Genomic DNA, 230,686 nt, shown 5'->3' with positions numbered 1-230,686 from the left:
TTTTGGTTGATAAAATCCTAATTTATTCCAACTTTTAAATTGATTTCCTTCTATTTCGCTATTATATGATGGGATAACTTTCCCCTCTGCAAAAGCATAAGCTTTAGAAAAATGTCCTATTTCATCAGGAGCAGTCATAGGTGGAAAGATAAATAGAAATAAGATACCAAATATTATCGCTAAGCTGATAAAAACACTAGCTGGATTCAAATAATTGCTTAACTTATCTATTCTTTTCATAGTACTCATACACTTTCAATTCATAATGCATGCGATTTTGACGAACAACGGTATCTAAAATAACTCCTGAAATAAAGAAGAGTCCTGCAAAAATCATCAAACCAGTTGCTAAAATGGCTGATGGGAATTTAGCAATCAAGCCTGTCCGAGTAAATTCGCTAATGACAGGCAGACCTACCAATAAGCCCAAAATGACAAAGATAAGAGATAAAAGACTAAAGAAAAGTAAAGGCTTGTAATCTTTGAACAGGTTAAAGATAGTGCGTAATACCTTAAAACCATCGGAAAACGTGCTTAACTTGGATTCACTTCCTTCTGGACGGTCTTGATAGGTGATTGGCACTTCAACCAACTTAAAGCGTTTATCCAAGGCATGAATTGACAATTCTGTTTCAATTTCAAAGCCTGGCGACAAGACTGGAAAGGTTTTGACAAACAAACGATTAAAGCCACGATAGCCAGTCATAATATCTTCGTAATTTCCTTGATAAAGTCGGTTAATCAACCCCTTAACCAAATTATTGCCAAAATCATGGAAGCCACGTTTGTTTTCCTTGGCATAGCTCCCATTGGATAAGCGATCACCAATGGTCATATCAGCTTGCCCTTGTCGCAAAGGATCTAACAACTTGTTGACCTCATCTGCTGGATAAGTGTCATCCGCATCAACCATGATGTAGTAATCCGCGTCAATTTCACGAAACATCGAACGCACCACATTTCCCTTACCTTGACGAGGTTCAAAACGAACCACTGCTCCGGACGCTTTAGCTAATTGGTTGGTCTTGTCCTTAGAGTTATTGTCATAAACATAAATGGTCGCTTGCGGCAATACCTTTTGGAAATCAGAAATAACCTTTTGAATGGTTACTTCTTCATTATAGGCTGGCAACAAAACAGCAATTTTTTCTTGCATTTTCTCTCCTTATTTAATTTCAAAAAAACTTGGTCTTGCTTTAATATAAGCCTTACCTATAGTCATATCATACTGCAATAGTTTCAGGTCAGCTTCCACTTCTTCTAATTCTTTTTCACTCAACTCCTCACGGTTAAGCAATTGGGTCAATAAAGCATAATAAGGGGAAACCTTGGCATTAGTATGAGCTAACAAGGCTGCTGGAAAATCATTCGAGCGAATAAGTGGGTACTCTAATTGTTGATTTTCTTGGTTGTTCCAAATAAAATAATCGGTTTGATACTTGCTATCTGCTTGCTCACTAAACACTTGTTCTGGATATAAACTTGGCAAATGGTCCCCATAAAAAACAACGGTTATCGGCTTGTCAATTTCTTGAAGGGCTTCTAAAAAAGCAATGGTGGCTTCATCTGTCTGTGCTAATAAACGAGCATAACTGGTTAGATTAGCATTTTCTTTTGCAGAAAAATTTTGTCCTGTCGCCATGACTTCTTCTGGTGTGCTAGCTGACCAAGGGACATGATTTTGCATGGTAATGACAGAGAAAAATTGACTGGTTTTTGTATCCAAACGTGCCAAAATATTATCATAAACCGTTTGATCACTGATATTGACACCCGCACGATTAACATCAAGCAACTTGTCCTTCGTGCTATTAGTAAAGACTTGTTTGCCAAAGCCTAACTGCTGATAGATAAGATGACGACTATAATTAAGCCTATTTTCTGGATGAATCACCACTTTATTTTGTTTTTGATAAAGATCGCTAATCGAAGGAAATACCTTCATTTTAGGCACAACTTCAGTATAAAGGACGGAAACTGATGACGAAAAATTGGGTAAAGGAAGACCTGTCAAAGACTGAAACTCCATATTTGCAGTGCCACCACCATAACCATCTGATGACATCAAGCCAGATGTTGTTTCTTCTTTAATGGCATCAATATTAGGCAATACACTAGCTGATAAATCAATGCCATCTAAACGTTCCGGATTGGCTAAACTCTCACTCAATAGATAGATAACAGTTTGTTGGTCAATTTTTTCTGTTCTTTCTCGATTGATATCTTTGGCTAGTTGACTATATTTTTTTACTAATTCTTCTATTTTAGCCTGATTATATTGACTTGGTTTTTCCATAATCGGTGTCGTCAACTGTTTAGTCCATACATAAGCCAGTGATTTATAGCGAGCATTACTTGAAAATCCTAACCAGTTAATATTTAAAACCTTATCTAATTTAGCCAAACTAGGTAATGGGTTAAGGTAACTAGCATTGCCATAAACCACAGCTACAAGACTAACTAAAACGAAGAGACTCCCAAAAAATCGTTGTAACCAAGAAAAAATTGGAGGGGAAACCAGACGCCTTCTAACATAAGAATAAATAAAACCAAGACCAATAAGAAAGAATAGACTCAACCAAATTACGCTTGGACTAACAAAACCAATCAGTAATCCTAATTGACGTAACCAAACAAAGTCAATTAACAAGAGTGGTTCACTACGCATGAATTCTTTTAGGTAATTGACTAACGATAGACTGCTACCCAAGCCAAAAATCAGAAGACTTCCTATCAAGTAGCGATTGGTCATAAAATAAACCAGTAAAGCTAAAGCAAAAAGTATAAGTAATTGAAAACTGATCGCTCCAGGCAAAACATAATAATTAGCAATACTCTCTGATTTTTTGACACCAAGCTGAAAGGTATAATTAAAGAATAAGGCAAAAAAAGCACTAGAAACTACAGCTAGATAAGGGGTTGCCAAAGCCATGCGTAATCCCTGCCAAGCTTTAGAAAAGATGAAAATCAAGGCAGCAAAACATAATAAAGAACTGGTAACTTGTACTAATAAGCCTAAATGATAACTAGCTAATTCATCTGAAGCAAACAATGGGCGCAAAGGCAACAAAAGACTAGCACGATATTGACTATCTTGTAACAAGAAGGAAGCGCTCAAAAGATAGAAAAGAAGTTCCTCATGACCAGTATAATCTGGCAACCATTCCTGTTTATCATAGGCAACAAGTAAGCGATGAAGAAAAAAGGCCAATAGAATCATAAAAAACAGTGGTAGGAGAAAATTCCCTTGCCAAAATTGATTTTTTTGAAACGCTCCAACAATAAAGTCCTTGTTATTGAGTTGGCGAGTCAACCTCAAAAAATAGGACAAGAAGAGATAGATCAAATAAACCGTGCTTAATCTTTTAAAAAATGACCACGTCAACAGTTTGGGTAAATAAAGTACCAAACCTAGACCTGAAATATAGAACAAGAGGTAACTAAAATTTTTAATCCCAACAAGGTCTGAGGCCGTATTGTTGGCTAAGATTGACAGATTGATTAGTTGAAGATTGAAATAAATACTCAATAATAAAATAATCAATCCATGTAAAGCAAATAGCCAATCTATAGATTTTAAGCCCTGTTTCATAATGACCACTTTCCCATTAGTCGCTTGATAATATACTTAATAGCGCGTGCAGGCCCAATCACAATATATTTTAAAGCACCTTTTATCCCACCCATATAGGTAAAATCAACATAAGTACTTGGAGCACTCCCTTGACGTTCATTAAGTAATTTATTATCAATAAAAGGACTCAGACGGATTGGGTTGGCTGCAATTCTGAAATCATAATGTTGATTCCAAGCAATATAGACTAGCAATCGCTCAATCGCATGGAGAATAGAATTTTGTGGTAGGGGTTCAGCTGGCACATCTGCATCCGTCAAATCCAAATCAAACAGTGGCTTCAAAGCGTCATACTTGAACCACACAAACGTCCCATAACTCATCACAAAGGTCTGCATGGCTTGAAAATCAATAGTCTTTTTCATCCCCATTTTTTGCCATAGGTCGTTCATTTCAGGAGCAATTAAGTGCTCATTCCAAGCATCCACAATCTTATTATAACGGAAAAAACTAGGAATATCGGCAATCACCAAACCGATATTTTCCTTGCTTAGTTGAGCTAATATTTGATTGGCTGGTTTGATGAGCATCTCAATCAATTCCTGACGCCAAGATTGTCCTGCCCAAAAATCAGCTTCTTTTGATTTTTTAGTATGAAAATGTCCAACATAATCATAAGCAGATAGTTGCTCTTTTAATTTTAACATCGGCAACACATCACGGCCAATATTACCAGTCACTATAATCTCAGCTTTTTGATTAAATGCCGCTAACACTTGTTTTATGTCTTCTTGTTTTTCTACCTGGTCTGTCGTGATAAACAAATCATAAGAAAAGCTAAATTGCTTAAAGGCTTCTAAAAATTCAGCCAATAAATCAACATAAAAGACATGAAGGTGAACTGCTACTTTTTGATGTTCAGGAATAGGTTCTTGTACATCTGTTAGCTCAAGATATTTACGACCCAACAAATAGCTACTGTCTGGTAAACCAACATCAGACATGTGTGTCACAATTAGTTCAACAGGATAGCTTGTTGTTCGCTCAATTTCTTCTAGCAAATAGGGACTGATATGCTGATTGGCATCAATGGCTTTAACCTTAATAAAGGGCACACGATTGTTCAAAATAGCTGTCGGATGATAGTATGAAAAATCAGGGTGCAACATACCAGTCGTATCTTCTTCCACCGTATCAAAAACGGTCTGATAATTGAAGCCAGCCTTTAATAAGGTCGTGGTTACTTGTGTTTCATAATGACTGATAACATCTGCAACATCTGTAAAATCCTTAATAGAAGACCAAAAATTACGAAATACTGACGATTCAACGACGGTTTGCTTAAAACTGATAAAATAACTTTGAATATGTTCTGCAAAATCCTTGGTCTTACGATTGTTAGTCATGCCCCAAAAATCAATTTCAGAAACTGCTTCATATTTAAGATAATAATCTTTCAAATCCCATAAAGGACCAAAACAAGTATCGTTCATAATGGTCACATTATCATACATCGTCAGATGATCAAACCCTAGTTTCAGCATACCATCACGCCAAGCCGCAAAATCAAACCCTTGATTTTCTCGCTGAATAAACTCATCCATCAATCTTTGATTCACTAACTGTTGATAATCCATTTCTTGAATTTGACTATTAGAAATGAATAGAATCTTAGAAAACAACGGACGAAGCTGATTTAATTGATAGTAAACATGTGGGCTAACACGATTGTATTTATTAAAATGCACATATAAAAGCAAACGCTTCATTATTTTCTCCTAAAAAAGTTAATCAGCTTGGTTGGAATACGCCAACGACGAGAATGAACGACAGAATTATAACGAACAACCATTTGCTCCAACTCTTTTTTATAATACTGTTTTTCTGATTCCAACATAAGTAGCTGACGTTGACTGTTATCTAAATTTTGTTTAAGCTCTTGATAAGTCAACAAGTCTGAACTAAGTAATTTGACAATGTAGTCATCTTCAGCCACATCATCGACATTATACATCTGATAAGATAGGCTGAACTGCTTTTGTGGTAAATGACCTACATCATAATAAAGATAGGCATCCCCCTGATTGAAAAAATAAGTTTCTTGAAATCTAACACCATTTGTAAAATTAGGTAGTAGTTCTGTTTGATAGCTATCATCAATAACACGAATATAACGATAAAAACTAGGTAGTTTAGATAAATCGATTCGTAAAGTGATAGCATCATCTGGCAAGGTAAAGGTCAAGGTATCCTGATAGGACATCGTGGCGGACAAAATCTGATTAGCATCAGATGCTTCCTTTTTTATATAACTAATGCTGATTTCTTGAGTACTTAGATGAGACACTGGATAGTCTTTTTGAGCCAAGGCCAAACTGAACTCATTATGCCTGTCTAGCAGTAATTTCAACATAGCCACCGTATCTCGCTTAGGGTACTTATCTAAATAATAGTATTGTGTTTGTAATAGGCGATCAAAACGTTGATTTAATGACTTGAAAGATTGGGGTCGTGATTCTGAGCCTTGATTGACACGATAAGCCACGGTCACTTCTGGCAAAAAGATAAACTCAGTCAGATTGAACAAATCTAGTTGTAGATTAAAGGTATCATCTGCTGTGTCTTTGTCCTCTAGTAACATTTGATTAGCTTGTTGCATAACTTGGGTTTCGACCAACCAACTAGACGGCGCTGTAAAACCACGGGTGACCAGCATTTTTTCATAAGTGTCTGCCAAATCGACCACTCCTTGTTCAAAAACACTTTGAGCTAAGATACGACCATTCTCATCAATGTAGTTAATATCCGTTCCACACCACTTAGCTGCTTGATGTTCAAGTAATTGAACTTGTTTGGCCAATTTTAAGTCATCAATCCAATAATCATCTCCATCACAACGAGCAATGTAATCCCCCTTAGCTTCTTGACAAATCGAAATCCAAGTTTGGTTAATCCCTTGATTCTCTTCATGATAAAAGGCACGAATCAGCTCAGGGTATTTTTTCGCATAGGACTCAATAATCACTCTTGACCCATCAGTTGAACAATCATCAACCAGAAGAATTTCATAATCAACTTCTTTTTGACCTAAAAAACTATCAATGGTCTGTTCTAACCACTGGGCTTTATTGTAAACGGTACAAATAATCGAAACTAGGGTAGGTGATGTTTTCATAACTTTCCTCAACTATTCTGACAAGATTTCCCACGAACCGTTGCGTTGAATAATACCAGAAGCAGAATCCAAAGCAGATAAATCATCTAGGGCAATATCATCACGATTAATCATAATAATCGGTGCATTACTAGCATTAGCAAATGCCAACATTTCCTTAGACGGACCAAGTATGGTAACCTGTAATTTCAACTTAATATCGTTAATATTGGGAATGTCACAAGTATAACGATAAGACTTATGCCCCGTTCCCTTGGTCGGTATATCCCAAGCATTGTCATTATAAATCCAAATCTGACGATCAATATCGGTTAGGGAAAAAACAATGTGGGTATCAATATCGGTCAGTACATCATAGGAAATTTCAAAGATAATCTTATCTTTTGGTGTCATTTGAGCTTGGGACAACAGTTTAACCTTGAGATTATCGACTTGTAAAATCTCTTCTATTGATTCCGTTTCTTCTTCACTGGTTTCCACCACTTCAGTTTGTACAGCATTGTCAAAACTATATTGGTTGGCTACATCATCTGGTTCTCCATTAACCTTGATCAAACCATCTTCAATCAAAATAGCCTTATTACAGTATTTTTTTACTGCTCCCATGTCATGGGTCACTAAAATGGTTGTCTTGCCACTTGCTTTTCGTTCCAAGAAATAATCATTACATTTACGCTGAAAGGCCTCGTCACCTACGGCTAAAACTTCATCTAGAATGAGAATGTCACCTTGGGCCTTGATGGCTACTGAAAATGCCAGACGAACCTGCATACCACTTGAATAGTTTTTCAGCTTTTGATTCATAAATTCTCGCAACTCAGCAAAATCAACAATGTCATCATACATGGCATCGACTTCTTCTGTGGTAAAACCTAACATGGCACCATTCATATAAACATTTTCGCGCCCAGTCAATTCAGGATTAAACCCAACCCCCAACTCGATAAAGGACACCAATTTCCCATCAATCGTTACTTGTCCCTTTTCTGGTGTGTAAATCTGTGAAATGATTTTGAGTAGGGTTGATTTTCCTGATCCATTGCGTCCAACAATTCCAAAAAAATCACCCTTTTCTACCTCAAAGCTAATGTCTTTAAGAACATGGTATTCCTTGTAGCCCTTAATCCCCTTGAAACGATTAACCAGACTGGTTCGCAAACTATGGGTACTTTCTGTTGGAAGTTTGAAAAACTTACTAACCTGCTCTACTTTTACTGCAATTTGCTTAGCTGTCATTAAAGAATCTCCGCGAATGTTTTAGCATGTTTATTAAAATACCAAAAACCAAAAGCAAAAATAGCCACTGGTAAAAGGTAAGGAATTAAAGAATAAGGAAGTCTGACAATCTGCCAAACGGTTGTATTGGCTGGATTGATTAGTAGATAGCGTAAATCTTGGATAATTTGAGCCATGGGATTGAGCATGACAATCTTGGCTGCCAGCATACTGGTATTTGAAATTTGACTAAGCGGGTAAATAATTGGTGTCGCATACATACCTGCTTGCATCAAGACTTCCCATACTGGACCAATGTCACGAAATTTAACGAAAAGAGCTGATAAAAAGAGAGCAATTCCCATAGCCAAGAGCGCCACTTCAACCACTAAAAAAATAGATAACATGGCAGGCCATGTGAACTCAACACCGTTAATTAAGGCAAAAAGCATGACAACTAAAAGGTTAATACCGTAGTTAATCAAGGCTCCTACAACTGAGGATAAGACAATGATACTTTTTGAAAAATTTAACTTTCTCAACAAATCACCACGACTAACAATAGACATCATCCCCATGTTCGTTGCTTCAGAAAAGAAAGACCAAGTCACCATACCTAGAAGAAGCGCTACGGCAAAATGTGGCACATCTTGACCAAATCTCAAAAAATGAATAAAAACCACATACATAATAGCGAAAAGCATGACTGGTTTTAGAATTGACCAAAGGTAGCCAATCACGCTCCCTTGATAACGTAGCTTAAAATCAGTTTTGACCAATTCTTTTAATAAAATTCGATTTTCTTTTTTAAAGAAATCCATTATTTTCTCCTGTAAGCAAATTTTGTAACGATTAACATCCTAAAAATAAAGGTATGAAACCACCTGTTCTTAGCAAATTGATATTTTTTCAACAAACCAATGCGTTCTACCAACGGTTTGTCTAGCAACCCAACATACGTTTCAATTAAGTCACGATTGGGTTGAGATAAGTCTTTATCCAAAAGCAGAGCAGCTTGTTTTTGACTAGCTGTAATTAACCACCAATATTTAGTAACCAACTTATGAGGTTGTAACCAATTTCTCATCCGCTTAGACCAAGTTCTAGCTCCTAAAACATTATCACTATGCTGACGATACAGTTCAGTCGGCGTATCTAGATAGACTAACTGTCCTAAAGCAGCAGCTAGCAGAGCCAAATACCAATCATGCATGAGCAAATTTTCTGTTTCCGTCCAATTCTGAGCCAAGGCATGATTGATCATTATGGTGCCACCTGTGACCGTATTTTCAGTCAGTTCTTGTCGCAAACTGGTGTTGGCATGATGAGATTGTGTCTTTATCATGCTAGGATATAAGACATTTAACTGTTCATCTACCACAGACAAGTCTGTATAAATAAGTAAAGGACACTCCTTGGCAAATTCTTGTGCTTTTTCTAGACAAAGTGATAATTTTTCTGGCAACCAGACATCATCTTGGTCACTAAAAAAATAATAATCCGCCTGTTCCTGTTTTAGCAACCGATGAAAACTCTTAATAACACCTAGATTTTTTTGATTAGGGTTTGGCAACAGACGAATACGTTCATCTTCTGCCATATAAGATTTGACAACATCAAGGGTTTTATCCGTTGAACCATCATCGCGAATCCATAACGTCCAATCGGTAAAGGACTGTTGTTGAATACTCTCAATCTGTTGACCAATGAAAGATTGACCATTATAGCTGGCAAGAAGAATATTAACCTTCATCTAAAAACAACTCCTCATACTGTTCAACAATCCTTTCCCAAGTGTAAGATTCCCTCATCAACCGCTTAGCTTTTTGCCCTAATTCAGAAAAGTCAAACCCTTTATCGTAAACCTCAACTAAGTCTGTCAAGCTATCATCATCTTTTTTCCAATACAAAACCGTATCTTGAGCCACTTGGCGATTAAAATCCACATCTAAAACCAGGTTGCGATTGGTGTGGGCGAGAGCCTCTAACAAACCTGGATTGGTCCCACCCACTTCATGCCCATGTAAATAGGCAAAGGCTTCTTGACGAAGATAAGTCAACAATTCTCGGTCATAAACTGTACCGACAAACTTAATTCTTCTATCCTTATCAAAGCCTGTTTCTTGTCGCAAACCCTCAAAATAAGGATTTTCTTCATGATTGCAAACAATCAAGAGATCACGCTGACTCTTGCTCTTCATAAAAGCCTTTATCATGTGGGCATAGTTATTTTCTGGCACAAAGCGCCCCACAATCAGATAATACGCCTTCTCCTGACAAGACCAGTTGTCAAAAAAATCTCTAACTACTTGACTGTCCTGCCTTAAAGAACTTGCTGACAAATCTGTTCCATAAGCAATAAATGTCGTTTTAGCCCAAGGATATGCTTGCTTGATATAACTTTCAATTCCCTTATTGTCACAAATGACCAAATCTGCCGCCTGGGTCATCTTTTTTTCAGCATGCTTTAAATAGGCTTGAATAGGCTTAGACCATTTGGAACGTTTCCACTCCAAGCCATCTGGATTAACATAGAGCTGACCACCTACTTTTTTTATCTGGTGTGCAACAGGGCCTATCATTCCTCCTATGGTATTTCCCAATATATAAAAAATAGGATTTTTGATTGCTTGTTCTTTAATCATATCCAGGGCATAGGCAATCGCTTTAAGGTCATAGGCAATCACTCGAGCTGGCCCTAAAAACTTGGGAATCTTGATGGTGAAACAGTCTGCTCCTTCGTACATAAAATGATGCCCTGTTTTATCATCTGTTAGACAAGCCACATGGTAACGAATCATCGAAGTTTGTTGATGTTTGACTAATTCTTCCACAAAAGTTTCAAAGCCACCATACTGGGCTGGCAAACCCCGACTTCCAATCACAAAAACATCTTGCATGGCTCACCTCTTTTTCATTACAATCATAGTCTATTATATCATATTTTATCTTGATTCAAACCTAAAAAGCTAGAGCCTAAGCCCTAGCTAACATCACTAATTATTTAAGCTCTTGACGATAAAACTCCTTGAGTGCATCTTGCCAACTTGGAATCACAAATCCTGTCGCCTTAGCTTTATCAAGATTAAGCGTCGAATTAAACGGTCGCTTAGCCTTAGCTGGAAATTGACTAGAATCGACAGGGGATACCTTGACATCATGATCTTTTAGAATCTCACAAGCAAAATCATACCAAGTCGTGTCTTCCTTAGCATCATTTGACAAATGATAATATCCATAAGCCTTGCGATTTTCTGCTAAATATGTCATAAATTCCGCCAGAGTACGTGTCCATGTTGGACGTCCATGTTGGTCATTGACCACTGTTAATTCCGGATGTTTGTCTGCCAAAGACTGCATGGTAAAGACAAAGTTTTTACCATACTGACCAAATACCCAAGCCGTACGGATAATGTAGTAATCAGCCAAATACTTTTCAACAAGCTCTTCACCCAAACGCTTGGTACGACCGTACTCCGTTTGAGGATTTGGTTGATCTGTTTCCAACCATTCTTGACCAACTGGCTTTTCTCCATCAAACACATAATCCGTAGAAATATAAACTAGCGTTGCCTTAAATTTGGCACAAGCCTTAGCCACATTTTCAGTACCCGTCACGTTAATGGCATAATTAAGTTCTTTTCCTTCATCTTCTGCTGCATCAACTGCCGTGTAAGCTGCACAATGATAGACCAACGTTGGTTTGACTTGGGCAAATACTGCTTCGACTTTTTCTGCGTCAAGAATATCCATTTCAGCCACATCAACCGCTACATACTCTTCTTGACGTTCGTCCAAAAGATGACAAAGCTCTGTCCCTAATTGCCCCTTACTACCTGTTACTAAAATCATGATGTTCTCCTTTAGCTCTTTTTTTCTATTCTACACTAAAAAAAGGATATTTTCATCCTTTTTCTTTAATAATATAGACAGGTCGTTTTTTAGTTTCAAGGAAAATCTTGGCAATATACTTACCAATAATCCCTAGACTAAGTAACTGTAAACCACCAATAAATAAAATAATGGAAACCAAACTAGCCCAGCCAGTCACACTACCACCAATGGTTAGCTTGCGAATCACTACAAATAAAATCCCTAAAATCGAGGTCAAGAAAAATAAGGTTCCTGTCCACATTGAGAAATTAAGTGGGGCTTCTGAAAAGTTGATAAAACCATCCAAGGAATATTTGAAAAGACTCCAAAAATTCCAAGAGGTTTCACCCGCTACACGTTCCCTATTTTCATAACTGACATAGGTTACCTTAAAACCGACCCAAGAAAATAGCCCCTTAGAAAAACGATTGACCTCACTCAAAGAAAGGATACTATCGACGACTTGTCTTGTCATCAGACGAAAATCACGAGCCCCATCTACCATTTCAGTATCTGAAATTTTATTGATTAAAAAGTAGAAAGAACGTGCAAAGAAAGAGCGAATAGGTGGTTCACCCTTTCTATCTGCCCGTCTAGTACCAACCACATCATAACCTTCTTGGATTTTTTGATACATCTCTACCAATAGTTCAGGCGGATCTTGTAAATCCACATCCATGACCGTAATTAAATCACCAGTTGCTGCTTCAAGACCTGCCAAGAGAGCTGCTTCTTTGCCGAAATTTCGTGAAAAAGATAGATAATGAACATTGTCAAATTGACTAGACACATCACGCAGAACATCTAAAGTCTGATCTTTTGAGCCATCGTTGATGAAAATATAATCAAAAGCCAATTCTTTTTCCATTTTTTTCTCAACCAATTGAGTGGCTGAGAGAAATGTTCTAATCGTTGCCTCTTCATTATAACAAGGCACCACTAATGATAAACGTTTCATCTCATCCTACCTTATTCCTAACGCAATGCGAGCATAGCGACTCAATTTTTCAGTTGACCAAGCTGGTGTCCAGACTAATTTTACCTCTGTCTTTGTGACTTCTGGAATTTCCTTCATCACATCATAAATCTGGTCAGTAATCAAATCAGCCAAGGGACATCCCATGGTCGTCAGGGTCATGTCAATTTCTGTTTCACCATTTTGTTCAAAACGAATATCATAAATTAAACCTAGATTAACAATATCAATTCCTAATTCTGGATCTAAGACCAATTCTAATTGCTCTAAAATTCGATCTTTGATGTGAAGAATTTCTTCTTCCGTATATCTTGCTGACATTTTTCTCCCTTAATTTATTGATGATAGCACTAATTAACTGATTAGTCTTCCATAAAATCGCGTAATTGCTTGCTACGACTTGGATGGCGTAATTTACGTAAGGCCTTGGCTTCAATTTGACGAATACGTTCACGCGTGACATTAAAGACCTTGCCGACATCTTCAAGAGTACGCATTTTCCCATCATCAAGCCCGAAACGCAAACGCAAGACATTTTCTTCACGATCAGTTAGGGTATCTAAAATTTCATCTAGTTGTTCACGCAAGACAACTCGTGTTGTGTAATCTTCAGGATTTTCAATCACTTCATCTTCAATGAAATCACCCAAATGACTATCGTCTTCTTCACCAATTGGGGTTTCAAGAGATACAGGTTCTTGAGCAATTTTTAAAATCTCACGAACCTTATCTGGTGCCATATCCATACGTTCTGCAATCTGCTCCGGCGTTGGATCTTGCCCCAATTCCTGTAGAAGATTACGTTGTTCACGAACCAACTTATTGATGGTTTCAACCATATGAACAGGAATCCGAATGGTACGAGCTTGATCGGCAATGGCACGCGTAATGGCTTGACGAATCCACCAAGTCGCATAGGTTGAAAACTTAAAGCCTTTTTCATAATCAAATTTATCCACAGCTTTCATTAAGCCCATGTTACCTTCTTGGATTAAATCCAAAAACTGCATGCCACGACCAACATAGCGTTTGGCAATTGAAACAACCAAGCGTAGATTGGCCTCGGCTAGACGTTGTTTGGCATACAAATCACCTGCAGCAACTGCCACAGCCAATTCTTTTTCCTCTTCATTCGTCAAAAGAGGCACAACCCCGATTTCCTTCAAATACATTCTAACAGGATCATTAACCTTAGCGGAATTACTCCCCAAAAGCTCTTCGTCTGTTAATTCTTCTGGTTCAACTTCTTCTATGACGTACTTAGTCGAAGGGTTACCTTGCTTATCTGTAATCGCAATACCGCCATCTGTCAAACGCTCTAACAAGTCATCAATTTGATCCGCATTTAAAGCAAAAGGAATGACCAATTTATCCGTAATCTCATCATCAACAGCCATACCAGCTTTTTTATGATGACGAATAAACTCTGCCACCTGCACATTAAAAGTTGTGATTTCTTTTGTTTCTGTCATAAGTCCTCTTTTTCCATTTGTCGTCGTTGGGCAATCATGGCTTCTAAATCCAAAATTGCCTGTTCTTGATTACCATAACGATTAGCCTGACGAATCCGTTCTTCCTGCTTTTTCACCTCTTTTTGTTGACGGTAATAATGCAAACGTTTTTCCAACTGGCTTAATTCTTCCTCACTAGGAGCTACTGGCAACTCTTGCTCTAAAATATAATAATACATGTCTTGTTCTGCTTGCCCTAATTGTTCTAAACGCAAACGATCCAATTCACCCTCAGCCAAGAGAATATCATACAAGTGTTGAATTTCTTTAGTTTGAAATAAGTATCCCTCATGATAACGAAAATCTTGTAATAGATAATCATGATGCAATAAGCGATGAAATAATTGCATTTCTGCTCGAATTAAGGGAGATAGTTGTCGGCTCTTAGGCAGTTCAACAAAGGTAGCTATGTCATTGCTAGTCGATTTACCTTGAGATTTTCGATAGCGCCACCGCTCTTGATTGACTGCCTGTTCTACCTGTTCATAATTAAAATCCGGTAGAAGCTCCACCATTTTGTGAATATAGGTTGTTTGTGCTGTAATGGACTGCTCTTTAGCCAAAAGCCTAGCTAAACGCTCAACATAGGTAATTTGAGCTTGTAAATTATCAATATTGTCAGGTAAGTAATGATGAATTAAAAACTCCATCTGACTAATTCGATTCTGCGTTAACAATTTAGCTAAATCTTCAGGTGAATTTTTTTGAACAAACTCATCTGGATCCATCTGCTCAGGTAAATGAACAATTTCTACCTTAAAACCTTCTAAGATTGGTAGGGCCTTAGCCACTGCTTCTTGACCTGCCTGATCACCATCATAGGTCAAAATAATCTTTTTTGCATAAGATTTTAGATGTTTAGCATGCTCTGCTGTCAAAGCTGTTCCCATAGACGCCACACTATTCACCAAACCCGCACGATAAGCTGCAATGACATCCATAAACCCTTCCATGACATAGATTTCATCTTGCTTTTTAGCCACCGCCTTAGCTCGATCAAGATGATAAAGTTCGTAGGATTTATTGAAAATAGCTGTCGCTCGAGTGTTTTTATACTTGGCTTCTCCTGCCTGTTCTGCTTGCCAAATCCGACCAGAAAAACCAATCGTCTGTCCCTTATCATTGGTTAAAGGAAACATAATCCGATTTCTAAAGCTATCAAAAACCCGATTTCGCTCTGTTAACTGAAACAAACCTGATTGAAAAATTATCTTTTCTTCATACTTCTCAGCAACCGTTTGATAAAGATAATCACTCGCTTCAGGAGACAAGCCAATCTTAAAGTAAGTCAACAACTCATCAGTCAAACCACGTTGATAAAGGTATTGTTTGGCTGCCTGTCCTTCTTTGGTTGTCATTAAAATCGCATGATAAAAATTAACCGCTTCTTCATGAAGGTCATAAAATTTTTGCTGGGGGTTAGCTCGAAGTTTGGGTGTTTGTGCTGTAACAGTTGTCGTGATACCAACACGTTCTGCTAAAACTTGAACACTTTCCATAAAAGTAATTTGACGATAGTCTTCTAAAAAACGAAAAACGTCACCAGATTTTCCACAACCAAAACAGTGGTAAAATTGTCGGTCTTCCAAAACACTAAAGGACGGTGTTTTTTCTTTATGAAATGGACAATTTCCCAAATAATGACGACCAGAACGAGAAAGATTAACCACTTCGCCAATAACTTCTACAATATTGACTCGACTTTTAACCTCTTCAATCATCGCCTTATTCATTAAAAACACCTCCCCCACCCTAGCTTATTTTCATTTTACTTCTCATTATAGCATAGAGCAAAAAACTTGTAAAATAAAACAAACATAGGGCTTGCACACTCTACCAATTTCTTGTATAATAAATAAGAATGTTAAAAGAAAGGAGATTTGCAATCAGTATGTTAAAAGAACTTAAAGATTTTTTGTTCAAAGGAAATATTGTTGATTTGGCTGTCGCTGTGATTATCGGTGCTGCATTTAGCGCTATTGTGACATCTTTGGTAGCTGACATCATCACACCAATCATTGGTATGATTATTGGTCAACCAGATTTCTCAGGAATCATGCTTGGCTCTATCGCAATCGGTAAATTCATCAATGCAGTGGTTAACTTCCTTATTGTTGGTACAGTCATGTTCTTCATCGTTAAGGCTGCTAACAAAGCCATGAAAGCTCCTGCAGAAGAAGCGCCAGCTGGTCCAAGTCAAGAAGAACTTCTTGCTGAAATCCGTGACTTGCTTGCTAAAAAATAATCAAGTTTAACTGATTCAAAACTCCCAGTTTTTCTGGGTTTTTTCTTTTACCAGTATATAAAACAAAAAGACAGGAATCCCCTGTCTTTTAGCTAATCTCAATTAGAATTTTTTACGTTTACGAGCCGCTTCTGATTTACGTTTACGTTTTACAGAAGGTTTTTCGTAGAATTCACGCTTACGTGATTCTTGAAGTGTACCAGCTTTAGTAACAGAACGTTTGAAACGACGAAGAGCATCGTCAAGCGATTCATTCTTGCGTACAACTGTTTTTGACATGTGTTTCACTCCCCTCAATTTCAATGTAACATTTTCACGTTCCTTAATAGGATAGCTAATTTTTCATCTTTTGTCAACCATTTTCTATCTAATTTCTTATATTTCTCTCACTGTTAAGCAAAAAGAGCTAATCAAAATTAGCTCTTTTAACAAATTATGATTTTAAGCCTTAGCTGCTTCGTAGAGTTCATTAACCTTTGTCCAATTGATTATATCAAAGAAGGCTTTAATATAGTTTGGACGAACATTACGGTAGCTAAGGTAGTAAGCATGCTCCCAAACATCCAAACCAAGAATAGCTTGTTTGCCTTCCATAACTGGATTATCCTGATTACCTGTTGACATGATTTCCAATTTGCCTTCAGCATTAACTACAAGCCATGCCCAACCCGAACCAAAACGAGTTGTTGCCGCTGTTGTGAAAGCTTCTTTAAAGGCGTCAAACGAGCCAAATGTCGCTTCAATATCTGCTTGTAACTCAGCTGACGGACTTGTTTTCTCTAAAGTTAACAAGTCCCAAAACAAAGCATGATTCAAATGACCACCACCATTGTTGATGACTGCTTGACGAATATCAGCCGGAATACTCTTAACGTCTGCTAGTAAAGTTTCTAGGTCTTCACCAATTTCCGGGTATTTTTCAAGTGCTGCATTAACATTGGCTACATAAGTCGCATGATGCTTGTCATGGTGTAAGGTCATTGTTTCTGCATCAATATAAGGCTCCAAAGCATCGTAAGCATAAGGAAGATCTGGTAAAATAATCGCCATGTATTAGTCCTCTTTTCTTTTCTGATTTACTCTTTCATACTACCGAAAATTTTCCCATCTGACAAGTATTTTAACTTACTTGAGTTGACTGATCTTCAAAAGGGCCAAATCAAACAAATAATCTTTTTCATAGCGTCCTTGCTTAATCTGATAATCCGTTTCAATCAAAATTTTCATGCTTTCTTGTAAAAAGTCTAACGAATAGTGCCTCATATCGCGCAAAGCAAATTTGATTTGATAAGGATTGACCTTTCGCCCCAAATAATCTGACAAGTCTGAAATCAACTGATTTTCTGCTTTCCCCATCGATTGTAACGTTTTAAGTTGAGCAAAAAAACGAATTTGCCCTAACATAACTGCAATCAACTTAATCACATCTTCACCTTGCAAGGTTAAATCATGAGCTAATTCACGCGCTGACAATAATTTGGCCTGTAAGACAAACTGGGTTAAATCAAAAATATTATCTTGTAAACTCTTTGGTAATAAGTCATTGACATCCGTTGAGGTAATCTTTTCCTTCCCCTTATATGTTTTTAGAAAAAGTAGATTTTTCAGACTCGTACTAAAATCAAAATTCGATTTTAATAGTAACTGTTCTAATGCTCCTGAAGTAAAAGTTAAACCTAAAGCTTGAGCTTCTCTATCGATATAGGCTCTTAATTCAGGCTCTTTTAGACTTTCTGCTTCAAATACCAAACCGTCACGTTTAAGTAATTTGACCAAGCGACGTTTACCATCCAACTTTCCTACACAGCAAATAATCAAACGTGTGCTTACAACTGGATTAGCCAAATACGACTCAAACTGTTTCATTTCCATATCTGTCAAAATATTTTTCTTATTGGTCGTCATGTCAAAAAAATTGTCAAAAATAACAATTTTCTCATCAGCAAAAAAGGGAAGGCTTTCCAAATCTAAGGCTGCTTGCTCAAAACTTGTTTCCTCCAAATCAAAATAAGAATAGGTCAAATCACTCGCCTCAAAGCCAATACTGGCAAGTAAGGCTGCCTTGCACTCTTGGTATTGTCCCAAATCATCACCAGCTAAAACTAAAATGGGTGGCAACTGACTTGCTTTGAGTTTTTTTATCTTGTCCAATATTATCATAGGGTTCATTATAACAAAAATCAAAACAATTTTCTTCACTAAACCAACAAATTTTATGCAATAAAAATTCCCTCCAATGATAGAGGGAAGGGCTTTATTTATCTGCGTAGTATTCTTGACCGAAATTCGCAACTTCTGCGTTAATCTGCCAAGTGATACCAAACTGATCTGTCAAGTTTGCATAAGCCGGTGACCAAGGTGTTGCTTGTAATTCCAAATTAATAGCTTTAGCGTTAACCGATAACTTGCAATAAAGTTCTTCTGCTGTCTGAGCATCATCCGTTACTAGCGCCACCGAAATATTATCTCCCATGGTATAAGGCAGTTTAGGATCATTATCTGATAGCATAAAACGTTGGCCGTTTAGACGGAATTGAGCGTTCATAACCAAATGTTCCATCTCAACTGGGCAATCTGGTAAAAAATCTTTGAACAGATTAACTTGTTCAACCGTTGCTCCCAAAGCTTCTTTATAAAACTCAATCGCCTTCAAGCCATCACCATTTGTTACTAAATAAACTTCCATTGCTTTTAACATCGTTAATTTCCTTATCTAAATCACTAATTTTTGTTTCATTTTAACATAATTACAACTCTCGACACAAGTAAAAACACCAACTAATAATCCGTACCTTCTGCAGCATCCCAGACATAACCATCTACAATAGCAGCTCTTTCTGTCATATAAACATAGTCATCAATATCTGTACCGCTTTTGACCTCGTAATAGTAATAATAGCCTGTTTCTGTATCCACATAAACATCATCATCATAAAAATATTCATAACCCTTGTCAATTGCTTCTGGTTCTGGCATGGCAAGGTACTTATTGCCGTTCTCTTCAAATTCCTTATTGTCATCAAAATAATAATGGCTAGACTTATCATCAACATAAACGATTTCAACATCATCTTCTGTTTCTGTGTTGACCGAAACAAAGACCTCTCCTGCTGTGACCTCACCAGTTAGGTAATCAATGGTTACATGTGGTGCGATATTATCAAGTGTGACTGTTGCAATGCCATTGGCGTCAAAGTCTTCTTTACCTTCAAGGTCTATTTTTTCAAGCTCACCTTTTGGCGTCAAACCAACATAACGAAGCTTCACTTGACGTGGAACAAGCTCTTCCCCTTGATAAATCAACTCTATCTTGTAATCCACCATATAGGATTTGTTTTTAGAGAATTTCTTATCTGAATTCTTTTGCTTCATCCACTCAACAAGAGCTTTTTCATATTGGCTAATACTAAACAAACCTGTTCGCTTATCAAGAGGAAAACCGTTATCTGTATAATTTGTAATTAGAGCATGATTTCTTATAAAATTCATTACATCTCTAAATTTAAAATCTCCATGTTGCAATAAGTATCTCTGAGACCAAACCCTTTGTATGTAACCTTGGTCTAATTCGGTAGGGATTAAGTAACGATCATTATTGACTTGATATCCTGGCAAATCACAATCTTGCAAGGAAGATTCAGCTGGATAAGTTTCAGCAGCCTTGGCCTCAGTATAAATACTTAATTGACCCTGTCCCCAAGTAGGACGACCGAGTTTGTCTAACTCTCCCAACTTAAAATAAGGCTTTGCTTTATAGGGTAACAGCCCCATATTTTCATAATCTTGTGCTGTTAAGGCTGTAACCTTGGTCGATAAGAGCATACAAGCTATAAAAATCATGAATATCACTGGCTTAATGCTCCGCTTCATCAACATTCTCCTTTATTGTATCTAGTTATAGCTTTATTTTAACATATTTTCAGTGAGCAATTAGCAAAAAATTAACGAACGGTGTCAAGTTGCCAGTTGTTTTTTCCAGAAAATCGAATGGCTCCTTGTTGGTCAGTGCGATAAATTTTTATAGCTCGTTCATTAAGACGGTCTAGAGTTTCTTGATGAGGGTGCTGATACCGATTATTTGGACCAGCTGAAATCAAAGCAATTTTTGGCATCACCTTATCTAAAAAATTCGACGACGATGAACCACGACTGCCATGATGACCAACTTTCAAAACATCCACCTGTAAATTAGGATAGGTCGCCAGTAGCTCTTGCTCCCCTGTTTCTTCTAAATCACCTGTAAACAGAAAAGTCAACCCCAACAAGCGACCATATAAAACCACTGAGTCATCATTGCCGCCATCACCTTGTTTCAATGGAGCAAGAACTTGTAAGGTAGAGTTCATAATTGGTAATTTATCTCCAACACTTACTGTTTTTATCTTACTATTCAAGCGACCTAAACGATTACGAAAACTTGTTTTGGTTAAACTTCCTTGACTGACCAAGAGTTGATCGACTTTAAGCTCTTTCGTTAACATTTCCAAATCCCCCATGTGATCCTCGTGGGTATGGGTAACGATTAACTGATTGATTCGTCCAATTCCTCGACTTTTAAGATAGGGAATCAAGCTAGTTTGTGCATCAGCAGGTTTTGTTCCCTGTTTCCATTCTTCTTTTTGAGTCATTGTCAAATAACCACCAGTATCAATCAAAATGGTCTTACCTGACATATCTCTGATTAAAATACTATCACCTTGTCCAACATTAACCATAGTAACTTCATTTTCCAAAGGATTTTTAACTAAGAAAAATAGCAGAGCTAATATGATACTAAAACCAATGACAAATTGTTTGTTTCGATAATAATCATAAAGAAAAGCTAAAATCAATAACACAACAAATAATAACCAAGCACTTGGACTTCCTAAAATCAATGGTTTTGTCAACCAAGAACCAAACCCTTTCAATAGATTTTCCAAGATGACAAATAATGGATTTAGCCAAGTTAACTTATAAATGGGAGAGATGATAAATGCTAGCGATAGCAGGGGCAAAATAACTTGGTCAAACACAAAGGATAAGAGAGCCGTTAATACAATCGACCAGGGTTGAAAAACGGAAAAATAAGTCAATAAAATAGGGACACTACCTAGACTAATGGTTAGCACTTCTGCTAATTTTTTTCTCATTTGATTTAATTGACTAAAATCCATCATACTGATGATAAACGCATAGGTAAAACTTAAAACACCTGCTGTCGTTAGTAAAACATTGGGCATAGCTAGTAAACAAATCAGTAAAGTCAAAGCAAAATTGTCTAGTTTTTTAAGACCCAAACGTCCTAGAAAAGCCTGTATCAGACTCCGAATAACTGAAATTGAAAAACCAGTTAATCCAGCATAAAAAAAAGAAAATAGTAATTGCAACCCATCAACCCAGTCTTGCCTTAACCCTAAACGCAAGCAGATTTTACGAAAATAATGGATAAAAAAGCCCACTTGCATACCAGAAAGTGCAAAAAGATGAATAATACCAAGCTCTTGATAAAGATCGCTCATCTCTGAAAAATCCTTATCTAAATAGCCAAATAGCAATCCTGTCATGTAATGACTCATAGGAGCTGGAAAACCTTGCTTAATGCTCACGATAGCCTGTCGTCGCCATTGATGCAGGTAATCAAGTAGAGATAGCTTTTGTGTAATCGTCATTTTTTTAATAGACTGGATACTTAAAATTCGATAAATGCCTTGATTTTTAAGATAGGCACGATAATCAAAACCAGAGAAATTTCTTTTTTCACTAGCTTGGCTCAATTCCCCTTCAACTTCTAGGGTCACTGTTTGGCTCAAACGGCTAAAATATTCTTTTTCTTCAACTGATTTTAAAGTATAAAAGGCTTGATAACGCCAGCCATCTGCTGTGGCTTGAAACGTCAGCCGATCACCATTGATACTCATGGTATCTGGAATCACTTGTACTTGGTTGACTTGAATAGGGGCTTGCTCATCATTTAGTTCCATCTGCTGAAAATGATAAACAAAATAAAGTAAAAATCCTACTAAAAGAATTAAATTAGATACAAAAACTTTTAACGGATAAAAATACCATAAACCAATTAGGGCAATAGATAATAGAATGCCTAAACCCAAAAAATGATAGGCTAAAATAAGGTAACTTAAACACACCAAAAAAGTCAAATAAATCATAGGTAGTCCCAAAGATTTAATCAACGCTAATCAACTCCCTTAATTTTTCAAACGTTTTCTCTCCAATACCTGATACTTTTTTCAAATCATCCACAGTCTGAAAAGAGCCGTTACTCTCACGATAGTCAATAATATCCTGAGCTCGCTTAGCTCCGATTCCTGAAATGGTCTGCAAGTCACTAAGGCTAGCTTGATTGATATTGACCTTAGATGAAGCTAACTGGCTTTCCTCATCAGTCTTTGTTTGAGGTGTAACAACACTGATATTTTCTCCTTGACTTGCCACATAAATAACACTAGCATCGGTCAACTTTTGAGCTAAATTGATGGATTTTTTATCAGCTAATTCAGTCAAACCACCTGCTGCCTTAATGGCATCATTTACTCGGCTACCTGCGGGTAGTTGATAAACACCTTCTTTTTTAACTGCTCCCTTGATGTCAACCACTAAAACATCTTGCTCACTTTCAGAACTAAGACCGCGGTCACTAGTTAATACTTCCGTTTGTTCAACCACTTGATTACTCGAACTGGTCAACAATAGATCATCTTGTTCTTTTGTAGGTTGAAAAAAGCTAAAATAAGCTAAGAATAAAAAGATGACACCACCTAAGCCTACTAGTAAAAATTTTTTATTTTTGATTTCGGTTAATATGTGATCCATAAGTCCCCTCCTTATCCTTTTATTCGTAATCAAACATACAAAAAAGAACACCTGACATCAGGTGTTCAACAAGGATTTAGTTACGATGCTTATCAGGATTCCAAACAAAGCTAGCTAACCAGCTAAAAACAAGTGTCAAGAAGACTAAAATGATTGCGACAAGAGCAGCTGGAATCCGAATCAGATACCATAAAACAGATGGTTTTTTAGGATTATGATAATTTTGATTTTCTTGATCTAATTGATCAAAAGCCGTTTGAATTCGACTAGCCACTTCTTCAACACCTACATTATCCATACGTTTAATGTCAGAAATGTCAATCGGTTCTCCAAAATTCATATCCACTCGCTCACGAGAAAGCAATCCCTTTAAGGTCATTGGTCCAAGATAGGCTGATGGTACAATGCGAACCTTTGCCATCTTAGCAATTAAGGCAACACCACCTTTAACATCACTAGAATGTCTGCTACCACTTGGAAACATAATCAAAGAGCGTGAACTTTTTTTCAGCATATTGATAGGATAACGAATGGCTTCTTGACCTGGATTTTCACGATCAATAGGAAAGGCACCACACATACGAATCCACCAACCAAAAATCCGATTGGTAAATAATTCCTTTTTAGCCATAAAGATAAATTGTTTGGGACGAGCAGCAAAGGCCATAAAAACAGGATCCCACCAAGTGCGATGAGGAGCTACTAGGATATAATTTTCCTCGGCATCAGGAATCTTATCTTGATTATGATAGTGGACATTGCCATTGATAATCCAAAGTAAAAAGACCACTAAACCACGAAGATAGGTATAAAACATAGGTTTTCCTTACTTTCTTACTGAAATAACTTATTCTTTTATTGTACCATATTTGAAATGAAACAACAATCAAGTAAATATGATATAATAAAGTCATGGAAAATCCGCATTTACTAGAAAATGAACGAATCGATCAACTCTTTTCAACTGATGTGAAAATTATTCAAAATCGTGACGTTTTTAGTTACTCTGTTGACTCTGTCTTACTCTCTCGCTTTCCCAAATACCCACAAAAAAACGGTTTAATCGTCGATCTTTGTAGTGGTAATGGTGCAGTTGCCCTTTTTGCCAGCAGTCAGACTAAAAGTTCCATTCTGGCAATTGAATTACAGGAACGCTTGGCAGACATGGCAAAGCGCTCTGTTCAACTCAATCAGTTAGACCAACAAGTGACCGTTGTTCAAGACGATTTGAAAAATCTACTTCAACACGTCCCACGTTCGCAGGTTGATTTAATCGTGTGTAATCCACCTTACTTTAAGGCTAGTGACACATCGAAAAAAAATCTATCTGAACACTATCTTTTAGCCCGACACGAAATCACAACCAACTTAGATGAAATTTGTCAAGTGAGTCAACAAGCGCTAAAATCCAATGGTCGTTTAGCCCTTGTTCATCGTCCTGACCGTTTTTTAGAAATTATTGACACCTTAAAAACATACAAACTAGCCCCTAAACGCGTTCAATTTGTCTATCCCAAAAATAATAAAGAGGCTAACATGCTCTTGATTGAAGCCATTAAAGATGGCTCAATGGATGGCTTTAAGATTTTACCACCCCTGATTATCCACAAGGATAATGGCGACTACACAGATGAGATTTTTGAGATTTATTATGGTAAAAGAAACTAAAGCTTATCTTTATGTGCTACGTTGCCGAGATAATTCGCTTTATACAGGCTATACCACTGATATAGACAGACGACTGAAGACCCACCAAACAGGAAAAGGAGCCAAATACACCAAAAGTAGATTACCAGTGGAATTGATTTATTGGGAAAGTTTTGACAGCAAATCTCAAGCTATGTCAGCAGAAAGCCTGTTTAAACAAAAAACAAGGCGACAAAAGTTAGATTATATTGCTAGTAAAACTGCTTCGTTTAAAGATTAAATAAAAAGACAAGGCCTATTAGACCTTGTTTTTTTATTTATCGCCTTTGTTACGAATAACAAAGCCATTTTTCTTTTCACTAGAAGTACGATGAGGACGCTTATTGCCTTTATTTTCAAAATCACGACTATTTTTATTAGAACGACGTTTGAAATCACGACGACCACCGTCACGTTGATCTGATTTGCGACCAGAACGTTGTTGATTTCTACCACCTTTATGACCAAAGCCATTACCTGATGGCTTAAATGGCAATGGTTTTTCACGAGCAATCTCAATCTCTGGCATCGTATCTGGGTCTTGAACCGTCAAACTCAAGATGTATAATGCCAACTCTTCTGGCGTAAATTGACCAGCTAATTTAATGGCATCACTCTTGAATTTATCAAATCCAGCAGTAATTTTTTCATCTGCCAAATCACGAGCAATTTTTTTCAAAGCGACTTTCTTTTTAGCTTGGAAAGCTTCTTGAGCTGTTGCTGGTTTAAGACCTTTCATGCGTTTCTTGGTTAAGTTCTCAATGATAGAGAGGTAACCCATTTCATTTGGCGACACAAAAGTAATAGACTGACCATGCTTACCTGCTCGACCTGTACGACCGATACGGTGAACATAGCTTTCTGGGTCTTGTGGAATATCATAGTTGTAAACGTGGGTCACTCCTGAAATATCCAAACCACGAGCTGCCACATCTGTTGCCACCAAAATATCTAACTCATCGTTTTTAAAATCACGAAGAACACGAAGGCGTTTACCTTGATCAAGATCACCATGGATACCTTCCGCACGGAAACCACGTAATTTCAAGCCACGAGTCAACTCATCCACACGGCGTTTGGTACGACCAAATACAATGGCTAATTCTGGCTGATCAACGTCCATCAAACGAGTCATGGTGTCAAATTTTTCTTGCTCACGCACACGAATATAGTATTGGTCAACCAATTCAGTTGTCAATTCCTTAGCAGCGATTTTAACATGCTCAGGCTCTTTCATAAAGGTCACACCGATTCGCTTAATCGCTTCTGGCATAGTCGCTGAAAAGAGCAAAGTCTGACGACTATCTGGCACACGGCTGATGATCGCTTCAATATCTTCCAAGAAGCCCATGTTGAGCATTTCATCTGCTTCATCCAAAATCAAGGTTTCAATATCAGAGAGTTTCAAGGCCTTGCGTTTAATCAAATCCAAAAGACGACCTGGTGTTCCAACAACGATATGAGCTCCTGAACGAAGAGCCTTGATTTGTTTTTCAATACTAGAACCACCATAAACTGAACGAACCTTAACACCTTTATCACGACCAAAACGGAATAGTTCTTCTTGACATTGTACTGCCAATTCACGAGTTGGAGCAATAATCAAGGCTTGAATCGTATTATCTTCTGTATGAATCTTATTTAAGGTTGGCAAACCAAAGGCTGCCGTTTTACCAGTCCCTGTTTGAGCCTGACCAATGACATCCTTATTAGCAAGTGCAAGAGGGATGGTCATTTCTTGAATTGGTGATGGCTCAACAAAGCCAGCTTTTTCCACAGCAGATAAAATGTCTGCTGATAGGTCTAAATCTGTAAATTTCATAATTTCCTTTTCTAATAAAAGGCAGTGCGAAGCTGCCTTATGACGCTTAATTTTATAACATTCCCTGTCGGCAAAAGAGCTAAACACTCAATCACTAACTAAGTAACCTATCTAGTATAACACAAAGTCAACTAATATGATAGAAAGAAAGTGAGAAAAAATCAATAAAGCGTTGTCAAAGAAAAAAGCACCACTAGGGTGCTTGATAACTTATTTGAAAACAAAATCCAGTTCAATACCTGGGTTGATCGATTTGAAAAGGGTTCGATAGTAGTCCTTGGCAGCGATTTGCAACTGTTCTTGGTATTTCTCTAAATACTCTTTTTGCTCCTTATTACTCAGTGCTTTTGTTGCCAACTCACCTGTATCAACATTTTGGGTAAAAACGCTAAGCAACTCTCCACTCGAATCATAGAGTTTATAAGGATCAACCTTGGCTTGTTCCACACCAATCACTTCAAACTTAGGTACCGTAATCTGATAACGATTATCACTAGTTTGACGAATTGATACAGATTTTTTAATACCCAACTTAGCCTGATAATTTAAGATAATAATTGTTTTTTTCTCTGTCAATGGCAGATTAAACTTAGAAAAAAGTTTGACATTATTTTTTTGGGTTTCAATACGCTGAACACCCACATTAAGAAAGACGGTCTCCTTGACTTTTTCAATATACTGCACCACACTAGACGAGCTATTATTCGAAGTAGTCCCAATGACACCGGTATAATTGAGAGTAAAAAATCCCCCGATCAATAAAGCAACTAAAATAAATAAACAAACCATGGCTTTGCGTAACATTTTTTTCTCCCTGTGTCTTTTCTTTCATTATATCACCTTGTTCACGAAAAGTGATTTTTCAACTACAAGCTATTCTTAAAAACCTCAGTCGTATCACTGAGGTTTCTAAATATTATTTCAACACCGCTTCAGCTAAAGCCTGTTGAATTTGAATGACGTTTTTATCACGTTTGAATTGGAGTGTCTCAGCCGGTTCAACCCCTGATGAAATCCAAATTTTTAATTCGGCATCAAGATCAAAATGCCCTGAGGTTTCTACAGTAAAACGAGAAATTGAACGATAAGGTAATGACTTGTACGATGTTTTCTTGCCTGTCATACCCTGTTTATCTACTAAGATTAAACGACGCTCAGTAAAGACAATCAAGTCACGCACCAAACTAAAGGCTAATTCAACTTGCTCACCAGCCACTAAAATATCAGCCAGTTCTCTTTCTACTCGATCATTATCTTTTTGTGAGGCATTGCCTAACAATCCTGAAAATAGTCCCATTTTATTCTCCTTACATTTTTTCTTCTAATTGCACATCTGGATATTTATCGGCAAACCAACGCAGAGCAAAATCATTCTCAAAAAGAAAAACTGGTTGGTCAAAACGATCACGTGCCAAGATATTACGGCTCGAACTCATGCGTTCATCTAAATCCTCTTCACTAATCCAACGCACAGTCTTTTTCCCCATCGGTGTCATGACCACTTCAGCATTGTACTCCCCCTCCATACGATGCTTAAACACTTCAAATTGAAGTTGCCCAACTGCTCCCAGCATATACTCACCTGTTTGGTAGTTTTTATAGAGCTGAATAGCTCCTTCTTGCACCAGTTGTTCAATTCCTTTATGGAATGATTTTTGTTTCATGACATTTTTTGCAGCAACTTTCATGAAAATCTCTGGGGTAAAGGTTGGCAGAGGTTCAAACTCAAATTTGTTCTTGCCGACTGTCAAAGTATCGCCCACCTGATAAGTACCTGTATCATAAACACCGATAATATCACCAGCCACGGCATTCTCTACATTTTCACGACTTTCCGCCATAAATTGAGTAACATTAGACAACTTAGCAGATTTACCGGTACGAGAGAGATTGACGGCCATGCCTTTTTCAAACTGACCTGATACAATACGCACAAAAGCAATACGGTCACGGTGACGGGGATCCATATTGGCTTGAATTTTGAAAACAAAACCAGAAAAATCTTGATTGAGCGGATCAATGACTTCTTCATCCTTTGTTCGATGACCGTGTGGTTCTGGTGCAAATTCCAAGAAAGAATCAAGGAAGGTCTGCACACCAAAATTCGTCAAGGCTGAACCAAAAAAGACAGGGATCAACTCACCACTTAAAATCGCCTCACGAGAAAAATCATTTCCAGCTTCTTCCAATAATTCCACGTCTTCTAAGACTTGTTCGTAGAAGGGGTTGTTGGCAAACAGACTAGCCCCTTGGTCAAAAGAGGCAAAGCGTTCATCGCCTTTATATAACTCTAAACGTTTGTTATACAAATCATACAAGCCTTCAAAGCTCTTACCCATGCCAATCGGCCAATTCATCGGATAATTAGCAATGCCCAAGACTTCTTCTAATTCTTCCAACAAATCAAGCGGTTCACGCCCATCACGGTCTAATTTATTGATAAAGGTAAAGACTGGAATGTTACGATGCTTAACGACTTCAAATAATTTCTTGGTCTGTGCCTCGATACCCTTAGCTGAATCCACTACCATAACCGCAGCATCTACTGCCATCAAGGTACGATAGGTATCCTCAGAAAAATCCTCATGCCCTGGGGTATCAAGAATATTCACTCGCTTACCAGCATAGTCAAACTGCATGACAGAAGATGTGACTGAAATCCCTCTTTGTTTTTCAATATCCATCCAATCTGATTTAGCAAAGTTACCAGTCTTTTTTCCCTTGACTGTCCCTGCCTCACGAATTTCACCACCAAAATAAAGCAACTGCTCTGTAATCGTCGTTTTACCAGCATCCGGGTGACTGATAATGGCAAAGGTTCGACGTTTTTTAATCTCATCTTGTAAAGACATCTTTTCTCCCTATTTTACAAATCATTAAATGATGTGTTCTGTATTGTCATTATACCCCAACTCTTAGCTTTTCGCAATAAAATAAAAGTCTTATTGTTGTCACTAACTAACTAACTATAAGATAATGCACTTGATTAAATAGACAAAGAAAATAACACAATGACCTTAACCAAAAAAATGGCTCGTTTTAGTCATTTTACTAGTCGTCACTAGCTATGATATCGATACGAAAATTGCTATCTTAGCAAGTTACAATGACTCGTTAGATGGTTATTCTCATTTTCTCTTGGTTTATAATTTAATTGGTCTTTATTTTATCCCATTTGTTTATAATCTCAAACCTGAGTTAGCATGAGTTTTATACTGCCATACTAATTGTTTGGTTGGTTAATCTGAAACAATCTCTTGAAAACGACAACTGCTACCATTCATGGCCTTGATTTAATCCTTTATCTTCTTTTAGTTGCCAAAAATAAGAGCTAGTTTAATCTAGCTCTTATTTTCTAATACGTCTACAATTTTTGCCAAATTCATCGAGTTACTTCCTTTTAACAGAAGTTGATCCTTCTTGTCCAGTTCAGCCATAATAGCTGTAAGTAACTGTTCAAAATCATCTTGCTGGTCATTTTTAACAAAGTAATGAACAGTCCCTTGGGGAAACTTAGCAGCCGCCAAGTCAAATAGACCCTTAATATCTTGACCATAAAGATAAATCTGATCAAAATCATCAGGAGATAAACTATCAATCATGCTCTCATGGAGGACTTGTGATGTTGGCCCAAGCTCTTTCATATCTGCTAAGACAACCAACTTGCGGCCAGCTTCATTTTTAGGAATATTAGCAAAGGTTTCAAGAATCAATCGCATGGCAGTCGGATTGGCATTATAGACATCGCTGAGAATATCTGCACCATTACTAGCCTTTTTCCACTCTGTTCGGTTCTTGGTTAAGTTAAGGTGAGACAAGGCTGAGATAATATTGTCTTGGCTAACCCCTTCTTCTAGAGCAATATAGGCTGCGATCATGGCATTCGTTGCGTTATACTTACCCGTCACAGGAATAGTTAATTCTTCCTCCAAAAAATTCACCTTAAATCTCAAGGACTCTTTTTCTTCAACCAAGTTTGTCAGATAAAGCTCTCCTCCTTGACCAAAACGTTTAACCGTCTGACCTTGAGGGATAAACTCATCCACAATCGTATCATTAGGGATTAACAACAAGCTATCCAATGCCATGCCTTTTGTCAACTGCATCTTACCTTGAGCAATTTTTTGACGTGTGCCAAAAAACTCCAAATGCGCTTCACCAATCAAGGTAATAGCTGCCAATTTTGGTCGAGCAATCTCTGACAACAGCGCAATATCACCTAAGTGGTCTTGCCCCATTTCTAAAACTAGCTTTTGAGTATCTTCTGGCATAGAAAGAATGGTATAAGGTAGTCCTATTTCATTATTGTAGTTCCCTTGCGTTTTATAGGTGGAATAAGTCGTTGCCAAAAGGTCAAAAATCATATCCTTGGTCGTGGTCTTACCATTAGAACCTGTCACGGCAATGACATCAACTCCTGTCTTATCAATATAGTAACTTGCCAACGTTTGTAGAGTCACCAAACAATCATCAACCAAAAGATAAGGAACATCAACCAAGTCTTTCTCAGATAGGGTTACAACTGCCCCTTTTTCAATAGCTAAGTCAATAAAATCATGACCATCACGCAAGCCTTTTAAGGGAACAAATAAATCCCCCTCTTCAATCAAACGACTATCAAACTCAATTTTATTGATTGGTAAGTCTGATAGTAGGCTGGTATCATTTTTAGCTCCAATAACACGGGCAATTTCTTGTAAGGTTAAATTCATCTCAATCATTCTTTCTTTTTCTTTCTCTTTATTATATCATAAACTAGACTTGTCATTGGGCAAATATCTGCTATAATATTAGACGGTAGCCAAAGGCTATCTTACAGAGTAGATGATTCGCGTTAAGTGTGTGTGAATGGGATGTTGTCACACAACGAAACCTATTGGTGCGGTGAATCATTGCATCCGCTGTTATTTCCATAACAGCTCCACTTGTGAAAGGAGCACAAATGAACACTTTATTTTCTAGACCAAAAATGACTAGTCAACGTTTGGTAACCTTAGCCATGTTGGCTGCCCTTGCCATTGTCATTAGTAAATTTTCCATTACCGTCATCCCCAACCAACTGGTTGTCGGTTTTACCTTTATCGTTAATACCATTATCGGTATGGTGGCAGGACCTATTTGGAGCTTTATCACACTCGCCTTGATTGATGTTGTTGATAACCTTAGTAGTGGACAAGGTAATTTTATTATTTGGTGGACGCTCATGGAAGCCATTGAAGGCTTACTTTATGGACTCTTCTTCCACGGTCATTTGCTATCAAAAACTAAAAAACAAGACTGGTTCAGAGTAACCTTGGCCGTTTTGGTCATCATGCTTTTTAGTACCTTCTTGATGACGCCATTTTTGATTCAGACCTACTTTGGTACCCCTATTATCGCCCAGTATTTAGCTGGTCGGTGGTTGAAAATCTTTGAAATCCCTGTGCGTATTATAGCCATCATGCTACTTATCCCACAGTTACAAAAAATTCCTGAATTAAGAAAACTTGTTAAATAAAAAACTCAGCGTATCATCCCTACGCTGAGTTTTATTATATTAAAGTAAATGACTTTCTCGCTTATCAAACATTTCTTGAGCCAGTTGAACCAAGCGTTCAATCAAATCGCTATAAGCCAAGCCCATATTCTCCCAGAGGAGTGGATACATTGACCACTGCGTAAAACCTGGCATGGTGTTTAGTTCGTTAAGGTAAATCTTACCATCTGCCGTCAAAAAGAAATCACATCGAGACAAACCGCAGCCACCAATCGCACGAAAGGCCTGTGCTGCATAAGCTCGCATCTGTTCCATAACTTGAGCATCAATCTTGGCTGGGATTTCCATGGTAATCTTATTATCAATATATTTGGCTTGATAATCGTAAAAGGCAACATCTTTAACCACTTCACCTGCTTCTGTAGTCTTCACATCGCTATTACCCAAAAGACCAACTTCGATTTCACGCGCATCAACCCCTTGCTCAATCAAGATACGGTTGTCATATTTAAGGGCGAGTGTAATGGCCGCACGTAAGTCAGCTTGATTGTCTGCCTTTGAAATACCAACACTTGATCCCATATTAGCAGGCTTGACAAAAACAGGATAAGTCAAGTTAGCTTCTACCTCAGCCACTTTTGCCTCTATCTCATCTCCTTCAAGAAAGACCACATAGGCCACTTGAGGAATCCCCACTGTAGCTAGAACTTGTTTGGTCACAATCTTATCCATGGCTACTGATGAACTAAGGACATTGGTGCCGACATAAGCCATGCCAAGCACTTCTAGAAAACCTTGGACTGAGCCATCTTCACCCATAGGTCCGTGAAGAACAGGGAAAACAACCGCTCCTTCTTCATAAATGTCACTTGGCTTCACTTGTTGGCTTAAATTAACCGTATCATTGGTCATCAATTTTTCGTCTTGACCTGGCTGACTGGTAAATTCTTGCGTTTTGATAAATTGACCACTTTTGGTAATAAAATAAGTTTTTACAGAAAACTTATCATAATTGACTGCTCGCATCACACTTTCTGCTGATAAAACTGAAACGTCACGCTCTGCTGAACGACCACCGTATAATAAAATTAAGCTTTGTTTTGTCATCTTTATCTCACTTTCTTTTTTGATTCGACTACCTTTATCATACCATAAAAAAAAAGGATTTTCAAAAAGGACTTTTTAAAGCCCTTTCATACTAAATCAAAAAGACTAGGATAACCTAGTCTTACAACTGTGTCCGATTTTCAATAGCTCGAAGAAGCGTTAATTCATCAGCGTATTCAATGTCACTGCCGACTGCAAGCCCACGTGCTAGACGTGTTACCTTGATACCTGCTGGTTTTAATAATCGGGAAAGGTACATGGCTGTTGCTTCACCATCTGCTGTGGCATTGGTGGCGATAATTACTTCTTCCACTTGCTCGTCCATTAAGCGATTGATTAAACTTTTCAAGTTAATATCATCGGGACTGATTCCATTCATTGGTGAAATCAAACCATGCAGCACATGATAACGTCCCTTATACTCTTGAATTTTTTCCATGGCGGACACATCTTTACTTTCTTCAACCACTAAAATCAAACTGGCATCTCGATTGTGATCTTGGCAAATATTGCAGGGATTTTCATCTGTTAAATTGCCACAAATCTGACAATATGTTAGTTCACGCTTAGCTGATAACAGATTTTTAGCAAATTCATTGACCTCTTCATCACTCATGTTCAAAGTATAAAAAGCCAGTCTTGTTGCTGTTTTAATTCCGATACCAGGTAATTTTGCAAATGAATCAATCAACTTGGCAACTGGTGTTGGATAAAGCATCTTTTTCTCCTTTCTTAGTCAATCCCATAAGTATTAACATAAAGATTGATGATGTCACGAGTAATCTGATGACTGGTTTTTCCTACTAGATCATTACTGTGCGGTAACACAACGGCAACAGCAATTTGAGGATTTTGACTTGGAGCATAAGCGACCACATTTAGATTGCTGGTCATCACTGACTTACCAGAAGCATCAGTGACAAAAGCCTCAGCAGTTCCAGTTTTAGCTGAAATGCTAACATTAGCTCCATAACCAATTTCATTTCCAGTTGTAAAGCCATTGCCACCATAAACCACATTATAGAATCCTTCTTGGATCAGGGCCATTTCTTGAGCTGAAATAGCAACGGTATTAAGATTCTTGACTTCAGTAGCCTGCACTAACTGCCCCAAACCACCATCGTCTGTATTGTCATAAATTCCTTCGACCAAATAAGTCGCCAAGCGATTACCACCATTGGCTACAGTTGCTGCATATTGAGCCAGTTGCATGGTAGTATAATTGTCAAACTGCCCAAAAGACTCGGTCATCATGTTAGCTAAGCTATAATCTTGTGGAATAAAACCTGCCGACTCACCTGGCAAGTCAAGCCCTGTTTTGACACCAAGTCCATACTGAGCATAGGTCGCTCGTAACTTTTCCATAGCCGTTTGATAAACCGAAGCTTTCAATAAATCGCTAGTCATACCATCTTGCCCTGCCAGCTTTAGAGCAACCTGAACCATATAGGTATTAGACGAATACTCTAAAGCCTGAACTGCTGTGATTGGCAAGCTACCACCTGCCAAATCGGTAAACCAAGACTTAATGGTATCGATTTGTTGATCATAAAGGGTTTGATTCTCTGAAATCACCCCATTTTCCCAACCAGCTGATAGGGTAGCCCCTTTCACGACTGATCCTGGTGTGAAAACCTTAGTAATGGTTCCCAAAGCGTCCCTTGTCAATTCTCCTGTTTGAATATTATGTTCTAGACCTGCCATCGCTAAAACTGCACCAGTATTGGGATTTAGAGCAACAGCATATATCCCTTCAGAATTAGTGACATTACCTGCAGCCAACTCCTCTTCATAATAAGTTTTGAGAATCTTTTCAACACCCTCTTGGAAAGACAGGTCAATAGTTAATTTAATATTTTGTCCCTTTTGACCTTGACTCGTTTGCTGATCTGAAACAATTTGACCTGACTTATCTACTGTCACCTGACGAGTTTGACGTTGTCCTTGTAGCACCTCTTCATATTGCTTTTCTAAATAACTTGTTCCGACCCGATCATTGAGTGCATAGCCTTTTTTAAGGTAAGTTTCAGCTTCTTCTTGAGGTAAACCTGCTTGTTCTGTTGACACACGACCAATGATAGAAGACAAGGAGGTTTCAATAGACTGTCTTTGCCAATTGGTCTGAACTGAAATTCCTGGTAATTTAGCCTTATTGGCCGTCACATAGGCAATTTGTTCGGACGATAGATCACCTGTTGTCAAAAAGACGGTATCAAAAATACCTGCTCCGTTCAGCTGATTAAAGATGTAAATAATTTTCAATTCTTCATCACTATAAACTAAGGCTGACTCTGGCACTGCTGCCAAGACATTTTCATAAATGGTGGATTGGGTCAAATAATTCCCTAATTGATCAAATTTTTTATCGTTAGGGAGTTGCTCAACCAATTCTTGAAAACGGTCTTGGTCCACTAAATAATAATCTTTTTTAGCCCGGTCTGATACCTGTGTTTCTGTCAAATCAACATAGCTTGACAAGTCCTGAGCCAATTTTTTCATGTCTTGTGCAGTCATGACATTATTCCGAGTAAAGGCTAGTTGCTGCTTGAGCTGATTATTAACCAAGGCAGTTCCCTTAGCATCATAAATCTGTCCCCTAGGACTAGAGGTAGTGACGGTATAGGTGGTTGAAGCCACTAATTTTTTTTGATAAAAAGCCTTGTTCAATAACTGCATATCTGCTAAGCGTAAGACCAGTATTGAAAATAAAAAAACAATAACAAAAAAAAGAAGATAAATACGTTGTAGTAGAGTGTTAGTTACTTTTGAATGTTTGCTAGCCATATCCTTACTTTCTAGAATTATCGTATGACTATTTTATCATAATTATCACAAAAAAACTTGTCAGTCAGACAAGTTTTTTAAGAATTAGCCAGATAGTTTTCGATAGCTGAAACATCTACTTTTTCGATATTTTCTAAACGTGATTCCTGCTTTTTATTGGCAAAATAGCCCAAATAAACTGGGGCTTTAATCTGATATTTTTTTGAAAAAGCCTTGTACTGTTTACTATCGATACCAACCGTTTCAAGATAGTAAATTGGCAATTCTTTAGTATCCGTAACTTGTTTTAACTTAGGAACAAACTTTAAGGCTGCATCACTATCTGGACGGCCGATTAAAAGATAAAAGGACTCTTTTTGTCGGATTTTGGTTTTTACTTCTCCAAGCTCTATCTTGGGGTAAGCCTGAATCATCTCTTGATAATTTTGATAAAGAGAATCTGCAAACACTTTTTGTGAAAAGATAAGGGTTAAACACGACAACAATAAGAATAAATATTTTTTCATTATTCTACCTCCTATCTTTTTATTCGCAGAAAAATAAAAGAACCTAAGTAGTAACTTAGATTCCTTTATTTTTTAATTATTTACCAAGGTAATACTCAGCTGTTACGTTCAATTTGTCGTCAAATTCAAATACAAGTGGTGGGAAGTTTGGAATTTCCACATCCATGATTTCATCATCTGACAACCCTTTGATGTGTTTAACAAGGGCACGGATTGAGTTACCGTGAGCACCAACAAAGACATTTTGACCTGATTTAAGGGCTGGTGCAATCTTGTCTTCCCAGAATGGAAGTGCACGCTCAAGCGTTACTTTCAAGTTTTCAGCGTCTGGCACAACTGAATCATCAAGAAGAGCATAGCGACGGTCTGCATGTGCTGAATGCTCATCATCTTTAGCCATTTCAGGTGGCAAAGTATCGTATGAACGACGCCAAATATGAACTTGCTCATCACCAAATTCTGCGGCTGCTTCTGCCTTGTTTTTACCAGTCAAACCACCATAGTGACGCTCATTCAAACGCCAAGATTTCTCAACTGGTACCCAAAGTTGATCAGCATACTCAAGTGCCAAGTTTGTTGTTTTAATCGCACGTTTCAGTACAGATGTGAAAGCTACATCAAATTCGATACCAGCTTCTTTGATCAATTTACCAGCATCAATTGCTTGTTGTGTTCCTTTTTCTGAAAGGTCAACATCTGCCCAACCTGTGAAAAGGTTAGCTTTATTCCATTCTGATTCACCGTGACGGGCAAATACTAATTTCACCATGTTATTTCTCCTTTATTTTTGGATAATCCAAAGTAATACCCTTTTATTATATAAAAAAATTGTGAAAAAATCTACTAAAAATATTAGAATTTCTTGCCTTCAAAATGAGTCAAGGCAAACTCAATCATCAAATGACCAATCTTATCCTTTTTCTCCAAATCATCATGGTTAGACAAGGTTCTAGGATCCCAACTTTCATTGGCTAAACTATCAGCCGAATAAAAACAATGCACATGTTGAATTTGGCGAAAAGCTGCTAAGGCTGCTACAGCTGAACACTCCATATCCACACAAATAGCACCTTCTTGCCGACGCTTGGTGATTTTATTTGCTGTTTCTCGATAAATCCCGTCCGTTGTCCAAGCCTTACCCAGCGTATAGCTAATCTGACCTTTGTCTAAAAAGCTTTCTAGGGCAGATAGATGATCTTGATTGACTGGAATTTCACGACTAGCTGGTTGATAATGGTAGCTTGTTCCTTCATCACGAAGGGCGGCTGTCGGAATGATGAGACTGGTTTCTTCAATCTCTTCCAAAACACCACAAGTCCCAAATAGAACAAGGTTTTCCATACCCATATAAATCAAATCTTCTAGCACTGCCACACAACCTGCCGCTCCCACAAAAGCATTGAAAAAGCCAATTTAAACACCTTGGATGTCCAATTCATAAATAGGGATTTCAATACAGGCTAGTGACAAGCTAAACAATTCACGATGTGGATAGGAATTGAGCAAGCGTGAAAAAGTTTCACGAGCAAAGCAAGACACAAAGGTCTTTGGAAAATCTGGCATTCTCTCCCCCATACTATCAGAAGGATTAAGTACTGCCTGTTGATTCGCGTCAAATTCTTCTAAAATCATCACTGTTTTTCTTTCTTATTTTTCCTTATCATCACACTCTTGAGATTTATCGGTCAACATGTCCTTGGGTTTGATAAGATAGCTAGTAATTCCAACGATAATCATACGAAAGATGAATAAAAAGAGAATAATTGCAATAATCAGTTGTTCTGTGGTCATAATAGAGATAAACCTTTCAGATAGACAAAACAAGCCTAAGCAACGTTAGACTTGTTTTTGAGTTAATCATTATTTAACTGCATCTTTTAGAGCTTTACCAGCTTTGAAAGCAGGAACTTTAGAAGCTGCAATTGTGATTTCTTTACCGGTTTGTGGGTTACGACCTTTACGAGCTGCACGTTCACGTACTTCAAAGTTACCAAAACCAATCAATTGCACTTTTTCACCAGCCGCAAGGAATTCTTCGATTGCTGCAAAAACTGCATCAACTGCTACTGCTGAATCTTTTTTTGTCAATTCTGTTGCTTCTGCAACTTTTGCGACTAAATCTTGTTTGTTTGCCATTAAACAAATCCTCCATAAATGTAATACATGCTATATCATACATTAAAAAGACTATCGGGTCAAGTATTTAATGCTATTGATTTAACAATATTATCAGCCAAGGTAACTAAGGCTTAGGCATAATGAATCATGACAGCAAAGGCTCCTTCACCAGTATGCGTTTGAATAATAGATCCAGTTTCTAAAACAGAAATCTCTTGAGCTACGAATGGTTGTAGTTCTGCCTTTAATTGTTGAGCGAAATCCATATCACCTGCGTAAGAAATGGCAATTTCTTTAATCTCTTTCTCAGCTAGATTTTCCTTCAATTGACTGAGCCATTTTGTAAAAGTTTTTTGACCTCTACCTTTCACCAAAGTGTTCAATTGATGGTCTTTTAATTCCATGACAACCTTGATATTGAGTAGAGAACTAAGTAAACCTGTGACACGACCGATACGACCACCTTTGACGAGATTTTCCAAGGTCGATACCCCAATAAACAACTCTGTTTTATCTTGAATGGCCTTGACTTTTTCTAAAATCTCTTCTCTACTAACTCCTTCTTGTGCTAAACGTGCGGCTTCAATCACTTGAAAGGCCATGGCTTGATCAGTAAACATGGAATCAAGCACGGTCACATCTGCTCCAGCAAGAGCAGCCCCTTGACGTGAAGCCTCACTTGTTCCTGACAAGGTATGGGTTAAATGAATGGCAAGAATATGTTCACTTCCTTTTTCTTTTAGTTCTTCATACACTTGAGCAAATAAGCCTACTGGTGGCTGACTGGTTTTCGGGAGTTCACGTGATGACCGCATTAAAGATAGAAATTTCCCAGTTTCTTTCAAGTCATTATCGGAATAAACCGTATGACCAATAGTAACAGATAAAGGAACCACAATAATTCCTAATTGCTCAATTACTTCGGGAGCAATTGTTATAGAAGAATCTGTTACAATCTTGACATTACTCATCTTATCACTCACTTTTCTTTTATTTTGTTACTCTGTTCATTATATCAAATCTTTTGCCAAACGACTATTATCATATCAGTCTAAAAAGCATTGATTTTAATTTACGAATAATTTCTCTTCAAGAATTTAATTATCAAGTCAAATAGTTCTAAAACTGTTGCAAGCAATGGCCTTGATTCAAAAATAAAAGTTAGAGAAAAATTCTCTAACTTTTATTTTTTTAATAATTCTCTAGCTTGAATCCTAGCAGCGTCTGTAACATCTTGCCCTGCCAACATCTTGGCAATTTCTTCGACACGTTCTTCTGTTTCTAAAAGACGAACCACTGAAACAGTTGAGGCCTCGCTACTTCTTTTTTCAATAAAGAATTGATAATCCGCAATAGCAATCACTTGTGGCAGATGAGAAATCGCTAGCACCTGCCCATGTTGACCAATTTTATAAATCTTTTGAGCGATAGCTTGGGCAACTCGTCCTGATACACCAGTGTCAACTTCGTCAAAGACAATACTGGTCTTATCTTCCTTACGAGAAAATGCTGATTTTAAAGCCAACATCAAGCGAGATAACTCTCCTCCAGAAGCTACCTTAACCAAGGGTTTAAAACCTTCTCCAGGATTAGTTGAAATGTAAAACTCCACTTGTTCATGACCGTCACGATTGAATTTACCTTTGCTAAAATTAACCTTGAACTCGGCCTTTTCCATGTACAAATCTGCCAGTTCTTGCTTAATGTCAAGAGCTAGAGCTTCAGCTATCTTGTGGCGTTCTTGGCTTAGCTGACTAGCCGCTGCGACTAATTCTTTCTCAAGACCTTTCAACTGACCTTCCAAGTCATCCGTTCCTAAATCATTACCTGTCAGATGATTATATTCCTTAGAGATACTGCTAAAATAAGTCAAAACATCGTCAACACTCCCACCATATTTACGAGTAATGCTGTTAATGACGTCAAGTCTAGTTTCAATGGTCATCAATCTTTCAGCATCAAATTCTAAATGATCTAGTGTATCTGACAAACGTTTACTGACATCTTCCAAAACATAATAGGCTTCACTCAAATGGCTAGACATGTCTTTATAAGCCGTATCATAATCTTCCAAACTCATCAAATCATTCATAGCGGAACGGATATTAGCTAGGCTAGAAAACTCTTCATCATCTAAGAGTTGATAAGCACTAGTTAAAGTGTCTGCAATTTGTTTATGATTTAATAATTTTTCACGTTCTTGCTCTAATTTATCGTCTTCACCAGTTTGTAAATCTGCCGTTTCAATCTCAGCCAACTGAAATTCCAACATTTCAATTCTAGCCTTATGCTCTGCTTCATTTTTTTGCTTATCTAAGACACGTTTACGCAAACGACGATACCGATCAAACAGTTCTTGGTAATGTTTCTTGGTCTCAACAAACTCTTGATTGCCAAAACTATCTAGGAGAGCAATGTGCAATTGTGGCTTCATCAACTCTTCTTGGTCATGTTGACCATGAATATCTACTAAAAACTGACCAATAGCTTTTAATGTCGTCAAATTAACCATTTGCCCATTAACACGACTAACACTGCGACCATTGGCAAAAATCTCTCGACGAATAATCAATTCATCACTCAACTCAATTCCATTATCAGCTAAGAGTTGGCTTAGGGAAGGATTTTTATCCAAAGAGAAAAATCCCTGAATTTCCGCCTTAGTCGCCCCATTACGAATGACTTCTGTGCTGGCCCTTGCTCCTAGCATCATATTCATGGCATCAATGATGATTGATTTGCCAGCACCAGTTTCCCCTGTCAGTACCGTCATGCCATTATCAAAGTTTAGGGAAATTTCTTCGATAATCGCAAAATTTTTAATCGAAATGCTTAATAACATCTACTTATCCTCTTCGGCTTGCTTAAATTGGGCATGAGCTGTTGCAACCACATCCTCTATTTGACTAGCTACTTGATTTGTTGGCAAATCTGACTTTTCTAAATGTAGAAGAAACTCAATATTACCATGCCCACCTTGAATAGGAGAAAAATCCAACTGACAGGCTGAAAAGCCCGTCGCCACTGCCAATTCAGTCACTTCTTGTAAAACACGTTCATGGATAGCAGGATCTTTAACAATGCCATTTTTACCAATCTGCTCTCGACCTGCTTCAAATTGAGGCTTAACCAAAGCAACAACTTGACCATCATCAGCTAAAATCTCATGCAACGTAGGTAAAATCAAGGCTAGCGAGATAAAACTGACATCAATAGAAGCAAAACTCGGTTGTCCTTCAACAAAATCAGTTAACTGGGCATAGCGAAAATTATACTGCTCCATGCTAATCACTCGTGGGTCTTGACGTAATTTCCAGACCAACTGATTGGTTCCGACATCCACTGCATAGACTAATTTAGCAGCATTTTGCAGCATGACATCGGTAAAACCACCTGTTGAGGCACCTATGTCTAAAGTGGTCAAATCAACAACAGACAAACCAAAAACATCTAGGGCTTTTTCTAACTTTAGCCCACCACGACTGACGTATTTTAATTTTTCACCCTTTAATTTTAATTCGGTATTTTCATCAATTTTTTCACCAGGTTTATCAAAACGCTGACCATTGACGGTAGCAACAACCAAGCCTGCCATGACACCACGCTTGGCCTGCTCTCTCGTATCAAATAAGCCCTGTTTATAGGCCAATACATCTACACGTTCCTTAGCCATGCCATCGTAACCTTTCTATCGTGTTTAAGATATCATCTGCTTGAAAACCTTGTTCTTGCCTTAATTCTGCAAAAATCTCTTGCACCCTATCCAAACTCTCATTTAAGATTTTTTTAGAGTTTTCAAGACCTAACAGACTAGGATAGGTTGATTTATCTGCCAACAAATCTTTTTTCGGTGTCTTACCTAAGGTGTCAAAATCAGCCGTCACATCAAGAATATCATCCCTTACTTGAAAGGCTAACCCAACCAACTGACCAACCTGTCTTAACTTATCCAAAACTTCTGCTGATTGTTGAGTCATTAAACCAGCGGCAACAAAGGGAAAGGTTAAAAGTTGACCTGTCTTGTTGGCATGAATTTTTCGCAGGTCTTCCAAATCAAGTCTTTTGCCTTCACCAAGCATGTCTAAGGCTTGACCTGCCACCATTCCAAAACTACCTGAAGCCCGTGACAACTCACTAATCAAAGCTAAACGAACCTTTTCTGGTAAATCAGTTTCTGCCAATAGGGCAAAGGGATCTAAAAAGAGGGCATCTCCTGCTAAAATCGCCATGGCTTCACCAAACTGTTTGTGATTAGTCGGCATACCTCGACGAAAATCATCATTATCCATAGCTGGCAAGTCATCATGAATCAAACTACCTGTATGAATCAACTCAACACTGGCTGCCACTTGATAATGGCTTTTTGTCAACTCAAGTCCAAAACCTTCCAAAACCTGCAAGCAAAGTAAAGGACGAATCCGTTTCCCCCCTGCCTTAATCGAATAGCCGATGGCTTCTACTAAATGCTCAGACACATTTGCTTGAGCATAGAAATCCAGCATAGCTTGATCAATTTTTACCTTCTCCATCTAGTCCATCTCCACCTGACTGCCGTCTGCTTGCATGACCTTAACCAAGGTTTTTTCTGCTTCTTGTAGGGTTGTTTGAAGACGTTTTGATAGGCTCATCCCCTTTTGAAATTCAGCCAAGGCAGTTTCCAAAGGCACATCCCCATTTTCTAACTTGGCAACAATACTTTCTAATTCTTGTAAGTCTTCTTCAAATGTTTTTTGCGTTGACATTTTTTACCTCCACTTCTAAATCACCATCTCGCATCACGATGGTCAATGCGTCACCTACTTTTATAGGGGTAACTGAATCGATAAGATCTTGATTTTTTTGGACAAGAGCATAGCCTCGCTCAATAATTTTTTGAGTATCTAACGACAGGAGTGCATCTTGGGCTTTATCAAAGCGTGCCACCTGTCTATCGTACTGATTGGCCATATTACTTTTTAATAGACGCTCTAATTGGGTCACCTTATCTTTTTGACTGGCTAGTTTAGTTGGTAACCCTAAAAAAGTCAAAGATTGATTGAGTTGTTGATAAATCTGCTGCTTGATTTGTAAAGTCTGATCCATTTTCTCAGACAATCGAGTCGTCAAATAATCCACTTTCTGTAAGTAACCATCATACAATCTTTGAGGCTGACGAAAAACAAGAGATTGACTCGAGCTCTGCAAACGCTGATTAGCTTGTTCTAACAGAACTTGCATGGCTTGATATAGGCGTTTTTCCCAATCCAACAAACTTGTAAGTAAATCTGTCTTAGTAACTGGTGTAGCTAATTCAGCCGCAGCTGTCGGTGTGGCTGCCCGTTGATCTGCTGCAAAATCAGCCAAGGTCACATCTGTTTCATGCCCCACACTAGAAATAATTGGCAAGCGAGATTCAAAAATAGCCTGAACCACAATTTCTTCATTAAAGGCCCAGAGGTCTTCAATTGATCCACCACCACGACCAACAATCAAGAGATCTAAGTCAGTTATTTGATTAGCCAAGGCAATGTTGTTTGCAACTTCTTTCGCTGCCTCTTGTCCTTGCACCTTAGTTGGAAAAAGTAAAACCTCTACTCCGGCAAAACGGCGAGAAATGGTCGTGATAATATCCTTGATAACTGCCCCACTAGGACTTGTGATGACACCTACTCTTTTGACAAAACGAGGAAGAGCTTGCTTATGGCGACTCTCAAAATAACCTGCCTCCGTAAGCTTTTTTTTCAACTGCTCAAATTGAAGAGCCAAAGCTCCCATACCATCTGGCTCTGCCTTTTCAACAATAATCGAATACGAACCAGATGGTTCATAAAGCTGAACTCTTCCGATGATATTGATTTGCATGCCTTCTTCTAACTCAAATCCCAAATTTCGATAAATACCAGACCACATGGTTGCTTGAATGACTGCCTTATCATCTTTAAGCGAAAAATATTGATGATTGGGACGTCGACGAAAATTGGATACTTGACCAGTTAGATAAACCCGCTCTAGATAGGGGTCACGGTCAAATTTTAATTTTAAGTATTTGGTCAAAGATGACACTGATAAATAATCTGCCATGACAACTCCTACGACTTTTATAATCTATACCAGTATAACAAAAAAAGTGCCAAAAGGCACTTGTTGATTCAGCTCTCTCAGCAATTTTTAGCTCTATTAGCTAAGTCCCTTATTTTTTGCAATCTGATAGGTCTGCTCCAAAAGCATAGTAATGGTCATAGGCCCCACTCCCCCTGGAACTGGGGTAAGTAGGCTAGCCACTTCACTAACCTCATCAAACTTGACATCTCCAACAAAACGGCCATCAGCTAGACGATTCATGCCGACATCAATCACGACTACCCCTTCCTTAACAAATTCTTTTGTAACAAAGTGACCACGGCCAATAGCCACAATTAAAATATCCGCTTGTCTTGCCAGTTCTGCTAAATTTTTAGTTCGTGAATGCGCAATGGTCACCGTTGCATTTCGATCTAACAGCAGTTGAGCCATAGGCTTACCAACAATATTACTACGGCCAATCACTAAGGCTTGTTTGCCTTCGAGTTCGACCTTGTAAGTATCCAATAACTTGATAATGCCTGCTGGTGTACAAGGTATCAAACTCCCATGTCCTGACCAGAGTTGCCCCATATTCATAGGATGAAAGCCATCAACGTCCTTATCTGGCGATATTGCCAACAACACATCTTGATCATTGATATGATTTGGTAAGGGTAGTTGTACCAAAATCCCATGGCAAGTCTTGTCTTGATTATAGTTCTCAATCAAATCCAAAAGGTCACTTTGACTAATAGTTTCTGGAACACGAACAATCTCACTCTCAAAACCTGCTTTCAGAGCAGCTCTTTCTTTATTGCCCACATAAAGTTGACTAGCAGGATCATCACCAACCAAAATCACTATCAGCTTAGGAACAATTCCTGTTTCTGATTTTAATGTAGCGACTTTTTCAGCCAATTCTGCTTGCATCTGCTGAGCAACCGCCTTACCATCTATCAATCTTGCCATTTCCATCTCCTTCTAACAAAAAACACCTAACGGTGTTTTTGTGCATGCTTAATAAAGTAAGTCATAAATTTCCATTGCAATCAAATCAATGCTATCAAAGGTATAGGTCTCACGCGCTGCAACATCACGCAGGGTAAACACTGCTCCTGTTTCTGGATCATGATTAAATGATACTTCAGCAACCACTACACCTTCACGTTCAAAATTACGTTTTAAATTACCACCATCAGTCGCCATTAGTTCCAAGCGATTGATAATTCTTACCAAATGTGATTCCATGGTTTTCTCCTATTTTCTAAATACTACTTCTCTATTTTATCACAAAAATCAATAAAGACGCAAAAAAACAGGCGTTTTTTCCTTATCTTAGCTAAAAATAACTAACCTATCGGTAAGGAATAATCTTTTTACTTGCTTATTTACTTAATTGTTGTATAATAAAACTATAAAAGTTTGACCTTTTTTGACCAATCGAGATTCAAGCTTTTGAAACCAACTTCTATTGAAAAGAGGTACTGATTATGCTATGTAAAAATTGTAATCTAAATGAAGCAAGTATTCATCTCTATACAAGTGTTAATGGCAAACAACAACAAATTGATCTTTGCCAAAATTGCTACCAAATCATGAAAAGTCAACCAAGTCAGCAAGGAATGAGTAGCAATTCACTCAATCCTTTCTTTGATGATTTTTTTGGTGATTTAAATAATTTCCGTGCTTTCAATCAAGATTTACCAAATGCACCTAAAACTCAAGCTGGTGGGGGACGTTCTGGAAACGGTGGAAACAACCGTAACAACAAGCCACAAGCCCCACAACAGCCAAAAGGACTCTTGGACGAATTTGGTATCAATGTGACTGACCTAGCTAAACAAGGTAATATCGACCCTGTCATTGGACGTGATCAAGAAATCGTTCGTGTTATTGAAATTCTAAATCGCAGAACCAAGAATAACCCTGTTCTTATCGGTGAGCCTGGTGTTGGTAAAACTGCCGTTGTAGAAGGTTTGGCCCAAAAAATCGTTGATGGCAATGTCCCTCAAAAACTTCAAGGAAAACAAGTTATCCGTCTTGATGTGGTTAGCCTTGTCCAAGGAACAGGCATTCGTGGCCAATTTGAAGAACGCATGCAAAAACTCATGGATGAGATTCGTCAGCGACAAGATGTCATTCTTTTCATTGATGAAATCCATGAGATTGTCGGAGCTGGCTCTGCAGGCGATGGCAATATGGATGCCGGCAACATTCTTAAGCCCGCTCTTGCTCGTGGGGAGTTACAATTAGTAGGTGCTACCACTCTTAACGAATATCGTATCATTGAAAAAGACGCCGCCCTTGAACGCCGTATGCAGCCAGTCAAGGTCGATGAACCAAGTGTTGAAGAAACCATTACCATTCTTCGTGGTATTCAACCTAAGTATCAAGACTATCATCATGTCAAATACACAGATGAAGCCATTGAAGCAGCTGCTCGACTTTCTAATCGCTATATCCAAGATCGTTTCCTACCAGATAAGGCAATTGATTTGCTAGACGAAGCTGGCTCAAAAATGAACCTTACCCTTAATTTTGTTGATCCAAAAGAATTAGACAAGCGTTTAATTGAAGCAGAAAATCTCAAGGCACAAGCCACTCGTGATGAAGATTATGAAAAAGCGGCTTACTTTAGAGATCAGATTGCCAAATATAAGGAAATGCAGGAACAAAAAATTGATGACCAAGATATGCCAATCATCACTGAAAAGCATATTGAAGCGATTGTTGAACAAAAAACCAATATTCCTGTTGGGGACTTGAAAGAAAAAGAACAATCTCAACTGCTCAATCTCGCTGATGATTTGAAAAAACAGGTCATCGGTCAAGATGAAGCTGTTGATAAGATTGCCAAAGCCATTCGTCGTAATCGTGTCGGCCTTGGTAGCCCTAATCGTCCAATTGGTAGTTTCTTGTTTGTCGGCCCAACTGGTGTCGGTAAAACTGAACTCTCTAAACAACTAGCCATTGAACTCTTTGGTTCGGCTGATAGCATGATTCGTTTTGACATGAGCGAATACATGGAAAAACATGCTGTTGCTAAATTAGTCGGTGCCCCTCCAGGCTATGTGGGCTATGATGAAGCTGGACAACTGACAGAAAAAGTCCGTCGCAACCCTTATTCTCTCATTTTACTTGACGAAGTGGAAAAGGCTCACCCTGATGTGATGCATATGTTTCTTCAAGTTTTAGATGATGGTCGCCTAACTGATGGTCAAGGGCGTACCGTCAGTTTTAAAGATACCATTATCATCATGACTTCTAATGCCGGCACAGGTAAAGTAGAAGCCTCAGTTGGTTTTGGTGCTAGCCGTGAAGGACGCACTCATTCTGTTCTCAACCAATTAGGTGACTTCTTCAGTCCTGAATTTATGAATCGCTTTGATGGGATTATTGAATTTCAGCCTCTTAGCAAGGATAACCTACTCACCATCGTTGACCTTATGCTTGCCACTGTTCGTCAACGCCTAGCCAATAACGGCATTGAACTTGAAGTAACCAACAAGGTTAAAGAAAAATTGGTTGACTTAGGCTATGATCCTAAAATGGGAGCTCGCCCACTTCGCCGAACCATTCAAGATTATATTGAAGACGCACTGACTGACTTCTATCTTGAAAATCCAAACGAAAAACAACTCAAGGCTGTGATGACAAGCAATGGGCAAATCATGATTAAATCAGCTAAAAAAGCAGATAGCACAAAAGTTACTGAATCTTCCGAAATAACTGATTAAACTGAAAAATCTAGTCATTTAGACTAGATTTTTTAACGTTGACAGGTTATAATAAAAGGAAAAGGAGAAATGTAATGACCACAAGACCAACCTTTGGTATAAAAAAAGAAAACACAGACTATACCACACGACATGGTGTTTATGCTATCATTCCTAATAAGACAAATGATCAAATTATCCTTGTTCAAGCCCCTAACGGTTCTTGGTTTTTACCAGGCGGAGAAATTGAAGCTGGTGAAGAGCATCTGACTGCTCTGCGTCGTGAATTGATTGAAGAATTAGGTTTTACAGCTGAATTTGGGCAATACTATGGCCAAGCTGACGAATACTTTTATTCTAGTCACCGTGACAAACACTACTACAATCCAGCCTATATTTATCAAGTGACTCAGTTCCAAGTGGCACAATCCCCCCTAGAAGACTTTAATCAACTGGCTTGGTTTCCTGTTGACGAAGCGATTAGCAAACTCAAACGTGGTAGTCATCAATGGGGAGTTAAAGAGTGGCAAAAAAATCACTAATATGTTAACTTGTTCACAAAAATATGCTATAATAAAACTATCAAAATCATTCGGAGATTAATTTATGCGACTAATCAATACCACAAGTAGCCATTCCGCCTTGGTTAAAAGCCAACTCACCAATACTGATGCTGAATTAGTTGAAGTCTATTCAGCTGGTAATACAGACGTGGTCTTTACCAAAGCTCCCAAACATTATGAGTTGTTAATTTCTAATAAACATCGGGCCATCAAGGATGAAGAAATTGTGGCAATTCGTGAATTTTTCATGAAACGTAAAATTGACTCAACTCTCGCTCTTTTTGATCAATTACAAACCTTGCACACTCCTAATCTGATTGAAATTTCAATCCCTATCAAATAACCAAGAATCAGTTAACTGGTTCTTGGTTTGCTATTATCTGCCTAATAAAAAAGAATGACCTTTTGGTCATTCTTTTATTTTTCAAATCCCTGAGCCACTGCATCAACAAAATGTGTTTCTACAATCTCAGCACAATGAGCACAAATGTTTACTTGGTAAGAACGCTCTTGTGTTGACTCGTCAACACGGCGGCAACGCTCACACACTTGACCACTTGCCGCTTCTACATTAAAGCTAACATTATCAACAACAACAGCATCTACTGGTGCTGATTGATCACTGAGAGTTAATTGTGACACAATCAACAGTTGAGCAATATCTGATTCAAGAGATGTCAAAAGGTTTTTTACAGTTTCATCTGCATAGACCGTCAAATGAGCTTCTAATGATTTTCCGATAACTTTAGCATTCCTTGCTTCTTCCAAAGCTTTTTGAGTTTTGGTACGGAAAACTAAGAAGGCCTCCCATTTCTCTAAAATCTCGTCTTGGTTGTCAAATGTTTCCACTTCTGGCATTTCAGTCAACTGAACAAATTCTGCTGTTTCATGTTCCAGATATGACCAGATTTCTTCTGCCGTATGAGGCATGATTGGTGTCAAAAGTTTTGTGATTTTAACCAAAATATCATAAAAGACGGTTTGCATTTGGCGACGAGCTAGGCTATCCACTGCCTCAATGTAAACGACATCCTTGGCAAAATCCAAATAGAAGGCTGACAAGTCAACTGTGACAAAATTGACAACTGCTTTATAGATAGCTATAAAATCATAAGATTCATAAGCTTCGATGATACTTGCCACCAATTTATTAAATTTGATCGTCATGTATTGATCCACTGGACGTAGATCTTGATAGGATACGCTATCTGTTTCTGGATTAAAATCAGCAGTATTTGCTAGAAGGAAACGTAAGGTATTACGGATTTTACGATAAGTTTCAGATACTTGAGCTAGGATATCCATTGACACACGAACATCATTATCGGTATCGACTGAAGTTACCCAAAGACGAAGAATCTCTGCTCCATATTGTTTGGCCACATCATTTGGTGAAATGATATTGCCTTTCGACTTAGACATTTTTTCGCCTTTACCGTCAAGGACAAAACCTTGAGAAAGAATTGATTTATATGGGGCATGACCATTAACCGCAACAGAAGTAATCAAAGACGAGTTAAACCAACCACGATATTGGTCACTTCCTTCAAGATAAAGGTCTGCTGGATACCCCAAATTTGAACGCGTATTCATCACACCATTCCATGATGAACCAGAATCAAACCAAACGTCCATAATATCTGTTTCTTTAGTAAATTGACCGTTTGGTGAACCAGGGTGACTAAATCCTTCTGGTAAAAGTTCCTTAGCTTCACGTTCCCACCAAATAATTGAACCATGTTCTTCAAAAAGATTAGCCACATGGTCTGTTACTTCCTTGGTCATGATTGCCGTACCATCTTCAGCATAAAAGATTGGTAAAGGTACACCCCAGTTACGCTGACGGGAAATGACCCAGTCACCACGGTCACGAATCATGTTATAAAGACGCGTTTTACCCCAAGCTGGATAGAAATTAACCTTGTCAATCTCTGATAAAATATCTTGGCGGAACTGAGAAACAGAAGCAAACCATTGTGGTACTGCACGCCAAATGATTGGCTTTTTAGTTCGCCAGTCAAATGGATACGAGTGAGAAATTTCTTCTTGTGCTAAAAGTAAATCTCCTAATTTTTCAATAACAACTGGTGTAATTTTATCGTAGAACTGACCAGCAAAATCAGGGCCAGCATTTTCTGTCATCATACCACGTTCATCAACTGTCACAGCAACTTCTAGGCCATACTTGATACCGACATTGTAGTCATCCTCACCAAAACCTGGTGCCGTATGGACAACACCTGTACCAGAATCAAGAGTCACATGGTCACCATTCATAACCAATTCATCAACTTCTTGATCCCATGGATGTTCTGTCACAATACGGTCTAGTTCTTTACCTTGATAGCTAGCCAAAACTTCCACATTTTCCCAAGCAAAACGTTCTGCTAAAGAATTAAGTAAGTCAGCAGCAACCAGGAATTTTCGACTATCATTTGCTGGCTTAACCACTACATAATCAAACTCAGGACCAACAGTCAACCCACGCGAAGCTGTTACTGTAAATGGTGTTGTTGTCCAAACTACAATATAAGTATTAGTATCAAGAAGACCTTTACCATCTTTTACACGGTTGGCATAGTACAGCGATGTCGATACTAAATCATGATACTCAATTTCTGCTTCAGCCAAGGCTGATTCAGATGACCAAGACCAATAGACAGGCTTGGCACCACGATAGATATAACCTTTATCAGCCATAGCCCCAAAGACACGAATTTGTGCTGCCTCAAAATCTGGTGTCAATGTGACATAAGGATTTTCCCAATCAGCTGCGACACCTAAACGCTTAAAATCTTCTCTTTGTTTATCAACTTGACTAAGCGCATAATCACGACACATTTTAAGGTACTCAACCAAGTCCATTTCTTTGCGTTTGACACCTTGCTTAGACAAAACTTGCTCAATTGGTAAACCATGAGTATCCCAACCTGGCACAAAGGGAGCTCGATAACCCATCATCGACTTAGCACGAGTGATGATATCTTTTGAGATTTTATTGAGGGCATGACCAACATGGATATTGCCGTTTGCATAGGGAGGGCCATCATGTAGAAAGAAAGTTGGTTTTTCTGCATTCAATTCTTGACGTTTCTGATAAATAGCTGCTTCCTGCCATTTTTTTTGCCATTCTGGTTCTTTATTTGGTAGGCCTGCACGCATTGGAAATGCCGTCTTGCCTAAATTCAAAGTTTCTTTTAATTTCATATCATTCTCCTTTTCATATAAAAAGAGCTCCGTCAAAAAGGACGAAAGCTCGTGGTACCACCTTAATTCAGATAATACACTGATGTATTATCCCTCTTCTTGTTGAGTAACGACAACAAACCGTCCTAACTTACTCTGATGTTCAGCTAGAATGCGACAAAATGATAATAATCAGTTGAGGGATTATAGGACTTCCACCATCTCCTATTCGCTAGAAATATCAAAAGATTATCTTGTTTTTGTTAATCAGCAATATTTAATTTAAATGTTTGTGTTTCCCCAAAAGATGGCTTAGGATTTTCCTTAACTTCTTCTACCACCACGTCTTCAGTCACAACTGGTGTCTTAAGCTCTTGAGTGGTTTCAAGTTGCTTATTACTTTCTTCCATACGACGTTGCAATTCTGCAATCTCATCTGGTGTAAATTGACGTGTGGCATCCAATGAGTCTTCATCAGATTTCATTACCATTTTTTCATCTAAAACACTTTCTACAACTTCTTTAAAAGCCGATGTCGAATCTTGCAAATAAACGGCTGTCGGTTGTAAGAGTTCACTCCATTCTGGCGACATAATCAAACTATGTTGAGCTTCAATGGCAGCCAATAAGCGTTGATGAAAGACTCGACTTTGACGTTTCAAATCTTCAGTCTCAATCGCTACAACTTTTGCTTCATCAGCAGCATCACGAATAATCTGATTGCCTTTTAATTTAGATTCTTCCAACAAATTATTTGCTTGAGCAATAATGTTATCTGCTTCTACTTGAGCTGTTGATTTGATATTTTCAGAAGTTTCTTGAGCCAAAATAACCGACTGACTCAAAGACTCTTTAATATCATCAAAATAAGCTAATTTTTCTTCCAAAGACTTAATTTTATTGGCTTGTTCACGATTAAGTCGTACCAAGTCCTCATACTCATCAGTAACCAAATCTAAAAAGTCATTAACTTCGTCTTCACTATAACCACGAAATTTTACTTTAAACGTTTTTTCTTTAATTTCTAATGCTGTTAGCGCCATACATTCCTCCTTATTTAGCAATCATTTGACGAATGATCACCTTATATTTTCCTTGTTTAGTCTGTCCTAAAATTTCTTTTATTTGAAAACGACCATACCCACGAATACTAATCAAATCTCCCAGTTTCAAATCTTGACTTCCACGTTGAAGGAGATGATAATTACACTTCACTTTTTCTTGCTCAATCAATCGTGTAATCGTCGTTCGAGATTCCTTTATCACCTTAGCTAATAGGGTATCCGCTCGAAAACTAATCGTTAAAACAAGTTGTTCATCGCTTGCTCCTTCTCCTACCAAGCGTTCTTCAAGAGAAACTTCCCGAAAAGAAACTGGAACAGAAGCGATTTTTTCCACCTGATTTCTCAAATAAATCACTTTGTCTTGGTCCAAAAAAATCTGAACTCTTTTATCAACCAGCAAAATGTCTCCGAGCAGAGAACGTCTGATACCTAATTGATTAAGCAAGGCTCCTAAAACTTGTCGATGAGATAACGTATAAAATTTTCGTGGGTAATCAATCTCTACCAAAGTCAAATTAAAGTCTTCGACAGATAACTCGTAATAATCAGGAGCAATAATCACTCTTGCATATTCCATCGGTGCCATAAGTGTCGAAACAAAATGTTTGACTTGAGCATGTCCTAAAACACTGAGTGCAATTTGTAATTGCCTTGGATCTAAAAATTCTGTCAATTGATAAGTATAGGTATTCTCCATCTTGGTAATTAAATCGCTAATCTTATCAATAAATACTTTTTCATCCGAATGAAAATGCTGATAAATCAATCTTTTATCTGTCATTGCAATAAACTAATCAAAAAGGCACTTAAACGATTAAGTAGGAACATGACTAGAAAAATTGTAAAATCAAGACCTGCAAAAACTAAACGAAACTTTTTAAAGGGTGTTAATAGTGGCTCTACTAAACCAACTATTATTTGTCCCAGTTTCGTTTCATAAGCCCCTGGAAACCAAGACATGATTGCGTAGATAAATAGAATATAAGAATAAACTTGAATTAGTCTTAAACTTACTAAAATAACCAAAACCATGTTTTATCTTCTCTTCATGTCATAATCAAAGGACTGATCTTGAGCAGTATTTGGAATTTGCATTTCTTCGACATCAACGACAACTGAAGCTGGTGTCAATAGATACATCGACGACCCTACTTTTTGCAAATTACCAGATAAAACTTCACTAGCACCATCAATAAAGTCTAGACATCGTCTAGCTTGAGTTTCTAGCATATATTGAAAATCAATCAAGACACATTCATTACTATTTAATAGAGCCACAATCTCTCGAGCATCTTCATACTTACGAGGATATTTAAGAGCAATTGTTACCGCCTCTCCCATGCTTTGATGTTGAACAGCTCTCAAATCTGCTTTTGGACTTCTTGTTCTGACGGTCTCTTGCGTTGACGTTTTCATTGTTGTTACTGGCTCTCTTTGTGGCTGAGCTATCTGTGGTCTCGGTGCTTGAGGACGAGGACGCTCGTGTTCTCTAACCTCTTGCCGATGAGAACTTTGAGCAACCTCTCTTTCTTGCTCAAATTCTTCAAGTTCACTGACCTCATCCGTTGAAAAATAAGAAATGATATTATTTGTAAAATCTTTTAGTCCCATTTCTATCTCCTATTCTTTAAAAAATGATTGGCCAATTCTAACAAAGGTTGCTCCTTCTTTAATGGCCAGAGCAAAATCGCCGCTCATTCCCATACTTAATTCCTTAAATGGCATATGAGCTATTTTCTTTTCAGCTAATTGTTCTCTGAGCAATCTTGCTTGTCGAAAAATCGCTTGTTTTTCGTCATCGCTGGCTTCAAAAGGAGTCATTGTCATCAATCCTACAAGAATAATCTTATCTAATTTTGCTAGTTCTTCTAGTAAATCATCCAATTCTTCTATATAGACCCCATGCTTACTTGTCTCTTTTGAAATATTGACTTGCAAGAAACACTTAACTGGTTTACTTGCTCGTTTTTGAATCTCTAAAGCCAAGTTAAGAGAATCTAAAGCATGGAAATAATCAATATAATCAATAACTTCTTTTACCTTACGCCGCTGAAGACTTCCGATAAAATGCCAAGTTAACACATCGCCCTTAACCTGATGATATTTTTCTAAAAATTTATCAACACGATTTTCACCAAGATGATGATGCCCCAAATCAACTAAGGCTTGAGTTGTTGCAACATCTACATATTTCGTTACTGCAATCACTTCAACCGGTTGAGCCTTTTGTTCATCAGAAACCAAGACAGCTACTTGCTTCATGATTTCTTGTTTATTTCTAGCAAGATTCATCTTAACGGTTTTTGAAAAATGGTGGTGTTTCTAATTCATCGTCACCTTCAAAAGCAGTTTGTTGGAAACTAGACATAGTTAATTGACTATCTAACTCTCCTTCTGTAGGACGGGTAATCTGATCACGTTTTAAATCCCAATTACCAAATGATGATTGTTCACTAGCAGGTTTTACTTGCTTACTAGAAACAGAACTAGTTGGCATTTCACGAACTTCAGCCATATCAAAATTGTGGCGACGATCAAAACCTGTTTGCACTGGTTCTTGTGTTTCTAGAGGTTGAGTTTGAGGACCTGAAGTAAATTGACGAGGCTGACGGAAATTAGCCACTGTTTCAACACGGTCTTTACCAACACCAGTTGCAACAACTGTGACACGAATTTCGTCTTTCATGCTATCATCAATCGATGTCCCTAACCAAATGTTAACACCATTACCTGCTGCTTGACCAACAATTTCAGATGCTTCTTCTGCTTCTGTCAAGGTCATATCCAAACCACCTGTGACGTTAACGATAACATCTTCAGCTCCATCAATGGTTGTTTCCAAAAGTGGTGAATAAATGGCTTTACGAGCAGCTTCAATGATACGTTCCTCACCACTACCAATACCGATACCCATAAGAGCATTGCCCTTATTAGCCATAACTGTCTTAACATCAGCAAAGTCCAAGTTAATCAAACCAGGATTGGTAATCAAATCAGTGATACCTTGAACACCCTGACGCAACACATTATCAGCTTCACTAAGTGCTTCTAGAAGTGGTGTCTTTTTATCAACAATTTCCAATAAATTATTGTTAGAAATAATCAAAAGCGTATCTACTTGCTCACGCAATTCAGCGATGCCTTCGATTGCAAAATTACCACGTTTGTTTCCTTCAAAACCAAACGGACGAGTCACCACTGCTACTGTTAAAGCGCCCAAACTTTTGGCAATACGAGCAATCACTGGTGCAGCTCCTGTACCAGATCCTCCACCCATACCAGCTGTAATAAAGACCATGTCAGAACCCGTCAAGGCTTCAACAATGACTTCTTCACTTTCTTCAGCAGCCTTACGACCAACTTCAGGCTGACCTCCAGCCCCAAGACCTCTTGTTAATTTAGGACCTAATTGAATGACTGTTTCTGCCTTAGAGGCACTCAAGGCTTGAATATCTGTGTTGGCTGCAATAAATTCGACACCTGCCACACCTTCTTCAATCATGCGATTGATGGCATTACCACCGCCTCCACCGACACCAATAACCTTTATCACTGCTCCTTGAACAGACGCAGCATCAAATGAAAATACCATATTTTATTTCCTCATTTCAATCAAACTTTTAATCAAATAAACTTCCAAACACACCACGTACCCGATCGCCTAGTTTATCTTTTGATTTCTTTGGCTTAACTTTTTTCGTTTTAATCGGTTGGGGAATGAAATCTTCTGGAGCTTGTAGCGGTGGACGAACACCAGTATCTAACGTTTCTTCTTGATACATTGTTGGAGCTGGAACAGTCACTGACATCGTCGGACGTCCAACATCAGTTGGTTTACGTCTTAGCAATTCTTCACCCGTTACAGCAGCTTGAGCTAATAATTCTACTTCGCTCATTTTTCCAACATATTCTACCAAACTAATAACATTGGCAAACATTGGATTACGAATACCAACTTGATTAGGCACATGTAATTTAACCTTTGTTTTAAACACATCCTGTGCTAATTCAACAATTCCTGGCAAGATTGACCCACCACCGATTAAGACTACACCACCTGGTAGATCAAGCAAACGACCACGTTCTAGATCTTGTTTAATTCGCTCTAAAATATGACGAATACGAGCTGAAATAATTTCTGATAAATAACGTTCAGTAATTTCAACAGGCTCATCACTACCAATAACATCCACAGGAACAGTTTCTGTCAAACTCGTTGCATTGGTATCGGCACTACCAAAGTTAAATTTCAAGGCTTCTGCAATCTGCATAGAAGTTTTGAGTACCTTAGAAATATCTTTAGTAACATACTCACCACCTTCAGAATAGATGTTTGTATATTGCAACTCTTGTGCTCGCATAGAAGCTACTGTCGTTTGCCCTGCTCCCATATCAATAACAGTCGCACCAAACTCACGTTCCCCTTCATTTAAGACTGATTTCGCCATGGCTAGAGGGGAGATGATAATATTCTCAACTTGAATCCCTGCACGCTCAACTGTTTTTCTTAAATTATGCAAGATAGTATTAGGCCCAGTATAGATTAAACCACGCATTTCTAAACGCACGCCCATCATGCCTCTTGGATCACGAATTCCTTGAAAACCATCCACGATGAATTCTTCAGGTACCAATGAGATAACTTCACGCTCAGGAGTGATGCTCTTAGTCAAGGCTGAACGAACGACACTTGCTACATCTTCATCTTTGATTTCTTTTGATTCATTAGGTACAGGAATCATTCCTTGAGTGGGCTCGATTTGTAACAGATTAGCAGGAAGTGCCACATTAACCTTATCAATGGTAATCCCTGCTTTTTCACCTGCCTGTTCAATAGCTGATTTAATCGAATTCGCTGCTGCTTCAATATCAACAATAATACCATCTCTGACACCAGTACTTGTGACATTACTTACACCGATGACATTCATCTCTCCTTGAACAAGTTCAGCAACTAGAACCTTGATTGAACTCGTCCCTATATCCAAACCTGTAAAAAAGCCATTCCTAGCCATTCACTTGACCTCACTATCTTTTCAAAACTATGATTCGTTTATACTATTCAAAAATAGAATTACTCAGTGATTATTATATCATAAAAAACGTAAAATGATATCATTTTACGTTTTTTATTTCGATAAAATCTCTAGGAAAGCCTATTCTACACTAAGATTTTCTTCAGTTTCTGATATGGTAGCCTCCACAGACACATCTGAACTCGTCTCGATTGCGTCACTACTTTCGGTTTCATCTGAAGAAGTGCCTGATTCACTAGACGATGTGTTTTCTTCTTGACTGCTTTGATTTTGTGCTTCAAGCTCACTCGTTGTGTGATAAATCCCAACTTCCATATCAATGATGCCTACATCAGTCAGCTGAATCATCTTGTTATAATAAGACAACTTCTTGGACAATTCTGATAAAGGAACCCTTACCAAATTACCATCATACATTTCCAACTGTAACAAATCAGCTGTCGCTTTACTCGGTGTCAAACTCACATTTCTGACTTGGCTCACAATTTGTTGATCAACTTTAAGTAATTCTTGAATTAACTGCTTGATCTGCTTTTTATTAGTAAAGTCAACAATTAAAGCCTCTCCTGTTAAAGCAATCGCATCAGGCGTATCTACTCGCGTACCACTTTCTAAAATAGGTCGATAACCTTGATCTGTTAAACCATAGGCATAAATCTGATATTCTTCTATCTTGATCTTAAAAATATTAGGAAATTGATAGGTTATCTTTGCTTTTTTTACCCAAGGATTATTCGTTTTAATGGCTCTTTCATAATTCTTAGTATTAAACCAAACACTTGTTAAATAGTCAGTACTCTTAATACCACTAGCTTGGCTCACTTCTTCAGTTGTTGTTTGTTCCACTCCTGTTATTTGCAGTATCTTTTGTTGACTATAGGGAGTTAAAAAGAAAGCCGAGCTTACCAAGACCAAAACGGCAATAAGAATAACTGAGCCAGCCTTGATAAAGGTTCTCTTTTCTGGTTTAGTAACCTTATGATTTTTTTTTCTTATTTTTTTCTTTGGTTTAGATTGAACTACTGATTCTTCCTCAAGAAGTGATTGTTTCATCAATGATTTTCTTTTAGCTAATAAGTCTTTAGCTGCCTTAGCCTTGATTTGTTCTTCTTGTTGCTTCTTCTTTAAAAACTCAATATTTCTTTTTTGCCAATCACTTAATTCTCTCTCAGGTGTTGCCTGATCATGTTTATTTTTTTTTGACATAATATCCCTTAATTTTGGTTAATATCTGCTTCCAACACGTTATAAAAATCAGCTATTGATTTCAAATCTTTGGTTGTTGCCATAGCTTCTTGATAACTAGCTTGCTTGGTCAAAAGTTCAGCAATAGCTGATTCCAAGTTCTCCAAAGTCAAGTCTTCTTCAAGTAACTGTTTCGCATAACCTTGTTTCTCAAAATAAGCAGCATTTTCCAGTTGATCGCCACGACTAGCCTCTTTACCCAAAGGAACAATCACATGAAGTTTTTTCATCGCTAACAACTCAAATAAGGTATTGGCTCCCCCACGAGTCACCACAACATCAGCCATTGCCATCAAAGGTTGATAAAAATCCGTTACATAATCAACACGGTAAAGATTTTTCGTGAGTTGGTTAAGGCTAGTATCACCAGATAAATTGATAACATTATAACGCTTAATCAATTCTGGTTCTTGGCTAATGAAGTCATTAAAAACCTTGGCTCCGCCAGAACCGCCAACAAACAGAATGGTTTTTAATTGTGCATCAAACTGGTCGCGGATAAAATCAACTTGGGTCATGTCAACACTGTCTTGATCAATTTTTGTGATTGCTCCAACATGTTCTTCCTTAGCTAAATTAGCTTGTTTAAAGGTTGTGTACATCTTTGTCGCAAATTTATAAGCGATTTTATTGGCCAAACCCATAGACAAATCTGACTCATGAATAAAGACTGGAACAGACAAAATTTTTGCTGCAATGACTGGAGGAACTGAAACAAAGCCTCCTTTTGAAAAGAGAGCGTTAGGTCGGATTTTAGCTACAATGACTAAAGATTGTAAAATACCATAGGCTACCTTAAATAAGTCTAGAAAATTCTGCCAACTGAAATAACGACGTAATTTCCCTGTTGCAATGCCATGGAAAGTTACTGAAAGACCTGATTGAATAATGGTTTGGTATTCAACACCATTTTTATCACCAATGTAGTGCACTTCCCAACCATCTGACAAAAATCTAGGAATCAGAAGTAGATTCAGGGTAACATGACCAACTGTTCCACCACCTGTGAAAATAATTTTTTTCTTGGTCATGCTTGTTCTCCCTTGATTTTTTCAACTGTTTGGATAAACTCATCTCCACGTTCTTCGAAGTTGAGGTATTGGTCCCAACTCGCGTTAGCAGGACTAAGCAAAACCACATCATCAGCACTGGCTAAATTAAAAGCTAATTCCGTAGCTTCTGCCACATTATCAGCCATTACCCAAGGCAGAGCTGTTTTTTCTGCCAGTTCTTTCAAACGTGGAGCCACTTCGCCGATTAAAACTAACTGCTTAATTCCCTGTAAATCTGGCAAAAGCTCATCAAAAGCATTACCACGATCCAAACCACCTAGGATTAAAAGCACTTGCTTGTTATCAAAGCCTGAGAGGGCCTTTTGGGTCGCTTGAATATTGGTTGACTTACTATCATTATAAAAACGCACCTGTTTCACCGTTCCTAAATCTTGCAAACGGTGCTTGACACCAGAAAAACGAGTAATACCTTCTTTAATCGCTTGATTGTCAATACCAGATAATTTAGCCACTGCAATAGTTGCCAAGGCATTTTCTATATTATGAAGACCAGGAACACCAATCTCATCAGCTGACATAATCAACTCTTTCTTAAAGTAAAGTTGGTTTTCAAACAGATAGGCACCGTCCACTTTTTCAGTAACTGAAAAAGGAACAACAGTGGCTTTACTTGTTTTAGCCAATTCCTTGGCCAACTCTTGTGTGACATTCAAAATCAAAAAATCTTCTTCAGACATTTGCTCTTGAATCTTCCACTTTGCTGCCACATAGTCGTCAAACTCACCGTGATAGTCTAAATGACTTGCAACAAAGTTAGTAATCACGGCAATATGGGGCTTAAATTCCTTAACTCCCATCAATTGAAAACTCGATAACTCAGTAATCATCACATCAGATGCCGTTGCTGTTTGAGCTACTTCGCTAGCAGGAAAGCCAATATTTCCCGCTAATAAGCCTGGACGCCCTGCACACTCAAAAACATTAGCAATCATGGTTGTTGTTGTTGTTTTGCCATTTGAACCAGTAATACCAATAATTGACGCCTCAGAAATCAAATAAGCTAATTCAACTTCAGTAAAAATAGGCAAACTCTTCGCCAAAGCAGCTACAACCATAGGATTACTGTAAGGAATCCCTGGATTTTTAACCATCAAGGCAAATTCTTCTTCTAATAATTCCACTGGATGATGACCACAAATCACTTTCATCCCCATGCTTAATAACTCTTTAGCCATGGGATTTTCTTCCAAGGCTTTTCCATCATTAACCGTAACTAAAGCACCTAATTGGTGCAATAACTTAGCAGCTGCTAGTCCTGAACGAGCCAAACCCAGTACCAAGACTTTCTGATTTTTAAACCGACTAATCATTTTCATATCGTTTTTATCTCATTCTAATCTTTCTATTTCTATCTATTTTACCTTTAATTAAGGGAATTTTCAAGATTAAAGAAAAAGGAAGACCCGACAAGTCTTCCTTTCATTTCTTCGATTGATTTGATTTAGTAGTCAGAGCAAACATGTCTTTTAAAGCTAAAACACCTACCAAAGTCATTAACAAGCCAACAAAAATCTCTGGTGGCGATTGACTCAACTGGGTAAAACTCAAGATAGCTAAAACCACAAAACTACCCACCAAACCCACAATAAAAATGATATTTAGGGTATTCTTGATTGATTTAGGTGCTGCAAAAAAATAGTAACCCAAAATCATCAAGGCAATAATGAGATAAAACATTAGCTCACCTCTTCATAAAAAATCTTATTCAGCAGATTTTTTCTTCTTGTTAGCCTTGTCACGCCCTTGTTTATCAAGAATCTGCTTACGCAAGCGAATTGACTCAGGTGTCACTTCCATATACTCATCATCATTCAAAAATTCAAGTGATTCTTCCAAAGTCAAAATACGTGGGGTCTTAATTACTGACGTTTGGTCTTTAGTTGCCGAACGCACGTTTGTCATCTGCTTGGCTGTTGTAATATTAACTGTCAAGTCATTATCACGAGAGTTTTCTCCGATAATCATCCCTTCGTAAACTTCTGTACCTGGATTAACAAAGATCGTACCACGTTCTTCAATACGCATGATTGAGTACGTTGTTGCCTTACCAGCATCAATAGAAACCAAGGCACCACGGTGACGTCCACCGATTTCTCCTGGAACGACTGGTAAATATTGATCAAAGGTATGGTTCATAATCCCATAACCACGCGTCATTGATAAGAACTCGGTTGAGTAACCAATCAAACCACGCGCTGGAACAAGGAAAATTAAACGTGTTTGACCATTACCAACCATTTGCATATCAAGCATGTCACCCTTACGCTCTGACAAGGATTGAATTACGGCACCTTGATATTCTTCTGGAGTATCAATTTGAACACGCTCAAACGGCTCCATCTTGACCCCATCAATTTCTTTGATGATAACTTCTGGACGAGAAACTTGCAATTCATAACCTTCACGACGCATGGTTTCAATCAAAATGGACAAGTGCAATTCACCACGACCTGACACTGTCCATTTATCTGGCGAATCCGTTGGATCAACACGCAAGGAAACGTCTGTCTGCAATTCTGCTAATAAACGTTCTTCAACCTTACGAGAAGTTACCCATTTTCCTTCACGACCGGCAAATGGCGAATTATTAACCAAGAAAGTCATTTGAAGGGTTGGTTCATCAATACGCAATACCGGCAATGGTTCTACTGCATCTGTCGGTGTCACTGTTTCACCAACAAAGATGTCTTCCATACCTGATACCGCAATCAAATCACCTGCCTTAGCTTCTTGGATTTCACGACGTTCAAGACCAAAGAAACCAAAGAGTTTCGTTACACGGAAATTTTTCGTTGTGCCGTCAAGTTTTGAAAGGGTAACTTGATCACCAACTTTAACACTTCCACGGAAGATACGACCGATACCAATACGACCAACAAAGTCATTGTAATCTAGTAGTGATACTTGGAATTGTAGCGGCTCATCTGAATTATCCACTGGTGCAGGAATATGATCGATGATGGTATCAAAAATTGGTGCCATCGTCGCTTCTTGGTCAGCCGGATTATCTGATAAAGACGATGTTCCGTTAATCGCTGAAGCATAAACAACAGGGAATTCTAATTGGTCATCATCTGCTCCTAATTCAATAAAGAGTTCAAGCACTTCGTCAACAACTTCTTCAGGACGTGCTGATGGTTTATCAATTTTATTGACAACCACGATTGGTGTTAGGTTCTGTTCCAAGGCTTTTTTCAATACAAAGCGAGTTTGTGGCATAGTTCCTTCATAGGCATCAACAACCAAAACAACACCATCTACCATTTTCATGATACGTTCAACTTCTCCACCGAAGTCCGCATGTCCTGGGGTATCCATAATATTGATACGAACATCATTGTAGGCAACGGCTGTATTTTTAGCAAGGATAGTAATCCCACGCTCTTTTTCTAAATCATTTGAGTCCATGGCACGTTCGTCCAAAGTCGTACGTTCGTCCAAGGTTTGTGATTGTTTCAATAATTCATCAACAAGGGTTGTTTTTCCGTGGTCAACGTGGGCAATAATGGCAACGTTACGGATATCTTCTCTTAATTTTGTCATGTTTTCCTCTTAATTCTTAGATTAACCCCTGTATTATATCATAAATTCTCTTAAATAAGCACTAGAAACCTCTTGTAAACGTTTTTTACTCAATTAAAATACGATAATTTCTTCAATCCTGTCCATTTACTCTCTTCATAAAAATAAAAGCCAGCCGACTAGACTGGACTTTTTCATGATTTAATTTTAGTTTCTTTTACCTTACCATCCCAATAGTCAAAACCATCTTTTAGGACATAAATATCTGTAAATCCTGCTTTTTTCAAGGTTAAAATACTACGAGCAGTATTAGCACCACGGGCATTTTCATACAACAAAACTGGCTTGTCTTTTCTAAGAGCCGACAAAGATTCCTTGAATTGAGCTGCTTGGAAATGTCTAGCACCCAAGATATGCTTGCGTCTAAAACTTTCACCATCACGCAAGTCAATTAACTGCCCCTTAGGCATTAGTGTTTTGAAAGTATCATTATCAACAAATTGAGCTGCTTGACGAACCCGGAAATAATTCCAAAGCAACCAAGCTATAAAACCTAGCAAAATTAACCATACCAATGCTGTTATCATCTTATTCTTCTCTTTCTATTTTCTATCCTAGCTGACGAACTAAACTTGCTGCACCAATGATACCTGCATCATTTCCTAGCTCTGCTAATTTCAACTGAGTGGTTTGACGCACTTGTGGAAAAGCATAACGCTTAAATTGAGTTTCTACACGTTTAAGCAAAAAATCACCTGCCGCTGAAACCCCACCACCAATAACAATGGCACTAGGATTAAGAATATTGCCTAGATTGGCAGCAGCTAAACCAAGATAGTTAGCCACCTTATCCACAATCTGATTAGCCAAGTAATCACCTGATTTAGCTTCATCAAAGATAATCTTACTCGTCACGTCATCGCCATTGTCAATCATTGCTTTAATAGGCGATACTCCTTCATATTCTTCTGCTAAAAGCCTAGCCACTCGTACAATACCTGTCGCTGACGCTACTGTTTCCAAGCAACCTACATTACCGCATGTACAAGCAAAACCTGTTTCAGCCGCTACAATCATGTGACCAATCTCACCACCTGCTCCAGCCACACCATGAATGAGGTTGCCATCAGCAATAATACCGCCACCAACACCTGTACCAAGGGTCATAAAAACGACATCAGATTGATTATCACCAGCACCGACCCAAGCCTCTCCCAAGGCAGCAACATTGGCATCATTATCAATGACAAAAGGCAGTTCTAATTCTGCTTCAATCACTTGACCAATTGCTTGAGTCTTTGCCCAATTCAAATTAAAAGCACCTGTAACCGTTTTTTGCTCACGATTAACTGCTCCTGGGGAACCCATCCCAATACCAATAAAATCAGCCTTGGTCAAGCCATAAAGTTCCCAACGATGCTTAATAGAGGCTATAATATCTGGTAAAATATGACGCCCATCTTCTAAACTATTGGTTGCAATCAACCATTTGTCCTGAACGTCTCCTTCTTGAGTCACGATGCCAAATTTAATGCTCGTGCCACCCAAATCAATTCCTAGTAATTTTCTTGTCATTTTCTTGCTCCTTTTCCAATCGATGCTCCCGTCGTAAAATCAACTCTGCTTGCAAATAATTTTCCCTAGCTAACAAGCCATTTTGATAAAGACGCTCCAATTCAATCTTCATCATCTCAATATCATATAAGCGTTTGCCCAAATAAACAAAGATTCCAAATCGTTTGAGCAACTGTTGAACATCATATAAGTCTTTCATACCCTATTCATTTTAGCAAATTCAAGAACAGTTTTCAATGACCAAAATAGCCAGCTCCTTGTTAGGAACTGACTGCTTTTATTAACCTAATTCAGCTTTAAGCATCCAAATGACCTTATCTGCATCAGCTAGGGCATCTGCAAACAGACCATTAGCAACGGCTTCGCCTTCTTCATCCGTTACTTCTAAACCTTGATGATAAAGTTCTGCTAGATAAGTATAGACTTCAATCAATCGTGTCAAACGATCTGCCATTGGAACATCAAAACTACCTTTAACTTCTTCAAGTTTAGATACTTGATGATATTCTTCAAGAGTTGAGTATGGTGCACCACCCAACATAATCAAACGTTCACTTAATTCATCCAAATGACCATCTAATCCATCAATCAAAGCATCCATCTTTTTATGTAGGTAAAGGAAACCTTGACCACGCATATACCAATGTGCCTGACGAATAATAGAAATAGCCTTATAAATATCAGCTACTGCTTGGTTCAAAACTTCTTTAGTACCGTCATAAGATCTTGTTGTCATTTGTTATACCTCTTTCTATTTTATGTTTTAATTATAATCGTTCTAAAAAACTTTGTCAAGCATTTAACTTTTTAAAACGAATTAGCGAATTAAAAAGTATGAAGACTATTTTAATTTTTTTCCTTGGAGCTAGCCTAGGCTCTTTTTTAGGGTTAGTTTTTGATCGCTTTCCAGAAAAATCTATTCTTTTTCCCCGAAGTCACTGCAACCATTGCAAAAAAACATTAACTGCTAGGGACTTAATTCCAATTTTTTCACAATTGATTAATGGCTCTTGTTGTCGATTTTGTCATGCTAAATTCCCCCTTTGGTATGCTGGACTAGAATTAATGTCTGGACTCGTTGCACTAGCTTGCTATGCAGACGTCATTAGTCCTGCCCAGACCATCTTAATCTATCTCGGTTTAATCCTGACTTTATATGATTTGAAAGAGCAAGCCTATCCTCTTTGTATTTGGCTTATCGGTAGTAGTCTCCTTTTTTTCTTTCATCCTATTAACCAAATTAGCCTATTCTTTTTATTTTTGGCTCTCTTAGCGACTTTTCTTCCGCTTAAAATTGGTAATGGAGACTTTCTCTTTTTGGCTAGTCTAACGTTTACTCTCGATTTTTATCAGCTACTTTATTTACTCCAACTAGCTAGTTTACTAGGATTAACTTATTATTTTATTGGCAAAAATAAGCACAAAAGTATTGCTTTTGTTCCTTTTCTTTTTCTAGCCTATCTTGTGGTTTTATGGCTAAGCTAAATAAAAAAGTTGGAACAAATTGTCCCAACTTTTTTATTCAATGATTTGACTAGCTGATGATAACACTTCTTCTGGAATTGAAATCCCTAACTCAGCTGCAACCTTTTTATTGATCACTGGCTTACCTTCACTAAAAATCTCCACAGGAAGATTTGCAATTTTTTCACCATCAAGTACCTTGGCAACCATTTGACCAGTTGCTACACCTAATTGATATTGATCAATAACTACGGAAGCCAAGCCTCCTTCTGCAACCATCGTATCAACGCTTGGAAAAATTGGTTTTTTCGCTTCCTTAGTTACTGAAACAACGGTCGCAAAAGCACTAGCAATGGTATTATCTAAAGGCACCCATAAGGCATCAACCTTGTCTAACATCACATTCAACGTCGTTGCAATTTCATTGGTTGAAGGAACAGCATAGGTTTCAACTTGGTAACCCTTGGTTTGTGCCATGTTAGCAAATTCTTCAACTTGAGATTTGGAATTATCTTCACTACTGCTATATAAAATCCCAATGGTTTTAACAGATGGTGTCAAGGTCTTAATCAACTCTAGTTGACTAGCTATTGGTGTCTGATCTGAAACCCCTGTGACATTACCATTTGGTTTTTCCAAATCTTTGACCAAATTAGCACCGACTGGATCAGTGACAGCCCCCATAACAACTGGAATAGTTTTGGTCGCATTGGCCAAACCTTGAGCTGCTGGTGTTGCAATCCCAACCAAGACCTGATTGCCATTATTAACCAAAGTCTGACTCATGGTTTGAACCTTACTTTGATCGCCCTCAGCATTTAAAAAATCAATCGTGACACGTTTATCATCGTAACCCGCCTGTTTTAAACCTTCTTGAATACCAGCATAGATAGTGTCTAAGGCCTCATGCGTAACATATTGCAAGACTCCGACCTTGACTTCTTCTTGTGCTGACTCTTGTTTTTTTTGTGAACTGAATACCCCAAAAATAATGAGGGCTAAAAATCCTAAACCTAATAAACTAAACAATCGTTTATTTTTTATCATATCTCTCCCTACTTTCTCTAAGATTATCTGATTAAAGTACAGATGTTTTTCTATTTCTGTTCAATGTATCATAATTCAACTAAAAAGTAAAGGTATTTCAGTTGATTTGAAAAGAAGCTTAAGATTAAGCCTCTTTTTTATAGTTGATAGCTAAATAAAAACCGACAAGTATGGTTAAGGCATTGATGGCAATACCTAAGACCAAGATATTTTGATACACACTTGGAATCAACAGAAATAAAATTCCCCAAAAAGCATACAAACTTGAATTGGTTGAATAAACCACTGCCATCTTATCATGATCATATTCTGCATAAATCAGTTTCTCAAAAATATTACCAGAAATCCCAATAATCACAAAGGCTAGGAAAAAGAGAAAAAGTTTAAGGTAGGGATTGGCTACTAGAAAAACCAATAATAAACACGTGCCTGAAATAATATAGTCCATAAAGAAAAATCGTCTTGGTGAAATCGATAGTTTAGGAGCGATAAAAGCCCCCAGCAAGTCAGCTCCACGCTGGACGGCTAAAACCAATCCAACTAGCTTAATGGAAATCCCTTCTTGTAAAAGGTATAAGGGCATCAAGGTCAGCAATAAATCTGTCCCTCCACTTAGAAATGACTCTACCATCACAATCAAGGACGCATAAGGAGATGAGCGAAAGATGGCAATCGACTGAGCCAAATTTTCTTTTTTGTTAGGTTCCTTGTCAGCTGCCGTTTCTATCGTTTGCTTTGGTTTGAGTTGTATTCGACAAATAAAATAAATGGCAGCCATAAAAAATGGCAAGCTCAGTTGTAGAAGCACCTTATAGGAAATGACAGCTAACAAGCAAGAAGCTAGAAAATTACTCAGTATATCGAGAACATTAGATGTCGCATACTGTAAATCAATCGATTTATCAATCAACTCATCATCGTTATCCAACGTATCTGGGATAATTTTCATCTGCATGGTATTTAACCAAACTGTCACAAGATGAAACAAAAAATTTAAGCCATACATCCAAACCACTTGCCACTTAAACGTCAAGCAACAGATGATTGAGATAATCAAAAATAACTGGCTAACTTGAAAGGCAATCAACCAAGGCTTGTCTTGCTTAATCTGGTCAATCACTGGACCATATAAAAAAGAAGTCAACTGAGGAAGCAAGCCCAGTAAGGCAAATAGAGATAAACTACCTGCATCAATCTGATAAACTTGAATCAAACCAATTGATAAGGCAATCCAATAAAAACTATCTGCAATATTACGACTCGACCGACTTAATATCAAATGATAAAAATTAGCTGTCAAGGATCTAAATGTCATAGCTTGTCACCTCCAATCAATCCTATCCACAAGATATGTTATCGCTTTCTTTATTATCATTTTAACATCTTACAACTTGTTGTCAATAGAAAAAACCACCCTTTGACGAAAGAGTGGTTTTGGAGATTTATGAAAAAGAAAAGTTTTAGGATGTTTACATTATAGCTTCCTTAGCTTAAGTCAACCTTAAAAATTACGCTTAGAACGATTGTAGCCATATTGTTCTATAAAATCTTCTCTAAACTCCAGCAAATTGTCATCTAAAATAGCTTGACGCACACGTTTCATTAAATTAACCAAGAAATAAAGGTTATGGTAACTTGTTAAACGAATACCGAAGGTTTCATCTGCTTTTAAAAGATGACGAATGTAGGCGCGTGTATAATTTTGGCAAGTGTAACAGTCACAATTTGGATCCAGTGGACTGAAATCTTCTGTAAATTGAGCATTTTTGACAACCAAACGTCCCTGACTGGTCATACAGGTCCCATTACGCGCAATACGAGTTGGTAAAACGCAGTCAAACATATCAACACCACGAATAACACCATCAATCAGGCTATCTGGTGCACCTACTCCCATTAAATAACGTGGCTTGTTTTCTGGTAACAATGGCGTTGTGAAATCTAGGACCGCATTCATTTCTTCATGCGTTTCTCCGACAGCCAAACCGCCAATCGAATAACCTGAAAAATCCATGCTGACTAAATCTTGAGCAGACTGACGACGAAGATCTTCAAAACCAGCCCCTTGCACGATTCCAAAAATACCTTGGTCATGTGGACGACGGTGGGCATTCAAGCCACGCTCTGCCCAACGACTAGTGCGTTCAATAGATTTTTTCACATAATCATAGGGCTGATAAAATTGAGGGCATTCATCAAAACTCATCATGATGTCACTACCCAGATTGTTTTGAATGGCAATCGCCTTTTCTGGCGATAAAAACATCTTAGAGCCATTGAGATGATTCTTAAAAGTCACTCCTTCTTCTGTAATTTGACGACTATCTGCTAAAGAATAAACTTGGAAACCACCACTATCTGTCAAAATGGCTTGATCCCAATTCATAAATTTATGCAGACCACCAGCTTGAGCCACCAATTCATCACCTGGGCGTAGCCATAAGTGATAGGTGTTCGATAAAATAATCCCTGAACCCATTTCTTTTAATTCCTCAGGCGACTGAGTTTTAACCGTTGCTAAAGTTCCGACAGGCATAAACATAGGCGTCGGAAAAGTGCCATGTGGAGTAATAATTTCCCCCAAACGAGCACCTGTGTGCTTCTCTTTTTTAATCAAACGATATTGAATTGGATGTTGCGTCATCTTATCTCCTTTACTTTGCAACTGGAAAATACAGTTCCAGGCTTTCTTGACTCCCATATTTTACCAAAAAAATGAACTACTGTCATGAGATATGATATAATGAAAATAAGACAAAAGGAGACTACTACTATGATGACCAATAAATCTATTCGCCAAGCAGCTAGGCATCAACTAAAACAAACACCAAATAAATATAAAATTTTCTTAACTCCGATTTTACTCATCCTTATCTATACAGGTATAGAAAGAATACTCTTTAAAGATGATGTTAATTCATTAATTTTTATCTTTATTCCTATAATGGCTTCCCTTTTTATTCTCTCAGCTAGTTTGACCATGTTAGACATTTGGCGTAAAAAACAAACGAGTCCAACATTTACAGATAGCACACGGGGTTTTTCGCTATCTTTTCTTGGTAAGTATATCCTCGTTTCCCTGTTACGTTTCATTTACTTTATCCCTTTTATTGTTCTTTTTATCATCAGTTCTGCTACTATACTGTTTCTGTTATATTCATATACACCCTTAGGCAATCACACCCTTGTTCTCAATGATATTAGCACAACGTTTGGATGGGGCATTAGCCTAATCGTTATCTTTATTTTATTTGCATTGATTTTTCTTGCCCCTTGGCATTATGCTTTTTCTCAAGCTGAATTTATCCTTGCTGAACAACTAGCACTAAATACCTATACAACCCCTCATCACGTTTTAATGACTAGTCGTCGTTTAATGAAAGGCCATCGAAAACAAGCCTTTTTCTTAGACTTATCTTTTATCGGTTGGTTCATCTTAAACGAATTGACTGCCAATCTTTTGATGATATATATTCTACCTTACTATACTACTGCCAAAGTGGTCTTCTATGATCAACTCACAAAACATCACCAATCATAAAAGGCTTAGACAACCGTCTAAGCCTTTTTTTCTTGACACCAGGGACAAATCCCATAAATCATGGTCTGCGTTTTGGTAATCTTAAAACCTGTTTCAGCTTGAATAGCTAATTTCACATCAGGTAGGTTAGTTAGCATGACATCAACAATTCTCCCACAATTTTGACAAATAACATGGGGATGGTGATGACCTAAAAAGTCATAATAGCTGGTGTTATCTTGTGGTAATTTTAACTCACTAACAAAACCCTCATCAACCAGAACCTTGAGATTATTGTAAACAGTTGCCAAACTCATGCTAGGATAGTTTGGTAACAAATCTTGATAGATTTTCTCTGCACTTGGATGTTCATGACTAGCAATCATATAGGCCAAAATTGCCTTCCGTGTATCCGTCAATCGAATATGACGTTCTTTTAGCTCTTCCAATGTTTCTTCATAAATCATACGATCTGTTTCTGATAAGATGATCACAGCCACACCTCCCAACCTCTTTATTTTAATTTCATGTGAAGTAAATCAATCATCGACCAAGTTATTGATACCTAAATTTCTTCAACAACTGACTAATGGCCTATTTTGCCTCGTACCAGGTTTGACCATGACTTTGATCAACCAAAAGTGGCACTGCCAGACTAACGGCATTCTCCATAGTATCCTTAACCAAAATTTGAACTTCTTCTAGTTCTTCTTTAGGCAACTCCAAGACGATTTCATCATGCACCTGCAAAAGCATTCTGGCTTTCAACCCTCTTTCAGTTAGTTGTTTATCTAATTCAATCATAGCTATTTTTAGAATATCAGCGGCACTCCCTTGAATTGGAGAATTGATGGCCGTTCGTTCCGCAAAGCTACGCAGATTAAAATTACGCGAATGGATGTCTGGCAATTCACGCCGACGTTTAAAGATGGTTTCAACATACCCTTTAGTTTTAGCGTCTGCGACAATCTGATCCATGTAGGTCTTAATCCCTGGATAACGTGCAAAATAGGTTTCGATATAAGTTTTAGCTGCTTGGCGGCTAATGCCTAAGTTATTAGACAGACCAAAATCAGAAATCCCATAAACCACTCCGAAGTTAACCGCCTTGGCATTGCGACGGTCATTATCTGTCACTTGATCTGGACTGGCAATGCCAAAAACCCGCATGGCTGTTGAGGTATGAATATCCACCCCTTGCTTAAAGCCGTCAATCAAATGCTCATCACCAGAGATATGAGCCAAGACCCGCAATTCAATTTGAGAATAATCTGAACTCAACAACAACCAATCTGGATGTGACGGTCTGAATGCCTTACGAATCAAACGCCCTTGTTCTAAACGAATAGGAATATTTTGCAAATTAGGATCGGTACTAGACAGACGACCTGTTTGGGTTAAATCTTGTACATAACGTGTATGAATTTTATGATCGTCTAAAATATAATCTTGTAAACCAAGAATATAGGTGGACTGCAATTTGGTAATTTGACGATAATCTAAAATCTTTCTAACCAAGTCTGACTGATGAGCCAAACGCTCCAAAACATCAGCTGCTGTTGAATAACCTGTCTTGGTTTTCTTGGTAGCTGATAGCGGCAGCCCCATTTTTTCAAACAAGATAACTCCCAACTGCTTGGGCGAATTGATATTAAAAGTTTCACCAGCCAAGTCATAGATTTCTTCTGTTAGTTGATCAATCACCAACTGATTTTCCAAAGCCATCTCTTGTAAACTGGATTGCTCAACCTTAATACCTGCTATTTCCATCTTGGCTAAAACAAAAGCCAAAGGCAATTCCATCTCGTAGAATAACTCTTCCTGCTGATTATCTTTTAGAGCTTGACTCATTATCGGTTCTGTTTCTATCAAAACTTGAATCTTTCTTGCCAAATGAGCATGGAAGAGTTCATCTTCTGGTAAGGCACGTTTGACACCTTTGCCATAAACTTGTTCATCACTACTTAGTTGCCCCTTGCCGTATAGACGAGCAATGGTTGCCAAGTCATTATCTTCAACGGTGGATAACAAGTACTTGGCCAAGCGGCTATCATAGCTAGCCATTGGCAAATCAATGCCTAATTGATGCAACAAGACTTTGGTTCGCTTACTGTCATAAGTTTTGATCGGTTGCGATAACACTTTTTTAAATAAGTCTGTGTTTAATAAAGAAAGATTTTGACTGACATAAATCCTTTGTTCATTTCCCCAAGCAAAACCAACAATATCTTCTACATGATAATTATCATTTAAGATTTCAAAGTAAAAGAATTGGTCCTCTGAAAACATCTCAGCACTAAGATCTTCTGTGACTAATTGATAAGCAATCTTTTCTGCGGCTGGTTCTGGTAAATCCAAGGCTTGACGGAACTGTCTAAAGTCCATTTCCTCATAGAAAGTAGCAAGGCTGGTTAGGTTTGGACCTTGATAAAGTAAATCATCTAAGCCAATCGTCACTGGTGCTTGGGTGTTGATGGTCGCCAAGGTCTTAGATAAAAAAGCCTGCTCTTTATCTGCGATTAAGTTTTCTTTCATCTTAGAAGATTTTAGCTCGTCCAAACGTTCATATAAATTTTCTAGACTGCCAAATTCATGCAAGAGCTTCAGACCAGTTTTCTCACCAATCTTAGTCACACCAGGAATATTATCCGACTTATCTCCCATTAGGGCTTTGAGATCCACAAATTGTTGCGGTGTTAAACCTAATTTTTCCTTGAGATAGATCGGTGTGAACGCTTCAAACTCTGCCACACCTTTTTTAGAAATCTCAACCACGGTATTCAGATCTGTAAGCTGAATCAAGTCCTTATCACCACTAACAATGGTGATCTCAAAAGGTTGATCAGATGTTTCTGCTAACTTAGCTAAGGTACCGATAATATCATCTGCTTCATAATTGGGCAAATCATAATAGGTAATCCCCAAATGGGTCAACATCTCACGAATATAAGGAAACTGCTCACGAAATTCTTCAGGCGTTTTTGCCCGACCAGCCTTATAGTCTGTAAATAAGTCTGTCCGAAAGGTCGTTTTGCCAGCATCAAAAGCCACTAGGACGTGGGTTGGCTGCAAACGTTCCATCATGTGATCCAGCATAAGATGAAAACCGTAAATGGCATTTGTATGCAAACCAGTTTGATTTTTGAAACGATCTAATTGATTGTATAGGGCAAAAAAGGCTCTAAACGCGACCGATGACCCATCAATGAGTAATAATTTTTTCTTTTCTAACATGCTATTATTATAACATAATTTACCAAGCAGGAAAAAGAAAGAGAAGCACCCGCTTCTCTTTAGCTTTTATAATTTTTTAACAAATTCTGATTTTAATTTCATAGCACCAAAACCATCAACCTTACAGTCAATATTGTGGTCACCTTCAACCAATCGAATATTTTTAACACGAGTTCCTTGTTTAATATCCTTAGGAGCTCCTTTAACTTTCAAATCCTTAATAACTGTTACACTATCGCCGTCTGCTAGACGCGTACCATTGCTATCAAGAACAACTAATTCATCACTGTCTTCTACCGTTTCATTTGGATTCCACTCATAGGCACACTCTGGACAGATGTAAAGATCGCGATCTTCATAGACATATTCTGATTGACATTTTGGACAATTCGGCATGATTTTCTCCTTTTTATTCTACTGTAACTGATTTCGCAAGGTTACGTGGTTTATCCACATCCAAACCACGTTGCAGTGACGCATAGTAAGCCACTAACTGAGTTGGAATAACCATAGCAATGCTAGATAGATAAGGGTGAACGCTACTCACAACAATATCATCATCTTCTTTGTTAATACCTTCTTCAACGATGGTCAACACATGAGCACCACGAGCTGCAACTTCTGCTACATTACCACGAACATGTGGTGCTAGGATTGAATTATTTGACATCAAGGCAATCACTGGTGTTCCATCTTCAATCAATGAAATTGTCCCATGTTTCAATTCACCCGCAGCAAATCCTTCACATTGAATATAAGAAATTTCTTTCAGTTTAAGGGCAGCCTCCATAGCAACATAATAATCGCTACCACGACCGATATAAAAGGCATTGCGAGCTGTTGAGAGCAATTCTTCCACCTTATTGGCAATCATTTCCTTATCAGACAGACTGGCTTCAATAGATTGTGCCACAAGTGACAACTCATGAACCACATCAAAGGCGGCTGCTTTCGTATTATTGTTTGCTTGACCAACTGCCTTAGCCAAGAAAGCCATCGTCGCAATTTGTGCCGTATAGGCTTTGGTTGAAGCTACTGAAATCTCAGGACCTGCATGAAGCAACATCGTATGACTCGCTTCACGAGATAGAGTTGAACCTGGAACATTAGTAATTGTTAAACTTGGCAAGCCTAATTCATTCACCTTAACCAAGACTTGACGGCTATCAGCGGTTTCACCAGATTGGGTTAAGAAGATAAACAAGGGTTTTTGACTCAAAAGCGGCATACCATAACCCCACTCAGAAGCAATTCCCAACTCTACTGGTGTGTCAGTCAATTCTTCCAAAAATTGTTTCGAGGCAAAACCAGCATGGTAAGACGTTCCTGCTGCAATGATATACAGACGGTCAGCTTCTTGAACAGCTTTAACGATAGCTGGATCAACTGCCATATTTCCATTTGCATCTGCGTAAGTCGAAATTAACTTACGCATCACACTTGGTTGCTCGTCAATTTCTTTTAACATGTAGTGAGGATAAGTTCCCTTACCAATATCTGACAAATCAAGTTCTGCCGTGTAGGCCTCACGCTCCAATGAATTACCTGAGTAGTCTTGAACAGAAACACTATCCTTAGTCAATACTACCAACTCCTGATCGTGAATCTCCATGTATTGATTGGTTTCACGAATCATGGCCATCGCATCTGAACAGACCATGTTATAACCCTGACCAAGCCCAATTAAAAGTGGTGACTTATTTTTAGCCACATAAATAGTATCCGCATCTTCCTTATCAATCAAAGCAAAGGCATAAGATCCCTTAATCAATTGAAGAGCCTGACGAAAGGCTGACAAGGTATCTAGGCCATCTTCTTCGACAAATTTACCAATCAAGTGAACAGCCACTTCTGTATCGGTTTGCCCCTTAAAATGATGTCCTGCTAGATAATCTTCTTTCAGTTCAGCGTAGTTCTCAATCACCCCATTATGAACCAAGGTCAAACGTCCTGTTTCTGATTGATGAGGATGAGCATTTTCTTCTAGCGGTTTACCATGAGTTGCCCAACGTGTATGACCAATACCACGGTCTCCCAGCTCTTGATTGCCAACTTTATCACGTAAATCAGCGATGCGACCAACCGACTTAATCAAGGCAGTCTTATCTCCTGCTGTCACAAAAATTCCCGCTGAGTCATAGCCACGATACTCTAATTTTTCTAAACCTTGTAATAAAATATCAGTTGCATTAGAATTTCCAACAACTCCTACAATTCCACACATATCATTCTATCTAGTCACTCGGACTATTTCTCCTTTATAAAATTGGTCTAGTCATTTTTATAATCATAAACTAACCCTTATCAGTATATTACTTTATAAAATCTTTGTCAAGAATTTCACGTATGTACAATTGGTCTAGTCATTTAAAGAAAAAGACCAGCAAAAGCTGATCTTCTATTCTGTCCGAATAAAACCAAAATCATCCATGGGCCAGAGCCTAAATTCAACCACGCCCTTTATCTGACTTTTTTTGATCAAACCAAATTGACGACTATCTGCTTGATTCTTACGATTATCATTAAGAATGAGATAGTAATCCTCAGGAATATTTGTTAGAGATTTCCCAGTCAGTGTTGTCAAATCAAAATCATCAGTAAAACTAGGTGACATGTCATTGGTCACATATTGATTTTTTAAACTAGTTAAATAAGGCTCGTCCTGAGCTTGATTATTACGATAGAAAATATCATCCATATAAACAACAGAATCGCCTGCTTCTGCAATAAGACGACCAATATAAGTCTTACCTTCAACATCATATTGCACAAAGTCGTGCAAACTTAATTCTTTCTTTTTGTTGATTAAAACCAAATCGCCTGTTCTTAAATAAGTATTGCTCTCCGCTTCTGTAATCTTGGCAGTTGAAAAGACAAACGTTCGTAATCCAAGAAAAACACCAGCTATTAAGAGTAAACCAAATATATTTCTGATAAAATCTCGTTTAAGCATCCTAGCCCCCTTATTCTTTTTCCATTTAACCATTATATCATGTTTTAATGGCATATTCTAGCTTATTATTTTTGAAAATAGAATAAACAAATTGTAAGGCAGTACTCTTTTATCAATCATAAAAAGTTACCAAAATAAACTTTGGTAACTTTTAGATCATTTTATTATTTAACTGTGCGAATACGCATTGTGTTCGTACCACCAGAACCAACTGGTACACCAGCAACAATAACGATATTATCACCAGTTTCAACCAAACCTGATTCAAGTGCCATTTTCTCAGCCAAGTCAAACATATCATCTGTTGATGCAGGTTTAGCTGTCACAACTGGAATGACACCCCAGTTAATCATCAATGATTTTTGAGTTTTTTCATCAAAAGTCACTGCCAAGATATCTGCATCTGGACGGTATTTAGAAATCGCACGAGCCGTATTACCTGATTCTGTAATGGTCACAACCAACTTGATATTCATTGAGTTAGTTGCATCTTTAACAGCAGATGTAATAACTTCTGTTTGATTGCTACGATCATAGCTTGATGGATCAAGACGACCGTATTCGCTAAGTAGAGCTTGACCATTTTTAGCAACAGTTGCCATTGTACGCACTGATTCTACTGGGTATTTACCATTTGCAGACTCACCTGACAACATTGTTGCATCGGTACCATCAATAACCGCATTGAAAACATCTGATACTTCTGAACGTGTTGCACGAGGTTTTTCAGTCATTGTTTCAAGCATGTTTGTTGCAGTGATAACAGCTTTACCAGCAGCGTTAACTTTCTTGATAATAACTTTTTGATAAACTGGAACCATTTCAAATGGTACTTCGATACCCATATCTCCACGAGCAATCATGATACCATCTGCTGCTTCGATGATTTCATCAAGGTTATCAATACCTTGTTGGTTCTCAATCTTAGCAAACAATTTAACATGACCATTACCAGTTTCTTCACAGATAGCACGGACTTCTTCTACGTCTTTAGCTGTACGAACAAATGAAATGGCAATAAAGTTCAAACCTTGTTCAAGACCAAAACGAATATCTGCATTGTCACGCTCAGCAAGAGCTGGGAATGGAATTGAGGTATTTGGAATGTTTACACCTTTTTGTTTAGCGATAACGCTATCGTTTTCAACTTCTACTTCAAATTCACGAGTGGCATTATCTTTAGCGATAACACGAAGACCCAATTTACCATCATCAACAAGAATTTGTTGACCAACAGCCACATCATCAAAAATATCCAAACCACCAGCAACGTTAAGGGCAATCACATCACGAGTTGATTTAATACCTTGTTTTGTCGCAACACGGATTTTTTCACCAGTTGTGTAGTCGTACTCTTTTGCGTCACCTTCAAATAATTCCGTACGGATTTCTGGACCTTTAGTATCTAACAAGAAACCAACTTTTTGGTTAGCAATTTCTTCGGCACGACGAACCACTGCCATACGTTGACCTTGCTCTTCATGGTCACCATGTGAAAAGTTAAAACGGAATACATTGGCACCTTCTTTAATCAACTGAGCGATACGTTGAGCTGATGCTTCAACATCAAGGCTCTCACCCCAGTAACCATCTTCACCAAATTTTTTACCACCACGGAATTCCACCGCTGGACCAAGGGTTGCAACAATTTTTACACGCTTATTCATTTATTCTTTACTCCTATTTGATATTTTTATCGCTTAACGCGCCAAACCTTTATTCAATTTAGCAAAATCCAGACGGGCTTTATGTGGGTTATTAACCACAATCTTACCATCTTCAGTCAGGCTAAACAAAGCACCTTCTTCTGCTGTTCCAAGAATTGGACTCTCAATCAATTGCTCGTTTTTCACACCAACAGCGAGACCACCTTTACCAGCTTTAAGTAATTCAACCGCATGTGATCCCATCCAAGAAGCTAAGACACGGTCACGAGGCGATGGTGTTCCACCACGTTGGATGTGACCCAAGTTTGTGATACGAAGATCGCTTGTGTCACCTGCTTCACGCATTTGTTTGGCAAATTCTTCACCACTCATCACACCCTCAGCAAGAACGATAATAAAGTGATCTTTTTTCTTCACTTCATAACCTTCTTTAAGGTTGGCAACAACTTCTTTCATATCAAACGGTTCTTCTGGGATTACAATAATGTCTGCACCAGTAGCAATACCTGCCCAAAGAGCAATATCACCTGCGTTGCGTCCCATAACTTCAACGATAAAGGTACGACCATGACTAAATGATGTATCACGAATTTTATCAATAGCTTCTGTTGCTGTTCGAACAGCTGTATCGAAACCAATCGTATAATCTGTTCCAACAATATCATTGTCAATGGTTCCTGGAATACCAATTGCTGGGAAACCATGCTCTGTCAAACGCATAGCACCATGGTAAGAACCGTCACCACCGATAACAACTACACCTTCAATACCATGTTTTTTCAATTGTTCAATTCCAGCTAATTGTCCTTCTAACTTGGCAAATTCAGGATAACGAGCAGATTTTAGGAAAGTGCCACCATGTGAGAGAATATTAGACACACTCTTAGCGTCCATTGGGAAAATATCTCCCTCAACCATACCAGCATAGCCACGATTGATACCGTAAACTTCCATTCCTTCTGAAATTGCTTTACGAACAACTGCTCGAATCGCATTATTCATTCCTGGAGCGTCACCACCACTGGTTAAAACAGCAATACGTTTCATTTATCTTTGTACTCCTTTTTCTTTTTAACTACATCATTATAGCACATTCACAAGTAAAATTCTTCACTTTTTAGTGAAAAATCGTTTTCATCACATAAGTTTTTAATTTTTCTTCCATTTCCTTTGACTTGGCGACACGGTAATTTCGACTTCGTAAGGTTTCTTTCTCCTCCTCGTATCTTAAAATAACAGGAAAATCACCAGGATATTGAGCTAGAATAGCTGATATTTCGCGGTCATGATCATGATTAGCTAATTGAATCCAGAATTTTTCCGTAATGACAGGACTCACTAATTGAGCAATCAATTGCAAACGTTCCTGTCGTTCCTGCACCTTTCCTTTGATATAAACTATCTTTCCTTTTTCTAATTGTTGAGCTAAACGTTGATAATCATTTGGGAAAATAGTCACATCCAACCTTTTCACGCCATCAGTTAAACCAACAAACGCCATCAACTGACCTGTCGTCTTGGTTCGAATCTCTCGGATACTCTCTATCTGACCTAGAACCGTTACTGTGGTTTCATTGACCAAGTCATCAAAAGGGATATAGTGACCCGCTTGTTCTCTTAAAATTTGAAAAACAGGATGAGGACTCACACCAACACCTAAAATTTCTTGTTCCATCTCGTACTTTTCTTGGCTTGAAAAGTCATCAGCCTCAGTCCAGTGATACGATGACTGAGCAAAGAGACTACCTAATTGAGTGATAAAATTTAAGAGAGAAGGAAGATTTTGTAAGATTTTTTGACGATTGGTTTCCAATTGATCGAAAAGTCCTGCCTTCGTCATGCTTTCTAATAATTCTATCTTATGATAAGTCACTGGTATACGCATCAGAAAATCTTCAACACTAGTAAACGGACGATTAGCATAGAGCCACTGACTAAACTCTTGTCCTAACCCCTTGATGCGTTTAAGACCTAAATAAATACGACCATCTGTAACTGTATCATACTCACTAATATCATTGATTGAAATAGGAGCTAGTGAAAAACCGTGTTGTAAGGCGTCCCTGATGTAATCACTATTTGAGTAATTCAACATAATGTGGTAAAAAGCATCTGGATAATGTGCCTTAAAATAAGCTAACTGAAAAGCTAAGGCCGAGTAAGCATAGGCATGACTACGATTAAAGCCATAACCAGCAAACTTAGCCATGCGTTCAAAAATGGCTTGGGCAGTCTGTTGATCATGTCCATTTGTGAGAGCACCAGCCATAAAATCGCTAGCCATAGCTGTCATTTCTCGTTGATTTTTTTTGGACATGGCTCGCCTAAGCATATCTGCCTTTCCAAGACTAAAACCTGCATAAACCTGAGCAATCTGCATGACCTGCTCTTGATAAAGCATGATGCCGTAGGTTGATTGTAGGATTGGATCAATCTCTGGTGATAAGGTTTCAACCCGTTCTTGACCAAACTTACGTTTGACAAAATTGCTAATGTAGTCACTTGCTCCTGGACGGTTTAGACTAGTTGTCGCTACAATTTCTTCAAAACAATGTGGCTTCACTTGTTTCAGCAGATTGATGGCTCCTGATTTTTCAAATTGAAAAATCCCCTTGGTTTGACCTTGAGCAAACAATTGCAATGTTTTAGAATCTTCTAAATCAATAGAAGCAATCTTTATTTCCTGACCATAGCGTCTTTTTACTTCTTCTGCCATTTTTTGAGCAAAAGTTAAATTACGCAAGCCTAAAAAGTCCATCTTCAACAGACCATTGGCTTCCACACTATTGGCGTCAAATTGCGTAATCATCATCTCTTCTCCAGCTTTTAGAGGAATGTGATTAGTCAACCTATCATCACTCATCACAATCCCTGCGGCGTGAATAGAAGTCTGACGTGGTTGGCCCTCAATTCGTTTGGCAATTTTAAATGCCTTCTGGTATTCCTTTTTCTCTAAAATCAATTGGCGGAAGGATAGATTAGTTTGATAAACCAGTGCTAAGGTATCTTTAAAACGAATTTTCTTGCTTAGAACATTCAAATCATACTCACTCGCCCCAAACCGTTTAAAAACATCGCGTAAGGCTTGCTTAGCCCCAAAGGTTGAGAAAGTCACAATTTGAGCCACATGCTCCTTGCCATAGCGTTCTTTGACATAATGTAAGAAATCATTACGATGAATATCTGGAATATCAATGTCAATATCTGGCATGCTGTATCGTTCTTCATTAAGAAAACGTTCAAACAGCAGTTGATTTTTCACAGGATCAATACCTGTAATATCCAAGGCATAGGCAACCAAACTACCCGCAGCTGACCCACGTCCCATTCCCATATAATAGTTTTTCCGACGACCAAATTGCAAGAGATCCCAAACAATCAAAAAATAATCATCAAAGCCCATTTGATGAATAACAGCAAGTTCCTGATTCAGACGGTCTTGATAGGCTGGCTGCCATAATTGTTTTGCTTTTAAGCCTCTTTCAGCTTCTTGTCGTAATTCTTGATGGGCTGGTACTAGCTGATTAAAACGAGGCAGTTTTAATTGACTATTTAACTGGTAGTCAATACCTGTTACCAACTCATTTAGATGAAGCAAACTTTCTGGAAAACGTTCTTGAAAAAGTGTTCCGAGTTCCTGTGCTGATGATAAAACTTGGCCACGTTTAACTGAACCAGTTTGTGCCAAACTGCTATTATCACGAATAGCATGTAAAACCTGTAAAGTTTCCATCTCTGATTCTTGGTAGTAGCGAACGGTATGTAGGGGAATAATTGGTTTAGGATAAGGTATTTGTGGACTATCCAAAAAAACACCTATCATGTAATCAAAAGATACATCTAGACTCTCAATCCCTTCAAAATAAGGCAGCACAATAGTCAAATCCTGCCTATTGCTTGGTAAATCTGCTACATTTAGTCCTGTCGTCATAACTTGAGTTGCTAATTGTAAAAGCTGATGATAACCCTTAGTATTTCGAGCGATTAGATAAAACGAACGTCTTGTTTCTTCAAGTGGTAATTCCACTTCCAAGCCTATAATAGGGTGCAACCCTAGTTTTTTAGCTTCTTGCATAAATTGGTAAGCCCCGTAGAGATTCCCCTTATCCATAATCCCTACTTGCTGATAGCCAAGTTCCTTAGCCCTCATCAAATAACCTTTAAGGTCAATCAAACTGTCCATAAAACTATAAACAGTCTTTGTATCCAACTGCACAAACATAAGTTTTTCTCCGATTAGTATTTCTTTTATTATACTATGATTTTCCCCTAATTGCAGACAAAAATAGTGACGTGCCTAAACACCCCACTATTACTGTAAATTCAAGCGATTCTTGATGATAAAATGAATCATTCCATAATAAATCCCTATACAAAGCAAGCTAAACAAAGACATGACCGACCAATAGCTCAGCTCATTAACTAGAACAGTTCCTAAAAAATTAGTAACCAAGGACATTACCACCACCAGCAAGAAATAAGTAAGAAAACTCATCAAGATTTGACGATTTCTAAACAAATGTCCTACTGCAACCGCCAAATAAATGGTCAAAATTTCTCTACTGATAGATAAAACCCACTGAATCAGACTCAACATCCAATTAATCGTTGTCATTCCCCCCCAAAGTACTGCCCACATTGAACGGTCTAACCACTCAAAACCAATCCCAAGGCCAATAAAAATAATGAGGGCATTGACTGAAGCTAAAAATAAGGACACTAAAAGTTTTGACATTAAAATTTGGTGGGTTGACACAGGTAAAGTTAGGGTCAAATAAGCTTGACGACCAAAAAGCTCTTGCCTAAAACGATGACAAATAATAAAAATCGTTGCAATCATCATAGCCACAATTAACAAAAACGTAACAACAGCAGAAAAACGATACACTGTGTATAGCCAGTTAGACAAGCTAACCGACTGACCAAGAGCTTGAAATTCCGGCGTCAATCGTCGTAAAGCAAAAGCCATTGCCAAACACAAGGCATATAGCCCCAGATACCACCTGCCAACAGATTTTAATTCATACTTTACTAACTTCAAAAACACGGTCGTCTCCTTTAACTCTTAAATGTTTCACGAAACAGCTTATCCATGGACATGCCATAAGTTTGGCGTAAATCATCAACTGCTCCTTGCAAACACACCTGACCCTTATCCAAAAATACCACATCATCTAAGATTGGTTCAACATCAGCAATCAAATGAGTCGAAATCAACACAGAAGCATCTTCTGAATAATTGCTAATGATTGTTTTTAAAATATACGCTCGTGTGATTGAATCAACTGCTGCAATCGGTTCGTCCAACAAATACAGTTTAGCTTGACGGCTCATCACCAAAAGCAATTGAACCTTTTCCTTGTCTCCTTTGGATAAATTTTTAAGGTACTGTTTTTGATCAATTGCTAAATCTTTCAAGAGGCTTTCTGCTCGTTCACGATCAAAATCAGTATAAAAATCAGCAAACAAGTGGATAATATCAACCACTTTCATATAATCTTTCAAGTAAGTTTGATCTGGTAAATAAGATACCATAGTCTTAGTTTCTACAGATGGTTCTAGACCATTGATTAGCACACGACCTTGATCTGTTTTCAAAAGCCCCATAATTAGCTTCATTATAGTGGTCTTACCACTACCATTTGGCCCTAACAAGCCAATGATTTTACCTGTCGATAAATCCAGATTGAGATTTACCAAAACTGGAGAATGCCCATAAGCTTTTGAAACTCCTTGCAGACTTAATAAAGTTGTCATCACTGCCTCCCTTCCACATAAGCTTTAACCTTGCTTAAAATTTCATCTTCTGTAAAACCAAAATTTTTCATATTGGCCACAAAGGATTCAATTTCGGCATAGGCGACATCATGACCAACCTTTTTTAATAAGGAGTCATTTTCAGTCACATAACGACCTGACGTTCGAGTTGTAAAAACCAGACCTTCTTGTTCCAATTCCTTATAAGCTCTTTGTGTCGTATTAGGATTTACACCTGCTTCTTCAGCTAATTCTCTCACCGTTGGCAATTGATCACCACTATGCAATTCGCCACTGATGATTTTCATTTTGATCCGCTGTGCTAACTGGATATAAATTGGCGATTTTTCATCAAAAATCCAAGCCATTTCCTAACCTCCTTTCATACGACTCTTATCTTTTCATCTTATAATTTTTTTCACCTTTTATCAAGAGAAACCTCCTTATCGCTTCATTTTATGATATAATAAAAATGACCATCCTTAGTGTAATGGATATCACGCAAGATTCCGGTTCTTGAAATGGGAGTTCGATTCTCTCAGGGTGGATAACAACCACACATGAAAATAAAGTTAGCCAACCAGCTAACTTTATTTTTTATCCTAAACCATTTTGATTTTTCTTAACCAAGCCACCTTGCTCAAAAATCAATTCGATATTGGCAGAATTAACATTGCCACCTTTTTTCAGTCCACTAGACCAAATAGCCTGAATACTGGATTTACCAGTTGATACCACTTGAGCCATCACGTCTGGACGACCTAATTTTTCAACAGCCTGATCAAAGCTCATACCTTCTGTTAAAGATTTATAGTCATCAAGTGTGACACGTTCTTCTCTGACAAAATTAAAGTTAGAAATAGAGCGTGAAATGGCACTATTTTCAAACTGTTGTACAGAGAGCTCAACTTGATCAAAATTCCAAGTATAAACATCAACTGTCACATTTTCCCCAGCTTCTTTGGTCTCATGTTTGCTCGGTTGACCAAACAGTGCTGTCAATTCGTCTAAATTCGACCCACCTTTAAAGTCATTAGCTTCCTCACCAAGTTTAATCTGCTCAAACTTCATTCTGACATCTTCATGATTAGGCGTACTTGGCTCAGTCAGCCAAGATTGTTCAACCTGTAATGATTCCTTGGTTGTGGCTTTTTGAGTTTGATTACTTGAACAAGCCACTAATAACATGACTGACAGAGCAAGACTTGCTAAACTCATCACTTTTTTTGTCATATCTATCCTCTATCTTTAATAAAATTTTATGGAGCCGGTGGGAGTCGAACCCACGTCCAAACACCTGCCAACATATTTGTCTACAACCATAGGCCTTGTCTTCATTTAACAAAAAATTGACACAAGGCTCAAGCCTATCTTTTGCGAGTCTAATCATCTCTTTTTGGTTAGTTAGACCCTAACCAAACGTAGCTTGTTAAAATAAGACCTCTAATGAAACACAAGCCATTTCATAGCGGTCACGCCCGCTGGTTTTTAAGCAGCTAAAGCGTAAGAAGTGTTATTTTTTGCAGTTATATTTAACTGAACGGTTACGCCGTCACTCGAGTTGCAAAATATGCCTCATAATGCCTGTCGAATCCGTAACGACCCCAAAACATTACTTAACTAGTATATCAAAAACATTAAAAGATAGCAAAAAAATACTATTTTTGGTATGATAAAAGCATGTATAGATTTTGGCAAAAAGTATTTCAGGTACTTGGTTTTTTGACGTTAATTGCTTCTGTTGCCCTAGTTATCTGGTTATTTCAAAAAGGAATTTTAAATGACCAAAATGCTTTCAAAACATGGGTTCAGCAGTATCAGGTCATGGCTCCTGTAATTTTTATTCTCATTCAGATTATCCAAATTGTTATTCCTATTCTACCTGGTGGTGTCACAACTGTGGCTGGCTATCTCATCTTTGGACCGTGGTTAGGCTTTATCACGAATTATATTGGGATTATGATTGGCAGTGTCATTCTTTTTCTCTTAGTTAGACGCTACGGTAAACCCTTTATCCATCTTTTTGTCAAAGACAAGGATTTAAGTAAATACGAAGCCAAATTGGAAACAAAAACCTATGAACGTTTTTTCATCTTTTGCATGGCATCACCTATTTCACCTGCCGATATCTTGGTTATGGTAACAGGTCTAAGCAAAATGTCACTTAAACGATTTATTATGATTCTCTTACTCACTAAGCCCTTATCAATTATCGGATATAGTTATTTGTGGATCTATGGTGGCTCTTTCATTCAATATCTTCTTGGCTTATAGCACCAGTTAATTGGTGTTTTTTATTTCCAATAAAAAAAGCTTGAAGAATTCAAGCTTTTTCTTTATTACAATTCGATATCGCCAAACAAGTCTGCCATTGAGAAACCAGTTTGTGTTTCTGGCAATTCGTAATCACGTTTTTCTTGACGGCGTGGACGACGTGGACGAGATTGACGTTTCTCACCGTTGTCACCTTCAGTTTTTTCTTGTGCTGGACGCTCTTCAAGTGCTTTGATTGACAATGATACACGCTCATCAGCAGCGTTCACTTCAAGCACTTTAACAGTTACAGCTTGACCTACTGAAAGGGCATCTTTTGGATTTTCAACACGTTTGTGTGAAATTTGTGAGATATGTACCAAACCATCAATACCTGGCAATACTTCAACAAAAGCACCAAAGTCAGTCAAACGTTTAACAGTTCCTTCAACAACATCACCTGCAGCTAACTTTTGCTCTACGCCATCCCATGGTCCAGGAGTTGTTGCTTTAAGAGAAAGTGATACACGACCTTCTTCTTCATCAATAGCAAGTACTTTAACATCAACATCTTCACCAACAGTAACCACTGATTTTGGTGAAACGTTACGCTCATGTGACAATTCTGTCACGTGAACCAAGCCATCAACGCCACCAAGATCGATGAAAGCACCAAAGCTAGTCAAACGAGCAACTTTACCAGTAACAACTGAACCAACTTCAATCTTAGAAAAGACTTCTTGACGAGCTGCTGCTGTTGTTTCTTCTACAACTTCACGACGTGACAAAATGAAACGATTTTCTGCTGCATTAACTTCTTTAATTTTTGCGTCAAATTCTTGACCAACGAAACGCTCAGTATTGCGAACGAAACGTGTATCAAGCATAGATGCTGGAATGAAACCACGAAGTCCTTCAAATTCAACTGAAAGGCCACCTTTAACGGCACGAGTACCTTTAACAGTAACAACTTCTTCTTCACGTCCAACAAGTTTGTCCCAAGCTTTACGAGCTTCTAAACGTTTTTTAGAAACTAGGAAAGTTACTGTGTCTGTATCTTTACCTACAACTTGACGAAGAACAAGCACTTCTAGTGTTTCGCCAGCTTTAACAAAATCGTTGATGTCTGCATCACGCTCGTTTGTCAACTCACGAAGAGTTAAGACACCTTCAACACCTGTTCCTTCAATAACAAGGTTTGCTTGACCGTTATCAACTGTTAAAACTTCCGCAGTGACGACGTCACCTGGGTTAACTTCGCTAACACTATTTAGCAAATCTTCAAATTCATTCATTCTAAAAAATCCTCCAACAAAAGCTAGCAAAGCTAGCTTTTGATAACACTATATTTTTTCAAGGCAACCCGTAAGGACAATAAACTTTATCGCTGACGGTCTTAGGAAATCCTAATACCTCAACTGGGGTAGCTGGATTCGAACCAACGCATGAGGGAGTCAAAGTCCCTTGCCTTACCGCTTGGCGATACCCCAATACTTTCAGATTTTATTCTGAAAATGGAGAGAGAGGGATTCGAACCCCCGAACCCGAAGGAGCGGATTTACAGTCCGCCGCGTTTAGCCTCTTCGCTATCTCTCCTAAAACAAAATCTATTATAGCATAGCTTTTGTTTTTATACAAGCCCTTTTTCAGATTTTTTTAATGATTTAAGTTATAAAGTTCGATAATATGCCCAATCCCTTGATCAAAGGTCTTATAAAGGCTATCGACTGCTCCATTTTTTAAGACGGCAAATTGTTTATTTAGTTCAACCATCTCGCCAATGGTCTTTTTACCAATAACCACTTGGTAACCTGCTACGTTTTGACCATTGACATCCAATTTGGCATCAAGGACTTGAACCTCAATTTTTTTATCTTTTTTACTCATGCTTGCCCCTTTCGTTTCTCATCCTATTTTACACAAAATAACCGCTACTGACAAGAACGAACTTGCTTTTCTCGTCAGCATCAACTGTTATCAATACCAACCTGTTAGTTGATGAAGTTGATTTTCCAGTCCTGGTAAGTAACGTAAACACAAGAAGAGAACAATGGCAATAAGTAAACAGACTGATACCAATTTTACTAATTTCATCATCTTCTCCTAGTTTAAGTCTAAGTAAGCCTTCACGACTTCATCACTCGCCATACTATCTGCAATAAAACTTCCATTACTAGTACGATCAGATAAAGAAAGTGCCGCTACATCTACTTGATAGATTTGATTTGATTGGGTATGAATGATTAGTTCTTGTGGAATTGCTCCAACATTTCCTGCCATATAGACACGATGAGGCTTGCTTTTCAGCTCACGCAACACTTGTAAGCCACGCTTAGCTCGACCTGTTACAGCTAATTGCTCCACAGCAACTTTCTTCACACTACCACGTTGGGTTAAGAGATAAAAAGCAGTGGATTGGACTGGAAAGACAGCTTGAACATAATCGTCATCTTTAAGATTCACTCCCTTAACGCCTGCTGCTTTTAAGCCCAAGACTGGTACTTCACTGGCTTCAAAGCGTAAGCCATAACCCATCCAGGTAAAGAGTAAAATTTCCTCTAATTGAATTGGGGCTAGGCTAAGCACACGGTCGCTTGCGTCTTTTAATTTCATAAAAGTCAACGATTTAGACTTGTAAGTTCGCCAAGGACTCAAGTCTTTTTGTTCAAAGCGTTTAATCTGACCTGCCTTAGTTGCCGTCAAATACAAGGCACCTTCTGCCACTTGCTCTAGCAAGTCCACTGCAATAATTTCTTCTTCTGCTGCAAAATTGCTAATGGTTTGCGATAGGTGTTCGCCAATATCTTTCCAACGGCTGTCCGTTAATTCATACACTGGGCGATAAATGACATTACCAAGATTAGTAAAAAGATAGAGATGTTGTGTTGTTTTGGCTTGGCTAAGGAAAATCAAATGATCATCTTCACGCTTGCCAACCTCTGCTACCGTTGAAGCCCCAAAGGAGCGTGGACTCGTGCGTTTAATATAACCTGCTTTAGTCACGCTGACATAGGTATCCTCAGCCACAATCAAGCTGCTGCTATCAATCTCAATCGTTTCTGCCTGCTCTTTCAACACTGTCCGTCTAGGATTGGCAAAGGTCTTTTTCACCTGACGCAGTTCTTTTTTCATGACTTGATAAAGGGTAACTTCATCGCTGATAATAGCTGTCAAGTACTGAATCTGCTCTTTTAGGGCCTGACTTTCTTCCTGTAAGGTCACAATATCTGTATTGGTCAAACGATAGAGTTGAAGCGTGACAATGGCTTCTGCCTGTTCTTCTGTAAAGGCATAGCTGACCTTGAGATTTTCTTTGGCATCTGCCTTATTCTCACTTGCACGAATGAGCGCAATGACGTCATCCAAAATCGAAATCACACGAATCAAGCCTTCAACGATATGGAGACGCTTTTCTGCCTTTTCCTTATCAAACTGAGAACGGGCTAAAATAATTTCTTTACGATGAGCAATATAGGCTGACAAAATCTTATGTAAGCCAACTTGTCGAGGCGTGTAATGGTCAATCGCTACCATGTTAAAGTTGTAATTGACCTGTAGGTCGGTGTACTTGAAAAGGTAGTTAAGAATGGTCTGACTATCTGCGTCCTTTTTCAACTCAATCGCCAGTCTAAGACCAGTGCGATCAGACTCGTCACGAACTTCCAAGATACCTGGCACCTTGTTATTCAGACGCACTTCATCAATCTTCTTAACCAAACTCGCCTTATTGACTTCATAAGGCAACTCTGTCACCACAATCTGCTCCTTACCTGCTTTGAGTTTTTCAATACTGGTCAGACTTCTTAGCACCAAACGTCCTTTACCTGTTTCATAGGCTTTTTTCAAGTCTTCTGTCCCTTGAATAATCCCACCAGTTGGAAAATCTGGTCCAGGCAGTAAAGTCATCAGCTTGTCTAGACTAGCTTTAGGATGATCAATTAGATGAATGACAGCATCAATAACTTCGCCCAGATTATGGGGGGGGATGTCTGTCGCATAACCTGCCGAGATACCTGTTGCCCCATTAACCAAAAGGTTGGGAAAGGCTGCTGGTAAGACCGTCGGTTCTTTTTCAGTATCATCGAAATTCCAAGCAAAAGGCACCGTCTTTTTGTCAATATCTTCCAAGAGATAACCTGCCATTTCTGACAGTCTTGCCTCCGTGTAACGCATGGCTGCTGGCGGATCACCATCCATGGAACCATTGTTACCGTGCATTTCTACTAGAATCTCACGATTTTTCCAGTCTTGGCTCATGCGAACCATGGCGTCATAGATAGACGAATCGCCATGGGGATGGAAATTCCCCATGACATTTCCCACTGACTTGGCTGACTTGCGATAGCCCTTGTCAAAGGTATTGCCATCTTTATTCATCGAATAGAGAATCCGACGCTGAACAGGTTTTAATCCATCACGAATATCAGGTAAGGCCCGCTCTTGAATAATGTACTTGGAGTAGCGCCCAAAACGCTCCCCCATGATGTCTTCTAAAGACATGTTTTGAATGTTGGTCATAACAATTGTCACAAAGCGTCAATAAGTTGGCACTTTATGAGTTCCTTTCTAAAAAGGTTTGGTCTTAATAGCATAACACAGTCATCAAATAATGTCACCAACCGTCCAAATACTCTCGTCTTTGTCAAAACGATATAATCGTAAAGATTATCGTGTTCATACTAATACCACTGATGATTCTGATTGATTTTGAATAGGCGGTTGTTTTTCTACTTTCTCTTTTTTAATTGACTTATGACTGTGTTGTTTTCGATAGCGTTCGCGTACGCTATTTAATTGATTTCGCAATTCCACAAAGGCTTGACGCTCAGGATAGGCATAGGCAATCAGGGCTGTAAAATCAACTAGAAAATCATAGGTTTCTTGTAATTGCAAACGCAGTTGACGTATCTGACTAGGCTTTTGCACGCTTTGCTCGGTTAGACGTTCCTTGTAAAGTTGTTCAAATTGCTCTTGTTTATTTTTGAGTTGCGTCACATAGCTTGTCAGAGCTAACTTTTCCACTGCTTTTTGATAAGAAGGGCTTGCCAACTGGTGCAAGAGATGATTGATACCTTCTGTTTCTTTCTCATAGCTTTGCGTTGTTAGTCTAACATAGCCTTTTAAGAGGCTTGATAGGTTTTGATAGGCTTGTGTTATTTCTGTATCTTTGATACGAGCAAAAGCTTTAATAAAGTTCGTCAACGTGACCAAGGCATCGTTACGGTTACGGTCTGCTTCTTCCAAAAGTTGCGTGAATTGACTGCTTTTTGTTTTGTGTAAGCCTTGACGAAACGTTACGAGTAGCTCTTCTAGTTTATCCAAACGCTCTAGATAAACTGGTTCAGTTTGTTCCTTTTGAGAAAAGGTCATCAAATAGTCCTTACTCTCTGTTAGCAACTGGAAAAATTCACTGTTGTCTAGCAGTTTGGTTGATAGGGTTGTGATCTTGTACATCCGTTTCATGATTTCCTCATTTCTTTTTTTGATTCACTTATTTATTCGTCAATTAAATCAGAAACTTTTTGGAAAATCATAAAAAACTCGTTAATTTTGCTTGCCCATTTTGGGCAAAGCTGACTGACTAGGTAGAACACGTTTGCCCAAAATGGGCAGACGTCCTCACAGCTGTGAGGAACTCAACTTCCTTTTGAAAAAACCAGCTCACAAGTGTGACGAGCTCTGCCAAAAATGGGACAAGCTCATCACAAACTAAGCGTTCACAATTTCTTTGGTTGCTGCAATCTTTTTATCTGTCCACTCAACCAAATCTTTGATGACGAGTTTTTCAATGACTTTGATAAGGTCTGACATAAAGTCATAGTCAGGAAATTGATTTTTATTAGGTAAAAGCATCTCAACATGTTTTAATATTTTTTCATTAAAAGAACTACTGCCCCAACTGAATGTTGAAAAACTTCGTTTCATAGAAGAAATAAAATAAAGAGCCAGATATCTATCTAAATTTATCTCTTTCGTTTGTAAAATTTTAATTTTGTCTCCTGTAAAATAAGGTTCTTTTTGATAAAACATTGTTGCTGTATCTTGTCCAAAACTAATAGTATTGGCAGGATTCAAAAATTTTGTTGATTCTGTGATGTAACCTTTTATTCCATTATTATTTTCACCACGTGCAACATATGGAAATTCACCACCAAATTTTATAGTATTAGCATTAAATTTCTTTTTACTACTAGAAAGATGAAAAATTGTAGAAATAGTATAAGTTCCCCATTCCTCTACTCTACTCTACTCTGAGTATCTGTGAGTTTAGCAAACTTGTCAAGTGTTTCCTTGTCTTTTTCTGTCAAGTGATAATCTTTTAGTCCAGTAACGGTTAGATAAGCCTCGAGCGTCTCGATGCGTTCAGCCTCGAGCGTCTTAATGTAAGATTCCATGTATCCTTTAGCGATTTTTGTATGGATATATGGTAATTTAATATTTAATTCTTTTATTTTTATCCAAGAACACATATTCTCATAGCCAAACATTTTTTTTAGAAACTGTAATGATACAGATAAATACATCATCACTTCTTTAGAAAATTCTTCTTTGGCTTTAAGAGAAAAAACACGTGCATGAGTTACCATCTTATATTCAAAATTTCGATAAAATGGTGTTCCAAACATATCAATTGTAATAGTATTTTGACTAAATACTTTTGCTGTAACAGTAGTTTTTCCTGCTACACCTGCATTCGTTTCTCCTGCTGTAACAACATAATGACCAATTTCTGATAAATGCTCTTTCTTTATATCAAAATCACCATTAGATGCTCTAAATAATTTCTCTAAAGCTACTTCTTTCCACTCTCCCCCAGCCTTGATAAAATCATCTTCTAATTTCTGTAAAGCTGGGCTTAGGGCTTTTTTGTTTGGTCTTCTCCCCTTGATTGAAGTAGTTGTGTTACTTCCCACGAGAGATAATCCGCTACTGTCTTTTTGAAGTCTTCCAAGGTTGGCTTGGTATCAATCACTTGATGCTGCTCAAAATTCCAGTCATTCCCCTTATCTGTGATAAAATCTTCGATATAAATCTGTTCTAAATCCCATAGATTTTCATCAACTTTAGCACGAGTCCCAGCCTTAAAGATTTTGACAATATCTTGATAACGCTGTTGAGGATTGTCAATTTCTGACAAACCACGTTTGGCGCGTTTATAACCATCTTGCCTAAAATCAATAAACTTAACAGTCTGATCATAGTCATGTGGTTTATGGGCTTCAAAGATATAGATAGACGTTTGCACTCCTGCCATTGGAACAAAAAGATCGACTGGCATTTTGATAGAAGCTAACAAAGTATGATTAGCGAGAATTTTCTTTGCTGTACTTATGCCTTTTCCTGAACCAGCACTATCTTGGATAATAATAGCTCCCTTACCACCTGCTTTCATCTTATTCAAGCCATATTCAATAAAGGGTAAGCCATTTTCACTGTAAGAGAAAGGAGGATTTAAAAGAACACGGTCAGCTTCAAAGTCTGTGAACAAACTCTTTGGACGATTAAAGGCAGAACCTTTTTCAATTCGACTAGAGCCATCACCACGCAAAATCATATTAGTTGTAGCTAAAGTGTACATCTCTGCATTTAGTTCAATTCCTAATAGATGATGTTTTTTCAAACGAGTAATACTGTCTTTAGCCTGAGTCGTTGACTTACCATAAGTAATGTTGGCATCATCAATCATTAACTCCATAGCAGAAATCAAGAAACCTGCTGAACCTGTCGCCAAGTCCATGACCTTATTTTCCTTTTTAATATCAAGGATTTGTGCCATCATCTTGGTGACATAGGGTGGTGTTAAGACAATACCAATCTCTTTACCATCGCCTAAGGCATATTTGAGAAATTCTGAATACATTTCTCCCATGATGTCAATATGCCCACCCAAACCATCAATTTGTTTGAAAATATACTCGTAGATAAAGACAAAGATTTGTTTGTTGATAGAAGAAGACTTACCATCAATGTGCTTTGCAACTTCCTTATCATTTTTTATTTTTTCATCTCGTTGACTATCTTTTGAGATTTCAGCAAAAGAAGCTAACATCAACTCACGTTTTTCTTCAGCAATCCCACGATTACCCAAGAAACTTTTAATTTTATTATAGATTTTTACGCCATCATATTCTTCTTTGAGTTGAACTCCTTGCAAATCATCAGGTGTCAATCCATCAGCAATTTTATCACCGTTTCCATCTAAAACATCTTGCATGGAAAGAAGCATACCTGACACATAAAGCACACGTTGAGGGGCTGTGATGTTGTGGTTATGCATGAGTTTATTCAGTTTTTTGGCGTAGGCTTGTAAGGTGGCTTGACTATCAATCAAGATTTGATGTTTATCTGCTTCAGTTAGTGTGGCTTCTTGATAAAATTTATCAAAAGCTTCTTGACTTTCAAGGAAATCTAACGTCGTAATTTGTGGTAATTCTTTATGGGCATTAGGAGCTGAACCAAAAACATAATAAACAGAAATGGTAATATTATCTTCATCATCTCCAGCAATACCAATTGCAATTACTTCTTCATATTTTCCACTATCAATCATACTGCGTGAATAGTGTAAGGCACCATTAACCGCATAAGCATTGATCGATTTGTCATCAAACTTGATACCGTCTCTATTTTTAGCTACTAATTTAGATAATTTTAGTTTATTTTCAATAATGATAGGTAGCTTATACTTGTTTTCAATGTGAAAGTCTGGTTTACCAAAGTTTGTCTTAGTTGCTGTTTTAGCAGCACCTTTTAAGGCCTCTTTGAGATAGTCGCTCATGCTTGACTCTTCGTTATAATCTTGATGTTTTTTTAGGCCTATTCTATGAAATTCTGCTTTGACCCAATCATTCACATCACTTTCTAATCTCCAATTCATCGTTATTCAATCCTCCTTTTCCTATTCATAATTCTTCCGTCTTATAGAGTTGGTAACCCTCATAATAATAAGATGCATCAACTCCTTTAAAAAAGATTGCTTGTCCCAAATCATCTGTCAAAGCATTAAGAAGTAAATATTTTAATTCTCCTGTCGAAACATGACTTCTGACCATAGCATTAAAATAATCATCTTTATCAATTTGATTCCAATCAACAACTTTCTGTAAACTATCACGAAGCATACAATCTAACCAAATTCGCATACTTCTACCATTACCTTCTCGAAAGGGATGAGCCACATTCATATCAGCATACTTATCAACAATTTCATCAAAAGTTTTATGGGGAAGCTTATCAATATAGTTTAAGGATTGTTCTAAATAAATTCTTGGTGCAAATTGAAAATTATCCTTAGCGATATTGACATGACGAATCTTTCCTGCAAAGTCGTAAATATCGTCAAATAAAACTTTATGAATCTGAGATAATCCTTTAAAAGTTCCAACTTCAAAATTAAAGAGTTCGCCTGTGTCAAAAAGCTGAGCAGCTGCTTTTTTACTTATTTGTTCTTCCATTCGTGCCAATTCTGCAGAATTTGTTAATCCTAATTTGTTATCTAAAACCATTATCCCTCCTTACCCCCTAAAACACCGTCGCTTCTTCTAAGGTAAACTTGACATTGTCTTCAATCCACTGGCGGCGGGGAGCTGGTTTGTCGCCCATAAGGACAGATACTCGGCGTTCAGCACGAGCTAAGTCTTCAATGGTCACTCGGATTAGGGTTCTGGTTTCTGGGTTCATGGTGGTTTCCCAAAGCTGATCCGCATTCATCTCGCCCAGTCCTTTATAACGTTGAAGAATAGCACCCTTGCCAAAGACTTGACGCAACTCTGCCAACTCACCATCTGTCCAAGCATAAGCGATTTGTTGGGTCTTTCCTTTACCCTTACTCATCTTATAAAGTGGAGGAAGAGCGATATAGACACGCCCTGCTTCGACCAAGGGACGCATGTAGCGATAGAAAAAGGTCAGAAGAAGGGTCTGGATATGAGCACCGTCTGTATCCGCATCAGTCATGATGATGACCTTGTCATAGTTACAATCGACCAGAGAAAAATCTGCTCCGACACCGGCACCAATGGTGTAAATCATGGTGTTGATTTCTTCATTTTTGAGAATGTCAGCCATCTTGGCTTTTTCAGTGTTAAGCACCTTACCACGCAAGGGGAGAATGGCTTGAAACTTCCGATCACGTCCTTGCTTGGCTGAACCACCGGCTGAATCTCCCTCGACGAGATAAAGTTCATTCTTTTGGGGATTTTTAGATTGGGCTGGGGTTAGCTTTCCTGACAATAGCCCCTTGTCCTTCTTGTTTTTCTTGCCATTACGGCTATCATCACGTGCCTTACGAGCCGCTTCACGAGCATCGCGTGCCTTAATCGCCTTGCGAATCAAGTTAGCAGCTAGCTCGCCATTTTCCATAAGAAAGAAAGTCAACTTATCTGTCACGATACCTTCAACCACAGGACGAGCCAAGGGACTACCTAACTTGTCCTTGGTTTGCCCTTCAAATTGCAAGTGTTCTTCTGGCACTAAGATTGATAGAACAGCCGACAAGCCCTCACGATAATCAGACCCTTCTAAATTCTTGTCCTTTTCTTTCAGCAGACCTGTTTTTCTAGCATAGTCGTTCATGACCTTGGTAATGGCTGTCTTAAAGCCTGTCTCATGAGTACCACCGTCTTTGGTGCGGACATTATTAACAAAAGATAGGATATTATCAGAAAACCCGTCATTGTATTGAAGTGCCAAAGCCACTTGAAACTCCGACTGCTCCCCCTCAATCGAAATGACAGGGGTCATGGTTTCCTTGTCTTCGTTGAGATAGGTCACGAAATCTTCAACGCCTTTTTCATAGTGGAAACGTTCTGTCTGACCAGTTGTTTCATCTGTCAGAATCATGGTGACATTTTTTAGGAGAAAGGCAGATTCTTTCAAACGCTCGGCAATGGTATTGAACTTAAAGGTTGTTGTGGAAAAGATACTCGCATCTGGTAGAAAACGCACAGTCGTTCCTGTCTTAGACTTGGCACATGTCCCAATCTTCTCCAAGGTTGTCACAGGTTTGCCACCGTGTTCAAAACGTTGGCGATAAATCGCTCCGTCACGGCTGATTTCAACTTCTAGCCAAGAAGACAAGGCATTGACTACAGATGACCCCACACCATGCAGACCTCCTGAAGTTTTATAACCTCCTTGACCGAACTTACCACCTGCGTGAAGTACCGTAAAGATGACTTCAACCGTGGGAATACCACGAGCATGAAGACCAACTGGCATGCCTCGCCCTTGGTCAGCCACACTTAATGAACCATCTGCATGGAGTGTGACTGTAATTTCTTGACCAAAACCTGATAAGGCCTCATCAACAGCGTTATCGACAATCTCCCAAACCAAGTGATGCAAACCTGCTCCGTCTGTTGAGCCGATATACATCCCTGGTCGTTTACGAACAGCGTCCAAGCCTTCTAGAACTTGAATCGCCTCATCATTATACGTTGTCGTTGTTATGCTTTGCTTAGCCATGCTGACCTCCACTTTTTTCATACTTTCTTATCTTACAGGTTTTTAGCTATTTTTGCAAAGGAATTTTACAGTTTTTAGGAGTACTATGGTATAATAAACCTATGAATACCTTGATTTATCTTTTAATTGCCTATTTACTTGGCTCCATTCCAACAGGACTTTGGATTGGTCAGAAAATCTATGGCAAAAACTTGCGTGAGTTTGGAAGTGGTAACACTGGAACAACCAATACCTTTCGAATTTTAGGTAAAAAAGCTGGGACGGTGACCCTTCTTGTTGATCTCCTAAAAGGAACCTTGGCAACACTGATTCCTGTTTGGTTTGGGGGAAGTTGGTTATCTCCTATTATCATCGGCTTTTTTGCTGTGTTAGGCCACACTTTTCCTATTTTTGCTCAATTCAAGGGGGGAAAGGCTGTCGCTACTAGTGCAGGCGTTATCTTAGGCTTTGCCCCTCAATTTTTCCTTTATCTTTTGCTTGTTTTTCTATCCACTCTTTATCTAACCAGTATGATTTCTTATGCTAGTATCACTGTTGCTATCGCTGGCATACTTGGGATCCTAATTTTTCCCATTTTTGGTACCATTTTATCAAGTTATGATTTAATTTTTTCCTTAGTGATTATTTTAATGTCTGTTGTCATTCTACTTCGTCACAAGGATAATATGAAACGCATTGCAACAAAACAAGAAAATCTTGTTCCTTTTGGCTTAAACCTAACCAAACAAAAACCAAAATCATAAACAGATCACTAGTATTGCTAGTGGTTTTTTGCAACTAAAAAACTAGACGATACCGTCTAGTTTTTTAAAGTTAATCTTCTTTTTTTGTGCGTACTCCTAATAGACCAAAGAGCATTAGACCAAAGCCCGTAACCACACTAATCAAAGAGCTTGGACTTGCTGTCATCGGCAACATCTTATCTGTTTGGTGCTCTTGTGATGGTTTAGCAACTGGGCTAGCTACTTTTGTGACAACCATTGATTTTGGAGCCATTGATGAATTGGCAACAGGACTTGTTGAGCTTATTGTCATTTGAGTTGAAGTTGTTGGTTGTTCTGTCACTACTGGAGCAGATGTAGTTGCTTTTTCTTGTTCAACTTTAACGTCTGGCACTTGTTCTGATACTGGTGTTTGGTCTTTGTTAGTTTCTACTTCGACTGTCTCTACCTCTTCAGCTTCTTCTAACAATGCCATAAAATCATCCGTTGAAATTGACACCAATCGTTCGTTTGGATTGATGGCTTCATAAGCTGACCAGTCAATGACATCTGCATAGGTTGAAAGATAGTCTGCAAAAACAGTATCTAGAGATGGCCCTTCTTCACGAGAACCACCCAACATGGTATAGCCATCACCACCGGCAGCTAAGAAATCATTAGTCGCTAGGTAATAACGCTTCGTCATTTCTAACGGCTCATACTCATCTGTTTCAGGATTATAGATCGAAATAGCAAGAATGCGTTTCACTGCATCTTGAGTGGTATCATAATAAACCAAAGCACCAGAAACATGTAGGAAGCCACCATTTGGCTCCAAGAGTGGTTGACCATTTTCATCTAGGACAGGTTCTTTGGTCTCAGCATTGGTTTGTAAAACAGAACCCAATGACTTGATAAACATAGCTTCAATTTCTTGACCTGTCATTTCAATTTGAGAAATGAAGTTACCAAATGGTAGAACTGCGATGACCCCACCCTTAGTAATTGGCTTATCTTTTTCCAAGGTCTTACGAATACCACCACCATTCATAACGGCTAGGTTAGTTTTATTGCTAAAACCTGTTTGACCATATTCAAGCATGGCATCTGTAATCAAGTTACCGATGTTGGTTTCACGAACACGAACGTTCATACGATCAGCATCTAGCTCAACTGGGTTATTCGCGACAATAACTTCTGAATTTAGTTTTTCAAAGTCAGCTTTGACTTGTGCCACTTTATCTGCTACGGCGACATGAGGCACTGTGTCTTTCAAATCATTATAAGACAAAGACGTTGCTGTCATCTTATCTGGTGAAATCGTGATTTTCCCAATATTATTGAGGTAATTTCCTGTTTGGCCATAGACAACATTGTCACCATAATTAGCCGTTGCTAATGTATGAGAATGCCCGTCAACAACAATTAAACGCTTGCCTTCTAGCAATTTACTTTGTGAAAAGGCTTCTGCCAACTTACCGCCTTGCCATTGTTCTAAGGTTGTTTGATCAATTCCCAAGTGTGAAAGAACAACATAATTTTTATATTCTTTACCCTCAGCCTGAGCACGAGCCTCTACTTCAGCAATGACTTTTTCTACTTCGGCAATCGGTTCTGTGAATGTGACACCTGGAATATTACGTGGGTGCGTCTTAGTCGTTGCTTCTGGTGTGGTTAGACCGATCACGACAAATTCATCACCAGCAACGGTTTCGTCCTTATCGACAATGGTATAAGGTTGCATCAGACGGACACCATCTACATAGATATTGGCACTAATGATTGGGAAGGTCAATAGTTCTTTGAAACGCTTCAACTGATCTAAACCAAAATCAAACTCATGGTTTCCGACAGTCATCGCATCATAGCCAATCTGATTCATCAGAGCAACCATTTCTTCACCTTGCGTGCTATTTGTGATTGGCATTCCTTGTAGGGCATCACCACCATCTAAAAGTAGAGTTGGCCCTTGTTCACGGTACTCTTCAACCACGGCTGCTAGCTTAGCCATACCAAGCACACCACGACCTTCTTCCATGTTACCATGCATGTCATTAGTATGAAGAATGGTCACATCTTGTGTTGGTTCTGACGTGGCTGTTGTTGCCATCATTTCTTCTTGAGCCATTTCATCCAGACTCGTTGTCATCATCTCTGGAGATTCTGACACAGGCTCTGTCGTATCAGCTACTTCTTGAGAACTTTCTTCAGAATCTGAACTTGTCATTTCTGTTTCAATTTCAGATGTTTGGTTTGAACTCTCTGTTACTTGACTTTCTTCTACTACCACTTGTTCCGTTGCCGCACTGGCTACTGGTTCTTCTGGCATCACAGGAGTCACTTCTTCTGCGTAGGTTTTATTAGCAACCAAGGCTGCGGAAAGAACTAACGTTGACAACAAGGGAATCATTCGCTTTTTATCCATCACAATCACCTCTTATAAATCTTAATACGCTTTCATCATACCAAAAACAAACATAGCTTGTCAATTAAAAACAAATCGTTTTACCTTTATTTTAACCAATCAATTGTTGATAGGTTCTGTTGGTTTAAAAAATCGTTGGTTTTAGAAAAAGGACGTGAGCCAAAAAAACCGCGATAGGCTGATAAAGGGCTTGGGTGAGCTGATTCTAACACTAGATGTTTGGGATTACTGATTAGATTTTTCTTTCGTCTAGCATAAGACCCCCAAAGGATAAAAACGACTGGGCTTGTTTTTTGATTAATGACCTTGATGATGGCGTCTGTGAATGGTTCCCAAATTTGACCCGCATGGCCGTTGGCTTGATGTTGGGGAACCGTTAAACAAGCATTGAGGAGCAAAACGCCTTGCTTAGCCCAACTGGTTAAGTCATGACTGTTGCGTTGTCCTAGGTCATCAGCTAGTTCTTTGAGGATATTTTGCAAAGAAGGAGGGGCAGGCAGACTATCTGGCACAGAAAAAGACAACCCCTGTGCTTGATTTGGGCCATGATAAGGATCCTGACCTAAAATCACCACCTTAACCTCTTCATAAGCAGTGACTTGAATGGCATGGAAGACCTTGTCCCTAGGAGGATAGACAATTCCTTCTTGATAAACCTTATCCATAAAGTAATTGATTTTTTGATAGTAGCCACTAGGCAATTCTGCCTTGATTAAGTCATGCCAGCTTGAATGTTGCATTTTCTTCTCCAAAAAAATAAGTTTATTTGATGAAAGTATAGCTATTTTTCGACAAAAAAGCAATCTTCCACCAAATAAACCGATGTTATTATTGATAGTCAAGTCTAATACTTGTTAGAACGACGGAATCGCTTGGCAATTTCTTTTTCCGTCAATAATTGATTTTGATAAGACATGGATAGAACAAGACCAACACCGATGAGATTACTAATCATGGAACTTCCCCCCTGTGAAATGAAAGGAAGTGGAATTCCCGTTAAGGGGAGAATACCTAGACTGGCTCCGATATTTTCAAAAATATGAAAGAGAATCATCATGATAAAGCCTGTGGCAATATAGGTATAAAAAACATTGTTTGATAAAAATGTAATCCGAATCATCCGATAAATCAACAAGAGATATAAGCCCAAAACCAGAACCGAGCCAATAAAACCGAAATTCTCAGCAATCACTGTAAAAATCATATCACTTTCACGAACGGGAACAGCTAAGTCAAGCACATTAAATCCCTTACCAGTTAAGCCGCCTGTACCAATCGCAATCATGCCTTGCGTTTGTTGATAAGCAATATCTTGAGCATAATCAAAGGGGTTAAGCCAGGCAGAAATACGGTTGATTTGGTAGGTGCCTATCCCCAAACGATAAAGCCATTCACGACCCGCTTCAAACGAAAAGATGGTCAGAAAAAGAGCAAAAATAGCCAACAAGAAAGCAAAGATGGCACCAAGAATTTTCCAAGAAATTCCTGATAAAACAACTAAACCAAGTAAAATGGCTAGAAAAACAATGGCTGTCCCTAAATCTTTTTGAAAACCTAATAAGACTAAAACTGGCAGGGTTAATAAGGTATAGTAACCTAATAAAATCAGGTCTTCCTTAAAGGTTTCTTTGGAGCGTTTTTGATTGAACCATACGGTCAATCGAGAGAGGGCCAAAATGTAGGCAATCTTCATGAACTCCGACGGTTGAAAAAGCGTGATCGATCCGATGCTAACCCAGTTTTTAGCTCCGGTAGCTTCAACCAAACGAGGACTGAAAAAAATCAAAGGTAAAACCATAAGACTCAGACCCAAGAGATAAAACCAAGGTGTTCCTTTCCAGAGGAAACTGGTACTAAAAAACATCACAATAAAACCAATGACACAGCCTAAAAGAACCCAAATCAATTGTTGCCCCAGCATGAACCAAACCATTTGAGGATAATCTGTATTCGTGGCCACATAAACGGATAACAGACCAATTAACAACAAACAAAAGACGGGCAATAACAAGGAATAGTCAATACGACTATCCAGCGAAGGTTTTTTTCTCACAATAAGTCCTCATATCTCAATAGTTTAAAACAATAGAATAATAAACTCGTCAAAAAACAATAAAAAATAGATTAAATCATGCCATGCTATTTTTCAATGATTGATTTAAGCTATTTTTTATTTTCAACTTCTATCATGTCCCCTGCAGGAATCGAACCTGCAACGACTCCTTAGGAGGGAGTTGTTATCTCCATTTAACTAAGAGGACTAAGTAAAAAATCTGCCACAAGAGCAGATTTTATCAGGAAGAAACTCTGATTAACGACGAATTTCTTTGATACGTGCCGCTTTACCTTGCAATGCGCGTAGGTAGTAAAGTTTAGCACGACGTACTTTACCGTAACGTACGACTTCAATCTTATCAACACGTGGTGTGTGAAGTGGGAAAGTACGCTCAACACCGATACCGCTTGAAATCTTGCGGACAGTGTACATTTCTGAGATACCTTGACCTTTACGTGAGATAACCACACCTTCAAAAAGCTGGATACGCTCACGGCTTCCCTCAACAACCTTAGCGTGAACACGAACAGTGTCACCAGGACGGAATGATGGGATATCTGAACGAAGTTGACCTTCTGTCAAACTTTGAATTAATGGATTCATTTAATTTATTCTCCTTCTCTTGCTAATCATTAGGTGCTTGTCCCAGCGGATTAGCCGTTTTTTGTATGTCCATTACATACGCTGATTATTCTATCAAACTATTACTTCATTTGTCAAGAATTTTACAGGGAAAATCCTAAAAAAATCATCAGCAATCCCCCTAGATAAGTTAACAAAAAATAAGTGATCACTTGCTTGTGATGGTCCGATCTATTCAATAACTCTACCTGAACACTTGAATAAGTCCCTAAACCACCGACCAAGCCAACTGTTAACATGGGTAAGTAACTGACAGATGACAACTGCTTACTGGCATAAACTAAAACAAAAGTCGCTAGTAAATTCGCCAAAAGGGTACCAAGTGGCAAATTAACTTTTTGATTAAGACTAGACAAATAATAACGCCCCATCGCCCCAAGTCCTGCAAAGACAGCAATGCCTACAAGTAACATCAATTTTCCCACCATTTTCTAACGACATAGCGACCTAAATAACAAGTTAGTAAGCCACCAAAAATATGCACTGTCCAAATTAAAATCATCTGTCCGTATTGACCTTGTTGGAATTGATCATAAATGACTAAAAAGGGACTTGCCATGGTGGTTAAACCACCAAAAAAACCAATTTGTAAAGCTTTAATCAACAAAGGGTCTATCTTTTTGGCCAAGAAATAACCTTCCAAACTCACTACTAGAGAAAAGACACCAAAAATGTTAATTAACAAGTTAGTCCAATCAGATACCAGCCACTGATTCAAAAAATAGCGGAGTAAACTTGCTAAAGCAGCTAAAGTAAAAATTGCCAGTAATAATTGTTTAGTATGTTTCATGTTTAATCTAAGTAAAAAGTAACCTCACTCCTTTGAGCCAGATTACTTTTGATTTCTCTTATGCCAACTGTTCAGACAAAAGCTGAGCAAAGTTTTCTAGTTTTTCAATATCTGTATCTTCAGCAGCCAAATCTACCTTGACCGAATCAGCTCCTTTGGTTGCCCCCGTTTGAGCAAAAGCTTCTTCAAAATCATCGACAGCTTTACAAAATTCATCGTAGAAGGTATCTCCTGACCCAACGACGCCATAAATTTTCCCTGTCAAATCAAGTTCTTGCAAATCTTCGTAAAAATCAACGATTTCATCAGGTAATTCTCCGTCGCCATAAGTATAACTTGCCACTACCATGATGTCTGCATCTTCAAAATCACTCGCATCAACTGCTGTGCATTCATCAATATCAACAACATGTCCCAAGTCTTTTAACTTATCAGCAACAATATCTGCAATTTCTTCTGTATTGCCAGTCATGCTAGCATACACTATCTTAGCTAAAGCCATTTTATCCTCCTAAAAATATGTTATTTATTATATCATATTTCAACGAAGGGAACAAACCATTTATTTAGGCTAAACGATTTATTCTTCAAAGTTATATTCTTCAAGAGAGTCAAAATAATAGGTTGCTACTACTTTCCAATTTTTTGTTTTAACCGAATCAATAGAATCACTAAATTCTAATTCACCATTACTATTAACGCGTGCTTGCAGGACTTCTTTTCCAGTTTCATCTTTGACTAGGGCACAAGCAAAACCATCTATAAATTTTAAATTTATCTTCTAATCTTGCTTCTAATGAACCTTTCAACACATTGTCACTTTCTTTAATTCCGTGATATAATGGATAAAAAATAAAGAAAGTATCATTGTGATGACAAATATCTTAGAAAAAATCAAAACCTACTCAACCATTATTATTCATCGTCATCAGCGTCCTGATCCCGATGCTCTAGGTAGTCAAGTGGGATTAGCTGAACTGATTAAGCATAATTATCCAAACAAGACTGTTTTGACGACAGGTCTTGATGTACCTAACTTGGTGTGGTTGGCACAAATGGACAAGGTTGAAGATAAAGATTATCAACATGCCTTGGTCATTGTCACCGATACTGCCAATACGGCTCGTATTGATGATGACCGTTATCAAAAGGGAGATTATCTCATCAAAATCGACCATCATCCTAATGATGAACCCTACGGTGATTTAGTCTATGTCAATACCCAAGCTTCTTCTGCCAGTGAAATAATCACTGAACTTGCCCTAGCTGCCAACTGGAAAATGTCTGATCGTGCTGCTTATCTGCTCTATGCTGGTATCATAGGCGATACTGGACGCTTTCTTTACCCTGCTACTAGCAGTAGGACCTTGGAAATCGCCGCCTATCTAAGACAATTCTCCTTTGACTTTTCTGCTCTAGCACGACAGATGGATAGTTTTTCTTTGAAAATTGCCAAGCTACAAGGCTATATGTTTGAAAATCTAGAAATTGATGAACATGGTGTTGCCTGTGTCACTCTCACCCAAGAACGATTAGCTCAGTTTGGTGTGACTGACGCTGATACCGCAGCTATCGTGGGGAGCCCTGGTAAAATTGATAGCGTGCAGACCTGGGCGATTTTTGTCGAACAGCCAGAAGGACATTACCGCGTTCGCTTGCGTAGCAAGGAAAAAGTCATCAATCAAGTAGCAAAAAAACATGACGGTGGTGGACATCCCCTTGCTAGCGGAGCTAATTCAGCCTCAGTCGAAGAAAACCAGCAAATCTATCGTGAGTTGCAAGAACTTTTTCAATAAATCTCAGCAAAAATCTTGACAAAAAAAAATAATGTGGTAGAATGAAATGGTTAATAAACTATGGCTTAAAAAAGCTATGGCAGAAAGGAATTTTTTAACATGAAAAAAGACATCCATCCAGAATACCGTCCGGTTGTATTCCTTGACACTACTACTGGTTACCAGTTCCTAAGTGGTTCAACAAAATCTTCAAAAGAAACAGTTGAATTTGAAGGTGAAACTTACCCACTTATCCGTGTTGAGATTTCATCTGATTCTCATCCATTCTACACTGGTCGTCAAAAATTCACTCAAGCAGATGGACGTGTGGATCGTTTCAACAAAAAATACGGTCTCAAATAAGAAACCATATCAAACTAGGTTTGAACTTAACTCCTTTTCGATTTATCGAGAAGGAGTTTTTTGTTATACAAAAAGCCATTTTAAGAAGATAATCTTCTTAAAATAGCTATCTCATCATTTATTTCATTAGTCCTTTTCATCCTCAACAGTTTTACTTGCACGATCCGTTGTTAAACGAAGGGCTTTAAGATTGGCTCGCATGACAGAGAAGTAATCTTGGCCTTTCTTGATTTCTTCTTGGGTTAGGCTTTCCAAGGGGTTAAGTACAGCAATATTAAGATTGGCTTCACTGGCGAGTGTTCTAGCTAGATTTTTTGAGGCACTTTTTTCAAAATAAATATACTTAATTTCATATTTTTTGACATAGTCGATGAGTTGGATCAGGTGTTTAGCACTTGGTTCTATATCTGCTGAGATGCCTGTTATGGCAATTTGTTGCAGCTGATAATCCAAAGCTAAATAAGTAAAAGCGGCATGCTGAGTGACAAAGCTTTTCTGTTTGGCTTGTGAAAAAGCCACTTGATAGTCTTTATCCAGTTCTTTCAACTGTTTCAAATACTGGGCTGCATTTTGTTCAAATTGAGAAGCTAAATCAGGATGTGCCTTGACTAAACTGTCTTTGATGTTTTCGACCAATTGAATCGCTCGACGTGGTGACAGCCAAAGATGTGGATCAACTTCATGAACATGCTCTTCTTTTTGATGTTCTTCTGGACTTTCTTGACTAGTCGCTAATATCATCTCACCACTAGCCTTAATCATATTAGTTTTTCTGCTACTATTGGTTTTTTCTAACTGAGCCACCCAAGTTTCCATACTTGGATCAAGATAGATAAAATCATCTGTTTTTTCCAACTCTATCATGGTTTTCGTTGAGGGTTCAAAGTCATGAATTTCCATCCCAGGTCCAATCAACATGGTCACATCTCCTGTGTTACCAACAACTGCCTTGGTAAAGGTATAAATCGGATAGAAAGTGGTCATCACTTTAATAGGCTGAGTTTCTGCCAAAACTGAATAACTTCTAAAACCTAGGCTCATTAGAAAGAAACTCAATAAGATACAAAATTGATAGAGGTGTTTCATGGTATTCTCCTTAATTGATTAACCAGTTAAGTATATCATCTTTTGTAAATTTTTCAAGAAAAATAAAAAAACTAGTCAAATTATTGGCTAGTTTTCTTAGTTATAACTCTTCTGCCAGCTTATTGAGCTTACGTAGTCTATGATTGACACCACTTTTGGTCAAGGGAAAATCCAAACTATCGGCTATCTGTTGAATAGAGTAATCAGGATGAGCCACTCTTACTTGAGCAATTTGTTGCAATTCCAAGGGCAAATTTTCCAGACCAAGATTATCCATAATTTTAATGATATTGTTAATGGTTTTCATGCTGGCTGTGATGGTTTTAGCGATATTAGCTGTTTCAGCATTGTTGGCACGGTTAAGGTCATTGCGTGTTTCTCGTAACAGTTTAATTTCCTCAAAACTGCTCCAAGCTTCCATGGCCTTAATCACAATCAGAAAATCCATAATGTCCTCTGCTTTTTGTAAATAAGTAATCGCACCATTTTTATGTTCCAAGACCTTGGCATCTAGCATAAATTTACGCATGAGCTTGGCTAGGTCTTGGGCATGATCCAAATAAACCGAAAATATTTCAAGTTGATACTTACCAGATTCTGGATCCCTTACCGTTCCTGTGGCTAGAAAAGCCCCGCGGAGATAGTCACGTCCCACATCATCATCAGATAAGACACGTTTTTCAATACCAGTTGCCAGACCAAAAAAAGCATCGGCTAATTGTAAATCAGCTAGAATCTGTGACACATCCTGACTCACCACCACCAAATAGACACGATTTTTTTTCAAATTGGTTTTTTGATGATGGGAAACTTCTGGCTCAATGTGGTAATAAGCCACTAACTGTTCATAAATATGACGAGCAATTTTAGCATTTTCAGTCATGATTGAAAGAGTTAGACCGTCAGCAGTTAAACTTAGATTACCAGACATTTTTACAAGTGCTGCTAGTTGTGCCTTATCGGGTTGGGGAAGTCCTAAAACTTCTTCTTTAATTCTTGTGGTGAAACTCATCTTGTCTTCCTTTAATTAACTGCATCAATTCTGCCACAACTCGATTGCCATCATGAAAAGCTCCGCCATTTTTCAAACGAAGAAAGTTAGAGGCGACCACTCGTTTGGTTAGTTTTTGTAAGCCTGTCAAATCATGCTCCACTTGCACCAAGTATTCATCAAAGGCATGGCTATTCATGTAGCCACTAGGAACAGGCTTGACATTAACCAAGACGGTATCAATAATATCTTGTCCCAAGTGCCGATTCAAGACGGCAACATGGTCACTATCTTTGAAATGCTCCGTTTCACCATACTGGGTCATGATATTGCAAACATAAGCAACTTCTGCTTGTGTCACCAAAAGTGCTTCACGGATTTCTGGAATCACGAGATTTGGCAAAATCGAGGTAAAGAGTGAACCAGGGCCTAAGACAATCAAGTCACTCTCCATAATAGCCTTAACCACCTGATCGCTGGCTTTTGGTGTGTCATCATTATAAGTATTAGTGACAAAAACATGATCAATCATGCCTTGATAATCTGAAATGCTACTCTCTCCCACCACTTCGTGTCCATCTTGAAAAACTGCATGTAGGGTCAAGGGCTGGTCACTAGCAGGATAAATCTTACCTGTTGTATGGAAAAACTGGGTCAAGATTTGCATAGCCTTATAGGTTGACCCCTGCATCTCTGACAGACCTGCTATAATCAAATTACCCAAGGGATGACCTGCCAAGGGCCCATCATTTTCTTGAAAACGATACTGGAAGATTTGCTCGTAAAATTTGGGCATGTCACTCATTGCCACTAAAACATTGCGAAGATCGCCAGGTGGTGAAATTTTCATGGCTGAACGCAGTTGCCCTGATGAGCTGCCATCATCAGCAACAGTCACAATAGCTGTAATATCAACATCTTCATGGCGAAGGCTACTCAAAATAACTGGAATGCCTGTTCCACCACCAATAACGGTTACTTTGGGTTTTCTCATGAGCGATTCACCGTTTCCTTACGTCGTTCACAGTCACGATGATTTTCATTAACCAACCAATTTTTCGACAAATCTTGAGATAATCTATGAGCAAAAGCCACACTGCGATGCTGACCACCTGTGCAACCAATAGCCAGTGTCAAAATTGACTTGCCTTCTGCCTTGTAAGACGGTAAAATTGGCTCTAGCATTGCCAGTAAATGCTGGTAAAATTGCTCGGACTGGGGTTGCGTCATCACATAATCAAACACCGCCTTATCCAAGCCAGTCTGCTCGCGTAAGGATTGTTGATAATAAGGATTGGGCAAAAAGCGAACATCAAAAACCAAGTCTGCATCCAAAGGCAGTCCATACTTAAAACCAAAACTCATCACTTCAATACGAAAACCAGATTGATCATCCCATTGGCAAAATTGATCGAGGATGGTTTGGCGTAATTGACGAGGAGTTAATTCGGTAGTATCAACAACATGTTGACTCAGATTTTTCAAGGGAGCTAGCAGCTCACGTTCACGGCTAATCCCATCTAAGACTCTGCCATCTGCTGCCAAGGGATGACTACGTCTCGTTTCCTTATAACGAGCAACTAATTCACTATCTGTTGCATCTAAGAATAGGATTTTGACAGCTAACTGAGCATTCCTTTCTAGCTGGTCTAAAATTTGGCTCATCTCCTTGAAAAAAAGACGACTACGCATATCAATGACCAAGGCGACAGACTGGTAATCATCAGTCTGTTGAATTAACTCTAAAAATTTTGGGACCAAGGCCGGTGGCATATTATCAATGGTAAAGTAGCCACGATCTTCGAAGGATTGGATAGCTACGGTTTTACCTGCACCACTCATTCCTGTCACAATCACTAAATCAAGGCCTTTATTCATGACAACACTCCTTTCCTTATCTTTTCTACATTATAGCATAAATCAAGAATATCCGACGACAAGCAACGAAAAAAATCGCCGAAGCGATCTTTTTATGGTTTCAAACGGTGTAACATGCGTGGGAATGGAATGGCTTCACGGATATGTTTCGTTCCTGCCACAAAGGTCACCATACGCTCCAAGCCTAGACCAAAACCTGCATGAGGAACTGATCCATATTTACGCAAATCAAGATAGAAAGCATAATCCTTAGGATCTAGTCCTTCTGCTACAATCTTGTCATATAATTTTTGGTAATCATCTTCACGAACCGAACCACCAATGATTTCACCGTAGCCTTCTGGTGCCAACAAATCCGCACACAAGACACGCTCTGGATTGTCTGGAACTGGTTTCATATAGAAGGCCTTAAAGCTAGCTGGGTAGTTGACCACAAAAGTCGGCACACCAAAGTAGTTAGAAATCCACGTTTCATGTGGTGAACCAAAATCATCGCCATGCTCTATGTGTTCATAATCTGTATCTTCGTCCGCCTCATGCTCTTGTAAAAGACTGATAGCATCGTCATAAGACACACGCTTAAATGGCTCTGCAATATAACGTTTAAGCGCTTCAACATCACGTTCTAGAATTTCTAAGGCTTGAGGTGCACGGTCTAATACCCCTTGAATCAAGGCTTTAACATAAGCTTCTTGTAAATCAAGTGACTGCTCATGACTCATGAAAGCATACTCTGCATCCATCATCCAAAATTCAGTCAAATGACGACGTGTCTTAGATTTTTCAGCACGGAAAACTGGACCAAAGTCAAAGACTCGACCCAAGGCCATAACCCCTGCTTCTAGATAAAGCTGACCTGATTGACTTAGAAAGGCTGGATTGCCAAAGTAGTCTGTTTCAAACAGTTCTGTCGTATTTTCAGCTGCATTTCCTGATAAGATTGGGCTATCAAATTTGACAAAGCCATTTTGGTCAAAAAATTCATAAGTCGCATAAATAATAGCATTACGGATTTGCATGATAGCCATTTGACGACGTGAACGTAACCACAAATGACGGTGATCCATCAAGAAATCTGTTCCATGTTCTTTTGGTGTAATTGGGTAATCCACACTTTCTCCAACTACTTCCAAGTCAGTCACATCAAGTTCATAACCAAATTTTGAGCGTTCATCTTCTTTAACGATACCTGTTACCAAAACAGATGTTTCTTGGCTAAGACGTTTAATCACGTCAAACTTGGCTGTTCCGTCTTCTTCACCATATTTTTCAATAAAATTAGGCTTAAAAGCAACAGCTTGGAAAAAGGCTGTGCCATCTCGTAATTGCAAAAAGGCTAATTTTCCTTTACCTGACTTGTTAGCTACCCATGCACCGATGGTCACTTCCTGACCAACATGATCTTTCACATCAATAATTGCAACATAATCTTTTGACATCATTTTTCTTTTCTTTCTATTTTAATTTTCCATAAAAGACTTAATGCGTTTAGCGGCTTCTGTTAAACTCTTTAAGTCTGTCGCATAACTTAGACGAATATGATTTGGTGCACCAAATCCTTCACCTGCAACAAGGGCCACACCTGTTTTTTCCAGTAAATCATTGGTAAAATCAACAACTTGCTCATAGCCTTTTAGTTTCATGGCTTCACTGAAATTGATAAAAAGATAAAAGGCACCTTGAGGTTTAATTAAACTAAAACCTGGAATCTCTTGGATAAGTGGATAAATGGTATTTAGACGCTCTTCAAAAGCTTGACGCATCTTTTCAACCTCATCTTGTGGACCAGTTAGAGCTTCAATGGCTGCATATTGAGCCACTGTGGTCAAATTAGATGTGGTTTGACTGATGAACTTACTCATAGCAGAAATAATGGCTGCATTTCCAACTGCAAAACCAACTCGCCAACCTGTCATGGCATAGGTCTTAGACACCCCATTGACCACGACAGTTTGTTGCCGAATGGCTTCAGATAAACTGGAAATCGGAACAAACTCTGTTTCATTATAAACCAAGCGCCCATAGATATCATCAGCTAAAATTAAAACATCTCGCTCCACCGCCCAACGACCAATAGCCAATAACTCTTCACGACTATAAACCATTCCCGTTGGATTGGATGGTGTATTTAACAGCAAAACTTTCGTCCGCGAACTGACCATCTGTTCCAAATCAGCTACCGTAACCTTAAACTGATTGGTTTCATTAGTTTCAACAAAAATGGGCTGACCTTGAGCCAAGACGACCTGCTCAGCATAAGATACCCAGTAAGGTGTAGGAATAAGTACTTCATCGCCCTCATCCAATACAGCCATAAAAAAGGCATATAGGATAAATTTAGCTCCAGTAGCGGCTACAATTTCCTTTGGCGACACCTCATAACCATAATAATGTTTCATGTAGCTTGCAATAGCAGATTTCAAATCTGGTAAACCACTGGCTACGGTATAGTAGCTCGCTTGACCGCTTAAAATACTGTCAATAGCTTGTTTACCAATATTTTTAGGCGTTGGAAAATCAGGTTGTCCTAGTGTCAAGTCAATAATATCCTTGCCCTGTGCTTTCAAAGCCTGTGCCCTAGCACCAGTAGCTAAGGTGGCACTTTCTTGCATGGCTTGGATTCGCTTGGCTAATTTGCTCATAAGCCCTCCTTTTTCACTAACTCACCTGAAGTAAAATCAATCAGATAGTAGGCTTTGTCTGACTTAACTTCCCAGATTGACCGTTCTTGATAACGACCAAATACTGCTTTATCAATAGTACCTGCACCATAGTCTTGAGCCTTGGCTACTGCCTCTTCCTTACTCAAGCCTGTACTTTGTGGCACCATATAAACCTGACCAGTTTCTTGGTTAATTGTAACAATGACCTCTTGGTCATCTTGAGTTTGACCATAAATAGTGTAATAGGTCATTTCACCACTGTAACGCTCTACCTGATTCGTCTGCTTTAATTGGGCAACTTCTTGGGCCACTTGTCTTGCTTGCTGACTAGCTAGCAAATGAGGACGCATAGCCCAATAAGCCATAATCATCACTGCAAAAAACAAGGAAAACAATAACAAAACAAAACCAAAAAGATACTGTTTATATAAGGGAATCGTTCTGTCCATAGTTTTCCTTTCTTTTTTATGATTGATACTCATTCTATTATATCAAAAATTCTGCAATTACTGGCAGAATTTTTATGAAATTTCCCTGCTCCAGTTGAAAATTATCTTCTAAATAATCCAAGATAGTAGAACTATAAGAACGACTTAACAATCGTTGATCTAAAATCAAAATAGCTGACTTTTGCTCAGGACGGCGTTGGGAACGACCAAAGGCCTGAATTAAACGCAAGAGCATCATAGGTAGCGTATAACTCATAAAAGGATTTTGTCCCTTTTGTTCCAACTCTCGATAAATTTTTTGACTAAAACAATCCTTAGGGTTCTCAAAAGGCAATTGCGTAATGATCGTTAATAAGCGGTCTTGTTCTTTAAAATCTACCCCTTCCCAAAAGGTTCCCGTTCCTAACAATAGCCCATTTTTTTCACGGTCAAAACGTTTTTTCAAGCCAAAAGGTTGACCATTCTTATATTGACAAAGATGATTAACTTCAACTTCGTCTAATAAGTCAGAAACCTTCAACATCATTTTTTTTGAGGTAAACAAGGCTAGAATAGGGTAATCAAGTTGAACTAACTGGACCAATTTTTCAGCTAAAAATAGGGCGTATTGTTCCTGTGATAAGGAACGAATATCTGGTAAATCTCTTGGCAAATAGATGTGTTGTGTTGTTGTTCGTTCACTAGGCAAACGCTCAAAGTGATAACTTTCTAGTTGTAACAGGTCGGCTAGATTAACCTCCTGACTAATCTGCAAACTGGATGAAATTAAATAAAGTTTCTTTGGTTTGATAAGTTCAGTTAGTCGAACCAGCTCTTTCTGGCTACTATGGAGTATGATTTGGTCTGGCTCATTTAGTTCATCTTTTTCTAGCCAAACCAATGGAAAATCTTCTGATAAGGCTTTAGCCAAAGGTTGTAATGCAACAAGATCCAATTCAGACAGATCTTGACGTAGCTTAGGCAAACGTAGTTCCAACTGCTCTTGGCAGTATGACTCGTTGCCATTAACCACTTGTTCCAGTTCGAATTGCAGACTTTCTAATAAGCGTTGTTGCAAATGATTAGTTATTTCGTCTAATAACAACTTGATTTGACTCAGCAATTGAGTTAAATTTAGACGCTGATGAGTTTGTGCCTCCAAAGTTGCCAACATGGCCTGTGCTTCATCAATCACCAGCACCTTGTTCGTGATAAAATTCTGACGCTCTTTACTTTCTTCTAACAAATAAGCATGATTGGTTATCAAAAGACGACTAGTTTTAGCTTTTTCTTGAGCACGTCGCCAAAAATCCATTTCATAAAAAGGTGAGTACACATCTAAACGCCCATCATGTCGTAAGGCTTCAAAAAATGACTCCATCCCTTGTTGCTGTCTAATTTCATCTAAATCTCCCGTTTGCGTTTCAGCCAACCAAACGAGCACACGCATTTTATAACGATTCAATAAACGGTTGCTCTCAGGAGTTTCCAGACTCTTTTGGAAGTATTCCAGTTTAATATAATTTCTAGCAGCCTTGATGCTCTGACTACTTAGGTTAAAACAGTTTCTTAGCCATGCTGCCTCTTGATAATAAAGTTGATCTTGTAACGTCTTGGTGGGTACGGCAACAACCAGTTGCTCTTTGAAACCTTGACTAAGCAAGGGAAGAAGATACCCTAAACTTTTTCCGATTCCAGTTGGAGCTTGAATCAAACTTGGCTCTGGCAATGCCAAGCCCTGCTCAATCAATTGAGCAAATGCTTCTTGCTTCGGTCTAACATCTAAGCCCAAAGTCTTTAGATTATCAGTAAAATTTCTAGCCAACTCTTTTTCCTTAGCTAGAGGTAGGCTTTTTTTCAACATCAGATGTTCAACCAACTCATACTGATCAAGATCATCTTCTCTCATCTTCTCTTCCAAAATTTCATCAATAATGAGATGACTTTCATAAAGGAGATGATGTGAAAAAGTCTTTAAGACCTGCAAGGTCTGTTGGGGAAGTTGTCTAATCTTTTCTTGCAGCATTAAAAAAATTTCTGCCGTTGCTTGTGCATCTGCAATCGCCGTATGTGCTTGATTAAGCCTAACCTCCAAAGCACTGGCTAACTGGGCAAGAGAATATTTTTCCAAGGTTGGAAAAAAAACTTGACTTAATTCGACCGTATCAACTCGTGGTTGACGAAGTTCATACCCTTCCCAAAAGAGTTGCTCTGTTAATAGATTGGCATCGAATTTAACATTATGAGCAACAAAAATAGCATCCTTAATCAACTCATAAATACGACTAGCTACTTGCGAAAATTCTGGAGCAACTGACAACTGCTCATCTGTAATGCCTGTCAAACTAATAATATGTTCGTCCAAGGGTTGATGAGGATTAACATCTGTTTCAAAGGTTTCTGTGATTTGTCCGTTTTCAATAATGACAATCCCCACTTGGATAATGGAAGAATCAATCGCCGTTCCAGTTGCTTCTAAATCAACAACGGCGTACTTGCGCAGCTTATTCACTTTCATAGTGCCTCTATTATATCATTTTTAATCGCCAAATTGAGCTTTTTTTGATAGACTAGATGTATGAAAATTATAAAAACAGTTAATACTTTTGCGCGTGAAAACACCTATTATTTAGTCAATGACAAGGCTTGTCTTATTATTGATCCTGGTAGTGATACAGACTTCATCTGTCAAAAATTAAGAGAAATCAACAAACCCGTTGCTGCCATCCTACTCACACATGCCCACTATGATCACATCATGGGGGTTGATGTGGTTCGAGAAAATTTCAACCAACCGCCTGTCTATGTGTCAGAAAAAGAAGCAAGTTGGCTTTATACACCTCATCAAAATCTTTCAGGCCTTAGTCGTCATGATGATATGGCGGATGTTATGATTAAGCCTGCTGATTATTATTTTGATTATGAACAGGCCTATGACCTAAGCGATTTTCATTTTTATGTTCTTGAAACGCCTGGTCATTCTCATGGTGGGGTCTCTTTTGTTTTTCCAAAAGAAGAAATCGTCTTTTCTGGCGATGCCCTTTTCAAAGAGTCTATCGGTCGAACCGATTTACCGACCAGTGATTTTGACCAGCTCATCACTAGTATAACCACCCAGCTTTTTACTCTACCTAACCATTACGCTGTCTATCCAGGTCATGGTTGGAGTACAACTATTGGTCATGAAAAAAGTTTCAACCCCTTTTTCATCAAATAAAAATAAAGTCCTTAACAAATTTGTTAAGGACTTTTTGATATACATTATCTAAACTATCAAACTAAACTTGCTACTCATATCTCAAGGCTTCAATTGGATCCAACTTACTTGCCTTATTGGCTGGTAAAACACCAAAAATGATTCCCACCATGGCAGAAAAGGCAATGCTAACAAAAACAGTAGCCAAGGATATTTCTGGCTTACCAAGATTAGCAACCAGTCCTTCAATATTGCCCAAGGCATAAGTAAACAAATAAGCAATAATCAATCCAATGAAACCACCTAAAATCGTCAATACGACAGATTCAATTAAAAATTGGACCAAAATATTACGGCGAGTTGCTCCCAAAGCCTTGCGAAGACCAATCTCTCGCGTTCTTTCAGTTACGGATACCAACATGATATTCATGACACCAATTCCTCCAACAAAAAGAGAAATTCCACCAATAAAACCAATAAACATGGTCATGGTGCCAACTTGCTGTTTGATTGATGCTAACATTTGAGAAATATCAAACATGGTAAACTCACCTTCTTTGGCATCAGATAACTCGGTTAAACGCTTAGCAGCCTGAGTTCCTAGCTCACTAGCCTGTAAGACATCTGGCACATAAAAATTAACTGCACCAATCTCATCAACATTAAATTCTGCGGCTAGTTGCGTGTTGGCTAAGATAGCATTTCCTTCTGAAGTCGCTCCATAACTGGCTGAACCTGATGCGGGATCTTTATAAACACCGACCACTCGGTATTGCTTATTGCCAACATCAACTGTTTGATTAAGAGCTTCTTCATACGAAGAAAATAATTTTTTTGCCAAGACCTTATCAATCATAATTAAGCGAGAAAACTGACTGTAGTCTGAGGCGCCCAGTTGGCGACCAGCTAAAATCTTATATTTCTTTATCCCAAAATAAGTGCTAGTGACTCCTGTTAAAGTTACCTTATTAGATTTCTTATTCTGATAAGAGATAGCTTCTGTTGTCGTATTTGTCGCATAATAACCACTGATTCCAGGAATTTCTCGAACAATTTGTTCTAGCCACTCTTCTCGAATCAAAGGGGGTTTGATAGTTGGCGACACATCTTCTGGAAAGAGAGCATTATCCCCTTTTTTCTGGTAAAACAAGCTAACATCATGTTGAAATTGTGACGCTTGTTTGGTAATGCTTTTCGTCACACCTGTACCAATAGCCATAACCACTGACACAGCAGCCACACCAATGATAACCCCCAACATGGTCAAGAAAGATCGCATTTTATGCCCTAAAATCGAGCTAATGGCAAATTTCCAATTTTGCATTGACTCCTCCTTCCCTACTCAATTCTTACACTGTCTGTTGTATCGGCTGTAATCTCACCATCACGAATGACAATTTTTCTAGTTGCATAGTCAGCAATTTCTGGCTCATGCGTAACCATGATAATCGTCTTGCCTTCTCTATTGAGCTGGGTCAATAATTCCATGATTTGATTACTGGTTTTAGTATCAAGAGCTCCTGTTGGCTCATCAGCTAGGATAATTGAGGGATTGTTAACCAAGGCACGCGCGATTGCCACCCGTTGCTTTTGTCCTCCAGACATTTCAGACGGCATGTGATACATGCGATTTGCAAGCTCGACTTTTTCTAAAAATTGCTCAGCTAGCTCACGTCGTTTTCTTGCTCCCACACCAGCATAAATCAAGGGAAGTTCGACATTCTCAAGGGCATTTAATTTGGATAAGAGAAAAAATTGTTGGAAGACAAAACCGATTTCTTCGTTTCTGACCTGTGCCAACTCCACTTCTGGCAAATCTTCTACTTCATTATCAGCCAAATGGTAAAGACCACTTGTTGGTGCATCTAAAAGACCAATAATATTCATCAAAGTGGATTTACCCGAACCAGATGGCCCCATAATCGCTAAAAATTCACCCTCATAAACCGTTAGATCAATTCCCTTAAGTACTTGTAACTCCTCTTCACCACTGCGATAAGACTTCGTGATTTGCTTTAAGGTCATCAAGGCTTTCGGTCTATCCTTCACTTGAACTTCCTCCCTCACTGTCAGCCTGAGCATCGCCTTCTGTGTCCTCAGAAGCGACACTTTCCAAGACTTGACCGTCTTTTAATTTATTATCTGGATTGGTTACAACCACTTGACCAACTTCTAAGCCTGTATTGATTTCTTGCGAACGGGCATCAGCATTACCAACGCTGACTTCTTTTTTAGCGACTGTTCCATTATTTTCATCATAAACCCAAACATAAGATTTATCTCCCTCAACGACAAGTGCACCAATTGGAACAACAAAACCTTTCTTATCGTTAATGACTTCAACGGAAACAGTAAAGCCTTGCTTTAAGTCACCTAAATCACTTGTAATATCAGCTGTGTAATTATAAGTTGGGGTCGAATTGGTTGAGCCGCTTTCCGTTGGATTGGGGTAATTCGAAATCGAAGCAATTGTTCCTGTCCATTCTTTATCGCTATAAACCTTAGATTTAATTTTTATAGCTTGACCAACCTTAATATTGGCTAAGTCATACTCCGTCAGCGTTCCTTTTACCTGCAATTGCCCCTCACTCGTGACATGAACAATACTCTGACTGGTCTTGGAGGCAGGATCAATATTGTTATTAACCGCAACTACCGTACCAGAAACAGTACTGGTAATCACCGACTCATTCAAGGTAGCTTGAGCTTTGTTGATCTCTCCTTGGGCATTGGCATAGGCATCATTAAGGTCTTGAAGTTGCTGCTCATAACTAGCTGTGGCCTGCATGGTTGGTGGTGTTGTCATCGTATAAGTTTCACCCGTTTCCGGATCTGTGGTCGTATTGGTTGTTGGGAGATTACCATAAGCTCTCAAATACTCAATCTGACGAGCAACCTTATTCAAATTACGAATAGCCGTATCATAGTCGGTCTGAGCTTTGGTAATATCATACTGCACCAACTGCTGACCTTCTGTGACCTGATCACCAACGGCTACAGTAGCAGTAGCACTTGTTCCTTTACTGGCATCGTAATAAACATACTGTTCAGACAAGGCCTTGACAGTACCAGATAACAAGGTCGCAGATGCCAAAGATCCTTCTTTAACATTAGCAATCTTATAAAGATTGTCTGAGGCAACATTAGAAGTTTGACTATTTTTAAAATAGGTAACTCCCGCAAAACCAATTAGGCCTAAAAGCCCTAAGCTAACCAGACCCCACTTTTTCTTCTTCGACGTTTTTTTTCTATGTTTTCTTGACATAAAATCCCTCCTTATCTCGTACCTTTGTATGAGTTATATAATATAATTATAAAGTTTTGAAAAATCCTTGTCAATGATTGGCTGTTAAATTCATTATAAATTTACACTATCTTTTCCATCCACAAAAAACTTCCCAGTTTTAAACTGAGAAGTTGTATTTGGTTAATTAAACAGGAAATTAATGAAACGATCAGCGATTTTTTCTGTTGCTTTTTCAATATCTTCCTTATCCCAAGTATCTTTTGCATACTCAGATAAAGCCTGTGCTAAATGATAACGACTACCACGGTAGCCCTGACCACTTGTCACTTCGTTTTCTTTTTTGGTTCTAAACCAAGCATCACCAATACCACGGTTAATTTCTGCTTCTAATAAAATCTTGTTACCTAATTTTTCCGCATAGCTATAAAATTCATCTTGGTCAACAAAACCTGCATCTCGCATAATCGACTCACGATTTAGACCACTCTGAGGCATGATATGTTCGACATCAACCAAGCCATCTAATTTGAAAGGTAAGCCTTGCTCTTGACTATAAAGGTAGTCATTAACAAAAACCAACGTTTTAGGTAGGCCACTCTCCAACAGGCGACTTCTAATATCTTCTGGAGTAAAGTGATGAGCAATGTGGTCTTTAACCTCTTGAATCAAATCAGACTCACTATAAGTGTCAACTTGGCTATATTTAAGGTTGATTTTTTCCAAAAATCCTTTGAAAATAGAGTGACTGTAAGAAAAATCTGTCACATCTAAAAGAATAGCCAAACGTAGTAAATAACTCAAGTAACGACTATCTGTCGAGCGATAAAAGAGGTAAGACGAAACAAAGGGTCTAAAATTACCATAAAATCTTCCCATAATCTGACCTAATTCGGTTTGCTCAAAACTCGACCAATTGCTTATAATTTGGTTTAACTCATTGATAAAGATCTGATCTTCTTTCAAAAGATAGGCACGTTTTTTGAAGAAGGCACGAATCCCTCGGTTATTAGTTTCTTTTTGCTCTTTAGCTAATTTCACAAAAATATAATAAGTCATGAGCAAATTTAAGTCCAAAGATGATTGATCCACCCGTTGAACCAAGTCCTTCCAAGAAGCTTCAAAATCACGTCTATCCTTAGATACTGCAGTTGCTCGAGACACCAAAACTTCAATAGCTGTCAGAGGCAGACCAGTACCATTTAAGGAATTAAAAATATTGATGGCTTGATCCGTATTAAAACTAGTAATGGTAATAATTTGACAATGAGAGAGTAGATGAGTTGCAAAATCCCTAATTTGGGTGTTGGTCAACGATTGACAATAATGATAAAAGTAACGGAAGTTTTTATAAAAATTGGTGTATTTATTGTCCTTGCGTCGTCCTTTAATCTTAATCACGCTATACTCAATAGTTGACAGGTCTTCACCTCTTAAAATACTATTCAAATCACTAGCATAAAGTTCAGAAATCGAATCATTTTTATATTTGATTTGATGGTCTTGTAAATCATGTTGACCACGACGATAGTTAAAGGCATCCTCATCTGATAAATTATATAGCATAGTGACCGTTCTAGCTATTAAGCCCTTAAGCTCTTCCAATAATCTAGCATCTGCCAAAGACTCTTCTGATAAATGTGAGATTTCCTGCTTTAATTTCAACAAAACTGCCTTGAGCAATAACATGAAGGTTGTTGTTCGTTGCTGACCGTCAATCAAGGAAATTTCATGCTCTTCCCCAGATTCTTGAGCGATCAAGACCGCACCAAAGAAATAGTTATCCTGTTCATCAGCACTAAAGTTTTCTTGATGATTCTTAATATCCTCAATCAACTGCTCACACTGTCCCACCTGCCAAGCATATGGACGCTGATAACTTGGGATATAAAATTCTCTTCGCTTACTAAAATAATCTTCAATATTCTGCAAATCTGGCTTAATATCATTTCTTACCATATCTTTTCCTCCTCAAAATAATTCAATAAAAAATTCTCACAAAAGGTAATTTTTTCATCAGCAAAAACAACTTACCCTTTATAAACAACAGAGTAAGATGGATTGCCACCTACCATATTTTCTGCTGTTTGTTTATCAATAAAAGGTCCCATAACTACATTGCCAAACTGATCAATAACATACCAATTTCCCATTAAATTCACCTCTTTTACTAATATGACTTAATCTAAGTAATTGACAAAGTCAATTACTTAGATTAAAAGATGCTGTAAGTATATTTTAATTTTTTCTTCTTTCAACAATATAAAAAGAACCGCCATTTTGGTGGTTCTTGATAAGCTATTATACCAACTCACTCAAATAATCATAACGTTCATATTTGATTAAGAGTTGTTCATTTTTTTCATCTAATTGAGCTTGTAAATCAGCCAGTTGACCGTAGTCGCTGCCACACTTGGTCATGGCTTCTTCAATAGCAGAAATCTCATCTTCTAATTGACTAATGTCTTCCTCAATGGTTTCCCATTCCTTTTGTTCAAAATAAGATAAGCGTTTTTTACTATCCTTACTTTTTTCAGTCTTTGGCTTTTCGAGTTTACTCACGTCTTGTTCATAGCTGGTCTCAAAAGTCTTTTCATCCAAGTAATCCGTATAATTTCCAAAAAACTCTCGAATCTGACCATCTTCAAAGACTAAAATCTTATTGGCAACCTTATCCAAGAAATAGCGATCATGGCTAACCGTTAAAACTGGCCCAGCAAAATCTGCCAAAAACTGCTCTAACACGGTCAAGGTCGCAATATCAAAATCATTGGTAGGCTCATCCAATAATAAAACATTTGGCTTTTCTAACAAAATCTTCAACAGATACAGGCGTTTTTTCTCACCACCAGATAGTTTCCCAATCAAACTACCATGACTGGCACGAGGAAAGAGAAATTGTTCCAATAAATTTGTGATACTGGTTGTTCCCACATCAGTTTTAACTTCTTCAGCCACTTCTTGTAGATAATTGATGACTCGCTTATTTGGATCCATATCCTTGAGTTGTTGTGAAAAATAGCCCACTCGAACGGTTTCCCCAACAATGAGTTGTCCACTGGATAAAGTTAAATCGCCATTGATGAGGTTCAACAGAGTTGATTTTCCAACACCATTATCACCGACAATCCCAATACGATCTCGATTTTGAATCAAAAGATTGAACTTGTCCAAAATGACCTTATCTGAGAAAGAAAAACTCGCCTCCTGAAATTCAAGCACTTTTTTACCAATACGAGTTGTTTCAAAAGTCATACTCAAATCAGTTGCTTGTTGGTTGGTTTGCAAACCTTTTTTCAAATCATGAAAACGATTGATTCGAGCCTGTTGCTTGGTCGCTCGAGCTTGAGGTTGACGTCTCATCCAAGTCAATTCTTGCTTATAGAGTTGTTGACGCTTATGTAAATTAGCAGCATCTCGTTCATCTTGCTCAGCCTTTAATCTCACATAATCTTGATAATTCCCGTGATATTCTGTTAAATCCGCCTGTTCCAACTCAAAAATTCGAGTTGCTACATTATCTAAAAAATAACGGTCATGGGTAATAAAGAGAACGTTTTTTTTACTTTGATTGAGAAAATTAGTCAGCCAAGCAATCGTGTCAATATCTAAGTGGTTGGTTGGTTCATCCAATAGGAGTAAATCTGCCTCAGCTAGTAAGACTTGGGCCAATTGAACTCGACGGCGTAAACCACCAGAAAGATTACCCACCTTTTCTTGCAGATTCATGATACCCAATTTAGCAAGAATGGTCTTAACTTCACTTTCAATCGACCACACATCCAGGGCATCCATTTCTGCCATGAGCTGATCAAGACGATTCTGCTTAGTTTCATTATAATCCGCCATTAACCGTTCATATTCCTTAATGAGCTGAATTTCTCTAAGGCTTGACGATAATACCGTATCCAAGACCGTCGCTTGATCATCAAAATTGGGTTCTTGCGTTAGATAAGCAATCTGATAATCATTGGCCTTACGAAAAGGTGACTGGTCGCCATCAAATCCCAAACGCCCTGATAAAACATCTAAGAGCGTCGTCTTACCTGTACCATTCACGCCAATCAAACCAATCCGATCTTGCTCATGAATAATAAAGGAAATCCGATTAAAAACGGTCTTTTCGCCCACACTCTTGGTTAACTGTTCGACTAAAAAATCACTCATCTAGCTCTCCTTTTACAAATTCAAAAATGGCAACTCGATCATTTGGTAAATTTCCCATAACAATTTGATCTTCAATCCTTGTCAACAATTTCCCTAGAATTGGACCTGCCTTGAGTTGAAATTCCTTCATTAAATCCCCTCCATTGACAACAATTTCATGTTTATCATGAATGATCAAACTGTCATTTAATTGCCAAATACTATCAAAATCAACAACCAACCCCAAGGCTTGTCGGAGTTCTTCTACTAGGATTAACTGAGCATAGCCATAGTCATAAACCTGTCGTTGCGTAAGTGGTTTAGTAGCCCGGTCATTATAAATGTTAATTAGCTGAGTAACAGTCTTTTGAAACTGGACTGAGGTTTTCCATTTTTTCAAAAAAGGTTTCACATCTACTTCCAAATTGACCAACAAGTAAGCCCAGGCCTGTTCAGAATTTTTAAACTGAAACTCACTTGGCAGTGCAGCTAGCATCTGAGTCAAAGCCAACTTTTTGTGAGCCAAATCTGGTAAATAAAGATAGGCTTGACTAGCGATAAAAGCTTGCAAACCTTTTTGCCAGTAAGGAGCTGTCAATAATTTATCAAATTCAATGAACGAACGCTCCACCGATATTTTAGTCAAAAGAGGGGCACAGGCCGTCATGGCTGCAAAGGTGTCTTTTTCAATGTCAAAATTAAGATTAGCTGCAAAACGAAAGCCTCTTAAAATGCGCAAGGCATCTTCATTAAATCGCTCACTTGCTTGACCCACAGCGCGTAATAAACCTTGTTCTAAGTCCGCTAGACCATTGAAACGATCAATCAACTGACCGTCTTGATTTAAGGCAAAGGCATTTACCGTAAAGTCACGGCGTTTTAAGTCCTCATCCAAAGAGCGAACAAAGGACACCTGACTAGGCCTACGATAATCCACATAGACATCTTCTGTTCGAAAGGTTGTCACTTCATACTCACCTTGATCCGTCAAGACTAAAACAGTACCATGCTCAATGCCTATATCAATGGTTCGCTCAAATATTTTCTTAATTTCTTGAGGATAAGCACTAGTGGCGATATCGACGTCATGAATAGGGCGATTCAAAAAAACATCTCGAACACTGCCCCCCACAAAATAAGCTTCATAACCAGCTTGACGAATCCTCTGTAATATCGGTAAAGCCTTCTGAAATTCAGAAGGCAAATCATTTATAATCTTCATGTTTTATCTTTCACTATAAGATATGTGGTGTTAAAGCAAGAGCAATCGTTCCTTGTCCTACATGGGTGGAAATTACACTATTCAAAGGCACTACTTTTATTTGTTCTATCTTATAACCTTGTTCTCTCAAAAGGCCTTGTAACTTTTCCACCTTGTCTGGTGCATTAGAATGGAGAATAAATAGCTCATAGTCTTGATCAGTCATTTGTTTTTCTAAAATATCCACCAGACGCTTTTGTGCTTTTTTCTCAGTCCTAACCTTATCAAACACCTCAATCTTACCTTCAGTTGTAAAATACAAAATAGGCTTAATATTGAGTAGATTTCCTAACAAAGCACTACCATTTGACAGACGACCACCACGCACAAGATGATTCAGATCATCCACCATGATAAAGGCACCTGTTTGCTCAATTTGTTGTTCCAGACGAGCTAAAATGCTGTCAAAAGCCTGTCCTGACTCAGCCCACATCAAAGTATTGGCCACCAAACTCCCCAAAGGGGCACTGGTAATCTTGGTATCTGGAAAGGCTAAGGTTAATTGGTCATAATCCTCTACTAGATATTGGATATTCTGCCAAAAACCCGAAATACCGCTAGATAAAAAGAGTCCAATGACATGTGTGTAGCCTTCTGCTACTAGCTGATCCAAAGTGGCAACTAACTCTGATAAACTTGGTTGGCTGGTCGTTGGCAAATCAGTCGCCGTTGCTAAATAACGATAAAACTCATCCAACGACAAGTTTTTCCCTTCAACATAGCTCTGCTTATCCATGATGATGGGAATATCCAAACAAAATAGATTTTGAGCTTGTTTAACTTTTGGTTCTAAATAAGCTGACGAGTCCGTAATAACGGCTAACTTCATGACTAAAACTCCAATGTGATTCCTGGACGATCCAGTGCAATTTCGGTTACTTCATAGGTCAAACGTTGGAGCATATCCAATAGTGGTGCTGCTAAACTTTGAACCTCTTCTTGTGAAAATTCACTTGGTTCGTTGATGATTCGATTTTTAATGCAATTCATTTGTGACACAACTGCTGTCAAAACAAATTCTTCCTTAACAATAATTGACTGTAATACAGCAACAATTGTTGTTTCATTTTTTTCTTCATCTTTCTTAATCAGTTGGAAAGTCACTTCAGCATTTGTTTCAGGAGTACCATTTTCTTTTTCCCATTCCAAATTACGAGCATCATAATGATACTGGTTTAAGAATACTTTTTCACGAACTAATTCCATCATCTTCTCCTCTTTGATTTCAATATAATCTAGTATAGCATAGGACCGTTTATTCTTCAATCAAGGTCAAAATCCACCCAAGTCTAGTATTTTTTCTGAGGGTGTTTGGCAATAATTTCAGGGTATTTGGCTAGGGTTTTATCACCCTTATCCGAAAGCGAATACCCACGCAAATCAAACTGCTTGGCCAATTCATCTTCTTCATAAGCAATGATCATGGCTTGGTCCAAGTCAGCTCGTTTCATTTTAGATAAACCAACAACCTCTTTTTCTTTTAGCCACTGCTTTAGTTTACCTGCTGGCAAATGGCGCAACGAATCAAACGCACTATCTATTTTGACATAACCCTGCTTGATTAAAAATTCCAACTCTTTTTGAGCGTCAATACCATAGGTTGTCGCAAAATATTTGTGATGAGGGTAGTCTGTCGTGTAGGTGCCAAAATGCACACGCCATAACATAATGATGTGACCAGGCAACAAGCCCTCTTCCGTTCGCTCCATCGCCCATTTGGCAATAGGTTTTTCCAACAATTCTTGCTCATATTCTGGTGCAATATAAGGTTTTTCGGCATGATTACTATAAACTGTTTCAATTGTTTTCATTTTTTTATTATATCATAAAAAGCGTTAAACTTGGTGGAAAGAAAACTTCTCTTATTCAAAATAAGAGAAGTTTTATAACTTATAATTTTGCCTGCCATTTTTGTGTCCAAACATGTTCGTTTGGAACACCATAAAAATCATCTTTTCCTTCTAGTTTATTAAGTAAAGACTCGATTGTATTTACGTTATGATGATATGCATTAACAGCTGTTTTAACCATTGTCACATCATGGAGATGAGTTGTATAATTCAATGAAACAAATACAGTTGGCACTTCATGCACATACCAAGGCACCTCATTTGCCATAGCCGTCTTCCACTGAATACGATAGTTATTTTGTGCCCCGTAGCCAATGACATTAGCCACAACTAAAGCTAAATCGACTTCTTCTCGATATTTCAAAGTAGATCCTTTAATACGACTATTGCCATCATTAATGGTAACCTCATAACCCCTATTTTCCAAAGCAAATTTGAGATTCTCTACCACTTCATTACTTGCATCCATAATGCCACCTTTTTCTCCTTCAAGATAATAAAGACGGACACGACGATGAGTTTTTGGGTTAATTGGCAAATTAACTTGTGTATCTTTCAATAGTGTGATTGATTTATCTGCTGCCTCTCTTTGCCAAACTAAATGTTCTTCACAACCGATGATTTCTAAATCTTTAGGATCTTTTAGAAGGGTACCTTCTGCCATTTTCACATGAAGATTTAATTTTGCTTTTAAACCTAAGATTCTACGAACAGCATCATTCAAACGTTCTTCAGAAATAATTCCTTTCTTATAGCCATTAAGCATAAAATGAAAATCTTCTTCTATGTCATTGAAAAATAAAAACATATCACATCCTGCTGCAATTGCTGCAGGAACATAGTCTTCACGACGCATAGCCGCAGTCATTCCAAGCATATGACTGGCATCTGTAATCACCAAACCATTAAAATCAAGTTCTGTTTTTAATAAACCATTAACCAATTCTGGAGCCAAAGTAGCCGGCAAAATATCCTCATCTTTCAAGTTTGGATTAAGCTGTTTTTGATAGTATGGAAGGGCAATATGACCGGCCATAATCATCTCTACACCTCGTTCAATATGATGACGATAAACTTGTCCAAAAGAATTATTCCACGCTTCTGGTGATAATTCATTAACACCAAGCACTAAATGTTGATCACGTTCTTCTGTTCCATCTCCTGGGAAATGTTTAATACATTGAATCATATCACGCTCTGCTGTCAAGCCATCTAAATAAGCACTGGTATAACGAATCACGTCCTCTGCGTTGGTTCCATAGGAACGGGTATTTACAATAGTATTACGCCAATTTTCTAAAATATCAACACATGGATCAAAATTAACATTAACACCAAGAGAGGCCGCTTCACGCGCCGAAACCAAACCTGCCAAATATGGCAAACGTGTGTCACGACTTGCTTCTGATTGGGCTCCAGATGAAATATAGGTACCACCTTTGACTGCACCATCACCTCCAGAGTCACAATTTGCTGCCACTAAAAGAGGCACTTTTGAGTGACTTTGCAACTCATTGATAAGCCCCTGTACTTGTTCAGGACTGCCATTCATATAACGGGCACCACCTATATGGTATTTCTCAATAATCTCTTTGTTTGTTAAATTATTGCCACTAAAAGCATCTCCATCAAAGAAGAATAGATTTACAAACAATTGACCAATCTTTTCTTCATCTGTTAAATTTGCCAATGTGGACTCTACCCACTTAATTTGTTCAGCATTCAAATTATAAGGTTTTTTATGTAAATCAACTAATTTTGCCATTTTCTACCTTTCTTTTATCATTCTATTTGAAAAGCTCTTTAGTGTTCTAAATTATTCCAAAATTGATTGGATAAATCTGTTTCAACATCTTGATTCCACTGATTGTTCAAGAAATATTGAATATAAGTTTTATTCAAATTTTCCCAAGATAATGTTTCTTGTCCAACTAAAATCGGATAAAAACATACTCTATTTTGTTTGGCTGCCTGTAAATCTCCTGGAGAATCACCAATCATTAAGATACTAGTTGCTTCAGAAGAGTTTTGAACCAACTGTGCTAAAACATCTTCTTTTTTTCCTCGATCTTGACAATAGAGATCATCAACAAATTCCAAAAGGCCTTGATTCTCCCACTCTTCTTGAACAGCTCCTTTATTGGCAGAAGAAACAACAAAAACCTTGCCTTTTGATTTGAGAAACTCCAATGTTTCTTTGGCACCTTCAAAAGAAAGAACTGGGCCCTCATAAGTTTTTATGAGCTTATTAACTTGTACTGACCAATCCAATGTCTTACGCAAATCATCTGAAGGATTAACTTTTAAAGTATCTTCTAAAGATTCGTTAGATAAAGACTTTGTTGTTCTTACCCAATCTTCCAATCTATCTATATCAGCCACTCCTGCTATTTTTAAACAAGTGAGTAATCCCACAAAACGATTGATTCCTCTTGTTTTAGAATAAAGATTGACTTTGTTCCATTCTGCCAAAAAAGACTCTCTATCAGCAATTTCAAAAATATCTGCGGCAACAGGACCAAAAAACAACTGATGCTTATAAGTCATTGTGTCCATGACACAACCATCTGAATCCACACAAAATATATAATCCGTCATCCTCAAACTCCCGAATAAGCTGAGAAACCACCATCAATTGGAAGAACTACACCATTAACAAAACTTGCTAAAGACTCATCTGCTAAAAAGAATACACTACCAACTAACTCTTCAGCCTCACCAAAACGTCCCATTGGCGTATTCGTTAAAATTTTATTAGCACGCGCTGTTGGTTGACCTGTTTCATCAAAAAGCAAGGCATGGTTTTGATTAGTGACTAGAAATCCTGGTGCAATAGCATTACAACGAATGCCAACCTTAGAAAAATGAACAGCCAACCATTGCGTTAAATTACTAATCGCTGATTTAGCTCCTGAGTATGCTGGAATTTTAGTCAAAGGCGTATAAGCGTTCATACTTGAAACATTGATAATATTAGCACCTGTACGTCCAAGCATATCTTGAGTAAATACTTGAGTAGGCAATAAAGTACCAAGATAATTCAAATCAAATACAAAACGAATGCCCGCCTCATCTAAGTCAAAGAAGGTTTTTGTTTCACTTGGTAAATTCAACTCATGAAATTCATTATCAGTTGTCGCCTTAGGATTATTTCCACCAGCTCCATTGATTAAAATATCTGTTGGACCAAAATCTTTTAATACCTGTTGACGTACTTCTTCAAGATTTTCTTTGGACAAAACATTTGCTTGATAAGCTTTTGCCACACCACCTTCTTTAATAATTTCATCAACAAAGACTTGAGCAGCAGTTTCATTCAAATCCAATAATGCTACTTTAGCACCCGCTTTGGCAAATTCTTTAGCTAAACAACCACAAATAATACCACCAGCTCCTGTAACCACAACAACCTTATCTTTAAATTCAATTACCTTTGTCATTTATTTTCTCCTACTTTTGTCCAACCGTTTTTGCCTTAATTCCAAAATCTGGATTTTTTCCTAACGCTTTCATATTAGCTTCATACAAGCCATTAAAATAAGTCGCTCCTAGTGCTCTGTCATATAAGCCATAACCTGGTGTTTTCGTTTGATCTCCCCAAATACGACGACCATGGTCAGGACGTAGTGCACCTTGCCAGTCATACTCTACCAACAATTTCACTACACCATTCATATCGATATCACCTGCTTGTGATAAATGAGCAGTTTCTTGGAATCCCCAATCTCCAGCAGTTACATTGCGTGTGTGCATAAAGTTGATACGCTGACGTTTCAAAGCATACTCTGTCATTGCCAACACATCATTTTGGGGCTCAGAAGCATAAGAACCAACACACATTGTAATACCATTAGTTGGTGAATCGTATAAATCAAGAAATCGCTCTACTGCATTTTGATTAGTTATAATGCGTGGTAATCCAAAAATACCATAGGGAGGATCATCAGGATGAATCGCCATTTTGACACCGGCTTCTTCAGCTGTTGGTATAATTTTTTGAATGAAGTAAGCAAGATTTTCCCACAAATCTTCTTCAGATATATTTTGACGATAATTTTCAATAATCGCCTTCATTTCATCCTTAGAGTAAGAAGAATCCCAACCTGGTAGATTCAAATCATCAGCTACTGGATCGACTTCTAATAAATCTTCTTTCAAAAACGCAAGTGATGTTGAACCGTCAGGAAGAGGATGATTCAAATCCGAACGTGTCCAATCAAAAACTGGCATAAAATTATAACAAACAACTGGTATCCCAGCCTTACCAACATTTTTAATTGATGTTTTATAATTTTCAATCAATTCATCACGATTCGGTTTACCTTGCTTAATATCTTCATGAACAGGAATAGATTCAATCACTGTAATTTCAAGACCAGCATCTTCTACCAGTTGTTTTAACTCTAATATTTTCTCCAAAGGCCACGCTTGACCAACTGGAACATCATAAACTGCTGTCACAATTCCTTGCATTCCTGGAATTGCTTTAATTTCTTCTAAGGTAACCGGATCATTTTTCCCGTACCAACGAAAAGACATTTTCATTTCACTACCTCTTTATTACCTTTCAAAAAATTCTTTTGCATTATGGTAAGCAATCGCTTCCACCATTTTCCCTAACGCTTGATAATCTTCTGGCACCTCTTCATCTGCTATCCATTGTCCAACATACGAAGCCAAAATTCTTCTAAAATAATCATGTCGTTGATAAGACAAGAAACTTCTAGAATCTGTTAGCATACCAACAAAATTAGCCAACAATCCTTGTTCAGCATAGGCATTCATCTGTTCAATCATTCCAAGTTTAGTATCATTAAACCACCAACCTGCTCCAAATTGTAGTTGACTTTTAATCCCTTTTTCATTAGCTTGGAAATTAGCTAAAGTATTTGATAAAACAATATTGTAAGTTGGATTCAAATTATACCAAATCATCTTCGGCAAACAATTTTTTTGTACAAGATGGTTTAATAATTGGTTTAACCGAATAGCTAACTCACTTTGATCACCAATCGAATCCACACCAACATCTGCACCAAGACGGTTAAATAACTTCTTATGATTATTACGCAACGCACCAAAATGCACCTGAGTTACAAATCCATATTGTTTATACAATCGACATAATTCAACAAAGACTGCCGTTTGCCATTTCCGAATGGCTAGTATATCTGGTTGCTGACCCGCCAAAGTAGCTGTTAGCAACTCATTTAATTCTTCCTTACTTGCTAATTCAAAACTAATTTCAGTAAAGCTAATATCACTTGCTAGACACCCTACCTGAGCAAAATAAGCCACTCTTTCTTCCAGAGCATCCACTAAACTGTCAAAACTATCAATCTGACGATTAGTCTTTTCTGACAACCGATTAATAAACTTGTTAAAATTCTGGTGTTCAATAAAAGCTTCATCCGGTCTAAATGTTGGTGCCACAACTGTTTCAAAACTCTCATCAGCCGCTAATTTTTTATGCCACTCTAGATCATCTAATGGATGATCTGTTGTACCAATAAATGTTACCTGAGCTGCCTTAATCAATTGCCTTGGACTAATTTGCTTTTCTTTCAATAATGAGTTTAAGCGTTCATATAACTCTTCTACCTTATCTTCTACTATTGGTTCAGTTATACCAAAAACTTCTGCAAGTTCTAGATGACTCCAATGATATAAAGGATTTCCATAAGCCTTACTGACCGTTTTAATCCATGCTTGGAACTTATGAAATGGAGATGCTGAACCAGTAATTTCTTCTTCTGAAATACCGTTGACTCGCATCAAACGCCATTTATAATGGTCTCCCTCCAACCATAAATCTACGATATTTTCATAAACACAATCTTCATAAATTTCTTTTGGGTCTAAATGACAATGAAAATCATAAATAGGCAAATCTTTAATCTGATGATACAAGCGATGAGCTGGTTTGTTTTTTAACATAAAAGATGCATCATTAAATGTCATATCATCCCTCCACTGCTTCCACAAAAGAACGTGCAATTTCTGTCACACTCTCATAACCACTGTCAGCCACTCGACTAGCTAGAGCTGAGCCAATTCCTACTGCACAAGCTCCTGCTTTTTTCCAAGCAGACACATTTTCAACAGATACACCACCTGAAGGCATTAGATCAATATCAGGCATTGGTCCGTGGATATCTTTGATAAAACTTGGCCCTAGAACACCTCCTGGAAATAGTTTAATAATAGGACAACCAATAGCATGAGCTGAGGCGATTTCTGTTGCTGTAGCACATCCAGGAAAATATAAAACATTTTGTGCTACTGCTAATTTTTGAATGTCTATTGAAAAATGTGGGCTAACTAAAAATTTAGCTCCAGCATCAATAGCTTTTTGTGCCAATTCCGTTGACATAACTGTTCCTGCTCCTACAAATACAGATAAATCATCTGAGAATTCTTGATTCAAATCTTGAATAACTTTTTCGGCATTAGGAGTTGAAAAAGTTATTTCAATATTTTTTATACCACCAAAAACGGCATGTCTGGCAATTAAAACTGCGTCTTTCTCATCTTTTCCACGAATAACTGCAAAAAAATAATTTTTCTTTAATTGTTCTAACATCTTGTCCTCCTCTTTGAAAAGCGCTATCAATATATTTATAGTATATAATTCATCTGATGAATTGTCAAGAAAAAGAAAAATAAATAGTGCTCTATTTCTTTAGAACACTATTTATTTGATTTAATTTTCTTTTGAAGCTAGTTCATGCATGGTTAAATCTTTATCAAACCATTCTGTCAAAACACTCTGTCTAACAGCAACAATATGTGACAACATGCTATCATAAGCTGCCAAAGGATGACGATGCTTAATAGCTAGTAAAATATTACGATGTGCTTTCAAACTATCTGATTTCATCTGACGATTCGTGTAATTTTCATTGATGAGATGAATCGATTGATTGATGACTGGCATTAAACTGGTCATAGCAATATTACCACTCATTTCTGCCAACATACAATGAAATTTTACATCCAATTCCAAATGAGCTTCGTCACCATTATGAACAGCTTCTTCAATCGCATAAACTACTTCTTCCAATTTAGCAATGTCTTCATCAGAAGCAAATTCTGCTACTCGTTCTGCGATTCTAGGTTCCAGTAAATAACGTAATTCAAATAAATCGGTTGTCAATTTAACACGATCTCTGACTAATGAAAAGCCCAGTGGATCTTCAGATACTCCCTTTTTAGAACTAATATAGGTTCCCGATCCTTGACGAACTTCTAAAATATTCCGAGTCGCCAGACTCCTAACAGCTTCTCGAATCGTTGAACGCCCTACTTCTAAGTCTTGAGCTAGTTCATATTCATTAGGAAGCTTATCTCCAATTTCATACTGACGTTCTAAAATCAATTCTAATAAGCGATGAGCCGTTTTTTCAACTAAAGGTTTTGACATAGCGATTCTCCTCCAGACTAGATAGAATACCTCCACTTACTCTATAAATTATTCTATTTGATAGCATTATATAGAATATAGAAGGACTAAGATAGAATATACGTAAACTTTATTTAACGACTCTTATCTTACTTTCTCATTATAGCTCATTTTGATTTATAATGGTAGTCTGAAATAGATGTCCAGCGTTTTTTAATCTCACGAATCACTTGTTTTGGCTCACGATTTCGTGAAAAGAGACCTTTATGATTACCTTTAACACGAATCAACATAACATTAGTCTCAAAGTCAGCAAAATTCCACACCTGCTCACCCACTAAATTTGGAATTTCATCGAAAACTCGATGATTTGTTTCATAATAATCCACTTGATAGCCTTCTGTATATGGAATATCCCACATTGATTGTAATCCAGGTAAAGTATCAGCACCATATTCCGTCATTAAAATTGGTTTATCTGGATATAATCTCTGCCACTCTTGCAATTCCTCTCTTAATCCTTGCTCAGCCTTTACTAAATCTCCGTGATGTACATACCAACCATAATAACGGTTCAGGGAAATAACATCAACCAAATCCATGACTTCATCTTTATCAGGTGTTGCTAGCATTATATTAACCAAGGTTACTGGACGATGTTGGGGATCAGCTGTCTTCATTTGCTCAATTAGCGGTTCAAAATAGGCCCTTGCTCCTACTTCATGACTAGCTGGCTCATTAGCTACTACCCACATAACAACTGACGGATGATTCTTATCACGAGCAATTAGTTCGTCAATCACCTGCTCATGAGCAGCTTTTGTTTGCATAACTTCCCAAGTATTTTTTGGTTTTTCTCCATTACCTAACAAATCCAAACTGGCACTAAATTCCTGAAAAAGACCTACTGCTGGAATTTCATCAACAACGACAATCCCCATACGATCTGCTAAACGCATCATCTCTTCAGAATAGGGATAATGTGATGTTCTAAATGAATTAGCCCCTATATTTTTTAGTAAATTTAAGTCCATCAAGTTGGCAGCTTCGTTTAATCCACGACCATTGATATAAGTATCTTCATGTTTACCAAAACCTTTGAAATAAAATGGTTTATTGTTAATAAAAAATTGTCCATTTTTAACATTAACACTACGAATCCCAAACGGTTCTGTATAAGTATCTAACAACTCGCCGTTCAACCACAACTCAACCCGCGCAGTATAAAGATAAGCATCTAAGACTTCCCAAAGTCTAGGATGTTGTAACACAATACAACCATTTTCTGACTTACCGACTAGACGATTTTGTTCATCAAAAATGGAAACAGAAATCCTATCTACCACTTCTACACTTTTTACTGTAACATCTATTTTAGCTTCTGACAAATCATCAGATAGTTGACTAGTAATTACAATGTCTTTGATATGATTTTTAGGACGTTTTATAAGATGTACATTACGATGAATACCAGCATAATTATAGAAATCAAAATTTTCTAGAACTTTTTTATGAATTTTTCCATCTTCTTGAACTTCCTCAACATAATTGCCGACTGGCAAAGTCGTATAATTCAACTCATTATTGACACAAACTGTTAAACGAACACTATCTTCTTGATAAAATTCTTCTGGGATAGAGAATTCAAATGGTGTATAGCCACCTTTATGCTCTCCCAAATATTTTCCATTAACATAAACTTTACCAAGATGAGTAACCGAGCCAAAACGAAGAGCCAACTCTTCTTGATCTTCCAATTTTGGTATAACTATATCTACCTCATACCAACTATCACCAATATAAGAGCGTTTGTCCTTTTCAACGATGACATCATTAAAAGAGGTTGGTACGACCATCACTTCGTTGCTATCTAAAACAGTCTCTGGATCATGATTTCCTTGCTTGAAACGCCAAACACCATTCAAACTTTGAATTGTTCTCGTTTTTGTATTGATTGGATATAACATAAGTAACTTCCTTTCCACATATTACCTTTTAATTTCATGAGATTCATGCCTTACTAAACGCTCAATCTCAGAAGATGTTATCATATTGACATCCCCTTCAATAGTATGCTTAAAAACAAAGCTAGCCATAGCAGTGTCTAATATCTTTTGTTCAGGCAAATCATTAACACAACCATGTATAATACCGGCTGTAAACGCATCACCAGTTCCAACGCGATCCAAAACTTGAATCCTTTCTTTACTCGTTTGATACAAAGTATTTCCTTGATATAAAAATGCTTTTAATTGATAATCGTTGGAATAGCTCATTTCTCTCTGAGTAAATGCAATCACATCCAGTTGATAATGGGTTTTAATTGCTTCTAGCACCTTCAACAAGCTCTCTGTATCCTGATATGGAGGTCTCAAGTTCCACACATCTTTCAAATCCTGTCCTTGTTCATTTAACAACAGAATCGGTTCTAAACCAATACAAACATTTGCAAACTTTAACAAAGGGGATAATTTTTCCCGTGCTTCTTGAAATGACGTCCACAAAGTCTCTCGATAATTCAAATCTAAAGACACTTTTACATTCTTTTCTTGAGCCAAAGACATCAAACGATAGGTCAACTCATAAGTTTCTTCGCTCAAGGCTGCAGTAATCCCACTAACATGAAACCAATCAACGTTATCAAATACCCCTTCCAGTTGGTAGTCATCATAGCAACTACGAGAAAAAGATGAGCTTTCACGATCATAAATCACTTGACTAGGCCGAACAGAAAAGCCTTTTTGATAGTAATAAAGTCCCAAGCGTCCTGATTTCTTAATAATATAATTTTGGCAAATCTGACGAGCAAATAAGAAATGCTCTGCCATTTTTCCTAATTCATTGTCAGGAAGAGCTGAAATCAAAGCCGTTTGATGCCCTAGTTGTGTTAACGTTGCTAGGACATTTAACTCTGAACCGCCAAATTGACATTCCAACTGACTAGCTTGAATAATAGTTTGATAATTTGGTGGAGATAGCCTTAATAATATCTCCCCTAAACCGATAATTTTTGTCATTCTAACCTCCTACGAGAAAAGCCTAACTTTCAGGTTAGGCTATCTTAAACCATATGTTATTCTTTAACTTCATATTTAGTGACATCAACATAGTCCATATCTGACAATGGTACATTTTTTGCGATCGCTTTAACACGATCTTCATCTCTGGCTGCTTTCATCACATGAATTTTTTCTTGAACTTGTGCCATAGTCACTTGGTCCAGTTTATAGAATTTCATCAATAGTAAAGAAATGACTAACATTACCAAAGGAATAATGACCATTAAAGTGATGATAGCTCCTTTCAAAGTTGGTGTTAGTGGAGTTTCTGCAGTAGGATATTCTTTAGCAAATCCGATACCTGCCAAGACAAAACCAATAACCATTGGTGCAAACGAAGAAGCAATTGAATCTGTTAACGAAAAGATTGTTCCAATCATACCTGAAACATAGCGGCCTGATACAGAAGTTTCATAGTCAGAGATGTCTGCTCCCATTGTTAAAACTAAACCAGCAGGAGCATTGGCAAAATAACGTAGGGCATAAAGTACAACAAAAGCAATACTATATAGATTCCATTTTACCAAATTAAGAGAACCAATATCACCAAAGTAGAGCAATGCACCTAGTAAAAACATCACAACGATTCCAATTTGTAATGATGCAATATAGGCTCTACGCAATCCTTTTTTACGAGCAATCATTGAAGCAAATACAATGACCAAGATATTTGGGATAACCATCAAACCTGAAATAATCCCTGAAAGAGCATAATTTCCAAACAAAACACCGAATAACATCACAACAATAACAGAATCATTGAACAATTGAGCGACGAATTTAACAAGTGCTGCTGATAGTGATAAAACTTGTAAAGGACGATTCCCTTTGATGATTTTCCAGTAATCTTTAAGACTTGTTTTTTGTGTTTTTTCTTCTCCCAAACCAAAGAATTTTTTATTATCTTTTTGCCAAATTCCGATTGTTGCTAAAACAGCTAATGTTGCTGAAATTACGATAACGCCAAACATCAATTCTGTAAAGAAACTTTCAGTAAATCCACCATGTTTTGGAACTAGAAAACCAGAAATAATAATTTGACTTCCTGAAAATAGCAAGGCAGACATAATCCCATCTACAATATTAAACATCGGACGTTGTTTAGGATCATTTGTCAAAGCAGTTTGACCTGCTTTAGTAATGGTTTGTTGCAAAGAGTAACCAATCTTATGGACAATTAGAGCAACCATAAACAAAGGCATTGTCAATGCACTTCCAAAGTTATGAATATTAAATAAGAAAATAAACGATAGGGCAGTGATAACATTTCCTAACAACAAAATGGGACGATATTTTCCAAACTTGGTATCTGTTTTATCAATCAAAACACCGATAGCTGGATCAATGAAACCGTCAAATATTCGGATATAACCCATCAATTGGCTAACAAAAAGTACTGCTAGTCCAAGAACTCCCGTTGAAAAATATGTTACAAAACTAAACGCAACCAAATAAATATTAGTTGAGGTGTTATTCATTGCAAACAAAATAATCTGCCACAACTTTGCTCGGTTATAGGTAACATCAGCTGTTCTTTGTTCAACTGTTTTATCCATATCAAATTCTCCTGTTTTTTCTTTAATGGTTCCACAACATTTTTGAAAGCGCTTCGTTGTATCTTTATTGTACAATTCATCAGATGTTTTGTCAATGTTTTTTTATATTTTTCATGATTTTATCGTGTTTTTAGTCTGAAATAGACAAAATTCATCCGATTACTAAGAGCTACTTATGACATTACCAAAATTAAAAAAGCAGGTACTTATCTATACCTACTTATTTTTAGATAATTTGTGTGTCTAGTTGCTTCGATTGCTAGAAATCAAGTCAAAATCTACATAACAACCTAATTTACAGAAATCACAATCATCTTTTTGACAACCATTCTTAAATTGTCCTTTACGGATAGCTTGCCAAAAGTCTTTAATGTCTTGCTTCACTAGCTCAATATCTTCTGATGTGACAGTTAAGTCATGAATTGAATAACCTGTTTCTTGACGATCATCATCTAGGAAAATATAGCGTGTTTCGATCGTTTTACCACCTGTATCAATAGCTGTGCTTTCCTCAAGCAAGATATTATAATAGACTGCTTGACGCCAATAGTCACCACCAGTTTCTAACTCTTCGATGCCATGTTGAGCAGAACCTGTTTTATAATCAACTACTCGAATAATATCACCATCGAACTCTAGTTTATCAATAATACCGTTAATTTGTAAGTTATCTTCAAGTGTAACTTGGATTTCTTTTTCTAACTCAACGTCTTTACAACTATTTGGAATATAAGTATCAAATAAATTATTAAGCAGTTGATGACCATATTTTTTCATGTCACTAGCATTCATGGTATCAATGATGTTAGATTCATGACGACTAAGAGATTCGTCAAATACTCCAATCGCAGCCGCTAAATCAAGATGATCACGATAAATATGTTCTAGTGTTTCATGCATAACGGTACCAAATACATGACCTGTTGGAGCATGTTTAGCAGCAATCTTACTAGCATATTCTTTTGCTGCTGGTTTTAACCCAGCAACCGTTGTCAGTTTCAAAACATGATCAAAATAAAAACTATTAGAACAATGACGATAATGATTGAGATTGCTAACACTCAAGGTCTTAAATGACTTCACTGCTTGATCATAACTTGCAAGTTCAACAGCCTCACGGTTATCCAATGGCTGCATATTCAATCTTGCTTGAGTACAATACTTACATAGATAAATATCTTTATTTCTATCTTCTTCCAAAATACCACAACCAGTAGTGAAATCACCAGCCTTAATCTCAAGTAGTGTCGTTTTGATTTGCTCTAAAAGGAAGTCCACATCTTGTTCTGAAATAGAACAATCCTTTTCAGAAAATCCTCTCAAGTCTTTCTCATCTTCAACAAAGACATAACGTACTTGAATCTCTTTACCTGTCACATCGATATCTGAATTCGTTAAAAGGATGTAATAAAATACCGCTTGACGCCAATAATCTTTTCCTTTTGGAGATTCTTCACTTGGTCCAGATAAATTCTCCTCTGCCTTACCTGGATTGCCAGTTTTATAGTCAATCACACGAATAACATCACCGTCAATTTCAAGTTTATCAATCTTACCATTGATTTCAAAATCAGCCACCTCGGTCAAATCAACACTGGTGTTTTTGATATTACCAAGTTTAATATGAGCAATATTTTTTTCAATAGCAACATGTCCAGACTTCAGATAGTCACTTGCCTGATAGAAATTGTTGATAATAGAAATACCACGTTTGTAATTTTCCTGACAAGTACGCTTGCTTGGCAACTGATGTGACTCACGTTCAAAAATTTCTTCAAAATATTTGAGGGTTTCATCTTTAGAGCGAATGGTTTTTGGAGATAAATCAGACAAGTCATCACCGTCTGAAACATAGATACTTTCTAGAGTGCTATGGATAATATTTCCAAACACCAAGGCTTCATTACTTTCAGTTGAAAATCTAAGGCCTTTATTGAAATAAAAACTAAGTGGGCATTTCAAAAAACTATTAAGGGTACTGACGCTTAAACTAAAGTTTGAAGTAATAGTTTCTCGCACCTGGTCAGTTAAGGCTGGAAGACTAATTTCAATCTGATTGGACATCTCTTCAGTCACCGGTACGGCAGTTCTTTCTACTAAATAATCTTTTAACTCATCAATAAAATGTGTATGTGTGCCAGTATTGTTATAGGAAATGTTTAATTCTTTTTTCGCTCTGGTCATCGCTACATAGAACAATCGACGATTTTCTTGCTCTTTAAGTTCTGCCTCATTGTCTTTCTTACCACTCAGGCTAGGTGGATAAGTAAAACTACTAAAGCGATTCTCTCCTCCTGGCCATCTCGCGTTCTTTTTATCATTACAATTAACCATAAAAACATGATCAAATTCCAACCCTTTTGAACCATGAGCAGTCATCAAATTGACACAATTATCTGGACTTGTTTCAAGCCTCTTAATCGGCAAGGCTACCTTCATTTCCTGTAATCCTGTAATCCGACCTAAAAACTCGGCTAGACTAATTTCTGGTGTGAGTTGCATCAATTCATAAAGCGTTGTTAGAACAGACACTAAATGATATTTGTCAGATGATTGCATGAGATAGGTGTCGATGTGACAGATTTTTATGATTTGTTGCAGAATATAGACTGGTGAAAGGGGTTGTTTGGCTCGTAGAATTTTTTGTCGTAAGGTTTCTAGTTCTTTATAAATGGTTAAAATATTAGGAGATGACAGGTCTTCTTTAGTTTTGACATCTCGAATGTTGACTAACTCTTCTAGTGAAACATTGAAGAAATCAAAGTAAAGCAGTTTTCTAAAGTCACTCATACTCGCAGTTGGACGATTAAGATATTTTAACATCGAATACAGTTTGATAAAGAACGCATCTGCAAATAAATCGTCATCAATCTTAATATGGACAGGAATGCCTTGCTGTCTAAACAGTTTCGCCAATTTTTTTCCATAGTTATTACGGCCATAGATAATACCAATTTCCTTGGGTGCTACACCATGTGCGATTAGTTCTTTGACATCATTTAGAACACCACACATTTCAGCAGTCTCTGTTTCATACTTTGTCAAGGTTGGTGCTTTTTGAAGGTAGTCTCTATTAGCTCCTGCTGCTCGTAATTGCTTATCCTTTCTTGGATTGTTTTGAATAAGCTCTTTGGCAGCATCAATAATCACCTGAGAAGAACGATAATTTTCTTCGAGCACAATCTCAGTTGGATGATATTTCTTACTAAAATCTTCGATATTCGTCGCACTGACTCCTTGGAAACGGTAGATACTTTGATCATCATCTCCAACTACGAAAATATTAGGATTTTCTTGACCGGCTACTAATAAATCAATTAGTTCATTTTGCAGAACAGATGAATCTTGAAATTCATCAACAAATAAATACTTAATACTAGCTGAAACCAACTGTTGAAAGGCTGTATTTTCTTCAAGCAAGGCTTTGACCCATAGGATCATATCATCAAAGTCAAAATAGTTTTTCTCAGCTAGCTTTTCCATATAAATTTCATTGAGCCTAGCTCCTGCTATTGACTTCTCTAAACGTGTTTTTAAGGCTTCACCTTTAGCAGTTAATTTATCACTTTTTTTATAACCTAATCCATCAAACTCTCCCTCTCCTCTGGATGTTTTCATTTGCTCTACATAGCTTGTTATCTCATTTTTTAACGTATCTTCATTAAAATTATTGCGTTTCATCCTTGAAAACAAATCAAGCAACCGCTCCTTTGATGAATATCTTTTAGAAGTTTGCTTCTCATAGAGTACATCTCCTTCTTGGATATGCTCATCCATGATCTCTTTAAGAATTTCATACTGGGCAGCAGTGGAGATAACTTTGGGCTGATTCTCAAAATAATCAGGATTGGCAAGAATCAATCCACTACAAAAAGCATGAATGGTTGACACTCTAACATTTCTTCCACTCTCTCCAAGTAAGTTTTCCAAACGATCCAACATCTCAGAAGCTCCTGCTTCTGTATAAGTCAAGCACACAATATCTTCTGGGTTCGCATTATGATTTAACAAGATATTGACCACACGTCTAGAAAGAATCTGGGTCTTACCAGTACCTGGACCAGCGATCACCATCACTGGACCTTCAACTGTTTCAACCGCTTCTTTTTGCTTCGGATTTAATTTTGCAAATTCTACTTCATAACTATGTTTAAGATCAATTGTATTCATTTTATTTCTCCTTTGTATTTAATTTTTTAATTTAAATAATTTTATCATTTTTTTAATTATTTCAGCAACTAAGGGCATCTACCTGATTAGCATTTGAAATCTCCACGTTTTTGCTCAATAACTTTCATCGCTGCTTTCACAGCATGGTATTCATCGATGAGTTGAGATAATAGTTGATAATTTTTCTCCGTCAACCTTCCAACCATCAAGGTATGAGCCAATTGGTAAAATGCTTCTAAATGTTCCTTGGTGCTGAGTAACATTTCTTGAGAATCTTTAAGCCGATATTTATGAGCTAGCTTGGTCAATTCCTTAGAAAACAACTCCACATTATACTCATGAATAGTTATCTTCTGCCCTTCTGCTAGCATATCATTAGCTTCATAACAAGTGACAAAAGTTCGGTTAACCGTATCACAAACAAAGATAATACCATCATCTGAAACATATTTTTTCACATCAGGCGAAGACGTGGTTTCAGTTGAGTATAAGGTTAAACTACCGATTTGCCGAGCAACCCACTTATCCAGCCTGTCCGAGTCAACACCAAATCTTTCCAAAGCTCTGTCTGAAAAGTGCTCGCTACAAATATAATCAGGAGCATGAGACAATCCCATATTATCCCTCCTCTTTCTCTTTTTTGATAATTTTAAAGCTTAGCCCATCACCTTTGACACCAACTAGCAACTTATCTCCTTTATCGACCAAGCCTTGAATGATTTTTTCTGACAAGGGCGTTTCAACTAATTTTGAAATTCCTCGCTTAATTGGTCTGGCACCATTTTTAGGATCATAGGTTAATTTTGCAATTAACTTTACCGCTCCTTTTGTAAACTCTAGATGATAACCTTGTTCTTTGATTAACTCAATTTCTTGGTCAAGTAATAATTTAGTGATTTTCAAAAGTGATGCCTCACTAAACGGCTTAAACGTTACAATCTCATCAATTCGATTTAACAATTCTGGTCTGAAAAACTGCCCAACAGCCTCCATCATGTGCTGACGAATACTATCTTCTTCAAGTTCTGATGATTGTTTGCGACCAAATCCCACTGTCTTATCTTGTTTCAAGGCAGCTAAACCTAGATTGGAGGTCAAAATAATCAAGGTATTTGAAAAATCAACTTTTCGACCGCTATTATCTGTCAAATGACCATCATCAAACACCTGTAACATCAAGTCAAAGACCTTAGGATGTGCCTTTTCAATTTCATCAAAAAGAAGTACTGAGTTAGGATTGGTCTGAACTGCAGAGGTGAGTTGACCACCTTCTTTATAACCAACATAACCCGGAGGAGAGCCGATTAGTTTGGATACTTCATGTTCCTGCTGATATTCAGACATATCAAATCTAATCAACTCGCGACTATGACCTGTCAACTCCTCAGACAGAACCTTAGCCGTTTCTGTTTTACCCACACCGCTAGTTCCAAGAAAGAGAAAGACACCTACTGGACGTTTAGGATTTCTAAAGCCTGTCTTAGCACGAATAACTGCCTCAGCAACCACATCGGTCGCAGCCGACTGGCCAATGACTTTTTGTGCTAAGGTTTCTTTCAACTTGGACAGTCGAATTCGCTCCTGTTCTTCTGCAAATTTACCAACTATCATATCTTCTGGTTTTACTATCTGACCTGATTTTTGCTCAATCACCTTTTTAATAACTGTTTCATCAATTTTTAAAGAATAAGTTTGTGGCGTAAGATTATTGCGTGATTTCTGAAATTCACTCACCAGTTTGTCTAGTTCTTGACGAATCCTATTTTCTTCAACTTCATTATATTCAATCGCTTGAGCAGCCTCCAGTTTCGCTTTCAGTTCATCGACTTGCTTTTGGTATTCTTCCAATATATCCACGCCTTGCTCAGCCTCAATCCTGACCATAGCTCCCGCATTATCAATTACGGTAAAAGCAGAATCTGGGAGTTTTTCCTTAGGCAAATACTTTTTAGCTAGACGGACAGCCAACTCAATACTTTCGCCTTCAAAATTAGCACGATGAAAATTTTCATACACAGGGGATGCCTTTTTAACAATAGTAATGGCCGCATCAATACTAGGCTCATCAACAATCACTTGTTCAAATCGTCGAACCAAGGCAGAGTCATCTGAAAGATACACATCCCATTCTGTAGGTGTCGTTGCACCAATAATTCTAAAATCTCCTCTTGCCATGATTGGCTTAAAGGCGTCTGTTAAATATTTCACACGACCTAACATGTGAATTTCATCAACAAATAAGATGACATCTTTTTCACGTTTCATTTCTTCAATAAATCGTAAAATTCCCTTGTTGTAATCGCCAGATAAAACGGCATATAAATCATTCAGACTAAATTGTAAAATTCGTTTGCCTGCTAAAGAAGCCACCTGACCAGCTGCTATTCTCATAGCTATCCCATCCACAATCGCCGACTTACCAACACCACCTTCTCCAAGTAAGACAGCATTATTCTTATCTCGACGAGTTAGGGCAATCTCTACTTTTCTAATTTCGTCATCCCTACCAATGACTTCCATCAGCTCTGAATTTTTCGCTTTGAGTGTAATATCTGTCGCAATATCCTGAAGTAAAGAATAGTTGGGATCAGACAGTTTATTTGAAATATTCGAAGCAATTCGGTTCTTCAACCCTCGTTCTTTTTCTGCCTTACCATCTGTAAATTCTCTGTAATTATACTTTCTTGACGTGAAGATAGCATCTAAGGTTTGGTCGCTATAAACATTATCACCAGTCAATAGATGCTGTTTGTAAATAATATGGTAAGCGTTGGTGGCAAATGACTGGCTAATACCAACCAATAACCAGTAAGAATCTATGACACCATCTGGGGCATTTTGCTGACGCATTTCTTCTGCGAAATCAAAAATCTGTTTCACATACTCTGATATAGGGTAGCTGTCACACTCTGCCAAAAAACAATCAGATGATTTTTCGACAATAAGTTCTACTGGAGTTTGAATCACTTGCTTTTTAATTTCTTGCTTTTTTCGATACCCTTCAAACGTTTCATCAGTCATATCAAAAATAGTCCGCTCTTCTACAAGAACACTCTTATCCAGTTCTGTTTGTAGCTTAGTTCTTGTCAGCGAATGATAACCCAGAGCATAAGCAAAACCTGTGTCAACAACTGACAACACTGCCATCATGATATCTTGAGTTTCGATAACCTTATATGATTTATGAGAAACTAAGTCTTCTAATTTGACCATCGCAGCCTTTAACTGTCTGCTAAATTTATGTGAAATCGTTGTTTGTCTTTCTTGCATTATCCTTGTTCCTTTATGTTTGATAAGTCAATTATAAAACAAAGCGTGGACATCTCACGTCCACGCTTTACCTAATCATAATTTTTTTGCATTTTTTCTAACATATCTTTGATCTCATCAACAAAAGATTGAGGTGATAAGACCGTCAAAACATCCAACTGACTAATAATATATCTTTTCAGACCCAGCGTATTTTGACTTTCAATAACAATTTCATATCCCTTATCATCTTCTTTGACTACTTTGGCATTAGGAAACTTATCCAAAATAATATTTTTATCGATTGTATAGTTAATGGTAAAAGTCATAGGTTTACCTGAAAAAGCATCAACTTTCAGGTTTCGGTGTTCGCCATCTTTGTAACGATGACGATAATCTATTTTGGGCTTATCGACATCAGAATTTTGCCACGACTGCACCCGATCTAATCTAAAATCCAGATATTTCTCTTTCTCCATATCGAATCCCTTTAGATAGAAATAATGATCATCATAATAAAGAGATGATAACAAAACCGTGTGTTTCTTTACCTTTTTACTATACGGTGAAGCATAGTCAAATTCAATCATCTGCTCTTGACGAATGTATTCTGAGAAAATCCAAACCTTATCAATACGATGTTGCTGGTCTTGTAAAGGAGCATAATTCAATTTTTCTGATGCTATGATTTGTTCAATTTCTTTCTGGTCACTTTTAGAAAGCAGGGCTAACAAGCCATCCAACAAGGCATTGTTTTCTTCTTTATTTAAGGCTCTATTTTCTAGCAAAATTTTAGAAATAACGAGAATCTCTTTTTTATTAAATTGGGACGCTTTCTTCAGTTGTCTTTTATGGTTACTGTGATTATAGATAAGCTCCCCAGAAAAGTAAGACTGGGACTCAATAAAATTTTCTAAAAAGGAGAAATCTCTCTGTATGGTTTTTGTACTGACACCAAATTCTCTAGCTAATTGTGATTTACTTAAATATTCGCCTGCTTGAAGGCGTAGAAAAATCATCAAAATACGTTCTGCCTCTTTCATTATGCCATCCTTATCCACTTTTTTACTATTATATCATGAAACTGTTCTTATCATTTGGGCACTGATTTTTTATCAGAAAAGAGATAAAACAAAGCCATTAAAAGAATTGAAAGATAAACAATACTAATCTGTTGCGAAGATAAGTATAAAACTAGAATCGAAAAAGATAATTTTGAAATAATATCCCCAACTTGAAAATAGGTTACCATACCACCAAAGATTGTCGCCAATTTATCTTCTTCAATATTATTGAAAACGAGTGCTCCCATTTTGGGGTTTAAGGCACTCACAAACAGGCTTGACAGAAAAGACATGAGTAAAATGCCAACTATATTTTGCAAATAAAGTGCCGCAAAGAAGCCTACGACGAAGAAAAGATTGATTTTTAATAGGGTTGATATGGACAGACCTTTGAAATAATTATTTGTCAAAACTAAAGCTCCACCTAAAATCCCACCTAAAACAGTACTTATCCCCAAAAGTGAAATGGTTGTAGCCTTATTGAACAAAATCAAAGTAGGCGTCTGAGAGAGATTGATGACCACTAAGGAAGTCGTAATGGCTAAACTTCCATTGAGAATCGGAATCGTCAGCAAAACACTTTTCATGTCTTTTATTGAAAACAACTGCCTAACTGATAATTTCAAATCTAACACCAAGTCCGAAACGATGGTATTTAATTTGATTGCACTCAAGTTTTTCTCACTAGAAGCATGAGTCAGTTGATTTTTTACCGATAAGATAATCAAAAGACTGCATAAAAAACTCAAGGCATTGAGCATGGCTAAACTTGCATAGCTTATAAGAGTAAGCAAGAGAACACCTGTAACTTGAAACATAATAGCTAAAGTTGACGTTAGTGTTTGCCTAAAAGCAATCGCTTCTTCTCTATCTGCTTCATCTATGATTTGATTAGAAATTGGATAAAACAAACCATTTTCATACTGCCCTAAAATATCCGACACGAAATTCACCAAACTAGCAAATAAAACAATCACTAAAGACGGTTGGAAGGTCATGGCAACTGCAACTGCCAGATACAATAACATCCTTAGCCATAAGGTTTTAATAATCATCCCGACCTTATTCATGGTTCTATCTGCCAGAAAACCAAACAGTATGGTAAACAATATCGGCAAGGTTTCTGAAAGGTTGATAGCAGATACGGCCAAACTACCATTCTTAATCTCAGTAATATAGGTCATCAAGGCGAGATAGTACACGGCATCGCCAAAATTGGATACCAAATCTGACATTAAAATTTTCATGTATAATCTGTTTCGTAAGATTTTTTTCATCATCTCCTCCTTATACTCTGACAAATATCAAGATTTCCCACTTTGATTGGAACATACGGAACTTGATAATGTCATAGCTGAGAGTACTTATCGTTTCTTCAAACTAGAATTTATAAATCAAGAAACTTTCCATTCACTCAAAGAATCAACCCTTAAAACCATCATCGTATTCACACCAGTCTCAATTACCAAATACCAATAATCAAGTGAATGTTTGCTTAACAAAAACAATCTATAAGATCCTTCTATGGTCCAAAATACATAGCCATCAAATTCTCTTTCTTAAAACTTACCCTAACAATAAATAATAAATTAGTAACGCATGAAAAGTAAGCCTGATTAAATGATGATGATAATTGATTTTTTTTCCACTTCTTTTCCTATCGTAGAATAAACCTACTGATAGTAATATCAAAAGAACTGCTGTCAGTAATTTCAAATAATTATTTGTATAAAATACATTGAACAGTGCCGAAACAAATAAAAATAAGCTTATAAGTATTGACATAATTGATACTCCAAGATTATTTCTATATCCAAAACAAGATAAAATTATTAAAAAGATAGAATAAACTACAATAATATAGTTCATCAGTTCTTCCTCCAAATCTAAACAATAATTCTAATTCCACTATCATTACGGTTTAACTTGCCAAGTTACAGATTTTTCAGCTAAATAGTACCAAATCAAATGATCACAATCTTCTAGAGTATCTCCTAGTTCATTTGTTTCTTCCACGCCATACCAATCGTCAAATGACTCATCAAGTAAAACTACCCTTTCTTGAATACCATTTCGCCATTCAAATCTCGATACATAGATACAACTTTCTTCTACTGCATACCATTTAACTTGATGATCTAACTGGATTGATTTTTCAATGGCAGGAATGGGATAATCTCTTTTTGTCGCAAACTTGACTGTATAACGACCATCTGCACGCTCACGATAAGTAAAGCCATATCCATAATAAATATATTCTCCATATTTTTCTCTATATTCGCCAATATCTCTCACACCAACAATCTTGTTGAAACTAATATATGGCGGATCTCTTCTTTGATCTCCGATAGGATAATAGTCAAGTAAATACTTCTCTAAAAATTCTTTGGAACAAATCACTTGTTGATAAACATAGTTTGCCATGATAAGAACTCCTACTTTTAATTTAATAATAAATACTTGGTTATGTAATCTTTATTGCCTTTGGAATTTGACATTTTGAACAATTAGTTAACGTTCCACATTTTTAATATTTAATATATTTTGTTTCAAAACAAAACCACCAACTTGCAAATAAACGTATTATATCTGTTGAGCTAGTACACATTTAAGCTATCATAGAGTCCCATCATGAAGATTACCTTTTATTTATTGAATCTAACCTATGAGCATCTACAATTTCTTCAGTGAGATTTTTGATTATATTTTTGTCCTTAATAATAGCTGCTCTATTTATCATAACTTTCTTGCATGTTCTTTATTATCTTCTTCATCTCACTAACTAAAGATTTAGGAGATATGACTTTCAATGCATCGCCTTGACCCAACAGCCATCGTTTCAAACCTGGTGTATCCTGACTCTCAAACTCAATAAGAACACCTTTTTCTGTATGCTCAATTATCCGAGCAGTCGGAAACTGATCAAGCAAAATCATCGGATCATAAGCAAATTGAACTCTAACGGTGAACTCTCTTCCCAGAAATGAATCCACATGCTTGTTTCTCATATCGCCATCTCGAAACCTTTTCCCATAGGAAAACGTCGGTTTGCTCTCTTTAGATAGTTTCCAGTCTAAAATTCTATCTAATTTTAAAGTCATATAAGAATCAAAGCTCAAATTATAAGCGACGATATAGAAATAGTGCAAATCATAATAAAGTGACACAGGAAAAATAGTGTGTTTCTTTCTGGAATTATAAGGCGACTGATAATGAATATCTAACACCATTTCTTTTCGAATCATTTCTGACCACTCCCAAATTTTATCAATACGATTTTGAGTATCTGATATCGGTGCATAGTTTAACCGCTCGCTAGCAATAATCTTAGAGATTTCTTTTTGTTCTTCCTTTGACACTAAGGCTAGCAAACTATCTAGTAAACTCTTATTTTCATCTTCATTCAGCGAACGATTTTCCAGTAAAATCTTTGAAATGACGAGAATATCTTTTTTATTAAATAAAGATTTTCCTTTCAAATAACGTGTGTGGTATTTTCTATCATAAGCCAGTTCAGCTGCAACTACTGGCTGTGTTTCTAAGAAATTACCAAGAAGCGAAAAATCTCTCTGTATCGTTTTCTCACTGACACCAAACTCATCTGCCAACTGTAGTTTTGACAAGTGGGCACCTGATTGTAAACGTAAAAATATCGTTAATAGACGTTCTTGATCGTTCATATTTCCCTCAATTCTTTAAGATATTATAACATTTCTAATAGTCCAAATTCAATACTTCCTTTTATCTGCCAAATCCAATTACTGGACTTGAAATCTGACGTTTTGTCTCAAAATCTTCCAAAGTTTTATCGATATCTTCAAGTGTTACTTGACTCAAAACTTCCAAATTTGATAATTGATTAGCCTCCTCATTAACAACTCGCTGTGCTTGATAGAAAGTAACTTTTTCAACTAGTTTACGTACATAGCGAGCATTCCCAAAATGGTTGTCAGTTTTTAAAGCAGAAAAGTGACGATTTAACGTAGCTTTACACTCCTCAGTCAACTGATAATGTTTTTTTGTTAACATCAGTTCAAAAATAGCATAGAGTTCTTCTGGAGAATAATCCTCAAATCTTATTTCCTGAGAAATGCGTGAAGATAAGCCAGGATTAGTGGTAAGAAATTCTTTCATCAAGTCCTCGTAGCCCGCAAAGATAACAAGCACCTCATCTCTCCGATTTTCCATTTCTTGAATAATAGCTGCAATTGCTTCAGGTCCGTAATCTCTCTTAGTACGGGGAATTAAGCTATAGGCTTCATCTATGAAGAGAACACCTCCTTTCGCATCATCAAATACTCTCTTAATTTTAGGAGCTGTCTGACCAATATATTCACCAACCAATTCTGCACGTCCTACCTCAATAATCTTATTTTCTTGAATCAGATTATTATTATGCAAAATTGTGGTATAAAGTCGTGCCACTTCTGTTTTTCCTGTACCGGGATTTCCTGTAAACATAAGGTGATGGTTACTTGTCTTGTCTGTAATGCCATGTTTCTTTCTCAGATTACTAATTTTATTGAAAGCAAGCTGCTGATTTAATAAACTTTTAACCGCTGTCAAACCAATCATCTCTTGCAAGGTTTCTTCCGCTGAATTTTTCTGACTAATACTATTTGAGGACGCCAAACAGAAATTATCTAGACTTACCTCTGTCCCCAAAGACGAATCATAGCCTGATTGGATAGCGAACTCAACAATCTCTTGAACTAAATGCCTAACATCTTTAGCGTTTTGAACAGATGACTTTTTGCTTAGTAACATTCTAAAATTTTCTTCGTTGACTCGAATTTTTTGCTTGTCTAACAACTTTCTACCAATAGCAAAAAGTTCGTCTTGATTATACTCTGGAAACGAAACAATTGAAACTCTATAGGCTATGTCTAACAATTCTTTTTCAATTGCTTTTGCTTCTTTGTTATCATTGACCATAAAGATAGCTAGTGTATGCCTACCTTGTTCTCGTAAATTTTTAAAAAAATCAAGTTTTGCTCTTGGTCTTGCTGACAAATAGTCATAGGTTACTGGAAAGTCTTTAGCTGTTATTTGGGGAAGGAAATATTGATCACAATTAACAACAACCGCATTCAAAGCAAATAAACCTTCTAAAAATTGAATAGCAAACCTACGACCAGAACCCTGCTCACCTACAAAAATATAAAAATGTTGTTGCTCTTCTTCGTTATTTATTTCTTCTTGAAATGATAAATAGGAGACTAAATTTTGTACTGCACTTTTAAAATCATCTAGACCGGTCACACTATCCAGTTCTTCCATTTTTTCCAGTTTAGGTTTCAGTATTGAATTTGAAACTTTATCACCATTATTAAGTAAAAATTTAACCAACTCACCTTGATGACTTTTCTCAATCTTTTTTAAAAAATCGTTTTCTGTTAATACCTCTAGCTTATTAAGAGACACCTTATTATCAAAAATCAGTTTGAATTTCTTACTCATTTCTTGATAACTATAATCGTCACATGAAATGAGATAATAAGTCTCTTTCTCTTTAACAAGTATCCAACGATTATCTGCCACAAACTTTTCTGTTTGTATTTTCAAAAATTCATCAGGATTTGTAAGCTCAACTTGAAAATATTTCATGTTTAATACCTCTTATATTATATTGATAATCTCAGTTTACAATAACGACTGGACAATTTTTGTCCAGTCTAAAAATTTTAATCTAAACTTTCAAACCATTATCTAATGACTTGTCATACCACCTTATTTAGTAATCAAAAATTTTATTAAATTCCATACATAAAAAAACGCCCTCAATATCAAGGGCGTTTAATCATTTGTTTGTATCTATCAATATCTACTGATTTTTCTAAACCTAAACTCTGCGTGAGGCTAATTGATAAAAAGATATTCCTGTACACTAAAACATCTCTTCTGTGAAAAAACTCCCCTATCATAATGCTATCAAACCTACTTTCTCAACTACTGCTCTTACTCTGATATTTCCTCTCTATATAACAAAAAGCCTTGAAAAACAAGGCTTTTTAAAATTACAATGTATCAAATAGTTTTAGATTTTCATAAGCAAACTACCCACCTCAACCTGTGGTGATAGGTATTATCTATATTATGGAACAAATGATATTATGAGTATTAAAGTAATACAACTGAACGAAACATAAAAAAAACTTACCATAATTGAATATTAAATTTTTTTGATGATAGAGAATATCTTTCAAAGTTTTCGCCAAAATAATATATCGATATCATCTGACGTGCAAGAAATTCAATTTCTCCTAAGTCGTTAATATTTATTGAAACAATATTGCCGTGAGCAATACCATTTCTTATCTTTACTAGCTGCTGAATTCTAGAACTGTCAATTTTTCGTAACCTTTTTTTTATCTCTACGTTTTCACAGGACTCTACCAAGCTACTCAATGCAAGCACAATCCGCCTATGGTTCTTACTCTTTAAATACTTTTCTAATACACCATTCAGTGAACCTGAAATTTCCTCTAATGTTGAATCATCAAATCTTGTTTTGCTAAAATCACTATTAAACATCTCTTCTAAAAATTTTTTAAACTCTTCTTTACGATTACCTGAAGTATCTTGTAAAATTCTATTATTATCTATTTGCAATTTAGCTAATTTCTCAACAGATTTGAAATACATAAAAAATTGTTCGTCTTCATGTTCCCTGTACTCATGCAACACTCCAAAAGAACACATTTGCATCAATGATAGGATTGTATCTCTATGTTTTATATTTCTCTTAGCTTTTAGTTTTAAGGTAATAATTTCAAGCTTATCGCACCATGTTTTCGTAGCTACATTTTCCTTCTGTGTTTCGGAATAATCTTCATTAGTTAGATAAAAATCCTTTTTAATGGCAACCAACGGTATTGTGGTGAAAAAAGAAAGTAAAATAATTGCTTCTTCAATATTCTGTTGCTGTTCCGAATTAATCAAAAGATAGTGACTGAGATTACTGTTTACATATTTTATTTTACAATTCCAGAAAGAGAAAACTGCACCATTCGGTAATTTAATCGCGGTTCCCCAAGGATCGTCTATTTCAAAATAATCAAAGTCTAATTTTACTTCATAACGCATTTCTTACCTCCCATAACACTTTGTTCGAAACATATAAACAACATTTCAATTAATATTTTACCACACAATCAAAGAAAAACCGTAACTTTTCGGTCACAGTCACTTACAAATCTATCTCAGTCCCTTCTAAAAATTTTACACTTATCTGCCCATCTTCTGAAATTGTAATACTATCCACCACCTAACACATCTCATACGAATCAAATTCCCAAGAAGTCTTGTTTATCATATCAGCCAACTTTGTACTACATTGCTTTTCTAGAAGACGAATTTCTTCCAGTATCTTATTCCATTTTCCATGTAACAAATCAACATTCTCACTTAGTAGTTCTACAGCCATTACTACTGCTTTCTCTAGCGTTTCTTCAACAATATGGTTATTCTGACAGCCAATCTGTCCTTTGACCCTATAACGATTGTTACACTGCCATACTTCACGTTTACCTCGACTGGTAGTCCAGTTCTTTCGACCAAATACCAATCCACATTATGCACAGAATACTTTAGTTGTAAAAGGGGTATCGTCATTTTGCATGATGTATGATTTCAGTAGATGTTCTTCACGAAATGCTTTCCTTCTTGCTAATTCCAAATGTACTAATTCCCAAGTGTCTTTATCAATAATAAGTTCATGGATTGTAGGTGCATTTCTATTCCTTCATACTCCTTATCAATGGAAACAAACACGTGCCCACAGAATAAATGGAAATAGAATGAGATAAATTCTAGTTATTACTTCTATTCACTCCAATGCTTCTCCACCACATAAGAAAAAGCCTTGTCTCCAAGGCTTTTTAATATGCTTTCATTCAGAAGCCTCTAGACCTTCACGAGCAGAGCTACACACTCCACGTGATGCGTCTGTGGAAATAGATCAACTGGTTGGCTTTTGATGAGTTGGTAACCTAATTGGTGATAGTACTTGATATCACGCGCCATGGTCGCTGGGTTACAAGAGATATAAACAATTTTTTTCGCTCCCATTTGGCTACTTGTCTCAATGAAACTTTCTGTTAAGCCCTTGCGTGGTGGGTCAACAATAATCACATCTGCTACAAGCCCATCTTTCAACCACTGGGACATGACTTTTTCAGCAGGGCCTATCTGATAATGAGCGTTACTAATACCGTTACGTTTGGCATTGGCTTTGGCATCCTCTACGGCTTGCTTGACAACTTCGACACCATAGACCGCCTTAACATGTTTGGCAAAAGATAAGCCAATCGTTCCAATACCTGAGTAGGCATCAATGACCACATCACTCGGCGTCAAATCAGCAAATTCAATAGCTGTTTGATACAGTTTTTCAGCCATAGGGGTATTAACCTGATAAAAAGACTGAGCTGAAATTTCATAATGGTTGCCTAGTAGTTGATCGCTGATGGTCGGCGAACCATACAAGGTGCGAAACGCTTTACCTAAAATCACATTGGTCTTTTGATCGTTGATGTTTTGAATAATCGACACCAAATTCGGAAAAGATTTCGTCAAGTGTTCAATCAATTGCTCAATACGAAAAATCTTTGGGCGAGTCGTCACCAAGACCAACATGAGCTGACCTGAGTAATGCCCACGCCTTACCAAAATATGACGAATCAATCCTGTATGAGCCTCTTCGTCATAGGGCTTTAAGTCCAAACGACGCAATAAATCACGGGTCGTATTGATCAGTTGGTCAATCTCTGGATGTTGAATGTAATAATCAGAAAGGGGAATTAAATCATGTGACTGCTTACGGAAAAAACCTGTTTCTAGCTGGCCATTGACACGGCGAACAGGGACTTGAGCCTTATTACGATAAGCCAAGGGTTGCTCCATACCCAAGGTATCTAGGACTAGACTCTCTTTAAGCCCTGCAATTTTCGACAAACTTTTTCTAACCTGTTCTGCTTTAAATAATAGCTGCTGATCATAGGCTAGATGCCCCAAATCCGCGATACCTGTTCGCAAATAAGCCAAAGCCACGTCCTCTTGTCGATAGGGCGATTGACTGATCCAACGCTCAACTTTTCCATAAGAAATATTCTTAGCTAATTTCAAGATTCGCATGTCAATTTCTTCATTTGGTAGAGCATTATCCACAAAAAAGACCTTGCCTTCATGTCTAACCACACCCAAACCGTCATGGCTCAAATCAGTCACTTGAACACGGATAATATCATTTTTTTGCATTTTTTTCTCCTTTTACTTCCCCTTATTATAGCATAAAATCAAAAAGACTTTTACATCAAGAAGAAAAGGCTGGCTCTGCCAACCTCTCTTAATATTTTCTAAATCGTTGATAACGTTCTTCTAACAATTGTGCCACTGGTAGTTTTGTTAGATAATCCAATTCTTCAATCAAACTAGCTTTCAAAAAGTCCAAGGTTTCACTAGTAAAGTAACCATGCTCTGCAATAATCTTATCAATTACCTTCATCTGAAGCAGTTCAGCAGCTGTAATTTTCATTAACTCAGCCGCTTCATTGGCCCGTGTGCCATCTTTCCATAAGATAGAGGCAAAACCTTCTGGGCTGAGTACCGCATAAATGGTGTGTTCCAACATCCAAACACGGTCAGCAACTGCTAGGGCTAAGGCACCACCTGAGCCACCCTCACCAATAATCACAGCGATAATTGGCACTTTGAGGTCACTCATTTCCATCAAATTTCTAGCAATCGCTTCGCCTTGACCGCGTTCTTCAGCCTCAATACCTGGATAAGCACCTGCAGTATTGATAAAGGTAATGACAGGACGACCAAATTTTTCGGCTTGTTTCATCAGACGCAGTGCTTTACGATAGCCTTCTGGATTGGGTTGACCAAAACGACGATTCAGATTATCCTGTAGATTTTTCCCTTTTTGAATCCCAATCACTGTCACTGGACGACCTGCCAAATAAGCCAAGCCACCAATAACAGCGCCATCATCAGCCATCTGACGATCTCCATGTAATTCCATAAAGTCATCAAACACTTGGTGGGCGTAATCAAGGGTTGTCAATCGACTTTGATCTCTGGCTTCTTTTACAATTCTTGCAACTCGACTCATTTGACACCTCCATGAAAGGCTAGCAATTTGGCAATTCGCTCACGCAAGTCCATTCTTGGTACAATGGCATCCACAAAACCATGCGCCAAGAGAAACTCTGCTTTTTGAAAATCTTCTGGCAAGGTTTGACGCACCGTCGTTTCAATGACACGGCGACCAGCAAAGCCAATTAGAGCCTGAGGTTCAGCCAGAATAATATCCCCTTCCATGGCAAAACTAGCTGTCACGCCACCAGTCGTTGGGTCCGTTAGAACTGTCAGGTAAAAAAGACCGGCATTAGAATGTCGTTTGACTGCTGCTGAGATTTTAGCCATCTGCATCAAACTCATAATTCCCTCTTGCATCCTAGCTCCGCCAGAGGCTGTAAAAATCACAACTGGCAAACCTTGCTTAGTAGCTAGTTCAAACAATCTTGTTATCTTTTCACCGACAACCGTCCCCATGCTAGCCATGATAAAGCGAGCATCCATGATTGCCAAGGCTAATTCTTGCCCCTTAATCTTAGCAAGACCAGTCACCACAGCCTCATCAAGACCTGTAGCTTTGCGAACCTGACGTAATTTCTCGTCATAATTTGGAAAATTTAAAGGATCGATCGTTTCCAAGCCAGTAAACAACTCTTCAAAAGTCCCCTCATCCACTGTTAAAGCTAGACGTTCTTGGGCTGAAATCCGAAAATTATAACCACAAGAAGGGCAAATCTTTGCCATTCCCAAATCTTTTTGGTAGATGATATGCTTACAAGACGGACACTTGGCAAATAGCTCATCTGGAACTTCTGGCACATCACGAGTTTGTTTTTGACGCAAGGAACGGTTAGGACTGATACGAATAGATTTATCTTTTTTACTAAATAAAGCCATAAGACCTCCTAATTATCCTTTTGATTGTAAGCTGGCAAAAAGGTTTCCATCAAGAAAGATGTGTCATAATCCCCTGCAATCACACGTTTGTCGGAAATTAAATCAAGCTGAAAATCACTATTGGTTACCACACCTTCAATCTCTAACTCGTATAAAGCACGCTGCATCTTCATCAAAGCATCAAAACGATTATCCCCATGAACGATGACCTTGGCGATCATGCTGTCATAGTAGGGAGGAATCGTGTAACCTTGATAAACTGCCGAATCCACTCGCACACCTACTCCGCCACTTGGTAAATAAAGGTCTGTAATCTTACCTGGGCTTGGTGCAAAGTTAAAGGCTGGATTTTCAGCGTTAATACGACATTCAATAGCATGACCCGTCAAGCGAATTTCATCTTGACTGACGCTCAAGGGTTGCCCAGCAGCGATTTTGATTTGTTCCTTGACAATATCAATACCTGTGACAAACTCGGTAACGGGATGCTCCACTTGAACGCGGGTATTCATCTCCATAAAGAAGAATTGACCTGATGATTCATCCAAAAGGAACTCAATCGTTCCTGCATTTTCATAAGAAACGGCCTTGGCAGCCCTTACTGCAGCTTCTCCCATTTGCTGACGTAAAGTTTGACCAATGGCAATCGACGGGCTTTCTTCTAAGACTTTTTGGTTGTTGCGTTGTAAAGAACAGTCACGCTCACCCAAATGAACGATATTGCCATAACTATCACCTAAAATTTGCACCTCAATATGACGGGCTGGATAGACCACTTTTTCGATATACATGGCCCCATTGCCAAAGGCTGCTAGGGCTTCCTGGGAAGCTGATTCAAAGGCAGCCACCAAGTCTTCTTTGCGACTAACCTTACGAATTCCCTTACCACCACCACCTGCCGAGGCTTTTAGCATAACTGGATAGCCAACACTTTCTGCAATTTGAAGTGCCTCTTCACTCGTTGTGACTTCACCTTCTGAACCAGGGATTACTGACACCTTGGCTTTTAGCATTTCCTGACGAGCATTGATTTTATCGCCCATCTTGTCCATGACTAAAGCACTTGGCCCAATAAACTTGATGTTCATCTCTTCACACATGGTAGCGAATTTAGAGTTTTCACTTAAAAAACCAAACCCTGGATGGATGGCTTCTGCCCCAGTCACAATAGCTGCTGACAAGACACTGTTCATATTGAGATAAGAATGCATTGACTTGGCTGGTCCAATACAAATAGCCTCGTCAGCCAAAATCGTATGCAACGAATCCTTATCCGCTTCTGAATACACTGCTACCGTAGCAATCCCCAATTCTCTTGCTGCACGAATAATTCGCACGGCAATTTCACCACGGTTAGCAATCAATAGTTTTTTAAACATGGAGGATAACTCCCTCTCTTTTTATCTTTGATTAACCACCAATTGCAAAGGTCAAAACACCACTGGCTGCTAATTGAGCATCAACTTCAGCCTTGGCTTCAACCACTGCAATGGTACCACGACGCTTGATAAATTTAGCTGTCATGATGAGCTGATCTCCTGGAACCACCTGTTTTTTGAATTTGACCTTATCCATACCTGCATAAAAGACTAGCTTGCCTTGATTACCTGCTTTGGATAATTCTAAGACACCTGCTGTCTGAGCTAAGGCTTCCATAATCAAGACACCTGGCATGACAGGATAGTTTGGAAAATGTCCTTGAAAAAAAGGTTCATTGATGGTCACATTTTTTAGAGCAACAATTTCATCTTCTCTGACCTCTAAAACACGATCCACTAACAGAAAGGGATAGCGATGAGGTAGGGCTTCTTGAATCGCTTTAATATCAATCATTTAATGCGTACCAATCCTTTACCAAATTCAATCACTTCTTCATTAGTCACCAAAATTTCAGTCACCACACCATCATATGGTGCAGGCACTTCATTCATGACTTTCATGGCTTCAATAATCAGTAAGGTTTGTCCTTTGGTGACACGATCGCCAACAGAAACAAAGGTTGGCTTGTCTGGAGATGGGGCTAGGTAAGCCACACCAACCAAGGGACTTTCAACAACGTCACCCTCTGCCAGTTCTATCGCAACAACTGCTTCTTCTGCCGTTTCAGCAACTGGTTGTTGAACCTCTTGAGCAGGCACTGATTTTACTTCTTCTACTGGTTGAACAACTTGATTGGCAGTGACTTTAATATCATTTTTACTAAAGCTTAGCTCGTCTGAACCATTACGATATGTAAATTCTTTTAGACTTGATTGGTCAAATTGTGCCATCAAATCTTTGATTTCTGCAATATTCACCTTAATCCTCCCAACGCTTAAAGGCGGTTACCGCATTATGACCACCAAAACCAAAAGTGTTTGACAAGGCATACTTAATTTCTGCCTTTTGGCCTTGACCATAAACGACATTTGCCTCAATATCTTCTGATAGTTCTTGTGTACCAGCTGTCATGGGAATAAAACCATGACGTATGGCTTCAATAGTTGCAATGGCTTCCACCCCACCTGCTGCTCCAAGTAAGTGACCTGTAAAGGACTTGGTTGACGATACAGGAACTTGACGACCGACCACTGCAACGATAGCTTGGCTTTCGCCTTTTTCATTAGCCGGTGTTGAGGTACCGTGGGCATTGACATAATCCACATCTGATGCTGTAATACCAGCCTCTTCAATCGCTAAACGCATGGCCCTAGCTGCTCCAGAACCATCTGGTGATGGACTGGTTTGATGATAGGCGTCACAGGTATTACCGTAGCCAACGACTTCAGCCAGGATGGTTGCTCCACGTTTTTGAGCGTGTTCAAGACTTTCAAGCACTAAGACACCTGCACCTTCGCCCATAACAAAACCATTACGTTCCTTGTCAAATGGAATAGACGAACGAGTAGGATCTTCTGTTGTTGATAGGGCTGTCAAGGCATTAAAGCCACCGATACCAATTTCATTGATGGTCGCTTCTGCACCACCCGCTAAGACCACCTCTTGCAAGCCGAATTTAATTTCACGAAAGGCTTCACCAATGGCATCATTGGCTGAAGCACAAGCAGTCGTAATTGATTTACAAACACCTTGAGCACCAATACGAAGAGCGATATTTCCTGCTGCCATATTAGACAGTGCTTTTGGCACAAACATCGGCTGAATGCGTTTCATCCCTTTTTCATGCAAACGAATGATTTGCTCCTGCATTTCTTGAAGGCCACCGATACCAGACGACACAATGACCCCTGTGCGTTCACGGTTGACACTAGCCATGTCTAACCCAGCATTCTCCAAAGCTTCCAAGGTTGCATAAATAGCGTAGATAGAATACATGTCCATCCGATTTTTGTCCTTGCGAACAAAATACTTATCAAAGGGAAAATCCTTAATTTCACCTGCATTGTGAACAGGAATCTCTGATGTGTCAAAACGCGTAATGGGACCAATCCCAATTTGACCAGTTTCTAAACTCTTCCAAAATTCCTCAGGTGTATTTCCAATCGGTGAGGTCACACCATAACCTGTTACTACAACTCGATTAACTGTCATTTCTTTACCTTTTAGTTTCTTTCATTCAGGGCTCTAGGATTAGCCTTGCATGGTCATGCCACCGTCAATAGCAAGGACTTGACCTGTTAGATACTCTTGTTCTGCCAAAAAAGTCACTAAACTTGCCACTTCTTCTGGCTTACCAATCCGTTTCATAGGAATTTGAGTAAGGGCCATTTCCTTGACCTTATCTGTCATAGCATCTGTCATATCTGACTCAATAAAACCTGGTGCCACCGCATTAACACGAATACCACGACCAGCAACTTCACGAGCAACCGACTTGGTAAAACCAATCAAGCCAGCCTTGGACGCTGCGTAATTAGCTTGACCAATATTACCAGTCAACCCAACCACACTTGATATGTTAATAATAGCACCTTGACGAGCTTTTGTCATCTGTTTTAGGACCGATTGTGTCATGTTAAATGCCCCAGTCAGATTGATTTTCAAGACAGCTTCAAAGTCATCTTCCGTCATCTTCAACATCAATTTGTCCTTGGTTATGCCTGCATTATTGACCAAAATATCAACGCTACCCAAACTAGCAATAGCTTCTTCAATCATTCGTTTCGCATCTACTCCATCAGCCACATCACCAGAAATCGCTAAGACCTTAACCTTATAAACCTCAAACTCTTCTAAAAGTTGAGCTGAAATTGGACGACGACCGTTCAAAATTACATTAGCCCCAAGACTAGCAAAACGATGAGCAACAGCCAAGCCAATTCCTCGACTTGAGCCTGTTATAAAAACATTTTTTCCTTGTAATTCCATTTATTAAATCTCCATTTTTGCCAATAAATCCATCAAACTAGCCTCGTCTTCCACATGAGCTGACATGAGTCGCTTGTCAATCTTCTTAATAAAGCCACTCAAAATCTGACCTGGACCAATCTCGATAAAACGTGTTGCTCCCATGGCTCTCATTTGTTCAATTGACTCGTAGAAACGAACTGGTTCCATAACCTGACGTGTCAAGAGTGATTTGATCTGTGATTGTTCCATCACCTTGGCTTCTGTATTGCCAATCAAAGGAATAGCAAAGTCAGAAAAAGATACGGTTTCAAGTACCTTGGCTAGTTCTTGACTGGCAGGCTGAAGTAAGGCAGTATGGAAAGGACCAGATACATTGAGAGGTATTAAACGTTTGATACCTTCGTTTTTTAGTAATTCTACAGCTTCATTAACCGCTTCAGTATGACCACCAATGACGATTTGATTGGGCGTATTGTAATTGGCAGGGTTAACCACTCCTTTGACTGACGCTTGACGACAGGCTTCTTCGATAACGTCTATTGGTGTGTTTAAGACGGCTACCATCTTACCAATCCCTTTGGGAACAGCTGTTTCCATCAATTGTCCTCGTTTAGCAACCAAAGGTAAAGCCTCTTCAAATGACAAAGCACCTGAAGCCACCAAGGCTGAATATTCACCCAAAGACAGACCAGCTACCATATCAGCTGAAAGACCTTGTTCTTGCAACAAGCGAAAAATCGCTACTGAAGTTGTGAAAATAGCCGGTTGAGTATAACGGGTTTGATGTAACTTGTCTTCTTCACAATCAATTAAAAATCGTAAATCATAACCCAAAATATCATTGGCCTGGGCAAAGGTTTCCCGAACACAAGCGTATTTTTGGAACAGGTCATAAGCCATACCTAGCTTTTGTGCCCCTTGACCAGCGAATAAAAAGGCTGTCTTTCCCATACTACTTCTCCACATCTGACCAGCGACTGGCTTGCATTTGGATAATGTCTGCCGCACCATAATAGAGGTCTTTCAAAATGGCTTCACAAGTTTCTTCCTTATCAATCAACCCTGAAATCTGACCTGCCATAACTGAACCAAAATCCACATCACCATCAACCACCGCATTACGCAAGGCACCCGCTCCCAATTCTTCGATTTCTCGCTCATCTTTTAGACCACGCATATAATCTTGCTCGGCCTTGGCATAGGTTGTTGACAGTTTATTTTTAATGGCACGCACAGGATGTCCCACAATGGAAGCTGACACAACCGTATCAATATCCTTGGCTTTAAGAATCTTGTTCTTAAAATTTTGATGAGCATTGGACTCTTTGGCAACTGCAAAGCGTGTGCCTATCTGAACCGCCTCAGCTCCTAACATAAAGGCAGCCGCAACTCCACAACCATCAGCAATACCACCGGCAGCAATGACTGGAATATTAACCGCAGCGGCAACCTGACGAACCAAGGCCATGGTTGTTAATTTACCGATATGACCACCTGCTTCCATACCTTCGGCTACAACAGCGTCTGCTCCCAATTTTTCCATACGTTTCGCCAAAGCTACGCTTGGAACCACTGGAATCACCACAATCCCTGCTTCATGGAATCGTTCCATGTATTTACCAGGATTACCTGCACCAGTTGTCACGACCTTAACCCCTTCTTCAATGACCAAATCAACAATGTCATCAGCAAAAGGAGAGAGCAGCATGATATTCACTCCAAACGGTTTATCGGTGATGGCTTTAACACGATCAATATTAGCTTTAACCACTTCTTTAGGGGCATTGCCACCACCAATGATTCCTAAACCACCGGCATTTGATACCTCTCCAGCCAAATCGCCATCAGCAACCCAAGCCATACCACCCTGGAAAATCGGATATTTAATTTTTAGTAAGTCAGTAATTCTTGTTTTCATCTTGTAACATTAACCCTCAATCGATAATTTGATTATCAAACTATATAGATAAGATTTAAGAATACTCTAAAATTAGAATATTCTTAAACCACCTTATTTAGTTTTTTCTTCTACATAAGCAACTAGGTCGCCAACTGTGTTAAGACCTTCTTCAGTTTCGATTTGAATGTCAAAAGCATCTTCGATTTCTGAAATTACTTGGAAGACATCTAATGAATCAGCATCCAAGTCATCGAAAGTTGTTTCCAATTTTACTTCTTCTGTTTCTTTACCAAGTTCTTCAACGATAATTTCTTGTACTCTTTCAAATACTGCCATGTTTCTATTTCTCCTTAAAATAAATAATAAATTCACCTTGTGCTAAACACAAGTTTTAATAACTACATTTTAACAATTAGACTTCCCCATGTCAAACCTCCACCGAAGCCTGACAAAAGAATAGTCTGTGTCCCATCTAACTTGATACGACCATCTGCCACACATTCTGATAATAAAATCGGAATGCTGGCTGCACTGGTATTGCCATAAAACATCATATTAGCTGGAAATTTCTCCAAAGCAATCCCCATCTTCTTAGACATTTTCTCCAAGATACGACGATTAGCTTGATGTAACAACAAATAATCTATCTGATTTTTGTCAATCGCCGAGCTATCAAGCAAAGTCATAATACTTTTTGACACATCACGAATAGCAAAGTCAAAAATAGCTCGACCATCCATGGTCAAATAGGGTTGATTTTTTTCTTTAATGGAATACGGCGAGTTCAAAGCGGTCACACTAGATACCAGACCTTGACCACGACTACCATCAGAATTCAGTGATTCAGCCAAAAAATGCTTGGTGTCAGATTGTTCTAACAGTACCCCACCTGCCCCATCACCAAATAAAACAGCCGTGCTGCGATCCGACCAATCTAGCACCTTGGACAAGGTTTCTGCCCCTAAAATCAAGCCCTTAGCATAAGCCCCAGATTCGATTAACTTTTGTCCCATTGACAAGGCAAAGGCAAAGCCACTGCAAGCTGCCGTCAAGTCAAAAGCAAAGGCATTTTTAGCAGCTAAACCAGCCTGAACTCGAGCAGCCGTTGACGGCATAAGAGAGTCAGGAGTAATCGTTGCTACAATAACAAAGTCAAGCTCCAAAGGATCCAAGTTTGCCTTGGCTAAAAGCTGCTTAGCCACTTCTAAAGCCAAATCACTGGTTGACTGTTCTCGACTAATACGTCTCTGCGTAATCCCAGTGCGTGAACAAATCCACTCATCACTGGTTTCCAAAATCTGAGAAAGATCATCATTCGTCACGATTTGATCAGGCACATAATGAGCAACCTGACTAATTTTTGCAAAAACCATTAGACTAAATCCTCCAAAAATTGATGAAGATTGCCCAAACCTCGAGTCAAAACATCAATCTCAGTTGGATCAAGGTCCTCAATGATGTGAGTGACCATGGACTTGTGGAATTTAGCATGCAGACGATTCAGTAATCTCCCTTTTTTTGTTAGACTAAGGTAAACTACTCGTCGATCGACATCAGATCTGGTCCGTTGAACATACCCCTTTTTTTCAAGTTTGTTCAAACTGGTCGTGACTGTTCCCAATGTGACCATCAGCTCACGCGCAATATCACTCGGTGTTACTTGAGAGTCTTTGCCAATAATTTCAATCGTGTGTATTTCTTTGAGAGAAACATCATTGAATTGACTGGTTCGAAGACTCGTCTCTTCAATGATTAGAATCCGATTAAAAATATTAACAAGGTATTCGTTTATTTGATCGTATTCCATGCTGATCTCCTGATTTTTGACAAAATTTGACTCTCAAATTATACCAACTTTTCTAGCCATAAGCAACTATGTGCTATGGTTTGCCAAAAATTATTGACCTGTAAATCGTGGACGACGACGTTCGGCATAGGCACGAACACCTTCTTTGAAGTCTTCTTTGAATGCTAAGTTCTCTTGCAAGTCTAATTCTAACTTAGTATAGGCCTGCCAATCTTGAAATTCAGAAGCCCAAACCATCTCTTTGATAGCTCGATAGGAATTGATAGAGCCACGCAAGAGTTTTTTAATCAACTGAGTCGTCGTTTTTTCCAATTTATCAGCCGGACACATCCGATAGACAATACCATAATCAAGAGCTTTTTCAGCCGACAAGCCCTCACCAGTCATGGCTAATTGGGTTGCTCGGTTTGCTCCAATCGCTCGTGTCATCAAGAATAAGCCGCCCGCATCTGGAGCCAAGCCAACATTGACAAAGGCTTGAATGAATTTGGTTTGCTCGCTTGCAATCACAAAATCTGCAGCAACAGCCATATTAGCTGCCGCACCAGCTACCGCGCCATCAATATTCATGATGACTGGCTTGGGTAATTTTTTAATCGCAAATGAAATCTGATTAACCAAATCAGCAATCAACACCAAGGATTGCACATCGTCTGCCTCAACAGCTCGTTGCATTTCAACCAAATCACCACCGACTGAAAACACTTTGCCGTTGGCCTTAATCACTAGGAGACTGATCTGATCATCTTGAGCCACTTTATCTAAAACATCCAAAATTTCCTGACACATAGGAATGTTAAAACCGTTAGAAACGTCTGGACGATTAAAAGTAAGTGTCGCCACTTGATCTTCCACCGTATAAATAATTCCCTTATAGGTCATCTCTTCCTCCTTTCCCTTAAAATGATTTGATTTTCAAACCATTTTTCAGATTAACCTTATTTTACATTAAAAAATAAAAATTGGCAAGAAAAAAGTTTGATAATAAAATTATTAAGTTATCAAACAAAAATAGCAAGTGTTTTATCAACACTTGCTATTTTTATGATTTTTCAAAATCTTATTCTGTCACAACTAGCTCAACTGAACCAAGATTGTCATAAACTGCCTTATATGTTCCAACTTCTAACTTAACTGGCATTACAAAAGTCCCTGATGAAACAAACATGCCTGCTGGGAGAGTCTTACCATGTTCAGCTAGGGTATCAACCAACCATTTAAGTGAATGAACAGGATGCCCCAAAACTTCTGTCGAGCGTCCTTCAGTTACCAACTCGTCATTAAAGAAGAGTTGACCTGCCACATCTGCAATATCTTCCAAGCTCACTTTCTTAGCTTCGCCATAAGCTACACCACCATTAACCGCACCATCAGCGATAACCTCATACAGGCTAGCTTTAGGGAACCAATCTTGATAACGCGCATCTGGCACTTCTAAACCTGGTGCCACCTTACACTTAGCCATTAACTCTTCCAAAGAATCCGTCGGCAACAATTCGTCTTCTATCAAAAAGACCAATTCCAACTCTAAAAGCGGCTGATTGTAATCTTTTAGGGAGTAAGTGTGTTTCACAGTAACATCCGTCATCCCACCATAAAGCGGCGAATCACTGTTGAAAAGATCCTGTGTCTTTTGACTAGTTAAGCTGATTTTATACCCTTTGAGTGTTTGACCATCTGCTTCTTTAAGAGCAAGAACACCGTCTTGGATAGCATAGGCTTCTTCCTTAGTTGTCGCTTCAACCTGTCCCAAGGGTAATGGTTGATTGGTTTTATAGGCTTGGTATAATTTTTCAACTGTTGTCATAAGAATACTCCTTCATTTTGTTTTCATTATTATATGTCAAAAGATTTAGATTGTCAAGTTGTTTTCAGAATAATTAAACAAAAATAATAAATTGAATTATTTTAATAAATAAAAGACACCGAGTTCTCGTCTCGCTGTCTTTCAGGACTTTATTCTATTATGTTTGCTAGGGATGGTTTCATGTCTTTGTTTTATGGGCTGCTAAATTTCTTCTTATTGACGAAATAAGCTCCTAGTAGAAAGGCAAGCATCGTCACAAGATAAGAAATCAGTAATCGATCGTGTAATAAAAAGGTTGTGTTTAATTCATTCGGCGTGATTTTACTGATAATCTTTACACCAAAAAGTGTGATAATCGTTCCGCTCTTAGTGATTTGAAATAGTTCTATTAGTAAATCAATAACGACTAAAAATAGATAAAAGATACTACCACGCTTGATAAGCTGCAATAACTGCTTGTTCATGACTAGACTCCTTTATATTAGCGACAAAAATTTAGGACAACTTGAAAACGTTTTCTAAATCTAGTTTACCACTTATTCGTTTGCCTGTCTATTATTTCCCTTTAAAAAAACTAGCTAGCAATAAGCTAACTAGTTAAGGTTATCTTTAGTTCGACAAACTATGAAACTCCAAAGTTTCACCGATTTCCGCTAAACGAGCTGCCCATTCTTCATGGGTCAATCCGTGCTCAACAACATAGCGGTTTCTTTCATGAGCACGGCATTCTGCAGAACAACCACGAACATATTTATGTTCATTTTCTTCTGTTGAGAAGATTTGGCGATTACAGAATGGATTTGCACAATTAACGTAACGGTCACACGATGAACCGTCATACCAGTCCTTACCAATCACTGTTGGATCAACGTGATTAACATCAACGGCAATACGGTCATCAAAAACGTACATCTTACCTTCCCATAGTTCACCACGCACTTCTGGATCTTTACCATAAGTGGCAATACCACCGTGTAATTGACCAACATCTTTATAACCTTCACGAACCATCCAGCCTGAGAATTTCTCACAACGGACGCCACCTGTACAGTAAACGACAACACGTTTGTCCATGAATTTTTCTTTGTTATCACGAACCCATTGTGGTAATTCACGGAAGTTGCGAATATCTGGACGAATGGCACCACGGAAATGACCTAAATCATACTCATAGTCATTACGCGTATCCAAAACAACTGTATTTTCGTCAAGAAGGGCTTCCTTAAATTGTTTTGGTGATAGGTATTCACCTGTTGTTTCCAATGGATTGATGTCGCTATCAAAATCATTATCTTCTAAACCAAGATGAACGATTTCTTTTTTATAGCGAACAAACATCTTACGGAAAGCCTGTTCATTTTCTTCATCAATCTTGAACCACAAGTCAGCGAAACGTTCATCGCTATGTACCCAGTCCATATACTTTTGAGTCGTTTCATAGTCACCAGAAACGGTACCATTGATTCCCTCATCGGCAATCAAAATACGACCTTTTAGTCCGATTGACTTACAAAATGCCAAATGTTCTGCTGCATATTCTTGCGCATTTTCAATTGGCACATACTTATAATAGAGCAATACTCTAATTTTTTCAGCCATGCTTATCTCCTTTAATCTTTGCAATAGATTGATAGATCAACCACTTTTATTTTACTATCTTTTGGTCAAAATTGCAAAGCCTTGCCAAACTTTTTTATCACTAATTCAAAAGGTGGCAAATCTGTTCGTTTTTTTGATTTTATGATAAAATAGGGGCAAACAAATCCAAAGGAGATCTCATGACCTACGAATTTAGCTTGGAATATGGAACCTATCCTGTCAAAAAGCCTGTTGTTGATTCACTGTTGATGTCTAAATACGAAGTGCCTGATTTTCTAGCTGACAATGATCAACTTCATCAAAAGCTCCTAAGCATGAATCAACTTTTTCATGAATTGTTTCTAACCTTGGAATGTCAATCCCATTATATCGGAAATGAATTTCCAGATAAGATTGCTGACATTCGCAAGCTCTATCAAGAAACCAGCCAAGAATTGATTGACAGCTACCCTGACTTGAACTTTAAGATTGAGCATTTTTTACTATAAAAAGACTGAATAACATTCAGTCTTTTTTTATGGTACTTTAACCACTTCTAATTGCTTGCCACCTAATAAAATGAGATATTTTTCAACGGTTTCAATCTGGTAAGATTGTGATAAGGCTTGGGCATAGAGTGTCATTTGGTTACGGTAGCGATTGACCAAAACCTGTTTATCACTAAAACGATCGGTTTTATAATCAAAGAGAATAATCCGATCATCTAGTACAAGATAACCATCCAAAATCCCACGAATAATATAATCTTCTCCGCTAGCTTCATCTTGATGTAACATGGAAAAAGGGGCTTCACGTTGAACAAAGTGATGATGTCTCTGTAATAACAAGCCTAAATCCGTTTGGAAAAAAGCTGCTAGCTTGCCTAAATCAATGTGGCGTTTCACATTTTTATCAACATCAAGCTGAGCTAAAGTGGTCTTAAGTTGAGATAAATCAACTTGTTCAGACAAAGGTAAGAGTTGCATAAGTTGATGAGTAGCACTTCCCAAAGCTGCTGGTGACAGAGGTTTGGATGATTTAAAATCTGGAAGTGAGAAGTCAAGACGAATATCTTCCTTATCTAGTATGGCAACCCCCTCTAACTCTGTCACTGGCTGATAAAGGGATTTAAGTTGACTAGGTGTGCGAACACTAGGCAAGGTAATAGCTGCTTCAAATTTCTTATTATAGGTCAAGGCTGCTTCTAAATCTCTAAGTGCTTGAGCGAATTGAGCCTGGGAATTCTCGTTTAGAATTTCGTCAATAGCAAGTGGGCAATCATCTAGTTGACCAATCTTGTCTGGGGTTAAGTCATCTGGACCAACAAAATCTAAATTCAGAGCAAAATCTTTTTGAGGAAATGTGGCTAAGGTTGCTAGCAACAAATCTTGAAAACTAGATGCACTTTGACGAACATTGACTGCCAAGTAGCCTTCTGCTGTCTTTGGTGAGGCTTCTCGACTGGTAAATTTTTCTTGACTGGCTTGACCAATCAAGTACAGTTTTTTCTTGGCTCTCGTCATTGCTACATAGAGTAGTCGCAAGCGTTCTGATAAATCCGCTAAATCATTCTGTTCTTTGATGACTTGATAGGCGAGGGTATCTAAGCTAACCGGTAAACTAGCCAAGTTGGTATCAAACTCTGCCTTCATATCTGCCACGTATTGTATTCCCAAACCTAAATCACGACTCAAGGTAAAAGCTTGTCTTGAAGAATGTTTGTTAAAAGCTTTAGCTAGATTAAGTACAAAAACATAATCAAACTCTAATCCCTTACTTTTATGAATGGTCATGAGATTGACGGCATTTTGATTAACAGGCAACTCCACATTAGCCAAATCATGCTGATTAGCTAGAACCTTATCAATCATTTGAATAAAGCGAGTTAGCCCTTTAAAGCCTGTTTGTTCAAATATATGGGCACGACTGGCTAAGGCGTAGAGATTAGCTTGTGCTTGCTGACCTTTTGGTAAAGCACCAACATAATCATAGTAAAATTTTTCTTCATAAATCTGCCAAATCAGATGATATAGACGTTTAACCTTGGCAGCTTGACGCCATTTATCAAGGCAATGATTAAATTTTTTCAAGCGTTGTTCTAAATCCACATCAATCAAATCCGGAGCTTCTCCCTCATGAGCAATTGCTAACTGTAATTTTTGATAAAAGGGGATTTTTTCCTTGGATTGCAGAGCGATTCTAGCCAAATCATCTTCATTAAAAGCAAACATAGGAGAGCGTAAGAGAGCAACCAAAGGATAATCATTAAGAGGATTATTGATCGTTCTCAAGGTATCGAGCATGACCATGACTTCAATGGATTGGAGATAATTTTTAGCCTGTTCATCGACAACAACAGGAATACCATAATGGCTTAGAATCTTGGTTAGCTTGTCATTTGCCGTTCTAGAAGGCACTAATAAGCAAATCTGATCAAAATTGACACCTTGTTGATGAAGTTTGATGATTTCTCTAGCAATCAAGTCAGCTTCGCCCACTTCTGACTGTTCGTCTTTTTGATCAAGGTCATAAAGATAAAATTGGGTCTGAAACTGTTTATCAGTCACCTCTTGGGCAGGACTTCCCACCAATAACTGATGACTTTGGTCATAACGAACATCGCCAATACTTTCATCCATCAAGCGACGAAAGAAGGCATTGGTTGTGTCTAAAACACTGGATTGGCTACGAAAATTTTCTTTTAGAAGAATCAACTGACCTTGATCAGATTGTTTCTGGTAACGATCAAACTGAGCCTTGAAAATCTGCGGATCAGATTGACGAAAACGATAAATAGATTGCTTGATATCACCCACCATGAAGCGATTACGACCATTAGACAATAAATCAAGCAAACGTTCTTGCAAGTGATTGTTATCCTGGTATTCGTCCACCATGACTTCAACATAACCATCTTGAAATTGCTGACGTAACTGTTCATGATTTTCTAAAAGTTCAATAGCAAAATGGGAAATATCACTAAATTCTAGGGCATTTTCTTGAATTTTTAATTGTAAGAATTGTTGTGAAAAATCGTCAACAAAATCTCGTAAGATGGCTAAAAGTGGGCTTGCTTGTCCTTGATAATTCAAAATCGTCTCTAAGTGACGAAAACGAGCCAGATGAAATTGTATAGCTGTATAGATAGGATAGGCAACTTTATTGACGGTTACTTCTTCGCCAGTTGGCAGTACTTGTGTTAAATGAGCAAGAAGTTGATTAAAGGATGACTTATCACCATTCAACAACTGTTCACGGGTTTCTCTAAGAGTTTGAATTTGTTGTAGGTGATTTTTATATTTCGCTGTTGGTTTATTGGCTTTAGTCACTTGTGGATAGTCTGGCAGTTGCGTTAAGTTTTCCACAGCATCAGCTGTTTGCTCCAAAGTGGCAAGTAGTTGCTCCACCCAGGATTCTGGTAAATGATCCAAATTTAAAAACTTGCTATGACCACTTAAAAGGATGTCTTTTATCCAAGCTTTTGGATTGGGCATACTTTGACTAAACTCATAAATGGCATAAACGACCTCTTGAAAAGCCTTACTATCCTTACGATTGGCTGAAAAATTACTAACCAAACGCACAAAATCTCGACTCGATTTTCCTTCTAGATAAGAAGGAAATAACTCACTAAAGACCTCATCTTGCAACAGTCTGCGATCACTCTGCTCTTGTAAAATCCTAAAACGTGGCGACAGACCTAAAAGGTAGGCATATCGACTAACCAATTTATTGGTAAAGGCATCCATGGTCCCAATATCAGCTAGGGCGAGTTGTTGAATTTGTGTCGATAGGTGCTGACGCGTTTCTACATCTTCTGTTTCAGTCAAGGCTTGACTCAACTTTTTCTCCAAGCGTTCTTTCAGCTCACCTGCGGCCTTAACGGTGAAGGTCGAAATGAATAGCTGATCAATCCGATAACCTCGACTGATAATGTCAAAAATTCGCTCAATCATGACAAAAGTCTTACCAGAACCAGCCGAAGCCGATACCAAAATATTTTTACCGTGACTATAAATCGCCTCAATCTGCTCTGGGGTTCGCTTTTGTAACTTATCTGAGCTTGCTTCAATCTGTTGAAGACTAACAATTTCTTCAGTAGTCAAAAATGGTTTAATCTTCATCTTTTCCCTCCATCAATCCTAATAAATAAGATTTACGTTTTTCTCCACGTTCCTTAACTCTCAACAAGGGACGAGCATAACTCATGTGTTGATCAGATGAAAAACGTGTAATATTTTTCAGTTGACGACCAGCCACACTAAGACCATCCTCTGTATAAGGGTTAATCTTAAAATGACCCGTTCGAATTTGCCGCTCTGCTGCTTGATACAGATTTTGATTATAAGCCAACAAGCGCTCTAAATCTTCTGTGCTATAAAGGTCTGACTTCAACTGATAATAAGCATTGTCTAAAAATTCTTTTTTATTGGCTAAAAACAAGCCCTTATAAGCCAAGTTTTTATAGGCTTTAACAATCAACTCTTCTTTTTTCTTGATGTTTTTTAATTTTAAGTGTGGTTCGGTCAAATGAAGATACATGGCTCCAAAAGGGTCTTGACCTGTCTGTTTCAAAGCTTGCAAATAAGTCACTAATTGAGTATCTAAACCATTATAAAAATCCAATAAATCAAAAGTCTTAGCACTAGACTTGTAATCAACAATCCCTTGACTGCCATCGAACAAGCCGTCAAGACGGTCAATGATTCCCCTAACCTGTAATTGCTGACTCTGATTAAAGTGAAACGGAACTTCCTGTTTTAAGACGTGAATAGCCTTATTTTGTTCTAAGAAATTGGCAACACTGACTGCAATAGTTTCTAAAATACTTCTAGAAAACTGACCTTGAGCAGATTGTTGATAAAATGGTGCTAAAAAGCGATCTTGTCTGGTCTGAGCAAGCGCCTGGCTGAAACGCTGATCAAAAGACTGATCCGACTGATCAGCCATAAAGTATTCTAAAACCTTATGCAGATAAGAGCCGTGTTGTCTTGCGTCTGGATAGATACTTTCTGGTTCTTGTAAACCTAATAAATAACGTAAGAAGTACAAATACTGATTATCGTAAAAGGTTCTTAAGGCTGAAACTGATAACTGTAACTGGTCTTTGGGTAACCATCTCTGCATGACTTCTGCTGCTACTGGAACTGTTTCCGGCAAGTCTAGTAGAGTTGTTTTCAAATCATTTTCTGTTAACTTTTGACGTAAAAAAGGAATCGCCTGTTGCCAAAAAGTCTCACGGTCATCTGTTTCAATCTCCAAATGATTGACTGCCAGCAAACGAGATAACATCGCCTTGTAAGCACTTGAATCATTTTCGTCACTAAGTTTTTGTTTTTCAAGTCCTAATTCTTCTAAAAACTTCAGATAAGAGGATAAGTCATCACTAGAAGCAGCGGATTGGCTAAAACTACAAACTAACTGTTGTCTAGCACTATTGAGTAACGAAAGCGCCAAATAATGATTTCGTGGACCATTTTCATGACTAACCACATCCAGTCCGACCTGATCTTCTTGCTGCTGATTTAATAGTAGCCGTTCCTCATCTGATAAAAGACTTTTATTTTGCTTAATCAAAGGAAAAACACTTTGAGTCATGCCTAAAGCAAAAATGAAGTGATTGTGATGTGGGGTAACTAAGTCGTAAGATTGGACTTTGACCACATCTACTGTAGCAGGGAGGGTACGATAATGACTAGCCTGCATACCACTTGATAAAATGGACAGAAAATCAGACACCGTCAGTTTACTAGACCCAAAGATTGTATGGACTTGCTCTAATAAGCGACCAAAAGTCTGCCAAACCTGTTCTTGTTGTTCCAATTCTTCTTGACTCATGCCCTGACTTAGCCTTTGCATATTGTCCATGACATCAACCTGATTCAAAAAGTCATTAAATTTAATCAATAGACTAGTCGCTTTTTGTGGTCGGCTATTTAAGAAGTTGGCTAAAGGAGTGATGATTCTTGTTCGCAAATCATTCAAAAAATCTAAGTCGTAGCCAACTTGTCCCTTAGCTGTGAAATCTTGCTTAAATTGACGGTAACCTTTAACATCAGCATAATTGAGATAGACTTCAAATTGATCTAAATCCGCTAAATCAAACTGGCCATAAAGACCTGATTTCAAAAGATTAAGCAAGTCTTCTGCTCGATAATGATAGGTTTTCAGCCGTTCCAAAGCTTCAATAAAATTAACCAAAGGATGATCAACCATAGACTGACTGGCTGCAACATAGTAGGGAATATCAAACTGATGAAAAATTTTTTCTATCTCCAATTGGTAACTGGTTAAATCACCAACTAAAATCGTGACGTCTCGATAGCGCCAACCTTGATCAGATTGGACTAGTTGACGAATCGACTTGGCCACAGCTTCAATCTCATCTTTTGATTGAGCCGCTTGCCAAATTTGTAACTTATCTGGATTAGCTGATAGTTTAGGCAAAGAACCGACAGTGAAACTCGTCTTCATTTCTAAGGCGTGTGTCACAAGCTGACCAGATTGTGATTGAACTGAAGAAGTCAAATAAATTGGTCTAGTTTGATACTGGCTGGCTAGGTCTCGTAAAAACGTCACACTAGCTTGATAAATGTGACCAGCTATGTACTGAGCTTGATAGGCTTTTTGACTAGCATAGACACCAACAATAACCTCATGACTGTTAGCGTCTAAGAGTCTAACTAAGTCAGCTTCTTCTGCTGAAAAACGCGTAAACCCATCAATGATGATCACAAATTGACTCAGATCAACTCGCCCAGCTAAAATCTCTTGACTAAGAAAGGCCAGCGAAGATTGTTGACTCAGATGATGTTCTACTAAAAAGTCATCGACAGCTTGAAAAATCTTAACCAAATCAGTCGCTTTCTCTTTTTCTGCCAACCGCTCTAAATCAAGCCAATCTAAATGAGAGGTCTTGACTTCTTGATAAAGTTCCACCAGCTGCTGAATAAAGGCTTGATCTGTTCTCACTCGATGATAGACCTGCAAGTCACTATCAGAAAAATCCTGCAAAAGCTTATAAAAAATCATGGTCAAGCCCTGATCATCAATCGTCTCTTCTTGCTTGATCTTATTAAGTGTTAAATAGCGAGCCATTTGGGCAAAACGGGTCACTGTTATCGCAAAAGATGCTCGTTCAGGTAAGAGCCTTAGCACTTGACCTTCTTTTTCAAATGACAGAGAATTCGGTGCAATATAAAAAACACGCTTGCCAGCCTTTACAAATGTCTTGGCTTCTTCTACTAAGAGTGGTGTCAATTCCTGCCAAATATCCGTATAAAGTAACTTCATGAACAACCTCGTTAATTTATTTCCCTTATTATAACAAAAAGAGCAAGAAGTTGGACTTCTCACCCTTAGCTTATACCTTAAAATCAATAACTATGGTCAAGTCTTCTCGCAAAAGTTTTTTCACTCGACAATGTTTGTCAATATAGGCTGACAACTTATCTTGCTCGCTAGCCTCTAAAGCCTCTGGCAAATTGACTCTAACCTGAAAAAGATCTGCCTCATAGCGACTATCCACCGTAACAGGAACCTGTTTTTCCTTGTGATAGCGATAAAAATACCCCTGAACACACATAGTAATACAACCTGCTAGGGCTATATTTAACAAGCTCATCGGCGTTTCACCATCCTTGGTTTGACCAAGCAACTCAACAGATGTTCCGTAACCTTCTGAACGAACTCGGTAAAGGTCTTGTCCTATTATTTTAGTTTGATACATCTCATCCTACTTTCCAAAATGAAGTCGTTTGGCTAAACGTTCAATGATAATAGAGCCAACTAAGAGTGAGCCAAATTCTCCCAAAGCTGTTGTTAGCCAAGTCAATAAGAAAGGTACCTTAGCGAGAATGGTTAATTCAGCTGCGACTGTCACCATAGATAGCGCAAAAAAGATTGAAAAATAGAAAAATGCCTTGTTAAATAGACCATTAAAGACACGCTCGTTGAGATAGCGATGGAATAGCTTAACACCTAAATGAACAAAAATCAGTGTTGATAAACCACCAACCAAGACGTCAATCAGACCATAACTGTAAAAGTTAGCAATCATGCAGCCAAGTGTCACGGCATAAAGGTATTTGCGATGATAGAAAGCTAGAAAGTTAAACATTTCAGCAACCCGAAATTGATACGGGCCATAACTAATCGCATTAAAAGGTGGAAGAATTGTCAGGACGATGTAAAGAGCTGCAATCAATGCAACATCAACATAGTCACGTGTGGTAAGTCGTTGTGTCATTAGTATCTCCTTTAGTGGTAAAATCCACGTTTAATATGCTTGGTGAAAGGATAAGAAGCACCAAGGGTTGCCTTGCAACTCGCTCATTATAGCATAATTTAACAAAATATGGTAGAGTAGAGATATGAAAAAATTACTACAAACTGAAGCTATTAAATATTTGATTTTTGGTGTTCTTGCGACACTTGTTTACATGCTGACACGAGAAATCATTTTTTACCTAACCCAAGAACCAATTTTATCAGCCATTGTTGCTAATATTACTGCCGTTCTCTTTGCCTTTATCACCAATGACCTTTTTGTTTTTAATCAAGCACATCAAGGTCGTCTTAATCGCTTTGGTAAATTCCTTGGGGCTCGCCTAGCCACCTTAATCCTTGATTTATTCTTGGCTTGGTTCTTTGTGACTGCTTTTCCACAGATTATTGGGCAATTTGTCAATGATAGCATTCTTTGGGTTAACCGAATTGAAACACTATTTTCTCAAGTCTTTATTATTGTTTTGAATTACTTCTTGAGTAAATTCTTTATCTTCAAAAATAAAAAACAAACAGAAAATCTCCACTAAACCAGTGGAGATTTTTCTTAATGAAGCAAACTTTAATTTTCATCCTGCCGAGATTGGATGAGGGCTTTCACATCTCCTCGACGAGCCTCGAGTTTGCCTTGGGAAAGTTTTTGTGTGGTGGCATTAAGAACAGCTCCTAAAATCAACACACGGGCTAAAACCATAAACCAAACCATAATCACAAGTGCAACAACAGAACCAAAAACCTTAAAATCACTCAACCTATCCAACTGCTTACTCACATAAAAACCAATCATGTTATTTAAAAAAAGTAGAACAAAGCTAGTCAAAAAAGTTCCTGGTAAAATATAGCGTAATTTTTTAATCTTGACATTGGGAAGAATAAAATACAAAGAGGCAATTCCCATCCAAACCAAGATGGCAAGCAATGGCTTGGTCAAGGTCAAGGCCAAATCAGCTAAATCTCCCAAAGGATAATGACGATTGATAACTTGTAAAATGGCTTCTGAAAATGTCGTTAACATCAAGGCGAAAGTCAAAAGAAAGAGAATCAATAAGCTGGTTAAAATACCAATCAAATGGCTGATAAAAAAATCTCGATTATCTGCCGCTTCATAGACTTTATTGACTGCTTTTTGGAGAGAACTCAAACTTTTCGTCATGGTCCAAAAACCTGTCAAACTCGCCAAACCTAAAATACTACCTGCAGGTTTGGAAAATATATCCACAACCAAACCCTTGGTCATTTGATAAATTTGTTCTGGAAGATTTTCCTTCATCAAGACCAACAAATCAGTTAGATTGATCGGTAGGTAGGGAAAAATATTAGCTACGATAATCAACAGTGGAAAGACGGTCAGCATAAGATAATAGGCAACTGCCACACTAGACAGCTCCATTTCGGCACTTTGATAATTGGCTATAAAGACCTGTAAAGGCTGCCAAGAAAGGTAGCCTTTAATTTTATTCAATACTGTTTTCATCGATAGTCTAGTAGGTTTTTTCTTGACCTTGACTGGTTAAAATTTTTGGACCATCTTTAGTAATGACAAATTGATGTTCATATTGGCAAGACAAGCCACCATCTAAGGTCTTATGAGCCCAACCCGTTTTCAAATCTGTATCAATTTCCCAAGTCCCTGTGTTAATCATAGGTTCAATGGTTAAAACCATGCCTTCACGCAAACGTAAACCACGACCTGCTACACCATAATGGGGAACTAAGGGATCTTCATGCATGGTTGGGCCAACACCATGACCAACCAAATCACGAACAACACCATAGCCACGACTTTCAGCATAGTCTTGAATGGCTGCACCAATATCTCCCAAACGGTTACCAACCTGTGCTTGTTCAATCCCTCTATATAAGCATTCACGGGTCACTTCCATCAAGTCTTTTACCTGTTCAGAGACTTGACCTACTGCATAAGCCCAACAAGAATCTGCCAAACCACCTGTATAAGACTGAGTATGTTGTTTCATCAAGACAACATTATCAAAATCAAGTTTAGAAACATCTAAAACGCTCTTGTCCAAAGGCTCACTCAAGACCATGTCCACCTTGAGCAAATCTCCCTCTTTTAAGATATAGTGGCGAGGAAAGGCATGGGCAACCTCATCATTTAAGCCACAACAAGTGGCATAAGGGTAGTCCATCAGACTTCCTTCTACTCCAATTTGCAAAGGTAGAACATTTTCTTCCTTACAACGTTTACGAACAAATTCTTCAATAGCCCACATATCCAAGCCTGGTTTGATGAGTTGACGTAGAGCGATATGAATGCCTGTCAAAACCTTGCTGGCACGCTCCATAGCTTCAATTTCACGGGCTGATTTAATGGTAATCATCTAAAATAAACTCCTCTAAGTTACTTTACTGGTTATCATGGCTTTGGCAACTAATGTCTCATCAATAAAGATAGACAATTCAATGATATCTTGCCTTGTTGCCATACTAAGATGAGGCTGAATGAAAAGTTTGCTGCCTTGTTTCATCTCTTCTAACCAGTATATCATCATTTGCTCAATAATGATATGTTTTTTTCCGGCATCTTCCATAATTTTCTCAGCTAAGTCATTAACCGCAAGCAGTAAAGTAGCTTTCGACCACTCTCTGACTGAGTCAAAAAGAGAAAAACCATCTTTTTCTTGCAACCATGGAAAGTCAACAACAGAATGAGAGGAAACGAAGGGCACTGAGCCAGTCCAGTCTAAACTATCCATCACTTGTTTTCTAGTCACCAAGCCTAACAACAACCCCTTATCATCAACGACAGGTAAAAAAGCGAAGTCTTCTGCCACCATTAACTGCCCAATACTAGCTAAACTATCTTCCAGTTCTACACAAACAGGGTATTTCGTCATTACTGTTTTTAAGAACGCTTCTTGAGGGTAGGCAATCACATCACGCAAGCTAACCACCCCAACCAAATTTCCCTCTTGATTAACCACTGGAAATCGCACACGTTTAGTCGTCTTTTGCAACTGAAAATAATCAGTGATGCGGTCTGTTTCATGTAAATAGCCATAAGTTTTCTTACTTTGATAAATATCAGCGACATGGCAAGTTTTCATGGGAAGATTTTGCTTAATAAAGGCTTGATTAATCAAACTAGCTAGGGTAAATGTATCATGTGAACTAACCAAAAGGGGTAAACCCAAAGAATTAGATAGCGCTTTCATTTTTTCAGAAATAGAATAGCCCCCCGTTACTAAAAGGGCATTGCCACTCTCTAAGACCAAGCTTTGAATGTCCTCACGATCACCAACAATGACTAAATTACCAGGTTTCAAATATTTATTTAACCCCTCAGTTGTCATGGCACCAATTAAAAACTGATTAAAACGTCCTGATAAACCTGCCTGACCAGCAACCACTTCCGCTCCTGTAATCGCCACCACATCTGCAAACCGTAATTGACTAGGGAAAAACTTGGCTTGACGATCAATTCTCACGGTACCACTACGATGATGGGTTTCAACTAGACCACGATTCTCAGCCTCCTTAATGGCACGGTAAGCGGTGCCCTCACTCACTTGTAAACGATTGGCAATCCCTCTGACACTAATGCGTTTGCCTACTTCTAGCTGCGTCAAATAATCTAAAATCTCTTGATGCTTACTCATAATAGTAATCTCCCTTTGTCATGCTAAAGAGCTTATAGGACTTGATTTGGCGGTTGTAACGATCACTCCCCTTGAATTGTTTCAGATAGCGAAAACCTGCCTTGTGAGCCACATGTTGACTGGCCACATTTTCGGCATGGGTGATGATGAGCAATTCTGTCAGCAAAAATTCTTGAAAGGTAAGAAAAACCAAGGTTTTTAAGGCTTCAGTTGCATAACCTTGCCCCCAAACCTCTCTATCAATAAAATAACCCACTTCTGCTCGTTTTTCTTCTGGATTGATTTTTTCTAAGCGGATTGAACCAAGTAACTGATTGTTTTGTTTGTCTTCAATCGCCCAAATCCCCAAAGGATATTTCAAAAAATCATGCACCAAAAGGTAATCACTCTCTTTTTGTGTTAGGGGAGCAGGAAAAATAAACGGCAAAGGTTCTTTTTGACCACTAATAGCGAAAAAAGCCTGTGAATCAGCAAAGGTAAAGGGGCGTAAAATCAATCGTTGGGTTTCAATCAAAGAAAATTTAGCCAAAGATGTCCAGATATCCATGTTTTCATTATAACAAAAAAAGAGAATTTTGTGTCTTTTTTCACAACGTTTTAAGCAAAAAAAAAAAAACTAGAACTTGTCTAGTTTTCATCTTATAACAATTGATCAATCAAATCTGTCACTTGATCTTGCTCAATTTGAGGTGTGATTTCCGTCACCTTAATTCCTGCCACAGCTCGAGCAACCAAACCCTCTACATCCAAACGTGCCTCATACTGCTCGACATTTTTCAGTTTTGGATTGGTTTTAGGACGATCTGGAGCAAAAATCGTACAACAATCTTCAAAGGGTTGAATTGAGATGTCAAAGGTATCAATAGCTTGAGCCAACTCGATAATCTCCAATTTATCCATGGTGACCACTGGACGAATGACTGGGGTGTTGGTTACCGCATTGATGGCTTGCATACTTTCCAAGGTTTGACTGGCAACCTGACCAAGACTTTCACCATTGATAATAACCATGCCTTGACGTGCTTCACGAATGGCATCGGTAATTCGCATCATAAAGCGACGAGTCAAGGTCATCAGATAGGCTTCTGGTGTTTTTTCCTTAATTTCTTCTTGAATTTCGGTAAACGGTACCTCGATAAACTGAATATTACCACCAAATTTAGTTAATTGACGGGTCAAATCTTGAGCTTTTTTCAAGGCTCCTGGACTAGTATAAGGAGGGCTAGCAAAATGTACCGCTTCAATTGCTACACCACGTTTAAGGGCTAAATAGCCTGCTACTGGTGAATCGATGCCACCTGATAACATCAGCATGCCACGACCAGACGTCCCTACAGGAAGTCCCCCTGCCCCTTTAATTTCTTCGTGAGAAAGATAAGCTGCATCGTCACGAATTTCAACTTTAAGATTGACATCAGGAGTCTTCATCTGAGCTTGAATTTTTGGCAAAACTTCAAAAACTGCAGCTCCTAAAAGTTGATTAAGATCACGACTATCTAATTCAAAACTGTGATCACTTCGCTTGGTTGAAATCTTGAAGGTTAATCCCTCATGATACAGGTCCTGCATAATAGTTTGCACAGCTTTTTTCAAAACAACAAGGTCTTTTTCAACCTTATAAACCGGAGAGAAAGCTTGAATACCAAAAATTTTGGTTAAATCTTGAGCCACCAGTTGATAATCTGTTCCATTAAGATAGATGTGAGTTCGATCTCGTGTTGCCCTAATGCTAATATCAGGATAACAACTTAGGACATGTTGGATGTTACGTCTTAATTGGTTAATAAAGCGCATACGGTTTTTACCCTTGGTGGATAATTCACCATAACGTACCATAATTTCAGCGTATTGCATTAGTTTCTTACCTTTCTTGTCTGCTGATAAATATCGCTAAAAGCTGTCAAAAACTGCTCAACTTCTTCTGTTGTCGTATCATAATCAAGGCTGATACGAATAGCAGTTTCTGCTTCTGATTGTGGAATCCCCATGGCAATCAGTGTTCCTGCTGGTTTCCCTGCTTTTGAGGAACAAGCACTGGTTGTGGAGACATAAATTTCTCGTTCTTCAAAAGCATGAACCAAGACTTCTCCACGCAGCCCTTTCAAGCCAAAGGTCAAGACATGCGGGGCAAAATCTTTGATACCTGAAAAAATCTGAACATCTTCAAATGCTGCTAGGCGTTCTAACAGGTGATTTCGTAGAGCAACAACCTTTTCAAAGTCTGTCAAACGATTCATAGCTAGACGCAAGGCCTTGGCTGTCGCAGCAATACCTGCCACATTTTCAGTGGTTGAACGTTGATTGTTTTCTTGACCGCCACCAGTCAATAGCGGGGTTAATTTTTTACCTTTTTTCTGATATAAAAAGCCTACACCTCTGACCCCGTGGAACTTATGGCTAGAAAATGACGCAAAATCTACACGTTCTGTCAAAAAACTAGTCACTGGTAATTTTCCCAAGGCCTGAACCGCATCGACATGAAAAGCGATAGTCGGTCGATCAGCTAGTAGCTCACTAATCGCTTGAATCGGCTGAATACTACCAATTTCATTATTAACAGCCATGACGGACACGAGAATTGTATCTGGTCGGAGCATTTGCTCAAGGGCTTCTACCTTCACAAAACCTGTTCGATTAACAGGAATAAAATCAACTTCAAAGCCCTGTCCTATCAGCCACTTAGCTGACTCCTTAACAGCAGGATGTTCAATGTCTGATACCAAGATGTGCTTGCCGTATCTTGCCTTTTCAAAAGCCAAGCCCTTAATCGCCCAGTTATCACTCTCTGTACCACCAGAAGTGAAGAGGATTTCCTCACTTGATTTGCCTAAAAGACTAGCCACCTGTTGACGGCTAGCTTCTAGTAATCTTGTTGCTTCTTCTCCCAAACGATGTAGGCTAGACGGATTGCCTATTAACTTTGACGCAACTTCATGATAGGTTGTCAACACCTCTGGATCTGGGCTTGTTGTTGCTGCATTATCAAAATAAATCATAATTCACCTTTTTAATTTCAATACCTACCATTCTACCACAAGATAGACTGAGGCTCAACTTAGTTTATCTTGGATAACTTAGTCAATAGTCCCAAATCATATTTCCAAGCCAGCACTCGCTTGACCGATTCATCAATTCGTTTTTCTGTCAATTCTCCCTGTTCAATTTTTTCCAAAACATAGGGAATCTGACTTTGATAAGCCGAACTCATGATCATGTCATTACCTGCCAAGATTGCTTGATAGGCCGCTTCTTCTTGACTGATAAAATCAGCCAGACCTGCCATATCAAAATCATCGGTAATTACAACCCCATCAAAGCCTAAATCTTTCCTTAGTAGTTGATTGATTTTGGGTGAAATGGAAGCGGGTACCTCATCAATCTGAGTTAAGATATTATGGGTTACCAAAACACTGTCTGCCCCTGCCTTGATACCAGCAGCAAACACTGTCAAATCATAGGATTTAAGCTCTGCTAGACTGCGATTGTCCCAAATCATACTGGTATGACTGTCACCATTGTCCCCATAACCTGGAAAATGTTTCAGCATTGAACCAAACTTATCCTTTTTCATTTGCTCAACTAGTTGCCTGATATAAGTCCTTGTTTTCGACAAATCAGCCCCCAAGGTACGATAATAGATAAAGGAATCACTATATTGTGCAATATCTGCCACAGGATAAAAGCCTGTCATAATCCCAACTGACTTCAACAAGTTAGCCTTTTCTTGACTATCTTCTAAAACCATTGGCAGACCACCTTGTTGATAAAGGCTCATTGGAGATTGAAAGGGAGTGTCCAAAATAGCAGAAATCCTAGTCACTGCCCCCCCTTCCTCATCAGACCCCACCAATAAGGGAATCTTACTTGCCTCTTGAAAACGATCAGTCAGCTCCTTGACCCCATCCAAGTCCAGTCCTTCATAATCACGAGCAAAAAGCATATAACCACCCAAACCATAGGTTTCCAAGTCTTCCAGGACATTATAGACAGGCACTCGAGCAAAAAAGAGCTGACCAACCTTTTCTTCTAGGCTCATCTGTTTGAGCAAACGTTCGATTTCTTTTTCCTTTTGAGATTGCTGAGTGACATCTTGATTGGCTGCTTTTTGAGGACTAGCACTGGGCAATACTGCCGCATAAACCAGCAGTAAAAAGGTAAACACAAGTGCCAAACCTATCCTAATATCAATTATTTTTTTCATCATTTCATTATATCAAAAAACTGTGTGGCAACCCAGAAAAACAACTGATAACTTAGGCTTTTAATGGCATTTTTCATCAGAAAATCATATAATAACAGTAAGAAAAGGAGCTAATTATGACTACACAGTATTCACGAAAAGAAAAACAACGTCATGCTAAAACCATAGAGCCTACCAAGCATATCAAGACTGGCTTTACTGCCTTACAAAAAACGCTAGCTTTAATCGGTAGTGTCTTGAGTATCATCGTTGCTTCAATTACCATCAATAATGCCCTAAACGCCAATAAAACAAAACCTGAAACCGAGCAGACCACAACTACTGTTATCCAATCTAATCCAGACAATACTGACTACAATAGTCAAGTTATCTCAAATAACAATCAAACAACCACATCAACTGAAAATCTAGAAAATACCTCAGTATCAAACGACGTTTCTGAAACCGTACCTACATCAGCAGTTGAAACACTGCCAGCAGCTAGTCAGACAGAACCTAGTCTTAGTCAAGCAGACACCCCAGAGCAATAAAAGACTTACCATTTTTATTGGCAAGTCTTTTTTCTTATCTCATAGTGACAAATTCTTCAGCACCAGTTGGGTGAATCGCAACGGTCTGATCAAAATCAGCTTTAGTAGCTCCCATTTTAATCGCAACAGCAAAGCCTTGAATCATCTCATCAACTCCGTAGCCAATCCCATGCAGACCAACCACCCGTTCATTAGGACCTTGACAAATCAATTTCATCAAACAAGCCTGCCGATGATCCGTTATAGCCGTATACATAGACGTAAAGCGAGAACGGTAAACCTTGATGTCATCTTTTCCATATTTTTCAATGGCTGCTTCTTCTGATAAGCCAACCGAACCAATAGCTGGGTGGCTGAAAATAACCGTTGGCACATTGTCATAGTCCATTTTTTCATCTGGTTTATGGTTGAACAAACGCTCAGACAGACGGCGACCTGCCGCAACAGCAACTGGAGTCAATTCCAATTTACCGGTCACGTCTCCTAGGGCATAAAGACCTGAGACTGCTGTATTTTCATAAGCATCAACCTGAATATAGCCTTTATCATCAAGGACAAGACCTGTTTTATCCAAACCAAGATTGGCTGTATTAGGACCACGACCAATTGCCCAAATAATCGCATCCACTGTTTCTTTACGCCCATCAGCCAAATGAAGCGTCAAACTACCATCACTTGCTTTATCAACCTGCTTTGGTTCAGCAAAAGTATGCAGGGTAGGCCCATCTTCAACCATTAAATCAACTAATTGGTCAACAATCTCCTTATCAAATGAACGTAAGGGACGATCTTGTCTGACAAAAAGATGAGTTTCACTGCCCAAGGCATGAAGGACACCAGCCACTTCAACGCCAATATAACCAGCCCCCACAACTGCCACACGTTTTGGTAATTGATCCAATTCAAAAAATCCATCGGAAGTCATCCCATATTCAGCACCTGGAATATTGGGAATAAGCGCATGACCACCTGTTGCAATCAAGATATGAGGTGCCGTATAAATTTTTTCACCAACCTGTACACGTTTAGTATCTACAAATTTGGCATAACCTTGCAGATAAGTCACACCATTGTGATTCAGACCATTTTCATAAGACTGATGAATCCGATCAATATAGGCTTGACGATTGGCTTTCAACTGCTTAAAATCAAAATCAATATTTTCCCCACTAAAACCATAAGAAGACGCATAACGGTATAATACATCTGCCACCTGTGCCCCATACCACATGACTTTTTTAGGGACACAGCCACGGTTTACACACGTCCCTCCCAAATCATTAGCTTCAATCAAAAGCACCTTAGCTCCGTGCATGGCTGCACGATTAGCTGAAGCGATACCACCACTGCCAGCACCAATGACGATATAATCATAAGCTGTTTCCATTTCTTTCTCCTTATTTCTTTTTATTTTACCTTATCATAAAGACTATAAAATCTCAAAAATCTACTATGACTAAAAAGTTAGGACAAGCCTACTCAAATGCTCTCTTTAGAACACTAAAAATCAGGAAGGATAACTCCTCCCTGTTTTTTTATTTCACAAGATCATGAAGTGGTTTAAAAATGATACGCTCAATATCAGTCATGTAAACAGATAGACGTTGTTGGGCATCAAAATAAACTTTCAAAGTAGCATTTCCTTCAATTTTTTGTCCAAGAGCCTGCATGGTTTCTTGATCTTCTTGCGATGGCATTTGACCAGACTGCAATAAACCTTGCACACGATCTTGCACTTGAGTAAACTCATCCCAAAGAGCTTTTGCTTGACTATCTTTGGCAATTTCTTCCTTAGCTTTAGCGACATCTTGATATTCTGGCAAGCTACGGATACTACGTTCCAACTCATTGGCTAAATCATAAACATTAACTGACATATCGTCTCCTTTATTTTTTATTGATTAACTTGTATTGTAAATACTTTAAGATAATTACTAGAGGGATCAGCTGAATTGACCCTAAAATCAACTGGTAGTTGCTGGAGGGCCAGATACTGATGGTTTACACCTACTAATCCCTTATCTAATTGTTTTCTAAATTGCTCAACTGACACATTACTGGCATTCGTTGATGCAATAATCAAGCCACCTTTGTTCAGTAAGGGCAAAGAATCCTCAATCAAGCGATAGTAATCTTTGGCGACTGAAAAGGTTCTTTTTTTGTTACGAGCAAAACTGGGTGGATCAAGCACAATCACATCAAAACTCAATCCTTTTCGTTTGGCATAACGAAAATAATCAAAGACATCCATAACAACAAACTGATGATGTTCAGTGTCTAAATGATTGGCAACAAAATGAGCAGTGGATAAATCACGAGAACGCTTGGCCAAATCAACTGACGTTGTGGAACTAGCACCGCCCATGGCTGCAGCTACTGAAAAAGCTGCTGTATAGGAAAACATGTTCAATAAGGTTTTGCCTGCTGCTATCCCATCTACTAGATTGCCTCTAACCTCATGCTGATCCAAAAAGATTCCTGTCATCAAGCCATCGTTCAGAAAAACTTGATAACGAACACCATTTTCTAACACATGAAAAACATCAGGTGCTTCCTGTCCATATAGGTGGGCAGACTCATAGTTCAAACCTTGAAATCGAATTTTTTCATAACCACCTAGTAAGTTAGGAAAAACTGCTCTAAAAGCTTCAATAATCACTGGAGCCAAGGTATAGACAAAGTCATTATACCATGAAAATAAAGCATAGTCGCCATAACAATCAATGGTTAGACCACCAAAGCCATCCCCATCTTGATTAAAAAGGCGATAGGCTGTTGTCAACTCTGACGCAAGGTAAGATTGGCGTTTGAGTTTTGCCTGTTCAAACAATTCCAAAAAATAAGCCTTATCCAGATTAACCACCTGTTTTGATAAGAACCAACCCACTCCCTTGTTTTGCTTAGCTAGATAAGCCGTTCCTAAGAATTGGTTTGCTGAATCACAAAGACTGACTAATCCTTCATCAGCAGAAAAATCAAGGAAATCTTGCTCCAACAAGAGTTGCTTGCCTTGTTTCAATTTTTTAGTCGTCTGCTGACTTACCTGTAACGTTTTCATACTATTATTATACATTTTTCCAAATCATCCTGCAACTTCAACACCTATCAAAAAAGGTTAAATCGTTGATTTAACCTTTTCTTTTAGAAAGTAATTGTTTCCCGTGTTTTTTCATAAGATGAAACAAAACGATCGGTAACTCCTGGTTCAACCAGTTCCAAAGCATAAGAAATTTCTTCAAAGGCTTCTTGATAGGCATAATCAACCTCAAACAATTTCAAGGCATGCTCAAAGCTATTTTGAACGCTTGGTTCAAAGCTACGGTAGCGATTTGAATACTGCAACAACTGCTCAGTCAAGGTAGCCTGTTGGACTACTTGATAGGCTGTTTCTTCCAAATTAAACATGGCAGATTTGGCAACATCCAGTAAGCGACCAATGGTTTGAATATCCATTCTACCTCGGCTAAGCTCTTCCATCAAAGCTTCAAGTTGTGAACTGGTTGTAAAAAAGACACTTAGGAAATCTTGCGGGATACCTGGAAGATTACGTTTTTCCATATAACGTTTAATTGTATGCAATCTATTAACATACATATCAACGCCCTGACGCGCTTCTTTTTCTGTCTGCTCAATTTTTTTCAAATCCTCAAAAACCTCTAGTTGTTCTGCCTCAACATCAGACAAGGTTTTCATGCTGCGACTCAACAAGACTTGTAAGTCGGAAAAAGGTAATTCCTGCTCTTCAAAATTATCCATTGTCGGTTTAATTGCCTCGTCAATCTTCGTCACTTCCGTAGCAAAGTTACGAATTCTCGCACTATGATTGTCATTCAAAATGTACTTCCGAGATAAACGAGCCAATTCTGTTTCTAATTTCTCGTTATTTCCTTTTACATGAGCTAGATAATCTGGAATAACCTTAATGTCCTTACTCACTTGCTTCTGTGCTTGAATTTCCTTTTCAAAGGTATCATAAAGACTATCAATCTTGGTTTGAATTTCCTCGTTTTCTGAACGAGCACGGTTCAAATCTAAGGTCACCAATTCAGATGCGTTACTCCTAATGGCTTCACGAATTTGACGGAACTGGCTTTCAATGTCTTTTTCAGCAAAATGATAATTTTCTTCCAAAAGACGACCATAACCATTTTCCAAATCATCTAACTGATCAAGGAAGTCATCTTCTAACTTAGCAACAATAGCTGGAATCTGTTCTGTAATTTGACCCAAAGCAATCGTGTGTTCTTCTGCTCGATCAAGAATGACTGAGGCTTCCAAAGGATCTCCTGATGAATTCAAGGTAACAAATTGTGAAAATTCTGCTTCAATATTGCTTAATTGCTTTTGAATTTCAGGCATGGTTGACCCAAAATTATCTGAATTCTCCTTAATAGATTCTTGTAGATTTTCATATAAATCAAGAGCATGTGTCACACGCGCACTGTTTTTTTCTTCTTGTTCACAAAGAACAGTCAAACCATCACGAATGGCAGTGATGTCTTCTTCAACTAAATCTAGCTGACTCTCAATTCTTGTGATTTCATTTTTGGCTCGAATAAAGTTAAAACTATCATTAAACTTTTCAGCCTGAAGGGCGCTGGCATCCACTGTCGCCAAGGAATTTTCGGACAAATCTAACCATTTTTGTTCCCATTCCTTAAAATTAGCCTGACTTTGACCAACTAAATTTAACTGCTTGACCGCTTGTATTTCTTCATTGACTGGCAATGAAAAAAGGGTCTGTTTTCTTTCTTCTAATTTTGCAATCAGCGAGTCATTACGCTTTCGAATAATAACGCTAATTAGGTAAACAATAATGACAACTAGCACTATAGCTACCATTAGCAAAATGATTCCGCTAGACATTCCCTATCTCCTTAAATATTTGTTTTTCACTCATCAGACGACAATAAGCCCATTATAACACACTTGAATCTGATTTTCAAAATAAGCTGAACTAGATATCCAAGGTACTATAAACCGCATTTTCTTCGATAAATTCACGACGTGGTTCAACTTTGTCCCCCATCAACATATCAAAAATGCGATCAGCCTCTGCTGCATCATCCACTGAAACTCTCGCCATCAAACGTCTTTCAGGATCCATCGTGGTTTCCCAAAGTTGATGATCGTCCATTTCTCCCAAACCTTTATAGCGTTGAACAGTCGGTTTTGAACGACCTTGACTATATTGGTCTAAAGCCTCTTTCAAATCTTGTTCTTGATTGGCACCAGGCTGAATGTAGGCCTTAATCTCACTACCGACCTTCACCCCATAAATTGGTGGCTGGGCGATATACACATAACCTGCTTCCAAGATTGGTCGCATAAAACGATAAATCAAGGTCAACAATAAGGTACGAATATGGGCACCATCAACATCAGCATCGGTCATGATGACTAATTTTTGATAACGGGCCTTAGCCACATCAAAATCAGCACCAAAACCAGTTCCCATAGCAGTAAATAGACTTCTGATTTCCTCGTTGGCTAGGATTTTATCCATGGTGGCTTTTTCGACATTCAAAATCTTACCACGGATAGGCAAAATCGCTTGAAATTCACGATTACGGCCAGACTTGGCTGAGCCACCTGCCGAATCCCCCTCAACAATGAACAATTCGTTTTGACTTGGGTCATTTGATGAACAATCTGCCAATTTACCAGGTAGATTGGAAATTTCTAAACCAGATTTCTTTCGAGTCACTTCACGCGCGCGCTTAGCTGCAATCCGAGCTTTACTCGCTAAAATACCTTTTTCGACAATCTTTTTAGCAATTTGTGGATTTTCTAATAAAAAGCGACTAAAGGCATCACTAAACAAACGATTAGTAATCTTGACCACTTCTGAATTGCCTAGTTTCGTCTTGGTTTGCCCTTCAAACTGGGGATTTGGATGTTTGACAGAAATGACAGCTGTCAAACCTTCACGCACGTCCTCTCCTGTTAGATTATCGTCATTTTCTTTTAAAATCTTATTTTTTTTCGCGTAATCATTGATGACACGCGTCAGAGCCGTCCGAAAACCTTGTTCATGAGTTCCACCTTCATGAGTATGGATGTTATTGGCAAAACTAATCACAGTTTCATGGTAACTGGTGGTGTATTGCATTGCCACTTCGACCGAAATTCCCTCTAGCTCACCATCTGTATAAATCGGAGATTCAAAAATAGTATCTTTATTGGAATTGATATAGTCAACATAGCTAACAATACCACCCTCATAGTGAAATGGTTTCACTTGTTCCTTACCGGAACGCTTATCTGCAATAGAAATCCTCAAACCACGATTAAGAAAGGCCAACTCTTGCACACGCTTAGCTAACTTATCAAAATCATATTCCGTTGTTTCTTTGAAAATCTCTGGATCTGGCGTAAAATGAACGGTTGTTCCTGTACGGTCTGTCTGACCAATCACAGCTAAATCAGCAACAACTTGCCCACGACGGTATTCCTGGAAATAAACCTTGCCATCCTTATAGACTTTAACATCTAGTTGGGTTGACAGGGCATTAACCACTGAAGAACCTACTCCATGCAGACCACCAGAAACCTTGTAACCACCACCACCAAATTTTCCTCCGGCATGCAAGACCGTAAAAACCGTTTCTACTGCAGGACGACCTGTCTTTTCTTGAATATCGACAGGAATTCCACGGCCATCGTCAATGACGGTAATGGAGTTATCTTTCTCAATAACAACCTCTATCTTACTGGCAAAACCTGCCAAGGCCTCATCAATCGAGTTGTCAACAATTTCCCAAACAAGATGGTGCAAACCCTCTTTAGACGTTGAGCCAATATACATTCCTGGGCGAACACGAACAGCCTCTAAGCCATCCAAGACCTGAATCTGACTGGCATCATATTCCTTGGCGAGATCTGCCATTTGTTTCTTTTCTTCTGTCATCTGAACAACCTTTTTTCCTGATAGTTTTACTGTTTATTATAGCATATTCTTAATAAAAATCATAGTGTTTACAATAAAAGTCACCATATAACCTCTCAAATAATCAAAAACTGACCAACTAAACAAGTGGTCAGTTTAAGGCTTAATTTCGTCTGAGTAATAGACGTAAGCTATTTAGTAATACAAGTAAGGTTGACCCTTCATGTAGTGTCACACTGGCCACCACTGAGAGATTACCAAAGAAAGTTAAGCTAATAAGTAGAAAGACAACGAGCATTGAAAAGACAATGTTTTGTAAAATAACGTTTTTTAAACGTTTCGATACTTGGTGGGCTTCCATCAGTTTCAACAAATCATTTTTCATCAAAACAACATCTGCTGTTTCAATCGCCACATCTGTCCCTTCTCCCATGGCAATCCCAATATCCGCCGTTACTAAGGCCGGTGCATCATTTACTCCGTCACCCAACATAGCCGTCAAACCATAGTTGGCTTGTTGATTTTTGATAATCTCAGCCTTTTGCTCAGGCATGACATTAGCAGCGATGTCTGCGATTCCCAACTGACGTCCAATTGCTTCACCAGTCAGCTTAGCATCACCTGTAATCATTACCGTTCTCACGCCAGCTTTATTAAAATAATCAATGGCTGTCAAGGCACTTTCTTGAGGCACGTCTTGAATTGCAATAAATCCAACGACTTGATTATCAATAGCCACCATAACAACCGTGCGTCCTTGACTCTCTTCTTCCTCTTTAACCGTCAACCAAGTTTGAGAAATTGTTTCAAATGAACTTGGCTTGGCAATGCGGTAACGATGCCCTTGATAATCTGAGATAATCCCTTCTCCAAGGCGAGTTTCGATTTCCAAACTTGGCACATCTACCACTAGATTAGGCATAAAATAATTCACAATAGCCGTCGCGAGAGGATGGTTGGATTGCTGCTCCATACCAACCAAGATAGCCTGTAATTCGTCATTACTCACCACATCTTGCTCAAAGCGATAGTCAACCACTTTTGGTTTTCCTTCTGTCAAAGTACCTGTTTTATCAAAAGCAATTGCTTTCAAGTCACTAAGGTTAGACAGATAAGCCCCACCCTTAAACAAGACCCCTTGACGAGCTAGGTTAGAAATGCCTGCTAGGGTCGCTGGCACTGCAGAAACAGCCAAAGCACATGGCGACGCTGACACCATAAAGGTCAAACCGATTGAGAAAGTCTTAGCCAAGGTCCAGTTAAAAACCAGTGGCCCAACAAACATCAAGGCAAGAAACACCAAAAGGACAATATTCACATAAACTGGTTCAAAAGCTCGAATACGACTTGCCGTTGGAGATAGATTGCTTTGAGAAGCCTCTACCAGTTGCAAAATACGAGAAAAGACCGTGTCTGAACTATCCTTGGTCACTTCCATGACAAAGGTGCTGTTACCATTTATGGTTGAACCAAATACCGTATCACCTACTGTTTTTTCACGTGGAATTGACTCACCATTGATAGTAGATTCATCAATGCTTGTCGTTCCTTCAATGATTACCCCATCCGTTGGCACTTGACCACCATTCAACACCTGAACACGATCTCCAATTGCCAACTGATCCACCGGCACAACCTCCACATTACCATCACCAGATAGACGGCGGGCTTCAGTTGGATTCAATTGTAGCAGTTTAGTGATTTCACGTTGGCTGCGTCCTTCCACATATTCTTCAAGAAAATGGGCCCCAGCAAAGATAAAAATCAACAGTGCTGATTCGGTCGCCTCACCCAGTAAAACCGCTCCAATAGCGGCTAGGGTCATCAAAATATGTGTATTGGGAGTGAATTTTCCTTTTTCCTTAGTTTTTTGAATGGTGTCTTCAATCCCCTCCCACATGACATGGTAGCCTGACACCAACATGGCAACTGTTGAGAAAATCGCCTTAACCGTATCACTAACAGGTAAGACTAAGCCTAGAATAAAAATGCCAATACCAACGAAAAACAAGACCATTGGCGATACTTTTAGTTTGCTATGGCTATGTTGGCAGTTCTTATTATGTTTTTTCTCGCTCATAAAAATTCTCCTTTAATCGAATAGCTTGGAAAAGCTTTCTTGATTTGTTATACTCTTATTATAAACTATACCGTAAAGGGAAGGTCAAGCATTTTATGGCAGATTTTCAACATTTTTTAACCATTGGTCAGTTAAGTAAATTTTCAGGCATTCATATCAAAGCCCTACGCTATTATGAGAAAATCGGCATTCTATCTCCTAGTCATATTAACCAAGACAATGGTTATCGCTACTATTCGCATTCTCATATTCCTTATGTTGCCTTGATTAAAATGTGTGCGGATTATGGCTTGCCACTCAAGGATTTTAACAATTATATTCTTGACGCAGATACCATTGACATGAGTAAAATTATTCAAGAAGCTAGGGAGAAAATTACACAAATCGAAAAACAAGTTGAAAAAGACAAGGCCTATCTGCAAAATCTTCAAGATCAACTCCTACTATCTGACCAACTTGACAAGACCCATAAGTCCCATTTGCAAGATCAAAATGACGACTTTCTGCTTTTTGATTTTCAAGGAAAAATCCTATCGGCCAACTACCACCAACAGGCTCGCCAAGCCTTACTCAAATTAGAAGAACAAGGCCTCCAATACGACAATCGTCTTGGCTGTTACTATACTTATCAAAATAAGACTTGGCAGCAATACTTAGCCGTCAAGGTCAAGGAATGCTTGAACCTGCCAGAGCGTCTTAGTATTTGTCTTAATCAAAAACATATCCATGCCGAACATATCCATCAGGATCAGATTGACCAACGACTCAAGCAACTACATCGTGACAAGGGCATTCAAAGTTTTCTTATCCTAGAAACATTTGAAAATCCCTACCATCTCAGCCTACCACATTTGGAGTTGCGTTATATTATGGCTTAACGTCCTAAGGGTGTTGACATCTTAAATCCTTTTCTAAATAAAAAACGACACTGTCCTTAGACAATGTCGTTTTATTACTTTATTGATTAGTTTCTTTGTGCTGACCTGATTGCACTGTCTAAATATAACTCTGCCATGGAACGCTCATGCTCATATTTCTCTACACGCTTCCAATATCCTTGTACAGTCGAATAAAGGATAACACCAAGTAGAAAAGAATAGAAAAAAGGTTCTAGTAATACAGGAATAACAAATAACCAAAACAAAAATTTAAAGTCATAAACACTCATTAAAAATGACCAAGAACCCCATATAAAATTGATGATAAATATGAAACACCAAAAACTAAGCCAAATGTAACCTTTCTTGAGTTCTCTTTCTGTTCGTCTTAAATCTTGAGCTAATCGTTCCAGTTCACCCATTTCCCTTCACCTCGCTTCTTTATCTTTATTATACTACTCAAGTTCAAATAAGCAAACTACCACTTAGTTTTTTAACAGATTAACTAATAAAATCGCCTAAGTTCATAACACTCATGCAACCTTTAAGGTCTTCAGCACGGTTTGGACACACAAAACCGTATGAGATTCCATACAGTTAAGTCACATTTTAAGTAGCAAAAAAGCACTTAGACTAAATCTAAGTGCTTAACTTAGGCGGGACCGCCGGATGTCGCCCGCATTTCTCGACCCACTAATAAAGTGGCGCGTTGGAGACGGATACTTTTCAACCTCTAAGTTTACCTATATTATATTATAAATTTTTATCTTAGTAAAAAATTTTCTTCCATAACATAAAGTAAAAATAGATTATCTATCCCCAAGCTAAGAATTTTTCGTCTGGCAATTCTCCGCTATCCCACATTTGCTTAACCACTCCTCGAGCTTTATTTGCAAAATAAGGATAACCAAGCTCAGTGTCATAAGTAGATTCAATAGCTACAACTACTTCTCCTGTTTTTTCATCAATCTCTACCATTCCTGGTGCTTTGTTCTCAGGAATATACCAATAACCTTTACTATTTGAATTAAAAATTTTAATCAATCTAAGCATTACAAGTCTCCTTTTTCCTTAGCTCAAGTTCCATAGGCTCATGATTTAACCTGACAATATTGTACTTCTTCAATATCCCGTGTTAAAGATTGAAATACATCTACATTTTCCCAAATAATTGACATATTTAGTGATAATGCAGTCATATTTTTCTTACAAAATAAGAATGGAAACAATGATTACTCCTATTTTTATTTGACTAATAACTTATGATTTAATATACTTTATTTAAAGAGTGTGAAGGTTGAGTACCCATTGGAACGCGGTTTTCACACTCTTTTTTTGTTTTTTAGCTACCAGCTTACTACATTTTTGACCTAATCATAGTAACAATCTCATCTTCTCTCTTTCAGATTACAATTTCACCACATCTGACGATTGATCTGTTCTATTATCTCTTCTTGGGATAATGGAGTTTTAGCTTTTATAATTGTTAGAGCGGTGTTCCTCTTTCCAGTATCGTATCAAGTTTCAAAAAACGTAGTCAGGACAATAATTGATGATAACACTGAGTTCAAAAACTTTTTGCAACTTATAGTTTCAACATCTCTTAGAAACTTTATCAGAATGCTCCAAAGAATAAACTACTCTTTTTTCTTCTCAAGCGCTTCTTGAAAAAATCGATTGCTTTTCAACAATCCTAAACGATAAGCATGATATCTCACAACAGCAAGCAAGACAAGTGAATCCTCACAGCTATTACGACTGTTTTGTTTTTCAAGATTATCTAAGAACTGTTTACGTTCTTCTTTAAGGAGTCCGTTTTCTTCGTCAACAGTAAAATATTTCCTATAAATTAGCCATATTTCATTTCAAGCTACTTATGGTAGCAAAAAACACCTAGAAGTTACTAGATTAAATCTATAAACTTTATGTCTCGACAATAAACCTTTCAACTTCACTATCTGTTAATGGACGACCAAGACGCATTGCTTCTTGCATAATGGCTCGAATATTATACTTTGGCATATCAACTATAGGAAGTGTATTGCATCCTTCTGCCAATCTATCGACCGCTTCGTCAAGTCTAGCAAAAGATTTCATCTCTTCTTTATTCATTTTCAGTCCTCCTGAATTAGTTCCTACTAATTGAGTAATTTATCAACAACTTACTCATCAAGAGAGTTGTTTTATCTATATTTCATTGATAATTGCTTATGATAACAAAAAGCACTCAGATTGTTCCAAGTGTTAAAAGATAACTTGTTTATCAAGTAGGTTGTCATTAGTATATTCTACAGTAAAGGTATTTAGTATTTGATTTCCTCTTCCCATAACAATATTATGAAAAGTATATTGTTTATCACCAATCAAAATTTTACCATCAGGTTTTGAATCACTAAAATCAGGATTCTCAACAGTAACTGAAACCAATCCTAAAGATTTAATTGGAAACGTTGAAATAATTCTATTTTTCATTTCTTAATTCCTCCAATTCTTTTTGATAAACCCTCAATGGATTTTGAATTTATTTTACTTCTTTTCGGTATATCATATTTGTCTATTATAGATCATAAATATTGCTGATCTGCATGATAGAGTTCTTCCAACATCTCAGATATAATCGATTTCTTTTGTAATACAATTATCTCTTGATCTAAACAAACTGCATCTACTATTTGTAAGTCAAGATAGGAAAAACTTCTTCATTTTATCAAACTCTAAGACAATTCATGTTCTTTAAGCAATAATTCAAAAAATCTATCCATTTCATCAGGAGTAAGGGTGTTTGGGCCATCTAAACGCCCTGTCCGTTCTTTCAGAGCTTCTAACTCTTGACGTTCTAATTCGGTCATGATACCTACCCCATTTCAGTCTATATCTTCTATCGTAATTATATAGCGTTTCAAAGAAACTTTCAACAAATTTATCATGAACAACATAGACCACTAGTTCCACTATTTTTTCATGAGATGATGAAATTTTGTTATGTCAAAAATCATATCCAAAGTAGCCACTCCTACTACCATAAAAATCAAGATTAGCCAATAAAGAAAGTTGTTTTTTATTGGCTAACGAATCTCGCCTATGTTAGAATAATACTATAATAATAATTAGGCATTGGACTTTCGCCCCTTTGCTTAACCTAGTAGCTTAGTGATCAACGCTCCTGTAATTGCACTGATTATTGCTACCGCGACTTCTCTTGTTAGAGAAGTTTTTTCATTTTCAAGATTGATAGATATTTCCGTCTTGCAAGTTTTTTAGTTTTTCATTGCCACTATTACCGCCGAGATCTAAAAGTTTAGGATTAACTTAATCAGACATCTATCTAGAAAATGATATAATAAACTATAACATCTAATCTTACTGATAACATTAAAGGAATACAAATGATAACAAAAGAATTTGATACCATCGCTGCCATTGCTACTCCCTTGGGGGAAGGGGCTATCGGAATTGTCCGTTTGTCTGGCACAGATGCCATTACAATCGCTAGCAAGGTCTTTAAGGGGAAGGACTTAAAACAGGTCACTTCTCATACCATCAACTATGGCCATATCGTAGAAAACAACCAAATCATCGATGAAGTCATGCTCAGTCTGATGCGAACACCCAAAACGTTTACTCGTGAAGATGTCATCGAAATCAATACACATGGCGGTCTAGCAGTGACCAACCAAATCTTGCAACTCTTGATTCGCCACGGTGCACGTTTAGCCGAACCAGGTGAATTTACCAAGCGTGCCTTTCTCAATGGTCGAATTGACCTCACACAAGCTGAAGCAATCATGGATCTCATCCGAGCTAAGACAGATAAGGCCATGTCAATTGCGGTCAAACAATTAGACGGCTCATTGTCTGATTTGATCAATAATACACGCCAAGAAATCCTGAATACGCTGGCTCAGGTGGAAGTTAATATTGACTATCCTGAATACGATGATGTTGAAGAAATGACGACGGCTCTCTTACAAGAAAAAACTCAAGAATTCGAAAAGCTGCTGACCAACCTGCTCAAAACAGCCAAACGTGGCAAGATCTTGCGTGAGGGCTTATCGACTGCGATCATTGGCCGACCAAATGTAGGTAAATCAAGCCTACTCAATACTCTGCTTCGAGAAGACAAGGCCATTGTCACTGATATTGAAGGAACCACTCGTGACGTCATTGAAGAATATGTCAATATCAATGGGGTACCACTGAAACTCATTGATACGGCAGGGATTCGTGAAACCGATGATGTGGTTGAGCAAATCGGTGTGGAGCGTTCTAAAAAAGCCCTCAAAGAAGCTGACTTAGTGCTTTTGGTCTTAAATAGCTCTGAAAAACTAACTCCACAAGACCGTCAACTTCTTGAACTCAGCCAAGGTAGTAATCGTATCATTCTGCTCAACAAGACCGACCTCCCCCAAGCTATCGAAAAAGAACAATTACCAGATGATGTGTTAAGCATTTCTGTCTTAACCAAAGAAAATATTGATTTGATTGAAGAGCGTATCAACCAACTCTTCTTTGACAATGCAGGTATTGTTGAACAAGATGCCACCTACCTGTCCAATACCCGTCATATCAGTCTAATTGAACAGGCTGTGGATAGTTTACAAGCAGTCAATCAAGGTTTAGAACTTGGTATGCCAGTTGATTTACTGCAAATTGATCTCACTCGCACTTGGGAAATTTTAGGGCAAATCACTGGAGACGCTGCACCAGATGAACTCATCACTCAACTCTTTAGTCAGTTCTGTCTTGGTAAATAAAAAAACCAGAATCACTAAGTGGTTCTGGTTTTTAGGAGATTTATAAAAAGAAAAGTTTTAGGATGACTATAGTATAAGTTAGTTAGCTTAATCCTAACTTAAACGAAATTTATTTTATGATGCTAAAACAAAATCCTTACCAAGTTAATAACTTTTCTAATCGTTATTACTTTCAATAACCCCTATTGATAATAAAAACGTTCTTCTTTATCCGTTTGGAATATAGCTCTTTTACTTCGCCCATTTTGGGCATACCTCCTCACAACTGTGATAATGACAATTCCAAAAAAATTGAACTCATCACAAGGTTTTTCTTCCTTGCCCATTTTGGGCACACCTCATCACAACTGTGATGATGACAATTCCAAAAAGAATTGAGCTCATCACAAGATTTTTCTTCTTTACCCGATTTAAAGTTGAGTCGCTCATCGCTAGGATGATAACCACTCCGAAGAAAATTAACTCGCTCAATGTTTTTCTCTGATTTGTCAAGAAAAACTCTTTTATAGTATAATGAGACTATTATAAAGTAGTAAAGGAAATAGTTAGTATGAACACAAACACAGCTACCAGCTACCAGCTACCAGCTACCAGCTACCAGCTACCAGCTACCAGCTACCGCTGATTATGTAATCAATGGTCTTTTTTGTCAAGCCCTAAAACAAACTTTTTCACATTTTTGTGGGAAAGTTTTTTCTGTTGTCTTGGGAAGCGAGGTGACCTATGCTTAAAACAAATCTTAATGATAACGCAAATGTCACGTCAAACTCTGCTTTTCTTAAAGAATTGAGAAATAAACTACCAGAATTTTTTACTGCTGACAAGGGTGATGAAGATGGAACGGTGATTTCTCAAGGAAAGTTTGATTTTGAAAAGTTCAAATCAATGCTCGAAGAAAACTCTATCCAGACAGAGTTAACTTCTGGATATCAACTTAATTTTATTGGGAAAAATTATGCTAAAAAGCAAACTGGAGAAGCTCCCACAACCGTTGTTTTACCAGATAAAGAACATAATAAACAACCCGAAAATAAAAATAGTCAAAATCTCTTTTTCACTGGCAATAATCTCGAAGTCTTGCGTCATTTACAAGCTAGTTATGAAAATAGTATCGATATTATCTATATCGATCCCCCTTATAATACTGGCTCAGACGGCTTTGTTTATGATGACAAATTTGAATATAGTGATGATAAACTGCAAGACCTATTTGGCATGAATGACGAGGAGCTAGAACGCTTCAAATCTATTTATAAAAAAGCAACTCACTCTGCCTGGTTGGCCTTTATGTATCCAAGACTATGGCTAGCCAAACGCTTATTAAAAGAAACTGGTGTTATCTTTGTTTCGATTGACGACAACGAACAAGCCAATCTCAAACTGCTCATGGATGAGATCTTTGGGGAAGGGAATTTTGTTTCAACTTTGGCAGTTGAAAACAATCCAAAAGGTAGAAAAAATAGTAAATATATTTCTGTTAATCATGAAACACTTCATATTTATTCTAAAAATAGTGAGAAAACTACTCCTTTTGAAAATATAGTAAAAAAAGATAATCTATTGGAAGATGAAGTTGGCTTTTACACTCATGGAAAACGTGTATTAGTTGGTGAAAGCACAAATAATAAAGCAAATGGAGGAGAAAAAGACTACTCTGTTTATTTTAATGGTCATGATATAGTTTTAAAAACAGAACTATTATCAGAAAAAGACACTGAATTAGAAAATAAAGGTTATAAAGTATATAGATCTATAAAAGATAATATACTATTAGAGAATACATATTCAAAAAGTAAATTCTTAGAGTTATATCAAAACAAATCTTTGTTATTTAAAGAGAATAGTATTTATGAAAAAGATAGAAACGTTTATAAACAGCAAAAAAGTTTTATAAAATCCACTGAGGAATGGGATTTAAAAACAGAAACAGCAGGATTCTCTTATAATGATTTTAATTTAAAAAAACTTTTTACAATGCCTAAAAATCCCCAATTTATAAAAATGTTAATAAAAATGATTGGAAATTCTCAAGCAACCATCCTCGACTTCTTCGCCGGCTCTGCCACTACTGCTGATGCCGTGATGCAGTTAAACGCTGAAGATGGAGGCACGCGTCAGTATATCATGGTGCAGTTACCAGAGAAGACTTATGACCAAAACAGTGATGGTAAAAAGGTCGCTCGTAAGGGAAGTGAGACAGCTTTCACAGCTGGTTATCAATCGATCGACGAAATCTCACGTGAACGAATTAAGCGAGCCAGTCAAAAAATCCAAGAAGAAAAGGGAGAGAACTTGCCTGAAACCTTTGATGGTGGGTTTAAGCATTATCGTGTCTTAAAACCAAAACAAGCCACCTTGGATGATTTAGATGCTTTTGATATAGAAACTGGAGAATTTATTGATAGTAAAGGTAATCATCTTCTCCTTAACGAAAGCGGATTTGACGACATGATCAAACCATTTTCTTCTCAAGAACTAGGTTTTGATGAGGGAGCAAGCGGTGAGGACACTATCCTAGCAACTTGGCTGTTAGCTGATGGTTATGATATCTTAACCTTTGTGGAAACACTAGATTTAGCTGGCTATCAGGCAAGTTATGTTAATGACGAGCGTGTTTATCTCATTGCTAAAGGTTGGTCTTTTGAACAGACCAAAGCATTAGTAAATCTTATTGGTAAAAATGAAAAGGTCATTCAAACCATTGTTCTTTATGGCTATTCTTTTGACATGGAAAGCATGCGAGAACTGGAATTAGTTCTAGCCCAATTGGATACTAAAGTTAATCTGATTAAACGCTATTAGGAGGTTATTGTGAAAATTCTATTAGAAGAACTACCACATCAAGAAGAAGCCCTAAAGCATTTATTAGAGGCCTTTCCACCACTAGACACACATACCACTGATCCTGATAAAAACTTTGCTTTTGCCAATCCGATTCTTCATTATCGAGAGCGTGATGATAAAAATATTGACATCAAGATGGAAACTGGCACTGGTAAAACTTATGTTTATACGAGAGCCATGTATGAACTCCATCAACAATTGGGAATTTTTAAGTTTATCATCGTTGTGCCAACTCCTGCTATCAAAGAAGGGACAAAGAATTTTATCCAATCTAGCTATGCCAAGCAACATTTTCAACAATTTTACGGTAATACTAGAATTGATTTGAATGTGATCAATGCCGGTGATTTTAAATCAAAGTCTGGTCGAAAACATTTCCCTGCTCATTTAACCAATTTTATCGAAGGCAGCAGACAAAACACCAACACGATTCAAGTATTGCTGATAAATGAGGGGATGTTGCGTTCTAAAAGTCTAAAAGCAAAAGATTATGATCAAACCCTGATAGGTAGCACAACTGAACCATTAAAAGCCCTTCAACAAACACGACCAGTCGTAATCATCGATGAACCACATCGTTTTCCAAGAGACAAAAAAAGCTATCAGGCTATCCAGGAATTGAAACCACAAACCATTATCCGTTTTGGTGCAACATTTCCAGATGTCGTTATCGGTAAGGGAAAACATAAACAAGTCAAAAAAGACTACTATCGAGATCAGCCTCAATACAATCTTAATGCGGTTGATTCATTTAATAAGGGGCTAGTAAAAGGGATTGATATTGTTTACCCAAATCTTTCAGAGCAAGACATCGAAAAATCTTGGGTAGTGGAAAAAGTATCTGCTACAGAATTGACACTTAAACAAGGAAAAATCTTAAAATCTTTGTCAGTTGGCGATGAACTAGCAAGTATTGATGGGGACTTTGACGGACAAGTCTATTACGCAGGTAGTAAGATGTTAAGTAATGATTTGGAATTAAACAAGGGAATGAAACTCATTCCAGGAACATTTCAAGCCTCTTATCAAGAAATGATTATCGCAAAAGCTCTTAATGAGCATTTTAAAAAAGAACAAGACAATTTCTTTAGAGCTAATCATGCACCTAAAATTAAAACTTTATCTTTATTTTTCATTGATAGTATCAAATCCTATCGTGATAAAGATGGTTGGCTCAAACAAACTTTTGAGCGTCTGTTAACTAAAAAACTAGAAGATCTGATAAAGCAATATCAAACTAGCCAAGATCAACGAGAACGTGAATACCTTGATTTTTTAAGAGCAACACAAAAAAGCCTTCAAGCAGAGCAGCAAAATGTTCATGCAGGCTACTTTGGCGAAGACAAGGGTAGTGGCGACGAAGCTATTCAAGCAGAAGTCAATGATATTCTAAAAAATAAAAATAAGCTGCTTAGCTTTAAGGATAATCACGGCAACTGGATTACTAGACGATTTCTCTTTTCAAAATGGACTTTACGAGAAGGTTGGGATAATCCTAATGTTTTTGTCATTGCTAAATTACGCAGTTCTGGTAGTGACAATAGTAAAATCCAAGAAGTTGGCCGTGGACTTAGACTTCCTGTTGATGAAACTGGGCATCGTGTCCAACAAGATGAATTTGAATCTCGTTTATCTTTCCATATTGGTTATGATGAACGTGATTTTGCAGACAAACTGATTGGCGAAATCAATCGTGATGCTCCTTTACAACTTAATCATGACAAATTGGATGATGAGCTGATTCAGTTACTTCTTGAAGAAGAACAGAAAAGTCAACCTAACTTTAGCAAAGATGATTTATTGCATAAATTGGATAGGTTAAGAATTATCAACCGAAGCAATGAATTTATCAAAAAAGTGGAAAAAAATGGAGTCGTTAAATCCGGATTTGACTGGTTACTTGAAGAATATCCTAAATTAGCTGACACACAACTTCGAGATGGGAAAGTAACTGATAAACGTAACCAATCTTCCCCAAAATTAGTCAAATTAAATCAAGAAAATTGGAATAAGGTAAAAGAACTTTGGCAACTATTCGCCAAACGATATATGTTGATTTTTGAACGAAACACTAAAGACATTTCTGTGATTCTTGAAGAAGTTTTTACCGAGCCTAAAAATTACTCTCTTGAAAAATATACTTATTCTAAACAAGAATTAGTCAGGCAAGAAGAACAAATGGACATCAGAGAGAATCCTTACGATGACTCTCCTGACTCTTATCATTCAGGAATGCCTTATGGGACTTTTATTAAAGAGTTAGCTAGGCAAACTAACTTGGCAATTACTGACATTCATCCACATGTTTTAACAGCCTTAAAGGAATTAAAGAATTCTGATTATCTAAGTCATACTAGCATTAAAAATCTTGTTAAACTCTTTAAAAAGAAGTTTGCAGAAACTTATAATCAAGCATATCGCTATGAAGCCTTAGATTTTCAGGCTCGAACTTCTATTTTTGATCCTAAGAAAAAATCTTTTGTGGAAAGCATCAATCCTGGATTTTTGGGAGTTAATCAAAAAAATAACATCACAAACAATCCTAGAAGCTTGTATGATAATCCTCCACTTTATTATGATAGTATTCATCCTGAACTCGACTTATTAGAAAAAACTTATCAACCTGAGGTAACCGTCTTTGGTAAATTGCCAAAAAGTGCGATAAAAGTGCCTAAATTTACGGGAGGAACAACGACACCCGACTTCATCTATGTTTTAGAAAAAGATAACAAGCAAACAATTTATCTCTTAGTAGAAGCTAAAGCAGAGAATATGCGTGAATCTGATAAGGAAGTTACTGAAATTCAAAAAAATTTTTTCAAGCAGTTAGATAAGTATCAGATCGATTATGAAGTCGCACACAAAACAGGCGATGTCACTAAGAAAATTGACGAACTTTTACAACTAGAAACAAATGACTTATCGTAGCAATTTAAATGAAACACTCTGCTTTAATCAATAGTCAAAATGATATCAATTAAAAGACGATTCCTAAATAGAAATCGTCTTTTTTGCTGCGTTTATTTTACGATTATCAAATCTTTTAGTTGTTCAAGAATGTCTTCTAAGCCAACTCCAGCTTGTAAAAGTGCTGCTGCAGCGTAGGTCCCTTCCAAAACTGGCACATCTTGAATAAGCAAGGTCTTGTCTGATAAATCTGCGACCATTTCTAAATTCATTCGAGCTGAGCCTAGATCATAAAAAGCTAAGAGTTGCGAGCAAGGATTGTCTGCCACAATCGCTTCAATTTGTTCAAAACTAGTACCGATACTACCATCAAGCAAGCCACCAACATAGGTCACAGGCACATCTTTTGCCACTTGGTTAATGAGATTAACCACACCTTGAGCCAAGTCCTTAGAATGAGAAACCAGTACAATACCCAAATCAGTCATTAGCCACCACCACTTCTAAAAGCGAATCAAATAGCAAGGCTGACGAATAGGAACCTGGGTCAAGATGACCCACAGAACGTTCACCCAAGTAAGAGGCACGCCCTTTAGTTGCGACTAATTCTTTTGTTTGCTCTGCATAAGCATAAACTTTCTCGACACTTAAATCGCCCATTTTTAACGCTTCAATAGTTGGTTGCCACACATCAATCATGGTCTTTTCACCCAGACTCGCTTTTCCTCTTTTGACAATCATCTCAAGGCCTGATTCTAAAAGTTTAACCACATTTTCTTCATCACTAGCTTTACTCATGCCAATAAAAGCTGAGCCGTAAAGAGGACCTGACGCACCACCAACCTTACTCAACAATTGCATACCAACGGTCTTAAATACTTCACCTGTGCTGGCAAATACTTTCTGATCGAGGGTTTCCATGACAGCAGCCATCCCACGCGCCATATTTCCCCCATGATCTCCATCCCCAATCGGAGTATCCAATTCACTCAAGTAATCCTTATTCTCTTGAATCTTTTCATTAAAATGAGTCATCCAAGCTAATGCTTCTGCTACTTTCATCCACTACTCCTTTCTACCAAGCTGGTGTATTAACTGGACTGTTCAAGGCTTCTAACCAGTCAGCTTCTAATTTCATCAAGGTCAAAGATAAGCCTGCCATATCAATGGCCGTCATATAATTCCCTAGTTTCTTATAAACCACTTTAATGCCTTTATCGGCTAAAAGATTAGCAACATCATGAGCAAACACATATTGTTCCATCAAAGGAGTCGCTCCCAAGCCATTGATTAAAAGGGCAAATTCTTGACCTTCTGTCACTGAAAAATCGGACAAGAGTTTGTCAACCAATTCTTTTGCCAAGACTGTTGACGGTTGCATTTTTTCTTTACGATAGCCAGGCTCGCCATGAATCCCTACTCCATATTCAAACTCATCATCCGCAAGAACAAAGCCTGGTTTACCTACTTCTGGCACAGTTGCTCCAGATAGGGCTAAACCAATGGTTCTAATATTTTTCACTAATTCGTCTGCCAAAGCCTTCATTTCTGCCAATGACTTACCTTCACGCGCCGCATGACCTAAAATTTTATGAACAAAAAGGGTGCCTGCCACGCCACGACGTCCTTGGGTATAAAGGCTATCTTCTACTGCTACGTCATCATCAACAATGACACTTGCCACCTCAATCCCTTCCATCTCTGCCAACTCTTGCGCCATTTCAAAATTCATGATGTCACCAGAATAATTCTTAATGACCATAAAGACTCCCGCGCCTTCATCAGCTGCCTTGATGGCTTCTAAAATCTGATCTGGCGTTGGTGACGTAAAGACCGCTCCACAGACCGCAGCAGATAACATCCCTTCTCCAACAAAACCAGCATGAGACGGTTCATGACCTGAACCACCACCAGAAATAAGACCAACCAGTCCTTTTTTCTCTGCCTTACGCACCAGCACATCATAACCATCTAAACGTTCCAACAAATCAGAATGGACAAAACCAATCCCTTCAATCATCTCATTGACAACATCTGTAGGCTGATTGATAATTTTTTTCATGATAAATTCCTCCTTAGCATAAGTAATCATGTATTAACACTTTCATTATACTCATTTCAAGATCATAAGATAAGGGACAATTTTTTTAATTTGTCCCTTTTAATCTTTTTAGACTAGCTTTTCGTTCAAATTTTGTTAAGATTAAACTAGGTCTTTTGGGAGGTTTGCCATGACATCATCTTTGATTACCAAAAAACGTATTGCTAAAGCCTTCAAAAATCTCTTGGCTACTCAGGATTTCCAAACCATTTCTGTTGTTGATATTATGAAACTGGCCAAGATTAGACGTCAAACTTTCTACAATCATTTTGTAGATAAGTATCAGCTAATGGACTGGATTTTTGAAAGTGAATTGCAAGAACGTATTACTGATAACCTAGACTTCATTTCTGGGCGTCAACTGTTGATGGAACTCTTTTTATATTTTGAACAGGAACGCTATTTTTATCTTCAACTCTTTGATAGCAGAGGGCAAAATAATTTTTACGACTATTTTGTCGGCTATTGTCAGATTTTGGTGACAAAAATTATTAAAGAATATGCCACATCAGCAAAAATGGCTGACCCGCAGTTTTTAGATTTTCATCAACATTATCATAGTCATGCCCTAGCGCAAACCATCAAGGACTTTCTTCATCACAAACAAGCCTTGCCCAAACCAGACTACTTAATTAGTGAAATTTGTGCGATAGATTAGGAGATTATTATGCCCTTTATTCATAATCATAAGGAAAATATTATTTCCGACTACTTGGCCGGTTGTTTAAGCCTTTATCCACACCTAGAAAAACACCCTAATCTGCCTTTGATTTATCACAAAAATCATGATGACAAAACTGTTCCTATTCTATCAGGTGGAGGAACTGGGCACGAGCCTGCGCATATCGGCTTTGTTGGACAAGGTATGCTGACGGCTGCTATTTATGGCCCTATCTTTACACCACCAAGTGCCAAAGACATCTATCAAGCCATTCGATTCCTTGACAAAGGGCATGGCGTATTTGTCATTATCAAAAATTTTGAAGCTGATTGCCTCGTCTTTAAACAGGCCATTCAAAAAGCTAAGGCTGATGGGCACGCTGTCAAATACATTCTTTCACATGATGACATTTCTATTATTCCCAATCATCCCTTTCAAATTCGCGGGAGAGGACTGGCTGGCACAGTTTTACTCCATAAAATCTTAGGCAGTATGGCACATCAAGGGGCAACATTAGAACAATTGGAACAAGAAGGTTTTGAATTAGCAACAAAAATTGCCACCATTGGCTTTGCGACCAAATCATCAACCAAACCACGAGCTGCCCTTCCCTTATTTGATTTAGAAAAAGAATTGATTTCTTATGGTAGTGGCATTCATGGTGAAGAAGGTTATCGAATTGTTCCTTTTGAATCCTCTGAAAAATTAGCTATTGAAATCATCAACAAACTGAAATTACACTTTCATTGGAATCCACATGATCAATTTATCCTGTTGGTTAACAACCTTGGCACGACTACCGATTTAGAAATGGGAATTTTTCTCAACGACATCAAACAACTACTTGAAATCGAAGATTTGGACATTCCTTTGGTTAAGGTTGGTAAATACATGACTAGCCTTGATATGACAGGAATTTCGGTCAGCCTTTGTCATATTAGTCGGTTAAACTGGTTAACCCATCTACAAGAACCGACGCAGGCTTTTGCTTGGTAAATAAAAAACTGGAATAACTTCCAGTTCTTTTTATTTAATCAAAGAAGTGGAATGAACCACTCGATTGTCCCTATCAGGATAGATATAGTTGATGGCTTGGTTGACGGCTATCGGAGCTTCACCGAATCCTGTTGCAATCAAATCCACTCGTCCATCATAACTAGCAGCATCTCCAATAGCGTAAATGCCCTCTTGGCTGGTTTCAAACAAGGGTGACACACAAACACTAGAGCGTTTGGCCTCTAAATTCCAATTTTTCAAATTTTTATTTGAGGTTGAAAAACCAAAACTGACAATCAAGGCATCTAGTGGCAAATCAAGGACTTCTTCCCCCTTAACTTTCTGAACCCTCAAGGATTTAAGTTGTTGACCGTCACCTAGTAATTCAATAGGCAAATAAGGTGTTAAACGCTCAACCTTAGATTGTTCCAAGGCAGCAACGCTATGCTCATGAGCTCTAAAGGCATCTCTACGATGAACCAAGGTCACTGATTTCGCCAAATCTGCCAGACTATTAGCCCAATCAACTGCCGAATCACCACCACCACAAATGACCACATCTTTATCAACAAAGTCCTCCAAATGTTTAACATGATAGTAGAGATTTTGTTCAGCATAGTTTTCTTCTCCTTCTAAACCAAGTTTACGAGGAGCAAAGGCACCATTGCCACAAGCTAAAATAATGGTCCTAGACTGATGTTGTGCCTTATCTGTTTCAATAAGAAAATAATCTCCAACTTTCTCAAAAGTCTTAACTTCTTCTTTTAGGCAAATTTCAGTTGTTTCCTTGAAACGTTCCAGTTGTTCTAACAACTGTTCTACCAACTCTTTACCAGATATAGCTGGATAGGCAGGAATGTCATAAATCAATTTTTCAGGATAAAGGATAGCTGGCTGACCCCCTAGGTCTGCCAAACTCTCAATAATCTTAACATGTAAACCTCGAAGTCCAGCATAAAAAGCCGCAAACAAACCCACTGGCCCACCACCAACAATGGTAATATCAACAATCGTCTTATCGTTCATAATCATCTCCAATTTCTTTATCAACTTCTCTAGTATAACACAAATTCAAAGCCTCATCTTAAATGAAAAATTGTGAAAAAAATAATTTGAAAATTCCATAAGCTAATCTGTTGACAGGCTGTTTTTTTCGTGATAAGATAACAATATAAACGTGAAAGCGTTACCAAATTTATTTATATTAGGAGGAAAGTGTATGACTTTCAATACAAGCACGGCTGAGGGCCCTATTACTTTTTATAATCTTTATGATTTAGAAAAAATGGCACAACATGTTATTCCAAAAGGTGCTTTTGGTTACATCGCTAGTGGTGCAGGGGATACGTTTACTTTGTACGAAAATATTCGTGCCTTCAATCATAAGTTGATCGTTCCAGAAACCTTACGTGGCGTTGAAAATCCTGACACAAGCACTGTATTTGATGGTGATAAGTTAACTTCTCCAATTATCATGCCACCTGTTGCGGCTCAAAAATTGGCTAACGTTCAAGGTGAAGTAGCTTGTGCAAAAGGTGTTAGCGACTACGGTACTATTTATACAACAAGTTCGTATGCTTCAGCAGACCTTCCAGAAATTTCACAAGCTCTTAACGGATCACCACACTGGTTCCAATTTTACATGAGTAAAGATGACGGCATCAACCGTAACATCATGGATCGTGTAAAAGCAGAAGGATGTAAAGCTATTGTTCTTACTACTGATGCTACTGTTGGTGGTAACCGTGAAACAGATGCTCGTAACGGCTATGTGTTCCCAGTAGGTATGCCAATCGTTGAAGAATACTTACCACAAGGTGCTGGTAAATCAATGGACTTCATTTACAAATCAGCAAAACAAGCCCTATCACCACGTGATGTTGAGTTTATCGCAGAATACTCTGGCTTACCAGTTTATGTTAAAGGCCCACAATGTAAAGAAGATGTTAAACTAGCTCTTGATGCTGGTGCTTCTGGTATCTGGGTAACTAACCATGCTGGTCGCCAATTGGATGGTGGACCTGCAACATTTGACTCACTTCAAGAGGTTGCGGAAGCTGTTGACAAACGCGTTCCAATCGTCTTTGACTCTGGTGTACGTCGTGGTCAACATGTCTTCAAAGCTCTTGCTTCTGGTGCTGATCTTGTTGCTGTAGGACGTCCTGTTATCTATGGTTTAGCACTTGGTGGTAGTGTCGGTGTTCGTCAAGTCTTTGATAAATTGACAGATGAATTGAAGATGGTTATGCAATTGGCTGGTAAACAAACTATCGAAGATGTTAAGAATACAACACTTCGTCACAATCCATACCCATCTCCACTACCTTCTGAAGCAGCTCCACTTAAACTTTACTAATTTTCAGTACAACTAACATAAAAAGAAACCTTTTATTCAAAGGTTTCTTTTTTTATGTCTTCTAATAATTGACTTTCTTCTGCTGTCAGCTGATAATTTTCCAACAAATCCGGACGGCGTAAATAAGTTTTTCTTAATGATTCTTTCAGACGCCATTGACGGATATTTTCATGATGACCACTCATCAGCACATCTGGAACCACCATACCTTGATAATCATAAGGACGTGTATATTGAGGATATTCCAATAAACCAGATGAAAAACTATCATCTTGATGACTAACCTCTTTACCAATAACTGATGGAAGCAAACGAACTGTGGCATCAATAATGGTCATGGCTGCCAATTCTCCTCCTGTCAAGACAAAATCTCCCAAAGAAATCTCATCTGTCACCAAGGTCTTTATTCTTTCGTCATAACCTTCATAATGGCCACAAATAAAAATCAATTCTTCTTCTTGGGCTAATTCTTCAGCGTAAGTTTGATCAAAGGAACGACCGGCAGGATCCAACAAAATCACTCGTGGATTTTTTTTGTCAATAGCATCAAAAGCGTCAAAAATCGGCTGTGCTCTTAATAACATCCCTTGACCACCACCATAAGGCTCGTCGTCCACATGGCGTGCTTTTTCAGCATAATTTCTAAAATTATGATAGGTCACTCTGACCAGTCCCTTATCTCTCGCCTTGCCAACAATAGAATGTTCTAAAGGCGAAAACATTTCTGGAAAAAGGCTTAAGATATCAATCTTCATCATCTAAACCCTCTAACAATTCAACAGCTACTCTACCTGACGCCAAATCCACCTCAAGAATCACTGATGGAATATAAGGTAATAACAAATCACGTTTCCCTTGACGCTTCACCACCCAGACATCATTGGCTCCTGGTTGTAAAATTTCTTTGATTTCACCAATGTAATTGTCTTGTTCATAGACTTCAAGACCAATGATTTCATAGTAGTAGAATTCGTCATCTTCCAAATCGGTCAAATCTTCTTCGGCAATTTTAAGAAAATGTTCCTTATATTTTTCCACTTCATTGATGTGATAATGGTCTTTGAACTTAACAATGTCAAAATTTTTATGTTTACGATGACTAGCAATTTCCACGGTTTTAACCAAGTGATCATTGGCATCAAAAAGAGCTAACTGACTTCCTTTTTTGAAACGTTCATCTGCAAAATCAGTCACACTCAAAACCCTTAGTTCACCTTGTAAACCTTGTGTGTTAACAATTTTTCCAACGTTAAAATAATTCATGCCATCTCCTAATATCTGTAAACTATTGTCTTTTTATTCTATCATGATATGCTTAAAAAGACCAGTCTAACCAAGAAAAAACAGCTCCCAAGAGCTGTTTTAATTTGTTTTTTCATCAATCACTAGACGAACTTTCTTACCTTGAATTGGCACGGAATAGACAATCGATCTTATTGCAGAAATCGTTCGCCCCTTTCTACCGATAATACGACCAATATCTTGGGCATCCAAATCAAGATGGTATTCCAAAAATTCGGGAGTATCCTGTATTTTGATAACAAGTTTATCTGGTTGTGAAATCAGAGGTTTCACAATCGCAATAATAAGATTTTCAATCGTGTCCATAGGCTAAGAATTATTTAGAAAATTTTTGTTCGTGGAATTTCTTCATCACGCCAGCTTTTGAAAATAGGTTACGTACTGTATCAGATGGTTGAGCACCTTTTGACAACCAATCAAGAACACGCTCTTCTTTAAGGCTAACTTGATTTTCTTCTACAAGTGGGTTGTAAGTTCCAACTGTTTCGATGAAACGACCATCACGTGGTGCACGTGAATCTGCTACGTTAATACGATAAAAAGGTTTTTTCTTTGAACCCATACGAGTCAAACGAATTTTTACTGCCATGTGTAAAATCTCTTTTCTATTTCTTTATTATTTAAGGGAAACTCCCCCTTACTTAAAACAGTATAACACAAGTAAAAAAGGGTGTCAAGAAAAAAACTTGACACCCTTTTAATTTTATTATTAGAAAAACTACCTTCTAAAAATTTAGAAGATAGTTTAAGAAATATTAAATTGACTAATTTTTTACTTGCTCAGTAGCAATGTCTTCACCGAACCACTTATCTGATATTTTCTGGAATTCACCTGATTGATAAAGATTTTTGAAACCTTGGTTGATTTTATCAACTAAAGTCTTATCTGCTTGACGAGCACCTACTGCAAAATCTTCACCACTATATTCACTAGCAATAATGTTATATTGATCTAGTTGCCCTTCTTTTTGCAAGTAGTAATTAGCATAAACACGATCAATCAATAGCCCATCAATACGGTCATTTTTCAAGTCAATCAAGGCTTCTGTAAAGGTACTATACTGGGTTGCATCTTGATCTTTGACCAAATCTTTTAAGACTTGTGGATTATTTTGGAAGGCATCGTAACCAGAAGAGCCTGCCTGTACACCTAAAACCTTATCTTTCATCTCAGCAAAAGAGTTAATTTTAGATGACTTCTTAGTTACCAAGACTTGCTCGTTATTCATATAAGGATTGGTAAACAGTACTTTCTTCGCACGTTCATCCGTCATGGAATAACCATTCCAAATTAAATCAATCTTACCATTAGTTAATTCAGTTTCTTTTAGATCCCAGTTAATCGCCTGCCATTTAACCTTAATCCCGTAAGATTCAAACAAGGCATTAGCTAAATCAATATCAAAGCCAACATTCTGACCTGACTCATCTTCAAAGCCCATTGGAACAAAGGTGTTATCAAATCCAATTGTAATGGTTTTTTCTTTTTCATAACGTGCCCATTGATCCGTAGATATGGCTGAGTTTGTACTATTTTTAGTTTGACAAGCTACTAAAAGAAAGCTCAAACCTAAAGTTATTATTGCAAGGAGTTTTTTCATGTTCTCATTTTCTTTCTATTTGGGATAAACTTTCACAATATCATCAGCAATATGCTGAGCAAAGTCTAAATCATGCGTAATGATTAACTGAGTGATGCCGGTTTGCTTATTTTGCAAAATCAATTGTTCCACCTCACGACGTAATTCAGGATCAAGAGCTGAAGTTGGCTCGTCATAGCCGATAATTTCAGGATCAATCATCATGGCTCGGGCTAGGGCTACCCGTTGTTTTTGACCACCAGATAAGGCGTGAGGGTAGTTCTTAACTTGATTAGAGAGACCAAGACGCTCTAACAGCTCTAATGCTTTTGTTTCCGCAGCTGCCCTAGACATACCTTGAGTCTTAACAGGTGATAAGATTAGGTTATCTAAAACGGTCAAATGTGGAAATAATTGAAAATCTTGAAAAACAAAACCTAGCAATTGATTTTTAGTGAAATAGTCTCGTCCTACTTCTTTTCCATTATGGAAAATCTGTCCACTATCAATACTTTCTAAACCAGCTAACATGCGAAGCAAAGTGGTCTTTCCTCCACCAGATTGACCAACAATAGCCAAGGTTTTTCCTTTTTCAATGGTTAAGTCAAAATTCTCAAAAATTTGTTTACTGCCAAAACGCTTGGCAATTTGTTTTAACACTAACATGATGTCTCCCTATTTGTAATAGTTATATTTCTTTTCAACTTGTTTAGACACCAAGGTCAATCCACCAATGACAATCAGGTAAATAGCACCCGCAATAAACATCGGTACTAAACTGGCATCACGGTTAGCTGCCGTCCTACTCGCCAAAAGTAAATCACCTACACCTAAGGTATAAACTAAGGCCGAATCTTTAACTAAAGTAATGACTTCATTAAACACACTTGGTAAAACCACCTTGGTCACCTGTGGCAAAATGACATAACGAATAGTTTGTAACTGACTAAGCTTAAGTACTTGAGCCGCCTCATACTGACCCTGAGGAATACTTTCAATACCACCACGAAATATCTCTGCAAAATAAGCAGCATAATTCAATGTGAAGGCTAAAATAGCTGCTGGCATCCGATCAAGTGTAATGCCAACATTTGGCAAAACATAATAGATGAAAATCAATTGCAAGAGCAAGGGGGTTCCTCGCATGATCCAAATATAGATGGTCAATAACCAGTTAAGAAACTTAATTTTCAGTTTCATCACAAAAGCTAGTATCGCTCCTAAAGGAACGGAGAGAACTAACACTAGCACAAAAATTTGCAAAGTTACTAAAGCCCCCTTTAATAAACTGGGCAAAACTTCAAATAGATAAGACATCTTTTCTCCTTCAGTGATAATCTCTACTATTTTACCAAAATAATCCAAACTTTGTAAAGTAAATCTTTTATTGAGGCTCGTCAACTGATTTTGAAATACATTTTTTTCTGTACAATTTTCATACTAATCTGATGATTTCTTGAAAAATTTAATTGATTTTTCAAAAAACTCTTGTCATTCTGAAAAGTTTTTGCTAAAATACAATATATATTAAATTTTGATAATAACAAATTTTAGAAAGGAGCTTGCTATGATGCTACTAGTTGTCGCTATTATTCTTATTATTATGGTTGAACACGTTTATATCAGTAGTGGATAGCAACGCTTTTTTCTGTACACTTGTATGATAAAGCCAGTAGCTACTCACTTTGTAGCTATTGGCTTTTCTATTATCAAAATTTAATAGTGAATTTTTTATCAAATGAAAGGAAACTGTTATGACAGCAACAAAATCAACTCTTTCTGTCGGTCAATTTCTAAATAAAGTTCTTAACGGAACTGCTATCGCCGTAATCGTCGGCCTTATTCCTAATGCCATCTTGGCTGTTCTTTTAACCAGTAGCCTATTTCAAGGCAACAGCTTTGTAGCTACTTGGCATTCAGCCAACGTCCTCTTTCAAGCTACCATCCCTGCCTTAATGGGAGCCTTAATTGCGCTTCAATTCGGATTTGATGGGCTGAAAGTCGGTGTCGTTGCTGCTGCCACCTATGTTGGTTCTGGAGTAACTAGTAAATCAGCCGTCGCAGCTGGATTATTGAGCCAACTTCAAGATAGTAAGGCAAGTGAGGAAGTCATCCAAACTGCCACAACACTAGCTGGTTCTTTCTTTACCGCTGGAACTGGTGACATCATCAATGCCATGTTAGTGGCTAGCTTGACTGTTGCCCTTCTTCTTGCTCTTGGCGACAAATTGGGCTCACTCAATATCATCTTTTTACCAATCCTATCTGCCTTGGTAGCCACAGTTGGTCTTTACACTCTTCCACATGTCAAAGGCATCACCACTCAAATCGGAGTTCTTATCCAAAACTTTACAGAACTTCAACCTTACTTGATGAGTATGTTAATCTGTGTCTCATTTGCCATCCTTATCGTCTCACCTATCTCAACGGTCGCAATCGGTTTAGCCGTTGGATTGACTGGTATCTCGGCTGGTGCTTCTGCCATGGGAGTGGCCGCAACTACGATGGTCTTAGTCGTTCATTCTTTCACTGTTAATAAACCTGGAGTGACAATCGCTGTTGCCCTTGCTTCGATGAAAATGATGATGCCAAATGTTTTCAAAAATCCTATCGTTTATGTCAATATCGTCACTACGGCAGCCCTTTGCTCACTACTTGTTCCTCTTTTTAATATCACAGGAACACCTGCTAGTGCTGGATTTGGTCTTGTCGGTTTAACCGGTCTATTTGCCTCAATCAATGGTGGACTATCACCTGTCCTAGCACCAGTAGTTTGGATTTTATTACCTTTGGCTATCGCTATCGCCACTCGCTTTGTTTACACTAAATTACTAAAACTTTATTCTGCAGAAGTCTTTAAGTTTGAAACAAAATAACAATCAAGGAGATTTATCTTATGACAACACCTGCTTCACAATTAGACTGGAACAATCTTGGCTTTGCCTATATGAAATTACCTTACCGCTATGTAGCACGTTACAAAGACGGTGCTTGGCAACAAGGAGAACTTACAGAAGATGCTGACTTTAATATCTCTGAATGTTCTCCCTGCCTTCACTATGGGCAACAAGCCTTTGAAGGCATGAAGGCTTATCGTACCAAAGACGGTTCACTTCAACTCTTTAGACCTGATATGAATGCCGAGCGTCTGCAACGTTCAGCACGTCGTTTGCTCATGCCCCCTGTTACTACTGACATGTTTATTGATGCCGTCAAAGCTGTTGTAAAAGCCAATGCCGACTATGTCCCACCTTATGGTTCTGGAGGCACCTTATATCTTAGACCGCTTTTGATTGGTGTCGGAGATGTTATCGGCATCAAGCCCGCACCTGAATACATCTTCTGCGTCTTTGCCATGCCTGTTGGTAATTATTTCAAAGGTGGCTTGACCCCAACTAACTTCTTGGTGTCAACTGAATTTGACCGTGCTGCTCCAAATGGTACTGGTGCTGCAAAGGTTGGGGGGAACTATGCTGCCAGCTATCTACCAGGAAAATTGGCTCAAGAACGTCAATTCTCTGATGTCGTTTACCTTGACCCTGCCACACACACCAAGATTGAAGAAGTCGGAGCCGCCAACTTCTTCGGCATCACCAAAGACAATGAATTTGTCACGCCACTCAGCCCGTCAATCCTACCTTCAATCACCAAATATTCACTGCTTTATCTAGCTGAGCATCGTCTTGGTCTTAAAGCCATTGAAGGAGATGTGCCAGTCGCAGAACTCGATCGCTTTGTTGAAGCCGGTGCTTGTGGAACGGCTGCTGTCATCTCACCAATCGGTGGCCTACAAATCGGTGAAGACTTCCATGTCTTTTATAGTGAAACAGAAGTCGGACCTGTCACTCGTCGTCTTTACGAAGAATTAACTGGTATCCAATTTGGCGATGTGGACGCTCCTGAAGGCTGGATTGTCAAAGTTGACTAAAGCAAAAAATCTTAGATCCTGTGATCTAAGATTTTTTATTTAATTATCCATCATACCTGTTTGTAATTGATACATGCGATGATAGGTTCCTTCTAGAGCAAGAAGCTCTTGGTGACTCCCTTGCTCAATAATCTTACCTTTGTTTAAGACGTAAATGCAATTAGCATCTTGAATGGTTGATAAACGATGGGCAATCGCAATGGTCGTACGGCCCTGTCTCATTTTTTCCAAAGATTTTTGAACCGTTTGCTCCGTTTCAGAGTCAATATTAGCTGTCGCTTCATCTAAAATGAGAATCTTAGGTTGGCTAGCTACTGTTCGTGCAAAAGCTAGTAGTTGCCGTTGTCCTGTTGAAAAGGTCGAACCACGCTCAGTCACAGGGTCATCATAACCTTTGGGAAGTTTTTGAATGAACTGGTCAGCATCAACAAATTTCGCTGCGGCTTTAACGTCTTCATCTGTCAAATCTTGGTACATTTTAATATTAGACTTGATGGTACCATGATATAAGAACGGGTCTTGCAAGACCAAACCAATCGTTTGGCGTAAGGTTGCTTGATCGTAGGTTCTGATGTCACGACCATCTATCAAGACTTGACCAGATTGGAAATCATAAAAGCGCATGAGGACATTGATGATTGATGATTTACCTGAACCAGTGCTACCAACAAAGGCAATGGTTTCACCTTTTTTCACACGGAAAGACACCTTATCCAAGATTTGATTCTTACCATCATAAGAAAAACTAACATCCTTAAACTCAATATCACCTTGGGTAATAATTGGCCCATTAGCTGATTGGCTGGGTTCGTAATCTTTGCGGTCAATGAGGGCAAAAACACGACCAGCTGCTACCATTGACGTTTGTAGCGTTGAAAAGTTTTGGGTCACTTCAATCAAAGGATCAAAAAGACGATTAACATATTGAATAAAAGCATAAATCAAACCTGCCGTCACGCCGGATTCTTGCCAACTTAAACCAAAATAGAGCATAAGCAAGGCATAAGCCAATAATTTTAACAATGACATGGCTGGACGTAAAAATAAACTATCTAGCGCCATTGAACGATTAGCATAGGTCATATGTTCCTGGTTTATGTCTGAGAATTCTTGACGCAGGCGTTCTTCTTGGCGAAAGGCTTGAATGATGCTAATTCCTTCAATACTTTCAGATAGCTTGCTGTTGATGTCACTCAAAAGACTTCTAGTTTTCGAGATGACAGGTTCAGACAATTTACGATAAAGAGTGACCAAGATAAAAATACAAGGTAAAAGCAAGGATACCAAGAGTGTCAAGCGACCATTCAAGCTTAACATAGTATAAAAAGTCACGACAAAGATAAAGATTGCCGATACAAAATTGGCTAAGATTCCTGAAAACATCTCGCTGACTGCCTCAGTATCATTGGTAATTCTTGATACAATAGCTCCTGCTGGTGTTTGATCAAAGTAAGACATGCCTAACTTTTCCATATTAGCAAAAGCATCACGGCGAATGTCTCTTACAATACTGAAAGAAACTTTGGCAAACAAGAGATTTCCAAGATATTGCAAAAGCGTCTGTAAAAGATAAAGACCATAGTAACCCACTAAAATCAGCATGGCTGTTTGATTAAGATTACCTAAAAAATGATCAATAAAATTAGAAGCCACCAAGGGAATCACGTTTTTAACAATAGTGGTCATCAAAAGTAATAACAAAGCAAAAAACGTTAGCAACTTATAAGGTTTTAAATAAGATAAAAGTCTTTTAAAGGTCTGCCATTGTTGGCTTTTAGAAGTCATCGCTACCTCCTTCTAAATCAAGCTGTTGACTCGCATAGGTTTCTGCATACCAACCTCCTTGGGCTAAGAGGTCTTCGTGACGACCTCGCTCAATAATTTGACCATCTTGCATAACTAAGATCAAATCAGCATGAACAACCGCACTCAAACGATGAGCTGAGATGATAGTTGTTTTTCCTGTACGAGATTGTTTTAGGTTATCAATAATGGCGTGTTCTGTCTTAGCATCAACTGCCGACAAAGAATCATCCAAAATCAAAATGTCCGGATCCAAAATCATTGCTCGACTCATGGCAACTCGCTGACGTTGCCCACCAGATAAGGAAACACCTTTTTCACCAAGTAAAGTATCAAATCCTTCAGGCATGGCTTGAATATCTTCATGGACATGAGTCAACTTAGTAATAGCTTCAACTTGAGCCAAACTCAAGTCTGGATTAGCAAAACGAATATTATCGACAATAGACATGGCAAACAAAAATTGATCTTGTGGCACATAACCAATCAAAGAACGTAAATCTGTCAAACGATAGTCTTTAATGTTATGCCCTGCCAATTTAATTTCACCATCCGTAATATCAAATTCGCGCAATAGGGCTTTAATCAAACTAGACTTGCCTGAACCAGTTTGCCCAACTAAACCTAGTGTTTGACCTTTTTCCAAGGTAAAGTAAATATCTGACAAGGTTTTTTGTTCTTCATAAGCAAATTGGACAATAGCATACTCCAAGCGGCCATTTTTGATTTGTGTCTGCGGCTTCTCACTTTCTTGCACATCTGACTCTTGAGCTAGGAGCATTTGAATGCGTTCATAAGAAACCTTACCTCTCTGCGTCATATTAAATAAGAAACCAATAGCCATTAGTGGCCAGACCAACATGTCCAAGTAGGTAATAAATGTAACCATATCACCAATACTAACTTTTTGTTGGGCAACCATAAAACTACCAACTAAAAGGGTCAAGACATAAGTAGCACCAACAAAAAGTAAGACTAAGGGATCAAAAAGGACATCATATTTCATGGCTGTCATGTTTTTTTCAAACGTGTCCTGATTGATTTTTTGAAAACTCTCAAATTCTGCCGCTTGATAACCAAAAGATTTGGTAACTTTAACTCCCGATACACTTTCTTGAACACTATTATTTAGTTCAGAAAAGGCTGCATTAGCTGATTTGAAACTATCGTGCATTTTTTTTGATAGACGATTAGTTGCAAAAGCCATAAAAGGTAGCGGCAAGATAGCAATCAAGGTCATTTGCCAAGAAATATTGAAAAACATGGTAAATAAGGTAACCAAGGCTGTAACAGACGCATCTACGGCTGACATGACACCGCCACCAGCAAGTCTGGTTAAGGCATTGATGTCGTTGGTGGCATGAGCCATCAAGTCACCTGTACGATATTTCTGATAAAAGCTAGGCGCCATTTTGGTAAATTGCTCAAATAAACGTTGTCGCATGATTTGACCCAAGCGATACGACGTCCCTAAAATATACATCCGCCAAACATAGCGTAGCCCATACATCGCAAAAGCAGCTAAAAGCAAATAAAGCAATTGCCACAAAAGTGCTGGTTGGCTCAAATTTCGACTGGCAATCTGATCAACAATCCGCCCCATCACCATTGGTGGAATCAAGTTAATCACAGATACCAAACTCAAGGAAAAAATCCCAATCAGGTAGCGGCGTTTTTCTAACTTGAAAAACCACCAAAGCTGACCAATGATACTGGTCTCAAAAAACTTTCTTTTCATCGTATCTCCTTTTTTCATTTCTAAATAAAAATAGATAACTGACTGATTATACACCAAAGCGTGTCATTTATCAATACATAGAGATAAAAAAACAAACCTCGGTTGTTACGAAAAGTCATCAACGAGATTTGTCTTTCTTGTACCAATAATATTTCGTTAGCATAGCGTAACTTAGAGCTGCTAAAATGGCACCCAAAGTGTTGGTCCAAAGATCATCCACTTCAAAAACACGATTAAAATCAAAAAAAATGTCTAATAAAATCTGTCCTACTTCAATCAATAAACTAAAACTCAGTCCCAATCGCCAAGCCTTAGCGTAGGAACTATAAGAAGGATACAAAAAAAGAAAATTAAGAAAAAAGGATAAAGTAAAAAGATATTAGCTAGATTTTGTCCCAAAACCCACATCAAACTAAAACCATCTGTAATCTCAGAAAAACGCAATAAGGTATTAAATGGTGTTAAAAGTAGAGGAACACGCCCAACATAAAAAATCCCTGGTGTTTTGCCGCCACTAATGGTAGGCTGAGGAATAAAACACATCAAAGCAATGACTATAAGATAAAGCCCCAATAAAAACCGTAAAACTCCTTTTGCCTTTTGACTAATCGGATAGGTCCTTGTCAACTTAACCTTTTTTCTGACGAATAACAAAGTTTTGTTTTCTCTCCTCATATTGCTCTTTATTAGATGATTTATTATCTTTTTTACCAATCTTATTTCTTGTCCGTGACCGATAAGACTTTTTGCGAGGCCGTTGACTTATAAAAACTGGTTCTTCTATCGCTTCTTGAGGTTGATGATTGTAGAGAACAAAGTAGGCGCAACCATAATTACAAAATTCCTTTAGATAATCTTCCAAGTGATTCATATTGTCCAAATGATTTAGGGCTTTTTCTGGTCGATAAAAGCCTTTAAGACGTAGTTGATCATTTCCCCAATCTCCAACAATATAGTCATATTTTAATAAAATTGGCGAAAAACGTTGACTAAAGACCTGAGCATCAAAAGCATCACGATAATTGTCAACCAAATCAAAAGTTAAATCGTCTGATTTAACAAGCTGCTCTAGGCAAATAAACTCTGGACCAGGAAATTTATTATAATTGTAAAGTTCAGGAGCAATTTCTTTTTTCATGACTCTTACTTTCTAGACGTTACTTTCGTTCTATTATACCCCATTTTTAATGATTTGTTATCAAGAAACCATGATTTACAAAATCTTTACCATTATATGACAATTAAAAGACAAATCTTTTGAGTTTCTAACTATTTTTTGATAAAATAAAGGTGTATCATAAAATTTTATGGAGGTCATTATGAATACATCTATTTTGGATAACGGTTTTGTTCAACAAATCGTTTCTTATGTGCCATCCGCTCTTCGCGTGATTGTACTTATTCTATTAGCTCTTATTTTAGCTAATGTGGTTAGAAAATTAGTCGTCAAAGGACTAGCTTCAATCAAACCTGTTAGTTATCTTAGCAAATGGGGCTTGGTAAAAGAAGGAACTGACGAAGCTGGCTTGAACAAAACAATTGGTCAAGTTTTCTACTTCGCAACTATTCTTTTCTTCCTACCAGCTATTCTATCTGGACTTGGTGTAGCAAGTGTTGTTGACCCAATTTCAAGCATGTTTGCTGAGTTCTTTGGTTTCATTCCAAACATCATTGCAGCAGGCTTCATCCTTTTCCTTGGTTTTTATTTCTGCAAGTTCATCAAAAACTTGATTAAAAACCTTATTATCAACCTACCGATTGATAAATGGATGACAAAAGCTCTTGGTCAAGACAGCAACACTGCTCTTACTAACGAAGCACAATTGGCTGATGTTCTTTCAACAATTGTTTATGTGTTGATTTTTGTACCAATTTTGGCTACTGCGCTTGATACACTTGGTGTAGCGGCATTGTCTAAACCAATCGTTGCTCTACTTGATCAAGTTGTTGGTTTCATTCCAAACCTTGTCACAGCAGTTTTGTTACTGGTTATCGGTGGTTTTCTTGCTAAACTAATTGGTAACCTTGTTGAAAAATTGCTTGAAACTTCAGGAATCAATCAATATTCTAAATACCTTAGCTTTGATGAGAAAAAAGTAAGCTATTCACTTTCAAAAGTAATTGCTAACCTTGTCCGTGGTATTCTTGCTATCTTCTTCCTTGTACAAGCTATCGCTGTTCTTAATTTGGAAGTTCTTAACACAATCGGCTTCTCAATCATTGCTTTCCTACCAGCTATCATTAGCTCGTTGTTGATTCTTGCTGCTGCTGTTGTTGGTGGTAACATCTTGGCTGATTTCTTCGGTAAAGTAACAAACAACAAGTTCTTGGCTGAATTGGTTCGTTATGGTTTGATTGTTCTTGCTGTCTTTATGACACTTGATCAACTTGGCATTGCTCAAACAATCGTTCAATCTGCCTTTACTATTATCTTGTCTGCACTTGCAGTTGCTTTTGCCCTTGCATTTGGTCTTGGTGGTCGCGACTTTGCTGCTAAACAATTAGACAAGCTAGACAAAACAATTAACAAAGACAAATAATCTAAAAATCATCAACCTTAAGGTTGATGATTTTTTACATTATCAAATGATTGATTGAAGACATGATGGTAAACTTTGGTCAATTCTTGACCAATTTGTTCAATTCGCCGTGATTGAGCAACTTGATAACCTGCTTCGATTTTTTGACTATGGCCTGCTAAAACTCGATTGATTGCTCGGACAAATCCAGAAACATCCGTCGCCAATTCAGCACTCTTATCATCAAGCCAACCCTGATAAACAGGAATATCACGCAAGATTAAGTGTTGGCGACTTGCTAAGGCTTCTAACACAACAATTCCTTCTGTTTCTTCCTTGCTAGGAAAGAAAAAGGCATCTGCTCCTGTCATAGCGCCTTCAAACACATCTCCCTTGATATAACCTGCAAAAGTAACATTAGCTGGATGATGTTTATTGACCAGACGTCTGATTTTAGCTGGAATAACCCACTTATTCGTTTCACCAAACCAAATAAAACGAACATGAGGGAGTTGCTCAGCCACTTTTATAAAATCTTCGATACCTTTCCGTTTAAAGTATAAGCCTGCACAAACAACAACGGCTTGATCCTTAGTTAATTGAAAATAATCTCGGAAAATTGCTTCTTTATTTTGGCTTTCTTGATACCGACTAAGGTCAATCCCATTTGAAACCACGAAAATTGGTGTTTTAATACCATAGCCTGCAATCAAGGATTTAGAATAAGTCGTTGGGGTGATAATGGCATCCGCTTCTTGATAAAATTGACAAAGGTACCATTTAAATAATGGACTAATCAGATTCGAGCCAATAAAAGAATCTCTAAAGTCTTCTTCAGTCGAATGACCGTGCATGATAACTTTTTTACCAGATTTTTTAGCCGCCTTCATCAATCGCCAAGATTTCCAACCATAAGTATTGAGATGAACTAAATCATAGTCCTCATTTGGATTAGTTGTGTAAGCTTGGCCAGCTGATTGAAGGGCCTTTTCTTGATGTTTAATGGCTCGACCAATGCCTGACTTGCGTAAATAATGCTCTGCTTCTAAATACAGTAATACTTTCATAGCACCTTCTATTATAACGCTTTTTATCTCAATGGTAAATAAAAACAGTCAAAGTGACTGTCTTTACTCCTTAGTTGTGCCACGTTTTTTAACCTGATGATTAAGAATGATTTCTTTTTGTTCTAATTCTTCCTTATTCATAATCTTGGTTAACATCCGCATAGCAATGGCACCTACATCATAAATTGGTTGACTAATTGATGTCAAATTTGGTCGAGTAAAGTTTACAACTTCAGAATCATTGCTGGTAATCATTTCAAAATCCTCTGGTACTGTTTTACCTGCTGCAAAAAGACCATTTAATAAACCAGCTGCCAAATCATCTTCTACTACATAGGCTGCAGTTGCACCCGACACCAATAAACGTTTAGCTAAATCAAAACCGTCTTGATAACGATAATTGGCTTCAAATACCAAAGCTTCTGTAAAGTCAAGTCCCTTAGCTTTCAAGGCTTCTTTATAACCCTGCAATCGAATCTTACCATTGATATCTTCCATCAAAGACCCAGAAACTAAGGCAATCTTGTCATGACGTTCAGCCAATAATTCAATCGCATCCTTAGTGGCTTGCTTATAGTCAATATTAACGCTTGGTAATTGATCTTCTAAATCAACTGTTCCAGCCAAAACAACTGGCGTTCTTGAACGACGAAACTCTGAACGAACTTCATCTGTTAAATGGTGACTCATGTAGATAATGCCATCAACTTGCTTAGAAAATAACATATTCACCACATTGACTTCTTTTTCTGCATCTTCATCACTCGAAGCAATGATAATATCATACTTATACATGCTAGCAATGTCATCAATTCCTTTAGCCAATATTGAAAAATAAGAATTAGCAATATCTGGAATCACAACACCCACTGTCGTCGTTCTTTTACTAGCTAAACCACGCGCCACTGCATTAGGACGATAATCTAGACGTTCGATGACTTCCAAAACTTTTTGACGCGTATTTTCTTTAACATTCTTATTACCATTGACGACCCGGCTAACTGTTGCCATGGAAACACCCGCCTCACGAGCAACATCATAAATGGTTACTGTATCATCAATATTCATTTCTCTTTACCTTACCTTTCTAAATTGAAAATATCGCTTACATTTATTATTATAACACCATTAGTTTGCTCTTTCAAATAATAGAGCAGTAATTTTTGAGAATTTTACTTATTTTTCAAGAAAAGCTTGCTTTTTCCTTTAATTTTTGAAAAAATAAAATCAAAGGAGGCTACTATGACAAAATTAGCTCATATTCAAACCTTACTAAGAGAGAAACAGAGACAAGTTGCTATTTTTTCTAATCCTGTTACCATTCATTATCTGACAGGTTATTTCTGTGACCCTCACGAACGCCAACTCTTTCTTTTTGTTTTTACTGATCAAGAACCTCTCCTTTTTCTACCTGAATTAGACTATTCAAGAGCTAGGCAACAAGTGACTTTTTCTGTTATTGGCTATGCTGATCATGAAAATCCTTGGCAAAAAATGCAAAGTGTTTTGAAAAACTTATCTTATCCACAACTTTTTGCTGAATTTAATCATCTGAATGTCAATAAATTTCAAGGTCTAAAAAGCATTTTCAAGGGACATTTTTCAGACATCACACCTCTAATCAATCAAATGAAAATGATTAAGTCAGCTGATGAGATCGAGAAAATGCTCCATGCTGGTCGTATGGCGGATCAAGCCATGGCAGTTGGCTTTGAACACATCAATCTTGAGCAAACCGAATTGGATCTTATCGCTCAAATTGAATTTGCCATGAAACAAGCTGGTGCTGATCGCATGAGTTTTGACACCATGGTTCTAACAGGTAAAAATGCCGCCAATCCCCATGGTATTCCAAGTCACCATAAAATTGAAAACCACGCACTTCTCCTCTTTGATCTTGGTGTGGAAACGCTAGGTTACACCAGTGATATGACGAGAACCGTAGCTGTTGGGCAACCTGATCAGTTCAAGAAAGACATTTATCAGATTTGTCTAGAGGCACAACTGACGGCTCTGGATATGATT

At 38.0% G+C, this 230,686-nt stretch carries 212 protein-coding genes, 4 tRNA genes, 1 other RNA gene, 5 pseudogenes and 2 riboswitches (2 of these 224 only partly in view); of the genes and pseudogenes, 30 read left to right on the top strand and 192 right to left on the bottom strand.

Annotated elements, in window-relative coordinates:
• The 14 genes from FRX52_RS01420 to dnaG all read right to left on the bottom strand — a co-directional run.
• Positions 1–240, bottom strand: the 5' end (the start) of a protein-coding gene (locus tag FRX52_RS01420; protein WP_186603310.1) for a DUF2142 domain-containing protein. Its footprint begins 1,146 nt before the window's first position; 240 of the gene's 1,386 nt are visible here — the first part of the coding sequence; the start codon lies at positions 238–240; the stop codon falls past the left edge of the window.
• Positions 224–1,156, bottom strand: coding sequence for a glycosyltransferase family 2 protein (locus FRX52_RS01415; protein WP_146538232.1), 933 nt, complete (start codon positions 1,154–1,156; stop codon positions 224–226). Before FRX52_RS01415 ends, FRX52_RS01420 begins: the two co-directional genes overlap by 17 nt.
• Positions 1,157–1,165: 9 nt before the next feature.
• Positions 1,166–3,592, bottom strand: a complete 2,427-nt coding sequence (locus FRX52_RS01410; protein WP_146538231.1) for an LTA synthase family protein — start codon at positions 3,590–3,592, stop codon at positions 1,166–1,168.
• Positions 3,589–5,343, bottom strand: coding sequence for a rhamnan synthesis F family protein (locus FRX52_RS01405; RefSeq protein ID WP_146538230.1), 1,755 nt, complete (start codon positions 5,341–5,343; stop codon positions 3,589–3,591). The genes FRX52_RS01410 and FRX52_RS01405 overlap by 4 nt, the downstream gene beginning before the upstream one ends.
• Complete coding sequence (locus FRX52_RS01400) at positions 5,343–6,749, bottom strand: glycosyltransferase (RefSeq protein WP_146538229.1); 1,407 nt, start codon at positions 6,747–6,749, stop codon at positions 5,343–5,345. The genes FRX52_RS01405 and FRX52_RS01400 overlap by 1 nt, the downstream gene beginning before the upstream one ends.
• 12 nt (positions 6,750–6,761) lie before the next feature.
• Positions 6,762–7,985 carry an ABC transporter ATP-binding protein gene (locus tag FRX52_RS01395; protein ID WP_146538228.1) on the bottom strand — a complete coding sequence of 408 codons (1,224 nt, stop codon included), beginning with the start codon at positions 7,983–7,985 and terminating at the stop codon, positions 6,762–6,764.
• Positions 7,985–8,785: an ABC transporter permease gene (locus FRX52_RS01390; protein ID WP_146495201.1), complete on the bottom strand. Its 801-nt coding sequence runs from the start codon at positions 8,783–8,785 to the stop codon at positions 7,985–7,987. Before FRX52_RS01390 ends, FRX52_RS01395 begins: the two co-directional genes overlap by 1 nt.
• A complete protein-coding gene (locus tag FRX52_RS01385; protein ID WP_146538227.1) occupies positions 8,785–9,717 on the bottom strand; it encodes a glycosyltransferase family 2 protein in 933 nt (310 codons plus the stop codon). The genes FRX52_RS01390 and FRX52_RS01385 overlap by 1 nt, the downstream gene beginning before the upstream one ends.
• The gene (cps2T, locus tag FRX52_RS01380) at positions 9,707–10,864 is read right to left on the bottom strand and encodes a beta 1-4 rhamnosyltransferase Cps2T (RefSeq protein ID WP_146538226.1); all 1,158 of its coding nucleotides are present in this window, start codon (positions 10,862–10,864) and stop codon (positions 9,707–9,709) included. Before cps2T ends, FRX52_RS01385 begins: the two co-directional genes overlap by 11 nt.
• Before the next feature lie 100 nt (positions 10,865–10,964).
• Positions 10,965–11,816 carry a dTDP-4-dehydrorhamnose reductase gene (gene rfbD / locus FRX52_RS01375; RefSeq protein WP_146538225.1) on the bottom strand — a complete coding sequence of 284 codons (852 nt, stop codon included), beginning with the start codon at positions 11,814–11,816 and terminating at the stop codon, positions 10,965–10,967.
• Between the two features lie 52 nt (positions 11,817–11,868).
• A complete protein-coding gene (locus FRX52_RS01370; RefSeq protein WP_146538224.1) occupies positions 11,869–12,795 on the bottom strand; it encodes a glycosyltransferase family 2 protein in 927 nt (308 codons plus the stop codon).
• Positions 12,796–12,801: 6 nt separating this feature from the next.
• Positions 12,802–13,134, bottom strand: a complete 333-nt coding sequence (locus FRX52_RS01365; RefSeq protein WP_146495191.1) for a metal-sulfur cluster assembly factor — start codon at positions 13,132–13,134, stop codon at positions 12,802–12,804.
• Between the two features lie 41 nt (positions 13,135–13,175).
• Positions 13,176–14,285 carry an RNA polymerase sigma factor RpoD gene (gene rpoD, locus FRX52_RS01360; protein WP_146460258.1) on the bottom strand — a complete coding sequence of 370 codons (1,110 nt, stop codon included), beginning with the start codon at positions 14,283–14,285 and terminating at the stop codon, positions 13,176–13,178.
• On the bottom strand, positions 14,282–16,057 hold the full coding sequence (dnaG, locus tag FRX52_RS01355; protein ID WP_261378941.1) for a DNA primase: 1,776 nt from the start codon (positions 16,055–16,057) through the stop codon (positions 14,282–14,284). Before dnaG ends, rpoD begins: the two co-directional genes overlap by 4 nt.
• A gap of 158 nt (positions 16,058–16,215) precedes the next feature.
• Between dnaG and mscL the strand changes: the two genes are divergently transcribed.
• Positions 16,216–16,569, top strand: coding sequence for a large conductance mechanosensitive channel protein MscL (gene mscL / locus FRX52_RS01350; RefSeq protein ID WP_146495189.1), 354 nt, complete (start codon positions 16,216–16,218; stop codon positions 16,567–16,569).
• Between the two features lie 102 nt (positions 16,570–16,671).
• Here the strand turns inward: mscL and rpsU are convergent, their stop codons facing one another.
• The 8 genes from rpsU to FRX52_RS01310 form a co-directional block, all read right to left on the bottom strand.
• On the bottom strand, positions 16,672–16,848 hold the full coding sequence (gene rpsU, locus FRX52_RS01345; RefSeq protein ID WP_000048058.1) for a 30S ribosomal protein S21: 177 nt from the start codon (positions 16,846–16,848) through the stop codon (positions 16,672–16,674).
• Positions 16,849–17,010: 162 nt separating this feature from the next.
• Complete coding sequence (locus FRX52_RS01340; RefSeq protein ID WP_146495187.1) at positions 17,011–17,619, bottom strand: superoxide dismutase; 609 nt, start codon at positions 17,617–17,619, stop codon at positions 17,011–17,013.
• 75 nt (positions 17,620–17,694) lie between these two features.
• On the bottom strand, positions 17,695–18,729 hold the full coding sequence (gene holA / locus FRX52_RS01335; protein WP_146538223.1) for a DNA polymerase III subunit delta: 1,035 nt from the start codon (positions 18,727–18,729) through the stop codon (positions 17,695–17,697).
• Between the two features lie 94 nt (positions 18,730–18,823).
• On the bottom strand, positions 18,824–19,267 hold the full coding sequence (locus tag FRX52_RS01330; RefSeq protein WP_146538222.1) for a VOC family protein: 444 nt from the start codon (positions 19,265–19,267) through the stop codon (positions 18,824–18,826).
• A gap of 80 nt (positions 19,268–19,347) precedes the next feature.
• Entirely contained in the window at positions 19,348–20,439 is a 1,092-nt protein-coding gene (locus tag FRX52_RS01325; RefSeq protein ID WP_146538221.1) for a hypothetical protein, read from the bottom strand.
• A 71-nt stretch (positions 20,440–20,510) separates the two neighbouring features.
• A complete protein-coding gene (locus FRX52_RS01320; RefSeq protein ID WP_146538220.1) occupies positions 20,511–22,718 on the bottom strand; it encodes a DNA internalization-related competence protein ComEC/Rec2 in 2,208 nt (735 codons plus the stop codon).
• Positions 22,719–22,734: 16 nt separating this feature from the next.
• Positions 22,735–23,382, bottom strand: a complete 648-nt coding sequence (locus tag FRX52_RS01315) for a helix-hairpin-helix domain-containing protein (RefSeq protein WP_146538219.1) — start codon at positions 23,380–23,382, stop codon at positions 22,735–22,737.
• Positions 23,383–23,458: 76 nt separating this feature from the next.
• Positions 23,459–24,199: a 1-acyl-sn-glycerol-3-phosphate acyltransferase gene (locus FRX52_RS01310; protein WP_146538218.1), complete on the bottom strand. Its 741-nt coding sequence runs from the start codon at positions 24,197–24,199 to the stop codon at positions 23,459–23,461.
• Positions 24,200–24,294: 95 nt separating this feature from the next.
• On the opposite strand from FRX52_RS01310, the gene FRX52_RS01305 reads away from it, so the two are divergent.
• Together FRX52_RS01305 and FRX52_RS01300 are read left to right on the top strand one after the other, a co-directional pair.
• On the top strand, positions 24,295–25,050 hold the full coding sequence (locus FRX52_RS01305) for a tRNA1(Val) (adenine(37)-N6)-methyltransferase (protein ID WP_146538217.1): 756 nt from the start codon (positions 24,295–24,297) through the stop codon (positions 25,048–25,050).
• Positions 25,034–25,309 (top strand): GIY-YIG nuclease family protein, encoded by a 276-nt coding sequence (locus FRX52_RS01300; protein ID WP_146538216.1) that lies wholly within the window; start codon positions 25,034–25,036, stop codon positions 25,307–25,309. Before FRX52_RS01305 ends, FRX52_RS01300 begins: the two co-directional genes overlap by 17 nt.
• Positions 25,310–25,342: 33 nt before the next feature.
• Here the strand turns inward: FRX52_RS01300 and FRX52_RS01295 are convergent, their stop codons facing one another.
• From FRX52_RS01295 to murF, 5 genes are all read right to left on the bottom strand, one after another.
• On the bottom strand, positions 25,343–26,890 hold the full coding sequence (locus FRX52_RS01295) for a DEAD/DEAH box helicase (RefSeq protein ID WP_146495168.1): 1,548 nt from the start codon (positions 26,888–26,890) through the stop codon (positions 25,343–25,345).
• A 210-nt stretch (positions 26,891–27,100) separates the two neighbouring features.
• Positions 27,101–27,694, bottom strand: a complete 594-nt coding sequence (locus FRX52_RS01290; RefSeq protein WP_146538215.1) for a DUF4230 domain-containing protein — start codon at positions 27,692–27,694, stop codon at positions 27,101–27,103.
• 112 nt (positions 27,695–27,806) lie between these two features.
• Positions 27,807–28,187 (bottom strand): PH domain-containing protein, encoded by a 381-nt coding sequence (locus FRX52_RS01285; protein WP_146495166.1) that lies wholly within the window; start codon positions 28,185–28,187, stop codon positions 27,807–27,809.
• Between the two features lie 10 nt (positions 28,188–28,197).
• Positions 28,198–29,742, bottom strand: a complete 1,545-nt coding sequence (locus FRX52_RS01280) for a peptide chain release factor 3 (RefSeq protein ID WP_146538214.1) — start codon at positions 29,740–29,742, stop codon at positions 28,198–28,200.
• A 489-nt stretch (positions 29,743–30,231) separates the two neighbouring features.
• The gene (gene murF, locus FRX52_RS01275; protein WP_146538368.1) at positions 30,232–31,602 is read right to left on the bottom strand and encodes a UDP-N-acetylmuramoyl-tripeptide--D-alanyl-D-alanine ligase; all 1,371 of its coding nucleotides are present in this window, start codon (positions 31,600–31,602) and stop codon (positions 30,232–30,234) included.
• Between the two features lie 102 nt (positions 31,603–31,704).
• A riboswitch (THF riboswitch) is annotated at positions 31,705–31,796 on the top strand.
• A gap of 36 nt (positions 31,797–31,832) precedes the next feature.
• Between murF and FRX52_RS01270 the strand changes: the two genes are divergently transcribed.
• Positions 31,833–32,387, top strand: coding sequence for a folate family ECF transporter S component (locus FRX52_RS01270; RefSeq protein ID WP_146538213.1), 555 nt, complete (start codon positions 31,833–31,835; stop codon positions 32,385–32,387).
• A gap of 39 nt (positions 32,388–32,426) precedes the next feature.
• On the opposite strand, the gene FRX52_RS01265 is transcribed toward FRX52_RS01270, so the two are convergent.
• From FRX52_RS01265 to FRX52_RS01195, 16 genes and pseudogenes are all read right to left on the bottom strand, one after another.
• Entirely contained in the window at positions 32,427–33,473 is a 1,047-nt protein-coding gene (locus FRX52_RS01265) for a D-alanine--D-alanine ligase (protein WP_146538212.1), read from the bottom strand.
• 121 nt (positions 33,474–33,594) lie between these two features.
• Positions 33,595–34,191, bottom strand: a complete 597-nt coding sequence (recR, locus tag FRX52_RS01260; RefSeq protein WP_146460223.1) for a recombination mediator RecR — start codon at positions 34,189–34,191, stop codon at positions 33,595–33,597.
• 14 nt (positions 34,192–34,205) lie between these two features.
• Positions 34,206–36,275, bottom strand: coding sequence for a penicillin-binding protein PBP2B (gene pbp2b / locus FRX52_RS01255; protein WP_398586888.1), 2,070 nt, complete (start codon positions 36,273–36,275; stop codon positions 34,206–34,208).
• 59 nt (positions 36,276–36,334) lie between these two features.
• The gene (locus FRX52_RS01250) at positions 36,335–36,763 is read right to left on the bottom strand and encodes a hypothetical protein (protein ID WP_146538210.1); all 429 of its coding nucleotides are present in this window, start codon (positions 36,761–36,763) and stop codon (positions 36,335–36,337) included.
• Between the two features lie 76 nt (positions 36,764–36,839).
• Positions 36,840–37,532, bottom strand: coding sequence for a phosphoglycerate mutase (locus FRX52_RS01245; RefSeq protein ID WP_146495155.1), 693 nt, complete (start codon positions 37,530–37,532; stop codon positions 36,840–36,842).
• 83 nt (positions 37,533–37,615) lie between these two features.
• Positions 37,616–38,395 (bottom strand): annotated as a pseudogene (locus FRX52_RS01240) (nucleoside phosphorylase).
• 15 nt (positions 38,396–38,410) lie between these two features.
• A complete protein-coding gene (locus FRX52_RS05460; protein ID WP_186603308.1) occupies positions 38,411–38,554 on the bottom strand; it encodes a hypothetical protein in 144 nt (47 codons plus the stop codon).
• A 69-nt stretch (positions 38,555–38,623) separates the two neighbouring features.
• On the bottom strand, positions 38,624–38,899 hold the full coding sequence (locus tag FRX52_RS01235; RefSeq protein ID WP_146460213.1) for an HU family DNA-binding protein: 276 nt from the start codon (positions 38,897–38,899) through the stop codon (positions 38,624–38,626).
• Between the two features lie 113 nt (positions 38,900–39,012).
• On the bottom strand, positions 39,013–39,852 hold the full coding sequence (locus tag FRX52_RS01230) for a DegV family protein (RefSeq protein ID WP_146538209.1): 840 nt from the start codon (positions 39,850–39,852) through the stop codon (positions 39,013–39,015).
• 212 nt (positions 39,853–40,064) lie between these two features.
• Positions 40,065–41,723 (bottom strand): DNA repair protein RecN, encoded by a 1,659-nt coding sequence (recN, locus tag FRX52_RS01225; protein ID WP_146538208.1) that lies wholly within the window; start codon positions 41,721–41,723, stop codon positions 40,065–40,067.
• Complete coding sequence (locus FRX52_RS01220) at positions 41,724–42,554, bottom strand: TlyA family RNA methyltransferase (protein ID WP_146538207.1); 831 nt, start codon at positions 42,552–42,554, stop codon at positions 41,724–41,726. It lies immediately after the preceding gene.
• On the bottom strand, positions 42,547–43,410 hold the full coding sequence (locus FRX52_RS01215) for a polyprenyl synthetase family protein (RefSeq protein ID WP_146538206.1): 864 nt from the start codon (positions 43,408–43,410) through the stop codon (positions 42,547–42,549). The genes FRX52_RS01220 and FRX52_RS01215 overlap by 8 nt, the downstream gene beginning before the upstream one ends.
• Positions 43,411–43,623: an exodeoxyribonuclease VII small subunit gene (locus tag FRX52_RS01210; RefSeq protein WP_146460202.1), complete on the bottom strand. Its 213-nt coding sequence runs from the start codon at positions 43,621–43,623 to the stop codon at positions 43,411–43,413.
• Positions 43,601–44,941, bottom strand: a complete 1,341-nt coding sequence (gene xseA, locus FRX52_RS01205; protein ID WP_146538205.1) for an exodeoxyribonuclease VII large subunit — start codon at positions 44,939–44,941, stop codon at positions 43,601–43,603. Before xseA ends, FRX52_RS01210 begins: the two co-directional genes overlap by 23 nt.
• Before the next feature lie 96 nt (positions 44,942–45,037).
• Positions 45,038–45,892, bottom strand: a complete 855-nt coding sequence (locus FRX52_RS01200) for a bifunctional methylenetetrahydrofolate dehydrogenase/methenyltetrahydrofolate cyclohydrolase (RefSeq protein WP_146538204.1) — start codon at positions 45,890–45,892, stop codon at positions 45,038–45,040.
• Positions 45,893–45,940: 48 nt separating this feature from the next.
• The gene (locus tag FRX52_RS01195) at positions 45,941–46,171 is read right to left on the bottom strand and encodes a YkuJ family protein (RefSeq protein WP_146460196.1); all 231 of its coding nucleotides are present in this window, start codon (positions 46,169–46,171) and stop codon (positions 45,941–45,943) included.
• A 242-nt stretch (positions 46,172–46,413) separates the two neighbouring features.
• On the opposite strand from FRX52_RS01195, the gene FRX52_RS01190 reads away from it, so the two are divergent.
• The 3 genes from FRX52_RS01190 (at position 46,414) to FRX52_RS01180 (ending at position 49,545) form a co-directional block, all read left to right on the top strand.
• Positions 46,414–48,660, top strand: coding sequence for an ATP-dependent Clp protease ATP-binding subunit (locus tag FRX52_RS01190; protein ID WP_146538203.1), 2,247 nt, complete (start codon positions 46,414–46,416; stop codon positions 48,658–48,660).
• A 74-nt stretch (positions 48,661–48,734) separates the two neighbouring features.
• Positions 48,735–49,181: an NUDIX hydrolase gene (locus FRX52_RS01185; RefSeq protein WP_146538202.1), complete on the top strand. Its 447-nt coding sequence runs from the start codon at positions 48,735–48,737 to the stop codon at positions 49,179–49,181.
• A gap of 64 nt (positions 49,182–49,245) precedes the next feature.
• A complete protein-coding gene (locus FRX52_RS01180) occupies positions 49,246–49,545 on the top strand; it encodes a DUF1827 family protein (RefSeq protein WP_146460187.1) in 300 nt (99 codons plus the stop codon).
• A 74-nt stretch (positions 49,546–49,619) separates the two neighbouring features.
• On the opposite strand, the gene ileS is transcribed toward FRX52_RS01180, so the two are convergent.
• The 18 genes and pseudogenes from ileS to FRX52_RS01095 form a co-directional block, all read right to left on the bottom strand.
• Positions 49,620–52,409, bottom strand: coding sequence for an isoleucine--tRNA ligase (gene ileS, locus FRX52_RS01175; protein ID WP_146538201.1), 2,790 nt, complete (start codon positions 52,407–52,409; stop codon positions 49,620–49,622).
• Positions 52,410–52,651: 242 nt separating this feature from the next.
• On the bottom strand, positions 52,652–53,431 hold the full coding sequence (locus FRX52_RS01170; protein WP_146495137.1) for a DivIVA domain-containing protein: 780 nt from the start codon (positions 53,429–53,431) through the stop codon (positions 52,652–52,654).
• Between the two features lie 10 nt (positions 53,432–53,441).
• Positions 53,442–54,233: an RNA-binding protein gene (locus FRX52_RS01165; RefSeq protein ID WP_146538200.1), complete on the bottom strand. Its 792-nt coding sequence runs from the start codon at positions 54,231–54,233 to the stop codon at positions 53,442–53,444.
• A complete protein-coding gene (locus FRX52_RS01160; protein ID WP_146495133.1) occupies positions 54,230–54,484 on the bottom strand; it encodes a YggT family protein in 255 nt (84 codons plus the stop codon). The genes FRX52_RS01165 and FRX52_RS01160 overlap by 4 nt, the downstream gene beginning before the upstream one ends.
• Before the next feature lie 3 nt (positions 54,485–54,487).
• On the bottom strand, positions 54,488–55,063 hold the full coding sequence (locus tag FRX52_RS01155) for a cell division protein SepF (RefSeq protein ID WP_146495131.1): 576 nt from the start codon (positions 55,061–55,063) through the stop codon (positions 54,488–54,490).
• 9 nt (positions 55,064–55,072) lie between these two features.
• Positions 55,073–55,744, bottom strand: a complete 672-nt coding sequence (locus FRX52_RS01150) for a YggS family pyridoxal phosphate-dependent enzyme (RefSeq protein ID WP_146538199.1) — start codon at positions 55,742–55,744, stop codon at positions 55,073–55,075.
• A 1-nt stretch (position 55,745) separates the two neighbouring features.
• Positions 55,746–57,044, bottom strand: a complete 1,299-nt coding sequence (gene ftsZ, locus FRX52_RS01145; RefSeq protein WP_146538198.1) for a cell division protein FtsZ — start codon at positions 57,042–57,044, stop codon at positions 55,746–55,748.
• Positions 57,045–57,072: 28 nt separating this feature from the next.
• A complete protein-coding gene (locus FRX52_RS05535; protein ID WP_398586887.1) occupies positions 57,073–57,300 on the bottom strand; it encodes a cell division protein FtsA C-terminal domain-containing protein in 228 nt (75 codons plus the stop codon).
• Positions 57,276–58,467 (bottom strand): annotated as a pseudogene (ftsA, locus tag FRX52_RS01140) (cell division protein FtsA); the annotation flags it as partial. The gene FRX52_RS05535 and the pseudogene ftsA, both read right to left, overlap by 25 nt.
• A 141-nt stretch (positions 58,468–58,608) precedes the next feature.
• A complete protein-coding gene (locus tag FRX52_RS01135; RefSeq protein ID WP_146538197.1) occupies positions 58,609–59,694 on the bottom strand; it encodes a cell division protein FtsQ/DivIB in 1,086 nt (361 codons plus the stop codon).
• An 8-nt stretch (positions 59,695–59,702) separates the two neighbouring features.
• Positions 59,703–60,764, bottom strand: a complete 1,062-nt coding sequence (locus FRX52_RS01130) for a UDP-N-acetylglucosamine--N-acetylmuramyl-(pentapeptide) pyrophosphoryl-undecaprenol N-acetylglucosamine transferase (RefSeq protein ID WP_146538196.1) — start codon at positions 60,762–60,764, stop codon at positions 59,703–59,705.
• Positions 60,761–62,122 carry a UDP-N-acetylmuramoyl-L-alanine--D-glutamate ligase gene (murD, locus tag FRX52_RS01125; protein ID WP_146538195.1) on the bottom strand — a complete coding sequence of 454 codons (1,362 nt, stop codon included), beginning with the start codon at positions 62,120–62,122 and terminating at the stop codon, positions 60,761–60,763. The genes FRX52_RS01130 and murD overlap by 4 nt, the downstream gene beginning before the upstream one ends.
• 103 nt (positions 62,123–62,225) lie before the next feature.
• Positions 62,226–62,483, bottom strand: a complete 258-nt coding sequence (locus FRX52_RS01120) for a DUF3165 family protein (protein ID WP_146460155.1) — start codon at positions 62,481–62,483, stop codon at positions 62,226–62,228.
• Positions 62,484–62,507: 24 nt separating this feature from the next.
• Positions 62,508–64,349, bottom strand: coding sequence for a translational GTPase TypA (gene typA / locus FRX52_RS01115; protein WP_146460152.1), 1,842 nt, complete (start codon positions 64,347–64,349; stop codon positions 62,508–62,510).
• A gap of 173 nt (positions 64,350–64,522) precedes the next feature.
• Positions 64,523–64,915, bottom strand: coding sequence for a rhodanese-like domain-containing protein (locus tag FRX52_RS01110; RefSeq protein WP_146538194.1), 393 nt, complete (start codon positions 64,913–64,915; stop codon positions 64,523–64,525).
• Positions 64,916–64,937: 22 nt separating this feature from the next.
• A complete protein-coding gene (locus FRX52_RS01105) occupies positions 64,938–65,903 on the bottom strand; it encodes an ROK family glucokinase (protein WP_146538193.1) in 966 nt (321 codons plus the stop codon).
• Positions 65,878–66,102, bottom strand: coding sequence for a YqgQ family protein (locus tag FRX52_RS01100; RefSeq protein ID WP_146460146.1), 225 nt, complete (start codon positions 66,100–66,102; stop codon positions 65,878–65,880). Before FRX52_RS01100 ends, FRX52_RS01105 begins: the two co-directional genes overlap by 26 nt.
• An 81-nt stretch (positions 66,103–66,183) precedes the next feature.
• Complete coding sequence (locus FRX52_RS01095) at positions 66,184–66,639, bottom strand: DNA starvation/stationary phase protection protein (RefSeq protein ID WP_146460144.1); 456 nt, start codon at positions 66,637–66,639, stop codon at positions 66,184–66,186.
• On the opposite strand from FRX52_RS01095, the gene FRX52_RS01090 reads away from it, so the two are divergent.
• A complete protein-coding gene (locus tag FRX52_RS01090) occupies positions 66,633–67,388 on the top strand; it encodes a prepilin peptidase (RefSeq protein WP_315897422.1) in 756 nt (251 codons plus the stop codon). The genes FRX52_RS01095 and FRX52_RS01090 overlap by 7 nt on opposite strands.
• A 33-nt stretch (positions 67,389–67,421) precedes the next feature.
• Here FRX52_RS01090 and trpX read toward each other — a convergent pair whose 3' ends face one another.
• The 3 genes from trpX to tgt form a co-directional block, all read right to left on the bottom strand.
• On the bottom strand, positions 67,422–68,411 hold the full coding sequence (gene trpX, locus FRX52_RS01085; RefSeq protein ID WP_261378947.1) for a tryptophan ABC transporter substrate-binding protein: 990 nt from the start codon (positions 68,409–68,411) through the stop codon (positions 67,422–67,424).
• 127 nt (positions 68,412–68,538) lie between these two features.
• The gene (locus FRX52_RS01080) at positions 68,539–69,729 is read right to left on the bottom strand and encodes an MFS transporter (protein ID WP_146538191.1); all 1,191 of its coding nucleotides are present in this window, start codon (positions 69,727–69,729) and stop codon (positions 68,539–68,541) included.
• A gap of 186 nt (positions 69,730–69,915) precedes the next feature.
• Complete coding sequence (gene tgt / locus FRX52_RS01075) at positions 69,916–71,058, bottom strand: tRNA guanosine(34) transglycosylase Tgt (RefSeq protein ID WP_146460137.1); 1,143 nt, start codon at positions 71,056–71,058, stop codon at positions 69,916–69,918.
• Positions 71,059–71,187: 129 nt separating this feature from the next.
• Between tgt and FRX52_RS01070 the strand changes: the two genes are divergently transcribed.
• Complete coding sequence (locus FRX52_RS01070) at positions 71,188–71,955, top strand: DUF975 family protein (RefSeq protein ID WP_186603306.1); 768 nt, start codon at positions 71,188–71,190, stop codon at positions 71,953–71,955.
• A 17-nt stretch (positions 71,956–71,972) separates the two neighbouring features.
• Here the strand turns inward: FRX52_RS01070 and FRX52_RS01065 are convergent, their stop codons facing one another.
• The 11 genes from FRX52_RS01065 to FRX52_RS01015 form a co-directional block, all read right to left on the bottom strand.
• Complete coding sequence (locus FRX52_RS01065) at positions 71,973–72,401, bottom strand: Fur family transcriptional regulator (RefSeq protein ID WP_146538366.1); 429 nt, start codon at positions 72,399–72,401, stop codon at positions 71,973–71,975.
• Positions 72,402–72,528: 127 nt separating this feature from the next.
• A complete protein-coding gene (gene polA, locus FRX52_RS01060) occupies positions 72,529–75,168 on the bottom strand; it encodes a DNA polymerase I (protein ID WP_146538189.1) in 2,640 nt (879 codons plus the stop codon).
• A gap of 66 nt (positions 75,169–75,234) precedes the next feature.
• Positions 75,235–75,564, bottom strand: a complete 330-nt coding sequence (locus FRX52_RS01055; RefSeq protein ID WP_146460132.1) for a zinc ribbon domain-containing protein YjdM — start codon at positions 75,562–75,564, stop codon at positions 75,235–75,237.
• A gap of 13 nt (positions 75,565–75,577) precedes the next feature.
• A complete protein-coding gene (gene glmS, locus FRX52_RS01050) occupies positions 75,578–77,392 on the bottom strand; it encodes a glutamine--fructose-6-phosphate transaminase (isomerizing) (RefSeq protein WP_146538188.1) in 1,815 nt (604 codons plus the stop codon).
• 174 nt (positions 77,393–77,566) lie between these two features.
• On the bottom strand, positions 77,567–78,121 hold the full coding sequence (gene lepB, locus FRX52_RS01045; RefSeq protein WP_146538187.1) for a signal peptidase I: 555 nt from the start codon (positions 78,119–78,121) through the stop codon (positions 77,567–77,569).
• Positions 78,122–78,285: 164 nt separating this feature from the next.
• Entirely contained in the window at positions 78,286–79,788 is a 1,503-nt protein-coding gene (gene pyk, locus FRX52_RS01040; protein ID WP_146538186.1) for a pyruvate kinase, read from the bottom strand.
• A gap of 33 nt (positions 79,789–79,821) precedes the next feature.
• Positions 79,822–80,835: a 6-phosphofructokinase gene (gene pfkA, locus FRX52_RS01035; protein ID WP_146460123.1), complete on the bottom strand. Its 1,014-nt coding sequence runs from the start codon at positions 80,833–80,835 to the stop codon at positions 79,822–79,824.
• A gap of 70 nt (positions 80,836–80,905) precedes the next feature.
• Positions 80,906–84,010: a DNA polymerase III subunit alpha gene (locus FRX52_RS01030; RefSeq protein WP_146538185.1), complete on the bottom strand. Its 3,105-nt coding sequence runs from the start codon at positions 84,008–84,010 to the stop codon at positions 80,906–80,908.
• A 90-nt stretch (positions 84,011–84,100) separates the two neighbouring features.
• The gene (locus FRX52_RS01025) at positions 84,101–84,829 is read right to left on the bottom strand and encodes a hypothetical protein (RefSeq protein WP_146538184.1); all 729 of its coding nucleotides are present in this window, start codon (positions 84,827–84,829) and stop codon (positions 84,101–84,103) included.
• A 17-nt stretch (positions 84,830–84,846) separates the two neighbouring features.
• Positions 84,847–85,545, bottom strand: coding sequence for an ABC transporter ATP-binding protein (locus FRX52_RS01020; RefSeq protein ID WP_146538183.1), 699 nt, complete (start codon positions 85,543–85,545; stop codon positions 84,847–84,849).
• The gene (locus FRX52_RS01015; protein WP_146495085.1) at positions 85,545–85,913 is read right to left on the bottom strand and encodes a GntR family transcriptional regulator; all 369 of its coding nucleotides are present in this window, start codon (positions 85,911–85,913) and stop codon (positions 85,545–85,547) included. The genes FRX52_RS01020 and FRX52_RS01015 overlap by 1 nt, the downstream gene beginning before the upstream one ends.
• A 108-nt stretch (positions 85,914–86,021) precedes the next feature.
• Between FRX52_RS01015 and FRX52_RS01010 the strand changes: the two genes are divergently transcribed.
• Positions 86,022–86,093, top strand: a tRNA-Arg gene (locus tag FRX52_RS01010).
• 49 nt (positions 86,094–86,142) lie between these two features.
• Here FRX52_RS01010 and FRX52_RS01005 read toward each other — a convergent pair.
• Positions 86,143–86,778, bottom strand: a complete 636-nt coding sequence (locus FRX52_RS01005; RefSeq protein ID WP_146495083.1) for a DUF3862 domain-containing protein — start codon at positions 86,776–86,778, stop codon at positions 86,143–86,145.
• Between the two features lie 26 nt (positions 86,779–86,804).
• Positions 86,805–87,151: a transfer-messenger RNA gene (gene ssrA, locus FRX52_RS01000) on the bottom strand.
• A gap of 74 nt (positions 87,152–87,225) precedes the next feature.
• Between ssrA and FRX52_RS00995 the strand changes: the two genes are divergently transcribed.
• Positions 87,226–87,819, top strand: a complete 594-nt coding sequence (locus tag FRX52_RS00995) for a TVP38/TMEM64 family protein (RefSeq protein WP_146538182.1) — start codon at positions 87,226–87,228, stop codon at positions 87,817–87,819.
• A gap of 65 nt (positions 87,820–87,884) precedes the next feature.
• Here FRX52_RS00995 and rpsA read toward each other — a convergent pair whose 3' ends face one another.
• The 11 genes and pseudogenes from rpsA to parE form a co-directional block, all read right to left on the bottom strand.
• A complete protein-coding gene (gene rpsA, locus FRX52_RS00990; RefSeq protein ID WP_146460109.1) occupies positions 87,885–89,093 on the bottom strand; it encodes a 30S ribosomal protein S1 in 1,209 nt (402 codons plus the stop codon).
• A 123-nt stretch (positions 89,094–89,216) separates the two neighbouring features.
• Positions 89,217–89,288: transfer RNA gene (locus FRX52_RS00985), tRNA-Gln, on the bottom strand.
• Between the two features lie 25 nt (positions 89,289–89,313).
• Positions 89,314–89,394 (bottom strand) — tRNA-Tyr (locus FRX52_RS00980).
• A gap of 60 nt (positions 89,395–89,454) precedes the next feature.
• Positions 89,455–89,685 (bottom strand): DUF2969 domain-containing protein, encoded by a 231-nt coding sequence (locus tag FRX52_RS00975; RefSeq protein WP_146538181.1) that lies wholly within the window; start codon positions 89,683–89,685, stop codon positions 89,455–89,457.
• A 216-nt stretch (positions 89,686–89,901) separates the two neighbouring features.
• Positions 89,902–92,316, bottom strand: a complete 2,415-nt coding sequence (parC, locus tag FRX52_RS00970) for a DNA topoisomerase IV subunit A (RefSeq protein WP_146538180.1) — start codon at positions 92,314–92,316, stop codon at positions 89,902–89,904.
• 156 nt (positions 92,317–92,472) lie between these two features.
• Complete coding sequence (locus tag FRX52_RS00965; protein ID WP_146538179.1) at positions 92,473–93,261, bottom strand: DUF6261 family protein; 789 nt, start codon at positions 93,259–93,261, stop codon at positions 92,473–92,475.
• Between the two features lie 246 nt (positions 93,262–93,507).
• Positions 93,508–94,023, bottom strand: a pseudogene (locus FRX52_RS00960) (restriction endonuclease subunit S); the annotation flags it as partial.
• An 11-nt stretch (positions 94,024–94,034) separates the two neighbouring features.
• Positions 94,035–94,712 (bottom strand): restriction endonuclease subunit S, encoded by a 678-nt coding sequence (locus FRX52_RS00955; protein ID WP_261378935.1) that lies wholly within the window; start codon positions 94,710–94,712, stop codon positions 94,035–94,037.
• Entirely contained in the window at positions 94,655–96,676 is a 2,022-nt protein-coding gene (locus FRX52_RS00950; protein ID WP_146538177.1) for a class I SAM-dependent DNA methyltransferase, read from the bottom strand. Before FRX52_RS00950 ends, FRX52_RS00955 begins: the two co-directional genes overlap by 58 nt.
• Positions 96,677–96,701: 25 nt before the next feature.
• The gene (gene fic / locus FRX52_RS00945) at positions 96,702–97,304 is read right to left on the bottom strand and encodes a protein adenylyltransferase Fic (RefSeq protein ID WP_146538176.1); all 603 of its coding nucleotides are present in this window, start codon (positions 97,302–97,304) and stop codon (positions 96,702–96,704) included.
• Between the two features lie 16 nt (positions 97,305–97,320).
• Positions 97,321–99,264 carry a DNA topoisomerase IV subunit B gene (parE, locus tag FRX52_RS00940; RefSeq protein WP_146538175.1) on the bottom strand — a complete coding sequence of 648 codons (1,944 nt, stop codon included), beginning with the start codon at positions 99,262–99,264 and terminating at the stop codon, positions 97,321–97,323.
• A gap of 101 nt (positions 99,265–99,365) precedes the next feature.
• On the opposite strand from parE, the gene plsY reads away from it, so the two are divergent.
• A complete protein-coding gene (plsY, locus tag FRX52_RS00935) occupies positions 99,366–100,007 on the top strand; it encodes a glycerol-3-phosphate 1-O-acyltransferase PlsY (protein WP_146538174.1) in 642 nt (213 codons plus the stop codon).
• 70 nt (positions 100,008–100,077) lie between these two features.
• Here the strand turns inward: plsY and FRX52_RS00930 are convergent, their stop codons facing one another.
• The 8 genes from FRX52_RS00930 to FRX52_RS00895 all read right to left on the bottom strand — a co-directional run bounded on the left by FRX52_RS00930 (position 100,078) and on the right by FRX52_RS00895 (position 106,380).
• Complete coding sequence (locus tag FRX52_RS00930) at positions 100,078–102,390, bottom strand: 5'-nucleotidase C-terminal domain-containing protein (protein WP_146538173.1); 2,313 nt, start codon at positions 102,388–102,390, stop codon at positions 100,078–100,080.
• An 86-nt stretch (positions 102,391–102,476) separates the two neighbouring features.
• A complete protein-coding gene (locus FRX52_RS00925) occupies positions 102,477–103,130 on the bottom strand; it encodes a uracil-DNA glycosylase (RefSeq protein ID WP_146538172.1) in 654 nt (217 codons plus the stop codon).
• A gap of 104 nt (positions 103,131–103,234) precedes the next feature.
• Positions 103,235–104,446 carry an FtsW/RodA/SpoVE family cell cycle protein gene (locus tag FRX52_RS00920; protein ID WP_146538171.1) on the bottom strand — a complete coding sequence of 404 codons (1,212 nt, stop codon included), beginning with the start codon at positions 104,444–104,446 and terminating at the stop codon, positions 103,235–103,237.
• 133 nt (positions 104,447–104,579) lie between these two features.
• Positions 104,580–104,651 (bottom strand) — tRNA-Arg (locus tag FRX52_RS00915).
• Between the two features lie 50 nt (positions 104,652–104,701).
• On the bottom strand, positions 104,702–105,049 hold the full coding sequence (gene rplS, locus FRX52_RS00910) for a 50S ribosomal protein L19 (RefSeq protein ID WP_146460089.1): 348 nt from the start codon (positions 105,047–105,049) through the stop codon (positions 104,702–104,704).
• 122 nt (positions 105,050–105,171) lie between these two features.
• Entirely contained in the window at positions 105,172–105,501 is a 330-nt protein-coding gene (locus FRX52_RS00905) for a CrcB family protein (protein ID WP_186603305.1), read from the bottom strand.
• Complete coding sequence (locus FRX52_RS00900) at positions 105,501–105,878, bottom strand: CrcB family protein (RefSeq protein WP_146538169.1); 378 nt, start codon at positions 105,876–105,878, stop codon at positions 105,501–105,503. The genes FRX52_RS00905 and FRX52_RS00900 overlap by 1 nt, the downstream gene beginning before the upstream one ends.
• A gap of 58 nt (positions 105,879–105,936) precedes the next feature.
• A complete protein-coding gene (locus tag FRX52_RS00895) occupies positions 105,937–106,380 on the bottom strand; it encodes a flavodoxin (RefSeq protein ID WP_146460081.1) in 444 nt (147 codons plus the stop codon).
• Between the two features lie 370 nt (positions 106,381–106,750).
• Here FRX52_RS00895 and FRX52_RS00890 point away from each other — a divergent pair, with 370 nt between their 5' ends.
• Together FRX52_RS00890 and FRX52_RS00885 are read left to right on the top strand one after the other, a co-directional pair.
• Positions 106,751–107,674, top strand: coding sequence for a bifunctional oligoribonuclease/PAP phosphatase NrnA (locus tag FRX52_RS00890; RefSeq protein WP_146538168.1), 924 nt, complete (start codon positions 106,751–106,753; stop codon positions 107,672–107,674).
• A 99-nt stretch (positions 107,675–107,773) separates the two neighbouring features.
• Positions 107,774–108,016 carry a type B 50S ribosomal protein L31 gene (locus FRX52_RS00885; protein WP_146460076.1) on the top strand — a complete coding sequence of 81 codons (243 nt, stop codon included), beginning with the start codon at positions 107,774–107,776 and terminating at the stop codon, positions 108,014–108,016.
• 126 nt (positions 108,017–108,142) lie between these two features.
• Here the strand turns inward: FRX52_RS00885 and FRX52_RS00880 are convergent, their stop codons facing one another.
• The 8 genes from FRX52_RS00880 to FRX52_RS00845 form a co-directional block, all read right to left on the bottom strand.
• A complete protein-coding gene (locus tag FRX52_RS00880; protein WP_146538167.1) occupies positions 108,143–109,102 on the bottom strand; it encodes a metal ABC transporter substrate-binding protein in 960 nt (319 codons plus the stop codon).
• 100 nt (positions 109,103–109,202) lie between these two features.
• Positions 109,203–110,114, bottom strand: a complete 912-nt coding sequence (gene whiA, locus FRX52_RS00875) for a DNA-binding protein WhiA (protein ID WP_146538166.1) — start codon at positions 110,112–110,114, stop codon at positions 109,203–109,205.
• Positions 110,092–111,087 (bottom strand): YvcK family protein, encoded by a 996-nt coding sequence (locus FRX52_RS00870; protein ID WP_146538165.1) that lies wholly within the window; start codon positions 111,085–111,087, stop codon positions 110,092–110,094. The genes whiA and FRX52_RS00870 overlap by 23 nt, the downstream gene beginning before the upstream one ends.
• Positions 111,084–111,971: an RNase adapter RapZ gene (gene rapZ, locus FRX52_RS00865; protein ID WP_146538164.1), complete on the bottom strand. Its 888-nt coding sequence runs from the start codon at positions 111,969–111,971 to the stop codon at positions 111,084–111,086. Before rapZ ends, FRX52_RS00870 begins: the two co-directional genes overlap by 4 nt.
• 92 nt (positions 111,972–112,063) lie before the next feature.
• On the bottom strand, positions 112,064–113,410 hold the full coding sequence (asnS, locus tag FRX52_RS00860) for an asparagine--tRNA ligase (RefSeq protein WP_146538163.1): 1,347 nt from the start codon (positions 113,408–113,410) through the stop codon (positions 112,064–112,066).
• Positions 113,411–113,431: 21 nt separating this feature from the next.
• On the bottom strand, positions 113,432–114,613 hold the full coding sequence (locus tag FRX52_RS00855; RefSeq protein ID WP_146538162.1) for a pyridoxal phosphate-dependent aminotransferase: 1,182 nt from the start codon (positions 114,611–114,613) through the stop codon (positions 113,432–113,434).
• Positions 114,610–115,083: a DUF5590 domain-containing protein gene (locus FRX52_RS00850; RefSeq protein ID WP_186603304.1), complete on the bottom strand. Its 474-nt coding sequence runs from the start codon at positions 115,081–115,083 to the stop codon at positions 114,610–114,612. The genes FRX52_RS00855 and FRX52_RS00850 overlap by 4 nt, the downstream gene beginning before the upstream one ends.
• A gap of 37 nt (positions 115,084–115,120) precedes the next feature.
• A complete protein-coding gene (locus FRX52_RS00845) occupies positions 115,121–117,580 on the bottom strand; it encodes a bifunctional DnaQ family exonuclease/ATP-dependent helicase (RefSeq protein WP_146538161.1) in 2,460 nt (819 codons plus the stop codon).
• Between the two features lie 60 nt (positions 117,581–117,640).
• On the opposite strand from FRX52_RS00845, the gene FRX52_RS00840 reads away from it, so the two are divergent.
• Positions 117,641–118,279 carry an MBL fold metallo-hydrolase gene (locus FRX52_RS00840; protein ID WP_146538160.1) on the top strand — a complete coding sequence of 213 codons (639 nt, stop codon included), beginning with the start codon at positions 117,641–117,643 and terminating at the stop codon, positions 118,277–118,279.
• 70 nt (positions 118,280–118,349) lie between these two features.
• On the opposite strand, the gene FRX52_RS00835 is transcribed toward FRX52_RS00840, so the two are convergent.
• From FRX52_RS00835 to FRX52_RS00720, 25 genes are all read right to left on the bottom strand, one after another.
• Positions 118,350–119,582 (bottom strand): ABC transporter permease, encoded by a 1,233-nt coding sequence (locus FRX52_RS00835; protein WP_146538159.1) that lies wholly within the window; start codon positions 119,580–119,582, stop codon positions 118,350–118,352.
• 14 nt (positions 119,583–119,596) lie between these two features.
• On the bottom strand, positions 119,597–120,283 hold the full coding sequence (locus FRX52_RS00830; RefSeq protein ID WP_261378946.1) for an ABC transporter ATP-binding protein: 687 nt from the start codon (positions 120,281–120,283) through the stop codon (positions 119,597–119,599).
• Positions 120,284–120,296: 13 nt separating this feature from the next.
• Positions 120,297–121,523: an efflux RND transporter periplasmic adaptor subunit gene (locus FRX52_RS00825; protein ID WP_146460054.1), complete on the bottom strand. Its 1,227-nt coding sequence runs from the start codon at positions 121,521–121,523 to the stop codon at positions 120,297–120,299.
• A 162-nt stretch (positions 121,524–121,685) separates the two neighbouring features.
• Entirely contained in the window at positions 121,686–123,461 is a 1,776-nt protein-coding gene (locus FRX52_RS00820) for a DUF262 domain-containing protein (RefSeq protein WP_146538158.1), read from the bottom strand.
• 71 nt (positions 123,462–123,532) lie between these two features.
• Entirely contained in the window at positions 123,533–123,655 is a 123-nt protein-coding gene (locus FRX52_RS05510; RefSeq protein ID WP_261378934.1) for a hypothetical protein, read from the bottom strand.
• Between the two features lie 148 nt (positions 123,656–123,803).
• Positions 123,804–125,669: an ABC-F family ATP-binding cassette domain-containing protein gene (locus FRX52_RS00815; protein ID WP_146538157.1), complete on the bottom strand. Its 1,866-nt coding sequence runs from the start codon at positions 125,667–125,669 to the stop codon at positions 123,804–123,806.
• On the bottom strand, positions 125,662–126,870 hold the full coding sequence (locus FRX52_RS00810; RefSeq protein WP_146538156.1) for a CCA tRNA nucleotidyltransferase: 1,209 nt from the start codon (positions 126,868–126,870) through the stop codon (positions 125,662–125,664). Before FRX52_RS00810 ends, FRX52_RS00815 begins: the two co-directional genes overlap by 8 nt.
• A gap of 13 nt (positions 126,871–126,883) precedes the next feature.
• Complete coding sequence (locus FRX52_RS00805) at positions 126,884–127,738, bottom strand: DegV family protein (protein ID WP_146538155.1); 855 nt, start codon at positions 127,736–127,738, stop codon at positions 126,884–126,886.
• 2 nt (positions 127,739–127,740) lie between these two features.
• Positions 127,741–128,115, bottom strand: coding sequence for a DUF1149 family protein (locus tag FRX52_RS00800; RefSeq protein ID WP_146460044.1), 375 nt, complete (start codon positions 128,113–128,115; stop codon positions 127,741–127,743).
• A gap of 83 nt (positions 128,116–128,198) precedes the next feature.
• A complete protein-coding gene (locus FRX52_RS00795) occupies positions 128,199–128,720 on the bottom strand; it encodes a hypothetical protein (RefSeq protein WP_146538154.1) in 522 nt (173 codons plus the stop codon).
• Between the two features lie 79 nt (positions 128,721–128,799).
• On the bottom strand, positions 128,800–130,524 hold the full coding sequence (locus tag FRX52_RS00790) for a glycoside hydrolase family 3 protein (RefSeq protein ID WP_146538153.1): 1,725 nt from the start codon (positions 130,522–130,524) through the stop codon (positions 128,800–128,802).
• Positions 130,525–130,562: 38 nt separating this feature from the next.
• A complete protein-coding gene (locus tag FRX52_RS00785) occupies positions 130,563–131,357 on the bottom strand; it encodes an HAD family hydrolase (RefSeq protein ID WP_146538152.1) in 795 nt (264 codons plus the stop codon).
• Positions 131,358–131,359: 2 nt separating this feature from the next.
• Positions 131,360–132,199 carry an SDR family oxidoreductase gene (locus tag FRX52_RS00780; protein WP_146538151.1) on the bottom strand — a complete coding sequence of 280 codons (840 nt, stop codon included), beginning with the start codon at positions 132,197–132,199 and terminating at the stop codon, positions 131,360–131,362.
• 10 nt (positions 132,200–132,209) lie between these two features.
• On the bottom strand, positions 132,210–133,304 hold the full coding sequence (gene uxuA / locus FRX52_RS00775; RefSeq protein WP_146538150.1) for a mannonate dehydratase: 1,095 nt from the start codon (positions 133,302–133,304) through the stop codon (positions 132,210–132,212).
• 15 nt (positions 133,305–133,319) lie between these two features.
• Positions 133,320–134,720 (bottom strand): glucuronate isomerase, encoded by a 1,401-nt coding sequence (gene uxaC, locus FRX52_RS00770; protein ID WP_146538149.1) that lies wholly within the window; start codon positions 134,718–134,720, stop codon positions 133,320–133,322.
• Between the two features lies 1 nt (position 134,721).
• Positions 134,722–135,342, bottom strand: a complete 621-nt coding sequence (locus tag FRX52_RS00765) for a bifunctional 4-hydroxy-2-oxoglutarate aldolase/2-dehydro-3-deoxy-phosphogluconate aldolase (RefSeq protein WP_146538148.1) — start codon at positions 135,340–135,342, stop codon at positions 134,722–134,724.
• 120 nt (positions 135,343–135,462) lie between these two features.
• Positions 135,463–136,182 carry a FadR/GntR family transcriptional regulator gene (locus FRX52_RS00760; protein ID WP_146538147.1) on the bottom strand — a complete coding sequence of 240 codons (720 nt, stop codon included), beginning with the start codon at positions 136,180–136,182 and terminating at the stop codon, positions 135,463–135,465.
• A gap of 146 nt (positions 136,183–136,328) precedes the next feature.
• Positions 136,329–138,128 carry a beta-glucuronidase gene (uidA, locus tag FRX52_RS00755; RefSeq protein ID WP_146538146.1) on the bottom strand — a complete coding sequence of 600 codons (1,800 nt, stop codon included), beginning with the start codon at positions 138,126–138,128 and terminating at the stop codon, positions 136,329–136,331.
• A gap of 21 nt (positions 138,129–138,149) precedes the next feature.
• Positions 138,150–139,178 carry a sugar kinase gene (locus FRX52_RS00750; protein WP_146538145.1) on the bottom strand — a complete coding sequence of 343 codons (1,029 nt, stop codon included), beginning with the start codon at positions 139,176–139,178 and terminating at the stop codon, positions 138,150–138,152.
• 56 nt (positions 139,179–139,234) lie between these two features.
• Positions 139,235–140,776, bottom strand: coding sequence for an MFS transporter (locus FRX52_RS00745; protein WP_146538144.1), 1,542 nt, complete (start codon positions 140,774–140,776; stop codon positions 139,235–139,237).
• Positions 140,777–141,019: 243 nt separating this feature from the next.
• On the bottom strand, positions 141,020–144,946 hold the full coding sequence (locus tag FRX52_RS00740; protein WP_146538143.1) for an ATP-dependent DNA helicase: 3,927 nt from the start codon (positions 144,944–144,946) through the stop codon (positions 141,020–141,022).
• An 86-nt stretch (positions 144,947–145,032) separates the two neighbouring features.
• Positions 145,033–145,563: a hypothetical protein gene (locus FRX52_RS00735; RefSeq protein WP_146538142.1), complete on the bottom strand. Its 531-nt coding sequence runs from the start codon at positions 145,561–145,563 to the stop codon at positions 145,033–145,035.
• 1 nt (position 145,564) lies between these two features.
• Positions 145,565–148,216, bottom strand: a complete 2,652-nt coding sequence (locus FRX52_RS00730) for an AAA family ATPase (RefSeq protein ID WP_186603303.1) — start codon at positions 148,214–148,216, stop codon at positions 145,565–145,567.
• 71 nt (positions 148,217–148,287) lie between these two features.
• Entirely contained in the window at positions 148,288–149,238 is a 951-nt protein-coding gene (locus tag FRX52_RS00725) for a YafY family protein (protein WP_146538141.1), read from the bottom strand.
• 50 nt (positions 149,239–149,288) lie between these two features.
• The gene (locus FRX52_RS00720) at positions 149,289–150,536 is read right to left on the bottom strand and encodes an MFS transporter (RefSeq protein WP_146538140.1); all 1,248 of its coding nucleotides are present in this window, start codon (positions 150,534–150,536) and stop codon (positions 149,289–149,291) included.
• 64 nt (positions 150,537–150,600) lie between these two features.
• On the opposite strand from FRX52_RS00720, the pseudogene FRX52_RS00715 reads away from it, so the two are divergent.
• Positions 150,601–150,746 (top strand): annotated as a pseudogene (locus FRX52_RS00715) (IS3 family transposase); the annotation flags it as partial.
• A gap of 427 nt (positions 150,747–151,173) precedes the next feature.
• Here the strand turns inward: FRX52_RS00715 and FRX52_RS00705 are convergent.
• From FRX52_RS00705 to FRX52_RS00600, 22 genes and pseudogenes are all read right to left on the bottom strand, one after another.
• Entirely contained in the window at positions 151,174–151,683 is a 510-nt protein-coding gene (locus FRX52_RS00705) for a hypothetical protein (protein WP_146538138.1), read from the bottom strand.
• A gap of 305 nt (positions 151,684–151,988) precedes the next feature.
• Positions 151,989–152,939 (bottom strand): YafY family protein, encoded by a 951-nt coding sequence (locus tag FRX52_RS00700; RefSeq protein ID WP_146538137.1) that lies wholly within the window; start codon positions 152,937–152,939, stop codon positions 151,989–151,991.
• A gap of 61 nt (positions 152,940–153,000) precedes the next feature.
• Positions 153,001–154,866, bottom strand: a complete 1,866-nt coding sequence (locus FRX52_RS00695; protein ID WP_146538136.1) for an AAA family ATPase — start codon at positions 154,864–154,866, stop codon at positions 153,001–153,003.
• Between the two features lie 549 nt (positions 154,867–155,415).
• Complete coding sequence (locus FRX52_RS00690) at positions 155,416–156,345, bottom strand: hypothetical protein (RefSeq protein ID WP_146538135.1); 930 nt, start codon at positions 156,343–156,345, stop codon at positions 155,416–155,418.
• A gap of 103 nt (positions 156,346–156,448) precedes the next feature.
• A pseudogene (locus FRX52_RS00685) lies at positions 156,449–156,979 on the bottom strand (zinc ribbon domain-containing protein); the annotation flags it as partial.
• 185 nt (positions 156,980–157,164) lie between these two features.
• Positions 157,165–158,517, bottom strand: a complete 1,353-nt coding sequence (gene rlmD / locus FRX52_RS00680) for a 23S rRNA (uracil(1939)-C(5))-methyltransferase RlmD (protein ID WP_146538134.1) — start codon at positions 158,515–158,517, stop codon at positions 157,165–157,167.
• An 88-nt stretch (positions 158,518–158,605) separates the two neighbouring features.
• The gene (locus FRX52_RS00675; protein ID WP_146538133.1) at positions 158,606–159,376 is read right to left on the bottom strand and encodes an acetyl-CoA carboxylase carboxyl transferase subunit alpha; all 771 of its coding nucleotides are present in this window, start codon (positions 159,374–159,376) and stop codon (positions 158,606–158,608) included.
• Positions 159,373–160,239: an acetyl-CoA carboxylase, carboxyltransferase subunit beta gene (gene accD, locus FRX52_RS00670; RefSeq protein WP_146538132.1), complete on the bottom strand. Its 867-nt coding sequence runs from the start codon at positions 160,237–160,239 to the stop codon at positions 159,373–159,375. Before accD ends, FRX52_RS00675 begins: the two co-directional genes overlap by 4 nt.
• 8 nt (positions 160,240–160,247) lie before the next feature.
• Positions 160,248–161,618, bottom strand: coding sequence for an acetyl-CoA carboxylase biotin carboxylase subunit (locus FRX52_RS00665; RefSeq protein WP_146538131.1), 1,371 nt, complete (start codon positions 161,616–161,618; stop codon positions 160,248–160,250).
• A gap of 31 nt (positions 161,619–161,649) precedes the next feature.
• On the bottom strand, positions 161,650–162,072 hold the full coding sequence (gene fabZ / locus FRX52_RS00660) for a 3-hydroxyacyl-ACP dehydratase FabZ (RefSeq protein ID WP_146538130.1): 423 nt from the start codon (positions 162,070–162,072) through the stop codon (positions 161,650–161,652).
• Positions 162,069–162,536: an acetyl-CoA carboxylase biotin carboxyl carrier protein gene (gene accB / locus FRX52_RS00655; RefSeq protein WP_146538129.1), complete on the bottom strand. Its 468-nt coding sequence runs from the start codon at positions 162,534–162,536 to the stop codon at positions 162,069–162,071. Before accB ends, fabZ begins: the two co-directional genes overlap by 4 nt.
• Position 162,537: 1 nt before the next feature.
• Positions 162,538–163,770, bottom strand: a complete 1,233-nt coding sequence (gene fabF, locus FRX52_RS00650) for a beta-ketoacyl-ACP synthase II (protein ID WP_146538128.1) — start codon at positions 163,768–163,770, stop codon at positions 162,538–162,540.
• A gap of 39 nt (positions 163,771–163,809) precedes the next feature.
• Positions 163,810–164,547, bottom strand: a complete 738-nt coding sequence (gene fabG, locus FRX52_RS00645) for a 3-oxoacyl-[acyl-carrier-protein] reductase (RefSeq protein WP_146538127.1) — start codon at positions 164,545–164,547, stop codon at positions 163,810–163,812.
• 3 nt (positions 164,548–164,550) lie between these two features.
• A complete protein-coding gene (gene fabD / locus FRX52_RS00640) occupies positions 164,551–165,480 on the bottom strand; it encodes an ACP S-malonyltransferase (RefSeq protein WP_146538126.1) in 930 nt (309 codons plus the stop codon).
• Between the two features lies 1 nt (position 165,481).
• On the bottom strand, positions 165,482–166,447 hold the full coding sequence (fabK, locus tag FRX52_RS00635; RefSeq protein WP_146538125.1) for an enoyl-[acyl-carrier-protein] reductase FabK: 966 nt from the start codon (positions 166,445–166,447) through the stop codon (positions 165,482–165,484).
• Positions 166,448–166,540: 93 nt separating this feature from the next.
• Positions 166,541–166,765: an acyl carrier protein gene (locus FRX52_RS00630; protein WP_146538124.1), complete on the bottom strand. Its 225-nt coding sequence runs from the start codon at positions 166,763–166,765 to the stop codon at positions 166,541–166,543.
• 62 nt (positions 166,766–166,827) lie between these two features.
• Entirely contained in the window at positions 166,828–167,802 is a 975-nt protein-coding gene (locus tag FRX52_RS00625) for a beta-ketoacyl-ACP synthase III (RefSeq protein ID WP_146538123.1), read from the bottom strand.
• Positions 167,802–168,236, bottom strand: a complete 435-nt coding sequence (locus FRX52_RS00620) for a MarR family winged helix-turn-helix transcriptional regulator (protein ID WP_146538122.1) — start codon at positions 168,234–168,236, stop codon at positions 167,802–167,804. The genes FRX52_RS00625 and FRX52_RS00620 overlap by 1 nt, the downstream gene beginning before the upstream one ends.
• A 90-nt stretch (positions 168,237–168,326) precedes the next feature.
• On the bottom strand, positions 168,327–169,118 hold the full coding sequence (locus tag FRX52_RS00615) for an enoyl-CoA hydratase (RefSeq protein ID WP_146538121.1): 792 nt from the start codon (positions 169,116–169,118) through the stop codon (positions 168,327–168,329).
• A gap of 178 nt (positions 169,119–169,296) precedes the next feature.
• Complete coding sequence (locus tag FRX52_RS00610) at positions 169,297–170,043, bottom strand: 2-keto-4-pentenoate hydratase (RefSeq protein WP_146538120.1); 747 nt, start codon at positions 170,041–170,043, stop codon at positions 169,297–169,299.
• A gap of 191 nt (positions 170,044–170,234) precedes the next feature.
• Positions 170,235–170,507 (bottom strand): hypothetical protein, encoded by a 273-nt coding sequence (locus FRX52_RS00605; protein WP_146538119.1) that lies wholly within the window; start codon positions 170,505–170,507, stop codon positions 170,235–170,237.
• 145 nt (positions 170,508–170,652) lie between these two features.
• Positions 170,653–171,642, bottom strand: coding sequence for a rhodanese-related sulfurtransferase (locus FRX52_RS00600; RefSeq protein WP_146460008.1), 990 nt, complete (start codon positions 171,640–171,642; stop codon positions 170,653–170,655).
• Positions 171,643–171,821: 179 nt separating this feature from the next.
• On the opposite strand from FRX52_RS00600, the gene FRX52_RS00595 reads away from it, so the two are divergent.
• Entirely contained in the window at positions 171,822–172,130 is a 309-nt protein-coding gene (locus FRX52_RS00595) for a hypothetical protein (protein ID WP_146538118.1), read from the top strand.
• 27 nt (positions 172,131–172,157) lie between these two features.
• Here FRX52_RS00595 and addA read toward each other — a convergent pair whose 3' ends face one another.
• The 4 genes from addA to FRX52_RS00575 form a co-directional block, all read right to left on the bottom strand.
• On the bottom strand, positions 172,158–175,745 hold the full coding sequence (gene addA / locus FRX52_RS00590; RefSeq protein WP_146538117.1) for a helicase-exonuclease AddAB subunit AddA: 3,588 nt from the start codon (positions 175,743–175,745) through the stop codon (positions 172,158–172,160).
• Positions 175,735–178,914, bottom strand: coding sequence for an ATP-dependent nuclease subunit B (rexB, locus tag FRX52_RS00585; protein WP_146538116.1), 3,180 nt, complete (start codon positions 178,912–178,914; stop codon positions 175,735–175,737). Before rexB ends, addA begins: the two co-directional genes overlap by 11 nt.
• Before the next feature lie 70 nt (positions 178,915–178,984).
• On the bottom strand, positions 178,985–179,350 hold the full coding sequence (locus tag FRX52_RS00580) for an OsmC family protein (RefSeq protein ID WP_146538115.1): 366 nt from the start codon (positions 179,348–179,350) through the stop codon (positions 178,985–178,987).
• A 6-nt stretch (positions 179,351–179,356) separates the two neighbouring features.
• Positions 179,357–179,869, bottom strand: coding sequence for a QueT transporter family protein (locus FRX52_RS00575; RefSeq protein WP_146538114.1), 513 nt, complete (start codon positions 179,867–179,869; stop codon positions 179,357–179,359).
• Positions 179,867–179,965, bottom strand: a riboswitch (PreQ1 riboswitch). It overlaps the preceding gene by 3 nt.
• 28 nt (positions 179,966–179,993) lie before the next feature.
• Here FRX52_RS00575 and FRX52_RS00570 point away from each other — a divergent pair.
• On the top strand, positions 179,994–180,437 hold the full coding sequence (locus FRX52_RS00570) for a GtrA family protein (protein WP_146538113.1): 444 nt from the start codon (positions 179,994–179,996) through the stop codon (positions 180,435–180,437).
• 32 nt (positions 180,438–180,469) lie between these two features.
• Here FRX52_RS00570 and FRX52_RS00565 read toward each other — a convergent pair whose 3' ends face one another.
• The 7 genes from FRX52_RS00565 to FRX52_RS00535 all read right to left on the bottom strand — a co-directional run bounded on the left by FRX52_RS00565 (position 180,470) and on the right by FRX52_RS00535 (position 187,728).
• On the bottom strand, positions 180,470–181,381 hold the full coding sequence (locus tag FRX52_RS00565) for a YihY/virulence factor BrkB family protein (protein ID WP_146538112.1): 912 nt from the start codon (positions 181,379–181,381) through the stop codon (positions 180,470–180,472).
• Between the two features lie 7 nt (positions 181,382–181,388).
• Positions 181,389–182,249, bottom strand: coding sequence for a methionyl aminopeptidase (locus FRX52_RS00560; RefSeq protein ID WP_146538111.1), 861 nt, complete (start codon positions 182,247–182,249; stop codon positions 181,389–181,391).
• Between the two features lie 15 nt (positions 182,250–182,264).
• Positions 182,265–183,527, bottom strand: coding sequence for a DRTGG domain-containing protein (locus FRX52_RS00555; protein WP_146538110.1), 1,263 nt, complete (start codon positions 183,525–183,527; stop codon positions 182,265–182,267).
• Positions 183,520–184,074: a GNAT family N-acetyltransferase gene (locus tag FRX52_RS00550; RefSeq protein ID WP_146538109.1), complete on the bottom strand. Its 555-nt coding sequence runs from the start codon at positions 184,072–184,074 to the stop codon at positions 183,520–183,522. The genes FRX52_RS00555 and FRX52_RS00550 overlap by 8 nt, the downstream gene beginning before the upstream one ends.
• 92 nt (positions 184,075–184,166) lie before the next feature.
• Positions 184,167–185,381 carry a tRNA uracil 4-sulfurtransferase ThiI gene (gene thiI / locus FRX52_RS00545; RefSeq protein ID WP_146538108.1) on the bottom strand — a complete coding sequence of 405 codons (1,215 nt, stop codon included), beginning with the start codon at positions 185,379–185,381 and terminating at the stop codon, positions 184,167–184,169.
• The gene (locus FRX52_RS00540; protein ID WP_146538107.1) at positions 185,381–186,523 is read right to left on the bottom strand and encodes a cysteine desulfurase family protein; all 1,143 of its coding nucleotides are present in this window, start codon (positions 186,521–186,523) and stop codon (positions 185,381–185,383) included. Before FRX52_RS00540 ends, thiI begins: the two co-directional genes overlap by 1 nt.
• 59 nt (positions 186,524–186,582) lie before the next feature.
• A complete protein-coding gene (locus FRX52_RS00535) occupies positions 186,583–187,728 on the bottom strand; it encodes a glycoside hydrolase family 3 protein (RefSeq protein WP_261378933.1) in 1,146 nt (381 codons plus the stop codon).
• Between the two features lie 116 nt (positions 187,729–187,844).
• Between FRX52_RS00535 and FRX52_RS00530 the strand changes: the two genes are divergently transcribed.
• Complete coding sequence (locus FRX52_RS00530) at positions 187,845–188,258, top strand: DUF6556 family protein (protein WP_146538106.1); 414 nt, start codon at positions 187,845–187,847, stop codon at positions 188,256–188,258.
• A 34-nt stretch (positions 188,259–188,292) separates the two neighbouring features.
• On the opposite strand, the gene gorA is transcribed toward FRX52_RS00530, so the two are convergent.
• The 6 genes from gorA to FRX52_RS00500 form a co-directional block, all read right to left on the bottom strand.
• Positions 188,293–189,645, bottom strand: a complete 1,353-nt coding sequence (gene gorA, locus FRX52_RS00525) for a glutathione-disulfide reductase (protein WP_146538105.1) — start codon at positions 189,643–189,645, stop codon at positions 188,293–188,295.
• A 148-nt stretch (positions 189,646–189,793) separates the two neighbouring features.
• The gene (locus FRX52_RS00520; protein ID WP_146538104.1) at positions 189,794–190,135 is read right to left on the bottom strand and encodes a YlbF/YmcA family competence regulator; all 342 of its coding nucleotides are present in this window, start codon (positions 190,133–190,135) and stop codon (positions 189,794–189,796) included.
• A gap of 17 nt (positions 190,136–190,152) precedes the next feature.
• Positions 190,153–191,316 (bottom strand): class I SAM-dependent rRNA methyltransferase, encoded by a 1,164-nt coding sequence (locus FRX52_RS00515; protein ID WP_146538362.1) that lies wholly within the window; start codon positions 191,314–191,316, stop codon positions 190,153–190,155.
• Between the two features lie 83 nt (positions 191,317–191,399).
• Positions 191,400–193,124, bottom strand: a complete 1,725-nt coding sequence (gene ezrA, locus FRX52_RS00510; RefSeq protein ID WP_146538103.1) for a septation ring formation regulator EzrA — start codon at positions 193,122–193,124, stop codon at positions 191,400–191,402.
• Between the two features lie 91 nt (positions 193,125–193,215).
• Complete coding sequence (gene gyrB, locus FRX52_RS00505; protein ID WP_146538102.1) at positions 193,216–195,168, bottom strand: DNA topoisomerase (ATP-hydrolyzing) subunit B; 1,953 nt, start codon at positions 195,166–195,168, stop codon at positions 193,216–193,218.
• A 142-nt stretch (positions 195,169–195,310) separates the two neighbouring features.
• Positions 195,311–197,227, bottom strand: coding sequence for a heavy metal translocating P-type ATPase (locus FRX52_RS00500; protein ID WP_146538101.1), 1,917 nt, complete (start codon positions 197,225–197,227; stop codon positions 195,311–195,313).
• Between the two features lie 95 nt (positions 197,228–197,322).
• Here FRX52_RS00500 and FRX52_RS00495 point away from each other — a divergent pair, with 95 nt between their 5' ends.
• A complete protein-coding gene (locus FRX52_RS00495) occupies positions 197,323–198,105 on the top strand; it encodes a MerR family DNA-binding transcriptional regulator (protein ID WP_146538100.1) in 783 nt (260 codons plus the stop codon).
• 86 nt (positions 198,106–198,191) lie between these two features.
• Here FRX52_RS00495 and FRX52_RS00490 read toward each other — a convergent pair whose 3' ends face one another.
• The 5 genes from FRX52_RS00490 to FRX52_RS05505 all read right to left on the bottom strand — a co-directional run bounded on the left by FRX52_RS00490 (position 198,192) and on the right by FRX52_RS05505 (position 200,954).
• Positions 198,192–198,527: a hypothetical protein gene (locus FRX52_RS00490; protein ID WP_146538099.1), complete on the bottom strand. Its 336-nt coding sequence runs from the start codon at positions 198,525–198,527 to the stop codon at positions 198,192–198,194.
• Positions 198,528–198,918: 391 nt separating this feature from the next.
• On the bottom strand, positions 198,919–199,158 hold the full coding sequence (locus FRX52_RS00485) for a hypothetical protein (protein ID WP_146494935.1): 240 nt from the start codon (positions 199,156–199,158) through the stop codon (positions 198,919–198,921).
• A gap of 870 nt (positions 199,159–200,028) precedes the next feature.
• A complete protein-coding gene (locus FRX52_RS00480) occupies positions 200,029–200,217 on the bottom strand; it encodes a hypothetical protein (protein WP_146538098.1) in 189 nt (62 codons plus the stop codon).
• A 132-nt stretch (positions 200,218–200,349) separates the two neighbouring features.
• Positions 200,350–200,577, bottom strand: coding sequence for a hypothetical protein (locus FRX52_RS00475; protein ID WP_146538097.1), 228 nt, complete (start codon positions 200,575–200,577; stop codon positions 200,350–200,352).
• A gap of 242 nt (positions 200,578–200,819) precedes the next feature.
• Positions 200,820–200,954: a hypothetical protein gene (locus FRX52_RS05505; protein ID WP_261378931.1), complete on the bottom strand. Its 135-nt coding sequence runs from the start codon at positions 200,952–200,954 to the stop codon at positions 200,820–200,822.
• Positions 200,955–201,491: 537 nt separating this feature from the next.
• Here FRX52_RS05505 and mnmE point away from each other — a divergent pair.
• Entirely contained in the window at positions 201,492–202,859 is a 1,368-nt protein-coding gene (gene mnmE / locus FRX52_RS00470) for a tRNA uridine-5-carboxymethylaminomethyl(34) synthesis GTPase MnmE (RefSeq protein ID WP_146538096.1), read from the top strand.
• Positions 202,860–203,041: 182 nt separating this feature from the next.
• Here the strand turns inward: mnmE and FRX52_RS05455 are convergent, their stop codons facing one another.
• Entirely contained in the window at positions 203,042–203,185 is a 144-nt protein-coding gene (locus tag FRX52_RS05455; RefSeq protein ID WP_186603301.1) for a hypothetical protein, read from the bottom strand.
• Positions 203,186–203,582: 397 nt separating this feature from the next.
• On the opposite strand from FRX52_RS05455, the gene FRX52_RS00465 reads away from it, so the two are divergent.
• Both FRX52_RS00465 and FRX52_RS00460 read left to right on the top strand, forming a co-directional pair.
• The gene (locus FRX52_RS00465; protein WP_146538095.1) at positions 203,583–205,661 is read left to right on the top strand and encodes a site-specific DNA-methyltransferase; all 2,079 of its coding nucleotides are present in this window, start codon (positions 203,583–203,585) and stop codon (positions 205,659–205,661) included.
• 9 nt (positions 205,662–205,670) lie between these two features.
• On the top strand, positions 205,671–208,631 hold the full coding sequence (locus FRX52_RS00460; protein WP_146538094.1) for a type III restriction-modification system endonuclease: 2,961 nt from the start codon (positions 205,671–205,673) through the stop codon (positions 208,629–208,631).
• Between the two features lie 92 nt (positions 208,632–208,723).
• Here FRX52_RS00460 and dhaM read toward each other — a convergent pair whose 3' ends face one another.
• Genes dhaM through dhaK form a run of 3 tightly spaced genes read right to left on the bottom strand, consistent with a single transcriptional unit; the run spans position 208,724 to position 210,672 of the window.
• Positions 208,724–209,098, bottom strand: a complete 375-nt coding sequence (dhaM, locus tag FRX52_RS00455; protein WP_146459860.1) for a dihydroxyacetone kinase phosphoryl donor subunit DhaM — start codon at positions 209,096–209,098, stop codon at positions 208,724–208,726.
• Positions 209,091–209,672, bottom strand: a complete 582-nt coding sequence (gene dhaL, locus FRX52_RS00450; protein WP_146538093.1) for a dihydroxyacetone kinase subunit DhaL — start codon at positions 209,670–209,672, stop codon at positions 209,091–209,093. The genes dhaM and dhaL overlap by 8 nt, the downstream gene beginning before the upstream one ends.
• Before the next feature lie 13 nt (positions 209,673–209,685).
• Complete coding sequence (dhaK, locus tag FRX52_RS00445; protein WP_146538092.1) at positions 209,686–210,672, bottom strand: dihydroxyacetone kinase subunit DhaK; 987 nt, start codon at positions 210,670–210,672, stop codon at positions 209,686–209,688.
• Between the two features lie 169 nt (positions 210,673–210,841).
• Here dhaK and dhaS point away from each other — a divergent pair, with 169 nt between their 5' ends.
• Positions 210,842–211,369, top strand: coding sequence for a dihydroxyacetone kinase transcriptional activator DhaS (gene dhaS / locus FRX52_RS00440; protein ID WP_146459853.1), 528 nt, complete (start codon positions 210,842–210,844; stop codon positions 211,367–211,369).
• A gap of 9 nt (positions 211,370–211,378) precedes the next feature.
• The gene (gene dhaQ, locus FRX52_RS00435) at positions 211,379–212,368 is read left to right on the top strand and encodes a DhaKLM operon coactivator DhaQ (RefSeq protein WP_146538091.1); all 990 of its coding nucleotides are present in this window, start codon (positions 211,379–211,381) and stop codon (positions 212,366–212,368) included.
• 30 nt (positions 212,369–212,398) lie between these two features.
• Here dhaQ and FRX52_RS00430 read toward each other — a convergent pair whose 3' ends face one another.
• Positions 212,399–213,394 carry an NAD(P)/FAD-dependent oxidoreductase gene (locus FRX52_RS00430; RefSeq protein WP_146538090.1) on the bottom strand — a complete coding sequence of 332 codons (996 nt, stop codon included), beginning with the start codon at positions 213,392–213,394 and terminating at the stop codon, positions 212,399–212,401.
• A 193-nt stretch (positions 213,395–213,587) separates the two neighbouring features.
• Between FRX52_RS00430 and lctO the strand changes: the two genes are divergently transcribed.
• Positions 213,588–214,724 (top strand): L-lactate oxidase, encoded by a 1,137-nt coding sequence (gene lctO / locus FRX52_RS00425; RefSeq protein ID WP_146538089.1) that lies wholly within the window; start codon positions 213,588–213,590, stop codon positions 214,722–214,724.
• Between the two features lie 32 nt (positions 214,725–214,756).
• Here the strand turns inward: lctO and trmD are convergent, their stop codons facing one another.
• From trmD to FRX52_RS00390, 7 genes are all read right to left on the bottom strand, one after another.
• Positions 214,757–215,479: a tRNA (guanosine(37)-N1)-methyltransferase TrmD gene (gene trmD, locus FRX52_RS00420; protein ID WP_146460735.1), complete on the bottom strand. Its 723-nt coding sequence runs from the start codon at positions 215,477–215,479 to the stop codon at positions 214,757–214,759.
• Positions 215,469–215,987 carry a ribosome maturation factor RimM gene (gene rimM, locus FRX52_RS00415; RefSeq protein WP_146538088.1) on the bottom strand — a complete coding sequence of 173 codons (519 nt, stop codon included), beginning with the start codon at positions 215,985–215,987 and terminating at the stop codon, positions 215,469–215,471. Before rimM ends, trmD begins: the two co-directional genes overlap by 11 nt.
• 99 nt (positions 215,988–216,086) lie before the next feature.
• A complete protein-coding gene (locus FRX52_RS00410) occupies positions 216,087–216,332 on the bottom strand; it encodes a KH domain-containing protein (protein WP_146459845.1) in 246 nt (81 codons plus the stop codon).
• Positions 216,333–216,342: 10 nt separating this feature from the next.
• Positions 216,343–216,615, bottom strand: coding sequence for a 30S ribosomal protein S16 (gene rpsP / locus FRX52_RS00405; protein WP_146459844.1), 273 nt, complete (start codon positions 216,613–216,615; stop codon positions 216,343–216,345).
• Between the two features lie 175 nt (positions 216,616–216,790).
• Positions 216,791–217,627, bottom strand: coding sequence for an amino acid ABC transporter substrate-binding protein (locus tag FRX52_RS00400; RefSeq protein ID WP_146538087.1), 837 nt, complete (start codon positions 217,625–217,627; stop codon positions 216,791–216,793).
• Positions 217,628–217,642: 15 nt separating this feature from the next.
• Complete coding sequence (locus tag FRX52_RS00395) at positions 217,643–218,272, bottom strand: amino acid ABC transporter ATP-binding protein (RefSeq protein ID WP_146459840.1); 630 nt, start codon at positions 218,270–218,272, stop codon at positions 217,643–217,645.
• A 9-nt stretch (positions 218,273–218,281) separates the two neighbouring features.
• Positions 218,282–218,923 (bottom strand): amino acid ABC transporter permease, encoded by a 642-nt coding sequence (locus FRX52_RS00390; protein ID WP_146459838.1) that lies wholly within the window; start codon positions 218,921–218,923, stop codon positions 218,282–218,284.
• 437 nt (positions 218,924–219,360) lie between these two features.
• On the opposite strand from FRX52_RS00390, the gene FRX52_RS00385 reads away from it, so the two are divergent.
• Both FRX52_RS00385 and FRX52_RS00380 read left to right on the top strand, forming a co-directional pair.
• Entirely contained in the window at positions 219,361–220,482 is a 1,122-nt protein-coding gene (locus FRX52_RS00385; RefSeq protein WP_146538086.1) for a PTS sugar transporter subunit IIC, read from the top strand.
• A 20-nt stretch (positions 220,483–220,502) separates the two neighbouring features.
• Positions 220,503–221,534 carry a branched-chain amino acid aminotransferase gene (locus FRX52_RS00380; protein WP_146538085.1) on the top strand — a complete coding sequence of 344 codons (1,032 nt, stop codon included), beginning with the start codon at positions 220,503–220,505 and terminating at the stop codon, positions 221,532–221,534.
• A gap of 39 nt (positions 221,535–221,573) precedes the next feature.
• Here FRX52_RS00380 and FRX52_RS00375 read toward each other — a convergent pair whose 3' ends face one another.
• The 5 genes from FRX52_RS00375 to FRX52_RS00360 form a co-directional block, all read right to left on the bottom strand.
• Entirely contained in the window at positions 221,574–223,319 is a 1,746-nt protein-coding gene (locus FRX52_RS00375) for an ABC transporter ATP-binding protein (RefSeq protein ID WP_146538084.1), read from the bottom strand.
• Positions 223,309–225,075 (bottom strand): ABC transporter ATP-binding protein, encoded by a 1,767-nt coding sequence (locus FRX52_RS00370; protein ID WP_146538083.1) that lies wholly within the window; start codon positions 225,073–225,075, stop codon positions 223,309–223,311. Before FRX52_RS00370 ends, FRX52_RS00375 begins: the two co-directional genes overlap by 11 nt.
• A 118-nt stretch (positions 225,076–225,193) precedes the next feature.
• Positions 225,194–225,376, bottom strand: a complete 183-nt coding sequence (locus tag FRX52_RS05500; RefSeq protein ID WP_261378930.1) for a VanZ family protein — start codon at positions 225,374–225,376, stop codon at positions 225,194–225,196.
• Positions 225,367–225,702: a hypothetical protein gene (locus tag FRX52_RS05495; protein WP_261378929.1), complete on the bottom strand. Its 336-nt coding sequence runs from the start codon at positions 225,700–225,702 to the stop codon at positions 225,367–225,369. Before FRX52_RS05495 ends, FRX52_RS05500 begins: the two co-directional genes overlap by 10 nt.
• 1 nt (position 225,703) lies before the next feature.
• Positions 225,704–226,213, bottom strand: a complete 510-nt coding sequence (locus tag FRX52_RS00360) for a YutD-like domain-containing protein (protein WP_146538082.1) — start codon at positions 226,211–226,213, stop codon at positions 225,704–225,706.
• A 181-nt stretch (positions 226,214–226,394) separates the two neighbouring features.
• Between FRX52_RS00360 and FRX52_RS00355 the strand changes: the two genes are divergently transcribed.
• A complete protein-coding gene (locus FRX52_RS00355; RefSeq protein ID WP_146494840.1) occupies positions 226,395–227,615 on the top strand; it encodes a mechanosensitive ion channel in 1,221 nt (406 codons plus the stop codon).
• A gap of 17 nt (positions 227,616–227,632) precedes the next feature.
• Here FRX52_RS00355 and FRX52_RS00350 read toward each other — a convergent pair whose 3' ends face one another.
• Both FRX52_RS00350 and ccpA read right to left on the bottom strand, forming a co-directional pair.
• Positions 227,633–228,661 (bottom strand): glycosyltransferase, encoded by a 1,029-nt coding sequence (locus FRX52_RS00350; RefSeq protein ID WP_146538081.1) that lies wholly within the window; start codon positions 228,659–228,661, stop codon positions 227,633–227,635.
• Positions 228,662–228,724: 63 nt separating this feature from the next.
• Positions 228,725–229,729 carry a catabolite control protein A gene (gene ccpA, locus FRX52_RS00345; RefSeq protein ID WP_146538080.1) on the bottom strand — a complete coding sequence of 335 codons (1,005 nt, stop codon included), beginning with the start codon at positions 229,727–229,729 and terminating at the stop codon, positions 228,725–228,727.
• A gap of 174 nt (positions 229,730–229,903) precedes the next feature.
• Here ccpA and FRX52_RS00340 point away from each other — a divergent pair, with 174 nt between their 5' ends.
• Positions 229,904–230,686, top strand: partial view of a Xaa-Pro peptidase family protein gene (locus FRX52_RS00340; protein WP_146538079.1) — the 5' portion only. Its footprint extends 297 nt past the window's final position; 783 of the gene's 1,080 nt are visible here — the first part of the coding sequence; its start codon is at positions 229,904–229,906; the stop codon falls past the right edge of the window.

This window comes from Streptococcus sp. sy018, assembly GCF_007859185.1.
Lineage (GTDB): Bacteria > Bacillota > Bacilli > Lactobacillales > Streptococcaceae > Streptococcus.
Note: the sequence above shows the minus strand (reverse complement) of the source record. Positions and strands in the feature narration are given on the sequence as shown.

Coding starts and splice junctions, on each gene's coding strand:
- FRX52_RS01415 (WP_146538232.1), bottom strand. CDS start 1,156: ATGCAAGAAAAAATTGCTGTTTTGTTGCCAGCCTATAATGAAGAAGTA.
- FRX52_RS01410 (WP_146538231.1), bottom strand. CDS start 3,592: ATGAAACAGGGCTTAAAATCTATAGATTGGCTATTTGCTTTACATGGA.
- FRX52_RS01405 (WP_146538230.1), bottom strand. CDS start 5,343: ATGAAGCGTTTGCTTTTATATGTGCATTTTAATAAATACAATCGTGTT.
- FRX52_RS01400 (WP_146538229.1), bottom strand. CDS start 6,749: ATGAAAACATCACCTACCCTAGTTTCGATTATTTGTACCGTTTACAAT.
- FRX52_RS01395 (WP_146538228.1), bottom strand. CDS start 7,985: ATGACAGCTAAGCAAATTGCAGTAAAAGTAGAGCAGGTTAGTAAGTTT.
- FRX52_RS01390 (WP_146495201.1), bottom strand. CDS start 8,785: ATGGATTTCTTTAAAAAAGAAAATCGAATTTTATTAAAAGAATTGGTC.
- FRX52_RS01385 (WP_146538227.1), bottom strand. CDS start 9,717: ATGAAGGTTAATATTCTTCTTGCCAGCTATAATGGTCAATCTTTCATT.
- cps2T (WP_146538226.1), bottom strand. CDS start 10,864: ATGCAAGATGTTTTTGTGATTGGAAGTCGGGGTTTGCCAGCCCAGTAT.
- rfbD (WP_146538225.1), bottom strand. CDS start 11,816: ATGATTTTAGTAACAGGTAGTAAGGGGCAATTAGGGACAGAGCTTTGT.
- FRX52_RS01370 (WP_146538224.1), bottom strand. CDS start 12,795: ATGAAACGTTTATCATTAGTGGTGCCTTGTTATAATGAAGAGGCAACG.
- FRX52_RS01365 (WP_146495191.1), bottom strand. CDS start 13,134: ATGTCAGCAAGATATACGGAAGAAGAAATTCTTCACATCAAAGATCGA.
- rpoD (WP_146460258.1), bottom strand. CDS start 14,285: ATGACAGAAACAAAAGAAATCACAACTTTTAATGTGCAGGTGGCAGAG.
- dnaG (WP_261378941.1), bottom strand. CDS start 16,057: ATGAATAAGGCGATGATTGAAGAGGTTAAAAGTCGAGTCAATATTGTA.
- mscL (WP_146495189.1), top strand. CDS start 16,216: ATGTTAAAAGAACTTAAAGATTTTTTGTTCAAAGGAAATATTGTTGAT.
- rpsU (WP_000048058.1), bottom strand. CDS start 16,848: ATGTCAAAAACAGTTGTACGCAAGAATGAATCGCTTGACGATGCTCTT.
- FRX52_RS01340 (WP_146495187.1), bottom strand. CDS start 17,619: ATGGCGATTATTTTACCAGATCTTCCTTATGCTTACGATGCTTTGGAG.
- holA (WP_146538223.1), bottom strand. CDS start 18,729: ATGATAATATTGGACAAGATAAAAAAACTCAAAGCAAGTCAGTTGCCA.
- FRX52_RS01330 (WP_146538222.1), bottom strand. CDS start 19,267: ATGTTAAAAGCAATGGAAGTTTATTTAGTAACAAATGGTGATGGCTTG.
- FRX52_RS01325 (WP_146538221.1), bottom strand. CDS start 20,439: ATGAAGCGGAGCATTAAGCCAGTGATATTCATGATTTTTATAGCTTGT.
- FRX52_RS01320 (WP_146538220.1), bottom strand. CDS start 22,718: ATGATTTATTTGACTTTTTTGGTGTGTTTAAGTTACCTTATTTTAGCC.
- FRX52_RS01315 (WP_146538219.1), bottom strand. CDS start 23,382: ATGGATCACATATTAACCGAAATCAAAAATAAAAAATTTTTACTAGTA.
- FRX52_RS01310 (WP_146538218.1), bottom strand. CDS start 24,199: ATGTTTTATACCTATCTTCGTGGTTTAGTGGTCTTTTTACTTTGGATT.
- FRX52_RS01305 (WP_146538217.1), top strand. CDS start 24,295: ATGGAAAATCCGCATTTACTAGAAAATGAACGAATCGATCAACTCTTT.
- FRX52_RS01300 (WP_146538216.1), top strand. CDS start 25,034: ATGGTAAAAGAAACTAAAGCTTATCTTTATGTGCTACGTTGCCGAGAT.
- FRX52_RS01295 (WP_146495168.1), bottom strand. CDS start 26,890: ATGAAATTTACAGATTTAGACCTATCAGCAGACATTTTATCTGCTGTG.
- FRX52_RS01290 (WP_146538215.1), bottom strand. CDS start 27,694: ATGTTACGCAAAGCCATGGTTTGTTTATTTATTTTAGTTGCTTTATTG.
- FRX52_RS01285 (WP_146495166.1), bottom strand. CDS start 28,187: ATGGGACTATTTTCAGGATTGTTAGGCAATGCCTCACAAAAAGATAAT.
- FRX52_RS01280 (WP_146538214.1), bottom strand. CDS start 29,742: ATGTCTTTACAAGATGAGATTAAAAAACGTCGAACCTTTGCCATTATC.
- murF (WP_146538368.1), bottom strand. CDS start 31,602: ATGAATTTAACCTTACAAGAAATTGCCCGTGTTATTGGAGCTAAAAAT.
- FRX52_RS01270 (WP_146538213.1), top strand. CDS start 31,833: ATGAACACTTTATTTTCTAGACCAAAAATGACTAGTCAACGTTTGGTA.
- FRX52_RS01265 (WP_146538212.1), bottom strand. CDS start 33,473: ATGACAAAACAAAGCTTAATTTTATTATACGGTGGTCGTTCAGCAGAG.
- recR (WP_146460223.1), bottom strand. CDS start 34,191: ATGCTTTATCCAACACCAGTTGCCAAGTTGATTGATTCATTTGCAAAA.
- FRX52_RS01250 (WP_146538210.1), bottom strand. CDS start 36,763: ATGAAAAAATATTTATTCTTATTGTTGTCGTGTTTAACCCTTATCTTT.
- FRX52_RS01245 (WP_146495155.1), bottom strand. CDS start 37,532: ATGGTGAAATTAGTATTTGCCCGTCACGGTGAATCAGAATGGAATAAA.
- FRX52_RS05460 (WP_186603308.1), bottom strand. CDS start 38,554: ATGACCACAGAACAACTGATTATTGCAATTATTCTCTTTTTATTCATC.
- FRX52_RS01235 (WP_146460213.1), bottom strand. CDS start 38,899: ATGGCAAACAAACAAGATTTAGTCGCAAAAGTTGCAGAAGCAACAGAA.
- FRX52_RS01230 (WP_146538209.1), bottom strand. CDS start 39,852: ATGAGTAATGTCAAGATTGTAACAGATTCTTCTATAACAATTGCTCCC.
- recN (WP_146538208.1), bottom strand. CDS start 41,723: ATGTTATTAAGCATTTCGATTAAAAATTTTGCGATTATCGAAGAAATT.
- FRX52_RS01220 (WP_146538207.1), bottom strand. CDS start 42,554: ATGGCTAAGGAACGTGTAGATGTATTGGCCTATAAACAGGGCTTATTT.
- FRX52_RS01215 (WP_146538206.1), bottom strand. CDS start 43,410: ATGGAGAAGGTAAAAATTGATCAAGCTATGCTGGATTTCTATGCTCAA.
- FRX52_RS01210 (WP_146460202.1), bottom strand. CDS start 43,623: ATGTCAACGCAAAAAACATTTGAAGAAGACTTACAAGAATTAGAAAGT.
- xseA (WP_146538205.1), bottom strand. CDS start 44,941: ATGGCAGATTATTTATCAGTGTCATCTTTGACCAAATACTTAAAATTA.
- FRX52_RS01200 (WP_146538204.1), bottom strand. CDS start 45,892: ATGGCAAGATTGATAGATGGTAAGGCGGTTGCTCAGCAGATGCAAGCA.
- FRX52_RS01195 (WP_146460196.1), bottom strand. CDS start 46,171: ATGGAATCACATTTGGTAAGAATTATCAATCGCTTGGAACTAATGGCG.
- FRX52_RS01190 (WP_146538203.1), top strand. CDS start 46,414: ATGCTATGTAAAAATTGTAATCTAAATGAAGCAAGTATTCATCTCTAT.
- FRX52_RS01185 (WP_146538202.1), top strand. CDS start 48,735: ATGACCACAAGACCAACCTTTGGTATAAAAAAAGAAAACACAGACTAT.
- FRX52_RS01180 (WP_146460187.1), top strand. CDS start 49,246: ATGCGACTAATCAATACCACAAGTAGCCATTCCGCCTTGGTTAAAAGC.
- ileS (WP_146538201.1), bottom strand. CDS start 52,409: ATGAAATTAAAAGAAACTTTGAATTTAGGCAAGACGGCATTTCCAATG.
- FRX52_RS01170 (WP_146495137.1), bottom strand. CDS start 53,431: ATGGCGCTAACAGCATTAGAAATTAAAGAAAAAACGTTTAAAGTAAAA.
- FRX52_RS01165 (WP_146538200.1), bottom strand. CDS start 54,233: ATGACAGATAAAAGATTGATTTATCAGCATTTTCATTCGGATGAAAAA.
- FRX52_RS01160 (WP_146495133.1), bottom strand. CDS start 54,484: ATGGTTTTGGTTATTTTAGTAAGTTTAAGACTAATTCAAGTTTATTCT.
- FRX52_RS01155 (WP_146495131.1), bottom strand. CDS start 55,063: ATGGGACTAAAAGATTTTACAAATAATATCATTTCTTATTTTTCAACG.
- FRX52_RS01150 (WP_146538199.1), bottom strand. CDS start 55,744: ATGAATCTTGCTAGAAATAAACAAGAAATCATGAAGCAAGTAGCTGTC.
- ftsZ (WP_146538198.1), bottom strand. CDS start 57,044: ATGGTATTTTCATTTGATGCTGCGTCTGTTCAAGGAGCAGTGATAAAG.
- FRX52_RS01135 (WP_146538197.1), bottom strand. CDS start 59,694: ATGTCAAAAAAAAATAAACATGATCAGGCAACACCTGAGAGAGAATTA.
- FRX52_RS01130 (WP_146538196.1), bottom strand. CDS start 60,764: ATGACCAAGAAAAAAATTATTTTCACAGGTGGTGGAACAGTTGGTCAT.
- murD (WP_146538195.1), bottom strand. CDS start 62,122: ATGAAAATGATTAGTCGGTTTAAAAATCAGAAAGTCTTGGTACTGGGT.
- FRX52_RS01120 (WP_146460155.1), bottom strand. CDS start 62,483: ATGTTTTATCTCATTATTGCCTTGATGATTTTGGGTTACTATTTTTTT.
- typA (WP_146460152.1), bottom strand. CDS start 64,349: ATGACAAAATTAAGAGAAGATATCCGTAACGTTGCCATTATTGCCCAC.
- FRX52_RS01110 (WP_146538194.1), bottom strand. CDS start 64,915: ATGATAACAGCATTGGTATGGTTAATTTTGCTAGGTTTTATAGCTTGG.
- FRX52_RS01105 (WP_146538193.1), bottom strand. CDS start 65,903: ATGACAAGAAAATTACTAGGAATTGATTTGGGTGGCACGAGCATTAAA.
- FRX52_RS01100 (WP_146460146.1), bottom strand. CDS start 66,102: ATGAAAGACTTATATGATGTTCAACAGTTGCTCAAACGATTTGGAATC.
- FRX52_RS01095 (WP_146460144.1), bottom strand. CDS start 66,639: ATGACAACAAGATCTTATGACGGTACTAAAGAAGTTTTGAACCAAGCA.
- FRX52_RS01080 (WP_146538191.1), bottom strand. CDS start 69,729: ATGACATTTAGATCCTTGACAGCTAATTTTTATCATTTGATATTAAGT.
- tgt (WP_146460137.1), bottom strand. CDS start 71,058: ATGACGCAACATCCAATTCAATATCGTTTGATTAAAAAAGAGAAGCAC.
- FRX52_RS01070 (WP_186603306.1), top strand. CDS start 71,188: ATGATGACCAATAAATCTATTCGCCAAGCAGCTAGGCATCAACTAAAA.
- FRX52_RS01065 (WP_146538366.1), bottom strand. CDS start 72,401: ATGATTTATGAAGAAACATTGGAAGAGCTAAAAGAACGTCATATTCGA.
- polA (WP_146538189.1), bottom strand. CDS start 75,168: ATGTTAGAAAAGAAAAAATTATTACTCATTGATGGGTCATCGGTCGCG.
- FRX52_RS01055 (WP_146460132.1), bottom strand. CDS start 75,564: ATGCCGAATTGTCCAAAATGTCAATCAGAATATGTCTATGAAGATCGC.
- glmS (WP_146538188.1), bottom strand. CDS start 77,392: ATGTGTGGAATTGTAGGAGTTGTTGGAAATTCTAATGCAACTGATATT.
- lepB (WP_146538187.1), bottom strand. CDS start 78,121: ATGCTTAAACGAGATTTTATCAGAAATATATTTGGTTTACTCTTAATA.
- pyk (WP_146538186.1), bottom strand. CDS start 79,788: ATGAATAAGCGTGTAAAAATTGTTGCAACCCTTGGTCCAGCGGTGGAA.
- pfkA (WP_146460123.1), bottom strand. CDS start 80,835: ATGAAACGTATTGCTGTTTTAACCAGTGGTGGTGACGCTCCAGGAATG.
- FRX52_RS01030 (WP_146538185.1), bottom strand. CDS start 84,010: ATGTTTGTGCAGTTGGATACAAAGACTGTTTATAGTTTTATGGACAGT.
- FRX52_RS01020 (WP_146538183.1), bottom strand. CDS start 85,545: ATGACAACTTTATTAAGTCTGCAAGGAGTTTCAAAAGCTTATGGGCAT.
- FRX52_RS01015 (WP_146495085.1), bottom strand. CDS start 85,913: ATGGCTTGGATTTTTGATGAAAAATCGCCAATTTATATCCAGTTAGCA.
- FRX52_RS01005 (WP_146495083.1), bottom strand. CDS start 86,778: ATGACAAAAAAAGTGATGAGTTTAGCAAGTCTTGCTCTGTCAGTCATG.
- FRX52_RS00995 (WP_146538182.1), top strand. CDS start 87,226: ATGTATAGATTTTGGCAAAAAGTATTTCAGGTACTTGGTTTTTTGACG.
- rpsA (WP_146460109.1), bottom strand. CDS start 89,093: ATGAATGAATTTGAAGATTTGCTAAATAGTGTTAGCGAAGTTAACCCA.
- FRX52_RS00975 (WP_146538181.1), bottom strand. CDS start 89,685: ATGAGTAAAAAAGATAAAAAAATTGAGGTTCAAGTCCTTGATGCCAAA.
- parC (WP_146538180.1), bottom strand. CDS start 92,316: ATGACCAACATTCAAAACATGTCTTTAGAAGACATCATGGGGGAGCGT.
- FRX52_RS00965 (WP_146538179.1), bottom strand. CDS start 93,261: ATGAAACGGATGTACAAGATCACAACCCTATCAACCAAACTGCTAGAC.
- FRX52_RS00950 (WP_146538177.1), bottom strand. CDS start 96,676: ATGAATTGGAGATTAGAAAGTGATGTGAATGATTGGGTCAAAGCAGAA.
- fic (WP_146538176.1), bottom strand. CDS start 97,304: ATGGTTTTAGATAACAAATTAGGATTAACAAATTCTGCAGAATTGGCA.
- parE (WP_146538175.1), bottom strand. CDS start 99,264: ATGGCTAAGCAAAGCATAACAACGACAACGTATAATGATGAGGCGATT.
- plsY (WP_146538174.1), top strand. CDS start 99,366: ATGAATACCTTGATTTATCTTTTAATTGCCTATTTACTTGGCTCCATT.
- FRX52_RS00930 (WP_146538173.1), bottom strand. CDS start 102,390: ATGGATAAAAAGCGAATGATTCCCTTGTTGTCAACGTTAGTTCTTTCC.
- FRX52_RS00925 (WP_146538172.1), bottom strand. CDS start 103,130: ATGCAACATTCAAGCTGGCATGACTTAATCAAGGCAGAATTGCCTAGT.
- rplS (WP_146460089.1), bottom strand. CDS start 105,049: ATGAATCCATTAATTCAAAGTTTGACAGAAGGTCAACTTCGTTCAGAT.
- FRX52_RS00905 (WP_186603305.1), bottom strand. CDS start 105,501: ATGTTACTTGTAGGCATTGCTGTCTTTGCAGGACTTGGGGCGATGGGG.
- FRX52_RS00900 (WP_146538169.1), bottom strand. CDS start 105,878: ATGAAACATACTAAACAATTATTACTGGCAATTTTTACTTTAGCTGCT.
- FRX52_RS00895 (WP_146460081.1), bottom strand. CDS start 106,380: ATGGCTTTAGCTAAGATAGTGTATGCTAGCATGACTGGCAATACAGAA.
- FRX52_RS00890 (WP_146538168.1), top strand. CDS start 106,751: ATGACAAATATCTTAGAAAAAATCAAAACCTACTCAACCATTATTATT.
- FRX52_RS00885 (WP_146460076.1), top strand. CDS start 107,774: ATGAAAAAAGACATCCATCCAGAATACCGTCCGGTTGTATTCCTTGAC.
- FRX52_RS00880 (WP_146538167.1), bottom strand. CDS start 109,102: ATGAAACACCTCTATCAATTTTGTATCTTATTGAGTTTCTTTCTAATG.
- whiA (WP_146538166.1), bottom strand. CDS start 110,114: ATGAGTTTCACCACAAGAATTAAAGAAGAAGTTTTAGGACTTCCCCAA.
- FRX52_RS00870 (WP_146538165.1), bottom strand. CDS start 111,087: ATGAGAAAACCCAAAGTAACCGTTATTGGTGGTGGAACAGGCATTCCA.
- rapZ (WP_146538164.1), bottom strand. CDS start 111,971: ATGAATAAAGGCCTTGATTTAGTGATTGTGACAGGAATGAGTGGTGCA.
- asnS (WP_146538163.1), bottom strand. CDS start 113,410: ATGTCAAAAGATTATGTTGCAATTATTGATGTGAAAGATCATGTTGGT.
- FRX52_RS00855 (WP_146538162.1), bottom strand. CDS start 114,613: ATGAGCAAATTAGCCAAGCGAATCCAAGCCATGCAAGAAAGTGCCACC.
- FRX52_RS00850 (WP_186603304.1), bottom strand. CDS start 115,083: ATGGACAGAACGATTCCCTTATATAAACAGTATCTTTTTGGTTTTGTT.
- FRX52_RS00845 (WP_146538161.1), bottom strand. CDS start 117,580: ATGAAAGTGAATAAGCTGCGCAAGTACGCCGTTGTTGATTTAGAAGCA.
- FRX52_RS00840 (WP_146538160.1), top strand. CDS start 117,641: ATGAAAATTATAAAAACAGTTAATACTTTTGCGCGTGAAAACACCTAT.
- FRX52_RS00835 (WP_146538159.1), bottom strand. CDS start 119,582: ATGCAAAATTGGAAATTTGCCATTAGCTCGATTTTAGGGCATAAAATG.
- FRX52_RS00830 (WP_261378946.1), bottom strand. CDS start 120,283: ATGACCTTAAAGCAAATCACGAAGTCTTATCGCAGTGGTGAAGAGGAG.
- FRX52_RS00825 (WP_146460054.1), bottom strand. CDS start 121,523: ATGTCAAGAAAACATAGAAAAAAAACGTCGAAGAAGAAAAAGTGGGGT.
- FRX52_RS00820 (WP_146538158.1), bottom strand. CDS start 123,461: ATGGTAAGAAATGATATTAAGCCAGATTTGCAGAATATTGAAGATTAT.
- FRX52_RS05510 (WP_261378934.1), bottom strand. CDS start 123,655: ATGGGAAATTGGTATGTTATTGATCAGTTTGGCAATGTAGTTATGGGA.
- FRX52_RS00815 (WP_146538157.1), bottom strand. CDS start 125,669: ATGAGTGATTTTTTAGTCGAACAGTTAACCAAGAGTGTGGGCGAAAAG.
- FRX52_RS00810 (WP_146538156.1), bottom strand. CDS start 126,870: ATGAAGATTATAAATGATTTGCCTTCTGAATTTCAGAAGGCTTTACCG.
- FRX52_RS00805 (WP_146538155.1), bottom strand. CDS start 127,738: ATGAAGTTAGCCGTTATTACGGACTCGTCAGCTTATTTAGAACCAAAA.
- FRX52_RS00800 (WP_146460044.1), bottom strand. CDS start 128,115: ATGGAATTAGTTCGTGAAAAAGTATTCTTAAACCAGTATCATTATGAT.
- FRX52_RS00795 (WP_146538154.1), bottom strand. CDS start 128,720: ATGAAAACAATTGAAACAGTTTATAGTAATCATGCCGAAAAACCTTAT.
- FRX52_RS00790 (WP_146538153.1), bottom strand. CDS start 130,524: ATGGCAAAATTAGTTGATTTACATAAAAAACCTTATAATTTGAATGCT.
- FRX52_RS00785 (WP_146538152.1), bottom strand. CDS start 131,357: ATGACGGATTATATATTTTGTGTGGATTCAGATGGTTGTGTCATGGAC.
- FRX52_RS00780 (WP_146538151.1), bottom strand. CDS start 132,199: ATGACAAAGGTAATTGAATTTAAAGATAAGGTTGTTGTGGTTACAGGA.
- uxuA (WP_146538150.1), bottom strand. CDS start 133,304: ATGAAAATGTCTTTTCGTTGGTACGGGAAAAATGATCCGGTTACCTTA.
- uxaC (WP_146538149.1), bottom strand. CDS start 134,720: ATGACATTTAATGATGCATCTTTTATGTTAAAAAACAAACCAGCTCAT.
- FRX52_RS00765 (WP_146538148.1), bottom strand. CDS start 135,342: ATGTTAGAACAATTAAAGAAAAATTATTTTTTTGCAGTTATTCGTGGA.
- FRX52_RS00760 (WP_146538147.1), bottom strand. CDS start 136,182: ATGTCAAAACCTTTAGTTGAAAAAACGGCTCATCGCTTATTAGAATTG.
- uidA (WP_146538146.1), bottom strand. CDS start 138,128: ATGTTATATCCAATCAATACAAAAACGAGAACAATTCAAAGTTTGAAT.
- FRX52_RS00750 (WP_146538145.1), bottom strand. CDS start 139,178: ATGACAAAAATTATCGGTTTAGGGGAGATATTATTAAGGCTATCTCCA.
- FRX52_RS00745 (WP_146538144.1), bottom strand. CDS start 140,776: ATGGATAAAACAGTTGAACAAAGAACAGCTGATGTTACCTATAACCGA.
- FRX52_RS00740 (WP_146538143.1), bottom strand. CDS start 144,946: ATGAATACAATTGATCTTAAACATAGTTATGAAGTAGAATTTGCAAAA.
- FRX52_RS00735 (WP_146538142.1), bottom strand. CDS start 145,563: ATGGGATTGTCTCATGCTCCTGATTATATTTGTAGCGAGCACTTTTCA.
- FRX52_RS00730 (WP_186603303.1), bottom strand. CDS start 148,216: ATGCAAGAAAGACAAACAACGATTTCACATAAATTTAGCAGACAGTTA.
- FRX52_RS00725 (WP_146538141.1), bottom strand. CDS start 149,238: ATGAAAGAGGCAGAACGTATTTTGATGATTTTTCTACGCCTTCAAGCA.
- FRX52_RS00720 (WP_146538140.1), bottom strand. CDS start 150,536: ATGAAAAAAATCTTACGAAACAGATTATACATGAAAATTTTAATGTCA.
- FRX52_RS00705 (WP_146538138.1), bottom strand. CDS start 151,683: ATGGCAAACTATGTTTATCAACAAGTGATTTGTTCCAAAGAATTTTTA.
- FRX52_RS00700 (WP_146538137.1), bottom strand. CDS start 152,939: ATGAACGATCAAGAACGTCTATTAACGATATTTTTACGTTTACAATCA.
- FRX52_RS00695 (WP_146538136.1), bottom strand. CDS start 154,866: ATGAAATATTTTCAAGTTGAGCTTACAAATCCTGATGAATTTTTGAAA.
- FRX52_RS00690 (WP_146538135.1), bottom strand. CDS start 156,345: ATGCGTTATGAAGTAAAATTAGACTTTGATTATTTTGAAATAGACGAT.
- rlmD (WP_146538134.1), bottom strand. CDS start 158,517: ATGCAAAAAAATGATATTATCCGTGTTCAAGTGACTGATTTGAGCCAT.
- FRX52_RS00675 (WP_146538133.1), bottom strand. CDS start 159,376: ATGAGTCGAGTTGCAAGAATTGTAAAAGAAGCCAGAGATCAAAGTCGA.
- accD (WP_146538132.1), bottom strand. CDS start 160,239: ATGGCTTTATTTAGTAAAAAAGATAAATCTATTCGTATCAGTCCTAAC.
- FRX52_RS00665 (WP_146538131.1), bottom strand. CDS start 161,618: ATGTTTAAAAAACTATTGATTGCTAACCGTGGTGAAATTGCCGTGCGA.
- fabZ (WP_146538130.1), bottom strand. CDS start 162,072: ATGATTGATATTAAAGCGATTCAAGAAGCCCTACCTCATCGCTATCCC.
- fabF (WP_146538128.1), bottom strand. CDS start 163,770: ATGACAGTTAATCGAGTTGTAGTAACAGGTTATGGTGTGACCTCACCG.
- fabG (WP_146538127.1), bottom strand. CDS start 164,547: ATGGAATTACAAGGAAAAAATGTTTTTATAACAGGCTCAAGTCGAGGA.
- fabD (WP_146538126.1), bottom strand. CDS start 165,480: ATGGGAAAGACAGCCTTTTTATTCGCTGGTCAAGGGGCACAAAAGCTA.
- fabK (WP_146538125.1), bottom strand. CDS start 166,447: ATGAAAACAAGAATTACTGACTTACTAAAAATTAAATATCCGATTTTC.
- FRX52_RS00630 (WP_146538124.1), bottom strand. CDS start 166,765: ATGGCAGTATTTGAAAGAGTACAAGAAATTATCGTTGAAGAACTTGGT.
- FRX52_RS00625 (WP_146538123.1), bottom strand. CDS start 167,802: ATGGTTTTTGCAAAAATTAGTCAGGTTGCTCATTATGTGCCTGATCAA.
- FRX52_RS00620 (WP_146538122.1), bottom strand. CDS start 168,236: ATGGAATACGATCAAATAAACGAATACCTTGTTAATATTTTTAATCGG.
- FRX52_RS00615 (WP_146538121.1), bottom strand. CDS start 169,118: ATGACCTATAAGGGAATTATTTATACGGTGGAAGATCAAGTGGCGACA.
- FRX52_RS00610 (WP_146538120.1), bottom strand. CDS start 170,043: ATGACAACAGTTGAAAAATTATACCAAGCCTATAAAACCAATCAACCA.
- FRX52_RS00605 (WP_146538119.1), bottom strand. CDS start 170,507: ATGAACAAGCAGTTATTGCAGCTTATCAAGCGTGGTAGTATCTTTTAT.
- FRX52_RS00600 (WP_146460008.1), bottom strand. CDS start 171,642: ATGGCTGAAAAAATTAGAGTATTGCTCTATTATAAGTATGTGCCAATT.
- FRX52_RS00595 (WP_146538118.1), top strand. CDS start 171,822: ATGACCTACGAATTTAGCTTGGAATATGGAACCTATCCTGTCAAAAAG.
- addA (WP_146538117.1), bottom strand. CDS start 175,745: ATGAAGATTAAACCATTTTTGACTACTGAAGAAATTGTTAGTCTTCAA.
- rexB (WP_146538116.1), bottom strand. CDS start 178,914: ATGAAGTTACTTTATACGGATATTTGGCAGGAATTGACACCACTCTTA.
- FRX52_RS00580 (WP_146538115.1), bottom strand. CDS start 179,350: ATGTATCAAACTAAAATAATAGGACAAGACCTTTACCGAGTTCGTTCA.
- FRX52_RS00575 (WP_146538114.1), bottom strand. CDS start 179,869: ATGACACAACGACTTACCACACGTGACTATGTTGATGTTGCATTGATT.
- FRX52_RS00570 (WP_146538113.1), top strand. CDS start 179,994: ATGAAAAAATTACTACAAACTGAAGCTATTAAATATTTGATTTTTGGT.
- FRX52_RS00565 (WP_146538112.1), bottom strand. CDS start 181,381: ATGAAAACAGTATTGAATAAAATTAAAGGCTACCTTTCTTGGCAGCCT.
- FRX52_RS00560 (WP_146538111.1), bottom strand. CDS start 182,249: ATGATTACCATTAAATCAGCCCGTGAAATTGAAGCTATGGAGCGTGCC.
- FRX52_RS00555 (WP_146538110.1), bottom strand. CDS start 183,527: ATGAGTAAGCATCAAGAGATTTTAGATTATTTGACGCAGCTAGAAGTA.
- FRX52_RS00550 (WP_146538109.1), bottom strand. CDS start 184,074: ATGGATATCTGGACATCTTTGGCTAAATTTTCTTTGATTGAAACCCAA.
- thiI (WP_146538108.1), bottom strand. CDS start 185,381: ATGCAATACGCTGAAATTATGGTACGTTATGGTGAATTATCCACCAAG.
- FRX52_RS00540 (WP_146538107.1), bottom strand. CDS start 186,523: ATGATTTATTTTGATAATGCAGCAACAACAAGCCCAGATCCAGAGGTG.
- FRX52_RS00535 (WP_261378933.1), bottom strand. CDS start 187,728: ATGAAAAAAATAATTGATATTAGGATAGGTTTGGCACTTGTGTTTACC.
- FRX52_RS00530 (WP_146538106.1), top strand. CDS start 187,845: ATGACTACACAGTATTCACGAAAAGAAAAACAACGTCATGCTAAAACC.
- gorA (WP_146538105.1), bottom strand. CDS start 189,645: ATGGAAACAGCTTATGATTATATCGTCATTGGTGCTGGCAGTGGTGGT.
- FRX52_RS00520 (WP_146538104.1), bottom strand. CDS start 190,135: ATGTCAGTTAATGTTTATGATTTAGCCAATGAGTTGGAACGTAGTATC.
- FRX52_RS00515 (WP_146538362.1), bottom strand. CDS start 191,316: ATGAAAACGTTACAGGTAAGTCAGCAGACGACTAAAAAATTGAAACAA.
- ezrA (WP_146538103.1), bottom strand. CDS start 193,124: ATGTCTAGCGGAATCATTTTGCTAATGGTAGCTATAGTGCTAGTTGTC.
- gyrB (WP_146538102.1), bottom strand. CDS start 195,168: ATGACAGAAGAAAAGAAACAAATGGCAGATCTCGCCAAGGAATATGAT.
- FRX52_RS00500 (WP_146538101.1), bottom strand. CDS start 197,227: ATGAGCGAGAAAAAACATAATAAGAACTGCCAACATAGCCATAGCAAA.
- FRX52_RS00495 (WP_146538100.1), top strand. CDS start 197,323: ATGGCAGATTTTCAACATTTTTTAACCATTGGTCAGTTAAGTAAATTT.
- FRX52_RS00490 (WP_146538099.1), bottom strand. CDS start 198,527: ATGGGTGAACTGGAACGATTAGCTCAAGATTTAAGACGAACAGAAAGA.
- FRX52_RS00485 (WP_146494935.1), bottom strand. CDS start 199,158: ATGCTTAGATTGATTAAAATTTTTAATTCAAATAGTAAAGGTTATTGG.
- FRX52_RS00480 (WP_146538098.1), bottom strand. CDS start 200,217: ATGAATAAAGAAGAGATGAAATCTTTTGCTAGACTTGACGAAGCGGTC.
- FRX52_RS00475 (WP_146538097.1), bottom strand. CDS start 200,577: ATGAAAAATAGAATTATTTCAACGTTTCCAATTAAATCTTTAGGATTG.
- FRX52_RS05505 (WP_261378931.1), bottom strand. CDS start 200,954: ATGACCGAATTAGAACGTCAAGAGTTAGAAGCTCTGAAAGAACGGACA.
- mnmE (WP_146538096.1), top strand. CDS start 201,492: ATGATAACAAAAGAATTTGATACCATCGCTGCCATTGCTACTCCCTTG.
- FRX52_RS05455 (WP_186603301.1), bottom strand. CDS start 203,185: ATGGGCAAGGAAGAAAAACCTTGTGATGAGTTCAATTTTTTTGGAATT.
- FRX52_RS00465 (WP_146538095.1), top strand. CDS start 203,583: ATGCTTAAAACAAATCTTAATGATAACGCAAATGTCACGTCAAACTCT.
- dhaM (WP_146459860.1), bottom strand. CDS start 209,098: ATGACTGATTTGGGTATTGTACTGGTTTCTCATTCTAAGGACTTGGCT.
- dhaL (WP_146538093.1), bottom strand. CDS start 209,672: ATGAAAGTAGCAGAAGCATTAGCTTGGATGACTCATTTTAATGAAAAG.
- dhaK (WP_146538092.1), bottom strand. CDS start 210,672: ATGAAAAAAATTATCAATCAGCCTACAGATGTTGTCAATGAGATGATT.
- dhaS (WP_146459853.1), top strand. CDS start 210,842: ATGACATCATCTTTGATTACCAAAAAACGTATTGCTAAAGCCTTCAAA.
- dhaQ (WP_146538091.1), top strand. CDS start 211,379: ATGCCCTTTATTCATAATCATAAGGAAAATATTATTTCCGACTACTTG.
- FRX52_RS00430 (WP_146538090.1), bottom strand. CDS start 213,394: ATGAACGATAAGACGATTGTTGATATTACCATTGTTGGTGGTGGGCCA.
- lctO (WP_146538089.1), top strand. CDS start 213,588: ATGACTTTCAATACAAGCACGGCTGAGGGCCCTATTACTTTTTATAAT.
- trmD (WP_146460735.1), bottom strand. CDS start 215,479: ATGAAGATTGATATCTTAAGCCTTTTTCCAGAAATGTTTTCGCCTTTA.
- rimM (WP_146538088.1), bottom strand. CDS start 215,987: ATGAATTATTTTAACGTTGGAAAAATTGTTAACACACAAGGTTTACAA.
- FRX52_RS00410 (WP_146459845.1), bottom strand. CDS start 216,332: ATGGACACGATTGAAAATCTTATTATTGCGATTGTGAAACCTCTGATT.
- rpsP (WP_146459844.1), bottom strand. CDS start 216,615: ATGGCAGTAAAAATTCGTTTGACTCGTATGGGTTCAAAGAAAAAACCT.
- FRX52_RS00400 (WP_146538087.1), bottom strand. CDS start 217,627: ATGAAAAAACTCCTTGCAATAATAACTTTAGGTTTGAGCTTTCTTTTA.
- FRX52_RS00395 (WP_146459840.1), bottom strand. CDS start 218,272: ATGTTAGTGTTAAAACAAATTGCCAAGCGTTTTGGCAGTAAACAAATT.
- FRX52_RS00390 (WP_146459838.1), bottom strand. CDS start 218,923: ATGTCTTATCTATTTGAAGTTTTGCCCAGTTTATTAAAGGGGGCTTTA.
- FRX52_RS00385 (WP_146538086.1), top strand. CDS start 219,361: ATGACAGCAACAAAATCAACTCTTTCTGTCGGTCAATTTCTAAATAAA.
- FRX52_RS00380 (WP_146538085.1), top strand. CDS start 220,503: ATGACAACACCTGCTTCACAATTAGACTGGAACAATCTTGGCTTTGCC.
- FRX52_RS00375 (WP_146538084.1), bottom strand. CDS start 223,319: ATGACTTCTAAAAGCCAACAATGGCAGACCTTTAAAAGACTTTTATCT.
- FRX52_RS00370 (WP_146538083.1), bottom strand. CDS start 225,075: ATGAAAAGAAAGTTTTTTGAGACCAGTATCATTGGTCAGCTTTGGTGG.
- FRX52_RS00360 (WP_146538082.1), bottom strand. CDS start 226,213: ATGAAAAAAGAAATTGCTCCTGAACTTTACAATTATAATAAATTTCCT.
- FRX52_RS00355 (WP_146494840.1), top strand. CDS start 226,395: ATGAATACATCTATTTTGGATAACGGTTTTGTTCAACAAATCGTTTCT.
- FRX52_RS00350 (WP_146538081.1), bottom strand. CDS start 228,661: ATGAAAGTATTACTGTATTTAGAAGCAGAGCATTATTTACGCAAGTCA.
- ccpA (WP_146538080.1), bottom strand. CDS start 229,729: ATGAATATTGATGATACAGTAACCATTTATGATGTTGCTCGTGAGGCG.